Source organism: Sulfitobacter guttiformis (assembly GCF_003610455.1).
In the GTDB taxonomy this organism is placed as follows: Bacteria; Pseudomonadota; Alphaproteobacteria; order Rhodobacterales; family Rhodobacteraceae; genus Sulfitobacter; species Sulfitobacter guttiformis.
On the sequence record NZ_RAQK01000002.1, the window covers coordinates 920,303 to 1,150,988 of the forward strand.

General features: G+C 57.1%; 214 protein-coding genes, 1 tRNA gene, 1 other RNA gene and 1 pseudogene (2 of these 217 cut by a window edge). 90 read left to right on the plus strand and 127 right to left on the minus strand.

Translation table 11 applies throughout. The features are described from left to right. From C8N30_RS17055 to dctP, 3 genes are all read right to left on the minus strand, one after another. Positions 1-145: the 5' end (the start) of a TRAP transporter large permease gene (locus tag C8N30_RS17055; RefSeq protein ID WP_025061584.1), read on the minus strand. It extends 1,256 nt beyond the left edge of the window; only the first 145 of its 1,401 coding nucleotides appear in the window; its start codon is at positions 143-145; its stop codon lies beyond the left edge, outside the window. Beyond that, on the minus strand, positions 145-780 hold the full coding sequence (locus C8N30_RS17060; RefSeq protein ID WP_025061583.1) for a TRAP transporter small permease subunit: 636 nt from the start codon (positions 778-780) through the stop codon (positions 145-147). The genes C8N30_RS17055 and C8N30_RS17060 overlap by 1 nt, the downstream gene beginning before the upstream one ends. Before the next feature lie 98 nt (positions 781-878). Continuing rightward, positions 879-1,883: a TRAP transporter substrate-binding protein DctP gene (dctP, locus tag C8N30_RS17065; protein WP_025061582.1), complete on the minus strand. Its 1,005-nt coding sequence runs from the start codon at positions 1,881-1,883 to the stop codon at positions 879-881. A gap of 497 nt (positions 1,884-2,380) precedes the next feature. Here dctP and acs point away from each other — a divergent pair, with 497 nt between their 5' ends. Then, positions 2,381-4,336 carry an acetate--CoA ligase gene (acs, locus tag C8N30_RS17070; protein ID WP_025061581.1) on the plus strand — a complete coding sequence of 652 codons (1,956 nt, stop codon included), beginning with the start codon at positions 2,381-2,383 and terminating at the stop codon, positions 4,334-4,336. A gap of 386 nt (positions 4,337-4,722) precedes the next feature. Next, positions 4,723-5,226, plus strand: coding sequence for a flavin reductase family protein (locus C8N30_RS17075; RefSeq protein ID WP_051567124.1), 504 nt, complete (start codon positions 4,723-4,725; stop codon positions 5,224-5,226). 34 nt (positions 5,227-5,260) lie between these two features. On the opposite strand, the gene C8N30_RS17080 is transcribed toward C8N30_RS17075, so the two are convergent. Then, positions 5,261-9,421, minus strand: a complete 4,161-nt coding sequence (locus C8N30_RS17080; RefSeq protein WP_120222893.1) for a translocation/assembly module TamB domain-containing protein — start codon at positions 9,419-9,421, stop codon at positions 5,261-5,263. Beyond that, positions 9,421-11,229: an autotransporter assembly complex protein TamA gene (locus tag C8N30_RS17085; RefSeq protein WP_025061578.1), complete on the minus strand. Its 1,809-nt coding sequence runs from the start codon at positions 11,227-11,229 to the stop codon at positions 9,421-9,423. The genes C8N30_RS17080 and C8N30_RS17085 overlap by 1 nt, the downstream gene beginning before the upstream one ends. Positions 11,230-11,593: 364 nt before the next feature. Here C8N30_RS17085 and C8N30_RS17090 point away from each other — a divergent pair, with 364 nt between their 5' ends. After that, positions 11,594-12,898 (plus strand): flavin-dependent oxidoreductase, encoded by a 1,305-nt coding sequence (locus C8N30_RS17090; protein ID WP_322787471.1) that lies wholly within the window; start codon positions 11,594-11,596, stop codon positions 12,896-12,898. A 364-nt stretch (positions 12,899-13,262) separates the two neighbouring features. Here C8N30_RS17090 and queF read toward each other — a convergent pair whose 3' ends face one another. From queF to C8N30_RS17125, 7 genes are all read right to left on the minus strand, one after another. Beyond that, positions 13,263-13,724, minus strand: coding sequence for a preQ(1) synthase (gene queF, locus C8N30_RS17095; protein WP_025061576.1), 462 nt, complete (start codon positions 13,722-13,724; stop codon positions 13,263-13,265). A gap of 19 nt (positions 13,725-13,743) precedes the next feature. Next, on the minus strand, positions 13,744-14,454 hold the full coding sequence (queE, locus tag C8N30_RS17100; protein ID WP_025061575.1) for a 7-carboxy-7-deazaguanine synthase QueE: 711 nt from the start codon (positions 14,452-14,454) through the stop codon (positions 13,744-13,746). Beyond that, positions 14,451-14,804: a 6-carboxytetrahydropterin synthase QueD gene (queD, locus tag C8N30_RS17105; protein ID WP_025061574.1), complete on the minus strand. Its 354-nt coding sequence runs from the start codon at positions 14,802-14,804 to the stop codon at positions 14,451-14,453. The genes queE and queD overlap by 4 nt, the downstream gene beginning before the upstream one ends. Next, positions 14,804-15,505: a 7-cyano-7-deazaguanine synthase QueC gene (gene queC / locus C8N30_RS17110; protein WP_025061573.1), complete on the minus strand. Its 702-nt coding sequence runs from the start codon at positions 15,503-15,505 to the stop codon at positions 14,804-14,806. Before queC ends, queD begins: the two co-directional genes overlap by 1 nt. A 435-nt stretch (positions 15,506-15,940) precedes the next feature. Further along, positions 15,941-16,804 carry an acyl-homoserine-lactone synthase gene (locus C8N30_RS19750; RefSeq protein ID WP_232222794.1) on the minus strand — a complete coding sequence of 288 codons (864 nt, stop codon included), beginning with the start codon at positions 16,802-16,804 and terminating at the stop codon, positions 15,941-15,943. A 485-nt stretch (positions 16,805-17,289) separates the two neighbouring features. After that, complete coding sequence (locus tag C8N30_RS17120) at positions 17,290-17,706, minus strand: response regulator (RefSeq protein ID WP_025061571.1); 417 nt, start codon at positions 17,704-17,706, stop codon at positions 17,290-17,292. Between the two features lie 2,026 nt (positions 17,707-19,732). Further along, positions 19,733-19,818: transfer RNA gene (locus tag C8N30_RS17125), tRNA-Leu, on the minus strand. 544 nt (positions 19,819-20,362) lie between these two features. On the opposite strand from C8N30_RS17125, the gene lipB reads away from it, so the two are divergent. Continuing rightward, positions 20,363-21,028 carry a lipoyl(octanoyl) transferase LipB gene (gene lipB / locus C8N30_RS17130; protein ID WP_025061569.1) on the plus strand — a complete coding sequence of 222 codons (666 nt, stop codon included), beginning with the start codon at positions 20,363-20,365 and terminating at the stop codon, positions 21,026-21,028. Between the two features lie 6 nt (positions 21,029-21,034). Here lipB and C8N30_RS17135 read toward each other — a convergent pair whose 3' ends face one another. Both C8N30_RS17135 and C8N30_RS17140 read right to left on the minus strand, forming a co-directional pair. Then, positions 21,035-21,481 (minus strand): response regulator, encoded by a 447-nt coding sequence (locus tag C8N30_RS17135; RefSeq protein WP_051567122.1) that lies wholly within the window; start codon positions 21,479-21,481, stop codon positions 21,035-21,037. Positions 21,482-21,493: 12 nt separating this feature from the next. Beyond that, complete coding sequence (locus C8N30_RS17140; RefSeq protein WP_025061567.1) at positions 21,494-22,765, minus strand: PAS domain-containing sensor histidine kinase; 1,272 nt, start codon at positions 22,763-22,765, stop codon at positions 21,494-21,496. 293 nt (positions 22,766-23,058) lie between these two features. On the opposite strand from C8N30_RS17140, the gene ctaD reads away from it, so the two are divergent. Then, on the plus strand, positions 23,059-24,729 hold the full coding sequence (gene ctaD / locus C8N30_RS17145) for a cytochrome c oxidase subunit I (protein WP_025061566.1): 1,671 nt from the start codon (positions 23,059-23,061) through the stop codon (positions 24,727-24,729). Positions 24,730-25,054: 325 nt separating this feature from the next. Continuing rightward, complete coding sequence (locus tag C8N30_RS17150) at positions 25,055-25,537, plus strand: DUF2244 domain-containing protein (protein ID WP_025061565.1); 483 nt, start codon at positions 25,055-25,057, stop codon at positions 25,535-25,537. Positions 25,538-25,552: 15 nt separating this feature from the next. Here C8N30_RS17150 and C8N30_RS17155 read toward each other — a convergent pair whose 3' ends face one another. Next, positions 25,553-26,014 (minus strand): GatB/YqeY domain-containing protein, encoded by a 462-nt coding sequence (locus C8N30_RS17155; RefSeq protein WP_025061564.1) that lies wholly within the window; start codon positions 26,012-26,014, stop codon positions 25,553-25,555. Between the two features lie 239 nt (positions 26,015-26,253). Here C8N30_RS17155 and carA point away from each other — a divergent pair, with 239 nt between their 5' ends. Both carA and C8N30_RS17165 read left to right on the plus strand, forming a co-directional pair. After that, positions 26,254-27,426 carry a glutamine-hydrolyzing carbamoyl-phosphate synthase small subunit gene (carA, locus tag C8N30_RS17160; RefSeq protein WP_025061563.1) on the plus strand — a complete coding sequence of 391 codons (1,173 nt, stop codon included), beginning with the start codon at positions 26,254-26,256 and terminating at the stop codon, positions 27,424-27,426. An 88-nt stretch (positions 27,427-27,514) separates the two neighbouring features. Further along, positions 27,515-29,389, plus strand: a complete 1,875-nt coding sequence (locus C8N30_RS17165) for a glycosyltransferase (protein WP_025061562.1) — start codon at positions 27,515-27,517, stop codon at positions 29,387-29,389. On the opposite strand, the gene C8N30_RS17170 is transcribed toward C8N30_RS17165, so the two are convergent. Then, positions 29,390-30,055 (minus strand): GntR family transcriptional regulator, encoded by a 666-nt coding sequence (locus tag C8N30_RS17170; protein WP_025061561.1) that lies wholly within the window; start codon positions 30,053-30,055, stop codon positions 29,390-29,392. 109 nt (positions 30,056-30,164) lie between these two features. On the opposite strand from C8N30_RS17170, the gene C8N30_RS17175 reads away from it, so the two are divergent. Together C8N30_RS17175 and C8N30_RS17180 are read left to right on the plus strand one after the other, a co-directional pair. Continuing rightward, complete coding sequence (locus C8N30_RS17175; RefSeq protein WP_025061560.1) at positions 30,165-30,812, plus strand: pyrimidine 5'-nucleotidase; 648 nt, start codon at positions 30,165-30,167, stop codon at positions 30,810-30,812. An 11-nt stretch (positions 30,813-30,823) separates the two neighbouring features. Further along, positions 30,824-32,020, plus strand: a complete 1,197-nt coding sequence (locus tag C8N30_RS17180) for a UbiH/UbiF family hydroxylase (protein WP_025061559.1) — start codon at positions 30,824-30,826, stop codon at positions 32,018-32,020. Here the strand turns inward: C8N30_RS17180 and ispG are convergent. The 3 genes from ispG to hemA all read right to left on the minus strand — a co-directional run bounded on the left by ispG (position 32,017) and on the right by hemA (position 35,885). Next, positions 32,017-33,141 (minus strand): flavodoxin-dependent (E)-4-hydroxy-3-methylbut-2-enyl-diphosphate synthase, encoded by a 1,125-nt coding sequence (gene ispG, locus C8N30_RS17185; RefSeq protein WP_025061558.1) that lies wholly within the window; start codon positions 33,139-33,141, stop codon positions 32,017-32,019. The genes C8N30_RS17180 and ispG overlap by 4 nt on opposite strands. Before the next feature lie 134 nt (positions 33,142-33,275). After that, the gene (locus C8N30_RS17190) at positions 33,276-34,538 is read right to left on the minus strand and encodes a helix-turn-helix domain-containing protein (RefSeq protein ID WP_025061557.1); all 1,263 of its coding nucleotides are present in this window, start codon (positions 34,536-34,538) and stop codon (positions 33,276-33,278) included. A gap of 123 nt (positions 34,539-34,661) precedes the next feature. Next, positions 34,662-35,885 (minus strand): 5-aminolevulinate synthase, encoded by a 1,224-nt coding sequence (gene hemA / locus C8N30_RS17195; RefSeq protein WP_025061556.1) that lies wholly within the window; start codon positions 35,883-35,885, stop codon positions 34,662-34,664. Between the two features lie 439 nt (positions 35,886-36,324). Here hemA and C8N30_RS17200 point away from each other — a divergent pair, with 439 nt between their 5' ends. Then, on the plus strand, positions 36,325-37,701 hold the full coding sequence (locus tag C8N30_RS17200; protein ID WP_025061555.1) for a M20/M25/M40 family metallo-hydrolase: 1,377 nt from the start codon (positions 36,325-36,327) through the stop codon (positions 37,699-37,701). Positions 37,702-37,786: 85 nt separating this feature from the next. Here C8N30_RS17200 and C8N30_RS17205 read toward each other — a convergent pair whose 3' ends face one another. The 4 genes from C8N30_RS17205 to C8N30_RS17220 form a co-directional block, all read right to left on the minus strand. Then, positions 37,787-38,347, minus strand: a complete 561-nt coding sequence (locus C8N30_RS17205; RefSeq protein ID WP_084273556.1) for a fasciclin domain-containing protein — start codon at positions 38,345-38,347, stop codon at positions 37,787-37,789. Between the two features lie 91 nt (positions 38,348-38,438). After that, positions 38,439-39,563 carry an aminotransferase class V-fold PLP-dependent enzyme gene (locus C8N30_RS17210; protein ID WP_025061553.1) on the minus strand — a complete coding sequence of 375 codons (1,125 nt, stop codon included), beginning with the start codon at positions 39,561-39,563 and terminating at the stop codon, positions 38,439-38,441. 134 nt (positions 39,564-39,697) lie between these two features. Beyond that, complete coding sequence (locus tag C8N30_RS17215) at positions 39,698-40,153, minus strand: Lrp/AsnC family transcriptional regulator (RefSeq protein ID WP_025061552.1); 456 nt, start codon at positions 40,151-40,153, stop codon at positions 39,698-39,700. Further along, a complete protein-coding gene (locus C8N30_RS17220; RefSeq protein WP_025061551.1) occupies positions 40,150-40,605 on the minus strand; it encodes an Lrp/AsnC family transcriptional regulator in 456 nt (151 codons plus the stop codon). Before C8N30_RS17220 ends, C8N30_RS17215 begins: the two co-directional genes overlap by 4 nt. Before the next feature lie 130 nt (positions 40,606-40,735). On the opposite strand from C8N30_RS17220, the gene ilvC reads away from it, so the two are divergent. Then, positions 40,736-41,758 carry a ketol-acid reductoisomerase gene (gene ilvC / locus C8N30_RS17225; RefSeq protein WP_025061550.1) on the plus strand — a complete coding sequence of 341 codons (1,023 nt, stop codon included), beginning with the start codon at positions 40,736-40,738 and terminating at the stop codon, positions 41,756-41,758. A 152-nt stretch (positions 41,759-41,910) separates the two neighbouring features. Here ilvC and C8N30_RS19450 read toward each other — a convergent pair whose 3' ends face one another. After that, complete coding sequence (locus C8N30_RS19450; RefSeq protein WP_170151187.1) at positions 41,911-42,081, minus strand: hypothetical protein; 171 nt, start codon at positions 42,079-42,081, stop codon at positions 41,911-41,913. 123 nt (positions 42,082-42,204) lie between these two features. On the opposite strand from C8N30_RS19450, the gene C8N30_RS17230 reads away from it, so the two are divergent. Then, positions 42,205-43,125 (plus strand): DMT family transporter, encoded by a 921-nt coding sequence (locus tag C8N30_RS17230; protein ID WP_025061549.1) that lies wholly within the window; start codon positions 42,205-42,207, stop codon positions 43,123-43,125. A 93-nt stretch (positions 43,126-43,218) separates the two neighbouring features. Here the strand turns inward: C8N30_RS17230 and glmM are convergent, their stop codons facing one another. The 8 genes from glmM to C8N30_RS17270 form a co-directional block, all read right to left on the minus strand. Beyond that, on the minus strand, positions 43,219-44,568 hold the full coding sequence (gene glmM, locus C8N30_RS17235) for a phosphoglucosamine mutase (RefSeq protein WP_025061548.1): 1,350 nt from the start codon (positions 44,566-44,568) through the stop codon (positions 43,219-43,221). A 1-nt stretch (position 44,569) separates the two neighbouring features. Then, positions 44,570-45,592 (minus strand): dihydropteroate synthase, encoded by a 1,023-nt coding sequence (folP, locus tag C8N30_RS17240; protein WP_232222793.1) that lies wholly within the window; start codon positions 45,590-45,592, stop codon positions 44,570-44,572. Next, positions 45,576-46,499, minus strand: coding sequence for a dihydroneopterin aldolase (locus C8N30_RS17245; protein ID WP_025061546.1), 924 nt, complete (start codon positions 46,497-46,499; stop codon positions 45,576-45,578). The genes folP and C8N30_RS17245 overlap by 17 nt, the downstream gene beginning before the upstream one ends. 91 nt (positions 46,500-46,590) lie before the next feature. After that, positions 46,591-47,256, minus strand: a complete 666-nt coding sequence (locus tag C8N30_RS17250; protein ID WP_025061545.1) for a cell wall hydrolase — start codon at positions 47,254-47,256, stop codon at positions 46,591-46,593. Between the two features lie 120 nt (positions 47,257-47,376). Then, complete coding sequence (locus tag C8N30_RS17255) at positions 47,377-49,914, minus strand: putative PEP-binding protein (protein ID WP_025061544.1); 2,538 nt, start codon at positions 49,912-49,914, stop codon at positions 47,377-47,379. Positions 49,915-50,110: 196 nt separating this feature from the next. Continuing rightward, positions 50,111-52,225: a glycine--tRNA ligase subunit beta gene (gene glyS / locus C8N30_RS17260; protein WP_025061543.1), complete on the minus strand. Its 2,115-nt coding sequence runs from the start codon at positions 52,223-52,225 to the stop codon at positions 50,111-50,113. A gap of 30 nt (positions 52,226-52,255) precedes the next feature. After that, positions 52,256-52,762, minus strand: coding sequence for a DUF6446 family protein (locus C8N30_RS17265; protein WP_232222792.1), 507 nt, complete (start codon positions 52,760-52,762; stop codon positions 52,256-52,258). A 294-nt stretch (positions 52,763-53,056) separates the two neighbouring features. After that, positions 53,057-53,986: a glycine--tRNA ligase subunit alpha gene (locus C8N30_RS17270; RefSeq protein ID WP_025061540.1), complete on the minus strand. Its 930-nt coding sequence runs from the start codon at positions 53,984-53,986 to the stop codon at positions 53,057-53,059. Between the two features lie 188 nt (positions 53,987-54,174). Between C8N30_RS17270 and C8N30_RS17275 the strand changes: the two genes are divergently transcribed. Further along, positions 54,175-56,025: a trypsin-like peptidase domain-containing protein gene (locus C8N30_RS17275; protein WP_025061539.1), complete on the plus strand. Its 1,851-nt coding sequence runs from the start codon at positions 54,175-54,177 to the stop codon at positions 56,023-56,025. 88 nt (positions 56,026-56,113) lie between these two features. On the opposite strand, the pseudogene C8N30_RS17280 reads toward C8N30_RS17275, so the two are convergent. The 5 genes and pseudogenes from C8N30_RS17280 to metZ all read right to left on the minus strand — a co-directional run bounded on the left by C8N30_RS17280 (position 56,114) and on the right by metZ (position 62,208). Continuing rightward, positions 56,114-57,710: pseudogene (locus C8N30_RS17280) on the minus strand (5-guanidino-2-oxopentanoate decarboxylase). After that, a complete protein-coding gene (locus C8N30_RS17285) occupies positions 57,710-59,155 on the minus strand; it encodes a TrkH family potassium uptake protein (protein WP_025061538.1) in 1,446 nt (481 codons plus the stop codon). Before C8N30_RS17285 ends, C8N30_RS17280 begins: the two are co-directional and overlap by 1 nt. A gap of 176 nt (positions 59,156-59,331) precedes the next feature. Beyond that, positions 59,332-59,610 carry a DUF1127 domain-containing protein gene (locus C8N30_RS17290; protein WP_232222791.1) on the minus strand — a complete coding sequence of 93 codons (279 nt, stop codon included), beginning with the start codon at positions 59,608-59,610 and terminating at the stop codon, positions 59,332-59,334. Between the two features lie 220 nt (positions 59,611-59,830). After that, positions 59,831-60,925 (minus strand): GTP cyclohydrolase FolE2, encoded by a 1,095-nt coding sequence (gene folE2, locus C8N30_RS17295; protein ID WP_025061536.1) that lies wholly within the window; start codon positions 60,923-60,925, stop codon positions 59,831-59,833. 104 nt (positions 60,926-61,029) lie between these two features. Next, the gene (metZ, locus tag C8N30_RS17300) at positions 61,030-62,208 is read right to left on the minus strand and encodes an O-succinylhomoserine sulfhydrylase (protein ID WP_025061535.1); all 1,179 of its coding nucleotides are present in this window, start codon (positions 62,206-62,208) and stop codon (positions 61,030-61,032) included. Positions 62,209-62,576: 368 nt separating this feature from the next. Here metZ and C8N30_RS17305 point away from each other — a divergent pair, with 368 nt between their 5' ends. Then, positions 62,577-63,236 (plus strand): glutathione S-transferase N-terminal domain-containing protein, encoded by a 660-nt coding sequence (locus C8N30_RS17305; RefSeq protein ID WP_025061534.1) that lies wholly within the window; start codon positions 62,577-62,579, stop codon positions 63,234-63,236. Here the strand turns inward: C8N30_RS17305 and C8N30_RS17310 are convergent. Genes C8N30_RS17310 through ftsY form a run of 3 tightly spaced genes read right to left on the minus strand, consistent with a single transcriptional unit; the run spans position 63,233 to position 66,010 of the window. Continuing rightward, positions 63,233-63,853: an inner membrane-spanning protein YciB gene (locus C8N30_RS17310; RefSeq protein WP_025061533.1), complete on the minus strand. Its 621-nt coding sequence runs from the start codon at positions 63,851-63,853 to the stop codon at positions 63,233-63,235. The genes C8N30_RS17305 and C8N30_RS17310 overlap by 4 nt on opposite strands. 2 nt (positions 63,854-63,855) lie before the next feature. Continuing rightward, complete coding sequence (locus C8N30_RS17315) at positions 63,856-64,758, minus strand: EamA family transporter (RefSeq protein ID WP_025061532.1); 903 nt, start codon at positions 64,756-64,758, stop codon at positions 63,856-63,858. Between the two features lie 4 nt (positions 64,759-64,762). Further along, positions 64,763-66,010, minus strand: a complete 1,248-nt coding sequence (ftsY, locus tag C8N30_RS17320) for a signal recognition particle-docking protein FtsY (RefSeq protein WP_025061531.1) — start codon at positions 66,008-66,010, stop codon at positions 64,763-64,765. A gap of 106 nt (positions 66,011-66,116) precedes the next feature. Between ftsY and C8N30_RS17325 the strand changes: the two genes are divergently transcribed. Beyond that, complete coding sequence (locus C8N30_RS17325; protein WP_025061530.1) at positions 66,117-67,019, plus strand: transglycosylase SLT domain-containing protein; 903 nt, start codon at positions 66,117-66,119, stop codon at positions 67,017-67,019. Positions 67,020-67,048: 29 nt separating this feature from the next. Here C8N30_RS17325 and C8N30_RS17330 read toward each other — a convergent pair whose 3' ends face one another. Then, positions 67,049-68,764, minus strand: coding sequence for an NAD(P)H-dependent oxidoreductase subunit E (locus tag C8N30_RS17330; RefSeq protein ID WP_025061529.1), 1,716 nt, complete (start codon positions 68,762-68,764; stop codon positions 67,049-67,051). A 170-nt stretch (positions 68,765-68,934) separates the two neighbouring features. Here C8N30_RS17330 and C8N30_RS17335 point away from each other — a divergent pair, with 170 nt between their 5' ends. Beyond that, positions 68,935-69,330, plus strand: coding sequence for a hypothetical protein (locus tag C8N30_RS17335; RefSeq protein WP_025061528.1), 396 nt, complete (start codon positions 68,935-68,937; stop codon positions 69,328-69,330). A 2-nt stretch (positions 69,331-69,332) separates the two neighbouring features. Here the strand turns inward: C8N30_RS17335 and xseA are convergent, their stop codons facing one another. After that, positions 69,333-70,826, minus strand: coding sequence for an exodeoxyribonuclease VII large subunit (xseA, locus tag C8N30_RS17340; RefSeq protein WP_025061527.1), 1,494 nt, complete (start codon positions 70,824-70,826; stop codon positions 69,333-69,335). A gap of 71 nt (positions 70,827-70,897) precedes the next feature. Here xseA and purD point away from each other — a divergent pair, with 71 nt between their 5' ends. Next, positions 70,898-72,163 carry a phosphoribosylamine--glycine ligase gene (purD, locus tag C8N30_RS17345; protein WP_025061526.1) on the plus strand — a complete coding sequence of 422 codons (1,266 nt, stop codon included), beginning with the start codon at positions 70,898-70,900 and terminating at the stop codon, positions 72,161-72,163. Between the two features lie 52 nt (positions 72,164-72,215). On the opposite strand, the gene C8N30_RS17350 is transcribed toward purD, so the two are convergent. The 3 genes from C8N30_RS17350 to C8N30_RS17360 all read right to left on the minus strand — a co-directional run bounded on the left by C8N30_RS17350 (position 72,216) and on the right by C8N30_RS17360 (position 73,701). Beyond that, positions 72,216-72,548: a hypothetical protein gene (locus tag C8N30_RS17350; protein WP_147419723.1), complete on the minus strand. Its 333-nt coding sequence runs from the start codon at positions 72,546-72,548 to the stop codon at positions 72,216-72,218. Between the two features lie 65 nt (positions 72,549-72,613). After that, positions 72,614-73,378 (minus strand): FG-GAP repeat domain-containing protein, encoded by a 765-nt coding sequence (locus tag C8N30_RS17355; protein WP_232222790.1) that lies wholly within the window; start codon positions 73,376-73,378, stop codon positions 72,614-72,616. Then, positions 73,378-73,701, minus strand: a complete 324-nt coding sequence (locus C8N30_RS17360; protein WP_025061523.1) for a 2Fe-2S iron-sulfur cluster-binding protein — start codon at positions 73,699-73,701, stop codon at positions 73,378-73,380. Before C8N30_RS17360 ends, C8N30_RS17355 begins: the two co-directional genes overlap by 1 nt. Positions 73,702-73,865: 164 nt before the next feature. Here C8N30_RS17360 and C8N30_RS17365 point away from each other — a divergent pair, with 164 nt between their 5' ends. Continuing rightward, complete coding sequence (locus tag C8N30_RS17365) at positions 73,866-74,405, plus strand: peptidoglycan-binding domain-containing protein (protein WP_025061522.1); 540 nt, start codon at positions 73,866-73,868, stop codon at positions 74,403-74,405. A 91-nt stretch (positions 74,406-74,496) separates the two neighbouring features. Here the strand turns inward: C8N30_RS17365 and C8N30_RS17370 are convergent, their stop codons facing one another. Then, positions 74,497-75,930, minus strand: coding sequence for a DegQ family serine endoprotease (locus tag C8N30_RS17370; protein ID WP_409373605.1), 1,434 nt, complete (start codon positions 75,928-75,930; stop codon positions 74,497-74,499). A gap of 350 nt (positions 75,931-76,280) precedes the next feature. Between C8N30_RS17370 and C8N30_RS17375 the strand changes: the two genes are divergently transcribed. Continuing rightward, positions 76,281-77,609: an aspartate aminotransferase family protein gene (locus tag C8N30_RS17375; RefSeq protein ID WP_232222789.1), complete on the plus strand. Its 1,329-nt coding sequence runs from the start codon at positions 76,281-76,283 to the stop codon at positions 77,607-77,609. Between the two features lie 145 nt (positions 77,610-77,754). Here the strand turns inward: C8N30_RS17375 and hflC are convergent, their stop codons facing one another. The 4 genes from hflC to rpiA form a co-directional block, all read right to left on the minus strand. After that, the gene (gene hflC, locus C8N30_RS17380) at positions 77,755-78,654 is read right to left on the minus strand and encodes a protease modulator HflC (RefSeq protein WP_025061519.1); all 900 of its coding nucleotides are present in this window, start codon (positions 78,652-78,654) and stop codon (positions 77,755-77,757) included. Beyond that, positions 78,654-79,904, minus strand: coding sequence for an FtsH protease activity modulator HflK (gene hflK / locus C8N30_RS17385; protein WP_025061518.1), 1,251 nt, complete (start codon positions 79,902-79,904; stop codon positions 78,654-78,656). The genes hflC and hflK overlap by 1 nt, the downstream gene beginning before the upstream one ends. A 133-nt stretch (positions 79,905-80,037) precedes the next feature. Next, on the minus strand, positions 80,038-81,399 hold the full coding sequence (gorA, locus tag C8N30_RS17390; RefSeq protein ID WP_025061517.1) for a glutathione-disulfide reductase: 1,362 nt from the start codon (positions 81,397-81,399) through the stop codon (positions 80,038-80,040). Positions 81,400-81,410: 11 nt separating this feature from the next. Further along, complete coding sequence (gene rpiA / locus C8N30_RS17395) at positions 81,411-82,199, minus strand: ribose-5-phosphate isomerase RpiA (RefSeq protein WP_025061516.1); 789 nt, start codon at positions 82,197-82,199, stop codon at positions 81,411-81,413. A gap of 170 nt (positions 82,200-82,369) precedes the next feature. Here rpiA and C8N30_RS17400 point away from each other — a divergent pair, with 170 nt between their 5' ends. From C8N30_RS17400 to C8N30_RS17415, 4 genes are all read left to right on the plus strand, one after another. Beyond that, positions 82,370-83,071 (plus strand): glutathione S-transferase family protein, encoded by a 702-nt coding sequence (locus C8N30_RS17400; RefSeq protein WP_025061515.1) that lies wholly within the window; start codon positions 82,370-82,372, stop codon positions 83,069-83,071. Then, positions 83,071-84,444: an L-serine ammonia-lyase gene (locus C8N30_RS17405; protein ID WP_025061514.1), complete on the plus strand. Its 1,374-nt coding sequence runs from the start codon at positions 83,071-83,073 to the stop codon at positions 84,442-84,444. The genes C8N30_RS17400 and C8N30_RS17405 overlap by 1 nt, the downstream gene beginning before the upstream one ends. Positions 84,445-84,544: 100 nt before the next feature. Beyond that, positions 84,545-85,216, plus strand: coding sequence for a type 1 glutamine amidotransferase domain-containing protein (locus tag C8N30_RS17410; RefSeq protein ID WP_025061513.1), 672 nt, complete (start codon positions 84,545-84,547; stop codon positions 85,214-85,216). A 184-nt stretch (positions 85,217-85,400) separates the two neighbouring features. Then, positions 85,401-86,321: a DMT family transporter gene (locus C8N30_RS17415; protein WP_025061512.1), complete on the plus strand. Its 921-nt coding sequence runs from the start codon at positions 85,401-85,403 to the stop codon at positions 86,319-86,321. On the opposite strand, the gene C8N30_RS17420 is transcribed toward C8N30_RS17415, so the two are convergent. After that, positions 86,230-87,015, minus strand: a complete 786-nt coding sequence (locus tag C8N30_RS17420; protein WP_025061511.1) for a thiamine diphosphokinase — start codon at positions 87,013-87,015, stop codon at positions 86,230-86,232. The two genes, C8N30_RS17415 and C8N30_RS17420, sit on opposite strands and share 92 nt — an antisense overlap. 72 nt (positions 87,016-87,087) lie before the next feature. Here C8N30_RS17420 and C8N30_RS17425 point away from each other — a divergent pair, with 72 nt between their 5' ends. Further along, the gene (locus C8N30_RS17425; protein WP_025061510.1) at positions 87,088-89,403 is read left to right on the plus strand and encodes a hypothetical protein; all 2,316 of its coding nucleotides are present in this window, start codon (positions 87,088-87,090) and stop codon (positions 89,401-89,403) included. A gap of 215 nt (positions 89,404-89,618) precedes the next feature. Here the strand turns inward: C8N30_RS17425 and C8N30_RS17430 are convergent, their stop codons facing one another. Both C8N30_RS17430 and C8N30_RS17435 read right to left on the minus strand, forming a co-directional pair. Continuing rightward, positions 89,619-89,852 (minus strand): DUF2842 domain-containing protein, encoded by a 234-nt coding sequence (locus tag C8N30_RS17430; protein ID WP_025061509.1) that lies wholly within the window; start codon positions 89,850-89,852, stop codon positions 89,619-89,621. 71 nt (positions 89,853-89,923) lie between these two features. After that, entirely contained in the window at positions 89,924-91,216 is a 1,293-nt protein-coding gene (locus C8N30_RS17435; RefSeq protein WP_025061508.1) for an adenylosuccinate synthase, read from the minus strand. Positions 91,217-91,383: 167 nt separating this feature from the next. On the opposite strand from C8N30_RS17435, the gene C8N30_RS17440 reads away from it, so the two are divergent. After that, on the plus strand, positions 91,384-91,779 hold the full coding sequence (locus tag C8N30_RS17440) for a DUF6524 family protein (RefSeq protein ID WP_025061507.1): 396 nt from the start codon (positions 91,384-91,386) through the stop codon (positions 91,777-91,779). A gap of 40 nt (positions 91,780-91,819) precedes the next feature. On the opposite strand, the gene C8N30_RS17445 is transcribed toward C8N30_RS17440, so the two are convergent. Genes C8N30_RS17445 through nthA form a run of 3 tightly spaced genes read right to left on the minus strand, consistent with a single transcriptional unit; the run spans position 91,820 to position 93,458 of the window. After that, positions 91,820-92,170 (minus strand): nitrile hydratase accessory protein, encoded by a 351-nt coding sequence (locus C8N30_RS17445; protein ID WP_025061506.1) that lies wholly within the window; start codon positions 92,168-92,170, stop codon positions 91,820-91,822. Beyond that, positions 92,167-92,841 (minus strand): nitrile hydratase subunit beta, encoded by a 675-nt coding sequence (gene nthB / locus C8N30_RS17450; protein ID WP_025061505.1) that lies wholly within the window; start codon positions 92,839-92,841, stop codon positions 92,167-92,169. The genes C8N30_RS17445 and nthB overlap by 4 nt, the downstream gene beginning before the upstream one ends. Then, the gene (gene nthA, locus C8N30_RS17455; RefSeq protein ID WP_025061504.1) at positions 92,838-93,458 is read right to left on the minus strand and encodes a nitrile hydratase subunit alpha; all 621 of its coding nucleotides are present in this window, start codon (positions 93,456-93,458) and stop codon (positions 92,838-92,840) included. Before nthA ends, nthB begins: the two co-directional genes overlap by 4 nt. A gap of 138 nt (positions 93,459-93,596) precedes the next feature. On the opposite strand from nthA, the gene secG reads away from it, so the two are divergent. The 16 genes from secG to C8N30_RS17535 all read left to right on the plus strand — a co-directional run bounded on the left by secG (position 93,597) and on the right by C8N30_RS17535 (position 108,782). Beyond that, complete coding sequence (gene secG, locus C8N30_RS17460) at positions 93,597-93,956, plus strand: preprotein translocase subunit SecG (RefSeq protein ID WP_025061503.1); 360 nt, start codon at positions 93,597-93,599, stop codon at positions 93,954-93,956. Between the two features lie 192 nt (positions 93,957-94,148). Then, the gene (locus C8N30_RS17465) at positions 94,149-95,798 is read left to right on the plus strand and encodes a CTP synthase (RefSeq protein WP_025061502.1); all 1,650 of its coding nucleotides are present in this window, start codon (positions 94,149-94,151) and stop codon (positions 95,796-95,798) included. Positions 95,799-96,031: 233 nt separating this feature from the next. After that, positions 96,032-96,613: an outer membrane protein gene (locus C8N30_RS17470; protein WP_025061501.1), complete on the plus strand. Its 582-nt coding sequence runs from the start codon at positions 96,032-96,034 to the stop codon at positions 96,611-96,613. A gap of 89 nt (positions 96,614-96,702) precedes the next feature. Next, on the plus strand, positions 96,703-98,322 hold the full coding sequence (locus C8N30_RS17475) for a thiamine pyrophosphate-binding protein (RefSeq protein WP_025061500.1): 1,620 nt from the start codon (positions 96,703-96,705) through the stop codon (positions 98,320-98,322). 120 nt (positions 98,323-98,442) lie between these two features. Further along, entirely contained in the window at positions 98,443-99,222 is a 780-nt protein-coding gene (locus C8N30_RS17480; protein WP_025061499.1) for a 23S rRNA (adenine(2030)-N(6))-methyltransferase RlmJ, read from the plus strand. Between the two features lie 30 nt (positions 99,223-99,252). Next, positions 99,253-99,549: a DUF1330 domain-containing protein gene (locus C8N30_RS17485; RefSeq protein WP_025061498.1), complete on the plus strand. Its 297-nt coding sequence runs from the start codon at positions 99,253-99,255 to the stop codon at positions 99,547-99,549. 63 nt (positions 99,550-99,612) lie between these two features. Then, positions 99,613-100,050, plus strand: coding sequence for a tellurite resistance TerB family protein (locus tag C8N30_RS17490; RefSeq protein WP_025061497.1), 438 nt, complete (start codon positions 99,613-99,615; stop codon positions 100,048-100,050). Positions 100,051-100,079: 29 nt separating this feature from the next. Further along, positions 100,080-100,514: a tellurite resistance TerB family protein gene (locus C8N30_RS17495; protein ID WP_025061496.1), complete on the plus strand. Its 435-nt coding sequence runs from the start codon at positions 100,080-100,082 to the stop codon at positions 100,512-100,514. 106 nt (positions 100,515-100,620) lie between these two features. Further along, positions 100,621-101,397: an ABC transporter ATP-binding protein gene (locus C8N30_RS17500; RefSeq protein WP_025061495.1), complete on the plus strand. Its 777-nt coding sequence runs from the start codon at positions 100,621-100,623 to the stop codon at positions 101,395-101,397. Between the two features lie 31 nt (positions 101,398-101,428). Further along, positions 101,429-102,160: a transporter substrate-binding domain-containing protein gene (locus C8N30_RS17505; protein ID WP_025061494.1), complete on the plus strand. Its 732-nt coding sequence runs from the start codon at positions 101,429-101,431 to the stop codon at positions 102,158-102,160. Positions 102,161-102,266: 106 nt separating this feature from the next. Then, positions 102,267-103,148 carry an ABC transporter permease gene (locus C8N30_RS17510; RefSeq protein WP_025061493.1) on the plus strand — a complete coding sequence of 294 codons (882 nt, stop codon included), beginning with the start codon at positions 102,267-102,269 and terminating at the stop codon, positions 103,146-103,148. Positions 103,149-103,194: 46 nt separating this feature from the next. Further along, positions 103,195-104,001: an ABC transporter permease gene (locus C8N30_RS17515; RefSeq protein ID WP_025061492.1), complete on the plus strand. Its 807-nt coding sequence runs from the start codon at positions 103,195-103,197 to the stop codon at positions 103,999-104,001. Between the two features lie 87 nt (positions 104,002-104,088). After that, on the plus strand, positions 104,089-105,423 hold the full coding sequence (locus C8N30_RS17520) for a glutamine synthetase family protein (RefSeq protein ID WP_025061491.1): 1,335 nt from the start codon (positions 104,089-104,091) through the stop codon (positions 105,421-105,423). A gap of 3 nt (positions 105,424-105,426) precedes the next feature. Then, positions 105,427-106,110: a type 1 glutamine amidotransferase gene (locus C8N30_RS17525; RefSeq protein ID WP_025061490.1), complete on the plus strand. Its 684-nt coding sequence runs from the start codon at positions 105,427-105,429 to the stop codon at positions 106,108-106,110. Beyond that, a complete protein-coding gene (locus C8N30_RS17530; protein ID WP_025061489.1) occupies positions 106,110-107,468 on the plus strand; it encodes a glutamine synthetase family protein in 1,359 nt (452 codons plus the stop codon). The genes C8N30_RS17525 and C8N30_RS17530 overlap by 1 nt, the downstream gene beginning before the upstream one ends. Positions 107,469-107,477: 9 nt before the next feature. Beyond that, complete coding sequence (locus C8N30_RS17535; RefSeq protein WP_025061488.1) at positions 107,478-108,782, plus strand: NAD(P)/FAD-dependent oxidoreductase; 1,305 nt, start codon at positions 107,478-107,480, stop codon at positions 108,780-108,782. A 100-nt stretch (positions 108,783-108,882) separates the two neighbouring features. Here C8N30_RS17535 and phaR read toward each other — a convergent pair whose 3' ends face one another. The 3 genes from phaR to C8N30_RS17550 form a co-directional block, all read right to left on the minus strand. Continuing rightward, positions 108,883-109,437 (minus strand): polyhydroxyalkanoate synthesis repressor PhaR, encoded by a 555-nt coding sequence (gene phaR / locus C8N30_RS17540; protein WP_025061487.1) that lies wholly within the window; start codon positions 109,435-109,437, stop codon positions 108,883-108,885. A gap of 134 nt (positions 109,438-109,571) precedes the next feature. After that, positions 109,572-110,021, minus strand: coding sequence for a phasin family protein (locus tag C8N30_RS17545; protein WP_025061486.1), 450 nt, complete (start codon positions 110,019-110,021; stop codon positions 109,572-109,574). A 195-nt stretch (positions 110,022-110,216) separates the two neighbouring features. Next, positions 110,217-112,022, minus strand: a complete 1,806-nt coding sequence (locus C8N30_RS17550; RefSeq protein ID WP_025061485.1) for a PHA/PHB synthase family protein — start codon at positions 112,020-112,022, stop codon at positions 110,217-110,219. Positions 112,023-112,137: 115 nt separating this feature from the next. On the opposite strand from C8N30_RS17550, the gene phaZ reads away from it, so the two are divergent. Beyond that, the gene (gene phaZ, locus C8N30_RS17555; RefSeq protein ID WP_025061484.1) at positions 112,138-113,448 is read left to right on the plus strand and encodes a polyhydroxyalkanoate depolymerase; all 1,311 of its coding nucleotides are present in this window, start codon (positions 112,138-112,140) and stop codon (positions 113,446-113,448) included. Positions 113,449-113,624: 176 nt separating this feature from the next. On the opposite strand, the gene C8N30_RS17560 is transcribed toward phaZ, so the two are convergent. The 6 genes from C8N30_RS17560 to C8N30_RS17585 form a co-directional block, all read right to left on the minus strand. Beyond that, positions 113,625-114,335 carry an alpha/beta fold hydrolase gene (locus C8N30_RS17560; protein WP_025061483.1) on the minus strand — a complete coding sequence of 237 codons (711 nt, stop codon included), beginning with the start codon at positions 114,333-114,335 and terminating at the stop codon, positions 113,625-113,627. Between the two features lie 76 nt (positions 114,336-114,411). Continuing rightward, complete coding sequence (locus tag C8N30_RS17565) at positions 114,412-115,038, minus strand: hypothetical protein (protein ID WP_232222788.1); 627 nt, start codon at positions 115,036-115,038, stop codon at positions 114,412-114,414. Continuing rightward, the gene (locus tag C8N30_RS17570; RefSeq protein ID WP_025061481.1) at positions 115,038-115,463 is read right to left on the minus strand and encodes a VOC family protein; all 426 of its coding nucleotides are present in this window, start codon (positions 115,461-115,463) and stop codon (positions 115,038-115,040) included. The genes C8N30_RS17565 and C8N30_RS17570 overlap by 1 nt, the downstream gene beginning before the upstream one ends. Before the next feature lie 576 nt (positions 115,464-116,039). After that, positions 116,040-116,786 (minus strand): alpha/beta hydrolase, encoded by a 747-nt coding sequence (locus C8N30_RS17575; RefSeq protein WP_025061479.1) that lies wholly within the window; start codon positions 116,784-116,786, stop codon positions 116,040-116,042. A gap of 106 nt (positions 116,787-116,892) precedes the next feature. After that, a complete protein-coding gene (locus C8N30_RS17580; protein WP_025061478.1) occupies positions 116,893-117,123 on the minus strand; it encodes a hypothetical protein in 231 nt (76 codons plus the stop codon). Positions 117,124-117,173: 50 nt separating this feature from the next. Next, the gene (locus tag C8N30_RS17585; protein WP_025061477.1) at positions 117,174-118,451 is read right to left on the minus strand and encodes an MFS transporter; all 1,278 of its coding nucleotides are present in this window, start codon (positions 118,449-118,451) and stop codon (positions 117,174-117,176) included. A 108-nt stretch (positions 118,452-118,559) separates the two neighbouring features. Between C8N30_RS17585 and C8N30_RS17590 the strand changes: the two genes are divergently transcribed. The 6 genes from C8N30_RS17590 (at position 118,560) to C8N30_RS17615 (ending at position 124,494) form a co-directional block, all read left to right on the plus strand. Further along, complete coding sequence (locus C8N30_RS17590; RefSeq protein ID WP_025061476.1) at positions 118,560-119,735, plus strand: MFS transporter; 1,176 nt, start codon at positions 118,560-118,562, stop codon at positions 119,733-119,735. An 86-nt stretch (positions 119,736-119,821) separates the two neighbouring features. Next, complete coding sequence (thrS, locus tag C8N30_RS17595; RefSeq protein ID WP_025061475.1) at positions 119,822-121,768, plus strand: threonine--tRNA ligase; 1,947 nt, start codon at positions 119,822-119,824, stop codon at positions 121,766-121,768. 192 nt (positions 121,769-121,960) lie between these two features. Beyond that, positions 121,961-122,263, plus strand: a complete 303-nt coding sequence (locus C8N30_RS17600; RefSeq protein WP_025061474.1) for a BufA1 family periplasmic bufferin-type metallophore — start codon at positions 121,961-121,963, stop codon at positions 122,261-122,263. 73 nt (positions 122,264-122,336) lie between these two features. Then, positions 122,337-123,197, plus strand: coding sequence for an MNIO family bufferin maturase (gene bufB, locus C8N30_RS17605; protein WP_025061473.1), 861 nt, complete (start codon positions 122,337-122,339; stop codon positions 123,195-123,197). After that, positions 123,197-123,949, plus strand: a complete 753-nt coding sequence (locus tag C8N30_RS17610) for an HvfC/BufC N-terminal domain-containing protein (RefSeq protein WP_025061472.1) — start codon at positions 123,197-123,199, stop codon at positions 123,947-123,949. The genes bufB and C8N30_RS17610 overlap by 1 nt, the downstream gene beginning before the upstream one ends. Next, positions 123,946-124,494, plus strand: coding sequence for a DoxX family protein (locus tag C8N30_RS17615; protein WP_025061471.1), 549 nt, complete (start codon positions 123,946-123,948; stop codon positions 124,492-124,494). The genes C8N30_RS17610 and C8N30_RS17615 overlap by 4 nt, the downstream gene beginning before the upstream one ends. Here the strand turns inward: C8N30_RS17615 and C8N30_RS17620 are convergent. Next, entirely contained in the window at positions 124,491-124,811 is a 321-nt protein-coding gene (locus tag C8N30_RS17620) for an ArsC/Spx/MgsR family protein (RefSeq protein WP_025061470.1), read from the minus strand. The two genes, C8N30_RS17615 and C8N30_RS17620, sit on opposite strands and share 4 nt — an antisense overlap. 178 nt (positions 124,812-124,989) lie before the next feature. Between C8N30_RS17620 and C8N30_RS17625 the strand changes: the two genes are divergently transcribed. Continuing rightward, entirely contained in the window at positions 124,990-125,196 is a 207-nt protein-coding gene (locus tag C8N30_RS17625; RefSeq protein ID WP_025061469.1) for a cold-shock protein, read from the plus strand. A gap of 53 nt (positions 125,197-125,249) precedes the next feature. On the opposite strand, the gene C8N30_RS17630 is transcribed toward C8N30_RS17625, so the two are convergent. After that, a complete protein-coding gene (locus C8N30_RS17630; protein ID WP_037967812.1) occupies positions 125,250-125,552 on the minus strand; it encodes a hypothetical protein in 303 nt (100 codons plus the stop codon). Positions 125,553-125,710: 158 nt separating this feature from the next. Here C8N30_RS17630 and C8N30_RS17635 point away from each other — a divergent pair, with 158 nt between their 5' ends. Further along, positions 125,711-126,193 (plus strand): REP-associated tyrosine transposase, encoded by a 483-nt coding sequence (locus tag C8N30_RS17635; RefSeq protein WP_025061467.1) that lies wholly within the window; start codon positions 125,711-125,713, stop codon positions 126,191-126,193. A gap of 76 nt (positions 126,194-126,269) precedes the next feature. On the opposite strand, the gene C8N30_RS17640 is transcribed toward C8N30_RS17635, so the two are convergent. Together C8N30_RS17640 and thyX are read right to left on the minus strand one after the other, a co-directional pair. Beyond that, positions 126,270-127,115, minus strand: a complete 846-nt coding sequence (locus C8N30_RS17640) for a DUF4238 domain-containing protein (protein ID WP_025061466.1) — start codon at positions 127,113-127,115, stop codon at positions 126,270-126,272. 11 nt (positions 127,116-127,126) lie between these two features. Continuing rightward, positions 127,127-128,047, minus strand: coding sequence for an FAD-dependent thymidylate synthase (thyX, locus tag C8N30_RS17645; protein WP_025061465.1), 921 nt, complete (start codon positions 128,045-128,047; stop codon positions 127,127-127,129). A 202-nt stretch (positions 128,048-128,249) separates the two neighbouring features. On the opposite strand from thyX, the gene C8N30_RS17650 reads away from it, so the two are divergent. The 5 genes from C8N30_RS17650 (at position 128,250) to C8N30_RS17670 (ending at position 132,552) form a co-directional block, all read left to right on the plus strand. Then, complete coding sequence (locus C8N30_RS17650) at positions 128,250-129,191, plus strand: hypothetical protein (protein ID WP_025061464.1); 942 nt, start codon at positions 128,250-128,252, stop codon at positions 129,189-129,191. A gap of 5 nt (positions 129,192-129,196) precedes the next feature. Then, positions 129,197-130,606, plus strand: coding sequence for a tetratricopeptide repeat protein (locus tag C8N30_RS17655; protein WP_249038045.1), 1,410 nt, complete (start codon positions 129,197-129,199; stop codon positions 130,604-130,606). Between the two features lie 67 nt (positions 130,607-130,673). Next, positions 130,674-131,108, plus strand: coding sequence for a VOC family protein (locus C8N30_RS17660; RefSeq protein ID WP_025061462.1), 435 nt, complete (start codon positions 130,674-130,676; stop codon positions 131,106-131,108). Further along, on the plus strand, positions 131,075-131,839 hold the full coding sequence (locus C8N30_RS17665; RefSeq protein ID WP_120222895.1) for a DUF1194 domain-containing protein: 765 nt from the start codon (positions 131,075-131,077) through the stop codon (positions 131,837-131,839). The genes C8N30_RS17660 and C8N30_RS17665 overlap by 34 nt, the downstream gene beginning before the upstream one ends. Then, the gene (locus C8N30_RS17670) at positions 131,836-132,552 is read left to right on the plus strand and encodes a DUF1194 domain-containing protein (RefSeq protein ID WP_025061460.1); all 717 of its coding nucleotides are present in this window, start codon (positions 131,836-131,838) and stop codon (positions 132,550-132,552) included. The genes C8N30_RS17665 and C8N30_RS17670 overlap by 4 nt, the downstream gene beginning before the upstream one ends. 10 nt (positions 132,553-132,562) lie before the next feature. On the opposite strand, the gene C8N30_RS17675 is transcribed toward C8N30_RS17670, so the two are convergent. Beyond that, positions 132,563-133,384 (minus strand): class II aldolase/adducin family protein, encoded by an 822-nt coding sequence (locus C8N30_RS17675; RefSeq protein WP_025061459.1) that lies wholly within the window; start codon positions 133,382-133,384, stop codon positions 132,563-132,565. A gap of 166 nt (positions 133,385-133,550) precedes the next feature. On the opposite strand from C8N30_RS17675, the gene C8N30_RS17680 reads away from it, so the two are divergent. Then, positions 133,551-134,003 carry a YHS domain-containing (seleno)protein gene (locus C8N30_RS17680; protein WP_025061458.1) on the plus strand — a complete coding sequence of 151 codons (453 nt, stop codon included), beginning with the start codon at positions 133,551-133,553 and terminating at the stop codon, positions 134,001-134,003. 97 nt (positions 134,004-134,100) lie between these two features. Here the strand turns inward: C8N30_RS17680 and C8N30_RS17685 are convergent, their stop codons facing one another. The 3 genes from C8N30_RS17685 to C8N30_RS17695 form a co-directional block, all read right to left on the minus strand. Beyond that, the gene (locus tag C8N30_RS17685; protein WP_025061457.1) at positions 134,101-134,619 is read right to left on the minus strand and encodes a MarR family winged helix-turn-helix transcriptional regulator; all 519 of its coding nucleotides are present in this window, start codon (positions 134,617-134,619) and stop codon (positions 134,101-134,103) included. A gap of 81 nt (positions 134,620-134,700) precedes the next feature. Continuing rightward, positions 134,701-134,991: a succinate dehydrogenase assembly factor 2 gene (locus C8N30_RS17690; RefSeq protein WP_025061456.1), complete on the minus strand. Its 291-nt coding sequence runs from the start codon at positions 134,989-134,991 to the stop codon at positions 134,701-134,703. Beyond that, complete coding sequence (locus C8N30_RS17695; RefSeq protein WP_051567118.1) at positions 134,984-135,409, minus strand: helix-turn-helix domain-containing protein; 426 nt, start codon at positions 135,407-135,409, stop codon at positions 134,984-134,986. Before C8N30_RS17695 ends, C8N30_RS17690 begins: the two co-directional genes overlap by 8 nt. 93 nt (positions 135,410-135,502) lie before the next feature. Between C8N30_RS17695 and C8N30_RS17700 the strand changes: the two genes are divergently transcribed. Both C8N30_RS17700 and C8N30_RS17705 read left to right on the plus strand, forming a co-directional pair. Then, positions 135,503-136,705 carry a pyridoxal phosphate-dependent aminotransferase gene (locus C8N30_RS17700; protein WP_025061454.1) on the plus strand — a complete coding sequence of 401 codons (1,203 nt, stop codon included), beginning with the start codon at positions 135,503-135,505 and terminating at the stop codon, positions 136,703-136,705. A gap of 166 nt (positions 136,706-136,871) precedes the next feature. Continuing rightward, positions 136,872-137,273: a hypothetical protein gene (locus C8N30_RS17705; RefSeq protein WP_025061453.1), complete on the plus strand. Its 402-nt coding sequence runs from the start codon at positions 136,872-136,874 to the stop codon at positions 137,271-137,273. Here the strand turns inward: C8N30_RS17705 and C8N30_RS17710 are convergent. Next, positions 137,270-138,631 (minus strand): MATE family efflux transporter, encoded by a 1,362-nt coding sequence (locus C8N30_RS17710; RefSeq protein WP_232222787.1) that lies wholly within the window; start codon positions 138,629-138,631, stop codon positions 137,270-137,272. The two genes, C8N30_RS17705 and C8N30_RS17710, sit on opposite strands and share 4 nt — an antisense overlap. Before the next feature lie 152 nt (positions 138,632-138,783). Here C8N30_RS17710 and C8N30_RS17715 point away from each other — a divergent pair, with 152 nt between their 5' ends. Together C8N30_RS17715 and C8N30_RS19755 are read left to right on the plus strand one after the other, a co-directional pair. Continuing rightward, on the plus strand, positions 138,784-139,659 hold the full coding sequence (locus C8N30_RS17715) for an alpha/beta fold hydrolase (protein ID WP_025061451.1): 876 nt from the start codon (positions 138,784-138,786) through the stop codon (positions 139,657-139,659). A 125-nt stretch (positions 139,660-139,784) separates the two neighbouring features. Then, positions 139,785-140,345: a thermonuclease family protein gene (locus C8N30_RS19755; protein WP_232222786.1), complete on the plus strand. Its 561-nt coding sequence runs from the start codon at positions 139,785-139,787 to the stop codon at positions 140,343-140,345. 13 nt (positions 140,346-140,358) lie between these two features. Here the strand turns inward: C8N30_RS19755 and C8N30_RS17725 are convergent, their stop codons facing one another. Next, entirely contained in the window at positions 140,359-141,027 is a 669-nt protein-coding gene (locus C8N30_RS17725; RefSeq protein WP_025061449.1) for a dimethylsulfonioproprionate lyase family protein, read from the minus strand. A 183-nt stretch (positions 141,028-141,210) separates the two neighbouring features. Between C8N30_RS17725 and C8N30_RS17730 the strand changes: the two genes are divergently transcribed. The 3 genes from C8N30_RS17730 to C8N30_RS17740 all read left to right on the plus strand — a co-directional run bounded on the left by C8N30_RS17730 (position 141,211) and on the right by C8N30_RS17740 (position 144,715). Continuing rightward, positions 141,211-143,172 (plus strand): DNA gyrase/topoisomerase IV subunit B, encoded by a 1,962-nt coding sequence (locus C8N30_RS17730; protein WP_025061448.1) that lies wholly within the window; start codon positions 141,211-141,213, stop codon positions 143,170-143,172. Further along, entirely contained in the window at positions 143,169-143,885 is a 717-nt protein-coding gene (locus C8N30_RS17735; RefSeq protein ID WP_025061447.1) for a hypothetical protein, read from the plus strand. The genes C8N30_RS17730 and C8N30_RS17735 overlap by 4 nt, the downstream gene beginning before the upstream one ends. 152 nt (positions 143,886-144,037) lie before the next feature. Further along, the gene (locus C8N30_RS17740) at positions 144,038-144,715 is read left to right on the plus strand and encodes a hypothetical protein (RefSeq protein ID WP_025061446.1); all 678 of its coding nucleotides are present in this window, start codon (positions 144,038-144,040) and stop codon (positions 144,713-144,715) included. Between the two features lie 50 nt (positions 144,716-144,765). Here the strand turns inward: C8N30_RS17740 and C8N30_RS17745 are convergent, their stop codons facing one another. From C8N30_RS17745 to C8N30_RS17780, 8 genes are all read right to left on the minus strand, one after another. Further along, positions 144,766-145,746 carry an Ldh family oxidoreductase gene (locus tag C8N30_RS17745; RefSeq protein WP_025061445.1) on the minus strand — a complete coding sequence of 327 codons (981 nt, stop codon included), beginning with the start codon at positions 145,744-145,746 and terminating at the stop codon, positions 144,766-144,768. Between the two features lie 71 nt (positions 145,747-145,817). Beyond that, a complete protein-coding gene (locus tag C8N30_RS17750) occupies positions 145,818-146,501 on the minus strand; it encodes an ABC transporter ATP-binding protein (RefSeq protein ID WP_025061444.1) in 684 nt (227 codons plus the stop codon). Beyond that, positions 146,494-147,780 carry a lipoprotein-releasing ABC transporter permease subunit gene (locus C8N30_RS17755; protein WP_025061443.1) on the minus strand — a complete coding sequence of 429 codons (1,287 nt, stop codon included), beginning with the start codon at positions 147,778-147,780 and terminating at the stop codon, positions 146,494-146,496. Before C8N30_RS17755 ends, C8N30_RS17750 begins: the two co-directional genes overlap by 8 nt. A 72-nt stretch (positions 147,781-147,852) precedes the next feature. After that, complete coding sequence (locus tag C8N30_RS17760) at positions 147,853-148,347, minus strand: DUF2937 family protein (RefSeq protein ID WP_037967810.1); 495 nt, start codon at positions 148,345-148,347, stop codon at positions 147,853-147,855. 80 nt (positions 148,348-148,427) lie between these two features. After that, positions 148,428-149,591 (minus strand): PQQ-dependent sugar dehydrogenase, encoded by a 1,164-nt coding sequence (locus C8N30_RS17765; protein ID WP_025061442.1) that lies wholly within the window; start codon positions 149,589-149,591, stop codon positions 148,428-148,430. 73 nt (positions 149,592-149,664) lie between these two features. After that, positions 149,665-151,017 (minus strand): proline--tRNA ligase, encoded by a 1,353-nt coding sequence (gene proS / locus C8N30_RS17770; protein ID WP_025061441.1) that lies wholly within the window; start codon positions 151,015-151,017, stop codon positions 149,665-149,667. A 128-nt stretch (positions 151,018-151,145) separates the two neighbouring features. Beyond that, positions 151,146-152,399: a peptidase T gene (gene pepT, locus C8N30_RS17775; protein WP_025061440.1), complete on the minus strand. Its 1,254-nt coding sequence runs from the start codon at positions 152,397-152,399 to the stop codon at positions 151,146-151,148. Positions 152,400-152,453: 54 nt separating this feature from the next. Then, a complete protein-coding gene (locus C8N30_RS17780; RefSeq protein ID WP_051567116.1) occupies positions 152,454-153,275 on the minus strand; it encodes a helix-turn-helix transcriptional regulator in 822 nt (273 codons plus the stop codon). Positions 153,276-153,419: 144 nt separating this feature from the next. On the opposite strand from C8N30_RS17780, the gene C8N30_RS17785 reads away from it, so the two are divergent. The 4 genes from C8N30_RS17785 (at position 153,420) to C8N30_RS17800 (ending at position 159,104) form a co-directional block, all read left to right on the plus strand. Further along, complete coding sequence (locus C8N30_RS17785) at positions 153,420-154,505, plus strand: AI-2E family transporter (protein ID WP_025061438.1); 1,086 nt, start codon at positions 153,420-153,422, stop codon at positions 154,503-154,505. Between the two features lies 1 nt (position 154,506). After that, positions 154,507-155,190, plus strand: coding sequence for a P-loop NTPase family protein (locus C8N30_RS17790; protein ID WP_025061437.1), 684 nt, complete (start codon positions 154,507-154,509; stop codon positions 155,188-155,190). Positions 155,191-155,259: 69 nt separating this feature from the next. Then, positions 155,260-157,434: an RNA degradosome polyphosphate kinase gene (locus tag C8N30_RS17795; RefSeq protein WP_025061436.1), complete on the plus strand. Its 2,175-nt coding sequence runs from the start codon at positions 155,260-155,262 to the stop codon at positions 157,432-157,434. 101 nt (positions 157,435-157,535) lie between these two features. Beyond that, the gene (locus C8N30_RS17800; RefSeq protein ID WP_025061435.1) at positions 157,536-159,104 is read left to right on the plus strand and encodes a Ppx/GppA family phosphatase; all 1,569 of its coding nucleotides are present in this window, start codon (positions 157,536-157,538) and stop codon (positions 159,102-159,104) included. On the opposite strand, the gene C8N30_RS17805 is transcribed toward C8N30_RS17800, so the two are convergent. Genes C8N30_RS17805 through C8N30_RS17835 form a run of 7 tightly spaced genes read right to left on the minus strand, consistent with a single transcriptional unit; the run spans position 159,101 to position 165,471 of the window. Beyond that, positions 159,101-159,469, minus strand: coding sequence for a hypothetical protein (locus C8N30_RS17805; protein ID WP_025061434.1), 369 nt, complete (start codon positions 159,467-159,469; stop codon positions 159,101-159,103). The two genes, C8N30_RS17800 and C8N30_RS17805, sit on opposite strands and share 4 nt — an antisense overlap. 36 nt (positions 159,470-159,505) lie before the next feature. Next, positions 159,506-160,531, minus strand: a complete 1,026-nt coding sequence (locus C8N30_RS17810) for an endonuclease/exonuclease/phosphatase family protein (RefSeq protein WP_025061433.1) — start codon at positions 160,529-160,531, stop codon at positions 159,506-159,508. Then, positions 160,531-161,211, minus strand: a complete 681-nt coding sequence (locus C8N30_RS17815; protein WP_025061432.1) for a molecular chaperone DjiA — start codon at positions 161,209-161,211, stop codon at positions 160,531-160,533. The genes C8N30_RS17810 and C8N30_RS17815 overlap by 1 nt, the downstream gene beginning before the upstream one ends. A 31-nt stretch (positions 161,212-161,242) precedes the next feature. Beyond that, a complete protein-coding gene (locus C8N30_RS17820; protein ID WP_232222785.1) occupies positions 161,243-161,665 on the minus strand; it encodes a GNAT family N-acetyltransferase in 423 nt (140 codons plus the stop codon). Positions 161,666-161,718: 53 nt separating this feature from the next. After that, positions 161,719-162,333 carry a VOC family protein gene (locus tag C8N30_RS17825; protein WP_025061430.1) on the minus strand — a complete coding sequence of 205 codons (615 nt, stop codon included), beginning with the start codon at positions 162,331-162,333 and terminating at the stop codon, positions 161,719-161,721. After that, positions 162,330-164,486, minus strand: coding sequence for a methylmalonyl-CoA mutase (gene scpA / locus C8N30_RS17830; protein ID WP_025061429.1), 2,157 nt, complete (start codon positions 164,484-164,486; stop codon positions 162,330-162,332). The genes C8N30_RS17825 and scpA overlap by 4 nt, the downstream gene beginning before the upstream one ends. Next, positions 164,422-165,471 (minus strand): hypothetical protein, encoded by a 1,050-nt coding sequence (locus C8N30_RS17835; RefSeq protein WP_232222784.1) that lies wholly within the window; start codon positions 165,469-165,471, stop codon positions 164,422-164,424. Before C8N30_RS17835 ends, scpA begins: the two co-directional genes overlap by 65 nt. 99 nt (positions 165,472-165,570) lie before the next feature. Between C8N30_RS17835 and C8N30_RS17840 the strand changes: the two genes are divergently transcribed. Next, entirely contained in the window at positions 165,571-166,023 is a 453-nt protein-coding gene (locus C8N30_RS17840) for a DUF4174 domain-containing protein (protein ID WP_025061427.1), read from the plus strand. A gap of 49 nt (positions 166,024-166,072) precedes the next feature. Here C8N30_RS17840 and C8N30_RS17845 read toward each other — a convergent pair whose 3' ends face one another. From C8N30_RS17845 to C8N30_RS17865, 6 genes are all read right to left on the minus strand, one after another. Continuing rightward, complete coding sequence (locus C8N30_RS17845; RefSeq protein ID WP_025061426.1) at positions 166,073-168,118, minus strand: acetyl-CoA carboxylase biotin carboxylase subunit; 2,046 nt, start codon at positions 168,116-168,118, stop codon at positions 166,073-166,075. Between the two features lie 113 nt (positions 168,119-168,231). After that, complete coding sequence (locus C8N30_RS17850) at positions 168,232-168,444, minus strand: hypothetical protein (protein ID WP_025061425.1); 213 nt, start codon at positions 168,442-168,444, stop codon at positions 168,232-168,234. Positions 168,445-168,754: 310 nt separating this feature from the next. After that, the gene (locus tag C8N30_RS17855) at positions 168,755-169,120 is read right to left on the minus strand and encodes a hypothetical protein (RefSeq protein ID WP_037967808.1); all 366 of its coding nucleotides are present in this window, start codon (positions 169,118-169,120) and stop codon (positions 168,755-168,757) included. Positions 169,121-169,207: 87 nt separating this feature from the next. Further along, the gene (locus C8N30_RS19455; protein WP_170151188.1) at positions 169,208-169,348 is read right to left on the minus strand and encodes a hypothetical protein; all 141 of its coding nucleotides are present in this window, start codon (positions 169,346-169,348) and stop codon (positions 169,208-169,210) included. Positions 169,349-169,559: 211 nt separating this feature from the next. Beyond that, positions 169,560-169,937: a DUF6497 family protein gene (locus C8N30_RS17860; protein WP_025061423.1), complete on the minus strand. Its 378-nt coding sequence runs from the start codon at positions 169,935-169,937 to the stop codon at positions 169,560-169,562. 108 nt (positions 169,938-170,045) lie between these two features. Then, on the minus strand, positions 170,046-171,578 hold the full coding sequence (locus C8N30_RS17865) for an acyl-CoA carboxylase subunit beta (RefSeq protein WP_025061422.1): 1,533 nt from the start codon (positions 171,576-171,578) through the stop codon (positions 170,046-170,048). A gap of 182 nt (positions 171,579-171,760) precedes the next feature. Between C8N30_RS17865 and C8N30_RS17870 the strand changes: the two genes are divergently transcribed. After that, a complete protein-coding gene (locus tag C8N30_RS17870) occupies positions 171,761-173,005 on the plus strand; it encodes a multidrug effflux MFS transporter (protein WP_037967806.1) in 1,245 nt (414 codons plus the stop codon). 54 nt (positions 173,006-173,059) lie between these two features. Beyond that, positions 173,060-174,454, plus strand: a complete 1,395-nt coding sequence (locus tag C8N30_RS17875) for a helix-turn-helix domain-containing protein (RefSeq protein ID WP_025061420.1) — start codon at positions 173,060-173,062, stop codon at positions 174,452-174,454. Here C8N30_RS17875 and C8N30_RS17880 read toward each other — a convergent pair whose 3' ends face one another. From C8N30_RS17880 to C8N30_RS17915, 8 genes are all read right to left on the minus strand, one after another. After that, positions 174,455-175,168, minus strand: a complete 714-nt coding sequence (locus C8N30_RS17880) for a thermonuclease family protein (RefSeq protein ID WP_051567115.1) — start codon at positions 175,166-175,168, stop codon at positions 174,455-174,457. It abuts the gene before it with no gap. 105 nt (positions 175,169-175,273) lie between these two features. Further along, positions 175,274-176,932: a choline dehydrogenase gene (gene betA, locus C8N30_RS17885; protein WP_025061418.1), complete on the minus strand. Its 1,659-nt coding sequence runs from the start codon at positions 176,930-176,932 to the stop codon at positions 175,274-175,276. Between the two features lie 81 nt (positions 176,933-177,013). Further along, on the minus strand, positions 177,014-178,465 hold the full coding sequence (betB, locus tag C8N30_RS17890) for a betaine-aldehyde dehydrogenase (RefSeq protein WP_025061417.1): 1,452 nt from the start codon (positions 178,463-178,465) through the stop codon (positions 177,014-177,016). 74 nt (positions 178,466-178,539) lie between these two features. Beyond that, positions 178,540-179,730, minus strand: a complete 1,191-nt coding sequence (locus C8N30_RS17895; RefSeq protein ID WP_025061416.1) for a BCCT family transporter — start codon at positions 179,728-179,730, stop codon at positions 178,540-178,542. A gap of 77 nt (positions 179,731-179,807) precedes the next feature. Continuing rightward, positions 179,808-181,316 carry a choline-sulfatase gene (gene betC / locus C8N30_RS17900; protein ID WP_025061415.1) on the minus strand — a complete coding sequence of 503 codons (1,509 nt, stop codon included), beginning with the start codon at positions 181,314-181,316 and terminating at the stop codon, positions 179,808-179,810. Beyond that, positions 181,313-181,888, minus strand: coding sequence for a choline-binding transcriptional repressor BetI (betI, locus tag C8N30_RS17905; RefSeq protein ID WP_025061414.1), 576 nt, complete (start codon positions 181,886-181,888; stop codon positions 181,313-181,315). The genes betC and betI overlap by 4 nt, the downstream gene beginning before the upstream one ends. A 70-nt stretch (positions 181,889-181,958) precedes the next feature. Continuing rightward, positions 181,959-182,861, minus strand: coding sequence for a DMT family transporter (locus C8N30_RS17910; RefSeq protein ID WP_025061413.1), 903 nt, complete (start codon positions 182,859-182,861; stop codon positions 181,959-181,961). Positions 182,862-182,900: 39 nt separating this feature from the next. After that, on the minus strand, positions 182,901-183,500 hold the full coding sequence (locus C8N30_RS17915) for a LysE/ArgO family amino acid transporter (protein WP_025061412.1): 600 nt from the start codon (positions 183,498-183,500) through the stop codon (positions 182,901-182,903). A gap of 287 nt (positions 183,501-183,787) precedes the next feature. Between C8N30_RS17915 and C8N30_RS17920 the strand changes: the two genes are divergently transcribed. Further along, on the plus strand, positions 183,788-184,036 hold the full coding sequence (locus tag C8N30_RS17920) for a hypothetical protein (protein ID WP_025061411.1): 249 nt from the start codon (positions 183,788-183,790) through the stop codon (positions 184,034-184,036). Positions 184,037-184,168: 132 nt separating this feature from the next. On the opposite strand, the gene C8N30_RS17925 is transcribed toward C8N30_RS17920, so the two are convergent. Then, positions 184,169-184,912: a YebC/PmpR family DNA-binding transcriptional regulator gene (locus C8N30_RS17925; protein WP_025061410.1), complete on the minus strand. Its 744-nt coding sequence runs from the start codon at positions 184,910-184,912 to the stop codon at positions 184,169-184,171. Between the two features lie 176 nt (positions 184,913-185,088). Here C8N30_RS17925 and C8N30_RS17930 point away from each other — a divergent pair, with 176 nt between their 5' ends. After that, positions 185,089-186,861, plus strand: coding sequence for an SLC13 family permease (locus C8N30_RS17930; RefSeq protein WP_025061409.1), 1,773 nt, complete (start codon positions 185,089-185,091; stop codon positions 186,859-186,861). 80 nt (positions 186,862-186,941) lie between these two features. On the opposite strand, the gene C8N30_RS17935 is transcribed toward C8N30_RS17930, so the two are convergent. The 5 genes from C8N30_RS17935 to mgtE all read right to left on the minus strand — a co-directional run bounded on the left by C8N30_RS17935 (position 186,942) and on the right by mgtE (position 192,560). After that, positions 186,942-188,714 (minus strand): SLC13 family permease, encoded by a 1,773-nt coding sequence (locus tag C8N30_RS17935; RefSeq protein WP_025061408.1) that lies wholly within the window; start codon positions 188,712-188,714, stop codon positions 186,942-186,944. Between the two features lie 21 nt (positions 188,715-188,735). Beyond that, positions 188,736-189,674 (minus strand): DMT family transporter, encoded by a 939-nt coding sequence (locus tag C8N30_RS17940; protein WP_025061407.1) that lies wholly within the window; start codon positions 189,672-189,674, stop codon positions 188,736-188,738. Then, the gene (locus C8N30_RS17945) at positions 189,671-190,483 is read right to left on the minus strand and encodes a TIGR00282 family metallophosphoesterase (protein ID WP_025061406.1); all 813 of its coding nucleotides are present in this window, start codon (positions 190,481-190,483) and stop codon (positions 189,671-189,673) included. The genes C8N30_RS17940 and C8N30_RS17945 overlap by 4 nt, the downstream gene beginning before the upstream one ends. A gap of 128 nt (positions 190,484-190,611) precedes the next feature. After that, the gene (locus C8N30_RS17950; RefSeq protein ID WP_084273555.1) at positions 190,612-191,163 is read right to left on the minus strand and encodes a 5-formyltetrahydrofolate cyclo-ligase; all 552 of its coding nucleotides are present in this window, start codon (positions 191,161-191,163) and stop codon (positions 190,612-190,614) included. Positions 191,164-191,165: 2 nt separating this feature from the next. Continuing rightward, a complete protein-coding gene (mgtE, locus tag C8N30_RS17955) occupies positions 191,166-192,560 on the minus strand; it encodes a magnesium transporter (RefSeq protein ID WP_025061404.1) in 1,395 nt (464 codons plus the stop codon). A 134-nt stretch (positions 192,561-192,694) separates the two neighbouring features. On the opposite strand from mgtE, the gene guaD reads away from it, so the two are divergent. After that, complete coding sequence (gene guaD, locus C8N30_RS17960) at positions 192,695-193,990, plus strand: guanine deaminase (protein WP_025061403.1); 1,296 nt, start codon at positions 192,695-192,697, stop codon at positions 193,988-193,990. 18 nt (positions 193,991-194,008) lie between these two features. Here the strand turns inward: guaD and C8N30_RS17965 are convergent, their stop codons facing one another. From C8N30_RS17965 to hisN, 3 genes are read right to left on the minus strand one after another with little or no spacing between them, the layout of a single operon-like run. Next, positions 194,009-194,467, minus strand: coding sequence for a CAP domain-containing protein (locus C8N30_RS17965; protein ID WP_025061402.1), 459 nt, complete (start codon positions 194,465-194,467; stop codon positions 194,009-194,011). Further along, positions 194,467-195,813, minus strand: a complete 1,347-nt coding sequence (locus C8N30_RS17970) for an 8-oxoguanine deaminase (protein ID WP_025061401.1) — start codon at positions 195,811-195,813, stop codon at positions 194,467-194,469. Before C8N30_RS17970 ends, C8N30_RS17965 begins: the two co-directional genes overlap by 1 nt. After that, the gene (gene hisN / locus C8N30_RS17975; RefSeq protein ID WP_037968186.1) at positions 195,810-196,601 is read right to left on the minus strand and encodes a histidinol-phosphatase; all 792 of its coding nucleotides are present in this window, start codon (positions 196,599-196,601) and stop codon (positions 195,810-195,812) included. Before hisN ends, C8N30_RS17970 begins: the two co-directional genes overlap by 4 nt. A gap of 969 nt (positions 196,602-197,570) precedes the next feature. Between hisN and C8N30_RS17980 the strand changes: the two genes are divergently transcribed. Next, entirely contained in the window at positions 197,571-198,347 is a 777-nt protein-coding gene (locus C8N30_RS17980) for a Bax inhibitor-1/YccA family protein (RefSeq protein ID WP_025061399.1), read from the plus strand. Between the two features lie 80 nt (positions 198,348-198,427). Here the strand turns inward: C8N30_RS17980 and C8N30_RS17985 are convergent, their stop codons facing one another. The 7 genes from C8N30_RS17985 to gatC all read right to left on the minus strand — a co-directional run bounded on the left by C8N30_RS17985 (position 198,428) and on the right by gatC (position 203,263). Further along, the gene (locus C8N30_RS17985; protein WP_025061398.1) at positions 198,428-199,117 is read right to left on the minus strand and encodes a VIT1/CCC1 transporter family protein; all 690 of its coding nucleotides are present in this window, start codon (positions 199,115-199,117) and stop codon (positions 198,428-198,430) included. An 83-nt stretch (positions 199,118-199,200) separates the two neighbouring features. Continuing rightward, positions 199,201-199,368: a 50S ribosomal protein L33 gene (gene rpmG, locus C8N30_RS17990; protein WP_025061397.1), complete on the minus strand. Its 168-nt coding sequence runs from the start codon at positions 199,366-199,368 to the stop codon at positions 199,201-199,203. A gap of 183 nt (positions 199,369-199,551) precedes the next feature. After that, an RNA gene (gene rnpB / locus C8N30_RS17995) (RNase P RNA component class A) lies at positions 199,552-199,978 on the minus strand. A 52-nt stretch (positions 199,979-200,030) separates the two neighbouring features. Continuing rightward, complete coding sequence (locus C8N30_RS18000) at positions 200,031-200,666, minus strand: N-acetylmuramoyl-L-alanine amidase (RefSeq protein ID WP_025061396.1); 636 nt, start codon at positions 200,664-200,666, stop codon at positions 200,031-200,033. Between the two features lie 9 nt (positions 200,667-200,675). Beyond that, complete coding sequence (locus tag C8N30_RS18005) at positions 200,676-201,431, minus strand: hypothetical protein (protein ID WP_025061395.1); 756 nt, start codon at positions 201,429-201,431, stop codon at positions 200,676-200,678. 42 nt (positions 201,432-201,473) lie between these two features. Further along, complete coding sequence (gatA, locus tag C8N30_RS18010; RefSeq protein ID WP_025061394.1) at positions 201,474-202,976, minus strand: Asp-tRNA(Asn)/Glu-tRNA(Gln) amidotransferase subunit GatA; 1,503 nt, start codon at positions 202,974-202,976, stop codon at positions 201,474-201,476. Beyond that, positions 202,976-203,263 carry an Asp-tRNA(Asn)/Glu-tRNA(Gln) amidotransferase subunit GatC gene (gene gatC / locus C8N30_RS18015; RefSeq protein ID WP_025061393.1) on the minus strand — a complete coding sequence of 96 codons (288 nt, stop codon included), beginning with the start codon at positions 203,261-203,263 and terminating at the stop codon, positions 202,976-202,978. The genes gatA and gatC overlap by 1 nt, the downstream gene beginning before the upstream one ends. A gap of 162 nt (positions 203,264-203,425) precedes the next feature. On the opposite strand from gatC, the gene C8N30_RS18020 reads away from it, so the two are divergent. Then, positions 203,426-204,124 carry a metal-dependent hydrolase gene (locus C8N30_RS18020; RefSeq protein ID WP_025061392.1) on the plus strand — a complete coding sequence of 233 codons (699 nt, stop codon included), beginning with the start codon at positions 203,426-203,428 and terminating at the stop codon, positions 204,122-204,124. Positions 204,125-204,128: 4 nt separating this feature from the next. Here C8N30_RS18020 and C8N30_RS18025 read toward each other — a convergent pair whose 3' ends face one another. After that, on the minus strand, positions 204,129-204,584 hold the full coding sequence (locus C8N30_RS18025) for a nucleoside deaminase (protein ID WP_025061391.1): 456 nt from the start codon (positions 204,582-204,584) through the stop codon (positions 204,129-204,131). A gap of 63 nt (positions 204,585-204,647) precedes the next feature. Here C8N30_RS18025 and C8N30_RS18030 point away from each other — a divergent pair, with 63 nt between their 5' ends. The 9 genes from C8N30_RS18030 (at position 204,648) to dtd (ending at position 213,572) form a co-directional block, all read left to right on the plus strand. Further along, positions 204,648-205,778, plus strand: coding sequence for a pseudouridine synthase (locus C8N30_RS18030; RefSeq protein ID WP_025061390.1), 1,131 nt, complete (start codon positions 204,648-204,650; stop codon positions 205,776-205,778). A gap of 536 nt (positions 205,779-206,314) precedes the next feature. Next, positions 206,315-207,205 carry a 5-bromo-4-chloroindolyl phosphate hydrolysis family protein gene (locus C8N30_RS18035; RefSeq protein WP_025061389.1) on the plus strand — a complete coding sequence of 297 codons (891 nt, stop codon included), beginning with the start codon at positions 206,315-206,317 and terminating at the stop codon, positions 207,203-207,205. Between the two features lie 47 nt (positions 207,206-207,252). After that, complete coding sequence (locus C8N30_RS18040) at positions 207,253-208,449, plus strand: toxic anion resistance protein (protein ID WP_025061388.1); 1,197 nt, start codon at positions 207,253-207,255, stop codon at positions 208,447-208,449. A gap of 43 nt (positions 208,450-208,492) precedes the next feature. Next, on the plus strand, positions 208,493-209,419 hold the full coding sequence (locus C8N30_RS18045; RefSeq protein ID WP_084273651.1) for a DUF2927 domain-containing protein: 927 nt from the start codon (positions 208,493-208,495) through the stop codon (positions 209,417-209,419). An 87-nt stretch (positions 209,420-209,506) separates the two neighbouring features. Next, positions 209,507-210,610: an SPFH domain-containing protein gene (locus C8N30_RS18050; RefSeq protein WP_025061386.1), complete on the plus strand. Its 1,104-nt coding sequence runs from the start codon at positions 209,507-209,509 to the stop codon at positions 210,608-210,610. A 110-nt stretch (positions 210,611-210,720) separates the two neighbouring features. Further along, positions 210,721-211,272: a cytochrome b561 gene (locus tag C8N30_RS18055; RefSeq protein ID WP_037967804.1), complete on the plus strand. Its 552-nt coding sequence runs from the start codon at positions 210,721-210,723 to the stop codon at positions 211,270-211,272. A 69-nt stretch (positions 211,273-211,341) separates the two neighbouring features. Next, complete coding sequence (locus tag C8N30_RS18060; protein ID WP_037967803.1) at positions 211,342-212,451, plus strand: TFIIB-type zinc ribbon-containing protein; 1,110 nt, start codon at positions 211,342-211,344, stop codon at positions 212,449-212,451. 3 nt (positions 212,452-212,454) lie between these two features. After that, on the plus strand, positions 212,455-213,132 hold the full coding sequence (locus C8N30_RS18065) for a nitroreductase (RefSeq protein ID WP_025061383.1): 678 nt from the start codon (positions 212,455-212,457) through the stop codon (positions 213,130-213,132). Further along, on the plus strand, positions 213,129-213,572 hold the full coding sequence (gene dtd / locus C8N30_RS18070) for a D-aminoacyl-tRNA deacylase (protein ID WP_025061382.1): 444 nt from the start codon (positions 213,129-213,131) through the stop codon (positions 213,570-213,572). Before C8N30_RS18065 ends, dtd begins: the two co-directional genes overlap by 4 nt. A gap of 64 nt (positions 213,573-213,636) precedes the next feature. Here the strand turns inward: dtd and C8N30_RS18075 are convergent, their stop codons facing one another. The 4 genes from C8N30_RS18075 to C8N30_RS18090 all read right to left on the minus strand — a co-directional run bounded on the left by C8N30_RS18075 (position 213,637) and on the right by C8N30_RS18090 (position 221,656). Next, positions 213,637-214,815 (minus strand): HlyD family type I secretion periplasmic adaptor subunit, encoded by a 1,179-nt coding sequence (locus C8N30_RS18075; RefSeq protein WP_025061381.1) that lies wholly within the window; start codon positions 214,813-214,815, stop codon positions 213,637-213,639. Further along, the gene (locus C8N30_RS18080; protein ID WP_025061380.1) at positions 214,812-217,031 is read right to left on the minus strand and encodes an ATP-binding cassette domain-containing protein; all 2,220 of its coding nucleotides are present in this window, start codon (positions 217,029-217,031) and stop codon (positions 214,812-214,814) included. Before C8N30_RS18080 ends, C8N30_RS18075 begins: the two co-directional genes overlap by 4 nt. Beyond that, on the minus strand, positions 217,028-218,242 hold the full coding sequence (locus tag C8N30_RS18085; protein WP_232222783.1) for a TolC family protein: 1,215 nt from the start codon (positions 218,240-218,242) through the stop codon (positions 217,028-217,030). Before C8N30_RS18085 ends, C8N30_RS18080 begins: the two co-directional genes overlap by 4 nt. 219 nt (positions 218,243-218,461) lie before the next feature. Continuing rightward, positions 218,462-221,656, minus strand: coding sequence for an Ig-like domain-containing protein (locus C8N30_RS18090; RefSeq protein ID WP_025061378.1), 3,195 nt, complete (start codon positions 221,654-221,656; stop codon positions 218,462-218,464). Positions 221,657-222,547: 891 nt separating this feature from the next. Between C8N30_RS18090 and C8N30_RS18095 the strand changes: the two genes are divergently transcribed. From C8N30_RS18095 to C8N30_RS18115, 5 genes are all read left to right on the plus strand, one after another. Then, positions 222,548-224,158, plus strand: a complete 1,611-nt coding sequence (locus tag C8N30_RS18095; RefSeq protein ID WP_025061377.1) for an ABC transporter substrate-binding protein — start codon at positions 222,548-222,550, stop codon at positions 224,156-224,158. Positions 224,159-224,162: 4 nt separating this feature from the next. Beyond that, on the plus strand, positions 224,163-225,119 hold the full coding sequence (locus C8N30_RS18100) for an ABC transporter permease (protein ID WP_025061376.1): 957 nt from the start codon (positions 224,163-224,165) through the stop codon (positions 225,117-225,119). Positions 225,120-225,240: 121 nt separating this feature from the next. Then, the gene (locus C8N30_RS18105; RefSeq protein WP_025061375.1) at positions 225,241-226,056 is read left to right on the plus strand and encodes an ABC transporter permease; all 816 of its coding nucleotides are present in this window, start codon (positions 225,241-225,243) and stop codon (positions 226,054-226,056) included. Next, positions 226,053-227,690: an ABC transporter ATP-binding protein gene (locus C8N30_RS18110; RefSeq protein WP_025061374.1), complete on the plus strand. Its 1,638-nt coding sequence runs from the start codon at positions 226,053-226,055 to the stop codon at positions 227,688-227,690. The genes C8N30_RS18105 and C8N30_RS18110 overlap by 4 nt, the downstream gene beginning before the upstream one ends. A 134-nt stretch (positions 227,691-227,824) precedes the next feature. Then, complete coding sequence (locus tag C8N30_RS18115; RefSeq protein ID WP_025061373.1) at positions 227,825-228,661, plus strand: alkaline phosphatase family protein; 837 nt, start codon at positions 227,825-227,827, stop codon at positions 228,659-228,661. A 3-nt stretch (positions 228,662-228,664) separates the two neighbouring features. On the opposite strand, the gene C8N30_RS18120 is transcribed toward C8N30_RS18115, so the two are convergent. Both C8N30_RS18120 and C8N30_RS18125 read right to left on the minus strand, forming a co-directional pair. Then, on the minus strand, positions 228,665-229,591 hold the full coding sequence (locus tag C8N30_RS18120; protein ID WP_025061372.1) for an alpha/beta hydrolase: 927 nt from the start codon (positions 229,589-229,591) through the stop codon (positions 228,665-228,667). Beyond that, positions 229,588-230,686, minus strand: partial view of an acyl-CoA synthetase gene (locus C8N30_RS18125; protein WP_025061371.1) — the 3' portion only. It continues 779 nt past the right edge of the window; only the last 1,099 of its 1,878 coding nucleotides appear in the window; its start codon lies beyond the right edge, outside the window; its stop codon occupies positions 229,588-229,590. The genes C8N30_RS18120 and C8N30_RS18125 overlap by 4 nt, the downstream gene beginning before the upstream one ends.

Below are 230,686 nucleotides of genomic sequence, written 5' to 3' on the forward strand. Positions count from 1 at the left end.
TCGGATCATAGCCCTTTTTGGCCCAGAAAATCCAGATCAGCCCGATAAGCCCTGCCATAGCGGCAGCAAAGGCCACGCGCATTCCCAGCACGACCATAACCAACAGGCCGATGGAGACGGCAATACCGATGTCGATAGGTTCCATTATGCTTGCTCCCGGCCTGTAACGGCTGCCGCTTCACGCGCGGCGATTGTTGCGGCGTCCTCGATCATCGGGACGGCCACGGGTGTGTCAGTGCCGGAAATCACGGCCTTGCCATAAGAAGTTAGCTGTATGCACAGGCGCATGGCCAACACAGTAAATGCCATTGGCACCACCAGTTTGGCAGGCCAGACAGGCAGCTTGATATCAATGGTGCTGTCACGGCTCCACAAAGGGGCGGCAAAATCGAAACTGCGCTGGAAATGCGCCCAAGAGCCCCAAATGAGAAGTAAAATCAGCACCAGCACCAGAAAGGTTGTCACAAATTCGGCCGACCATAACAGGCGGCCCCGCAAGCGCCCCACAAGGATATCCATGCGGATATGTCCGCCATCGCGCTGGGTATAGCTGATGCCCATGATCGCAATGAGCGGCATCGTGATCTCGATCCAGTCAACGTAACCGCGCACGGGACTGTCGAAAATATTGCGCCCCCCTACTGAATAAACGGCGAGGAACATGAGCGCGAAAACTGCCAGTCCGCTGATCAATCCGAAAAATTGCTCCAGCTTGAGAAGCGTCTGATCCATACGGCTCAGCAGGCTGTCATCTGTAAGCACCGAGGCTTTGAGCGCCATGGCGGTAATCCTTTGTTCTGGTCGGGTGTCATCGTGGTAGCTGTGACATGCAAAAAGCGCGCCCGCAAAAGCAGGCGCGCCATGTAAACGCAGGGTAATTATTTACCCAGGGTCTCGATCACCAGATCGTAGAGTTCTTGCGCAGGCAGGCCGCGTGCGTTGTTCTCTTCAATCCATTTTGCTGCGACCGGACCAGCTGCAAGTTCGCGGAATTCGGCCAGACGCTCGGGGTTGTAGTTGATTACCTCAACACCCTTCTCCTCCAGCAACGGCCCCCATTTACCCATGGTCTCGTTGTTATAATAATCGATGTAATAGGCCAGCGACTCGTCCACGGAGCCCAGCAGTGCTTCACGTTCGCTGTCTGACAGCGCATTGAGCGCGTCAGTGTTCACAACGATCGGGCAGTTCACCGTGCCTGGGTTCAAATCAGCAGTCCACCACTTTGCGACTTCCATGATGCCGAACGACATATGGGCGTGCGGAGCAAAGGCGATAGATTTTACAATACCTGAGTCAACCGCCTGACGCGCCTCCTCGGATGTCACCGACGTCGGAACAGCACCGGCAAGTGTCATGGCCTCACCAATACCGCCAGTCGCCCGCACGGTCAGACCTTTGAAATCCGCGATGGTGGAAGGCGCGTCACCCACACCGGCAAGGTTGTATTGCGGCATCGGCGAAGGCATCAACAACGTCGCGTTCCAGCGACCCAGATCCGCGATTGTAGCAGGGTGCGCGTAGATCGCTTTGGACACAGCAACTTCTTCTTCAAGTGTGCTTACCCCGAGGAAGGGCAGTTCAAGCACGGTGATCGAAGGGTTTTTGTCTGCGTGGTAGCCCGCACAAAACTGCGCCATCTCGAACGCACCGATTGAAATACCGTCAAGGTTCTCGGTGTTCTTGGACAGACCGCCGTAGCTGATGTTCATGGTGAACTCGCCGTTGGTCTTCTCCGAAACCAGCTCGGCCATTTTCTCGACATGCTCGGTGAAGGCGCGGCGCTTACCCCAGACCGATACATTCCATTCGGTTGCAGCAGCTTCTGTCACAAAGGCAAAGCTCAGCGCGGCAATTGCAGCGCTCGACATATATTTATTCATTGGTGGTTCTCCCCTAGAGATCATTCAGTTCATATTCTTGTGGATCATCAAGGGGGGGGGCCAAGTGCGGCAAACCCCCTTCCGTCCTATTCACCCAAAAAGCAAAAGCACGCTGCCCTGCCCGTTTGGCCGTACCATACAAAAGCGCACCGCATGGCATGTTGCAACGAAATACTGCCCCAGCTCTACTTTTTACTAGCACACGTTTAAATTCAAATAGTTACTCTAGGTCATACGTACTTCGCAACTGGCAACCGACCTGCTGCTGTGTGGATTTCCGCACATCTGATTTACCGCTGCCGCCTCCGCTGGGATGCCTGTATGTGATATTTACAAAAATAGGGGTGATATTGGTAAATAATTTACAACTCGCTGCACCAACCGCGTCTTGATTGTTTCCTTCCCCTTCCAGACGGTTATGATCCTGTTTGACCACGGAACAAGCGCCCGCACAGACGGACCTGTACCGCAAGGCACGCACTCGGGAGGAACCAATCATGTCCAGCACAACCGCAAAAACCTATTCACCTTCAAAAGCCATGGCAGACGCTGCCCATGTCAACGCCGATCGCTACGACAGGATGTATGCGGATTCGCTCGCAGATCCCGACGGGTTCTGGCGCGAACAAGCAGCGCGTGTAGATTGGATCACGCCTTTTACCGAAGTGTCAGATGTTGATTTCACTCTGGGGAATGTCTCAATCAATTGGTTCGCTGATGGTCAACTCAACGTTGCCGCCAACTGCATTGACCGCCATCTGGCCACCCGCGCCGACCAGACTGCAATCATCTGGGAGCCTGACAGCCCGACAGATGAAGCCCTGCACATCACATACCGCGATCTGCATGCTGGCACTTGCAAAATGGCAAATATCCTCAAGGATCTGGGAGTAGGACGCGGTGACCGGGTCGTTATCTATATGCCGATGATCCCTGAGGCGGCATTTGCCATGCTGGCCTGTGCCCGCATTGGCGCGATCCATTCCATTGTTTTTGCCGGATTTTCTCCGGATGCGCTGGCCGCACGGGTCAACGGCTGCGAGGCAAAGGTCGTGATCACCGCCGACTACGCGCCGCGCGGTGGCAAGGCGACCCCCCTGAAAACCAACGCGGATCAGGCGCTGCTGCATTGCAAGGATACCGTGAAATGTCTGGTCGTCAAACGTACCGGCGGTCAGACCACATGGACCGAAGGTCGCGATTACGACTACAACGCGCTGTCCAAAACTGCTGCGGATACCTGCCACGTTGAACCGATGAACGCCGAAGATCCGCTGTTCATCCTCTACACCTCCGGCTCGACCGGACAGCCAAAGGGCGTTGTACACTCAACAGGCGGCTATCTGGTTTATGCAGCACTGACGCACGAGACGACGTTTGATTATAAGGACGGCGATGTTTTCTGGTGCACCGCTGACGTAGGTTGGGTCACCGGCCACAGCTACATCGTTTATGGACCGCTCGCAAACGGTGCGACAACGGTGATGTTCGAAGGGGTGCCCACTTATCCCGATGCGAGCCGCTTTTGGCAGGTGTGCGAAAAGCACAAGGTAAACCAGTTCTATACCGCACCCACAGCGATCCGCGCGCTCATGGGTCAGGGCGATGATTTCGTAAAGGGTGCGGATCTGAGTAGCCTGCGCATCCTCGGCACCGTTGGGGAACCGATCAACCCCGAAGCGTGGAACTGGTACAACGATGTTATCGGCGGAGGGCGTTGTCCCATCGTAGATACATGGTGGCAAACAGAGACAGGCGGCCATCTGATGACCCCCCTGCCCGGCGCGCATGCGATGAAGCCAGGTTCTGCCATGAAGCCGTTTTTTGGCATCAAACCTGTCGTACTGGAACCGACCACTGCCGAAGTGCTGGAGGGTAATCCTGCCGAAGGCGTGTTGTGTATTGCAAGCAGTTGGCCGGGACAGATGCGCACCGTCTGGGGTGATCACGAGCGTTTCGAAAAGACTTATTTCGCGGATTATCCCGGCTATTACTTTACCGGTGACGGATGCAAGCGAGATGCGGACGGAGATTACTGGATTACGGGACGCGTCGATGATGTGATAAACGTCTCAGGACACAGGATGGGCACAGCCGAGGTGGAATCGGCCCTTGTCGCACACCCTAAAGTCGCGGAAGCAGCCGTTGTTGGATATCCCCACGCGATCAAGGGCCAAGGCATTTACTGCTATGTCACCCTCATGGGCGGCGAAGAGTATACTGACGAATTACGCGCGGAACTGCGTAAATGGGTTCGCACTGAAATCGGCCCCATCGCCTCACCGGACCTGATCCAATGGGCACCGGGCCTGCCCAAGACCCGTTCAGGCAAGATCATGCGCCGTATTCTGCGCAAGATTGCTGAGAACGATCATGCCACGCTGGGCGATACATCAACACTGGCAGACCCGTCAGTCGTGGATGATCTGGTCAAAAACCGGATGAACAGCTGATTGAGCGGCAATTGCGAGATCAAAGGCGTCCCGATCGGGGCGCCTTTCTTGTATGAACACGGGCCTTCGCCGCGGCCCAGAGTTCGATAGAGAAGTGATACCATTTGAGATATACTAGACACCTTACTGAGATCAGAGCCGGGGTGAACCATTCAACAGTCGCTGACAGCTTTCAGCTTGCCCGCGACGTCCTGTGACCCAACCTGACCAAGCGCCCATAGACCCGCTTCACTATTCACCCACACACTCTTAAAACTTTCGCCACCGATGTCTTCCTTCTGACAATTCAGTGCTATGTAATGCTCATGAACGCGGGGCTGTAGGCGGCATCGCGGACTGGACAATTGCGACGCCTCATGACACCGCTGCGTCCTATGGAGAGACAGATGCACAGCTTTACCCCCGATCCAACACGTACAACTGATTTGCGCCGTGCACTGGGGCAGTTCGGCACGGGCGTTGCCCTGATCACCGCACAAACGGATGCAGGACCGCTGGGGATGACTGCCAACTCATTCTCTTCTGTATCGCTTGATCCGCCGCTGGTGCTTTGGTCGGCGGCGCGCACGTCAAAGCGGCATGATCCCTTCGCGCAAGCCGCCGCCTTCTGCATCCATGTTCTGAGCGCCGATCAACAGGATGTAGCAATGCATTTTGCCGCGCAGGGTCATGACTTTAGCCCTTATCCGTATGATGCGGGACCTAACGGCGCGCCCACCCTTCATGGCTGCCTTGCGACGTTCCACTGCGACACATATGCGGTGCACGTTGCGGGGGATCACTCGATCATTCTGGGCCAGATCACTGCGGCTGCAATCCAGCCGGATGAACGCGACGGTTTGTTGTTCAAGCGCGGCGGGTTTGGACTGTTCACCCCCGCCGCTTCTTAGCAGTCACTCACCTCAGAGCGCAGTAAAACCGCGCTCAGTAGTCTTTTTCGTAGAAGAGGCCAATGGCGGAGTTACCGTCAGAGCCAAGCGTTGCCTTGCCCTTGAGACTTTCTGTGAGGTCAATGTTCAAGGATACCTCACCAGTCCCGTCCGAGGCCGCGGTCACATCCGTATAGACATTATCGGTCAGGTATTTGCCGACCCGAAGCGCCGTCTCCCCGCTGTCGGTGGTTGTCACGTCCAGATCATCAAGACCAAAGCGGTCGCGCAAATTACCGACAACGCCGTTCCCACCCCGACCCGCTAGCGTTGCAACCGCATTCGCAAGTTGAAGCGCTTGGAACGCCGAAATCTCTGACAAATTCCGTCCGAACAACAGCTGGGCCAGCACCTCGTCTTGCGGTCCGGCAGGATTGCTCTCGAAACTGACTACAGGTGCATCGGCGGGGCCTTCGACGATAATGCTTGCTGTGCCATTGGCCGTAGAACTGGTCGAGACAAAGCGAATATACGGGATCAAGCTGCCCTGAAACTGGGCCGAACCCTCGGCCAGATCAAAACGTTTCCCCAGAATATCAAGTCGTCCGCGTGCCAGATCAAACCGCCCTGCAGAAACGATATTATTGGTGTCTCCTGTAATTTGTAGCTGCCCGCCCAGTTCCGCGTCGAGACCGCGACCACGGATGAATATCCGCCCCGGCGCATTTACGGCGATGCTCAGACCAATTCCCGGCCCGGAAGGGCCAGTGGGGACAGGATCACTTACCCCGCCTTCCTCTAGCAGGCCGGCACGGCGGCGGGTCTCAAGATTGTCGGCATCCGCGCCAATATGATTGATCGGCGGAATATCCCCGATGCTGGTCAAACCGGTAGAGGGGACCGTCACAAATGTCTCACCGATTGCGATATTGCCCGAGATCGCAGCCCCGCCCGTGAGCGGCCCTGACAGGCGCAACGCACCATTGAGGGAGGTGCGATAAAGGCGCGGATCAATCAGTACAAGACTGTCGAGGTTGATATTGATGTCTGCGGGCAATGCCCCATCCAGCCCGAGGCCACCATTGACCGCAATGCGCCCCCCGCCCGAAGCATTGGCTGTCAGATCGATCGTGGCACGACTGTTTGCAAGCTGGATATTGGCATTGATCTGCTCCAATCCAATCCGAAGATTGGGCGCGGTAAGGGTCGCATCCGCCGTCCGGATTGTCCCACTGAGCGAGCCAAGCGCAGCAGGCCCGTTCAACATCAGATCAAACTGCGCCTGCCCTTGCAAACTGCGCGGGGCAATAAATGGTTCCGCCAGCCCCATCGGGGCATTGCCGTTGATCGCGATATTAAGAGTGCCATCATTGGCCACAAGACCTGCCACCGTGGCCTGCGTACCCGCAGGACCGCGCGCTGAGGTATCCAAACGCCATCCCTGCGCGGTCTTGTTTGCATTTCCGGTGACATTGAGCGGGCCGCTAAGCTTTGGCACAACCGCACCAAGGTTTGGCATCGCAAGGGTGAAATCTACTGCCGCCGCTGGGCCAGTCACAACCCCCTCCACCGAAGCGCGTGCACTGTATGGCCCTGTGGCTGTGGTGTTGACCGCAATACCATCCGGCGTCTGGCGTAGTGTCCCACGTGCAGCGAGCGGGCCGTTTATACCCGGCGCAAGAGGTGCCACGTTGGGCAACGACACATCATAATCAAGCGACATATCAGGCCCTGTCGCGAGGCCCTCGACCTGCGCGCGCAGGCCATATGGACCCTGCGCAACCGTATCTACAACAATTCCCGCATCAGTCTGACGCACAACACCCTGCGCAGCGAAAGGCCCGTTTATACCTGGCGCAAGCGGCGCCACGTTTGGCAATGACACATCAAAATCAAGCGCCATATCCGGCCCGGTTGCCAAACCGGAAACCTCTGCACGCAAGCTGTAAGGGCCACTCGCTGTTGTATCGATAAAAAATCCATTATCTGTCTGGCGCAACCGTCCGGTAGCGTTCAGCGGGCCACTCACTTGTGGTGCCACTGCGGCAACTTCCGGCAATGCAAATTCAAAGCCAAGATCAAGCGCAGGCGTCACCAGACCGTTGAGCCGGGCCGTTGCATCGAACGGACCCGAAGCATCGGTTTGCAAAAGCCAGCCTTGCGGTGTCTGGCGGATTGTCCCGTCAGCGCGCAGTGGCCCACTCGCCGCTTCGGTAAAACGCGCTACCTGCGGTACAAGGGCACTGAATTCCAGCGCGGCTTCATCGCCGGTCGCGATCCCTTCCAGCGCAAGTGCCACGTTGTAGGGGCCGTTAGTGTCCACATCAACGCGCCAGCCCGAAGTGCCGGTCTGGATGGCGTTGCCGGTGATCTTGACAGGTCCTTGGTACTGCGGAACCACTGTCGCGATGTCGCGCAGCAAAATTTCGGCATCGACACGGCTTGAGGCAGAGGAAAGCTCCGCCGCGCCACTGAACAAAAGTGCGGCGTTGTTCAACTCGACACCGCGCACAAAAGTGCCGTTCATGTTACGGATTGCTGTGAGCGATAGATCAGTGCGCCCTACCAACAGGGCATCAGCCTGCACAATGCCGGTTTTGATGTCGTCGGCAGTACCGCCGATTTTAAGGTCGAATTCACCACTCAGCGGCGTAATATCACCCGCAACGGCCAGCGCCGCCGCCCCGTCAAGTTCGCGGCCTGCAAGCGCGGAAAACCGGCTCAGATCATCGGCATTGAGCGTCGCATCAAGTGTCGTTTGAAGGCCTTCGCCTACCCCGCTGAGGGCCACGCTGCCCGCAAGGCTGTAATCACTGCCATGCAAATCGAGGTTGCTGATCCGGAACGGCTGCTCCTCAAGGTAGTTGATGTCTGCAGTGCCGTTCAACTGTGAACCGATTGCCTGTGCCACCGCGGTATCGGCGAGTGCGACGCCCAGCGCATCAAACTGTATCTTGCCCCGCAACTGGCCCACATTACCTAGCGCACCGGTAATTGTTCCGGTGGAGCGAAGGGTTGTCTGCGCGACATTCGCAGCCGAGGTTGCAAGGTTTGTAATATCAAAACGGGCTTCGTAGGCATCGCCCGCATCAACGTCGTACTTGATGTCCAGATCAACGCGTTCGACCGTCGTATCGCCGCCACCGCCCGGCAGCAGAACCGCAGCGCCGTCAGCCCGTGCCACAGTGCCGGTGATATCGATAAACGCTGGCCATTTCTCATCCGACAGTCGAAGTTGCCCCACAAGGTTTACCGCGGCAGCGTCGAGCACAAAACTGTCGAGTGCGACCGCGCCTCCGGCCTCGATCAAAGCGTCCGCTTGCAGGCTCACCCGTGGGCCGAAAAAGTCGCGATATTCGGATAGGATCACCGCAGTAATATCCCCACCGATATCGGCCACGATGCGGCGATCAGGATTTGATGCATCACCTTGGGTGGTCAACGTTACCGTACCTGCGAGGCGTTCCGCGCCGTCGGTATCAATCTTCAGGTTGGTCACGAGATCACTCAGCGGACCTTTTGATGCAATGGTAAGATCAACGGATGGCGTATCCGGAATATTAAGTAATCCAGATGCGACACCACCGGCCTCTTCACTGAGGGCGATAAGCGCATCAAGGACATCCTCGCCCCGCGCAAGGGTCGCGGTCACGTTGAATTCTCCGCGCTTGCCGTCTGTGCGCTGCGCATCGAGAGCAAGGTCGAGACCGTCACCGTTCAAAAGAGCACGGGCAGCCATACTCACTTGCATGTCCTGCCCGACCAGTGGCGCACCGATGCGCGCCTGAGCAATTGTTATTGCCTTGATGTCTACCGAAACCGGCAACTCCGGCAGCTGGGGAAAAGTGAAAGGTTTCGCTTCGGCATCTGGTAATGTGTCAGCCTCGGCCACCGGCAGGCGTGGCACATCAATGCGCGCGGCACTCAATTCCTCGACCTCAAGCCGACCGCGCAACAGCGCAGAGCGGTTCCAGTCCAGCACCACATCCTCCATCGTGAGCCAGATGCCCTCGCTGTCCGCGATAGTCATCCTTTCAAAAGAAGCAGCAGAGCTGAGTGCGCCCTGAAATCCAGTGATGTTGACGACACGGCCACCCCCGCTCAGGAGGTCCTGAATTTTACGCGTCAGGAACCCTTTGTCTTCTTCCTCTTGAGCAAGGACAGGCTGGGTAGTGAGGAGAGCAAGTGCGACGAGCGCAAACCGTAAAATACGCATCAGAACGACTGCCCTATACCAATATACACCTGAACACTGTCTGCGGCATCCGGCCCTGATGTCGGCGCCGCCACGTCAAGGCGGATCGGACCAATGGCGGTTTTATAGCGAAGTCCGAGACCCGCCCCTGAATGCCATGTCCCGCTGCCGTCGAAAAACTCTTCCTCGCCGATATAACCCGCGTCGGCAAATAACACGACGCCGATGCTGTCAGTTACTGTGGCGCGCACCTCTGCAGACACACCGACAAAGCTGCGCCCGCCTGTTGTCTCGGTGCCGACCGGCACGCCCAGCGACTGGTAGTCCTGTCCGCGCACGGTACCACCGCCGCCCGAATAAAACAGATAGTCGGCAGGAGCACGCGACAGATCAGGCCCATAGACAGACCCGAACTGTCCGCGCAGCGCAAGGGTCACGGGCCGCGCTGTGCCGAATGTCTTATAGCCGCGCGCATCAATAAAACTGCGCAGACCATTGTCCGAACCTGTGATCGATACGAAGGGTGTGGCATTTGCTTTCAGGTAATAGCCGTCTTTTGCATCCAGCCTGTCATCGCGGTAATCGAACTCGGCGCTCAGCGGGAGGGTAAGCAGGGTATAATTCCGCTCCCCGAACGCGTCACGCGTCTGGGCCGTGCGCAGACCAAGGCCACGGGTGTAAGTCCGCTCTGCCGAAGCAATCCGTTTGATCCCCGCCTCAAGGTCGAGCTGGCGTGAGAAAAAAGACACTTCGTCAAGTTGTTCAAGCAAGGCGAGCGCATAAAAGTCTGTGTCTTCGTTAAATGTTGCCGGCCGCTCAAAGCGGGCACCCAGACGGTAATCCGTTCCACCAGAGTTTCCGCCAATCCCGGAAATCTCCGCGTCGAACCGCAGCCGCTCTGCCCCGCCCAGAAGGTTGCGGTGCATCCAGAACGCGCTCACGGTCAGCCCTTCAATGGTCGACAGCTCTGCGCCGAAGCCAAGACGCCGCTTGGGTGCATCGGTAATCTGGGCATTTACAGCCAGCGTATCGCCGGGTCCGATGTCGTCAGCCTCGGTGAGGGCAACAGCGTTGAATGCACCCGTGCGGCGCAACCGCTCTGTTGATAGGCGAATTTCTTCTGGCGAGAAAACCTCCCCTTCAGGCAGACCGGCGATGTCGAGGATACGCTGCGCACGCACGTCACTTTGTCCGGTCAGTACCAGCGGACCGAAACGCAGGCGCGGTCCTGGTGTCAACTCCAGCTCTGCGTTGATCAGGCGGGCGGGATGATCCGCGCTCAGTTCCTGCTTACTCAGGACCGCCTTGGCATGGCCCTGTGCGCGCCATCCATTTACTCCGGCCGAGACGGTTTCGGTCAACACCCCCAGACTTGCTGTCTGGCCTGTGCCAAATTCCTCTGGCAGTTCCGTTTCGGGCGCGAGAGGCGCGATGCTGGCACGGCCGAACAGGAATGTGGGGCCCGCGTCCACGCGGATGATAACGCTGGAAATACTCGCTGGTGGTTGAACCGCAGGAATATCTGCGGCCTCGCGTCCGTCAACGCTGATGGTGATTGCGCCGGCAAAGTGCCCGTTATCATATAAAACTGCTAAAAGACGCTTATAATCCGCTTGCGCGGCAGCCAATATTTCAGCTGTCGAAGGAGGGTTCTCTTCCAGTAGCGTTTGCTCGACAAGTAACGAGCCACCGCGCATTTTTGCTTCGAGGTCTTCGTCTGCGATCCCGCTTAACGTTACTTCGGCCGCGTGAGCAGACGCGGCTAGCGTCAAAAGGAGTAAGGTACCAACGGCACGACGCCGCACACAATTCAGAACAGTCGGTTTCACGCCCACACCCTCAAACTCGCGCCCCCTGCGATCCGGTCCGCTTTTCTACGCACTCTTGAACCAAGGACTTTGACACACACTTTTTATAGATACTTAACTTATAATTTAGCTCTTGCGCAAACATCTTCCTGCGCTGGCGGCCCCGATAAGCTTCAAACAAACTCCCTGACGCGTATTAGGCGAAGCTCCGCCGATGCTATCAGGTAGTTTCTGCGCGCTCTTGTAGCACAAGGCGCAATGTCCGGCTCCGACCGTTATCACCTGATGCAGCAGGTTGTGACGATTGACACACCGCCGGATGCAAAACCATAGTGTCGGCACACAGCGAGATCGGCGTTGGTGTCCCCCTGCCGCACAGCAAAGGATGGCAAAAGTGACAGTTTTAATTGCAGGTGGCGGGATAAGCGGCCTTGTGCTGGCACTGAGTTGCCATCAGGTCGGGATCCCGTTTCAGGTATTTGAAAGCGCAAGCCAGATGCGCCCGCTGGGGGTTGGCATCAACCTGCAACCAAGTGCCGTGCGTGAGTTGTTCGATCTTGGCCTCGAGGCCAAGCTGGACGACGTCGGAATTCCGCTCCGCGATTATGGATTGTACACAAAAAGGGGATTGCACGTCTGGACCGAGCCACGGGGGCGCGACGCGGGTTATGATTGGCCTGCCTATTCAGTGCATCGCGGGCGACTGCATATGCTGCTCTATAACGAAGTGATCAGACGTGCAGGACCGGACGTCATCCAAACCGGCCAGCGGGTTACAGCGTTTGACACTGTGGGAGGCAAAGCCCACCTGAGCCTGACCGACCGCGCCGGTGCCCAGCGCAAGGTTGAAGGAGCCGTTGCCATCGGCGCAGATGGGATACATTCTGCAATCCGGCGCCAGATGCAGCCGCTGGAGGACGCGCCGCACTGGGGTGGCGCGATGTTGTGGCGCGGTACGACGCAGGCGAAACCGTTTTTATCTGGTGGCTCTATGGTGCTGATCGGCCATGACGGATTGCGCTTTGTCACCTATCCGATTTCCTCACCAGCCCCCCGTACCGGACTGGCCACAATAAACTGGATTTGTAACCTCCAATTCGATCCGGCCCAAAAGTTCCGTAAAGAAGATTATAGCCGCGCTGCAAATCTGGCCGATTTTCTGCCCGCGTTCGAACAGATAAAATTCGACTGGCTTGATGCCCCTGCCCTGATCCGTGGCGCAGATGAGATTTTCGAGTATCCTATGGTTGACCGTGATCCGCTTGAGCGCTGGGCGGTCGGACGCGTGACGCTAATGGGCGATGCGGCACATGCAGCCTATCCGGTAGGCTCGAACGGTGCGGGTGCTGGCATCACCGATGCACGCAAACTGGTCGCGGCATTTCTGGCCCATGGTCTGACACCTAAAGCACTTGATACCTATGAGGCGGAAATGCTTCCCGTGACCAGCAAGATCATTTTGATGAACCGCACTGCTGGCCCCGATAAAATTCTCGACATCGTCGAAAATCGCTGCGGCGGGCAATTCGAGCGGATCGAGGATGTGATCCCCCATACCGAAATGGCCGATCACGCTGCCACTTACAAACGTATTGCAGGTTACGGTGTGGAGCAGACCAACAACCGCCCTCCTATCATCGCACAAGGTGCACGCTTCGATCCCCGAATAGAGATCGGACAAAACAAGTGAAGCTGTGACCGACCAACACAGGTGCGTTCCCGAAATCGTGGCGGGTAACAGTGGTCGGGTAGTTCAAACATGACCTAGACGCGCTTCAATAGCCCCTACTGCGAACGAACCGGTCAGCCGTCTTACACGAAAAATCCCGACTATCCAAAGAACCTCCTCCAACATCAGGGCCAATGTGATCCGGTGTCGTCACGCGGTCTGCAAACCTCAAGCAGCGAAAAGCATAGCGCAGCCTTCGAACGAAATCTGCATGAGAATGATTGCCTATGGCATATCATATCACAGGTAAGCGTATTGGGCGCGCCATTAAGAGCACTCGAAATTCGATAATCACCTCATAAATCGTTGGTTCCGCCCTGATGGATTACCCCCTGCCGCGGTAGGGTGGCACACCCTGATCTGGTATCCATACCCCTTCGGGCATGGCACCTGTTTGCCAGAAAACGTCAATCGGAATACCGCCGCGGGGGTACCAATAGCCGCCAATCCGTAGCCATTGCGGGTTCAGAAAATCGACCAGTCTGCGTGCGATAGAGATCGTGCAGTCTTCGTGGAAGGCGCCGTGGTTCCGGAAGGACCCGAGGAACAGCTTGAGTGATTTCGACTCTACCAGAAACTCCGCAGGTACATAATCAAGCACCAAGTGGGCAAAGTCGGGCTGGCCGGTCATCGGGCACAATGATGTGAACTCCGGCGCAGTGAAGCGCACGCAATAGGCCACGTCGGCCTGAGGGTTCGATACCCGCTCGAGCACTGCATCCTCGGGCGATTTCGGCAGGTCCGTCTCGGCACCAAGTTGCTTCAAGTCACTATAAATTGTTTCCATTGTTGTCTCCTTAGGCGGGTCAGACCCCGCGCTTGTTTCCCCAAAGCAGGACATGCAATTGTGGCAAGACCCGCGGCGCGAACCAACGATCGTGCATTGTTTTATCGACGAGCCACAGCAGTTTATCTGCCAGAACCTGCGGATCGACGGCGACATCGGGATCCACCTCAACGTTGCCGGGTTGCAGGAACAGCGGCAATTCGGGGTATTTGTCCGCCGCCATCCTAGCCCAAGCGTAATCCGTCTCGTCGAAGATCACTATCTTCATAACCGTGCTACACGCCCCCTTGGCCTTCAGCAGACAGTCATCAAAGGCGTCCCAGTCTACGAGTTCGCCGCTGGAGGGCGGCTTTGGGCTGAGCACCAATGTGTCGAGGTCACCAAACCAAGGCTTTGCAATCGACCCTTGGGTTTCGCAGGCAAATCGGTAGCCTGCGGCATGGCCCAGCGCGATCAGTTGGGTGAAGTCCTGAATAGCAGGATTACCGCCAGAGAGTGATACGGTCAGCGGATTGCGTTTGGACAAGCGTAGCACTTCCGCCCAAACCGCACCGGAATCCATCGCGGCCCAAGTATGGCGGTAGACCGGATCCACCGCATGCATGCTATCACACCATGAACAGCGATAATCGCAACCGCCCGTGCGCACGAAAACGGTGGGTTCGCCGATTAATGCGCCTTCGCCTTGGATCGTCGGGCCGAAGATTTCTGCAATGCGCAACTGCGTCATGGACGGTACTCCGCCCACGTCTTGGGTGTTTCACTGACCTTAACAGCGGTCACTTCAGGCCAAACGGCAGCACACCAATCATAGAAATGCCGCGCCATATTTTCACCGGTCGAAGGCACATCCATCACATCGTTCAGGTGGCGGTGATCAAAGGTGTCATCGATGTAGGCCTTAAGCGGTTTCAGCTCTCCATAATCGCGCACAAATCCGTCGCTGTTAAGCGTTGCAGAGGCCAGCTCCACGATAACGATGTAGTTGTGGCCATGCAGTCTCGCACATTGGTGCCCCTCGGGCAGATGTGACAGCTGATGTGATGCGGAGAAGTGGAATTCTTTGGTGATACGGTACATTAGCCAAGACCCTTTTTTGCAATCGCTGCGACCCAGAAATCGGGATCTGCGTAGATTGTGGGGTCGTTGATATTGGCAAGATCGAATGCCTCGCGCCGCTCTACGCAAGTGCCACAACGCCCGCAATGTGTCTTGCCGCCTTTGTAGCAGGACCAGGTTTCTGCAAATGGCGTGTTGTGACGCGCACCTTCCGTGACGATATCGGCTTTCGTGCGATATACGAATGGCGTGTATAGCGACACATCGGCGTAGCCATCAAGTGCGGCCTTTTGCATGCGCTCAAAGGCTTCGGTAAAGGCCGGCCTGCAATCAGGATAGATAAAGTGATCGCCACCATGCACTGCGGTTGCGACAGCTTGGTCATCATTGGCAGCGGCGACACCAAACGCCACCGCCAGCATAATGGCGTTACGGTTTGGCACAACAGTGACGCGCATGCTTTCTTCTTCGTAGTGCCCGTCAGGGACATCAATATCGTCGGTCAGCGCAGAGCCTGTCAGCGCGGCGCCGATCCCGCGCAAGTCAATAATATCATGGGGGACATCAAGCCGTTTTGCACACATCGCGGCAAAGTCGAGTTCCTTGCGATGACGCTGGCCATAGTCGAAGGACACAAGACGGGTGAGATGCTGCTCTTGCGCAACCATATGCGCAAGTGACACAGAATCGAGCCCGCCGGAGCAGATGACAATCGTTTTCATTTCTTAACCCTTGTTTTGATATCCGGGTAGGCTGCGACCGGAATTGGGGCGTATAGATCGGATTTATTGCAGAGCCAAGTGGCAGGAAGTCGATCAGATGCAGAATTCTTCGTTTCCAGAGAAGTCCGGCGAACGCATTCCCCTGCGTGAACACCCAAATAAGAACGCTGCGAGCGTAGAGCTTCACGGTAATTGCAGCACAAACGGTTACGAAAACGACCGCGTAAGTTGTGCCACCTGAGCAAGTGTTGCCCATAATATCTAGGCGAACGGCAGGCAATCCATGCAGGTCAAGCGCCGCATTGCGCGCTTCTAAGATCAAACTGAACTTGGCAACTGTCCTACACAGGCTGAAGAATAACGCGTGCCGAGCAAATCTGGCGGCCGCTAATACCCTTCCTTGCGAATTTGATTTTCTTGCGAGAGGCCTTAGCCTTAACCGAAGTAGTCAGAGGCATTGATCAAAGCCGCCTGAACTTTATCACCGTCAATGAGCTTGACGGGGCCCATTTCCACGGCTGTCATGCCAATTCGCTTTAGCCATCGCTTGAAGGTAGCAGGAACAATTCCGATTGCGTGCGTTGCCCTAACACTACACGTCGCGGCTGCCAATTCCTGCATCAGGCGCTTTTGCACAGCCAAGCGCTGGTCTGAGGGGACGGCATCGGTCACGAAAAGGCGCGTTGCTTCCCAAATATCCTTTTGCACAGGAGCCGTCTCGTACAACAGGTCCGTTGGCAAACTCGGCAACATCCCCAGTTGCGCATCCCTGAGCATGTAGCTGTGGCTTCCACAAAGGGCGGTTGTTGGTGCAATTCTCGCACCTGCGACAACTTTACCGTCAATCTGCAAAGCAATCCACCTTGCGAGCGGCGTATCGTACTGGTCGAATTCCATTCCATCCGCTTCAGGCAGGTTCCACCCCTTCTGAACGATAAAAACATCGTGTCTTGCACGCATATATCGCAAATAGAGATCACCATGCTCGTGCAAATTTCGCACCGAAAGCACGGCGGATTCTATTGTCTTTGCAACGTCTACGACCTCAACGGTCGCGTCTTTTGGCTCAGGAGTAATTATCCGCTCTTTTCGCGGAATAAACGATGCTGACCAAGGTTTCCACCTCGACACTTTTGGATCGAGATCGGCCTGTGGGGTCAGTTCAGGAAATACAAGTTCCGCTTTTCGGGTGATCAGAGCTCTACTATTTCCCATACTTTTAAACCTCGTACCAACGCTGGTCGGCTTACAAAAACCACCAACTCCTAAATGTATGCGAGCCAAGGAGTTATCAATCAAGATACAACTTCACGTTGGGCATTGTTATGTGTAAATATGCAACCGTCTTCTGCATCTTCACGACGCGCCTGCACGCGCAACCCTTGAAGAGCAAAGCTTTTGAAGCCGCCTGTATTCTGCTTCAAGTTATTGAAATTATTATGATCCCTCAACAAAAAGAAGGGCCTCGCCAAGGGGGCCCGAGATCATATCTATATCGTTAGCTTCCGTTTGATGCGGCGCTTTGCCCTACGAATGATATTTTCAGCTTGATACTGCAATCTCGCGACTGCACCCTGGCGTCCTTTGCGGGGTCGATGGCGACCGCCGGCTGCGACGCATACCTTAGCGACCAGATTGCATTCCGTCCGCTCTAGGGACAGCAACGGAGCTCATGCCACCTTTCTTTTCATTTGCCGCCGGATGTTATTCCCAACAAAAACGCGCCAGCAGCAGGCCGTCATCCACTTGAGCAAGCAGATCCTGAAAAAAAATGAACAGAACCATCACCCAGAGCGAAGGTCAGCAATCCGATCTTGGAATGCAGCGCTCCAGATGGATACAACGTTGGATGCTACTGTCATCGCATCAAATGGCTTATTTATGATTGCCCTCGCTCCAGACTGTAAAAGCGTCTTCTGTTCTTCCTGCATAATCTTTGCTGTTAGGAAAATGACGGGCGTATGCTCGAATTCCGGAATTTCACGCAGCAGCTGAAGGGTTTCGAGCCCGTCAATTTCCGGCATCATTACATCAAGCAAGAACAAATCCGGGGCATGCCGCTTGGCCAACTCCACGGCCTGCCGACCAGAACTACACTGGATAAGTTGAATTCCACCCATCTCCTCAAGAGCGAGCCGGATTAATTCCAACGTGACATGCTCGTCATCGACGTGGAGAATAACAGGAGAATTAAAAGTCATTTCCAATGAAGTCCTATTTCTTGCTTAATAATTCCTTAACGTCATGCAGAAATTTCACGAAATCAGGATCAGGTCAGCGCTTCAGTCTCAGTTGCCACAGCACAAGGTGACAGTTGTTGCCGCGCCCAACTGTTATGGTGGAACAATGACCGGCGATGATGGCACGAGTGGGTTCTCATTGCGGTGAAAAGTAGCCCGCATAAGTAGTAGCCTTTGTTCGCTGGGCTTAAAGTTTCAAATTTACCAAAGGATGCGGCAGCGGAGGCGTGATAAAAAGGGGAAAATCAGCTCAAACTTATCAAACACTACCGACACGATGCAAAAGTGACGACGGATTGAGGTTAAGGCATTAGACAAAGCCTTCTGAAGCTGGTCGATTTCGACTGGGAGGCATGGACCTCCGCACGCAGTGTCGGCGACGGAAATGGCTGTCACCTGCCACGCCATATTAAGATGAAAAAGGCTCATCAAATCCCCTCGTGGCGGACCCTGCCTTTAGGACCAAGGGCGCTCTATACCGAGCTAAAACGGCGCTTTAGCGGATCGAACATCGGGCGCGTTATTCTCAGCCACAAGGATGCGGCAGAAGCCGTCAACGCACACCGCAACACGGTCGGCAGATGGTTTTCAAAACTGGAGGAGCGGGGCTTATCGTGATGGCCCAAGCCCCGCACTCAGGGGCATCTGGTCTCGGGAAATAATCACAGCGGACTATTGCTGAATACCCCACCGATACCCTGAAACTTGCAACCATGGACTTCATACCGTCGCCAGAAAAACAAAAGCCCCGCACCACCATTAAGGCACCCTGTCACAATGATAGTGCCGCAGGGGGCACTTTTGACGCAGCGCGGCACCGTCATCAGTACATACGTACATCTAGCCTTTCGCAGGAAGCATGACGGCAGAGACACAGAACCGACACAACAGACCGGGCTTCACCAATACGGGTAGCGCTGAAACACGGCAGCACATCACGATCAACGAAGCGGACACCCTTTCAAAGATATTCGGCACCACGGATCCTAGGCTGGCCGGTTTGTTTTCGCCACGGCATGAAGGCTCTCAATGCAGATGAAAGCAGCGACGATCTGGAGGGAAACGATGAGCGTGTCTTTATCGTTGAACCCATATCCGAATTTTCCCCACGTGACGCAGTTGAGCAGATGTTGGCGGTGAAGATGGCTGTGACACATGTGGCGATGATACGCGCCGGGCGCTCTATGGCTTATGCTAAGAGCTTGGAAGGACCAAGGCATATAACAAGCTGGCGGGCACCTACGCGGCCCAAATGGAGGCTTTGCGCAAGCACCGCAACGGCGGCGATGAACAGTCACCGTGCAACACGTCACCGTCGAGGGTGGCGATCAGGCTACCTTGGGCAATGTCGAGACAGGGCGAGAGCGTAATTGAAAAGTAACAATAACCCCAAGCAAAGGATGCACCAGTCGCCGCGATGCACTCCCCATTTAAAGCGCTCTGGCATTCTATGCAAAAAATCTGCCGTGCGTAGTTGGGCGGTGTGTCGGATGCATGGTGCAGGCGGCGGCTACAGGTCTGGTCTGCAACATCCCAACTATCGGCACGAGTAACGTAAAAAGACCGTGCTAGAGATTCGCCATTTGGTCCAAGAGCCAAGAGCGATTGCCGCGAAGTTTAAGTGAAGCAGTACAAGGGGCCGTGCTTTTCTTTGCAGTTTCAGCCTCTAGGACCGAAGTGCAAGTCCAGTGCAATCGCTGATACTGCCCCCCGCGCGCAGGAATGAGGGGTCGCTGAAGGTTGAAAGGCCACCACCAAGGGACCGATGCGGGAAGGCAAATGCGCGTGTCCACAACTCAACGGTTTTACAGGGGGAAGCTCAAAGCTTAGAAACAATGGATGCGGACCGCAGGGGATAGCAAGTTCCTAGCGTGGGGAGTTGAAACGCTGGACGATCAAGGACTGCTCGAAAGATGGACCACAGGGTGGGCCAGCGTCATCGGCCTAGAGCTAAGCTTTTAGAAATTATGGCAAAAGTAGAATAAGTTGGTGCGGTCGGAGAGACTCGAACTCTCACGGGTGTTACCCCACAGCGACCTCAACGCTGCGCGTCTACCATTCCGCCACGACCGCACGCCATGGATGGTGGGCCTCCAATAGCGTGGGCCGCAAGATACCTCAAGAGGCAATATTGAACAAAAAAGCATGACCACCCATTCTAATGAAAATATACGATAAATATCCTTCATATCACTGCACCGCATCCGAGATATACGCGCCGCTTTGCTATCGGCGTCATGCCCTTGTGTAACTTTACTAAATCGATAGGCCCCTGCCATTACACGAACTTGAAGTGTTAAGTGCTGCCGCGATTTTCATAGTTAGTTGTAAAAGGCGGCCGCGCAGATCGGATCATATTGCCAGCGACCGGCCATTCAGCAGTAACGCCAGGATCTTTTTGGTGGCTCAATCTGGCTACCCCTGCCGCATTGCGCAGGAACCCCCTCCGCCACAGACGACCACTTAAAGCTGCGAAGTTTCGATATCAAAGATATCAGACGGGTCTCGCGTAGGTGCAGCGCCCCCGTCTGAAGCGATATTGACGCCAACACTCGATGTCATGCGGCGCTTGCGAAAACCCCTTTCCCCTTTCCGTCGGTCACATTAGAACCCGCCTATGATTGAATGGATCATTTCTCCTGGCCTTACCGGCTTTCGTGATGCGGAAGCTTGGATGGAAGCGCGCGTTGCTGCAGTTATTGCAGGACAAGCCAATGAATGTATCTGGCTTGTCGAGCATCCCCCGCTTTATACGGCGGGCACCTCGGCAAAGTCCGCCGATCTCACCGATCCCGACCGCTTTGATGTTTTTGCAACCAAACGTGGTGGGCAGTATACATATCATGGTCCCGGCCAGCGTGTTGCATATATAATACTCGACGTTGGCGCGCGCGGTCGCGATGTCCGCCGGTTCGTTGAACAGCTCGAAGCATGGGTAATCGCCACGCTGTCGCAGTTCAATGTAACCGGTGAAATTCGCGAGGGACGAGTCGGTGTTTGGGTAACGCGGCCCGAGCGTTCCGGCATAATTCCCGGCCAGCCTGCGGAAGATAAAATAGCAGCCATCGGGATCCGTCTGCGCAAATGGATCAGCTTTCACGGCATCTCTATTAATGTCGAGCCCGATCTGGACCATTTCAAGGGCATAGTCCCTTGCGGGATTACGGATCATGGCGTCACCAGCCTTGTTGACCTAGGTCTGCCGATAACGATGGATGATGTCGACATCGCCCTGCGGAGCAGTTTTGCGGATGTTTTCGGAGAGGTGCCCGAAATAGCCTAGCGAACATTAAGAGACCGGCGTTTTCCGCTTCATCCGGTTTTGAAACTCTTCTACCAGCTCCAGCAGCTTTTCGACACGCAGCGGCTTGTCGCAAAAACTGTGCACGTTCGGATCAGCCTCTGCACGGGCATGATCCGCAGCCAGCAACGATGTTGATAGCATTACGATTATCAACTGCGAATCGGGATCAATAGCCAAATTCGCATAATGCTCGAGAAATTCAAAACCGCCCATGCCGGGCATGTTGATGTCGAGGAAAATCAGCTCCGGTAAGGGACGTCTGGCTGCAAGATCACCGCACAAAAGATCCAGCGCCTCCTGACCGTCCGTCGCTACATCAATCACTTTCACGCGCCCAGAGCGCTCGATTACGCGCCTGTGCATCATGTTTGTGACCGCGTCATCGTCCACAAGCAAAATCCTGTTTACCGGCTTCAACATATTGCCCATCATTTGACATACCCCTTAATAGTATTTTGAAAACTCAACGTGGAAAGCGGCACTATGGCCGCGACGTCCAGAAACAGTCATATCGCCACCGCGCCTGAGCAGCATGCGCCGCGCACAATATAGCGAAATGCCGCTACCAGCCGGCACCTTGTGGGCCCGCTGGAACAGGCCGAAAACTTTTTCCCTGTCCCGATCTGCGTCAAGTCCGGTGCCGTTGTCGCGCACCACCAGCGAAACAGCCCCATCGACCTGATCCGCGGTAAATGTGACCCGCAGGGGTCGGTCCGGATCGGCATATTTAACTGAATTATCAATCAGGCTGGACAATATACTGTTTAACTCGAAACGTGCAAAATTGACTATAATACTGGGATCGATGTTGATAGCGACCGCTTCCTGAACCAGCGTCTTCTCGAACCGCGAGACAGCATCGACTACCGCGGCGCGGAGATTGAGTTGCTCTGCGGGCAGCACACTGCTTAGTCTGATTTGTGCCACCAACACGAGCCCTTGGATTTTAGCACTTAGCTGTCCAGCACAATCATTGATCCATCCGACCTGTTCGGCTTGATCGGCCGCAAGCAGATGGGCAGATTCGCCCAGCATCAATCCCAGACGGCACAAATTGTTGACCGGCACCTTGAGATCATGTGTAGCAATGTAGGTCAGCTGCTCCAGTTCATCGACAGCATCCTGCAGTTCGAATGTCCGCTCGGCAATACGGCTCTCCAGAGCGCCATTGAGTGCAGCAAGGTCGCTCGTACGCTCAGCCACTTTCTTTTCGAGTTCCACGTTCAGCTCCGCGAGGCGCAACTCGCTGCGTTTTTCCGCAGTGACATCGGTGGCGCAACCGATATGGCGCAGCACGCTGCCGTCCGGTGCGCGGTCAAACACAGCATCGACAGAACGAAGCCAACGCTCCTCCCCGTGTTTGGTAATCACACGGTATTCCAGAGTTGCAGTATCCTCGCCCGTGAGATTCCCGATTCGTACCATGTGGGTACCGAGTGCCGCATGATCATCCACATGAACAATATGCATCATCATTTCCGCACCGAATGCACGAATTTCCTCGGAGGTGAAGCCAAGGTGGAGCCCAACAGAGCGGTTCGTATAGTCATTCGAATAGGTTTGGTGATTAAACACGTAAACAAAACCCGGCATTAGGCCCATCACGCGGTCGACGGTTGGCATGCTATCGCGAACAGCGGCATCATACGTCGCCACGCTGTCGTTTACCTGCACGTCAGAAGGTGTGTTTTCCGGAATCGGATCGGGACAGCTCACAAGATTGCACCTGTTGTTTAACTCGGTACAACATCGCCACAAAGCTTTACAGTTCTGTTAACCCGCCAACTGTAAAAAGCCCCCGATACCTCAAATCCAAGCCATTCCAATAAAACCGTCACCCTAGCGTTGGGACACGTCAGACTGAAAGGCCAGCATGGAAAAATACTTGGCCCTGCGACCATCGCGCCCATTGCCCTGTGGGCCACTTGGTTTTAGAACCACCCCAAGTCCGCAGTGCGTTTTGCCAACAGGCGTATCTGCATAATAGCATCATTATTAGGAGGCACCGCATGGCAGACGCAGCCATTAACGGGCACGACCATGAAGACGAACGCGGTTTTTTCACGCGCTGGTTCATGTCCACTAACCACAAAGACATCGGGATTCTTTACCTGATCGTTTCCGCATTTGTCGGATTTATCTCTGTCGCATTCACGATTTACATGCGTCTGGAACTGATGAACCCCGGCGTACAATATATGTGTATGGAAGGTGCGCGTTTCATCGCTGATTCCTCCGCCACATGTACGCCCAACGGCCACCTCTGGAATGTTCTGATTACCGGTCATGGTATCCTCATGATGTTCTTTGTAGTTATTCCAGCGCTCTTCGGCGGTTTCGGTAACTACTTTATGCCCCTTCAGATTGGTGCGCCGGATATGGCGTTCCCGCGGATGAACAACCTGTCTTTCTGGCTTTATGTTGCCGGTACTTCATTGGCTGTTTGCTCGGTTCTGCTTCCGGGCGGAAATGGCCAGGCAGGCTCCGGTGTGGGTTGGGTTCTGTATCCACCACTGTCGGTAAAGGAAGGCGGCATGTCGATGGATTTCGCGATTTTCGCGGTTCACGTATCCGGTGCTTCCTCAATTCTTGGTGCAATCAACATGATTACAACCTTCCTGAACATGCGTGCCCCCGGCATGACATTGTTCAAGGTTCCATTGTTTTCATGGTCAATCTTCGTAACATCATGGCTCATCCTGTTGTCCCTGCCCGTTTTGGCCGGTGCTATCACGATGCTTCTGATGGATCGCAACTTCGGCTTTGCCTTCTTTGACCCAGCAGGCGGCGGTGATCCGGTTCTGTACCAGCACATTTTGTGGTTCTTCGGTCACCCTGAGGTCTACATCATCATCCTTCCCGGCTTTGGCATTATCTCCCACGTCATTGCGACCTTCGCGCGCAAGCCCGTGTTCGGTTACCTGCCCATGGTTTGGGCGATCATCGCGATTGGTGCACTGGGCTTTGTCGTGTGGGCACACCACATGTATACGGTCGGTATGAGCCTTAACCAGCAAGCCTACTTTATGCTTGCAACCATGGTCATTGCGGTACCGACAGGCGTCAAAGTCTTTTCGTGGATTGCAACAATGTGGGGTGGCTCTGTCACGTTCGAGACACCCATGCTCTGGGCTTTCGGCTTCCTGTTTCTCTTCACCGTAGGTGGCGTTACAGGGATCGTACTCTCCCAGGCAGCCGTGGACCGCTACTATCATGACACTTACTATGTGGTTGCGCACTTCCACTATGTGATGAGCTTGGGTGCTGTGTTCACCATCTTTGCAGGGATCTACTTTTACCTGCCCAAGATGTCGGGCCGCATGTATCCCGAATGGGCAGGTAAGCTGCACTTCTGGGCGATGTTCATCGGTGCAAACCTGACATTCTTCCCACAGCACTTCTTGGGTCGTCAGGGTATGCCACGTCGCTACATCGACTATCCCGATGCCTTTGCTTACTGGAACTGGTGGTCAAGCTTGGGTGCGTTCCTGTCGTTTGGTTCTTTCATCTTCTTCTTCGGAGTGATGGCTTGGACTTTGACACGCGGTAAGCGTGTGACCGCGAACAACCCATGGAATGAGTATGCTGATACGCTTGAGTGGACACTGTCTTCCCCGCCACCTGAGCATACTTTCGAACAGCTGCCGGTCCAGTCGGATTGGGACAAAGCCCACCACTAATCGGGCAAAAACGAAAATCTGCTGGTACTGAACATTCACGTATCGTTCAGCACAAAGCAGAGAGATCCTAGGGCTCTTCCCTAGAAATAAAACAAAGGGCTCCAACGGCGGTTGGGGCTCTTTTTTTGTATGCTCTTATATAAGCTGCTTGTCTAAAATGATCTCAAACAAGCGTTCATAAGTCTTTCAACGGATGTCGACCTCTCGCTGTCATGATCGTTGAAGCATGATAGCCCGTTATATTAAGCGTGCAGAAAACCACCGGAAATTGACCAATTACATATTGTCGCATTGATTGCCCCGCTATCTCGGCTAACTGTCAGACATGCCTTATGAATGGATATCACCGCCCCAAAGCACCCCCCAAAAGATGCGTCTGTGGCCCCATAATTCGCTTCCCGCACGCGGGATGGCGGCGTTTGTCCTTACAACATTTACGCTGATCTCGATCCCTGTTCTGCCGTTGCTTGGCTCACCAATTTTATGGGGACTCCTGCCCTTCACGTTGGCTGCGGTATGGGGGATGTATTGGGCGCTGCAACGTAACTACAAATCACGCCAGATCAGCGAGGAGCTGGTTCTGGACGAGACACTGGCCCGCCTTACCCGCATCAACCCGAAGGGCGATGTACAAGAATGGGATTGTGATCGCTACTGGACCAAAGTCACAAAATACGAGGACGAAGGACCGGTACCAAACTACGTCACACTGCGCGGCAAAGGCCGCGAAGTGGAGATTGGTGCATTCCTGAGCGAGGAAGAGCGGATAGCGCTCTTTGAGGATCTCGAGCGCGTCCTGCGCCGCTGAGACAGCCGTATTTCGCTAATTAGACAGACGATCCTTGAGGACTGCGCCTACGCTGCCAAAATCCATCTGGCCGGTATATTTGGCTTTTAGTACGCCCATCACCTTGCCCATATCACGAATCGTCGTGGCACCTGTTTCCTTAACCGCAGAATCGACCGCGGCTTTGGTTTCGTCAGCGTCGAGCTGTCTGGGAAGAAACTCCTCGATCACCAAAATTTCTTCGCGCTCGCGCTCTGCCAGATCAAGACGACCGCCCTCTTCATAGGCACGCGCGGATTCAAGCCGCTGCTTGGCCATTTTGCCAAGGATAGCGAGCACTTCACTGTCACCGACACCATCATCATTGCCTTCAGCGCGGGCGTCGATGTCTTTGTCCTTGATTGCGGCATTCACCAGTCGCAGTGTCGATAGACGGTCAACTGCCTTGTCTTTCATTGCCTGCTTGAGGTCGGTGCTGATGCGGGTACGAAGGTCCATGGGGGCGCCTTTTAAAATACTCATTCCAAGAGCGCCGAGAATACTCAATTGTCCGATTACTTGCAACGCGTTTCATAGGCCAGTAAAGCACTGAAAATTATAGATTATTCATTTGGCTGATGATCTTGACCCGCCCCCTGCCCCACTATAGGTATCTACCGTTTGCCGAACCGGGTTAACCCCGCTTTGTCCCCCCCTGCGGGCCGCTTTTGGCCCACGGCTGAATGAAGGATATGACCATGGCCTCTGCTGCTCCGACACATCCCACCGCTTGCCTTGTACTGGCAGACGGGTCCATCTTTTACGGGATCGGCTTTGGAGCTACAGGCCAGACCGTGGCCGAGATGTGCTTCAACACCGCAATGACCGGCTATCAGGAAATCATGACAGACCCTTCCTATGCGGGCCAGATCGTTACATTTACTTTCCCCCATGTCGGAAACACAGGCACCAATCCGGAAGATGACGAGACCGCCGATCCCGTTGCTGCCGGTATGGTGGTGAAGTGGATGCCTACCGACCCCAGCAGCTGGCGTGCAACGCAGCACCTGTCGGATTGGCTGGCCGGACGCGGGCGCATTGCGATTGGCGGGATCGATACGCGCCGACTGACCCGTGCCATCCGTCAGCAGGGCGCGCCCCATGCTGCTCTTGCCCATAACCCTGACGGCAACTTCGATATCGCCGCACTCGTTGCCGCGGCGCGCGAGTTTGCGGGCCTCGAGGGAATGGACCTCGCAAAAGATGTCACCTGCGCACAATCGTACCATTGGAACGAGATGCGTTGGGCATGGCCCGAGGGCTACGCGCCCCAAACCGCTCCTACACACAAGGTCGTCGCAATTGATTATGGCGCAAAGCGTAATATCCTGCGCTGCCTCGCCTCGGCGGGATGTGACGTAACCGTACTCCCTGCAAGTGCAACCTACGATGATATTATGGCGCACAACCCTGACGGGCTGTTTTTGTCCAATGGCCCCGGCGATCCGGCAGCGACAGGTGTTTATGCCGTTCCGATGATCAAGGACGTACTCGAAAAAACCGACATGCCTGTATTTGGCATTTGCCTAGGCCACCAGATGCTTGCCCTCGCCCTTGGCGGCCGCACGATCAAGATGAGCCATGGCCACCATGGCGCCAACCACCCCGTCAAGGACGTGGAGACCGGCAAGGTCGAAATCACGTCCATGAACCACGGTTTCGCTGTCGACAGCCAATCCCTGCCCCAAGGGGTAACAGAGACGCACCGCTCGCTTTTTGATGGCTCGAATTGCGGTATCCGAATGGATGGCCGCCCCGTCTATTCCGTCCAGCACCATCCAGAGGCATCTCCAGGACCGCAAGACAGCTATTACCTCTTTGAGAGGTTTGCAGAGGCAATGGCGGCGCGAACAGCAGCGACAACCGCATAATTCACCTCTCATAACGGAAATTAATCGTTCATTAACGTTTATCTGAAATCGTTTTAACTGATTAGAAACGATTTCAGGTGAGCCTTCGATGAGCGACCTTTTCTTACGGTTGCCCGATCCGGAGGTGGCCGTACCACAACATGAGCAGTTGCCCCTTGGTCGGATAATGGTCAATGCGGGGATCATTTCCCAGTCTGATTTGGTCCACGCCCTAAACTTGCAGCAACACATTGATGCCCCTCTGGGTGAAATCCTTGTGGCGGAAGGACTGGCCAGTTCGGACGACGTGCTGAACATGATATCGCGCCAGCATAATATCCCTTTTGCCGATCTGGTATCCGATCCCCCCGATCAAACGCTAAGTTCGGCACTCCCTTCCGAGTTATGCCTGAAATACCGTTGTGTGCCGTGGTTGCGTATGGGCGACCTGCTTCTTGTAGGCACCCGAAGTCCGGATGATTTCGACAGTTTGCGCATCGCAATGGGGGATCGTGGTCGCCGTATGCTGCCAGTTCTTGTACATGAAGCCCATATCCGGAAGCATATCGGCATGCTCTATGGGGCGGAACTTGCACTCAAAGCGGCAACCCGTCTGCCCGCAGCGCAAAGCTGCCGAAACTGGGCACCCACATCAGGCCTGCGCTTGTATCTTGCGATTGGCCTGTTGGTCAGCCTTGTTGCCGCCCTTTTATTGGCTCCATTATGGACCATCACAATCGGAGTGCTGATCGCCTTCGTGACATTGCTGATGAGTACAGTTTTCAAACTGGCCGCGTTCGGCGCGCAGCTTTCAAACATGTCACAAGTGACAACCTGCTCGAAACATCTCGAACGACCCCCCTTTCCCATGCCAAAGGTCTCGGTTCTGGTGCCGCTGCTGCATGAAAAGGAGATCGCAGGCAAACTGGTGCAACGCCTTACCCGCCTGACATATCCAAAATCCTTGTTGGAAATTGTTCTGGTCCTCGAGCAAAGCGATACGATCACCCGCGAGACACTCGCGCGTACCGACCTGCCCTCCTGGATCAGCGTCATCGAAGTGCCCAGCGCAGGGACCCTGACCACGAAACCGCGCGCGCTTAATTATGCGCTGGATTTTTGCCGTGGTTCGATCGTCGGTGTCTGGGACGCAGAGGACGCGCCCGAACCCGATCAGATCGAAAAAGTTGTTACGCGTTTTCAGGATGCGCCGAAGAATGTAGCATGCCTTCAAGGCGTTCTGGATTATTATAACGCGCGCACGAACTGGATTTCGCGGTGTTTTGCGATCGAGTATGCAACGTGGTGGCGCATGGTGCTGCCCGGCGTCGCACGTCTGGGCCTCGTTATTCCTCTGGGGGGGACAACGCTGTTCTTTCGTCGCACCGTTCTCGAGGAGTTGTGCCGTTGGGACGCCCATAACGTAACCGAAGACGCCGATCTGGGCATCCGTCTGGCACGCCATGGCTATGTCACCGAGCTTATCCCGACAGTGACTTTTGAGGAGGCTAATTGCCGTGCATGGCCATGGGTAAAGCAGCGATCGCGCTGGTTGAAAGGATTTTTGATCACATGGTTGGTCCATATGCAGTCACCGCGCGCCCTGCTGCGCGATCTGGGTTGGCTAAGGTTTTTGGGCGTACAAACACTGCTTTTGGCAACCTTTGCACAATTCGCTTTCGCTCCTCTTTTATGGAGCTTCTGGATCACGTTGGCGGGGTTTGAGCATCCTGTCGCCCACACACTCGGCGCGCCGGTCGCCACTTCCATGGCAGTTTTCTTTATCTTTTCAGAGATCATCAATTTAACCATTTCGATGGTTTCCGTCTCCCGCAAGGAGCACCGCCACTTGATGATATATGTCCTGACCCTACCGTTTTATTTTCCGATGGCGGCCCTATCGGCATATAAAGCCCTCAAAGAGTTCGTCGTAGAACCCTTCTATTGGGACAAGACCGAGCACGGGATTAATGATCCCGATTGATCAGGCCTCTGCCTCGCGCTTGGCCGCTTCTTGCTTGAGCCTTGTGGCGAAGGCAACGGAGATGTGCGCACGCAGGGCTGCATCCGCAGCATCACCGTTGCGCGCCTCAATTGCCGAAACGATGCAATCGTGCTCCTCCTGCGCGATCTTTCCGCGCCCGACCACCGCCAGTGATGTCGTCGCCATCAGCGCCATGGAACGGTGAACGAGATCCAGCTGTTGCACCAAAAACCGGTTATGTGAGGCAAGATGGATCTGCTTATGAAACCGCCTATTGGCGCGGGCCAGTGCTGCTGGATGCTCGAGGAGCATATTATCGGCCTCCACCATTTCGCGCAGAAGCCGCACTTCTTCTTCGGTTGCATTACGCGCCGCGAGGCGGGCAGCAAGCCCCTCCAACTCCCCGCGCACGACGTAGAGTTCGGCCATTTGGTTATGGTCAAGGGAGGCCACGATCAGACTGCGTCCGTCCCGCACCAACAGCGATTGCGTCTCGAGCCGCTGCAACGCTTCGCGGATAGGTGTGCGTGACATGCCCAAACGCTCGGCCAGTTCGCTCTCTACCAAACGGTCACCGGGCCGGTAGATGCCAGTATCGATCGCGTCGAGGATCATCGAATAGGCGTCGGTTTGACCCGAACGGCCATTAGCAAGAGCGGGGGGCATAAGTTGGCCCTTTCATTAGGTTTATTATCAACCATAACCTCTGTTTCGTTTCACGCCTACCCATGATCACCCTCTTGCACAGAAGCTGTCACGGCCCTACGAAAGGATCATGTCCAGCGAAGCATTCTCACATGTAAACACTTGGGTCTTCGACCTTGATAACACCCTCTATCCGCCCGAGGCGCGCCTGTTCGATCTGATCGAAGTGCGTATGACCAACTGGGTGATGGAGAGCGTTGGCGTGACCCGCGCCGAAGCCGACCGCCTGCGCCTGCATTACTGGCAGACCCACGGTACCACGTTGGCTGGTCTGATGCGTGAGCATAACGTCGACCCTGCACCCTATCTGGAGGATGTGCATGATATCTCGATGGATAGCCTGACGCCTGATCCTCAACTGGCCGCACGTATCCGCGCCCTGCCCGGGCGGCGAATTGTATATACCAACGGCTGCGCCCCCTATGCAGAACGCGTATTGGCCGCACGGGGTCTTTCAGGCCTCTTCGATGCCGTCTACGGGGTCGAGCATGCAGGTTTTTTGCCAAAACCCGAGCGCGCCGCCTTTGACCGTGTCTTTGCTCTTGATGCCTTGATCCCGCAGGTTGCCGCCATGTTCGAGGACGAGCCGCGCAATCTGGCCGTTCCCCATGCAATGGGCATGCGCACGGTGCATGTGGCGCCCACACGTGCGGACGCGCCGCATGTGCAATTCCACACGTCCGACCTATCTTCCTTTCTCGACAGTTTGCTAAAATAGAGAGGCTGGGCATGCCCGATACCTGCGATATTCTGATTTCCGGCGGCGGCATTGCGGGGCTTACAGCGGCTGCGGCCTTTGGCACGGCGGGCTTTCACGTTATCTGCGTCGATCCGACCCCCCCTGTCACCGATGGGACCTCCGAAGTTTCCGATCTGCGTTCGACCGCAATGCTGCAACCTGCGCGCACCTTGCTGGAGCAGGCCGGCCTTTGGGATGCACTTGCCCCCCATGCAGCGCCACTGCAAATCATGCGGATCATCGACGCCGGCGGCGCAGAGCCCGCACCCCGCGTCATCCGCGAATTTGATGCCTCAGAGATATCCGAGCTGCCCTTCGGCTGGAATTTTCCCAACTGGTTGCTCCGCCGCGAAATGTTCGCGCGGCTGGAAATGCTGGAGACAGTCGAATTTCGCCCAAGTATCGGGACCAAGAGGCTTTTTACACGTGAAGGCTCCGCAAAAGTTACCTTATCCGACGGCAACACCGTTGAGGCCAAACTCGTGATCGCCGCCGATGGACGCGGGTCACCGATGCGCACAGCGGCAGGCATTTCGGTCCGCACACAGCGGTATGGGCAAAAAGCGATTGTGTTCGCTGTCACGCACCCAATCCCGCACCAGAATGTTTCGACGGAGGTGCACCGCACCGGCGGCCCGTTTACACTCGTCCCACTGCCTGACCGTGATGGCATGCCTTGCTCGGCGGTGGTCTGGATGGACGAAGGGCGCGTGGCCCAAGACCGGATGGAAATGGATATACAGACCTTCGAGGAAGAGGCATCCATTAGGTCGACCCACCATTTCGGCCCGCTTACCCTCGTTACCCGTCGCCAGATCTGGCCTATTATCACCCAGCATGCCGAGCGTTTGAACAGCGAGCGCGTTGCGCTGATTGCAGAGGCCGCCCATGTGATGCCGCCCATCGGCGCGCAGGGCTTAAACATGTCACTGAGCGATATCACTACTCTGCTTGATCTGGCGCAAGCCCGCCCCGATGCCTTGGGAGATACGCAGATGCTGGAGGCCTATCACAAGGCTCGATACGGCGATATAAGACTGCGTGTGCGTGGCATCGACCTGCTAAACCGTGCAAGTCAGGCAAGCAACACGCTTGCCCGCGATGTACGTGCTGCGGGCCTGAGCGCCCTGTATGGCGCAGCGCCAGTACGCAAAATGCTCATGCAGATGGGGTTGGGGATGCGTTAAGCTTCTTCGGCCGCCGCCTGCGCTTCAAGCTTGGCTGCATGGGCCTCGACTTGGTCGACGATATGGTCAACCATGCTGGCATTGTCCTGCTTGTGGCTTTGTTTGCCCGCAAGATAGACCATGCCGGACCCAGCACCACCACCAGTAAACCCGACATCAGTCATCAGCGCCTCACCCGGTCCGTTCACGACACAGCCGATGATACTAAGGCTCATTGGCGTCTTGATATGCTCAAGCCGCTTCTCCAAGGCTTCGACTGTTTTAATCACGTCGAAGCCCTGCCGCGCGCAAGACGGGCAAGAAATGATGTTTACACCACGGTGCCGCAGGCCAAGTGACTTAAGGATCTCGAACCCCATCTTCACTTCTTCCACCGGATCAGCCGAGAGCGACACACGTATCGTGTCGCCAATACCCATCCACAGCAGGTTGCCCATGCCGATGGCGGATTTGACGGTGCCGGAAATCAATCCGCCCGCTTCGGTGATCCCAAGGTGGATTGGCGCATCCGTGGCTTCGGCAAGCTGCTGATAAGCAGCAGCAGCCATAAACACATCCGATGCTTTGCAACTGATTTTAAACTCATGAAAATCATTGTCTTGCAGGATTTTTATGTGATCCAGACCGCTCTCTACCATGGCATCGGGACATGGCTCACCGTATTTTTCCAGCAGATGCTTTTCAAGGCTACCTGCGTTCACGCCGATGCGGATAGAACAGTTGTTATCGCGTGCGGCCCTTATCACTTCCTTGACGCGCTTCTCGTCTCCGATGTTGCCGGGGTTGATCCGCAGACAGGCGGCCCCTGCTTCTGCCGCTTCGATACCGCGCTTGTAATGGAAATGTATGTCAGCCACGATCGGCACAGGGCTTTCGCGAACGATTTCTTTGAGGGCCTTAGAGCTTTCGACATCGGGTACAGAAACCCGCACGATGTCCGCCCCTGCATCTGCTGCGGCCTGAATTTGCGCGATGGTCGCGCGGGCATCAGTGGTCAGAGTGTTGGTCATTGTCTGAACAGTGATCGGGGCGTCACCGCCCACGGGAACGTTTCCCACCATAATCTGGCGCGACTTGCGGCGATAAATATTGCGCCATGGACGGATATGATTGAGCGACATGTCAACCTCACTGGACAGTTAAGACATATCATAAGTAGCTACGCAGCGCAGGCGCTGCAATGGAAAGCTGTTGGAAAAGCGCAGATTAGCCGACGCAGTTTGTCGCGCTCACCCAGACGTTGCGGATGCTTGTCCTATTCGGCTGGTGCGGGCTCTTGGCTTACGGCGCGCATCTCTGCGACCATTGTTTCAAGAGCGCTGTCTTGACCGGGCTGAGCAGGCTCATAAAGCTCCGCCAACGCTGCCTGCTGCAAAGGAACGTTGGAAGTCACGCTGCCGCGGCGGCCTACAGGGCCAAAAAATTCGCCGTTCATCACAAAATAAACTGCGCCGCTCTGGCCTGTGCGCAGGCTTGGCGCCTCTTCAAGGGCGGGAACATCAAATGTATCGCCCTTTTGCATGACGGTTTCGAAGATATTTGATCCATCTGCTGCCGTGATGCGCACCCATGTCTCGCCTGTTGCCACAACCTGTACGGCGGGCGCAGGACCTTCAAGCACTTGTGGCACACTCAAGCCGGCGGTCACAACAACCTCTCCGTCAGGGGCGTCGCCATTGAGTACCTCTGTCACCGCACTGTCTACGGCACCGGCAAAAGAAGGCGCCGTAGCGCTCTCGAACAGCCCGCCCATGCGCGGATCAAGCGACGCAATTGGCGCGTCCCGTGCAACCAGTACAGGTACATCCAATGCCGCAGGACGGTATAGACGGTCCAGTGCCTCAACGCGCGGCGCGTCCGCGAGCACTGACGGTGTCGACACGCCGTCAACCGAAGGCGTTGTAGGTGCATTTTCCTGCAAAGGATCAAGATCGGAAAGAACAACGGGAGTCTGGTCAACCGGAGACACCTGTACGCGCTGAACTTCTTTCAGAACGCTCCAGCCACCAAAACCGATTGCCCCGATGAGGGTTACGAGAACCAGAAGCGATCCGATTGCTGCCGGTTCGATACGAGAAAAAAAGCTATCTCCGCTCGGAGCAAACGGCATCACCGGACGCGAGAAAATATCGTGTTCAACCTGACGGCTCAAACGCTCTTCGCGGGTGGGCTTATTTATAACGGAGGCTTCACGCGACATGCCGTGGGCGACGCTAAAACCGCTTTCGGTACAAAATGCGTCAAACGCCTTGTCTGGATCCATATTAAGGTAACGCGCATAAGAACGCACATAGCCTGCGATAAATCCTGGTGTGTCAAAAGCATCCGGATCTGAGTTTTCTATGGCGGCGATGTAGGATGCTTTGATCCGCAATTCGCGCTGCACATCAAGCAATGATTTTCCGAGGGTCGCGCGCTCACCGCGCATAAGATCACCAAGACGAAGTTCGAAAGCATCAAACCCTGAGGGCTTAACTTTTTCTTCTTCCCTGCTCTTGGAGGCCCACCGTCCAATCATACCCGAATGCCCTAGCCTACTCTGTGTGCCCGTCCTTATGACCATCAACAGCGTTGATTCGTCATAGACCTTTGTTAGGCTAAACCTAGCACAGTACAATCACCTTAGCGAATAATTGACGGATTAGCCAGCTTGTTCGGCACGATTCAGCGCACAATGCGCCCACAGCCCGTCCATCGCACGCACCAATGCATCCATTTCGTCCGGACCGTGAACAGGTGATGGCGTAAAGCGCAGGCGCTCTGTTCCGCGTGGTACAGTGGGAAAATTGATCGGCTGGACGTAAATGCCGTGCTCGTCGAGTAGCATATCCGACAGCATCTTTGTGTGTACCGGATTTCCAACGATCACCGGCACGATATGGCTACCGTGATCGATAATGGGCAGGCCCATCCCCTTTAGACGCAGCTTAAGCGCTTTGGCCTGCTGCTGGTGTTTCTCGCGCAGTTCTGGCGCGCGTTTGAGAAATGCAACCGATGCCGCAGCGCCGGCTGCAATCGCAGGCGGCAGCGAAGTCGTGAAAATAAACCCCGGCGCATAGGAGCGGATCGCATCACACATCTTCGCGGATGCAGCGATATAACCGCCCATCACGCCGTATGCTTTTGCCAAGGTGCCGTTGATAATATCGAGGCGGTGCATAAGCCGATCCCGTTCGGCGACGCCTGCGCCACGCGGGCCGTACATACCCACGGCATGCACTTCATCGATGTAGGTCAATGCGCCGAATTCATCCGCTAGATCGCAAATCGCCTCGATCGGGCCAAAGTCACCATCCATAGAATAGATGCTTTCGAATGCGATCAACTTGGGCGCATCGCTGTCGTCGGCTTCCAGCAGTTCGCGCAAGTGAGCCACATCGTTGTGGCGGAAAATCCGTTTTGCTCCGCCGTTACGGCGCACACCTTCGATCATGGAAGCATGATTGAGCGCATCGGAATAGATGATCAGGCCAGGAAACAATTTAGGCAGCGTGCTCAGCGTGGCGTCATTTGCGATGTACGCAGAGGTAAACAGCAACGATGCCTCTTTGCCGTGAAGATCGGCAAGCTCGGCCTCCAGCCTTTTGTGATACACAGTCGTACCCGAAATGTTACGGGTCCCGCCCGATCCTGCGCCCGTGGCATCCAGCGCTTCGTGCATCGCACTGATCACGACAGGATGCTGACCCATTCCCAGATAATCATTCCCACACCAGACGGTAATGTCTTTTTCAGTCCCGTCAGGACGGGTCCAGACCGCGTGCGGAAAGTTTCCGTTGCGACGCTCGATGTCGATGAACGTGCGATATCGGCCTTCGTCGTGCAGGCGCTCGAGCGCAAGGTCGAGCTGGTCCGAATAGGTCATGCGCATCTCCGATAAAACAGGGCGCCGCGCGCGGGCGATTAAGATTTCTCCCTGCTGGATATAGAATGGTTCCAAACCCTTCAATACGCAAACCGGCGCGTAGTGTCGCAGGAGAGCCTAAAAGACGGCGCAGGCAGTCTATAATTTAGTGGCTGTGATGGATTGCTGATCAAGAAATTGACGTTGCGTAAAGAGCCTCCTACAGAGCTCACAAACCGATAATTCTCGCCGAATTATACGATACTTCCGCGCCGCGCGGGAAAAACAACTCAGATTCTGGTGTAGCAGTGGCAAATTCTCAACCTGACTTCTTTCGATTCCCGCAGGCCCGCGCTCGGCCGTACAGACCGTGAGGGTATCACTGTCCCGTAGCTCTCTGGACAAGGCCGGATGCCCTGCCTAGGGTCGCGTCAAACGCCCATTTCAAGGAGCCTTCCCGATGTCCCTCGACGCCGTTCTCGCCCGTATCGACGATGATCTGCCAGCCGCCACCGAGCGCCTGTTGGAGCTGTTGCGGATAAAGTCGATCTCGACCGATCCCGCATTCAAAACAGACTGCGATGCCGCCGCCGACTGGCTGGTTGCGGATTTGCAAAGCTTCGGAATTGAAGCGCAAAAGCGGGCGACTCCCGGCCATCCGATGGTCGTGGGCCATGTAGGTCCTGAGAACGGCAAACCCCACCTTCTGTTTTATGGACACTACGATGTGCAACCTGTTGACCCGCTCAACCTGTGGGACCGTGACCCGTTTGATCCGGCCATCGAGCAGACGGACGCGGGCCCTGTAATCCGCGGTCGCGGTGCCGCCGACGACAAAGGCCAGTTGATGACCTTTCTGGAAGCATTTCGCGCGTGGAAAGAGGTAGAGGGTGACTGGCCCTGCCGCATCACCTTCTTTTTTGAGGGTGAAGAAGAATCAGGGTCCCCGTCGTTGGTGCCCTTCATGGAAGAGAATGCAGATGAACTGCGCGCTGACTTCGCCATGATTTGTGACACCGGCATGTTCGAGAGCCGCACCCCCTCGATCGTGACCATGCTGCGCGGCCTTCTGGGTGAAGAACTCACGATCACCGCCCCCACAAAAGACCTGCACTCGGGCATGTTCGGCGGGATCGCCATGAACCCCATCCGTGTGCTTTCGCGGATTATTGCGTCCCTGCACGACGATCAGGGCCGCATCACAATACCCGGCTTTTATGACGGCGTGCCCGAGCTGAGCGACGAGCTGGAAGCCCAATGGCAGGGGCTGGCCTTTGACCATTCCAAATTCCTCGGGGATGTCGGCCTCTCGGTACCTGCGGGTGAACAGGACCGCACCCCGCTCGAGATGATCTGGTCGCGGCCGACTTGCGAGGTGAACGGCATCGGCGGCGGCTATCAGGGCGACGGGTTCAAAACCGTCCTGCCCTCGCAGGCCAGCGCCAAAATATCCTTTCGCCTTGTCGGCGACCAGGATCCGTTGGTGATACGCGAGAACTTCCGCAAGATGGTCGAAGAAATGCTACCCGCAGATTGCAGCGTTGAGTGGAAAAGCCATGGTGCAGGCCGCGCTTCCGGCACGCCCACCGAAGATCCGGCCTTCGCCAAATGCCTCAAGGCCCTGGGGGACGAATGGAACGTGCCTGCCGCCTATATCGGTTGTGGCGGCTCGATCCCGATCGCAGGACATTTCCAGACCATTCTTGACACCCCACCCGTGCTGATCGGATTTGGCAAGGACGACGACCAGATTCATTCGCCCAATGAAAAGTACGATATGGAGAGTTTTCATAAGGGTATCCGGTCGTGGGCGCGGATACTGGACGCCATTACATAGCCGCTTCCGAGTTTTAACAAGCACACATACAAACGGCCCGCGCATGGGGAATGCGCGGGCCGTCCTCGTCAAAGTACCGAGGGGATCAGGACTTTGGCAACATCACAGCGTCGATCACGTGGATCACGCCGTTGGACTGCTTCACATCAGCGACTGTGACTGTTGCAACAGTGCCGTTCTCGTCTGTCAGCGTGATCATATCGCCGTCCATCCGCGCCTCGAGCATACAGCCCCCCAGCGTTGGCACGACGTGCATGCCGCCATCGTCAGATATCATGCCACCGATTGCTTCGGACATCGCATCCGCCGCAACAACATGGCATGTCAGTATCTGGGTCAGCAGCTCCTTGTTTTCAGGAAGCAGCACAGTATCGACCGTACCGGCGGGCAGCGCTGCGAACGCATCATCCGTTGGTGCGAATACTGTGAACGGGCCTTCGCCCTGAAGTGTATCGACCAGACCAGCCGCCTGCACTGCAGCAACCAAAGTGGTATGGATAGGCGAGTTGACCGCGTTTTCGATGATGTTTTTCTCGGCCAGCATCTCTGCGCCGCCAACCATAGGGTTCTTTGCATGGCCATCCGCAAACGCGAACGTAGCGGTCAGGGACAAGGCAGTGGCGGCAAGAAGTGTTTTCTTCAACATGGGATATTTCCTCGGTTGGGCCAGACTTTGTGTCTGGCTTCCCCCCAGCCACGAACATCGGAGCCGGGGAGTTTCAGGAAATAATTTTTTATTAAAGGACCTTGTCCACGACCGCCTTCAACCGGCCCAGCGTGCCATCGACATCATAGAGTTTGTCCAGACCGAACAAGCCTAGGCGGAAGGTGCTGAAACCGTCGGGCTCACCTACCTGAAGCGGCACACCGGCAGCGATCTGCATACCGTGCGCCATGAATGCCTTGCCTGATTTGACTTCTGGATCGTCGGTGTAGCAGACCACAACACCCGGCGCACCAAAGCCGTCGGCGGCAACCGACCTCACGCCCTTATCGGTCATCATCGCTCGCACACCCTCGCCCAGCTTCCACTGCGCTTCCTTCAGCCGCTCAAAGCCGTAGTCCTTAGTCTCGAGCATGGTATCACGGAAAACCCGCAGTGCGTCGGTTGGCATAGTCGCGTGATAGGCATGGCCGCCGTCCAGATAGGCCTGCATGATCGCGTGCCACTTCCCCAAATCAAGGGCAAAACTGTCTGATTTTGTCTGCGCCAACTGCGCCACGGCGCGCTCCGACAGCATCACCAGACCGGCGCAGGGTTGGGCGCTCCAGCCTTTTTGCGGCGCCGACACAAGCACATCAACACCCAAAGCAGTCATATCAACCCAGGCACAGCCCGACGCAATACAATCCAGCACCATCAGCGCGCCCACTTCATGGGCCGCCGCAGCCATCGCAGTAATATAGCCATCGGGAAGGATCACGCCCGCTGATGTCTCTACATGGGGCGCAAAAACGACCTGCGGCTTTTGCGCGGCAATCGCTGCAACGACGTCCTCGATGGGTGCAGGCGCATAGGGGGCAGGCAAAGTGTTGCCCTGTGGGCGCGCTTTGATGACGGTAGTATTGGCGGTTAGGCCCCCAGTCTCGATGATCTGGCTCCAGCGGTAGGAAAACCAGCCGTTCCGGACGACCAGCACTTCGCGGTTGCGGGCGAACTGTCTCGCCACGGCTTCCATGCCATAAGACCCGCCACCAGGCACCACAACCGCCGAGGCCGCACCGTAGACCTCGCACAACATCCCATGAATATCACGCATCACATGCTGGAACGCACCACTCATCGAGTTAAGCGAGCGATCCGTAAACACGACCGAAAATTCCTCAAGCCCTTGCGGGTCTACTGTATCAAGTAATGCCATATTCCGCTCTCCATTCATATTTCCCTGAAAATAGGAACTGGTCCGCAAAATGGCAAAGTTTATATCGCCCGGTTTGGTCTCACCCTGCCCGATAACCGTTCCGGCATCGCCCAAAAGTTTCCTTTAGCAGATATTCAGAGCGGTCCCGGAAGACGCTCCTCGCTCAACAGCACGTTGGCCTCCACGTCACCCGCACCAGGCAGGGTCATGATCCGGCGCCGCAACACCCGCTCGAAATCGGCAAGATCCCGCGCCACGACCCGCAGGCGGTAATCATAAAGTCCCAGCACATGCTCGACTGTCTGCACCTCGGGGATCGCACTCACTGCACGCTCGAAATCTTCCAGACTGACCCGCCCGCGCAGCGCCAGCTTGACCCCCAAGAACACTGTCACGCCGAAACCCAGCTTTTCTGCGTCAAGGCGCAACTGCCTGCCCCGAATGACACCGGTCTCCTCCAGCCGCCTGATCCGGCGCCATGTCGCAGGTTGGCTAAGCCCCAGCCTTCGTCCCAGCGCGCCCGCACTCTGGTTCGCATCCCGCGCAAGCGCCCGCAACAACTTTGCGTCGATACCGTCGATTTCTATCACAAGGGTAGCCCCTCGCTGGTCTTGATCCGCGCCACATGCATCAGCGCTTCAATCTCCGAGATATGTGGTAGGCTCAAAATGCTCTGGCGGTAAATCTGTTGGTAATGGGCCATGTCGCGCGCAATGATCGACAGACGCACATCAACGCGCCCCAGAAATGTCTGCACTTCAATCACCTCCGGAACCATTCTGGCCTCCGCCAGAAACGCATCGAATGCGTTGCCTTGGGTTTTATCGAGCGTGATCCTCAGGGATACCTCCACCGCATAACCAAGTGCTGTCCAATCTATCACCGCCCCAACACCCGCGATGACGCCCATTTCCTGCATTCGTGCAATCCGCCGCGTCGCACGGCCCGCTGTCATGCCCGCCCGCTCGGCGAGCTCCGCCTGAGACAGGCTCGGCTCGGCTTGCCAGTACCGCAACAGCCGTCTGTCTCCATCATCAAGCATGATAATTCCATATTTTAATGTTTCTGCGCATTAATTTTGTCATTTATGCGATTAAAATCATGCTTCAGCAATAGTAACAGGCGATAATTTCCCTATGGTGCACAGCAGATCAAATTAAAGGAAAAAACCGATGCGCGTTTATTATGACCAGGACTGTGACGTTAACCTTATCAAGGACGCAAAAGTTGCGATCCTCGGCTATGGCTCTCAGGGCCATGCACATGCGCTGAACCTGCGCGACAGTGGTGCAAAAAACCTCGTCGTCGCCCTGCGCGAAGGCTCGCCCTCCCGCGCCAAAGCCGAAGGTGAAGGCCTGAAAGTCATGGGCATCGCAGAAGCCGCCGCGTGGGCTGACGTCATCATGTTCACCATGCCCGACGAGCTTCAGGCAGAAACCTACAAAAAGTACGTTCACGACAACATCCGTGATGGCGCAGCCATCGCATTCGCCCACGGCCTGAACGTACACTTCGGCCTGATCGAGCCAAAAGCAGGCGTAGACGTAATCATGATGGCGCCAAAAGGCCCCGGTCACACTGTGCGCGGCGAATACACAAAAGGCGGCGGCGTGCCTTGCCTTGTAGCCGTGAACCAGAACGCATCTGGCAAAGCGTTGGAAATTGGTCTGTCATATTGCTCGGCAATCGGGGGCGGCCGCTCAGGTATCATCGAGACGGATTTCCGCGAAGAGTGCGAAACGGACCTGTTCGGTGAGCAGGCAGTTTTATGCGGCGGTATCGTTGAGCTGATCCGCATGGGCTTCGAGACACTGGTCGAGGCCGGATACGAGCCCGAAATGGCTTATTTCGAATGTCTTCACGAGACAAAGCTTATTGTGGACCTGATCTATGAAGGCGGTATCGCGAATATGGATTACTCGATCTCCAACACGGCCGAATACGGCCAGTACGTCTCAGGGCCGCGTATCCTGCCCTACGAAGAGACAAAGGCCCGTATGAAAGCCGTGCTGAGCGATATTCAATCCGGCAAGTTCGTACGTGACTTCATGCTGGAAAACACCGTCGGCCAGCCAACTCTTAAAGCGTCGCGCCGTGCAAACGACGAGCACCAGATCGAAATCGTTGGCGGCAAGCTGCGCGCGATGATGCCATGGATTTCCGCAGGCAAGATGGTCGACAAGGCCAAAAACTAAACTCACGCCTTGAAACCAGATGAGAAGGCTCGAGCTTACGCTCGGGCCTTTTACGTTTACGAATGCTCATGATGCGCCGACTTCATCTGCCACGGTAGAGATCAGAAAGGCATGAGCAGTGATCGAACAATTAGCAGGCTTTTCCGATTACCTCAGACATCGGCGGGCTTGGCGTGCGAGTCTTGATCTTTTGCCAAGGTAGATTTGGGCGCGCGCTTATCATGCAATCTTTCGTCCACCTTGCGCTTCGAAATATAGGCAAAAAATATAGCGGCCAAAAGCGTCGAAAATGCCAGTCCTGCAGTTAAGAAAGTCCAGTCCATCGTTTATCTCCTCACATGGGGTTCGTTGATCAAACCGCTGATGCATTGGAACAGTTCCTGCACATTTTGTCGCATGCGCTGCGAGCACTTGCCCTACCCTCTCCGTTGGCTCTATCTGGCAGGATGAATGCTCCCCCGAAAATCACCCCGCTAAGCTGGCTCATGATCGCAATTCTCGGCCTCACTTGGGGCGGGACATTCATGGTGACCGAAGTTGCCCTGCAAGGCGGTATGCCTCCCTTCTGGCTCGCGGCCTCGCGCACCGGCGTTGCGGCACTTTTAATGAGTATAATTTGGGCAAGCCTGGGGTGTCCGCTTTTCTCCGGTCCGGTTGGTGGCGCTGATCGCGCAAATTTGGTGATCATCGGCGGGATCAGCTCGGCAATCCCGTTTTGCTTGCTCGCATGGGGTCAACAATATGTCACCTCTGGCTTTGCCGGCGTGTCCATGGCATCGGTCGCGCTGATCATCCTGCCGCTGGCCCATTTCACCGTCGCGGGCGAACGGATGACGCCGCGAAAAACAGCCGGATTTCTCGTCGGGTTCGTAGGCGTTGTCATTTTGATCGGTGGTCAGGCGTTCGAAGCAACCGGCGCCGCGTTTGAGACACAGGGCCGGATTGCGTGTGTGATGGCTGCCGGGTGCTACGCAGCAGGCTCTATCATGTTGCGCCGTTTGCCAGATGCACACCCGATCGGATTGGCCACAATGCTATTGATCATCGGCGCCAGTATGACAATTCCCGTCGCCTGGATAGTGGAGGGGCCGCCGCCCCTGCCCTCTCCCCGCATCCTTGCGGTACTGGCCTTCCTCGGCCTTGTCCCTACGGCAGGCGCAAATTTCCTTAGGGTACTGGTTGTCCGCAGTGCTGGTCCGGTCTTTATGTCGTTGGTTAACTATCAGGTTCCGGTCTGGTCTGTGGTGCTGGGCGGCTTGATCCTCGGGGAAGCACTTCCCAAATCGCTTTTGCTGGCCATGACCCTGATCCTGATCGGTGTAGGCCTCAGCCAGTATGGCGCCCTGCAACGGCTCTTCAAACGCTAGGGGCGGCGTCCCGCGCGCCACTGGCCACCAGACACGCCAAAGAAGATCTCTTGCAGGCATCGCCTGCTCCATTGGATCACCGCAACAGCGGCCTTATTGCTTGACTGCATCCTCGACGGCCGCCACGATCGATTGCACGGCCCGCTTCATCAGCTCCGCATCCTCGTGCTCCGCCATTACCCTCACCAGCGGCTCGGTCCCCGATTTACGGATTAGCAGGCGACCGCCTCCGGCCAGATCATCTTCGGCCTGCGCAATAGCAGCCTGTACATGCGCATCCTCCAGCGGCAGCTGACCTGCTGCAAATCGGACATTCTCCAAAAGTTGCGGCACCGGTTCGAACTGGTGCATCAGCGCGGAGGCAGGCTTTTCAGCCCGCAGCATCTCTGCCAGAAACTGCATTCCCGCCATCAAGCCATCGCCCGTGGTCGCATAATCGGTCATCACTATATGGCCTGATTGCTCTCCGCCCAGGTTGAAACCGCCTTGCCGCATCCGCTCGACGACATATCTGTCACCGACGGCGGTCCGTTCAAGGCGCACACCGCGATCGTTCAGGAAATGCTCAAGACCTAGATTGCTCATCACTGTGGCGACCAACGCATTGCCCTTCAGCCGCTCGTCGGCCTTCCAGCGCGCCGCCATGAGAGCCATAAACTGGTCTCCGTCGCCAACACGCCCCTGCTCGTCGAGCAGAATAACACGGTCGGCATCCCCGTCGAGGCAGATGCCCACGTCCGCCCCGTGCGCCACAACAGTTTCAGCAGCGGCCTGCGGGTTGGTCGACCCGCAGCCATCGTTGATGTTGTGCCCGTTTGGCGAAACACCCAGTGGGATCACTGTGGCACCCAACTCCCATAAAGTCATCGGAGCCACGTGGTGCGCGGCACCGTTCGCACAATCAATTACAACTTTCAGCCCATCCAGACGCATCTGGCGCGGAAAGCTGGACTTCACTCGCTCGATATAGCGAAAGCGGCTGTCGTCAATGCGTTTCGCACGGCCAATCTCTGGCGCTGTCGTAGGCTCAACCCCGGCCTCGACCAGCGCCTCGATTTCTGCCTCGACAGCATCTGATAGCTTGAACCCGTCGGGGCCAAAAAACTTGATGCCGTTATCATGGGCGGGGTTGTGACTTGCCGAAATCATCACCCCCAGATCGGCCCGCATTGACCGCGTGAGCAGACCGACCGCAGGTGTGGGCACGGGTCCCAGCAAAAGCACGTTCATTCCCGTCGAAGTGAGGCCAGCCGTAAGTGCGTTCTCGAACATATATCCCGACAAGCGCGTATCTTTGCCAATGACGACACGGTGCGCGGACGATGTGCCCTCCCGCCGGAAATACCGGCCCACTGCAGCGCCTATGCGCAGCGCCATCTCGGCAGTCATCGGGTGGATGTTGGCAGTGCCGCGCACGCCGTCTGTTCCAAAAAGCTTTGTCATCTTAATTCCCTGCAACGCTTGCGCGCATAAGTGCGATGGCCTGCGCTGTCTCGGCTACATCGTGTACACGCACAATCTGCACACCCTGCGCGATCCCTGCAAGGGCTACCGCAATCGAGCCTGCCATGCGGTCGCGTGGCGCTTCGACTTTGCCGATTGTGCCGATGAACCGCTTACGCGAGGCCCCCAGCAATACAGGCACACCCAGACTATGAAACAAGCTTAGTCGTGCAAGCAGTGCCAGATTGTGCTCCAGCGTTTTGCCAAATCCAATACCGGGGTCCACGATGATGCTTTCCCGCGCAATCCCCTGCGCCTCCAGTGCGTCAATCCGCGCCTCTAGGAAGTCATAAACATCCAGCAGAACATCATCATAGCGCGGGTCAATGTGCATCGTCGCTGGATCAACAGGCCCATGCATGACACACACCGGCACCTTGTTTTCCACTGCCACGCTTGCCAGCGCCGGATCAAAAGTAAAACCGGACACATCGTTTATCAGGTTCGCGCCGGCAGCGAGCGCCGCCCGCGCCACATCTGCCTTACGCGTATCAATCGATATAGGTCCATCAAATCCAGCAGCCCGCAGCCCGGCGATGACGGGTACAGTGCGTGCGACCTCCTCGGCGGGATCGACAGTCTGCGCACCGGGTCGGGTGCTCTCTCCTCCGATGTCCAGAATATCGGCACCTGCCTGTGCCATGGCCATCCCCCCCGCAATGGCATCCACAGCAACCGCATGCAGGCCACCGTCTGAAAAGCTATCGGGCGTGGTGTTTACGATCCCCATGATCTGCGGGCGCGGACCCGGCATCAAGGTGCGCGGAGCGATGAGGGCCTCATGCGCCTGCATCGGGATATCCGAGGTGGAGATAACCTCCGGAGCAGCACCACGCCGCAGTGCCTCGACACTTGTGAACCATCCCCAACCGTCCGCCAGCATCAGGGCGTTCGCTGGTCGGGCCACATCCCATTGTACGATTGCGCGGTAATATATCCGGCTCATATCAAAGCGTTTCAACATCCGCAGGTGCTGCGCGCAGTGGGACCGAGGCCTGCGCCGGCAGGCCCGCCCCGATCACCATCATTTCTGCCGCATCGAACGTCGCAGCAAACCACGCGGCAAGTGCTACGGCATCGCGCGGTTGGGCCGAGGGTGTATCGACGCTGTCGAGAACGATTTTTGAAGGCGCCCAGACGCAAGTCTGACCATTTTTCATCGCCCAGTCCAGCTCGGTCCTTGTCTCGACAACCACGCAGCGGTCGTCGCGCGCGGCCAGAACCCATGCGTTCTGCTCGATTGCAAGCATGTCAATCCTGCGCTGCGCCATTTTGTGCGGCACTTGGGGCGCGGCAACGTCCGCGGCTCCGACACACAGGATCAGCGGCCGCCCTTGTGCCTGTAACTGGTCCAACCACCCCGAAAGATACGGCGATGCGATGGCGGCGTTGCTAAGAAAAACCAATTCGGGCTTGGCTATTGTGTCACGGGCAACTTCGGGTGGCGGTGCGCCATCGCGCGCGCGCACAATCTCCACGCCCAACGCACCGGGACCGCGGTCCAGCTTTTCAATTCGCACAAATACCCGCATCGCTTGAGGTTCGTGCAAAATTCGCTCGGCTACGCGGTCAGCCAATGTTTCCAGTAGCGCCAGTCGCTCTAAGGCCAAAGCGCCCTGAATAGCCTCCGTTACACGGTCGTAAGAAAGAATGCGGTCTACGTCATCGTCAACGGGTCCGCTCAACGGCTGGACCTCGACGACTACGTTAAAGCAAATCCGCTGGGTCACGCCACGCTCGGCCTGAAACGCACCGATCTCTACTTCGACGATGTGGTCGCGCACTGAGATCCGGTCAAGCGCGTCCGTAGACGCGGTCGCGGCCGACCGTTCAGAGGGGTGCGCAAAGGCAAGGCGGGTTTCGGACGTCATGGGCAGGCTCCGGCAAACTGGTTGTCGCGCATGTATACTGCGCGCGGGCCTGCGTCGAGGGCAGCAAACGCCCTAAACTGCGCAGATTGCGTCAGTTGCTGGCTGTGCGTGCGCCACGGCTGTAAAACAGGTGCACACCAAAGCGGGCGGTATTGGTAAACTTGCGCGACCAGCTGGGGCGTACGGCAGTGGTATGATAAAACGTGGCGCCATTGGTGATGTCGGGGGATTGCCCGTCAATCGTGGCACGCGCCACCTTGGCAACCCGCGCAAAAGCGGCAGGTTCCGCGACGACCTCGGGCTTGCCGTCACAGGTATAGCTGAACTGGCACTGGTGCTTTTTACCGGTGCCCTGATTGATCACACCGCAATACGAATTAGGAAAGCGGCTTGATTTCACCCGGTTCCGGATCACCTCTGCGACAGCAAACTGGCCTTTCACAGTCTCGCCCCGTGCCTCGAAATAAAGTGCCTCTGCAAGACACTGAAACTCGGAGGAGCCTCTGGCCTGTGGCTGGCTTGCGAGCCATGTGCGGCTGAATATCGCCTCGCCTGATCCGGCTGAGGCCCTGATAAACGTGGAGGGTGCAGCGGACATACCGCTTAGCTTGGTCTGCGATATACCCGAGAGTCCGCGTGCTTCAATTTTGGCGAGGTTTTCAGCGATTTTGTTTGCCGAAGCCCCAGAAGGGAGCGTCACCACACAGGCAGTTGCCACAATAATCGCTACACCACGTACAAAACTCAAAGTCCGCATACCATTGTCTCCGGTATCGTTAATCCGAAGAAGCGCGTAGCCTGAAAGACACAATCCAACAACAGACAGGGCCAATTATGGGCAAGCTATCGCCGATGCTGCTTTTTGCACCGCCGAAAGCTATTGAATCTTATCAGCAATTGCCAACTGTGCCGCCGCGAGGCGCGCAACCGGTACGCGGAAGGGTGAACACGAAACATAGTCGAATCCGGCCGCGCGGCAGAATCCAATCGATTCGGGGTTGCCGCCATGTTCGCCACACACCGACAATGTGATGTTCGGCTGGGCTGCGCGGCCACGTTGCGCACCCAGCGTCAGCAACTCGCCTACGCCTTCATGATCGAGGGTGTGAAAAGGATCTTCATCGAAAACCCCCTGCTGGACATAGTCGGACATAAACCGCCCCGCGTCGTCGCGCGACAGGCCGTAAGTCATCTGCGTGAGATCGTTGGTACCAAAGCTGAGAAAAGCACATTGCGGGGCAATCTCACCTGCGCGCAGCGCCGCACGCGGTGTCTCGACCATCACGCCAAGGCGGTAGCTAAAGTTCACGCCGCGCTCCTGACGCACGGCATGCGCAACCGCATCAATTGCCGCCTTGACGATCTCGACCTCGCGACGCGCTGACACGAGCGGAATCATGATCTCGGCGATCACCTCTTCGCCATCCTCACTCGCGTCCACAATCGCCTCGAAAATCGCGCGGGCCTGCATGTCATAGATTTCTGGCACAGTAATGCCAAGCCGCACACCGCGCAGGCCAAGCATGGGGTTATATTCCCGCATCGCCTCGATCCGCCGTGTCACATCCGAGCGTGGCAGGCCCAGTGCCTCGGCCAGTTCGCGCTGGCCGCTAGCATCCATCGGCAGGAATTCATGCAAGGGTGGATCAAAGAGGCGGATGCACACCGGCTTGCCCTGCATGATGCGAAACAGCTGGGTAAAGTCATCGCGCTGCATCGGCAGCAACCGCTCCAGCACCGCACGGCGGCCATCCGATGTATCGGCGAAAATCATCTCGCGCATCACCGTCAGGCGGCCGCTGTCGAAGAACATGTGCTCCGTGCGGCACAGACCAATGCCTTCGGCGTTAAAATTCCGCGCCGTCAGTGCATCTTGCGGAGTGTCAGCATTTGCACGCACCTTGATGTCGGCGCATTCGGTCGCCCATTCCATCAACGTCTGAAAGTATTCGTCCAGGGCGGCCTCTTGTAATGCCGCAGCTCCGGCGAGTATCTGACCGGTCGAGCCATCGACTGTCATCTCATCGCCTGCGTGAAACACACGGCCGTCCTTGGCAGTAATAGTTCTGTCACGCTGGTTGAAAATCAGGCTCGAGGCGCCAACCACACAAGGCAAGCCAATACCGCGCCCGATCACCGCCGCATGACTGGTGATGCCGCCGCGTTCGGTCAGAACAGCATTGGCCGCATGCATGCCGCGCACATCCTCACTCGACGTTTCGCGGCGCACCAGAATACAGGCCTCACCACGCGCAGCACTCGCCTGCGCTTCGCCACTGTCAAACACCAGTCGCCCCGTCGCGGCACCCGGACTGGCAGCGATGCCTTTTCCTATAACGTCACGCCGGACCGAAGGGTCGATCTGGCGGTGCAGCAATTCCGTCAGGAGGCGCGGCTGCACCCGCATCAATGCTTCCTCACGGCTGATTACACCATCTTGTGCCAGCGTTACGGCAATCCGCACCGCCGCACGCGACGATCGCGAAACCCGCACACCGTCAAGTATGTGAACAACACCATCCTCGATCGCAAATTCGACCTGCATTTCGGCGCGAAGCCGTTGCCGCATCAGACCGGCATAGGTTTTGATCGTCTCGAATGCCTCTGGCAGCTTTTCCTCTAGCGAGGGTCCGCGCGGGTCCCGTGTGAGATAGAGAGATGCTGTATCACCAGCAAGCGCGTCGCGGCCCTGACTCTGGCTCAGATACCGGCCGGTGACCTGCGGCGCGCCTGTATCGCTGTCGACGAGCTGTAAAACACCCGATCCACAATGCCCTGTGCCCAGCCCGAATACCATCTGCTGTACCACAAGACCCAGCCCCGCATTCACTGGCGCGCCCTTGGCCTGCCGCAAAAGCCGCGCCGAAGTGCCGTTCCACGCCCGCGCCATTGACCGCAAAACCGCTGCCAGCTGGATACGCCGTGACTGTGGAAATTTCTCTTCCGCCTCTTCCTCATAGGCGGCGATAGTCTCTTGAAGCGCGGCACGCCCTTCGCCCTCGATATGATCGAACATATCCGGATCAAGACGCTCGACATTGATGGCATAGGTTTGGATGAACCGCGAATAAAGGGCTGATGCCGCCTGCTCGCCCATGCTCATGCGGTAGCTTTCGAACCGTGCATCGTTCATCCCGATATTGAGAACAGCACCCGGCCCGCCCCAATCAGGGTCTTGACTGGAAGGGCGCACACACAGCAGAGCATTCATGGGAAACTGGTCGACGATCTTGCTCACGTCCGGCAGCCCGCCGTTGGCAATATTTGCCACCGTCCCAAAGGACAGACCGACGGTGCGCGGCACCGGAAGATCCATACGCACCAGCCGCTGCAAACACTTGGCCCGTCCGCCATGGGTGGCGGTGGCAACAGGCGCGGACGGTGTGATCAACGTGGTGTCGGGGTTATTCTGCATGAGCGTGCTGCACTGCGGCATCCTATGGTTTCAATTGCAGCATAAACCCTATCGGTCACAGAGCAAACTGTTTCTGACAGCCAGTACCGTCAGATTTATTTGACACTCTCGACGCCCACGCGCCAGAGCGCAGGGGGCAGCCTATCGGGTCTGTACCACGCAGTATTTTGCGTTCGTTTCTACAATGAAACCGGTTTCAGCCGTCGATACGCGTGAGATCGGCAACCGACGAACACAGCGTACGGATACGACTGAGCAGATTGAGACGGTTGCGGCGCACGGTCCCGTTGTCGGTGTTAATCTGCACAGTTTCAAAAAATGCATCGAGTGCGGGGCGCAGACCTGCCATCGCAGACATGGCCGTGGTGAAATTCTGCGCCTTCATTGCGGGCGTGATCACCGACTCTGCGCTATCCAGCGCTGCAAACAACGCGCGCTCGGCGTCCGCATCAGCAAATTTCACATCCGCCCCAAAGGAGTACTCGACCCCGTCAGCCTCTTCGGCCTGCGACAGGATGTTGTTGGCGCGCTTGAACGCCTGCAACAGGTTCTCGCCATCGTCGGTCTTAAGCGTGTCACTGAGAGCCCGGGCGCGTTTGACCAGCAATGTAAGATCATCGTTCCCCTCCATCGCAATGCAGGCGTCGATGATGTCATGGCGAATGCCTTGGTCTTTGAGATAAACCTTCAGGCGGTCGTGGAGGAAGGATAAAAGGCTGGTCGGCATATCCAGATTGGTGAAGTCCGCCTCCTCATCCGGGTTAGATAGTTTTACACCGTGTGCGCCGAACCCTTTCAAGGAAACACTACTGACACCTACGGAAAGGTCATTTTCCACAACTATCCGAATTACACCCAGCGCCGCACGCCGCAGTGCGAACGGGTCCTTGCTGCCCGTAGGCTTCTCATCAATCGCCCAGAAACCAGTAAGTTTGTCTATTTTTTCAGCCAAGGCTACGGCGACAGACACAGGCGCAGTTGGCACATCGTCCGACGGCCCCAGCGGCGCATAATGCTCTTGGGACGCTGCGGCAATCTCATCGCTCAGTCCCGCCGCCTTGGCGTAATAGCTTCCCATCAGGCCTTGGAGTTCGGGAAATTCATAGACCATTTCCGAAGACAGGTCGGCCTTGGCGATCCTTGCGGCCTGCTCGGCAGCGTCCGCGTCTGCGCCAACCATCGGGGCCAGCTCGCGCGCCAGCAGGGCCATTCGCTCAATGAGTTCGGCCTGCGTACCTAGCTTGTTATGGAAGGTGACGTTTTTGAGGTTCTCGACCCACGCCGCCATGCCAACATCAGACTTGGCAATCCGCAAATCATTGTCCCAAAAGAATTTGGCATCGGCCAAACGCGCGCTCAGCACCTTCTCATTGCCCGCAAGGATCGTCGCGCCATCATCGGCGGTGCTGCGGTTCGCGACGGTAATGAAACGCTCGATCCGGCCCGTTTTGGGGTTACGCACGGAAAAGAATTTTTGATGTTCCTTCATGGAGGTCTGCAAAACCTCCGGCGGCAGATCAAGGAAGGCATCGCCAATGCGGCCCATCAAAACCACAGGCCATTCCACCAGACCCGCCACTTCTGCCAACAACCCTGCATCCTCTACAACTTCCATGCTGCTGGCAAAGGCCATGTTCGTCGCATCATGCCAGATGGCATCGCGGCGCTCGGCTGCGTCGAGAACAACAAACGCACGCTTCAGCTTGGCCGCGTAGTCGTCAAAGTTGTTTACCGTAATCGGATCAGGCGCGAGAAACCTGTGCCCGTGGGTGGTGTTGCCCGACACGATTCCGTCCACATCCAGCGAGACAACCTGCGCGCCGTCCTCACGGCTAAGAATGCAGACAATAGAGTGCAGCGGGCGCACCCATTTAAGGGTTCCCCTCCCCCAGCGCATGGATTTTGGCCAAGGAAAATTACGAATCGTCTGTTCCAGCACATCTGAGATGATATCGGCCGCAGGGCGACCTTCCTTCACGATTTTCGCAAACAGGATCGCACCTTTTGGTGTGTCGCGCTCTACCAGATCATCACGGCTCAGACCTGCGCCACGCAAGAAGCCCTCGATGGCCTTTTCGGGTGCATCCGCGCGCGGGCCTTTACGCTCTTCCACGGTGCGCGGACTAGCATCAATAAGCCCCTCGACGGTCAGGCACAGGCGGCGCGGCGTGGCAAAGGCAGCAGCGGAGGCATAGGTCAGCCCCGCCTCCACCATTGCGTCCGTCATCAGCTTTTTCAAATCGTCACAGGCCCGCGCTTGCATGCGTGCCGGAATTTCTTCGGAGAAAAGTTCAATCAGCAAATCAGCCACTGGAATACCTCGTGTTTGCGCCAAACGGCGTTATTCTATTGGCGCAGTGCGCTGTGGCAAGGGGGGGCATTCTTCGCCCACAATCGTACCATCATATGCCTTTGCGCCACAATCATTCAGTTCATGCCAGGCATAGCCGCGCCCGTCACTTGTGATTGCGACGATCCGGTCAACCCCGAAATGTACGTTCTTCTGGCTCATGAATGTCAGTGCGGTTCCGGCCTCAAGCTCGTCCCCGATTTTCTTTGCGTCAAAACATTCAAACCAGCTCGGAGCATTGCGCGGCTGGGCGCCCTCCACCATCTGGAACGTTTCGGTCAGCAGCGCCAAACTGTAGGGCGTGGTAAAACACGCACGGTAGCGGATCGGAGAGCTGTCGGCGTCGATTGCCTCAAACCCCTCCATGGGAATTACCTCGCCTTGGCTGCTGGCCAACGGCAGCAACATCATTCCATCTGCAGGCGCGTCCACTTCCTCATAAAATCCGTAAATTTGCAGATAATATAGTGCGGCGCCCGCCAGCAATGCAGATACCATTATGAAAGCCCCTAAAAATTTACCCATCGTTGCGTACCGCCTGCTTTATATTCATCACTGCCAGTAGAGGTTGATAAAGCGACGTCGCATGGCAAATGCCCCGTCGGAAGGCCGTTAAAACGCGAAACTGCTGTCGCAGCGCCTGCGCGACCGTTCCATATGACACACTACGCACCCCGGTGATTGCCGATCGGTCGGCCATAGTGTGCGCTTGCCGCATAGCCGAACAGGCCGCCTGTGGCGTCGCACAGCGTGGCGCGCGTTGGTGTCGTGCAAAAATCTGCAGGATGAGAGTCATGCGACCTCTTCGGACCAGCCGCCTGCGCGGGTCTGGACGAAGGCATCGGCGCACATCTTGGTGAGTGCGCGCACCCGCCCGATATATGCTTGCCGCTCGGTCACGGAAATCACGCCACGTGCATCCAAAAGGTTGAACATATGGCTCGCCTTGATCGCCTGATCATAGGCAGGATGCGCCATTACGATGCGTTTGCCTGTCTTGGGGTCGATATGCTCTTGATCAATGATGGCGCGGCACTCCGCCTCGGCCTCCTCGAAATGGCGCAGCAGGACATCCGTATTGGCAATATCGAAATTCCAGCGCGCGTACTCTTCTTCGGTCTGCTTGAAGATATCCCCGTAGCTGAGCGGGATCGGCGCATCGGGATCATTGAACGGCATGTCCATCACATGATCAACGCCGAGGATGTACATGGCCAGACGCTCCAGTCCGTAGGTAAGCTCACCCGATACAGGATGGCAATCATGGCCACCGACTTGTTGGAAATAAGTAAATTGGCTCACTTCCATACCGTCACACCAGACTTCCCAACCCAGACCCCAAGCGCCAAGCGTAGGGCTCTCCCAATCGTCTTCGACAAAGCGGATGTCGTGCAACGCCATGTCGACTCCGATTGCCTCAAGCGAACCAAGGTACAGCTCTTGCAGGTTGGGCGGGCTGGGTTTTATCAGGACTTGATACTGGTAATAATGCTGAAGACGGTTGGGGTTTTCGCCATAGCGCCCGTCTGTTGGACGGCGCGATGGCTGCACGTATGCAGCGGCCCAAGGTTGATTGCCAAGACTGCGCAGGGTTGTGGCGGGGTGAAATGTTCCTGCGCCAACTTCCATGTCGTAGGGCTGTAGAATAGCGCAGCCATGGCGGGCCCAATAGGCCTGCAAACGCAGAATGATCTCCTGAAACGAACGGGGCGTATCTGACATAAATTCGTCCTTTGGCATTTTGCGTTCTTACTAGGCTGCGGGGGGCATGGGGTCAATCAGCGGCGGCACACAGGCCCTCAAAGACGCTGAACTGTCAAAAGCCGCCTAAACCGTCCATTCTTATATAGGAATCACACAAAAATGCTGTTTATGTGCCGCAATGTAATTATGTGAGAGCTGATACGCTGATGTTGCGACTTTTTACGATCTGCCTGACCGCCCTGTTTTTGTGTATTTCCGGCGGTGTCAACGCACAGTCCGTCGACCCCGACGAAGTTGTCTGGGTGCAGATCGAAGCACAGCAATCCCTCGCGCGCGCTACTGATCGCGCCCGCGCCTACACCACTTTGCTGGATGATGTGAACGGTTTTGCGGTGGGTGGCGGGTGGTACGCCATTGTCGTCGGCCCCTACCGCCGTGCGGACGCCGATGTCGTGCTGGCGCAATACCGCCGCGAGGGTATTATCCCGAACGACAGCTTCATCCAACGCTCCGTGCGGCTACGCCAGCAATTCTGGCCTGTGGGCGTGAATATTCTTGGCGGCAACGCGCTCGATGCTCCTGACAGCCCCCTTTCCACGCCGGAGCCTGACCTTCCCCCTGCCCCGTTGACGGCGCAAGAGACGCCAGAAGTTGCGCAGGTCGCGCCATTGCCTGATCCCGAACCAGTGCCCGATACCGAAACATTGTCCGAACCACAGCCGCAGCAGGCAGACGAAACCCCGACCGAAGCACAACGTATCGAGCGTGATCTGACCCCCGAAGCAAAAAAACAACTGCAGGTAATGCTACAATGGGCGGGGTTTTACGATGCTGCGATTGACGGATCGTTCGGGCGCGGCACCCGCAATTCGATGGCGGCATGGCAGGAAGCCAACAACTACGAGAAAACCGGTATCCTTACGACGCTCCAGCGCGCAGCGCTCAAAAAGCAGTATAATGCTGTTCTAGAAGGGCTGGGCCTAGAGACCGTGCGGGACGCACAGGCGGGTATCGAGATAACACTGCCGATGGGTGTAGTCGCCTTCGACAGCTACGAACCGCCCTTTGCGCAGTACACACCTACCGGTGACGTGCAGGCGCGGGTGCTTCTGATCAGCCAGCCCGGCACACAAGACACCTTGTTTGGTCTATACGAGATCATGCAAACCCTCGAGATTGTTCCCCTATCTGGCCCCCGCGAGCGCAACGAGACCGATTTCACCCTTGTGGGCGAAAACGGTCTAATGATCAGCTATACTGAGGCGGCGCTTGTGAATGGAGAAATCAAAGGCTTTACCCTGATCTGGCCCGCGGGCGACGAAGAACGACGCCGCCGCCTCTTGGCCGAAATGCGCGCCAGCTTCATCCGGATGCCCGGCGTGCTGAGCGCTTCAGCGGGCGATGCCTCGCAGCAGTCGATCGATCTGATTTCCGGTCTGCAAATCCGCAAACCCAAAATCTCGCGCTCGGGCTTTTTCATCACGGCAGCGGGGGATGTAGCCACCACATCTGCTACTGTGCAAAGCTGCTCGCGGATTACACTGGACGGCGATACCGATGCCGAACTGTTGGTCAATGACACCGCACGCGGTGTTGCCCTCCTCAGACCGAAGGTGGCGCTTGCCCCCCTCGCCGTCGCCACCTTCGCCAGCAAGCCTGCGCGCCTTCAAAGCGATGTCACAGTTGCAGGCTACTCCTTCGAGGGCGTCCTCAGCTCTCCCTCCATCAGCTTTGGCACGTTGGCCGACGTACGCGGCCTGCAGGGTGAGGAGAACATCAGCCGCCTTGCGCTGCGGGCGCGGACGGGAGATGCGGGCGGTCCCGTACTCGACCGCACCGGCGCTGTAATCGGTATGATCACCACACAGCCAACAGGCGACACGGTCCTGCCCGACGACGTGAGTTTTGCCCTCTCCTCTGCGACGGTGGTTGCGGTCAGTACTGGTGCTGGCCTCAGTCTTCCACCCACGGCTCAGGACGGATTGCCCGGCCTGACCGAATTTCAGCTCGCCGAGAAGGCGAGCGGCATGACGGTTCTGGTCAGCTGCTGGGAGTAAACGCCAAGCTGCACGAGACAAAAAAGGGGCGGGCGTTGTTCGACGCTCGCCCCTTTTGACTTATTGGCAGGAGACTTCGGAACTGCTGCTATTGGGTCAGTGCGGGCGTGACATAGATCAGGGTCGGGCCATCTGCATCAAATGCCTCGCGCACCGCCTGCTGCAAAGTGCAAATGCTCTGCGGGGCGATAGCCCTCGCTCCAAACGCCTCCGCAAGTTTACAAAAAATCGGGATTCTGCGCAATTACCGCATTGGGCGCAATCTGCGCACGTACCATGCTGTCCTCGATCTCGCCCAGTTTTCCATTGTCCCACAGTATAATGGGCAGGCTCAGGCCCAACTCCACTGCCACGCCAAGCTCTTGCATGGTATAGTGAAAGCCGTAATCTCCGATGATCGCCATCGTAGGTTTGCCTTGCCGCGCAATCGCCCCGCCAATCGCTGCAGGCAAAGCGTAACCAAGAGTGCCAAAACCATAAGGATGGTGCCAGTGGCCAGGCTCGTCCATGTCCCAGACTTCCTTGGCGGCATAGGCAAACTGGGTCATGTCGGAGTAAATCATTGCTCCTTCGGGAAGTGCCGCACGCACGGCATCGCAGAAAGGCAAAATGCCGGGGCGTTCGGCGTCGATCTCGGCGCGCCAGCGGGCCCGGGCTTGGGATACTTCTGCTTGCGTCCATTCAAACGTGGCAGGTAAGTCCCGGATCTCTTCCAGTGCGCGAAACACAGTTTGCGCTGTTGCCTTGATCCGCAGCGTTGTACCGCTGTTATCCGCCAGACATTCGGGGTCGATATCAATCCGGACCATGGGGCAATTATGACCCGCATGATCGCGCCAAAGATCAACCTCGGCCAGTTCACTGCCGACGGTTATCACCAGATCCGACGAGGCAAGAATATTTGCGCTGTCAGGTCGCGCAAGGTTGCTTCCGAACAGCAGCGGATAGTCAGCCCCGACGATCCCCCGACCGGCATATGTCGTGAACACAGGGATCTGGCAGCGGCCCAGCAAAGAGCGGATTTCGGGGGTTGCATCCACAGCACCACCGCCAAGGATAAAAACAGGCCTGCGCGCCTTGCGCAGCATGTGGGGTAGTATCAAATCCACCTCGCTCAACTGCTCGATGCCGATACTCAATCCACGATCTGACTCACCGGGTTGCGCGGCCAGTGCAACCAAGGCCCCGATGGGGACCTGAATATGCTTGGGCCGCCTGCGCTTTGTGTGAAACTCCTGAAATGCCCGATTGATCAGTGCATAAGCCGCCTCAGCTGTCCGCGCCTCTTCAGACCAGTCGCAAACAGTCTCGGCAGCTGCACGCTGGTCTTTCATCTGGTGCAGTTGCCCGCGCTTCGCGGCCGTCTCATCCAGACAGCTGGAAATCACCAGCATCGGCACGGAATCCGAATACGCCTGCCCCATCGGCGTCATGATGTTGCAAAGGCCCGGCCCTGTGATCACATAAGCCACGCCGACCTTGCCCGAGGCGCGGGCATAACCATCGGCCATAAAGCCTGCCCCCTGCTCGTGACGGGCTAGGACGTGGGTGATGCCCGCCTCCTCGATGCCGCGGTACATTTCCTGATTGTGCACGCCGGGGATGCCGAAGACCACATCGACCCCGCGCGCCTTGAGCAAGTGTGAGATTTGCGCACCCAGCGGTCGGGTTGCGGGATCGGACATCACGCCCTCCAGAATTTGACAGTAAAGAGCACGTAGACAACCATAAGCTCCAGCCGTCCCAGCAGCATCGCGAGCGTCAAAATCCATTTGGCTGGATCGTTGAGAGACGAGAAATTGCCCGCTGGGCCGATGATATCGCCCAGACCGGGTCCGATATTGCCCAGAGCAGTGGCTGCGCCTGAAACAGAAGTTACAAAATCAAGGCCGGTCATCGACAGCGCAACGGAGACCAGCCCCAATGTCAGTACGAAAAACATAAAAAAGGTCATCACGGAGGCAAGTACTTCTTCGGTTACAGGCCTGCCGTCGTAGCGGGGCGTAAAAATACCGTGCGGCGAGCGGATGCGCCGCAGTTGGGTACGGATAGATGCGAACAGCAATTGGTAGCGGAAGATTTTGACAGAACATGCAGTTGATCCCGCGCATCCACCAATCAGCCCGATGAAGAAAAACAAAGCGACCGCAAATCCGCCCCACCGCATATAGTCGACCGAAGAGTATCCGGTGCCGGAAATTATGGAGGTCACGTTGAAAAATGCCTCGCGCACTGCCTGCTCGTTGTCCAGATGAACACCTTCTTCGAGCAAAAGCACCAGCATCACAATCAGCACGCTTATGGTGATGACAAAGCCGCGCACCTGCGGATCTCGGTGCAATGCCATCGGATTACCGTTGATCAACTGGACATAGCGCACAAAAGGTAATGCCGCGAGGATCATGAAAACCCCCGCCACATATTCGAGCGGCCCCTGAAACACCCCGAATGAGGCATCATAATTGGCAAAACCGCCTGTGGAGATGGTGGTCATCGCATGGGCAGTGGCGTCAAACACATCCATCCCCAGCGAAAGATATGTCATCGCACAAACCAGCGTGAAAGCCACGTAAAGCCCGGATATCTGCGTTGCGATCTGGCCTGCACGGGGCAGGATCTTACCCAGCGTATCAAAGCTTTCGGATTTGAAAATCTGCATGCCGCCGACGCGCAGTTCGGGCAGGAATACCATCGCCACAACAATGATACCGATACCACCCAGCCATTGCAGGATGGCCCGCCAGATCAACAGACCTTTGGGAAGATCATCCAAACCCGTAAAAACTGTAGCACCCGTGGTGGTCAGGCCCGACATCGACTCAAATACCGCATCGACGATCCGCGCATCCGTCTCCCCCAGTACAAAGGGGATCGCTCCGAACAGGGGCAGCGCCACCCAGACAGTCGTTGTGAGCAGGAACGTCTGCTGGATCGTCAGCCCCTCGCGCACCCCACTGGCACAGGCAAGGGCAATCGCGGCGCCCCCCATGAGGGTCAGCATGGCACTTTGTAAAAACACGGGCCATTGACCGCGCCCTTGGGCCAAATCAACCAAAAGCGGGACCAACATCGCGACCCCGAGCACAGCCACCAAAAGGCCAATTACATATCCAACTGGGCGCAGATCCATCCGCGAAGGGTTGGCGCGCTGCGCCGCAAGTGTCAAGCGACTGCGCACGTCACATTCACTTGGACCGATGGAAATATCAAGGTTCTGGCACAGATGCCCTAACGCAAAAAGCCTGCCTCTTCACCCCTCTATGGGGTCGGGGGCAGGCTATCGTTGCAATAAGGTTCTCTTGAAGTTCAGGAGTAGTAAAGGTCGTTGAAGACGTGGTTCACGATGTCATCACGCTTGAGGCCCATACGTGCCAGCTCATCATCGGATTTGGCGCGCAACGCCTCAACGCGGTTAACGCGCGCATTGCTGTTTGTGCTACCTACGATGGCGGCACCGATGCTGCGGAAAATCGTCTCAAGCTGACCGAGCGCGTTGCGCGCTGTCAGGAAAGGGGCGGAGGAAATGCTCATGCCGCGCGCTGGAATTTTTGCGGCGAATTGCTCGGATGCGGATTGATAGGTCATCGAATATGCCTTCGTATTTCTTCTTCTGCTGCGGGATCATCCCCGTGCTCATGAGATAGGCCTCGCTGCACCGCAGCACCACCACCATACTTGCATAGCCGCCAACCGCTGCACGCAGGATCACACAGGACGATCAAGCCCCGAATAAACAAAAAAGGGCCACTCCTTTTCCCGGAGTGGCCCGCCTGTCAATATAGCCAGTCCACAAGACGGTGGCGATTTAGCCTACGTGGAACAATGTGTTGAACAGCTTTGGATCAAAGCTTGATTGTGCAAATGTCGGCCCTTCGGTCAACACGCTGACCGCATCGTGGCTGTGCAGGCTTTCCTGATGACTTGCGATAACCCGAAAATCCGAAATCCGCGCATCGGCCAGTAGCTGCTCACAGAACAGACGCGCTGCATCTTCGACAAAGACTGGATTTGCGGCGTTCAGCTCCGCAAACGCCTGCTCATCCTCGCGCTTTACCATCACTTGGGTCTCGGTAGGTACCGCGCGGCGGCAAGCTTCGATCAGATCCTCGAACCACATTACGCCAGCGTCATTATCCAACAGCACAGAAACCCGCGCGACGGAGCGTTGTGAATGCGGGGTCGCAAGCTGGTTGCGGGTGGCGCGTGCATGCTCGGACAGCTCAAGCGAGCAAGGACAAGTGCTGGAATAGACATAATCGAGGTGTATGATCTGCTGGCGCACGCCCGCATGTTCAACCAGCTCAAGCGCCACATCGTAATACTGGTATCCTGTCAAACCGGACCGCAGGCTGCTGATCTTCATCGGAAACGAGAACCGCATCTGTATCCGCGCATCAAAGCTTTCCAGATCAGTAATATAATCCTCTAATGCCGCTTCGATCACCTTAAAGCTGAATGTGCTCTCGGCGTGTTTGTAAAAGCTGCGCATGATACGGGACATGTTGATGCCCTTTTTGTCCGCCTCGAGGCTCACGGTGCCCGTCACCGATGTCTCAAGCGTGAGAGGCCCGTTATCACGGGTTTCAAACTGCACAGGAAGACGAAAGTTCGAGATGCCCACATGCTGGATCTGCTGCTTCGCACCCTTGATCAGGCTCGAAGGGCCGTTTTGCAGGTCCGGCAGGCTCTCTTTATACTCGGGCTCGATCGCGAAATCGGCAGGGTAGTCACGCTTGAGCAGTGGATAGGCCGCGCCCCCCGTGAGCATCTGCGCAACCGCAGGATCAAGGGTTGCAAGCTCAGTCGCGTCCGCGCTTGATGCCCAAGCCCGCAATGTTTCAAGCGCTTTTTCCGCAGCAACGCGGTCTGGTGTCGGAGTAATCGGTGTCGAGATGTTCATGGGTTGCCCCCCTTGGTCGGTCAGGAGCCATAAGTAGGCCGCTGAAATCATATTACCAAAAAAATTTACGCCATAACGGGGAATAACGACACCGACTCCTTAAATTACGCCTCCAGCGCTTGTAAAAAATCCGCTACCAGGTCATCCGCATCCTCAAGTCCGATGCTTACACGGACCAGCCCGGGTGTAATGCCAAGATGGGCTTTTTGGTCCTCTGGCAGGCGCTGGTGGGTGGTGGTTGCCGGGTGCGTAAGGATGGTTTTAGCATCCCCCAGATTGTTGGAGATCAGACCAATTTGCACCGCGTTGAGAAAACGGAATGCCGCCTCCTTCCCCCCTGCAATATCAAGCGCCAGAACTGTGCCACCCGCCCCCATCTGCGCTTGGGTCAGGGCGTGCTGCGGATGCCCTTCCAAACCTGGATAGATCACTGCATTCAATCCTGCATGCCCCTCCAGAGCCTTGGCCACTGTCAGCGCCGATGCTGTTTGTGCCCGCACGCGCAGGCCCATCGTCTCGATCCCTTTAAGCATGACCCAAGCTGTGAACGGTGACATCGATCCGCCCGTGTGCTTCATGTACGGCTCGACCGTTTTGCGAATAAACTCCCGCGAACCGAGTATCACACCTCCAAGGGTCCGGCCCTGTCCGTCGATGTGCTTTGTCGCCGAATAAATCACCACATCAGCGCCCTGCGCAAAAGCTCGCGAGTAGACTGGCGTGGCGAACACATTATCAATCATCACCAATGCGCCGCGGGCATGGGCCAGCTTGGCCACCGCTTCGATATCAATAACCTCCAGCGTCGGGTTCGAAATGGATTCGAAGAACACAGCTTTTGTATCCTCCCGAATAGCCGCTTCCCACTGGGCAAGGTCGGTGCCGTCCACAAATGTGACCTCGACACCAAAGCGCGTCAGGATATCCTCCAGCACATACAGGCATGAGCCAAAGAGCGCGCGCGCAGACACAACATGATCCCCCGCGCGCAACATTGACGTCAGCGCACCGGACACGGCCGCCATACCCGAGGCGGTAGCAAACGCATCCTCAGCCCCCTCAAGAGCAGCAATCCGCTCCTCGAACATCTTGACAGTAGGGTTGCCATAGCGGGCATAGATAAACTCGTCATCGCCCGACTTTACAAACCTTTGCTCGGCATGTTCGGCACTGTCATAGACAAAACCTTGTGTGAGAAAAATCGCCTCTGACACTTCGCCGTACTGGCTGCGCCGTGTTCCTGCGTGCACAGCCTTGGTCGCCGGCTTCCAATCATTGCTCATCTCATACCACCTTCGCACACCTCTGGTGTGACCATCTGTGCGCCCGTTCAAAAGGGTGGGCGCAAAAAAACCCCAAGCGCGGTCAAGCGAAAGGGGGCTTTCATCCTGACCTTTTAGCGGAATGTTGTCGACATTTTGCATCTTTTCCAGCCAACGCCTGATCAAAACCGTGTGTTTGATCCAACGCGGCGGCAGCATCCATAAGAACACCCCGAACACCAAATGTTTTGTGGCCCGCAATCCGGTAACAAATCACCACAAAGCTGTCGTTACGGTATCCGCTTGCGGGGGTCAACCAATCTGAGCCCCCTTGCCCTGCCCGCCAAAACCCGCATCATGGGGGTCCACCCGCACTTCCGGAGCCCCCAATGAGCACACCGATTGATATGTATTACTGGCCCACGCCAAACGGCTGGAAAATCTCTGTCTGTCTGGAAGAGATGGGCCTGCCTTATACAACCCACCTCATCAATATCGGGAAGGGCGACCAGTTCGACCCCGAATTCCTCAAAATCGCGCCAAACAACCGCATGCCCGCCATCACCGATCCCGATGGCCCTGACGGAGCGCCGGTGTCGATTTTCGAGAGCGGGGCGATCCTGCAATACCTCGCCCGCAAAACCGGGACCTTCTGCGGCAGCACCGAGCGAGAGCGGATCGTCGTAGATCAATGGCTGATGTGGCAAATGGGCGGCCTTGGTCCGATGGCGGGGCAAGCGCATCATTTCCTGAAATTTGCGCCCAAGGCGGAGCCGCCGCAGGACATCCCATATGCCAAGGACCGCTACCGCAGCGAGACTGCGCGCCTTTACGGTGTGCTCGACCGGCAATTGGCGCAGAACGAATTTGTCGCAGGCAACTTCCTCTCGATCGCGGATTTCTCGATCTGGGGTTGGGCAAGCCTGTGGGAAGGCCAGCAGCAAACCCTAGAGGACAAGCCAAACATGGCGCGCTGGCTTGATGTGATGGGTGCCCGAAAGGGCGTGCAGGCAGGTCGTGCACTATATGCGGATCTGCGGCCCGGTTAGACGCTTTTGTCCGCGTCGTTACCCTCTTCGATGACAAAGGGCTGAAGCTGTGCAAACTGCCAGAACAAAAACACCATTAACGCCACGGGAAAACCAAAGGTTTCGATCTTGACCCATGCTTCCGTGGTCATTGTGCGCCAGATCACTTCGTTCACTACCGCAAGCGTGACAAATGCCATTACCAATCGCTTTGTCAGGATCATCCAGCCCTCGTGCCGCATTGGCATCATATCGGCCATCACAAATTCCAGCCATGAGCGGCCGCGCAGCAGGCCGACCGTCAGGATCAGCGCCAACAGGCCGTAAACGATGGTTGTTTTCATCTTGAAAAACCGCTCATCGTTAAACCACGCTGTTAGCCCGCCAAAGAAGATCACCATGAATGCCGTGAATACCTGCATCCGGCTCAGCTTTCCGGTGAGCGCCCACAAAATGCCCATTGCCAGCAGCAGGATCGGAACGAACACCACCGCCGAAACGATGAAACCGGTATATTCCGTACCGCCAAACGTGAACAAATCGTCCTTGATCCGGATATAAAGAATAAAAAAGGCCAGAGTTGGCCCAAGCTCCAGAAACTGTTTGAGGATCGGGTTTATCTCGCGTGCGTTTGCCATCGCTAGCCTCCAAATTCCACAATTACGGCACCCGCTGCGATAAGCGCCATAAGGGCGATCCTGCGCGGTCCAACCGTCTCTTTGAGTACGAGCCATCCGATAACGGCGGCGAACACTGTTGATGTCTCTCTCAATATCGCCGCTTCGCCCACGTTATCAAGGCGGGTGGCCATCATAATCGACCCGAAGCTCGCGAATGCGATCACGCCGCCGATCACGCCGCGCTGCATGAGCGGCCCCACAGCGGGCGGGTTCTCCATCCCATGCCAGCGGCGGTAGGCGATAATAGGCATTAAAAAACCGTCAATCATGAAGAACCACGCCAGAAACGTAAATGGATCGGCCGTAGCGCGGATACCGTAGGCGTCATATGTGGTGTACAGCGCCACAAACAATCCAGTCACAAAAGCCAACGCCAAGGCGACATTCAAGGTGTCCCGCTCCGCCTCCAGATACATCATGTTATAAGCCGCCAGCCCGAAAATACCCGCCATCAGCACAGCAACACCCAGCCACTGCACGCCGTTGAACACCTCGCCAAACAGCCAGTAGGCGCCGATCACTGTAAACAGCGGTCCCGTACCGCGCACCACAGGATAGACCACAGTATAGGCGCCCTTCGTGTAGGCCGCTGCCTGCAACAGCTTGTACAAGCAGTGAATAACCCAAGCGCCCGCAAAAATGGGCCACATATGCGGTTCGGGCCACGGGACTACAAACAGGGCAAAGGGTGCTGCCATGAGGCAGTAGCTACCGTCGATGGCCCCACGCGTCAGCCACGGATCATGCCGGCCCTTTTGCAACGCACCAAATACCGCGTGTAAAAATGCTGCCAGCAGCGCGAGGGCAAGTGCAAGACTGTGCCCCGCCTCTGTCCCCTCAATAGAGATGAGCCAATCCGTCATGCGCTCAGCGCTCCAGTCCTGTCAGAGCATCAGCAAACTCCTGCGGGTCGAAGGCCTGCAAATCGTCAATCTGTTCGCCCACGCCGATTGCATGGATCGGCAGCCCGAATTTATCAGCCAGCGCCACCAGAACACCGCCCTTTGCGGTGCCGTCAAGCTTGGTCATAACCAGCCCCGACACATCCGAGATTTCCTGAAAAACCTTGACCTGGCCAATCGCGTTCTGCCCCGTTGTGGCATCCAGCACCAACAATGTGTTGTGCGGCGCATCGGGGTCTTTTTTGCGGATCACCCGCACGATCTTAGCCAGTTCCTCCATCAGGTCACCGCGGTTCTGCAACCGCCCTGCCGTGTCGATCAATAACAAATCAGCCCCGTCCGCTTCGGCCTTGACCATCGCATCATACGCCAGGCTGGCAGGGTCCGACCCTTGAGGCGCGGTTAGAACCGGCACGCCCGCCCGCTCGCCCCAGACCTGCAACTGTTCGACGGCGGCGGCACGGAATGTATCACCGGCCGCGATGACAACGCTCTTGCCCGCTGCGCGAAACTGGCTCGCCAACTTGCCGATGGTCGTCGTCTTGCCAGAGCCGTTGACCCCTACGACCAGGACAACCTGCGGAGTCTTTTTATAAAGCGGCAGCGGCTTTGCCACCGGTTCCATGATCCGCGCAATTTCGTCGCTCATCAGGGTTTTGATCTCGTGCACCGACAGCTTTTTGCCCAGACGCCCTTCGGCCATATTTGCGGTGACGCGCAGGGCCGTATCCACTCCCATGTCAGCGGCGATCAGCAATTCTTCAAGCTGCTCCAGCATTTCATCGTCCAGCACGCGGCGCGCGATTTCCGGCGTCTCATCGCGCCCTAGCAATCGCCCCAATATCCCGCGTGTTGGTGCCGGATCAGGTGCCTGTTCCCGATCTGAGGCGGGAATAACGGGAGGGAGAGCGGTCTGCGGGCTTTCTGCGATCGGTGCTCCGCGTGGCGCGCGCTGCTCTTCTTCGCGGGCGGCAGTCTCGGCGCGCGCGGCAGTTTCGGCTTCGGCCGGATCTGTTTCAATAGTGGGTTGCTCACGCTCTGTCAGCGTTTTGGCGTCAGGCACTGCATCCACAGCCTGCGCAGGGGCTTCCATCACCTTGTCTACGGCAGGCTGCTGCGACGGATCAGCATCACCCACAATTGCCTCCAGCCCCTCATCGATCTTCGAGGAGGAGTTGAACAAACGGTCTTTGAGTTTCTTGAAAAACGCCACGGGTGAAGATCTCCGGCTTGTAGGACCCCCATGATCTATCGCCTTGGGCCACGGGATGGAAGGGTGCGCGATTGACAAGGCCGCGCACAGACCCCACCAACATTCCATGCGATACTTTGCGATCATAGCGGCGGCAGTTTTATCAGCGTTTCTCGCCTCTTCCGCCCATGCCGATCCGCGCGAGGGACAGTGTAGTACCGGCAAATGGGGCCATGTCCAATGCATCAGGCCGGCACATTTCGTTTATGATACCTGTAATGCTATTGAGGTTTTCAGCACCAGATACGGTCTAGACGCGGGTTTTTTTGCCCGCCTGATCTGGCAAGAAAGCCGCTTTGACCCTAACGCTCTGAGCCCCGCAAACGCGCGCGGCATTGCACAATTCATCCCCTCCACCGCCCTGCTGCGCGGCCTCAAGGACCCTTACAACCCCGCAGACGCATTAGACCACTCAGCGCAATATCTGGCCGAAATGGTCGGAAAATATGGCAATGAAGGCATGGCAGCAATCGGCTATAACGGCGGGGAGCGGCGGGCCGAGGGATTTCTTGAGGGTAAAGGCCTAGCCTCCGAGACGGTTAATTACGTACCCATCATCACGGGTCTATCCGCCGAGCAATGGCGCGACACGCCCCCCAAAGACCATGATTTTCGCCTCGACCCTAAGCTGGCATTTCAAGAAGCCTGCACGCAAATGGCGCGCAACCGCCGTCTGACAACGCTCAAACCGGCTGTGCCGCCGCCGCCTGCCCTCAAACCATGGGGCGTGCAGTTGGGTTTCGGCACCTCAGAGGCGACAGCCATTGCTAAAGTAGCCAGCCTTACACGCACCTGCCGTGCCAAGGTCAGCAGTGAAAAGCTTGACCTTGTGTTCGTGAAAAACCGTGTTTCCGGCAAAAAAGGCTATTATTTTGCCCGGGTCGGACGAAACAGCCGCGATAACGCAACTGAGCTGTGCACCAGCCTAAAGCGGGAGGGTTGTAATTGCCTGGTGGTCCAGAACAAATAGCCCACCCTGAAAAGGGGCAGACCGGTTGATCAGATCTCGTCGGCGAAGTGCTTCATCGTGAGGCGAATGGGGTTTGGCGCCGCCTGCCCTAATCCGCAGATCGAGGCATCAACCATCGCCGCCGACAGCTCCTCAAGCAGTCCCTGATCCCAACTGTCCGCTTGCATCAACTGAACCGCCTTGCCACAGCCGACGCGGCAGGGAGTACACTGTCCACAGCTTTCGTCCTCGAAAAACCGCAGCATATTAAGCGCAGCATCCCGGGCACGGTCTTTGTGGGACAGGATCACGACGGCTGCAGAGCCTATAAAGCTGCCATGCGGTTGCAGCGTATCGAAATCGAGCGGGATGTCGTTCATCGAGGCAGGTAACAGCCCGGAAGATGGCCCACCGGGTTGATAGGCCTTGAACTTATGCCCCTGCGCCATGCCGCCCGCCGCCGCGATGATATCCGTAATTGTCGATCCGGCTGGCAGCAGATAAATACCCGCCTTTGCAACACGCCCCGACACCGAATAGCTGCGCATACCCTTACGGCCATTGTGCTCAACCGTGGACAGTACTTCCGGCCCCTCGCGGCAAATCCGCGCGATCCAGTGCAGCGTCTCGATATTATGGACCAGCGTGGGGCGGCCGAAAATGCCGACCTGCGCCACAAATGGAGGACGGTGGCGCGGCATACCGCGTTTGCCCTCGATGCTTTCGATCATTGCCGATTCCTCGCCACAGATATAGGCACCAGCCCCGCGTCGCAGTTCGATATAGCCCGCAGGCACCACGCCCGCATCCTCCAGCGCCGCAATCTCGGATGCCAAAATGTGCAGCACGGCGGGATATTCGTCGCGCATGTAAATATAAGCGCGCTCTGCCTCGACGGCCCAGGCAGCGATCAGCATACCCTCCAGAAACAGGTGTGGCACCCGCTCAAGGTAGTAGCGGTCTTTGAATGTCCCCGGCTCGCCCTCGTCGCCGTTAACAGCCAGATACCGCGGCCCCGCATTATCGCGCACAAATCCCCACTTCTTGCCGGACGGAAACCCCGCGCCGCCAAGACCGCGCAGGCCGGATGCGAGCACTTTTTCCTGAACCGCTTCCCAATCACCGTCCTTTCGCAGGTCCGCGAGCGTGCCGTAGCCACCACCCGCCGCGTACTCCGCATAAGTTTCATAGGCGGGAATATGGGCGTGGGTATTACCTGCAGCAATCGCTGCGTGAACCTTCCGCACCGTCGCATTGTCGATATGCGCATGGCCCAGTTCCAATACCGGCGCGGTATCGCACCGCCCCATGCAGGGCGCGCGCAGCACGCGAACCTGCGAGGCGTCCAAACCGTCCTCGAGCGCAGATTTCAGGGCTGCCGCGCCTGCCATCTCGCAGCTCAGCGAATCGCACACGCGGATGGTAAGCGCAGGCGGCGGTATCTCGCCCTCTTTAACCACATCGAAATGGGCGTAGAATGTTGCTACCTCATAGACTTCTGCCATGCTCAGGCGCATCTCTTCGGCCAATGCGCGAAGATGGGCGGCGGACAGATGGCCGAACGCGTCCTGAATAAGATGCAAATGCTCGATCAATAGGTCACGATCGCGGGGCTCTGCGCCCAGCAGATCGCGCACCTCGCCCCATGCCTTATCCTCCAGTTGACGCCCCTTGGTATGGCGCCGCCCCTTGCCAGCACCTGACTTCCAGACGCCTTTTTCCGGTGATTTCTTGCCGGAACCGTTTTTATCTGAATCGAGTGCCATGCGAAGTTTCCCTTATTATTTTGCATTGTGTATCAACTGCGCCCATCGGGGTTGAGGTGAAAAGCGACAATTTGGCAGCCCTTTGCGCGGTGCGCGGTGCGGCGCTGATGCGGATCGGAAACCCTGAGGATGCTCTGGCACTGCTCCACGACTTCTGGCATCTATAGGTCATGAAATTCCTGACCCTTATACTGTGGGCCCTTTGTGCCCTGCCCGCCGCCGCACAGTCCCAAATGACGGCGAAGGAATTCGACGCTTACACCCGCGGGAAAACCCTTTATTACGGAACCGGATCAGAGCCATACGGCGCGGAAATATATCTGCCGGACCGCCGCGTGCGCTGGTCGTTTCTGGATGGCGAATGCAAAGACGGTGAATGGTACGAGGCCGACGGCCTGATCTGTTTCACCTATGACGACCGTCCCGATCCGCAATGCTGGAGTTTTGAGCGCGGCGCAGGCGGATTGATTGCCCGCTTCGAGAACGACCCCGCTATTACCCCCCTCTACGAGGCAAACGAGAGCACCGAAGAGCTGTTGTGTCTGGGTCCAAAAATCGGGGTATGATCTCAGGGCTTTACGGTAATTCTGCCATCCTTGAACTGGACCTCAAGCAGTGTCTCGGCCGCAGCGATCTGCGCGCTGGTAATAATCTGGTCGCCGCTGCGCACCACGGCAAAACCACGTTCCAGCGTCGCCTCATAGCCTAGTGTTTTGCGCAAGCGCTCGGCTGCTGTGATCTGGTTTCGCCAGTCGCGCAGCTGTCTTTGTGCGGCCTCTTGCATCGCATGCGTGGCGCGATCGAGACGCGCAGCCTGCAAATTCCGCTCGCGCTCCAGCGCGGGAACGAGGCGGCGAGACAGACGTTGCAAGCGTTGGTCGTCATTTGCAAGTTTGCTGCGCAACGCCGCAGGGCGCAGGCCACCCCCCAAATCGGACAACCTGATCTTGCGCCGTTGGACCCCAGCCATCAGCGCAGGATCAAGCCGTGTAGCAGCCCGCTCCAATCTCAGCGCGGGCCCCTCGGTCAGACCGGCCGCACGCAAAAGTCTGTCACCCGCCCGGTCCAGACGCTGGCGCGGAGTATCAAGCAGGGTGTCGGCACGGGGCAAGGCGCGCGACATATCGCGCAGCCGCTGACCGCGCTGGATCAGCCCTTGTGACAAGGCGCGACTCATCCGGGCATGTTGCTGGTCGAGATATGCCATCAATTCGTGGCGCACCGGCACCGCAAGTTCGGCGGCTGCAGTTGGCGTAGGCGCGCGCATGTCGGAGGCATAGTCGATCAGCGTTGTGTCAGTCTCATGGCCCACTGCGGAAATCAGCGGAATGACAGAAGCTGCAGCTGCCCTTACGACCGATTCCTCATTAAACCCCCACAGGTCCTCGACCGATCCGCCGCCACGCGCCACGATGATAAGGTCGGGTCGCGGCAGCGCACCGCCGGGGGTCAGACGGTTGAACCCTTCAATTGCGCGGGTCACTTCGGGCGCGCATTTCGCCCCTTGTACGGCGACAGGCCAGATCAGCACCTTACGCGGAAACCGGTCGCGCAAACGGTGCAAAATATCGCGGATAACGGCGCCCGAAGGCGAGGTCACGACGCCAATAATATCGGGCAGATAGGGTAGTGCCTGTTTGCGCTCTGCGTCAAACAGCCCCTCGGCGGCCAGCGCGGCCTTGCGCTTTTCCAGCACTGCCATGAGGGCGCCCATGCCTGCGGGCTGGATATCCTCGATGATGATCTGGTATTTCGACTGACCGGGGAAGGTGGTGATCCGGCCCGTCGCGATCACCTCCATGCCTTCCTCCGGCATGGTGGCCAGTTTCGCGGCGACCCCTTTCCAGATGATCCCCGCCATCACCGCCTTGTCGTCCTTGAGATCCAGATAAACATGGCCCGAGCGCGGAAGGCTCACGCGCCCCACCTCGGCGCGCACACGGACGTGGCCGAATTCGTTTTCAATAACCCGCTTTATCGCGCCCGAAAGCTCGCCCACCGTATATTCGGGACTGTTGCCCGCAGCGGGAGCATCCTCTGGGCCGTCATCGAACAGATCCATACTTGCGTCCTTGTGCAAATCACTCGCGCATCCTAAAACGCCGGACATCAAGTTCCAAGGGAGTGCACGCCATGAATATTCTGATCCTCGGGAGCGGCGGCCGCGAGCACAGCCTGGCATGGGCTGTGCTGCAAAATCCAAAATGCGACAAACTTATCGTTGCTCCGGGCAATGCAGGCATCGCGCAGATCGCAGATTGCGCCACGATTGACATCGAAGACGGCGGTACGGTCGTCGAATTTGCCGCACGCAATAACGTCGATTTTGTAATCGTCGGCCCCGAGGCACCCTTGGCCGCCGGCGTGGCCGACCGCCTACGCGAGGCAGGTGTTCTGGTGTTTGGCCCCTCTCAAGCGGCCGCAGCACTCGAAGCTTCAAAGGCCTTTACCAAGGAGATTTGCGCCGCATGTAATGCACCCACTGCCGCTTATGGCCATTTCACCAATGCCGCCGCCGCCAAAGATTACGTGACCGCACACGGCGCACCAATCGTGGTCAAGGCCGACGGGCTGGCCGCAGGCAAAGGCGTGATTATTGCGCAGACGGTAGCAGAGGCAGAGGCCGCCATTGACGACATGTTCGGCGGCAGTTTTGGCGCAGCAGGTGCCAAGGTGGTCATCGAAGAATTCATGACCGGAGAAGAGGCGTCTTTCTTTATTCTGTGTGACGGCGAAAACGTCCTTCCAATAGGCACGGCGCAGGATCACAAACGTGTGGGCGATGGCGATACCGGACCCAACACCGGAGGCATGGGCGCCTACTCACCCGCTCCAGTCCTGTCTGACGCAATTGCCGAGCGCGCTATGGCGGAAATCATCCGTCCTTGCATGGCCGAAATGGCGAAGCGCGGCATGCCCTATCAGGGCATCCTTTATGCCGGTCTGATGATCGAAGACGGCGCACCGCGACTGGTGGAATACAATGTCCGCTTCGGCGATCCAGAATGTCAGGTGCTGATGATGCGCCTCGGCGCACAAGCGCTGGATCTGATGCATGCCGCTGCCGAAGGGCGGCTGGCCGATATGCGGGTGAACTGGGCCGATGATCACGCGCTGACAGTAGTGATGGCGGCCCAAGGGTATCCTGCGGCCTATGTGAAAGGGACCCAGATCGGCGGGCTCGACACGCTGTCCGAAGATAGCAGCCATATGGTGTTCCACGCAGGCACAGCAGAGCAGGATGGCAAAATTATTGCCGTTGGTGGCCGCGTCCTCACGGTTACGGCACGCGGCGCAACGCTCGCGCAAGCGCGAAAGCAGGCATATGCAATGGTGGACGCAATAGAGTGGCCGCAAGGATTTTGCCGCAGAGATATTGGATGGCGCGCCCTCGACTGAGGCATCGCCATCCAAGCCATAAGCATCTTAGTACATCGGGGTTGAGCAGTGCTCAGGAGACTGGCGCGCCCTCGCAAATCACCGGCTTGTCGCTGATGTCGCTGATGCGTTGAACTTCTCTGCTGCCCTGTGACATCACCAATAGGGTGCCGTCATCCATAAACGGGATCCAGCAGTTATTTGGGTCTGGCGCGTCCTCGTAGAGAAAGCACAAATGCGGGCCGCGCAGCTCTATCCGTCCGTAGGTGCAACGACCTGTTTCATCCGCCCAGACGGATAAATCATGGCGCAAGAATTGCTCGACCCCCACCAGATTTTCCGACCCGACGCTGGTGAAGCTAAGTGTGCGGTTGACTGCGAGGTCCAAAAAATCTTGCGGTGTCATTTGCTCCTGTGCGCACGCAGGTGTGCCGCATGAAGCAGCAAGGATCAGCGCGATCGCATTTCTCATTAACACGCAAGGGCCGCCGCAAAGCTGGCACGGTCATTATGCGGACCGATGTCATGCGCCACAAGCGTGCCAGCCGTGAGCGAAACCGCCATCAGCCGCTGCCAATCGGCACTGGCCACGATCATCTCGGGGCCTGCACCGCAATCCCGCAAACCACCAGCAATATCGCGCTCCCCGATCCGGTGGTTTGTCACGCCTTCAAGCGCTGCAATTTCGGCAAGCTGTCCGTTTTCATAACGCCAGACGCGCAAAATTTTGGCCAGATGCGGACGATCCACATAGGCAATCTCGACAGCGCCATCCCCGTCCATATCCGCAACCGCAACCGGCGCAAGCCAGCGGTTGCGCGTTCCGATGTAAGGCGTGGCTGCCACTAGACCGGAGGCATTGTAAATCGCCAGCCGCGCTCCTTGATCTTGGTGCGCCTCGACAACGACCACTTCTGCCCGGCCGTCTCCGTCGACATCTACCACACGCGGTTCGGTATCCTCGAACACCCGCGTCATGGGAAGGCGCAGCACGCGGCGCGAAGCAGCTCCCGCCAACTCCAACTCCAGCGCGCCATGCTCGATTGCGTCGCCTAGAATACCGTGGGCATAGCGTGTTGTAGGCTCGGTGTAGCGGGCACTGACGATCGTCCCGTCATCGCCAGCCCCCGATAGGGGCAGCGCAAAAGACGTGAGCACAGCGCATAACGCCATCGTGGAACAGCTGGCACGCGCTGTCCCCTTGCGGAACGCTAGCCGCCGTGCCCCTTGTCGCATCAGATCTGCTTTTCTGGCATTTTCACGCGCAAACCGTCCAGCTCGTCCGTTACTTTGATCTGGCATGTCAGACGCGATTTTGCAGGATCCGGCTCATAGGCAAAATCGAGCATGTCTTCCTCCATGTCGTCTTTTGCTGGTATCTTGCCGATCCATGCCTCGTCGACATAGACATGACAGGTCGAGCAGGCGCAGGCACCGCCGCAATCCGCTTCAATGCCCGGGATATTGTTATCGCGCGCACCCTCCATGACCGTCAGGCCGCTGGCGACCTCGACAATATGTTCTTTGCCGTTGTGTTCTACATATGTAATTTTGGCCATTAAAGTGCCCTTTCATTCAGAATTTTGCCTTTACTACCCATGCGCCTGCCCACGTACCAGCCCCTTTTGTGACGCATGCCATTCTGCATTATCTGAGTTCTAGGCAAGGCAGGTAAAACCCGCTAGAGATGGGCACGATAAAACAGACCCAAAGGCATTGGGCTATGGCACAGGCAAAACTACGTTATTTCGCATCACACCGGACCGCGACCCTTCTGGCGGCTGTTTTGCTGGCCGCTTGCGCCGCGCAGGAAACCGTCACCCAGAGCGGAGTGATCGTTGGCAACGGTCTGGCGCCGGCAGGCGCGGCGCCTGGCACATGCTGGGGCAAAATCCCCACCCCCGCAGTAATCGAGACAGTCACTGAACAAATCCTCGTGACACCTGCTAAAACCAATCCGGATGGCACTCTCAGCGCCCTGCCTGTCTACCGCGAAGAACGCCGCCAGCAGATCGTCACACCGCGCACCGACCGCTGGTTCGAGATCCCCTGCCCGCCTGCCTTTACAATCGAGTTTGTCTCGACGCTCCAGCGCGCTTTGCAGGCACGCGGGCAATACACCGGCGCGGTGAGCGGCGATATGGATGATGCAACGCGGCGCGCTGTACTAGCCGTACAAACGGCGGGGGGGTTGCCCAGCGATGTACTCTCGATCGAGACAGCGCGGGAGCTGGGCATCGTCGCTGTGCCCCGCACCCCCTGATTGCTGTAGGGTCCGACATATTCAAAATATAAAAAGGCGCCCCGCGAGGAACGCCTTTTTGCTTAAACCGCGACCTTGAAATCAGGTAGGCTTACTCTTCTTCGAGCGTAAGCGCCACGAACCTAGGATCACCTGCGCGGCGGACCAGCAGCAGCAGGGACTTGCGTCCAGCCTCACGGGCCGCTGCCACGCGGTCGTTGAGCTCGGAAATGCTGGTGACAGTTTGCTGACCTGCCTCGGTGATGATGTCACCTGCGCGCAATCCTTTTTCAAATGCCTCCGTGTCTTCGTCCACTTCTGTTACCGCCAGTCCTTCCAGATCGGCAGCTGCCCCCAACTCACCACGCATTTCGTCGGTAAGCGGCGTGAGCGTAAGGCCCATAAGTGAAGACATTTCGGGGGCATCAGGTGCTTGTGGCTCTTCGTTCTCGGCTTCCGGTGCTGCGGTCCCGTCAGCATCTTCGCGGCGGCCCAAGACAACCGGAATGGTCTGGGTTTTACCCTCACGCAAAACAGTAACGCGCACTGTTGCACCTACGGGGCTGTTGCCAACCTGCCGCACGAGACCGCGTGTATCTGCGACATCCACGCCGTCAAAGGACATGATCACATCGCCAGTCGCAAGTCCTGCGTCCTTCGCAGGACCGTCCGGCACGTCAGTAATCAGCGCTCCGGTGGACTTGGCGAGGCCCATGGCATCAGCTACGTCCTGCGTAACATCCTGAATGCGGACCCCAAGCCAACCGCGCCGCGTCTCGCCGAATTCCTTGAGTTGGTCCACGACACGGGTCACCACATTCGATGCCATCGAAAAACCGATCCCGATAGATCCGCCATTGGGTGACAGGATGGCCGTATTCACACCAATCACCGCTCCGTCCATGTTGAAAAGCGGCCCGCCGGAGTTGCCGCGGTTGATCGCCGCATCGGTCTGGATGTAGTCGTCATAGGTGCCCGACAGCGCACGGTTGCGCGCACTCACGATGCCTGCAGAAACAGAAAACCCCTGCCCCAGCGGGTTGCCCATCGCAATCACCCAGTCGCCCACACGGGCCGCATCACTATTGCCGAAGTTCACAAACGGCAGTGGCTCATCTGCCTCTACTTTCAAAAGTGCGATGTCCGTGTTGGGGTCAGTCCCGATCACTTTGGCAATCAACTCCTTACCAGAGAAAAACTCGATCGTGATTTCATCTGCGCCCTCGATCACGTGGTTATTGGTCACGACATATCCATCCTCCGAGATAACAAAACCGGAGCCAAGTGCGGATGAGCGTCGGGGCGAAGGCGTTTCTCCGCTTTCATCATCACCACGGTTGCGGTCCTGAAACTCTCGAAAAAAATCCTCGAAGGGGGATCCTTCGGGGACGATACCGCGTGGGCCGGTGCGCCCTTCGACCAATGTTGATGTGGTGATGTTAACCACAGAAGGGCTGATCTTTTCGGCCAGTGGCGCGAGGCTCTCGGGCTTGGCATCCGCCATGACTGCCTGGACCAGCAGAAGCGATAGAGCCATAAGCCCCATCAGGGCCGCACGTAACATCGGCGAAAAGGGGATGGACTGTGGCTTGGCTAATGTCTGGACGTGGGCTGAAGTTTGGGCTTCAAAAGGTGTCCGGGCGACCGCTTTGGACTGCATATATTGTCTCCTGACCGAAATCATGCCCGGCAAACGGGGCGATTTATTGCGTATCAGACTGCATGCTGCGCCGCCTGTCCGCAATATGAAACATGTATCTTACTCCGCTCATTTCAATGCCGTTAACAATGCCGTGAGGCAAACAGGGACTGCTGCACGCAAATAATTAAGGTAGAATGCGCGCAGTCCTGCTACAAAGGGCCCGTCCCCTTCAAAAAAAGCAGGAGCCCTTGCCCGTGAGCCATGTCCTTCGCCGTAGTCTGACCGCCAGCCAACCCAGCATCGTGGGAGGCGAAGGAGCCTATCTGATTGACGAGCATGGCAAACGGTATCTGGATGCTTGCGGCGGGGCGGCGGTTTCATCGCTGGGCCATGACAATGCGGCGGTGCGCAAGGCGATCTGTGACCAGGTCAACACGCTGGCATTTGCGCACACCGGTCTTTTCACGAACAAGTGGGCGGAGGAGTTGTCTGATTACCTCGTCGCCCATGCGCCGGAAGGCACCGGCGAGGGGCGTGTCATGTATCTGGGCAGTGGCTCCGAGGCGATGGAGGCCGCGCTGAAACTGGCGCGCCAGTACCACGTCGAGCGCGGCGAGACGGACCGCGCGCATATCATCGCCCGGGCACCCTCTTACCATGGAAACACGCTCGGCGCCCTCGCGGTGAGTGGTCATGCAGGACGGCGCGCGACCTTTGCGCCCTTGCTGATCGAAACCCACCATATTGATGCAACCTATAATTATCGGCTCCAGCACACTGATGAGAGCGAGGCCGCGTTTGGCCTGCGCATGGCAAACCAGCTTGAGGCCAAAATCCTTGCGCTTGGCGCGGAGAATGTTTGCGCCTTCGTGGCCGAGCCCGTCGTCGGCGCATCACTGGGGACACAGCCCGCGCCAGCGGGGTATTTCAAACGCATCCGCGAGATTTGCGATACGTACGGTGTCCTCTATATCGCGGACGAGGTAATGTGCGGCATGGGGCGCACCGGATCGCTGTTTGCGCTGGAGCAGGAGGGTATCTGCGCCGATATCACGACCATGGCCAAAGGCCTTGGTGCTGGTTACCAGCCCATTGCCGCAGTGATGGCCAACCAGAAAATTTGCGATGCGATTGTTGCGGGCTCTGGCAAGCTGTGGAACGGGCACACTTACATGAGCCATGCCGTGGCCACCGCAGGCGCGATGGCAGTTATGCACGAAATCGACGGGCGCAATTTGCTGGAGGCTGTGCGCGCACGCGGCGCACAGCTTGAGGCCGCGCTGCATGAGCGCCTCGGCCAACATGCGCATGTAGGAGATATTCGCGGACGCGGGTTGTTCTGGACCGCGGAAATTGTCGAGAACCGCGCGACAAAGGCGCCATTTGCCGTCAGCCGTAATATAGCGGGCCGTGTGCAGGCCGCAGCGATGCAGGCGGGCATGATCTGCTATCCGGCACAGGGGTGTGCGGATGGAACAGCGGGTGATCACATTCTATTGGCCCCCTGCTTTACCTCCACCGCCGGAGAGATTGATATTATCGTGGAGACACTGGCTGCAGCAATCGACACTGCAACAACCTGATTGCGCGTCACAACACGCGCAGCGCTTTCGTCTGCGCCGTCCCCTTCGTTCACAGGCGGCGTGTGAGACAGGCAGGCAAACCGAGAACAAAAAAGGGGCCGCAGATTATTGCGGCCCCTTTTCTACTTACTTCAAAAATAGCGTCTTAGTTTTGCTCGCCTTCATCCGACCGTGAGCCCTGGTCGGAGCGTAGGTAGTTGAAGAACTCGCTGTCGGGCGAGAGAACCATGCTGGTATTTTTACCCAGCAAGGACTGCTCATACGCGGCAAGAGAGCGGTAGAACTCGAAGAACTCGGGATCCTTGGAATATGCCTCTGCAAACACACGGTTACGCTCGGCGTCTGCTTCACCCTCAATGATCCGCGCATCACGGCGCGCTTCGGATATGATTTCCTCGAATGTACGATCCGCAAGAGCGGTTACACGCTGGGCCGCTTCACGACCCCGCGCACGCTCGTCCGTCGCCTCGCGCTCGCGCTCAGCGATCATCCGTTGCAGTGTGGCGTCAAAGTTCTGCTCTGGCAGGTTTGTCTGACGTAGGCGCACATCCACAACTTCGAGGCCCAACGCATTTGCGCGCGCATCTGTCCGGGTACGGATCTGATCCATCAGGGCAGAACGTTCTGGCGACAGGATCGTGTTGGAGGTCACACCCTGCGAACCCAACACAGCACGTATCTGGGACTCGAGAATGCCGCTCAGATCATTGGCCGCGCGGACTTCACCGCCGGAACCTACGGCCTGACGGTACTGCACAACATCATCGATCCGGTAGAGGACAAAAGCGTCGATTTCCAAACGACGGTCATCGGCTGGCGTGACCTCGATCAAAGGTGTTTCGAGCGACAGGATACGATCCTCAAAGCGGACAACCTCGTCGACCATCGGCAACTTGAAGCCGAGGCCCGGCTCGGTGCGGACCTGAACGATCTCACCAAAGCGTAACACAAGGGCTTTTTCACGCTCGTCCACCACAAAGATGGAGGACAATACAGCAGCGCCGATGATGGCGACAATCGGGATCAGAAAGCTTGATTTGTTCATCAGTTGTTTCCTCCGTTACGGCGCAACTCGTTCAGCGGCAGATACGGGACAACACCCTGTCCACCTGCTTCGCCACCATTGTTCTCGAGAATAATCTTGTCGACCTGTCCAAACACTTTTTCCATCGTCTCAAGATAGAGGCGTTTGCGGGTCACATCGGGGGCCGCGCTGTATTCGGTAAGAACCGCCTCGAACCTGCTGGCCTCACCGATTGCACCGTTAACTTCACGCGCACGGTACCCTTCGGCAGCTTCCAGCAGCTTGGCGCTTTCACCGCGGGCCTCAGCGGTTTTTTGGTTGGCGTAAGCATCCGCTTGGCGCTCAAGGCGGTCGCGCTCCTGCTCGGCAGCCTGCACATCGCGGAATGCATCCACAACCGAAACTTGCGACGTAGCCCCGTTAGGGTCAGTCACGACAACCGTCCGGCTGGGCGGGTCGACCTTGTTCACGTTTACACGCAGGACATTTATACCGGTTTCGCGGTTGTCCAATGTCGACTGGATCAGTGCCTTCACCTGCTCTTCCACCAGACCACGGTCACGGTTGAGGATCGGGGCCAGCTCAGACTGTGCTATGATTTCGCGCATCGCGGATTCTGAGATCGCGCGGACAGAGGCATCGGGGTCGCGCAGAGAGAATTTGAACTGCTCGGCGTCCTTGATGTTCCACACAACCTGAAAATCAATATCAACGATGTTCTCATCTGTTGTCAGCATCAATCCGTCATTGTCACCCTGCGACCGGCTTACGCCCAATGTCTCGGTACGGTTGGTTGTAACGTCGAACACTTCGGCCGTCACAACAGGCCACGGTGCAAAGTTAAGGCCCTCGGTGCCGATGCCAGAAAACTTGCCCAAAAATAGCTCGATGGATTGCTGCTGGGTGTCTACACGATAGGTCGAGGCAAAAAGCCAGCCTGCAACCAGCACGAGAGCGCCGATTCCGACCATGCCGCGGGTAATTTCTGGCATGCCGCCGTTGCCGCCGCCGTCGCCACCGGTCCCGCCAGAGCGGTTCCCACCGCCCATGAGCACGCGCAGCTTTTCCTGACCTTGGCGTACCAGCTCGTCGATCTCGGGGATCGGGGGTTTTTCTCCGCCACCACGGTTGCCACCGCCATTGTTTCCACCGCCGCCATTGGAGCCGCCGTTATTACCGCCGCCGTTATTACCGCCGCCGTTATTACCGCCGCCATTGTTCCCGCCGCTGTTGCCGCCGCCGCCCCAAGGACCGCCCGTATTACCAGCCATATATATTCATCCCTCTTTAAGTCGCCCCGTACCGGAGCAGGCTTGTCGTATGCTGTGTAAACTGTACGTTCACACGTTTATTTCAAGATGCGAGCACCCAAGTTGTGCTGACATCCATCTTAATTAATTGACGTTATGTTGTGCGCACCGGCGTGCGCATCGTTACCAATTCCTCTGACATCGTAGGATGGACAGCGCAGGTTTGGTCAAATTGCTCTTTTGTGGCGCCCATCTTGATCGCAATGCCTGCCATCTGGATCATCTCGCCGGCCTGCGGTGCGACGATATGACAGCCCAGAACAACACGGGTTTTCTTGGATACGACCAGCTTCATCATCACGCGATCCTCACGGCCCGCAAACGCGGTCTGCATCGATTTGAACGAGGTCGCGTAAATCTCTACCGGCTCCTGCTCGCGCGCGGCTTCCTCCGACAGCCCCACGGTGCCCATCTCTGGCTGGGTGAACACGGCAGAGGGGATCAAATCGTGATCCACCGGCGTAGGCTCTCCCCCGAAAACGGTCTTCACGAATGCCATACCTTCGCGAATCGCCACCGGTGTCAGGTTCACGCGGTCGGTCACATCACCGATGGCGTAGACCGAAGGCACGCCCGTCTGGCTATATTCATTCACCTCGATGGCACCATTTTTGCCCAGCACCACACCGATATCTTCCAGCCCCATATCATTTGAGTTGGGTGTACGACCGGTCGCAAAGAAAACTTTGTCAAAAATCTTTTCCTTGCCGATCGTGGCCTTTACCCACGTGCCGCCCTCGCGCTCTTCCATCTCGAGGATGCTGGCGCCTGAATGCAGATTGATGCCGCGGCTGCTCATTTGCTCTGCTACCAGCCCTCTGGCTTCATCGTCAAATCCGTTAAGAATTTGGCCGCCCCGGAAATACATCGTCACCTCGACGCCCAGACCATGCAGAATGCAGGCAAACTCGCAGGCGATGTAGCCGCCGCCGACAATAAGCATTGATTTGGGCAAGGCCTCCAGATCAAAGATGTCGTCAGACACCAGACCCAGCTCGGCATTTTTCATTGGAGGACGCACAGGGCGCCCGCCTGTCGCGACCAGAATATGCTTTGCCGTCTTCTCTTCACCTGTCGACAGGGTCACGGTATGCGCGTCTTTTAGCGTCGCACGAGCATCGAATTTTTCGACGCCTGCCCCATCCAGAAGATTGCGGTAGATACCTTCCAGCCGATCAAGTTCGCTGCGCATTTTACCTGCAAAATTATGCCAGTCGAAAGGCCCGTTATTGACGTCCCAACCATAATTTTGGGCATCCTCGAACACATCGCGGTAGCTTGAAGCGAAAACCATCAGCTTTTTTGGCACGCAGCCCCGGATGACGCAGGTGCCGCCATAACGACTTTCCTCTGCGAGGCCGACCTTCGCGCCATATTCTCCGGCCGCCACACGTGCTGCGCGCACGCCGCCAGAGCCGCCCCCGATCACAAACAGGTCATAGTCAAAATCGCTCATCTCAGGGCCTCTCAATCACTCAGGTCAGAAAACAAATTATCGCTCTCGACAAAATCAAGGCGCTCTGTCGCAACAGTGCCCTCGTTTATGTCGCGCACTTCTACACGGCCGTCACCATATCCGATCACCACTGTATCACAGATGTCGATAAACAGACCGTTTTCGACCACTCCGGGCATCTGGTTGACCACCAGCGACAGCTGTCGCGGGTTGCCGATGCGGTTGAGGTGAAGATCGAGAATATAGTTACCCTCGTCGGTATGGAACGGGCGGTCGCCGTTCATCCGAAGTGTGCTGGATCGCCCAAGCACATCCATCGAGATCAGCGTCTCCTCAACCAGTGCCTGTGTGGTCTGCCAGCCGAACGGTATGACTTCGATGGGTAACGGGAAAGCCCCCAGATGCTCGACCTCTTTGCCGATATCGGCAATTACGATCATTTGGTCGCTGGCTGTTGCTACGATTTTCTCTTGCAGCAATGCGCCTCCGCCGCCCTTTATCAGGTTCAACTCACCGTCAAATTCATCCGCGCCATCTATGGTAATATCGAGCCATTTTGCCTCGTCCAGACTTATGACTTCGATGCCGACATCGCGGGCCAACTGGGCGGTGCGGCTCGACGTGGGGACACCACGGATTTTGAGCCCGTCATCGCGCACCATCTCGCCCAGACAACGGACCAGCCACGCAGCGGTTGATCCGGTTCCCAGCCCCACACGCATACCGTCCTCCACAAATTGGGCCGCACGTTTGGCCGCGACGAATTTTGCTTTGTCTATGGGTGACAGGTCTGAAGACATGGTGAACTGCTCCGGTTGGGTATGGCCGTCCTTATAGGAAAGATGCGCGCAGGGTGCGAGGGGCAATCGTGCGGCGCGGTGCCACGCCATCCCGCGCGCGCGCCCGAAACACGCGACAGCCTGTCGCTTTCAGGTGTGCAGGTTGTGTCCCGCGCAGGCAAACAGCCCCCATGACCTATGTGCTTCATTATGCTCCCGACAACGCCTCGCTGATTGTCCGCCTTGCCCTTGAGCATCGCGGGCTGCCTTTTGACACACGGCTGGTCGATCGCAGGACCCAAAGCCAGCGCAGTGCGGCCTATCTGGCCCTTAATCCGCACGGTCTTATCCCCGTTCTTGAAACGCCCCAAGGGCCGCTGTTTGAAACGGGTGCGATCGTATTGTGGCTGGGCGATACGCACGGAGGTCTCGGCCCTGGTCCGCAATCTCCTGATCGCGGTGCCTATCTCAAATGGCTGTTCTTCACCGCAAACACCCTGCACCCTGTCCTGCGCATGATGTTCTATCCTGAGAAATATATTGGTCCCGACAGCGCGCACCATACCGCCCTGCGCACAGGTCTGCACAACCAGATCTGCGCCGCGCTTGCAGCACTGGAGCAGATCGCCGCCTCCCGCCCCGACTGGCTCGGGGCGCAGTCGCCCAGCGCGCTCGACTTTTATATCGCGGCCTGCCTTCGTTGGTGTGCGCTCTATCCAACCAATGTTCCGCGCGGCTGGTTTGACCTCGGGGCGACACCGGCACTGGCGGCTTTATGCAAGCGCCTTGAATGCCTTCCTTGCGTGCATGCCGTGCAGACAGCAGAAGGTCTGGGAGCCACACCATTCACTGCGCCACAATACGCCAATCCACCCCATGGGAGTGCAACCTGATGTTTCTATCCGTTTTCGAGATGTTCAAAGTCGGTATTGGCCCCTCGTCCTCGCATACGATGGGGCCGATGGTCGCGGCGGCACGCTTCCTCGACATGATGCGGGCGTCGCCGTTTCGGTTTACCGGCGTGCGCGCCTCGCTGCACGGCAGCCTTGCCTTCACCGGCATTGGCCATGCAACCGACCGCGCCACCATTCTGGGCCTCGCCGGCTTCACACCCGAAAGCTATGAGGCAGGCCGCGCCGATGAGGCCCTGAAAGGGATCGAGGAGGCCCACATGATTTCTGTGGATGGCCTCGCCCCCCTGCGTTTCAACCCAAAAACCGATCTGGTGTTCGATTATGATACCCCGCTTAAAGGTCACGCAAACGGCATGGTCTTGATGGCCACAGACGCACAGGGCGATATCACGCTGCGACAGGTCTATTATTCCATCGGGGGCGGTTTTGTGATGACCGAAGAGGAGCTTGCCGCAGGCAAGGACACCGATGAGGGCGCCCCCGTCCCCTACCCCTTCAAATCCGCCGCTGAGATGCTGGCCATGGCAAAAGCTTCAGGCAAAAGCATCGCGGGCATGAAACGCGCAAACGAGGAATCACGCGGCGGAGCGGAAAACCTGCGCAGCGGCACAAAGCGCTTGTGGCAGGTGATGAACGACTGCATCAACCGCGGGCTAGAAACGGATGGCATCCTTCCCGGTGGCCTGAACGTCAAACGCCGGGCCAAGGGCATCCATCAGGCCCTACTGGCCGAACGTGGCACAAACCAGCAGGCACCACACACTATCAACGACTGGATGAGCACCTATGCAATGGCCGTCAATGAAGAGAACGCGGCAGGCGGTCAGGTGGTTACAGCGCCCACCAACGGTGCCGCTGGTGTGATGCCGGCAACCCTGCGCTACTATCTGGATCACGTACCCGGCGCCTCCGAGAACCACATCGAGGACTTCTTGCTGACCGCAGCCGCCATCGGCGGTCTGGTAAAATTCAATGCGTCCATTTCCGGTGCCGAAGCAGGGTGTCAAGCCGAAGTAGGCTCTGCCGCCGCAATGGCCGCAGGAGCCCTTTGTGCCGTCATGGGTGGCACACCAGAGCAGGTCGAGAACGCAGCAGAGATCGCGCTCGAGCACCACTTGGGTATGACCTGCGACCCTGTGCGCGGTCTGGTACAGGTCCCATGTATCGAGCGGAACGGACTTGGCGCGATCAAGGCTGTCTCGGCAGCGTCGCTGGCGCTGCGCGGCGACGGCACGCATCTTGTCCCGCTGGATGCATGTATTGAGACCATGCGCCAAACCGGCGCGGACATGAGCGAGAAGTACAAAGAGACCTCGCTCGGCGGACTGGCTGTTAATGTGCCCAACTGCTGACGCTCGGTCAACTGCTTGGTTCGGAACAACCTGCTCTTCTATGCGTAGTCTTTACAACGCATGCCTTTTTGGGCGCGCACAGAAAAAATAAGGACACCCCATGAATATCTTGATGATCCTCACCTCACACGACAAACTCGGCAACACTGGCGAGAAGACTGGCTTCTGGCTGGAAGAATTTGCTGCTCCTTATTACGCGCTCATTGATGCGGGAGCGAAAGTAACGATCGCCTCGCCCAAAGGCGGCCAACCCCCTCTTGATCCAAAAAGCGACACAGATGACGCTCAGACCGATGCGACAAAGCGCTTTAAATCAGACGACGATGCGCAGGCTGCCCTTGCGTCCACCAAAGTGCTGTCCGGCATAAAAGCCGAAGGTTTCGATGCCGTATTCTATCCTGGTGGCCATGGGCCGCTGTGGGATCTTGCCGAGGACGCTGACAGCATCCGCCTTATCGAGGCTTTCGCGGAACAGGATCTGCCTATCGGTGCGGTCTGCCACGCGCCCGCAATTTTCAAACACACAAAGCTTGGCGACAAGCCTTTGGTTGCAGGCAAGAAGGTCACTGGCTTCACAAACTCCGAGGAAGAAGGTGTTGGCCTCACCGACGTGGTGCCCTTTCTGGTTGAGGACATGCTCAAGGAAAATGGTGGTGTCTACGTGCGCGGCGATGACTGGGCCAGCTTTGTAACCACGGACGGAAAACTGGTGACAGGCCAGAACCCCGCCTCTTCCGAGGAAGCTGCTAAAGCTTTGCTCGCCCTACTCTGAGACCAGTTGGAGGTCTGGAAAGAGGGGGATGATATGCATGCATATCGTCCCCCTCTTTTTATGCGTAAGCCGGCTTGAACTATTCGAGCCTTTCCAGTCCGCTTTATCTCGCGCAAAGTGAAAAACATTCCGCTGCCATTATGCGGCCTTGCCAGAGGCCATGCACCATCTTACCCATCTAAAGATGACACCCGACAAACCGGTTCTCGGTATCCTTCTTATGCTGGGCTTTTGCGTCCTCGCTCCTTTGGGGGATGCGTTGGCTAAGCTGCTGGGGACGACAATTCCTTTGGGCCAACTGGTCCTTATCCGCTTTGCTGTACAAGCGGTTCTTCTTATTCCGCTAGTGGCATTTGCAGGCATTCCTTGGCGCCTGTCTCCGCGCGCCTGGCGTCTGGCGGTGATCCGCACTGTACTGCACATCCTCGGCATCGGATCAATGTTCACATCACTGATGTTCCTGCCCTTAGCCGATGCCATCGCCATCGCCTTTGTCATGCCGTTTTTCATGCTGCTGCTGGGTCATTTCGTGCTGAACGAAGAGGTCGGCCCCCACCGTATGGCCGCATGCGGTATCGGCTTTGTCGGAACCTTGCTCGTGATCCAGCCAAATTTCCTTTCGGTAGGTTGGGTCGCGCTACTGCCGGTAAGCGTTGCAATCATCTTTGCTCTCTTCATGCTCACCACCCGCCAGATCGCCCGCGAGGCGGATCCTATCGCCCTGCAGGCAGTCAGCGGCGTGATTGCCCTCGTGATCCTTGCCCCTGCTCTGGTGCTGGGCCACATGCTGGCACTCAAACCTCTCACCCTGATCCAGCCAACCGTATGGGAATGGCAAATGCTTGCAGGTATTGGGATCCTTGGAACGGCTGCGCATTTGCTTATGACATGGTCCCTGCGTTTTGCCCCCAGCGCCACACTGGCACCGATGCAATACCTCGAAATTCCGGTAGCAACCGCCGTGGGCTTCTGGCTGTTCTCCGATCTGCCCGACAACCTTGCGGCAGTTGGCATTACTTTGACGGTGACGGCCGGGATATATGTGGTGCTGCGCGAGCAGGCCAGCGCGCGCCGCCTTGCACAAAATGCGCCACCAGCGCAGTGAGGTAGCCTCGCGGCACGATAAGCAGCATCCCCGCCCTCTCTATCTCTATATGTATAGGGCCGTTCGCGCGGTTGGAGGTGCCCACCAAACGCGCCGGATCAAATGACAGACCGTCAATGGGCCATTCCAACCCCCTACTACACCCCTGTACAGCAAGCAGCGGAAAGAGCGACACAACATCTCCTGCGACTGTGTTCAGTGATAACACCGGTGGCGCGATCAGGATCACTTCTTTCTCAGCAAGGAGAATGCAGGGCCGGTCCGCCCGCACCAAAAGCGTGTGAAACGCAGCCAGCTGATGATCCACGCGCCCCCCGCAGAAGCCTGCCCCAATCACCACCGGCGCGTCGACGCTGCGAAGTGCCTTGTCGAAATCAGTAGATTGTTGTTCACTCACGCGGTGCTGGCGGTCGGGCGGCACGCGGGCAAGGGCCTCGGGGGGAGCACTATCCATATCGCCCACCACAGCGTCGGGGATGATCCCTGCGCCCAGCGCGGTCACAAGGCCACCATCCACCGCGACAAGCGTGCCCGCGATGGTTAACGCATCTGTAAGGTCTTGCGCGCTAGCGTGTCCCCCACCGAGAAGTGTGACTGGACCGGAACTGCTGAGAATGGTTTTTGACATGATACCTACATGCCCAAGTTGGCGACCGACCACAATATCGCCACACAATGATACCGTGTCTGGCACAGTTTCGGACCGCTTTGGCCTTGGATATCATGGTAAACATGTCCCAACTAATACGCAGAGGACGAGCATCCGATGATTAACAACAATAAAATTCTTACGGTTTCTTATGGGACTTTCTCGTGCACTCTTGAGGGGTTCGATGATTCTTTTGGAACGATGAAGGCCATTGCAGAATATTTTAGAGATCTTTCCGCTGACGACCGCTATTTTGGCGCAGAGCCGATACAGCCGGACGCCCAGATGCTGGCACGCATCGCCCAGCGCGAGATTTCACGCCACGTCGAGGCCCGCGAGGATCATGGGCGAATCGTCCTCTCCGCCCAAAACGCACCCGAAAAGGCAGCCGCCCGCGTTGCCTCCGACGCCGTCGATGACGTTGCAGATGCAATCGCAGAGGCAACAGTAACTAAAAACGCGACTCCTTCTAATCCTGCCGCACCGGATACAGCTCCTGCACCGACACCCGCCGGTTCTGCGCCAGCAGCCGAAACAGCGCTGAAACGTGACGTGGTTCGCAGCATCCCCCAGCCGGTCATAAATGTCGCTCCGGCTTTGACGCCTCGTGACATTGTGCCCAGCTTGCCCGACGAAGAGGTCGAAGCTTTCTTTGCCGACAGCAAATCAACCGAACAGACGAACCCGGAAGCAACCAGCAACGAAGCAATCGAGGAAGATATCGCGCAGAGTCGTGCCAAAGCCGACAGTATAGCCGACAAACTCAAGCGTATCCGCGCCGTTGTCTCCCAACAGGGCGAGGCAGCAAAAGCACCAGCGACTGCCGACTACTCCGAGGATGAGCACGCAGAGGCGCCAGCAGCGCTTGCGCACTCGCAGAAGTTTGTCGCAACGGAGCAAGAGGCCGCCACCGAGACTGCAGAAAACACAACTGATACCGTTCTTGCCAGCACGCGGCGTGATCTGGAGGATGCGCTTGATGCGGATGACGCAACCGAAACCGAAGCGCAGATTGACGATGGCAGCTATGATGACGCGGCTGACGAGAGTGAAGAAGACAATATTGCCGCGATCCTGAGCCGTCTTGAAAGCGAGGCAGAAACATCCAGCGCAGCTTTTGACCGCTTGGAGCAAGCGGAGCCCGCAGGCGACCCGGATACCGCTTCGTTCGATAATGACGAAGACGCAGATGATCTCGATGGCAACATTCTTGCCGCTATGGACAGAATCTCGGCTGGCACAGCAGTGGAGGATGCCGCCGATGAAAACCTGTTTGAGGATGAAAAACACGAAACGCCCGCCGCGCCCGTGACGCCGTCGCTGGCAACGGCGCCGGTAGCTCCGCGCACTCGCGTGCTCAAAGTAAAGCGCGCTACGCTTGAGGCTGCGATAAAATCAGGCCAGCTTGAGGAATATGACGACACGCCAGAAGCAGCGCAAGCGGACCCCGCCCCGTTGCGCAAAGCGCCTCTCGCAGAGCGATCCTCGCTCAGCGACGAGGCCGAAGAAGCACTGGCGCGCGAACTTGCAGAGCTCGAGGCGGACATGGATGCAGGCGACACGCCAGCACCCAGCCGTACTGACGCAACTTTCGAAGCACTTGATGAAACATTCGCTGATGATGATTTCGAGGACGAAGACGACTTTGAAGACGACGATGTCGAAGACGACGATGTCGAAGACGACGAGACCGCAGATTATGACGATGAGGAAGATGAAACTACTGTAGCCGCGCCCGTTGCCCGTTCCCGCATGTCTCCTCCAGCCGACGAGGATTTCTCCCGCCTGATGGAAGAGAGCAAGCATCAGATGGAGGAGCCCGAGGCCGCAACACGCCGCGACGCATTTGCCCACCTGCGTGCTGCTGTTGCTGCGAAGAAAGCAGACGAAGCTGTCGGTGTCTCGGATACAGAAGAAGACACCGGTGAGGCCTACCGCGACGATCTCGCCAATGTTGTGCGCCCCCGCCGCCCTGTCTCTACCGAAGGGTCCCGGACCGGTCGTCCCGTCGAAGCACGCCCCGCCCCCCTCAAACTGGTCGCAGAGCAACGGATTGATGCCGGCGAAGTGCGCAGTGCAGTGCCGGTTCGACCCCGTCGCGTGGCCGCGATTGTCCCGCAACCTGATCAACATACCGCGTCAAATGCCGAAGGTTTTGCCGATTTCGCAGACGAGATGGGCGCTACAAAGCTGCCGGACCTGCTCGAAGCGGCCGCCGCTTATTTGTCATTTGTCGAGGGCCGCGAGAATTTTTCCCGTCCCCAGTTGATTACAAAGGTGCGTCAAGTGGAGAAAGAGAATTTCACCCGTGAAGACAGCCTTCGATCCTTCGGGAAACTGCTGCGTGAAGGCAAGATCGAAAAAATGAAGGGTGGCCGCTATCAGGCTTCCGAGCAAATCGGCTTCAAACCGGCCAAACGCGCCGCGGGCTGATATCACCAAGACTTCAAACAAAAAGGCGGGCCTCGCAGGTCCGCCTTTTTGTTTTTCCGGTTGGACGTGACATCCTTATTGTACGATGCCGTTTAGATTTCTACACGCAGATGAAAAACGCCCGCGATCTACATGGGAGATTAAGACCTGCTGGAGCGTCGTAAGAAACTTTTGCCGAAATCCTAGCCTCACGACGCAACAGACTGCGTTTGCCTTTAGGCCAGAGGATCTTGCGGTCCGTCAGGATCGGCCTGACCAACACCTTTAAACACCGCCTTGAGGGGGAAGGCCCAAATTACGCCGGAGCCCACATAAATCAACAGCTCAACCCAGAATGGTGGGCGGTCAAAAAGAGAGATCACAAAAACCATCAGCACAATATAAACCGGCAAAGCGACCAGCAGCATAAAGAGCGACCAGCGGCGCCGTGCTTTGTAACTCAGAGCCATGTTAATTCCTTTTTTTTACAGCGGGATAACCCGTTAAATGGCCCGTCCCGCTGTATTTTCAATCGCGACACTTAGTCCGCGAAAGGGTCCGTCACCAGAATCGTGTCCTCACGCTCCGGCGAGGTCGACAGCAACGCGACAGGACATTCGATCAACTCCTCCACGCGGCGCACATACTTGATGGCCTCTGCCGGCAGGTCGGCCCAGCTGCGTGCGCCTTCGGTCGATTCAGACCAGCCGGGCATTTCTTCGTAAACGGGGGTACAGCGTGCTTGCTGGTCCGCAGCGGTTGGCAAATAATCCAACCGCTTGCCGTCCAGCTCGTAGCCTACGCAAATCTTGAGCGTCTCGAAACCGTCCAACACATCAAGCTTTGTCAACGCGATCCCGTTAACACCCGATGTCATGCAAGTCTGGCGCACCAATACGGCATCAAACCAACCGCAGCGCCGCTTGCGCCCTGTGACAGTGCCAAATTCATGGCCCCGTTCGCCCAGCCGTTGACCGTCCGCATCGTGCAATTCAGCCGGAAACGGCCCCTCGCCCACGCGGGTTGTGTAAGCCTTCACAATCCCCAACACAAAATCGATAGAACCGGGGCCGATACCCGTCCCTGTTGCTGCCTGACCTGCGATTACGTTGCTCGAGGTCACGAAAGGATAGGTGCCAAAATCAATGTCCAGCAGCGCACCCTGCGCTCCTTCAAACAAGATCCGCTTACCTGCCTTGCGCTTCTCGTTGAGAATCTTCCACACAGGTGCGGCATATTCAAGAACGCTCGGCGCAATAGCGCGCAGATCCGCCAGAAGCCTTGCACGGTCTACAGGCTCCAGCCCCAAACCGCGCCGCAGCGCGTCATGATGGACCAAGGCACGGTCCACCCGCAGCTCGAGCGTCGCATCATCGGCCAGATCGGCCACCCTCACAGAGCGCCGCCCGACCTTGTCTTCGTAGGCCGGCCCGATGCCACGTCCGGTCGTGCCGATCTTGGCTACTGTTGTCTGTTCCTCACGGGCGCGATCCAATTCGCCGTGAATCGGCAGAATCAGCGGTGTATTTTCCGCAATCATCAGCGTCTCCGGTGTAATCGTCACACCCTGCCCACGCAAACCGGCGATCTCGCGCTCAAGGTGCCAGGGGTCCAGCACCACGCCGTTGCCGATCACTGACAATTTGCCGCCACGTACAATGCCGGAGGGCAACAAGCTCAGCTTGAACACCTCGCCATCAATGACCAGCGTGTGGCCAGCGTTATGCCCGCCTTGAAACCGCGCAATTACGTCCGCCCGCTCGGAGAGCCAGTCGACGATCTTGCCCTTACCCTCGTCACCCCATTGGGCGCCTACGACAACAACATTGGCCATGATATTCCTCTCAACTCATCTGGGGGGCGCACGGCATGCGCATTCCGAACCCGTGCCCCTGATAGCGGTCCATGCAGGTGCGCGAAACAGGAAACTGAACGCAAGCCATAGACTTTTGCATACCACCGCTGGATATTGCGGCAAAACAGTTCAAAGGACACTCGAACATGGGCTTTTTAATCCGCTGGATTTGCGCCTTTGCGCTGCTGGCCGCGACATTCAATCCCACCGAATACAACTATGTGCAGTGGGTGCGGAGTTACGGCGGGATGAATATGTCAATTGCGGTGCTGACGGGGCTGTTCCTGCTGATCGGCTACATCATCTATTTGCGCGCGACCCTGCGCAGCATCGGCGGACTGGGTATGGTGCTGGTGCTGGCCGTCGTCGGTGCAGGTCTCTGGGTCCTTTATGATCTCGGCGTTCTGCGCCTCAAAGACCCAAGCATGAATGTCTGGCTCGGTCTTGGCGCTCTCAGTTTTGTGCTGGCGATCGGCCTCAGCTGGAGCATCGTGCGCAGGGCGATGTCAGGGCAGGCAGATGTGGATGATGTCGACGTCTGAGGGGCGCATGAATATGCTCCAGGGACCCGGGGCAAGGGTTCTAAGCCGTGTCAGGGCTCATCACGTCGTCCAGCAACACCGGTTTGCCATGCTCTGTCGAAAGATAGGCGCGCTCCCATGCGGCACGCAATGCCTCAACCTTGACAGGATCAGACAGCGCAATTTCCGCTAGAAACTCCTCAAATGTCTCTAGCCATGCGATGAAATAATCCTCACCGCCGTTCAAATCCTTCGAGGTGCCGTGCTTTTTTAGGGTGGCCGAAAAACGCATCGCCCAAACGCTCCAGTCGAAATGCCCCGCCTCGTTGAGGTGAACCGTCAACGCAAATACCTGCGCGTGCCATGGGGCATCGAACACAGGTGTCAGACTCCCCATATCCGGTTCGTTCATGCCGGCACCAGATAGCTTTGCCACAGATCCAGAACCACTTCGTCGCCTGCGTGCTCGGGATGCTGCCACAGTTGATCCGCAGCAAACACCACAGCATAGAGAGGCTCAGGTGCTTCACCCAACCCATGGGCATTGCTGTCGGGCAACACATGCGTTCCGTGATACCGCAGGATAGTGCCTTTTGCTCCCGCCGCGTAAGACGGCAGGCGCGTGTGGCCTCCTTTGACCATTGTGTTCTCGGCGATGGCCCGCGTGACGACGGCATCTCCCACCGCAAACACAGGCGTCACAGCGCTCGGACGGTCAGCAGGTCCGCCACGGGCAAGAACACCGGCCACCTGATCGGCAGACAGCTTTTTCACGGCAAGTTCACTGATCTCGCCTTGTGATTTTCCCGCCAGCTCGTCGCGGCTCACTACGCCCGTATCAACCAGCAGCGTGGCCAGCCCGCCCATCCACTTTTCGTAATAACTAAATGCGGTGTAATCTTTTGGGGCGAGGCATTCGCGGGCATGGCGCGATACGTCGATGTTCCATTTCCCCAAACTTCCCGAAGCCAGCACCAACGCCAACGCACGCGGATGCCAATCGGCATGGAATTTCACACTCTCGTCTTCGGGCACCACAGGTCCGTCACCAAAACGGCCCCCCATGTCGTGGATGCGGCTCACGCTGGCACCTTTGCCAGTCCGGTCCCGATCATGCTGTCACGCGTGACCAGATCCATCAGCGCGTCTTCGGATAATCCTTCGGTTCCGTCGGGTCGCATCGGCAGCACCAGATATCGAACCTCTGCCGTCGAATCCCAAACCCGCACCGCCGTGCCCGCAGGCAATGTCACGCCAAAGTCGGCCAGCACCGCGCGCGGCTCACGCACAGCACGGGCACGGTAAGCATCCGACTTGTACCAGCCTGGCGGTATCCCCAAAAGAGGCCAAGGATAACAGCTGCACAACGTGCAGACGACCATATTATGGGTTTGGGGTGTATTCTCAACGATCACCATATGCTCGCCCTGACGGCCGAAATATCCCATCTCGTCCAGAACGGCGGTCGCATCCTCGCGCAGCGCTTTAGCGAAGGATGGATCACTCCAGGCGCGGGCGACGACACGAGCCCCGTTCCGCGGGCCGATCCAGTTTTCATAGGTGTCGATGATCACATCTAGGGCGGCAGGATCAACCAGCCCTTTTTGCGTCAATAACGTCTCGAGCGCCTTGACTCGCAGCGCGGGCGCTGGCGGCAAAAGGCTGTGCGGGTGATCATGGTCAGGGCTATCATGGGGCATAGCCTGCAGATTGCACCGCAATATTCTGCTTGTCTATGGCCCGCATGCACCGATTGCATATGCATCCTCCCTTGCCCCCACATCCAAACTTGCCTAGATACCCCCCGAACCGACCCAGAAAAGAGCATCCAGCACCCCATGGAAAATGTCGTCCTGATCGTCCACCTTATTCTTGCGCTTGGCCTTATTGCGGTCGTTTTGTTGCAACGCTCCGAAGGCGGCGGTCTGGGAATGGGCGGCGGCGGCGGTGCAAATTCCGGTCGTCCCCCTGCCACCCCGATGAGCAAGGTGACATGGATTTTGGGTGCCGCATTTGTCGTTACCTCGATCACACTTACCATCGTGACGGCGCAAAAATCTGCGGGATCATCGGTACTTGACCGTTTGACCGCTACCCCCCCCGCCCTCAACCAAGGCAGCGTACCGGCACCGGACCTCAACAACCTGTTGCCCCCCGCCGATGGCGACAACACGCCGCTGGTTCCAACACTCGACTAACGAAACACTCAACAATTTGAGGCAGGCCGGACTTTCGTAACATCATGTTGCGCCCGTTGCCTTGCCTTGACTGTCCGAATCCTGTTAGACTGAACTCCCGTGGGGTGTGCAAATTGCACCCGGCTGGGCATGTCTCGGACAGGCTCAATTGACGCAGACAAGACGCTTAGACGCGCACGGGAGAGACTCTACATGGCACGCTATATTTTCATCACCGGCGGTGTTGTATCCTCGCTTGGCAAAGGTCTGGCATCAGCTGCTCTTGGCGCGCTTTTGCAGGCCCGCGGATTCTCGGTGCGCCTGCGCAAGCTTGACCCCTACCTCAACGTCGATCCCGGCACGATGAGCCCGTTCGAGCATGGCGAGGTATTCGTCACTGACGATGGCGCCGAGACCGACCTTGATCTGGGCCATTACGAGCGTTTCACTGGCGTTTCTGCCCGCAAAACCGATTCCATCTCATCGGGGCGCGTTTACTCCACCGTCCTCGAAAAGGAGCGCCGCGGCGACTATCTGGGCAAGACCATTCAGGTAATCCCCCATGTAACAAACGAGATCAAAGAGTTCCTGAGCATCGGCGACGACGAAGTTGATTTCATGCTTTGTGAAATTGGCGGCACCGTGGGCGACATCGAAGGCCTGCCGTTCTTCGAGGCAATCCGCCAGTTCTCCCACGACAAGCCGCGTGGCCAGTGTATTTTCATGCACCTGACCCTGCTTCCCTATCTTGCTGCCAGCGGTGAGCTGAAGACGAAACCGACCCAACACTCGGTAAAAGAACTACAGTCCATCGGCATTGCGCCTGATATCCTTGTGTGCCGGTCCGAGCATCCGATCCCCGATAAAGAGCGCGAAAAGATCGCGTTGTTCTGCAACGTGCGCAAGGATTCGGTTGTAGCCGCCTATGACCTGAAATCCATCTACGAGGCCCCGCTGGCCTATCATGCCCAAGGCCTCGATCAGGCCGTGCTGGACGCCTTCGACATCTCCCCCGCGCCAAAGCCCGACCTGACGGTCTGGCACGATGTGTATGACCGCATCCACAACCCAGAAGGCGAGGTAAAGGTCGCCATCGTCGGCAAATACACCCAGCTCGAGGATGCTTATAAATCAATTGCCGAGGCTCTGACACACGGCGGCATGGCCAACCGTGTGCGCGTCAAGATTGAGTGGGTCGATGCAGAACTGTTCGAGGGTACAGATGATGTCGCCCCCCATCTAGAAGGGTTTCATGCGATTCTCGTACCTGGCGGATTTGGCGAGCGCGGCACCGAGGGCAAAATCAAAGCTGCCCAATATGCGCGGGAGCATAAAGTCCCCTATCTGGGCATTTGCCTCGGCATGCAAATGGCGGTTATCGAGGCGGCGCGAAATGTGGCGGGCCTGTCCACCGCCGGCTCCGAAGAATTCGACCACGAATCTTCGGGCAAAAAGCGGTTCGAGCCTGTGGTCTACCACCTCAAGGAATGGGTGCAGGGCAACCACAAGGTCGAGCGCAAAGTCGGAGACGACAAAGGGGGCACGATGCGTCTGGGTGCCTACGATGCCACGCTCAAGGAAGGTTCGAAAGTCGCCGAAGTCTATGGCACCACCGCCATCGACGAACGCCACCGCCACCGCTATGAGGTCGACATCGCCTACCGCGAAAAACTCGAAGAGGCCGGCATGTCATTCTCCGGAATGTCCCCCGATGGCAAGTTGCCCGAGATCGTGGAATGGTCCGATCATCCGTGGTTTATCGGCGTGCAATTCCACCCCGAACTCAAGTCGAAACCCTTCAAACCGCACCCCCTTTTCAAGGGCTTTGTCAAAGCAGCGAAGGATATGTCGCGGCTTGTCTAGGGGGCCTTACTTTCAAGGGGGTAAGGTTTGTTTTATGGTGATTTTCGGCATTTTATGCCCCATAATCCGCATAGCACCGATAACTGCTAGACTACCGAAATTCGCCCGTGCCCAATTTGCCACAACTTCGATTATTGCCGACAAAGAAACAGTCGCTGAATTGCTGGTCGCATGATTCTCCTTTAGGTGGAATTTATTAATAAAGTATTAACCCTACAGAGCAGGAAACAGAAATGAAACTTATCATCGCATCCGTTGTTGCAGCATTTGCCGCAACCTCCGCATTCGCAGGCAGCCTCGAGTACACACCCGTCGAGACAGCGCCAACACCGATCGCACCACAGGCCTACAATGACCTGAGCTGGACCGGTGGCTACGCTGGTCTTCAGTACAACGACGGCGACTTCGAACTCTCCGACGGTGTTGACTCCGCAAGTGTTGACGTAGACGGCTTCGGTATCCACGGCGGCTACCTCTATGACCTCGGCCAGTACGTTGTTGGTGGTGAATTGTCCTATGACCGTTTGTCCGCAGACGGTTCCGACGAAGATGTTGACCTGACACGCCTGCGCGGCCGTGTTGGTTATGACTTCGGTAAGTTCATGCCGTACGCAACTCTTGGTATCGCCAACATCTCCGCAGATGACCTGAGCGAAACAGGCCTGACTTTCGGTATCGGTGCAGAAATGCTGGTTACAGAAAAGTTCAGTGTTGGTCTTGAGTACTCGCGCTCGCAGTTCAACGACATTGACGACGTTGACGGCCTTGATGGCGACCTGGACCTGATCCAGCTGCGCGGTTCGTTCCGCTTCTAAGCAATCGATCGCTTTATAAAATTACCATAGGTAGCCTTTATAGCTACCTATGGTATTCTGCTATCGAACAGCCAACAAAGAGGCCTCCGATGAGCAGCAACCACGTCTACCAATCCATTGCCCGCGCCACGTTTGAACACGGGGCCGATACGATTTCCGGGCTGATGGGTGACGCAAACCTCTTCATGGTCGATAGTTACGTGCGTGAATGCGGTGGCCGTTTTGTGCCCGCAGCCCACGAAGGCAGTTGCGTGCTGATGGCGCTGGCCTATGCACATGTCTCGGGGCGCGTTGGCGTTGCAACCGTCACTCACGGCCCTGCCCTCAGCAATTGTATTACAGCACTGACCGAAGCTGTGCGCGGTCATGTCCCGCTTGTCCTGCTGGCCGGTGACACCCCCACCGACAATCCCCGCCATTTACAAAGCATCGACCAGCGCGAATTGGTCAAGGCGACCGGCGCAGGGTTCGAGCAGATTCGAACGCCTCAGACCACCTGCAAGGATGTAGCCCGCGCCTTTTACCGTGCGCGGGTCGAGCGTCGCCCCATCGTGCTCAACATGCCTGCTGATTTCATGTGGCAAGAGGCCCCTTACGAGGGGCAGGTTCTTGATGTGTTTACCGCGCCCGGTGGCGTGGCCGAAGGCGACATTCTAGATAATGCTATCGGAATGATTGCCTCTGCGCGCCGCCCGCTCATCCTTGCCGGTGGCGGTGCGATTGCCGCCCGTGACCAGCTTATCCGCCTCGCAGACAGGCTTGAAGCGCCGCTGGCGACCACCCTCAAGGCCAAAGGGTTGTTCAACGATCACCCCTATAACGTGGATATTTTCGGCACCCTCTCGACCCCTGCCGCCTATGATCTGATGGGGAAGGCCGATTGTATCATCTGTTTCGGCACCGCCTTGCACGATTTCACCACCGACCGCGGCAAGCTTATGAAGAATAAGCGGATTATTCAGGTCGATGTCGAGCCTACAGCGATTGGCGGAGGCCTGCATCCCGATGCAGCCCTTGTTGCCGATGCGGGTCTGACAGCGGATACTATCGTGCATTGGCTTGACGCGGCCGAGATCGCGCCAAGCGGTTTTACATCAGAGCTGGATGTTGAAACCCTGACCCACCACCCTGTGACCGCACCGAAAAACGCGGCAGGCACGATCAATTACGTTGCAGCCCTTGAGCAGCTTGAGCGCGCCCTGCCCCGCGACCGCGTACTGGTCACAGACGGGGGCCGCTTCATGACCGAAGTCTGGTGCCGCATCTCGGTGCCAAATCCACAGAGCTTTGTCAGTACTGTCAATTTCGGCTCAATCGGTCTGGGCCTGCAAGAGGCGATCGGCGCAGGCATTGCGGCACCGGACCGTCCGGTTGTATTTTTCACCGGCGACGGCGGGTTTATGATGGGCGGCATCAACGAATTCAACACCGCGGTTCGCCTCGGTCTCGACCTCATTGTGATCATCGCCAACGATTCTGCTTATGGTGCCGAGCATATCCAGTTTATTGACCGGCAAATGGATCCAGGCCTGACATTGTTCCACTGGCCTTCTTTCGCGGAAATTGCAAAAGCGCTGGGCGGCGAAGGAGTTCAGGTTCGCTCCGAAGAGGATCTGAAATCTGCCCTGACCGCCCTTGAGAACCGCACGGGGCCTTTCCTGATCGAACTTGGGCTTGATCCGCACGATGTTCCCCGTATGCGCGCCTGAGCGGACAAGTCGCTATCGCTGACGGCACCAACGCTAACGCGTTCATCGTGATCAGCACCTGACATGGCTGCAGCGCGGATTAGCCGTTGCGCGCAGCCGCCTATCCGCTACACCGAACCCATGCTCAGCTACCAACATATCTACCATGCGGGGAACCTCGCGGATGTTCACAAACATGCTTTGTTGGCGTGGATGCTCGACTATCTGACGGCCAAGGACAAACCCCTGACATACATCGAGACGCATGCAGGTCGTGCCCTCTATGACCTCTCCGCTGACGAGGCGCTCAAGACCGGCGAGGCGAAGGCAGGGATCGCGCAGGCGCGCAAATGGTTCAAACCCGAACACCCTTATGCCCGCGTTCTCGACCGTGTCACCGCCGAGGATGGTCTTAACGCCTATCCGGGCTCACCGTTGATCGCCGCCCACCTGCTGCGCCCAACCGACACAATCCATCTGGCCGAATTACACCCGCGCGAACACGCAGCACTTGAGTTGGCGATGTCGCCCACAGGTGCCAAGATCCACCTGCGCGACGGGTTCGAGACGGCCTTTGCACTTTGCCCACCGATGCCGCGCCGCGGTTTGCTGCTGATCGATCCCAGCTATGAGATCAAGGAAGATTACAACACCATCTTCCGCCACATCGCCAAGCTGCACCGCGCATGGAACGTCGGCATCATAGCGCTTTGGTATCCCATTCTGACCAGCCGTATGCACGAACCGATGCTCGAAGCGCTTAGCGCCCAACACCCTGACGCCCTGCGCCACGAGGTCCGCTTTGCGCCTGCGCGTCCGGGTCACGGGATGGTCGGATCGGGGATGTTTGTGCTTAACCCGCCCTACGGCCTGTCACAGGAGGCAAAGCGGCTCGCAGCGGATTACAACAGGTTGCGCTGACGCACCAAACTATTCGAAAAGGAGAGTGTTATGCCAAAAAAGGGATATTGGATCGGGAACATGGATGTTCGTGATGCCGCGATTTACGAAAAATATCGGGCTGCAAACGCCAAACCCTTTGCCGCCTACGACGCGAAATTTCTGGTCCGCGGCGGCACCCAGCAGATCCGTGAAGGATCCGCACACAGCCGCACTGTCGTCATCGAATTTCCCAGCTATGCCGACGCCGTCGCTTGTTACGAAAGCCCGGGCTATCAGGGCGCAAAAGACATCCGCATGAGCGTTGCAGACGGCAGTCTTATCATCATCGAAGGATACGAATCCTGATCCTTCTGACGCGGCCCATTATTGGAATTGGCAATGCTTTCGAACTGGGTTAACAAAAAAACCATGTTAGAACGCCTTTTTCCGCGCCGTGCGCCTTCGCCCAAACCCTTGCCTCAGCCCAATCCCCAGCTTGCTCTGGGGGCACTTTTGGTGCGTGTGGCGCTGGCCAACCGCCAGTATCTGGCCACAGAAGTCGCCCAGATCGACCGGATATTGAGCGCGACCTTTAATCTTAAACCGCTTGACGCGGCCAAGTTGCGGGCGGTCTGTGAAGCACTCGAACGTCACGCACCCGGCACAACCGAATTTGCACAAATCCTGCGCGACGAGGTTGATTATGCTGACCGCAAGGCGCTTGGAGATGCAATGTGGGCTGTTGCAATGGCAGATGGCCGACGCGACGACCGCGAAGAGACACAGCTTCTTGCAATAGAGACGGCCCTTGGCCTTACGGACGCCGATATCGCACAGGCACGCGAAAAAGCGCTCGGGAATTTGTAAATTGCCCTAAACCCACTAGGTAAATATCCATGTTTGCAGATTTCCTAAAACGGCTGACTGATCCAGCCCCCGCCCAACTGCCTGATAGCGATGCCCGTCTCGCGCTGACTGCATTACTTGTACGTGTTGCACGCTCTGACAATCACTACAGTGAAGCCGAACGTGCGCGCATCCAGAATATCATCAGCAAGCGATACGACCTTGATACAGGTGCGCGCGACGCTCTACTTGCCGATGCAGAAGCTCTTGAGGCCGAAGCGCCAGATACTGTGCGCTTTACCCGCGCGATCAAAGACGCGGTGCCCTATGACGACCGCCTTGCGGTGGTCGAAGCACTCTGGAATGTCGTTCTTGCGGATGGCAGTCGCGCCAAGGAAGAAGATGCACTGCTGCGCCTTGTCGCTAATTTGTTGGGGATTACCGATATGGACAGTGCCCAAGCCCGCCAACGGGCTGAGCAATAAATCAGCAACTTACCTTAGGTGAATTTGAGCACCGGACCATTGCACATTGCAAACAAGGCGATTCTCGCGTCTTATCCCGTCTGCACTTGTAACAGATGGCTTTGACGTGACAGAAGACACACCCGTTATCGAAATTCGCGACCTCCACAAAGCCTATGGTGCTTTGGAGGTGCTTAAAGGCGTCAGTATCGCGGCGCCTAAGGGTCATGTGGTGTCTCTCATCGGCTCGTCCGGTTCCGGCAAATCGACACTGCTGCGGTGCTGTAATCTGCTGGAGGACAGCCAGCAGGGTGAAGTCCTTTTCAAAGGAGAGCCGGTGAGTTGGCGCGGCAAAACCCAGAACCGCCGTCCCGCCGACCCAAAGCAGGTGCTTCGGATCCGCACAAATCTCAGCATGGTGTTCCAGCAGTTCAACCTCTGGGCACATATGACGATCTTGCAAAACGTGATGGAGGCACCTCTGACCGTGCTCGGCCGCGAGCGCGCGGAGGTCGAGGCAGCGGCCCGCGCCTACCTCGAGAAAGTCGGCATAGGCGACAAATGCGATGTATACCCCGCCCAGCTTTCTGGTGGCCAGCAACAGCGCGCTGCCATTGCGCGCGCTTTGTGCATGGAGCCGGAGGCCCTTCTGTTTGACGAGCCTACCAGCGCGCTCGACCCCGAGCTTGAGCAGGAAGTCATCAAGGTGATCAAGGATCTGGCCGCCGAGGGCCGCACCATGATGATCGTCACACACGACATGAAACTGGCCGCCGATGTATCGGACACAGTTGTGTTTTTGCACAACGGCCTGATTGAGGAACAAGGGCCGCCTGAAACGTTGTTCAGTGCGCCCAAATCAGAGCGACTGCGCGGGTTCATCTCTGCAACCCACGCCGCATAAACCGTAAACGGTAACACCAGGGAGATACCTAATGAAAAAACTTATCCTCGCGACATCAGCACTGGCACTGACAGCTGGCATGGCAATGGCCGACGGCCACGCGAAAACCATCCGTCTGGGTACCGAAGGCGCATTCCCTCCCTACAACTTTCTCGACGATAAAGGTGAAGTCGCCGGCTTTGAGCGCGAAGTGGGCGATGAACTGTGCGTGCGCGCAGAACTGACGTGTGAGTGGGTCACAAACGAGTGGGACAGCATTATTCCGAACCTCGTTTCCGGCAACTACGATGTAATCATCGCGGGCATGTCCATCACCGAAGAGCGCGACGAAGTCATCGACTTTTCCGATCCCTACACCCAGCCGGATCCATCTTCCTTTGTCTCAACCTCTGCTGATGTTGATCTGAGCACCGCCATCATCGCCGCACAGACAGGCACAATTCAAGCGTCTCATGTTGCCTCCATGGCAGGTGCTACACTGGTTGAATTCGCCACGCCCGAGGAGACAGTGGCTGCTGTGAAAAATGGCGAGGCTGACGCAGTTCTGGCAGACAAAGCATTCCTGCTCCCCGTCTCCGAAGCAGATGCCGACCTCAGCCTCGTCGGAGACGACATCCTGCTCGGCGGTGGTATTGGCCTTGGCATCCGCGAAAGCGATGGCGATCTGCGCGAGAAGTTCAACGCTGCCATCCAGTCGATGAAAGACGACGGCACATTGAATGCGCTGATCGAAAAGCACCTTCCCGGCGCCGCCGCATTCTAAACCAACAAACAAGGAGGGGCGCATCACCGTGCGCCCCTCCTTCATTTTTTGATAAACTCAATTGCGCTCATAAAGTGAGCGCACCTGTTGTGAAACGAGCAAACCCATCTTTAGTTACTGCACCGATCCAGATCAAATCGCCGGCCTGACATGGCTCAGCTGCTACCTGACCACAGGCAAGCACATGAACCTCTATTGGTCCGTTGTTACAGTAATGATCCTGCTGGTGATCACCGCGCCGCTGTCGCTACTGTTCGGTTTCGGCGGTGCCTCCGCTGCGCGCTCGCGCATCGCCCCCCTGCGCTGGATCGGTAAGTCCTACATTGCCATCGTTCGAGGCATCCCCGACATCGCCTTCTTTTTGTTCTTTGTGATCGCGCTGGATCAAGGCATTGAGTATCTGCGGCACAAGGTTATGTGCCCCGACTGGGACCAGCCGATCCGTCAGGGAAATGATTTTATCGTCTGTCAGGCTGCCAAAATGCCGTTGGGAAGTTCCCCCCAGTGGGTCCATGAGACATATGGATTCTCCATTGCGGTGCTCACATTTGCAATTGTTTTCGGTGCCTTTGCCGCCAATGTCCTGTTTGGCGCGATGCGCGCTGTACCCCGCGCGCAACTTGAAACTGCCGAGGCTTACGGCATGTCACCAAGACAGATTTTCCGCCGGGTGTTGGTGCCGCAAATGTGGGTTTATGCCCTGCCGGGGCTCGGTAATTTGTGGATGGTTCTCGTGAAGGCCACACCACTTCTGTTTTTGTTGGGTGTCGAGGATATCGTGTACTGGGCACGCGAGCTTGGCGGCACCAAGACGCCCCGTTTTACCGACTACCCTCATGGCGACTGGCGGATTTGGTACTTTTTGGCGCTTTTGCTATTTTATCTGGCGCTCACCGCAATTTCCGAGCGCCTGCTTGCGCGCGCAATGCAGCGCCTGACAAAGGGTCAGGCCACGACGGGCGGCGAAGCGCAACGGAGGCTCGCATGATCTTTCGATCCAGCAGTTCCCCCATGCCCGCACCGGAGCAGCAGGCATGAGCTGTATCCAGACAATTCAGGATTACGGTCTGCGCGCCATCGGCATCGGAGAGCGTCTGTTACCGCGTCAGGATTTTACCCTGTGCGAGCAATTTACACTGATCGGCTCTGGCATGATCTGGAATGTCTATTTCGGCCTGACCGCGCTGATTCTTGGGTTCTTCTTTGCCACCGCACTCGCTCTCGGAAAGGCGAGCCCATGTGCGTGGCTGCGCAGACCGTCAAACTGGTTCGTCTTCATCTTCCGCGGCTCACCGCTGTTTATCCAGTTCTTCTTTGCCTATTTTTTGTTTCTCAGCCTTAAATCTGAATATGCGATGTTCGACGCGTTTACCTCTGCATGGCTTGGCGCTGTGATCGTGCTGTTTTGTAATACCTCCGCCTATTCCGCCGAAATTTTCTACGGCGCTCTCCAATCCATCCCAAAGGGGGATGTCGAGGCGGCAGATGCCTACGGCCTGTCCGGCTGGAGCCGTTTTCGCAGGGTGATCTGGCCAACCATGATGCGGCTTGCCTGGCCCGCCTACACAAACGAGGCGATCTTTCTGTTTCACGCAACAACGCTCGTTTATATCTCAAGCTTTCCGGCATGGCAGCAGCGTGGTGACGCACTCTATTATGCCAGTTACTTTGCCGACAAAACCTTCAATCCGTTCATTCCCTACCCGATCCTTGCAGGCTATTTCGTATTGCTGACGCTGGTGATCATTTCTATCTACGGACTGATAAACCGCCGTCTTAACCGGCACCTGCCCGCCGAGCGGCGGCAAAAAATACGCTTGCGCCCTAATCTCATACGGTAGTACGTCTGATTTGATCAAATTAATCTGTGGCGCTGGCCACGGCGGCCGGACGCACCGGTATTTGCCAGCGCACCAAACTGGTGACCTATGCATAACTGGCTTCGAAAAAACCCATCCGTCCGCACAATCCGTGTGGCAGCTGCCGATCTTAACGGCGTGCCACGCGGTAAACGTATACCCACACGCTTTGCCGACAAGGTTGCGGTAGAGGGCACGCGTTTTCCGTTTTCCGTGCTTAATCTGGACATCTGGGGCGAAGACATTGATGACAGCCCGCTGGTATTTGACAGCGGTGACCGTGACGGCGTTCTCAAACCTACCGAACGGGGCTTTATGCCGATGCCGTGGCTTGAAACGCCTTCCGCCCTCTTGCCCATCTGGATGTTTCACGAGGATGGCCGCCCCTATGAGGGCGATCCCCGCCATGCACTACGCGCTGTGCTGGACCGTTTCAAAGCACGAGGCCTGACCCCTGTCTGCGCTGTAGAGCTGGAGTTTTTCCTGATCGATGACAGTGGCCGCAAATTGCAGGTTCCTATCTCTGAACGGTCAGGTAAACGCCGCAAGGGCGCAGAGACGCTGAGCATTCGCGCCCTTGACCAGTTCGACCAATTTTTTACCGATCTGTATGACGCCTGCGAAGAAATGGATATTCCTGCCGACACGGCGATATCAGAAGCCGGCCTGGGCCAGTTCGAGATCAATATGATGCATTGCGATGATGCACTGCGCGCCGCCGATGATGCCTGGCTGTTCAAGATGCTGGTACGTGGCCTAGCACGGCGGCACGGATTTGCTGCCAGTTTTATGGCCAAGCCCTATGAGGATTACGCGGGCTCCGGTCTGCACACCCATTTTTCGGTGATTGATTCCGAGGGCAACAACGTCTTTGACAACGGTGGGCCGGAAGGTACCGACATGATGCGCCACGCGGTTGCGGGCTGCCTTGAGGCGATGGCTGGATCGGCTCTCATTTTCGCGCCACACGCGAACAGTTTTGACCGGATGGTGCCGGGAAGCCATGCACCAACCGGCGTCAGTTGGGCCTATGAGAACCGCACATCTTCAATCCGTATACCCTCCGGTTCGCACAAGGCGCGGCGGATCGAGCATCGAGTATCGGGCGGAGACGTAAACCCTTATCTGATGCTGGCCGCGGTACTTGGCTCTGCGATCAACGGGATCGAAGACGGCAAGGAGCCGGCTGCTCCGATCACTGGAAACGCCTATGCCGCCGACCTGCCGCAAATTCCGCACACTTGGGAAACTGCCATCGACGCCTTCGAGATAGATGCCGCCGTTGCCCGTATTTTCACCCCCGAGCTGATCCAGAACCTTGTTCTGACAAAGCGCCAAGAGCTGCATTATATGAAAGAGCTGAGCCGCGCGGAACAGGTCGAAATCTATCTGGACACGGTGTAACACATGAAAATCGGTATCCTGCGCACAGGTCACTCGCCCGAAGAGATGATTGAAACCCTTGGTAATTATGACCAGATGTTCGAGCGTCTGCTCGACGGGAATGATTTTGAATTTGAGACATTCTCGGTCGTTGACGGTATTTTTCCGGATAGCGCCGAAGCTGCGGACGGTTGGCTTATTACGGGGTCCAAACACGGTGCCTATGAGAATCACGCGTGGATCCCCCCGCTGGAGGATCTGATCCGCGATATCCATGCCACCGGCAAACCGATGATAGGGGTCTGCTTTGGCCATCAGATCATCGCGCAAGCCATGGGTGGAAAGGTCGAGAAATTTAATGGCGGCTGGTCCGTGGGGCGCACCGAGTACGTTCTGGAGGGCAAGCCCGTCGCGCTGAACGCTTGGCATCAGGATCAGGTTGTTACCCTGCCCGAAACAGCGCGCGTTGTAGGCAGTTCTGATTTCTGCGCCAATGCAATGCTGGCTTACGGCGATACGATCTGGACCGTGCAGCCCCACCCCGAGTTTTCCGCTGAATTTATCGACGGGTTGATTAAGACACGCGGTGAGGGAGTTGTACCTGACAAGCAGCTCGTGGCAGCGACGACCACCCTGCCCCTGCCGACCGACAATGCAGATGTCGCCAACTACATGGCGCAATTTTTCAAGAAAAAAGCGAGATCATGATGCAAGATTGGGAAGAGAAACTGCCCCCCGCAGCTGCCGCCTACCTCAAGGACCGGCGGCTGGACGAGGTAGAATGTATTATTCCTGACTTGCCCGGTATTGCGCGTGGCAAGGCGGTTCCTGCCTCCAAATTCGCACGTCAGGATAGCTTTCATTTGCCTGACAGCATTTTTTACCAAACCATTACCGGTGAGTGGGGCGAGGCCGCAGGCGCGGATGGATTTATCGAGCGCGACATGATCCTGCGGCCCGATATGTCCACTGCGACTGCGGCACCGTGGACTGCCGACTGGACCTTGCAAGTCATCCATGATGCCTATGACCGCGATGGTAACGAGGTACCGTTCAGCCCGCGCAATGTGCTGCGACGCGTTGTCGAATTGTACCGTGCCGAAGGGTGGGAACCTGTTGTCGCCCCGGAAATGGAGTTTTTCCTGACCGCGCGCAATCTGGACCCAGCACAGGAAATCAAACCGATGATGGGCCGCTCAGGGCGCCCTGCTGCTGCGCGGCAGGCCTATTCCATGACAGCCGTTGACGAATTTGGGCCCGTGATCGACGACATCTATGATTTCGCCGAAGCGCAAGGCTTCGAGATTGACGGGATCACGCAGGAAGGCGGCGCTGGCCAACTCGAAATCAATTTGTTGCACGGCGATCCGGTCAAGCTGGCCGATGAGGTGTTCTACTTCAAGCGTCTGATCCGCGAGGCTGCGATGCGTCATGACTGTTATGCTACCTTTATGGCCAAACCAATCGCGGACGAACCGGGATCAGCGATGCACATCCATCATTCGGTGTTGGATACAAAAACAGGCAAAAACATCTTTTCCGATGCGGACGGCGGCGAGACAGAGCCGTTCATGCACTTCATCGCAGGGTTGCAGAACCATATGCCGGCAGCCCTTGCTGTGATTGCACCTTACGTGAACAGCTATCGTCGCTATGTCAAAGATCACGCCGCGCCCATCAACCTTGAGTGGGGTCGTGACAACCGGACAACTGGCATCCGCGTACCGCTCTCCAGCCCTGCCGCGCGGCGGGTCGAGAACCGTCTGGCGGGGATGGATTGTAACCCTTACTTGGGCATCGCGGCCTCGTTGGCATGTGGATATCTAGGCCTCAAGGAAGGCAAGATGCCCATGCCCGAATTCAAGGGCGACGCCTATGATGGCGATGGCGACATTCCCCGCACAATGGGCGAGGCACTTCACCTGTTCCGCGAGTCAACGGCATTGCACGAAGTGCTGGGTCCAGAATTTGTTCGCGTATACGCCATTGTTAAAGAGGCAGAATACGATGAGTTCTTGCAGGTTATCTCGCCTTGGGAGCGCGAGCACCTTCTACTCAACGTTTGAGGCGATGTGATGAACCTGCTTTACGCCAACGACAATCGCGGCAAATACCCACCGAGTTGGTACGCGGCAACGGCCACACCTCAACCGGCTTATGACACCCTGAAGGGCGCGCATAGGGCTGATGTGTGTGTGATTGGCGCTGGATATACCGGCCTGTCGGCAGCTCTTCATCTGGCTCAGGCGGGGCGCGATGTGATCCTGCTCGATGCGCAGCGCGTCGGGTTCGGTGCGTCGGGTCGTAACGGCGGACAACTCGGATCAGGCCAGCGGATGGAGCAGGACGACCTTGAGAAGCTCGTGGGCGAGCCGGAGGCAGCCAAACTTTGGGAGCTTGCGGAGGATGCCAAAAATCTGGTGAAATCACTCATTGTCGATCACCGCATAGATTGTCATTTAAAGCCTGGCGTAGCGTGGACCGCCTCCACTGCGGGCGATGTACGCCACCTGCACAAATACGCCGACCATCTAGCGCAGAAATACGGCTATGACCAGATCGAGACGCTGGATCATGTAACGCTTCAATCGGTTTGCCCTTCCCCGGATTACCGCGGCGGAATTCTGGATATGGGGGCGGCCCATCTGCATCCGTTGAATTTCGCGCTTGGGCTTGCGCGGGCTGCCGCTGCCGCTGGTGTGCGTATTTATGAACGCTCTGCCGTGCATCATATTGAAGAAGGGACGACATCCACGATACGTACTGATGCGGGTAATGTCGTGGCTGACCACGTCATTCTCGCATGCAACGGCTATCTCGGAGGGTTAAACCATCGCGTGGCCGCCCGTGTGATGCCGATCAATAATTTCATCGCAGCGACCGAGCCGCTGGGTGACAGGATCAACGACGTTCTGCCCCGCGATGTTGCCGTTGCCGACAGCCGCTTTGTCGTGAATTATTTCCGCCTAAGCAATGATGGCCGCCTGCTGTTCGGTGGCGGTGAAAGCTATGGCTACCGCTTTCCGGCGGATATTGGCGCAAAAGTTCGCAAGCCTATGTCGGTTATTTTTCCACATCTTAAAGATGTGAAGATTGACTATGCTTGGGGCGGCACACTGGGGATAACGATGAAGCGCCTCCCCTACCTCACGCGGCCTGCCAAAAACATGTTATCTGCATCCGGTTATTCCGGTCATGGCGTTGGCACCGCCACCCACGCAGGCCAGCTTATGGCGCGGGCCATCGTTGGCGACGCGGACGGCTTTGATACTTTAGCGGCCCTTCCCAGCACACCGTTTCCGGGCGGGCCCGCCATGCGATCGCCCCTGCTCGTCCTCGCAATGAGCTGGTACGGCCTGCGCGACAAATTGGGCCTTTAGCAGGGCAGGCTTTATCCCTCCGTAGCGCTTACACTAAAGACATAGAAAAAGGCGGGCCATAGACCCGCCTTATCTATATTTCAGCTTCCCACCTTAGCGCTCATTTCAATTTCGACAGCTTCTCTTGCAACTCCGCCAACTGGCGCTTGATGGCATCAAGATCATCGCTGTTTTCCGCGGAAGGTTTTCCATCCGGCGATTGTGTCCCCGCAGGGCCTGTCCATCCACCAGTCATGGCCTTCATAAACGCTTCTTGCTGTGCTTGCATCGCGTCAAAACCCGGCATTTTTGCCAACGGGTTCATCGAGGTCATATTCTCGACCACCTTGGCCTGACCGTCGCGCAGCATGGTGAAGGATTGTTGCAAAAATTCCGGCACAACACTGACCTTCCCGGTCATGTAGCTGCGCACCAGATCATTGAGAACATCCACCGGCAGAACGCTCTCACCGCGGCTTTCGTGTTCTGCAATAATCTGGAGAAGATATTGCCGCGTCAGATCGTCACCGGATTTCAGATCGATAATCTGTACTTCGCGACCGTCACGTATAAAGCCCGCGATGTCTTCGAGCGTCACATAGTCACTTGTTTCTGTATTGTAGAGGCGCCTGCTGGCGTATCTTTTAATCAGAAGGGGTTTGCTTGTTTCTGCCACGTAAGTTCCTCCCCTAGGTGTGCTGCACTGCAGCCTAGACGCTGCATACGCAAAAAGAAAGGGCGCGCTGCATGCAGCACACCCTTCCCTAAAAAGCACTCACCCGAGGGCAGATGCCGGTCTGGAAACCAGACTTACTTTGTTGTGGCTTTTTTTGCCGCAGCTTTTACGTCGTCCGCTGCTTTGGTCATGGAGGCTGTTGCCTCGTCGGACATGTCCTTACCCGCGGCCATCATCAACTCAACTGTTTCCATCTGAACTTTTTTCGCAACTTCAGCGAAAGCTGCCATATGCTCGGCTGCTGCTTCGGAATAAACGGTTGCGAAGTCGGTCATGGCTTTTGCATAGTCTGCAGGCTCGGTTTTGGCTTTTGCCATTTCGGCCAGTTTCGCAACTGTGTCTTTGGTCCAAGCCGAAGAAATCTCGGTGGATTTCTCTACTGCGGACAGCGCGACGCTGGACAGTTTTTCGTTCAAAGCTGCAGAAGTTTTGAAGGATGCTTCCATCGATGTGGTGTCCACGGGAAATGCGCCCATCATATCTTTAAGCATTGCGGTCATGTCTGGTGTTTTTGTAGCGGCCATTGTCGTAATCCTTTGATTGTATCAGCGTGGCACGATGCCCAGCGTGAATTTCAATTCGCGTCCCGCCAGATCGTACAGCGTGCTGCCATTCCAGTGTTCCGCGTCTACCAACAATATAGATGCTGCACCGCAGCATTGCAAGTTTTTTCTGCACCGCAGCATCCCGTAAGAGAGGCCCTGAAACTGGCTGAAAAATCAGCCTCTTGCCTTTACGGCAACATAGGTGCCCGGCGCATCGCACAAGATTTTTCGCCCGCCCTCGCCGGGAATCCGGGCGGGAATCATGTCTCCGGAGCGGTTGTTTAACCATGTCTCCCAGCGCGGCCACCACGAACCTTCGGTGAATTCCGCACCCGCCAGCCAGTTCTCATGATCCAGCGACAGATCCACGTTGGTGTAATGGCCGTACTTGCCTTTGCTGGGCGGATTGACGATGCCTGCGATATGGCCCGACTGGGTCATGATAAAGGTCTTGTCGGTACTGCCCATTTTCTTGATCCCGCGAAAGCTGTCTTTCCATGGCGCGATATGATCCGTTTCGCAGGCAATGGCGCAGATCGGCACATCAACCTCTTCGAGCACCAGATGCGCGTCGCACAGGTCATAGCCGCCCTCGGCCAGTTCGTTGTTCTGGCACAACCCGCGCAGGTATTGCATCGCCATTTTGGCAGGCAGGTTCGCACCGTCACCGTTCCAGTAGAGCAGATCAAACGCCGGTGGCGTCTCTCCCATCATATAACTTTTGACTGCAGGCCCGTAGACCAGATCGTTTGAGCGCAGGAACGAGAAAGTTCGCGCCATCACGATGGATGGCAGAATGCCCTTGTCCTGCGTTTCGGCCTCGATCCCGTCAATAAAGTCATCCGTGAGGAAGGGCCGGAACTCGCCTTGATCGGAGAAATCCGTAAGCGCGGTAAAGAAAGTGGCCGATTTTACAGTCGTATCACCACGCTGTTTAAGCAAGCTGAGGGTCAAGCTTAGCGTTGTACCGGCGATGCAATATCCAACCGCGTTCAACTCTTTCTCGCCAGTGATCGCTTTCACCTCGTCGAATGCCGCAAGGTAGCCCTCCAGCACATAGTCATCCATCCCCGTATCGCGGTACGTCGCATCGGGATTGATCCACGAGACCATAAACAAGGTATAGCCCTGATCCAGCACCCATTTCACAAACGAGTTTTGCGCCTTGAGATCGAGTATGTAGTACTTGTTGATCCAGGGAGGAAACACGACCAGCGGCGTGGCGTGCACCTGCTCTGTTGTCGGCGTGTACTGGATCAGCTCGAACATGCGATTGCGAAAAACAACTTTGCCCGGCGTGGTCGCAATATTCTCGCCCAGCTGGAATGCGCTTTCATCGGCCAGCCGCACAATCATCTCGCCCTTGTTGGCCTCCAGATCGCTGATCAGGTTCTCGAGTCCCTTAATCAGGCTCTCCCCGTCGGTATCGACTGCGCGTTGCAGGGCATCAGGATTGGTTGCCAGAAAATTCGTCGGGCTCATCATGTCGATTATCTGGCGGGAGAAATAAGCGAGGCGCTGCTTCTCACGCGGTTCCATATCTTCAACGTCTTCGACGGCCTGCGCGAGGGCCTCGGCGTTCATCATGTATTGCTGTTTGACAAAATTGAAATACGGATGCTTTTCCCACAACGGATTGGCAAAGCGACGATCGGTCGGCGTGCGATCTTCGGGCGCGGTCAGTGTCCCCTTTGCGAGGGCCTGTTGCGCCTCAACGAAATGGGTCACTGATTTGGTCCAGAACCCCAACTGATGCTCGATCAGTTTGGCAGGGTTTGTCATCGCTTCTTGCATGTAGGCTTTGGCGGCTTTGTGGAACAGTTCCTGATTCGGGGCATCCAACGCGGCCTGATGGGTGTTGCGCGTGGCCAGCACATTGGTCAGCCGTGCGCGCAGTGCCTCTACTTTGTTCAGGTTTTCCTTCATCCGCTCCATGGACGCTGCGGAGGGTTCACCACCTTGCGAGGTATCAGTTGCCATATTATTTGTTCCGTCCTATGTTTGCAGTTGCAGCATTTTCGTCAGATCGGCCCGATAGGTGGTCGTTTTGGCGGCAGTAGCGCCCGGTTTTGGGCTTAGGTACAGGAGTTCCGCAATGCGCTTTATGGCATCTTACGACATGATGGAGACAATCCGAAACACTAATCAGTGGCTCGGCGCGTCGGCGCAGGCGATGGCCTCCTATCCTGCCTTTTCAATGTTTCCCAACCCAGCGCTTGAGTGGATCGGCGCATGGGGCGCTGTTACCGAGCGTACATTCAGCCGCATGGTTGTCAAACCCGACTGGAATATTCCGAACTTTGTAGGCCTAGATGGTACAGACCGTGTGGTGACCGAAGAAGTCGTGATGGAAGGTGATTTCGGCGATCTGCTGCATTTCGAGGTTGCAGGCCGGACCGAGCGGCGGCGCAAGGTTCTGCTCGTGGCACCGATGTCTGGTCACTATGCCACGCTGCTGCGCTCCACCGTCATCAGCCTTTTGCCCGATTGTGATTTGTACATCACCGATTGGCATAACGCGCGCGACATCCCAGTGAGCAAAGGTAAGTTCGACATTGAGGATTACACACTTCGGTTGGTGGATTACATGCGCTTTATGGGGCCCGAGACCCACGTAATCGCCGTGTGCCAGCCCGCCCCCCTCACCCTCGCTGCCACAGCATATCTCGCGGAAGAAGATCCCAAGGCGCAGCCAAGTTCGCTAACGCTGATCGGTGGTCCGATCGATCCTGATGCGACACCGACAGAGGTGACCGATTTTGGCCATTCCGTTACAATGGGCCAACTCGAGCAGTTCATGATCCAGCAGGTCGGGTTCAAACATGCAGGCGTTGGGCGCAAGGTCTATCCCGGTCTGTTGCAGCTCAGCTCGTTCATCTCGATGAATCCCGATACGCATAAAGATGCGTTCGTGAGCCAGATTCAGCGTGTCGCAAAAGGCGAAGCGCATGAGCACGACAAGCACAACAAATTTTACGATGAATACCTTTGCGTGATGGATATGCCGGCAGAATTTTATCTCTCGACCGTCGATCGCATTTTCAAAAGCGGTGAGATTGCAAAAAATGATTTTACCGTCGCGGGCAAAAAAGTCGACATTGGCAAGATCACAACTGTCGCCGTTATGACAGTTGAAGGTACAAAAGACGATATTTCCGCTCCGGGACAGTGCATTGCGGCACTGGCTTTGTGTACCGGTCTGCCCGATGACAAAAAGGCCAGCCACCTTGAAGACGGTGCCGGACACTACGGTATTTTCGCGGGCAAAAGCTGGCGCCAGAACATCCGCCCCCTTGTTCTCGATTTCATCGACGACAACGAGACTCGCACTCCTCCGGGGTACCGCCGCAAGGAAGCGGCCGGAAAAGCTGCCGAAAAGCCGGCGAATAAAAATGCGGCGGCCTAATTTTTAGAAGCTATGTCAAAACTGTCAAAAACCCCTTTTCATGCCTGATCGGCGCGAAAAGGGGTTTTTGCGTACGGGGCCAGATCTTTTAGTTTTCTGGCCTGCTTTCTTGGCGGAGGCGCAGTTTCAAAGCAATCAACACGTCTGATTAAAGCTTTGGTGAAGGGCACTTTTCGTCAGCGCAGAACCAATGGAAGTGCCATCCACTCGCGCAAGGCTGCCGTTGTCTCGTCGGGTTGTTCAAGTGTGGGCAAATGCCCTGAACCTTCAAGGATGCGCAGCTGGGCGTAGGGAATCAGCTCTGCCATAAACTCGTGCCGCTTGACCGGACACAACGTGTCATGCGCCCCACACAGCACAAGTGCCGGCACTTTGCATCGGCGCAGGGTTGCCTGCTGATCCTTGCGGCGCTGCATGGCGCGGGCTTGCCGGATGTAGATTTCAGGGCCCAGCGTTTGCGCCATCTCCATGACCAGCGCCAGCACCTCTTTGCGGTAGGGACCGGGCGCCAGTGTACTGGGGCTGATCTCGTCTCGTACCACGTCACTAAAGCGTCCCGAGCGGACCTTAACGATCTGCGGCTCGCGGTTGGCGGCAATCACCGGTGTTTCGGCCAGCGGGTGCGTGTCAAGCAATGCAATGCGGGTCACACGGTCAGGAGCGCGGCGCAAAATCTCCATCGCGACGACACCGCCCATCGATAAACCGGCCAACGCAAACCGCTTGGGCAGGATATCAAGCAGCATCGATGCAATCTCCTCGATCCGCTCTCCGATTGTGACGGGTGCCACCATCACGGCCAAATCACTCGACAACTCTGCGATTTGCGGGCCGAACAGGCGCGCATCACACATCATCCCCGGCAATAGAACCAGCGGCTCTTTCATTGTTTGCTTTTAACTCCGGTTATACTGCCTCGTGTGAATGGCTTGCTAAGGGCGGGGGCGCAAGAGGCGCAGAGGATCAAAGGGGCGTTATGCCCTGCAAATGGGGGAAATCCGCGTAGCGCGCAGCGCGGGCGTCTACATCTTCGGCGGGTTCTGCTCCTGATCGCAGCAACATGCCCCTCGGTGCTACATAACTGCTGATCGTGCGGCGCGGAACAGGCCGCCACACCAGATTAAACGCAGCGAGCTTGGGAAAAAACCACATCTCGGAATAAGGCAGGTGGTCATGGACCCACCAGGCAAGATCGCGCCAGTCACGACCTTGGCTATATTGGTCTGCAAACCACGGGATGACAATCGACGCGCCTGCGACCACATGCTCGGGCATATCCCAGATATGGCATTCGATAGGATTGTCGCTGCGCGCACAATTCAGGTTATTCTCGTTCCCAAACGTATTGAGCGCGGCCGAACGGTAACCTGAACGGACTGTGACCTGACCAAAGGTGGCATGCAACGGCTCCAGAAGCGTTTCACAAAATGCACGTCCGCGCTCGATTGCCAGATCGGGGTTGTCTGGAATATTCGGGATCCCGTGGAACGCGCTAATCTCGCTAATCATAAAGTCACGCACGAAGAAGTTGGGCGACAGTCGGGTCCTGCCGAAATTCTCGAGGCCGCGCATGCTGGAGGGACGGCGCATTAATAACCGTTCCAGCGAAATGCGCCGTCATCAGACAGAGGTGAGTGGGGACTATACGCAATCTCCAAGATGTTCCCCTCGGGATCAGCGAAATAGCCGATATTGCCACCCAAGAACACATCGAATGCAAGGCGAAAAATCCGTCCTCCTGTGGCCTCGGCGCGGGCCAACAGGGGAGTGACTTCCGCCTTTTTCCTTGTGTTATAGGAGAATGTTAGGGCCCCGCGCCCCATCTGCGCAACGCTCACGCCAATGTCTTCGGCCAGCTTTTCAATCGAATAGAGGCTCAGTGTCTGCCCGATCAGATCGAATGCGATGATACCCTTCTCGCTGCTGGCGCGACTCCAGCCGAGGGCCTCGTAGAAAGCCGTCAAACGCTCCATATCCGTTACACCCAGTGTGTTCAGGCTTATGCGTTGTTCCATCTTGGCAGCGCTCCGATCCCGTCGAGAATTTCTGCAGCAACTACGTCTGACTGCGCAGGAAGCATTATATCGATTGTGATGACATCGGCAAACTTCCATCAGCATTCCTCAAAACCGGCTGCCAAATGTCCACGGGCGCACGCCATGCCACCCCCCTCGCTCCGCGTGGCCTTCTCGATTGTCGTCCGAGCACATGCGCAGGGCGGGTCTGTCGGCATTTAAAAAGTCCTGATTGTCCACTTTTCGACGAGCGCTGCCTTCGCCATCACAGGCACCGAAGGGAATTGAGCGGTCAAAAAGGCCGACATCTGTCGGGTAATCGGCTGAAAGCTGTGCTCGAGTCCGGTGACCAACGGCATCCGGCAGCGCGCCGCTGGCCATGGCAGATATTTTGCAATCGGATTATTTATGCCGGAGTGGAAGAGATGCGCGGGTGAGTTCTAACGCCCTTAATCAGCTCGGATTGGTCAAAGCGCGCTGAATTGCTGACAGACTCGTCGTCGCCCAGAAGCACCTCAAGGAACGGCACGACCAGCACGATTACAATCGCAAAGCAGGACCGCGTCCAAAGACGCTTTACAATGCGCAAACCTCCTCGACCGCCCGCTCGATCAGGCCAAGACAGCGGCCATCTGAAAAGCGGTGATCGGCATCTTTCACGAGCAAAAGCTGCATGTCGGGACTTGCGGCGTGGGCCACTAACTGTGTGGCGATAGCAACGCTGACGGCGGTATCTGCGGTGCCCTGCAGCATCCGGACCGTACAGGCCAGTTCGAGCGGATCACGCATCACCAGATGATTCCTGCCGTCCTCAATCATCCGCTTCGTCACTATGTAAGGCTCCATGTAATCGGACGGTAATTCAACGCGGCCTTCTGCCTCGAGTAGTGCCCTTTGCGCAGCATCGAAGCCTGCCCACCAGCCATCTTCGGTAAAATCAGGGGCAGCAGCGATTGTGACCAATCCCGCCAGCCGATCCGGGCGCGCACGGGCCAACAACAGCGCTTGCCATCCGCCCATGCTGGATCCAACAGGCACAATCGGACCTTTAGTCAACGCTTCGATCGCTGCGAGTGTGTCGGCATGCCAGTCCCCGATGCAGCCCTCCTCGAATGTACCACTGGATTGTCCATGCCCTGAATAATCAAACCTTAAGAACGCGCGGCCCGTTTCCTGCGCCCAATCCTCCAGATGCACCGCTTTGGTGCCCTGCATGTCGGACTTCAAGCCGCCCAAAAACACCACACAAGGGCCTTCGCCCTCAGTCAGGTGATAAGCGATCTCGCGCCCTTGAGGGGTCTTGAGGTAAAGGGGATCAGCCATCGGGGTATCTCCGCATTTTATGAGTGCGCAACCACCGCGCAGAGCGCAAGGCCGCAGCGAATACTATTTATCCGTTAGCGCAAGCAGTCGCCCTGTAGGCTATCGGTCAGCCGCTGACGTATGGCGTGTTGCTGGGCCGATAGAAAATCTTTTGATTGTGCAGGCGGCCGAGCAAATCATTGATCGCATGGCTGTGATTTCCGTCCTCCACGATCGGAAGTAACGCACGCGCGCCCTCGCGCCCCAGTGACAAGTCGCGTGTCACAACGTTCAGCGCAGCTTCGATCAGATCGATATCCGCGAGGGTAAGCTCGAATTTACGGTTATACTTGGGCATGAGTTCACCTTTGATTTGATAGGTCTTTGTGGCCTAAGCCAAAGTTTTATTCAAGCATCCTGCGCCTCTGGCAACCCGATTGCGACCACCGCGGCAGCTACCGCCATCACAGCGAAAAGGACGAGAACCACCTGAGGACCGAAAAGGGCAGCCCCCCCGCCCGCAACGCCTGCCACCAGCAACAGCACACCGATTACAGTATTGGAGACGGCCGAATATGCGGCGCGTTGATCGTCGGGAGCCATATCAACAAGATAAGTAGAGCGCCCTTGCCGCACACCGTGATAGGCGATCATGAGCACAAAAAGCGCCGATGGCATTGCCCAGACAGTTTGAGCCAACCCAAGTTGCGCCAGCGCAACTGCGAGCACCATCGCGACAGCACCCGCCACACCAGTAAGCATCAGAACAAGGCGGCTGGAATGATCGGAAAGTCGCCCCCAGACATAAGAGCTGAGCAACGAGGCAAGCGCAGAGGCAAGCAAGAGCGCGCCAAGCCCGCCAAGTGTCCCGCCGTCCTCGCCGCCGCCGATGATCACAAAATAGGGGGGCGCAAGGGCAGTGGCCGTCAGCAATCCGCGTACGATGATAAAGCGCCACAGATCTGGATTATCCTTCAAAACACTAAAGGTTGCCGCAACACCCGAAGCCCCCTCACTCGGTTGCTCTTTGATGCTGGAAAAAACCAATGCTGCCACGCCCCACAGACAGGCCGCAAGCGCGATGGCGGCAATCACTGCACCTCGCTCTTCCAACACGCCTGCGATCAACAGACCGGCAAAGACCAGCACTCCAACAGAGGACAAGGAACCAGCAAGGCCCGTGACCGAGCCGCGCCGTGACTGGCCGATCGTCTTGCCCAAAATATCCTTATACGAAACCGAGCAGATTGCTCGAAAGAGTGCCAGCACGGCCAGCGCAGCACATATAGCCAACCCCGCTGCCGCCCCCTCAAGGGTGAGGGCTGCAAGAACAATAAGACCTGCACAGATGCCCTGCCCCGCGGATCCCGCGACCCAAGCCCATTTTCGACGCGCCATCCCCTGCACCCAACCGGCCAGCAAGATTTGCGGCAACAATGCACCCGCCTCCCTTATGGGGACCAGCGCACCAGCGTAGACCGCTGGAGCGCCCAGCGATGTCAGCAACCAACTCAACACCAGTTTCGGATCAATCAGCCCGTCTGCAACTTTTGTCATTCCCAAGGAGACAGCGTGGCGCAGTCCGTTCGCGGCTTCGGCCTTTTGTGCAGGCTCGTTCAGCGTTTCCGCCGGACCATCGGCGCCGGAAATGACCTCAAAGGCCCGCGTTTCGATATTCTGGCTCATGTTGTAGTCCCTCTTTTATTCGCCACCTTGCGCTAAACGTACCTTGTGCCGCAGCGGCACACTGGGGGCTGTCTTGTCGGCAATTACTTTAATGCTAAAACAATTTCTATGCATACAACTCCCCCAGACCGCTTTTTGATCCCGACGCTTTCACTGTGTAATTTTGTGATCGGGGTTGGTGCATTCGGTATCATCGGGCTGGTAGAGCCGCTGGGAGACGATTTGCAGTTGAGTGCGGCACAAACCGGCCAGCTCCTTACCGCCTATGCGGTGGCCTACGCGCTGTTATCACCCCTGTTGGTCGCCTCTACTGGGCGTGTCGGGCGCAGGCGGATCATGGCGGCGGGTTTTGCACTGTTTGCACTTGCCGCAATTATGTCGGCGCTCTCCACAGGCCTGACTGGTCTTAATATCGCGCGTGTTCTGGCCGCGGCGGGCGCAGGCATTTTCACCCCGCTTGCAGCCGCGGTCGCCGCATCGCTGAGCCCTGAGCACCAACGTGCAAAAGTGCTGGCGGCAGTGTTTTTCGGTCTGACGATGTCTCAGGTCGTGGGCGTACCTGCCAGCAGTTGGATCGCCTATACCTTCGGGTGGCGCTGGACCTTCTGGCTTATCTTTGCGATGGCCCTGCCATGCGTCTGGCTGATCTGGACACGTGTCCCCGCAGGTCTGAAATTCCAGCCTGTAACCATGGGCGATCTGCGCGATGTTGTGGCTGAAGGTCGGCTCATGCTGGCAATCATGTTCACTGCGACCTTCATAGGATCCCAATATATTCTGTTTACCTACATTGCGCCGCTGCTCAGTGCAACGATGGGTTTTGGCCGCGACGGCATAGCGATGGTTCTGATGGTTTCGGGCTTCGGCGCAGTCGCAGGCAACGTGCTGGGGGGATTTCTGTCGGACCGGTACGGCTGGCGCATTACGCTAACGTGGCTGTGCATCGCACAGATGTGCGTGCTGCCGGTGTTCTCGCTTCTGCCGATGTCAGTGCCACTTCTGATCGTTTTCGCGTTCTTATGGGCAATGGGCAGCTGGTCGTTCATGGCGGCGCAACAGGTGCGCCTTATTACAATTGCAGGCCACCGCGCTCCTGTGGTGCTTTCGTTGAACGCCGCTGCGATCTATGTCGGCGCAGCAATCGGTTCGGCCGTAGGCGGCCTGATGATCACCGGCTTCGGGCTCTTGTCGCTGGGGATAACTGCGGGTGTAGGCGCGGCCTGTGCCTTGGTACATTTGACACTGTCGGCCCGCCTTAACCCGCTTAGCGAAGCCCGCCCTTGACGCACACCGCGCAGAACGGCAAAAGCGCTTCACCATAGACCCGCAACCGGGCGTCTCGTAGGCGCCAAACCGACGAGGAGACCAAGATGGTCCAGATCGCACTCACCCTACCCGACGGCAATGCACGCCACTATACCGCAGGTATTACTGCGCATGAGGTCGCAACCGACATTTCCACCTCGCTGGGCAAGAAAGCTATTAGTGCCACCGTCAACGGCCAGCATTATGACCTCGCCTGGCCCATTGAGGCGGATGCAAGCATTGCCATCCACACCATGGCAGACGAAGTGCAGGCCAACGAGCTGGTGCGCCACGACCTTGCGCACATCATGGCGCGTGCCGTTCAAGAAATCTGGCCCGATACAAAGGTCACCATCGGTCCGGTAATCAAGGACGGCTGGTACTATGACTTTGACCGCAAAGAGAGCTTCACACCAGAAGACCTCGGCCTGATCGAAAAGAAGATGAAAGAGATCATCAACGCCCGCGAGGCGGTGCGCACCGAGGTTTGGGACCGCCCACGTGCGATCGCCCATTACGAGGCATTGGGCGAGCCCTATAAAGTCGAGCTGATCGAGAGCATCCCCGGCGACGAGCCGCTTCGCATGTATTGGCATGGCGACTGGCAGGACCTCTGCCGTGGTCCACATTTGCAACACACCGGACAGGTACCCGGCGACAGCTTTAAGCTGATGTCCATCGCTGGGGCCTACTGGCGCGGAGACAGCAGCCGTCCGATGCTACAGCGTATTTACGGCGTGGCCTTCACCGGTAAGGAAAAGCTCAAGGCGCATCTTAACATGCTGGAGGAAGCAGCCAAGCGCGATCACCGCAAACTTGGCCGCGAGATGGACCTGTACCACATGCAGGAAGAGGCCCCCGGCCAGATCTTCTGGCACCCGAACGGCTGGCTGATCTATACGCAACTTCAGGATTACATGCGCCGCAAACAGCGCGCCGATGGCTATGTCGAGGTAAACACGCCTCAGGTCGTCAACCGCAAGCTTTGGGAAGATTCGGGACATTGGGAGAACTATCAGGACCACATGTTCATCGTCGAAGTAGACGAAGATCACGCGCGCGAGAAAACTGTTAACGCGCTCAAGCCGATGAACTGTCCCTGCCACGTCCAGATTTTCAACACTGGTATGAAGTCGTATCGCGATCTGCCCCTGCGCATGGCCGAGTTCGGATCGTGCAACCGCTATGAGCCGTCGGGCGCGCTGCATGGGATCATGCGTGTGCGCGGTTTTACGCAAGATGACGGACATATCTTTTGCACCGAAGACCAGATTGTGGATGAGACAGCAAAATTCATTACTTTCCTCGCGTCTGTTTATGCGGACCTCGGGTTCAACGACTGGACCATCAAACTGTCCACGCGCCCCGAAAAGCGGATCGGCAGTGACGAAAGCTGGGACCGTGTCGAGAAGGCGCTGGGCGATGCGTGTAATGCTGCCGGTCACGAGTTTGAGCTACTGCCCGGCGAAGGCGCATTTTATGGCCCGAAACTCGAATTCACACTGACGGATGCTATTGGTCGCGAATGGCAGTGCGGTACATTGCAAGTTGATCCAAACCTGCCCGAGCGGTTGGAGGCCTCTTATGTCGGTACAGACGGGGCAAAGCACCGTCCTGTCATGTTGCACCGTGCCACCCTCGGCAGTTTTGAACGTTTCATCGGTATCCTGATCGAGGAACATGCAGGCAAACTACCGTTCTGGCTGGCGCCGCGTCAGGTCGTTGTTGCGTCTATTACCTCGGATGCCGATGCTTATGTGGCCGATGTAGTGGCCGAATTGCGTGCGGCTGGTGTGCGGGCAGAGGCCGACACCCGCAACGAAAAGATCAACTATAAGGTGCGCGAGCATTCCGTTGGCAAGGTTCCTGTCATCCTCGCCGTGGGCAACCGGGAGGTAGAGGAGCGGACCGTTTCCGTCCGCCGCTTGGGCGAAAAGCAGACTTCCGTGCAAGCGCTGGTCGATGTTACAGCAGCCTTGAAACTCGAAGCAACCGCACCCGATCTGTTGTAACAATTCTCTTCAAGCCTCCCCGCGGGGGTGTGCTGATTGTTACAAAAACACCAAAACCGCCGGTTTCGCACAAGAAATCCGGCGGTTTTTCTGACAGGCCTGTGACACACTGTCTCGTGAGTAGATTTTAGTGGATGGTCCTGATTTATTAATCTCACAGAGTTAAGCACAACTTCAAAAGGGAGAAACCGAATGTCCACAACACTCAAAACCCTCGCTATCGCTGGCGTTATCGCTGCATCAGTGTCCGGCGTTGCCACCACAGCCGAAGCCGCGTCGAAAGAGAAATGCTATGGCGTGTCCCTCGCAGGCGCAAATGACTGCAAAGCGGGCCCCGGCACCACATGCGCAGGTTCTTCGGTGACTGATTATCAGGGCAATGCCTGGACGCTGGTCGATGCAGGCACTTGCACCACCATCGAGCTGCCCGCGATGGCTGACGGTTCCGCGCGCGCAGGCTCACTTGAGCCACAAGACCGCGATTTACCAGCATAGTAATTTTCCGCAGGGCCCTTCCCTATTATTACCGGGCCCTGCGGAAGTCCAAAATATACCGGTGAGCATTGTTATGTATGACCAATCCTCCCCTTCCGAGGGCCTGCCCAACGGTGTTGGCGTCGGATACAAACCCCAACATTTTAGTGATTTGTTGTCTGATCCAGGTCCTGTGGAATGGATCGAAGTTCACGCCGAAAACTATATGGGCGATGGTGGACGACCTCACGCCCAGCTGAGTGCCCTGTCCGAGCGGTTTGCCCTGTCTGTCCATGGCGTGGGACTGTCAATCGGGGGGGATCAACCGCTTGACCTTGAACATCTGGCCCGTCTGCGCAAGCTGATCGACCGCACTTCCCCCGCGCGCTTTTCCGAGCACCTTGCTTGGTCAACCCACGGGGCAGAGTACCTCAACGATTTGCTGCCCCTGCCCTACACACCGGCGACGTTGGCACGCGTTGCGAGTCATATTACACAGGTCCAGGAAACACTTGGCCGTCAGATGCTGCTGGAAAATCCTTCCAGTTACCTCTCGTTTGCCGAAAGCACACTGCCCGAGGCAGAGTTTCTCGGCGCGCTGGTGCACAAGACCGGCTGTGGCCTCTTGCTGGATGTGAACAACGTCTTTATCTCGGCGACTAACCTCGGTCTCAGCCCACATGCCTATATCGACGCCTACCCGCTTGATGCTGTGGGCGAGATCCACGTGGGTGGACATGAGCAGGACTATGATGGCCACGGCGCACCATTGCTGATCGACAGCCATGGTGCGCCGGTTGTGGACGCGGTGTGGTCTTTGCTCGATTACACCCTCGAGCGATCCGGCCCCAGACCAGTTCTGGTAGAATGGGACAGCGATGTGCCCGAGTGGCCAGTCCTGCGTGACGAGGCCGCGCGTGCGGCTACACTCCTATCCTCCTTGCAGACAGACTGATGCCGGTCACCCAAGAACAGTTCCGCGCGGCATTGCTTGATGTTGCCGCCCCTGTACCCAAGGGTTTGCTTGACGCGTGCGGCGCGCCAGCCGGTAGCCGTTATGGCGTTTACCGCAACAATGTTACCCATTCGCTGGTCGAAGCAATGAAGGTTGCATTTCCGCTAGCACGTAGTCTGCTCGGTGCACAAAATTTTGATAGCCTGATGCCAGTATTTGTACGTGCGAACCCGCCGAAATCACCCATGCTGATGCATTACGGCGTTGATTTCCCTGCTTTCCTTGAAGGCTTTCCACCTTTGAAAAAGTTGGGCTATCTCGGGGATGTGGCCCGCCTTGATCTGGCATTCCGCGCATCTTACCATGCCGCGGATGCAATGCCCTTTGATGCGACTGTCCTGCAACAAGCGCCGGAGGTCCTCACCAACCTGCGCCTGCATTTGGCACCCTCAACGATACTGATCCGTTCCCGATGGCCGCTTTTCGATTTGTGGCGGCGTGCCACGGATGCGGATGCGCCACAGCCTCGAAATGAGGGTCAGGCTGTTTTGGTGACCCGGCCTGAATATGATCCAGCTCTTAATATTTTGTCGCCAGGCGCGGCAACATGGCTCATCGCTCTGGGCAGCCTTCCTGTGGGCGAAGCTGTGGAGGCAGCAGTTGCGGCTGCACCTGAATTTGATTTTGCCGCAGCACTCACCCTCGCACTCCAATCACATGCATTCCACACACCCGAGAAGGACCATTCATGAATAAACCCCTTATCCTCTATCGCTCCCTGACCAGCTGGCTTGAGCAAGCGGACTGGCTTCTGCCGAGCGTTGCGAGGTTTTTGTTTGCAGCAATCTTGTTGATGTACTTCTGGGTGTCGGGACTGACAAAGCTGGGTGAAGGGTTTTTAGGGCTGTTTTCACCCTCAACCGGCGCATATGCACAAATTTTTCCACGTGTGATCGAAGCGGTCGGATATGACACGGATCAAATGGCGCTGTGGCAAAAATTCGTTGTACTTGCAGGCACGTGGGCCGAATTTATTCTGCCTGCGCTGATCGTTATCGGCCTTCTGACCCGTTTGGCGGCACTCGGCATGATCGGTTTTCTGGCGCTTCAAACACTTACCGACCTTTACGGCCATGGCGGGTGGGGTGACCCGCAGGTAGTGGGCGCCTGGTTTGACCGCTTTGCCGATGGCATCATCCTAGATCAGCGCGCGCTTTGGATTTTTCTACTGCTTGTCATTATTGTTAAAGGGGCCGGACCCCTTTCATTCGACCGCGCACTGGGTCCGCGCGGCTAGCCTGCTGCTTTTAACGCGGCTTCGGTTTCGGTAGACCACCCCAAAAACAGCGTCTCGTCCGCCTTTATCAGCGGGCGTTTCATCACCGAAGGATACGCTGCAATCAGATCAAGAGGGGCCGATTTGCGCGCAGCCTCGTCCAGTCCACGCCATGTTGTCGAGCGCGTATTCAACAGGCGATCGCCAAACGCCGCATAGGCCTGCGCCATCACCGCATCTGGCACCCCGTCATCGCGCACGTCGCGCAATTGCGCACCCGGCAGCGCTTTGAGCGCCTTACGGCAGGTATCGCAGTTTTTGAGACCAAATATTTCAATCATCGCCTAATTCCTCCTCAGCTCAATCACAAGATCGCCGAATTCCGCAGATTTTCCGCTCTTGTCCTTGAAATTTATCAAAAGTGAACAATTCTCTTATGCACGGGAGCGGCGAATACGCCAAGAGACCCCGTCCGCATGTGCGCGGTTCCATACTGAATAAGGAGGCTCGTAAGAGATGCCAACAGGTACAGTAAAGTGGTTTAACACAACAAAAGGTTTCGGATTTATTGCACCCGAAGGCGGCGGATCGGATGTGTTTGTGCATATCTCCGCTGTCGAGCGATCAGGTCTGACCGGACTTGCCGACGACCAAAAAGTGAGCTTCGAGATGGCAGAGGGGCGTGACGGACGCCAGATGGCATCGGACATCACTCTCCTGTGATGCCGATCCGCCGGATGTAGACGACCGTCGAAAAGCTGTGCGACCTCAAGGCGTTAATCGAATGTGCAGCCTTTTGTCCCGACAGGACAAGAGCTGCGCACGGGACGGTGTTTGCGCACGACCCTGTGTGTTTTCGCTTTCGCGACCGGATGGGCCATTGCAGACTGATACGTGATGCGCTGGTTCGGCTGGCCGCAACAGATGACACCATTGATGGTCACGGGCTGCAGTCCCGCAGGGCAATAGTTTTCGGAAGAAGCATAGGGGTAGATCTTTGTCTCTGCCGCTGCGGTATGCGGCATGGCGGTGACAAGCCCCAAAGCGGCCACAAGCACAAGTCCATTCAATTTAAACATAATCATCCCTATCTTTGATTATTCGAGGTCAGTTTTGCCAATGTCGGCGTTCAAGTCCAGCTTTTTCAGGGGCTTCGGCCTATTGCATGGCGGATGAGGGCCGCTGATGGCACAGCCACTTCGAATTTTATTAACCTAACTGCGGTTATTTTGTCGGTATGCCGAACTATATCCGACCCCGTCGCCCCGGCGCGTGTATTTTTCTTACCATCACTCTGGCGCAACGTGGGTCATCGACCCTTGTGGAGCGGATAGCGATTTTGCGCCAAGCGGTGCGCGCGACGATGGAAACAAGGCCCTTCAGAGTTGATGCTTGGGTTGTGTTGCCTGATCACATGCATTGCGTTTGGACGCTGCCGGAAGGAGACGCGGAATACAGTCAGCGGGTGCAATCGATCAAAGCGCGCTTTTCGCGTCAATTACCGATGGGACAGCGGAGGGCCAGCCATATTGCGCGGCGCGAGAAGGGAATTTGGCAGCGCAGATTTTGGGAGCACCATATACGCGATGCCGCCGATTTCGAGAACCACATCGCGTATTGTTGGCACAATCCGGTGAAACACGGGTACGTCGATGATGTCAGTGATTGGCCATATTCGTCATGGCACCGCGATCATGGGCGCAAACAGAGTGAAGCGTAGGGTGTGCATTCATGCGCACCGATGCGCGGAGTGAAAGGGCGGACGGTGCGCAATGAATGCGCACCCTACAGCTCACTCAAGATCTCCGCTTCATTAAGGAAGCGAGTAAATCAAAGTTTGCGCTAGCCAGCTCCGTACTATTACGAAAGATGTATTCGCTTATTTCCCGAACTTTCGCAGGGGAAAGCAATATCGGCCTTTTTGATTGAGCTTTGTCAGGATGTACCAATCCCAGCATCCTATGCGGTGACATAGGAATCCATAGCTCAACCTCTAGGCTACCGAGCCTATTTTTTACGCCATCATCGAGCCGGATAATTGGATAACTGCCAAGAATAAACTGCTTGTTGACAGGTGCCGTTGCCCATGCTGCCTTATGCCCATCTAAGCCAGCAAGAACTTTTTTAGATTCAGGTGCTTGTGCCCTAATACGAGCATTTTTCACCATTTGCTCTTTTTCTTCATCGCTTTTCTGCGACAAAAACAGTCGAAGCGCTGTCGACGCTTCCTCATCAAGATCGTCGGTAAGGCGCACAAGCTGATTGCCTTCTAGGTTGCCAATGAAGTCTTTGGTCCGCTTCGCAAAAATACTAAAAATATGGTAAAGTGAATTGAGGCTATCGCCTGAAAAATGAGGTATTGAGCCACTATCAAAGATATTCTTTGCTTCTTGATCTATCCTAGCAAAAAGGTCGTCCACTTTTTGATAAAAGCCTGTTTCGACGTGCGCGGACTTCTTTCCATCCTCTTCGATTGTATAATAGTGATAATCAGAGAATATTCCCTCAACATTTCTTCGTATTGGCGCAGTCTTTTTTCCGTTTTTATAGTGATACCAAACGGCCTCACCTTCAAAACAGAAATTTCTAAGGAGCGCTTGTGGCACGTAGTGATGGTTTTTGGGTATCTTTGGTTTCTTCACCGATCAGAATCTCACTTAATAGCCCCCTCAAACTCCCGCCACTCTCCTTTACTCATGCCCGAAGTTTCCTGAGTGACCTCCTCGCCCTTCAACATCCGGCGCACACAATCCAGCGCCTTGCCTGACATCGTGGCTCCACCTAGGCGGTAGTCCTCAAACGCTCCATAAGCCGCTGGCACCCAGTCGGCGACGACTTTGCAGATTGCGTCGGCGTAGACGCGGATTTCGTATTGGGCGTGGCTGTCGGCGCGCAGGCGGAGGAAGTGGAAGAGGTTGTGCAGGTCCACTTTCCAATACCATTGGGTGTAGATGTTGGCGGGGAGGTTCATGCGGGCCAATTCTCGTGCGAGGCCGTCTTGAGGCTCTCCGTCGGGGCCGGTCTCTGCGATCATGGCCTCGTAGTTATCGTAGGCGCGGTTGGAGTCGGATTTCAGGATCTCCAAGACGCGTGCCGCTTCTGCCCCCTCAAGGACGCCGCCCCTGCCCTGATTGTTGATCACGGATTGGGCGTTGATGTGGCTTGGCTCGGGGATATAGAACTCGCGGTCCAGAATGGAGTAGCGGGCGGAGTATTCATTGACGTTCGCGGTGCGGTGGCGGATCCACTGGCGCGCAACAAAGACGGGCAGTTTAACGTGGAGTTTGATCTCGCACATCTCGAAAGGGGTCGAGTGCCAGTGGCGCATGAGGTAGCGGATCAGCCCCTCGTCGTTCTGGACGGATTTGGTGCCTTTTCCGTAAGACACACGTGCGGCCTGACAGATCGCCTCGTCGTTGCCCATGTAATCAATGACGCGGATAAAGCCGTGATCGAGAACGGGGTACGCGGTATAGAGATGGCTCTCCATCCCTTCGCTGACGGCGCGCAGGGTGGGCTGTGGGCTGGACCGCTGCTCGTCGATTTCGGCTTGTTGCTCTGGGCTGATCGGCATGATGGGGTCCTCTGGGCGCGTTTGAATGGATTCGTTGCCTACTATATCTGGCACAGGGCGTCACGGGACGCGATATGTGGTATTGTTTTTTCGCCATACCGGACCTCCTAAACGCGCGATCAGGGGGCAGTATTGTTGACAAGCGCGCGCACCACGCGTGATGGTCGGGACAACAATAAAAAATATATTCGAGGGCAGAGCATTGAGAAACCAAATTATCAGCCTCGCATTGATTGCGGGTTTGGCAGCCTGTAGCGGCGGCAACCCTTTTGACGACACGGCAGAGACCGATGGTGGCGGCACCGCTGAGGAAACGGGCGGTATCCCCGCAGTACTGGCCCAAAACCTCCAGAGTTTTTCATACAATCCGGCAGCCGGCACCCTGACTGTGACAGGGGTGCCCACGGATGACGGCGTGCTGGACGGTGTTTATCGGCGCAGGCCCGCGTTGGACCGCGCCGGATACGAGGCATATACCGCGCAGGATGGCTCGCTTGATCGCCATATCACCGCCTATGTCCGCGACATCCGTGGCACGCGGGCAATCACGATTGTGTCCGGCTCACAGTTTGAAGAGGTGGTTGCCGGCAACGCCTACAGCAACACAACCTACAGCGCACCAGCGGCGACGCAGGATGGCGGGCTCGTTACCTACGCGGGCACTTATGTCGGTCTGTTGAATGGCGGCGGATCAAACGAGGATCTTCTGGACGTTACTCCGGGCACATCTCCCTCGGTTCTGTCTGCTCAGGCCGCCGAGGTGAGAGGGCGCGCCTTGATCAATGGCGATTTTGCGGACTCGACGGTAACGGGCGCTATATTTGAGCGTGTGATCGTGGATGTAGACAGCAATTCCAATCAGGATGTGAACTCGGCCGATCCGTTTCCGTTAAACGACGTTGCCCTTGATCTGACCGATATTGCGGAAGACGGGACATTTCAGGGCGTAGCCACCTTTAACGATAGTGCCATCGGCGCATATGGCGGTATTTTTGGTGGCACAGGTGCGACTGAAGTGGCCGGTGTCGTTGTTTTGAACAACCACATAACCGGCCTGCAGGGGGTGATCGAAAATGGTGCCTTCGTGCTGAGCCAGTGCGGACAGGCCGATCAAGATCCGATTTGCACCCAACCCTTCGAGTAATGCAAGTGCAGCGCCCTTTACGCGCGCAACTGACCATGGCGATCCTGACAGGGGTCGCCATTTTTGCAGTCGCGGGCCAACCGTCGGCACAGCAAAGCGCGGAAGGCGATGTTACGATCACACTCGACGAGGCGCGGATCGTGGCGGCCAAGGCACTGCGCGATGGCGCGCCACAACTGGCAGAGCAACTCGCGCGGGGTTTGTTGCTGGCCGATGCAAAATCATCCTATGCCCATCTGGTGCTTGCCACGGCACAGACAAACATGGGCCAGACTGCGCAGGCCCGCAAATCGGCGGCAAAATCCTACCGCTATGCAAACACCAAGCCGGAGAAGTTTCAGGCGGCCGAACTTGCCGCCAAGCTGGCCTATGCTGAAAGTCGCCCCACGCAGGCACAATTGTGGCTGCGGCGTGCGGCACACAACGCGGATAATGAACAGATCGAGGAACAATTGGGCCGCGACTTCCAGCGGGTCCGCGCCGAGAACCCGTTGTCTTTTTCGATCCGCGGCGCCCTGCGCCCGTCGAGCAATGTTAACAACGGCGCTGATACCGCCCTCCAGATCATCGAAGGTGTGCCGCTCACAGGCAGTCTGAGCGGCTCTGCTCAGGCGTTAAGCGGGACAGTCGCGAGTGCTGATGCCGTCCTCGGCTACCGGTTGCGTGGCACAAAAGCCAGCCGGACCGATATTTCGGCGCGCCTTTTTGTGGGCCGTGTCGCGTTGAGTAGCGATGCAAAAGCGCTGTCCCCCACCTCCTCCAACAGTGACTTCGCCTCGACCTATGGCGCGCTGACCCTCAGCCACAGCTTTGCAGTGGGGGCGCAGGGCGGCAGTGCAAAGCTGTCGGCCAGCGCCGGACAGTTCTGGAGCGGCGGCGACCGCTATTACGATTTTACACGGCTGGATGCCGCGCGGGTTTGGCGGCTGGATGCAGCAAACAGGTTGCAAATTTCAGCCTCGGTCGAGAACCGCGACATCGTGAACTCCGCTACGAATGACGCTGTGGCAATCGGCCTCAACGCCGAGCTGACGCACACAAGGCCCGGGGGCGACACACTTGGATTCGCGTTCAACGTACTCGAGACCAGCAGCGACTCGGTGAATTCGGATTCGACCGCTCTGTCGCTCAGCGCACGCTACACATTTGCCGACCGGATCGGACCGGCACAGGTGTCCACAGGTATCGTAGTGGGAACAACCGATTATGACCGGTACTTTGCCGCACCCATATTCCTGGCCAACGGTAGACAGGACCATTCCGCGTTTGCAGATCTGAACCTGTTCTTCCCCGATATCGACTATGCCGGATTTGCGCCCACTCTCGCGCTCAAGGCGGGGCGCAAGACCTCCAACATAAGCCGCTTCGAGACACGTGAATTTTCCTTGAGTGTCGGGATCGCATCAAAATTCTGAGAACCGCTGGAAACCCCCGTGCGACATGTTAGCTTACGATCAATATGCATGCTCAGGAGGACCCAACATGCCGATCAAATACCTGCACACAATGGTGCGCGTCAAAGACCTCGATGCGTCAATCGCATTCTATAAACTGCTCGGCCTCGTCGAGCGTCGCCGCATGGAAAACGAGGGCGGGCGATTTACGCTGGTGTTCTTGTGCCCCCCCAGCATGGATGACGGCCACGCCGATGTCGAGCTGACCTATAATTGGGACGGCGATGACGGCCTGCCCTCCGACAGCCGCCATTTCGGGCATCTGGCCTACACGGTCGAGAATATCTACGAGACCTGTCAGCATCTTATGGACAACGGCGTGACCATAAACCGCCCTCCTCACGACGGGCGAATGGCGTTCGTACGCTCTCCCGACAACATTTCCGTCGAATTGTTGCAGGAAGGTGATGCGCTGGAACCGGCAGAACCATGGACCTCAAAGGGCAATACCGGCAGTTGGTAGCCCGGCGGCATCTGATCTGCGCAGTTTTCGGGGTCTGGGCGGGGCTGGCACTGGCCACCCTGCCCGCCCATGCGGCACAGTGCCGTCTGGCCCTTGCGTTGGCGATTGATGTATCCAGCTCTGTCGATGCAGTCGAAGACACACTACAGCGCAACGGCGTGGTTGCCGCGCTGACTGCACCCGAGGTCGAGCAGGCATTTTTTGCCTCCGACCTCCCCGTCGCGCTGGCAGTTTACGAATGGTCGGGGCGCTATAATCAGGAGATGATACTGGACTGGGTCATCATCGATGACCGTAGCGCATTGATCCGCGCCGCAGAAACTGTCGCTAAATCCAGACGGAGCCACAACGACTTTCCGACAGCAATGGGATACGCTTTGGGTTTTGGTGCCAATTTGTTGGCGCGCAGCCCCGACTGCCTGCGCAAAACGCTTGATATGGCAGGGGACGGACAAAGCAACGAGGGGTTTCCGCCAGCGAGTGCCTATCGGGAATTTCCTTTTCAGGACGTCACTGTGAACGGTTTGGTGGTAAACGCTGCCGATTTCGAAGGCGAGGTAGGGCTGATTGCCTTCTATCGCGGCGAAGTTTTGCATGGGCCGGGCGCATTTCTTATCATCGCGGACGGATTTGAGGACTATGAGCGTGCGATGCGGCGCAAGCTGGAGCGCGAACTGGCTCCGCCCGCAATTGGATTGCTGGAAAATTTACAGAAAGAGGATGCGGGGTGAAGGCCGCCGCTCTCGCAGCCGTGCTCGCCCTGTGTGCGGCTCCGGCGCTGGCGCAGGAGGCTTGCCGTCAGGCATTGGTATTGGCGCTGGATGTTTCAGGGTCAGTCGATGCGCGCGAATACCGGCTTCAAATTGGCGGATTGGCGCAGGCCCTTGGCAGCCCGGCAGTGCGCGCCGCCCTGATGGAGCAGCCGGAAACACCCGTTGAACTGCTGGTATTTGAATGGAGTGGCCCGCAGGACCAGATGACCCTGTTGCCATGGACGCGGATAGACAGTGCTGAAGCCCTTGATACCGTGATTGCACAACTCGCCCTGACAGAGCGCAGGGCAGAGGCAACTCCCGGTACTGCCCTTGGCGTGGCAATGGCGCATGGCGCATATCTGTTGGCCCAGCGCAGTGGATGCTGGCGTAAGACCCTTGATATTTCCGGCGACGGCAAAAGCAACCTCGGCCCCCGCCCGCGCACCACCAAACCACGGCTGGAAGGGGCCGGAATTACGATCAACGGCCTTGTCATTGGGGCGGACAATCCGGCATCAGGGGATGCACACCAACGCGAAATTGGCGAGTTATCGGCTTATTTCGCCGCCGAAGTCATCCTTGGCGCGGATGCTTTTGTAGAGGTTGCTCTGGGCTTCGAAGGCTACGCGGAAGCGATGGAGCGGAAGTTGTTGCGCGAACTGGACACACTCACACTCTCCATGCGTTAGTCCCCTTTGCCTAGCGGTCATGCCCGGGATTTTGGCGTGCAAGTTTGCGCATCAGACCGGGCCAGACAAGATTATCACCCATTCCCTGCGTGAATGCTCCTGCCGCCTGCCCCGCGACCGTATCTGCCATTTCTTGCGACTCTTCATGCAACGCCTCTGTTCCGGCCGCTTGTGCAAGGATCTGCGTTTTGCATGCATTCTCCAAAAAATACATTCGTAGAAAAGCAATTGCACAATTGGGGCCCACGGTAAGAGTACCGTGATTGCGCAACATCAGCAGGCTTTTATCACCGATGTCGGCGACAATGCGCGACCGCTCGTCCAAATTAAGGGCGATGCCTTCGTAGTCATGATAGGCGAGGTCATTGGTGACTGTCATCGCAAACTGGGTGTAGCGGCGCAGACCACCGGTCTGGACAGACACAGCAACGCCATAGGGCGTGTGAACGTGGATCACGCAGCCCGCATCGTGACGCGCAGTATGGATGGCGCTGTGGATGGTAAAGCCCGCTGGATTTATAAAATACGGCGTATCCGAACAAATATTGCCCTCAAGGTCGATCTTGACCAGCGCAGAAGCGGTCATTTCGTCGAACATCAAGCCATAAGGATTGATCAAGAAACGCTCTTCGCCGTTCTCGTCTGGCAGACGGGCGGAGATGTGAGTGAAGACCAGATCGGTCCAACCATGGAGCGCACACAACCGGTATGTCGCTGCGAGCTCGCAGCGCAGATCCCACTCGACCTCGCTTACCATGTCTTTGACGCTGGGCAACCCAGCAGGATCAGGAATGGAAAAGCCACCTGTGCGCAGGGCTGATTGGGTATTCATTACAATCTCCGGTCTTGTGTGGAACTGGGACAACTGTGGGTCCGCATGTCGTGGTCTGTCAACGATGCTGTTGCAGCATGACGCGGCGTCGATCACGCAAATGTTTCTGCATAGCGGCACGAATTGGCGTAGGTGTGAGGTGTTGTTTTTATTTCGGAGCAAACCAATGCCGGTTCCTTCGCGCCGCCGCGTGCTAATGCTGTGTGCTGCATTTATGATCCCTCTGAGCCGCCTGCATGCAGCTACGGCGCGGGTGGCCGTCAACGATCAGGGTGTGGCGATTGATGGCTATGATACCACCGCTTACTGGCAGTCGGGCGCTGCCCAGCCTGGCATTTCGGCGCATGTGGCCGAATGGCGCGGCGCGCTTTGGCATTTCGCAACGGCGGCAGAGGCGGCGATGTTTGCCGCTGCCCCCGAACGCTTCGCGCCGCAGTTTGGCGGATTTTGCACAAGGGCAATGTCGTTCAGGAAGGTTGTGAACGCAGATCCACAAATCTGGAGGATTTATAACAATAAACTCTATCTTTTTGCGCAGCCGGTCGGCGGGGAAAAGTTTGACGGCGCCGAGGATGCAATGATCGAAAAGGCACAGGCTTACTGGGACACGCTGACCTGATTACCAATAGTTGTTTGCACGGATCCAGCGACCATCATCACAATAGTGAAAGGTCGGCACGAACGTGCAGCGGACTGCCCCACTGCACAATGGCTTCTCAGTAGATATAGCGGATTTGATCGGTCCAGTACCGCTCGACCCGCTTGAGCGATGCGGTAATCGTGATGACGCCCTCGGGCCCCAGTACCCCGCGATCTTCCAGCCCGCCTGCATGGCGCAAAAACAGATCAGCCACTACATCGCGGATTGATCGGCCGCTTTCCGTTAGGCGAACACGAACAGATCGGCGGTCGATTTCGCAACGCTGGTGGTGCATGTAACCCATATCGACCAGTTTTTTCAGATTATAGCTGACGTTACTGCCCTGATAATAACCCCTGCTTTTCAGCTCTCCCGCGGTGACCTCATTATCGCCGATGTTAAACAGAAGAAGCGCCTGCACGGCGTTGATCTCCAGCACGCCGACGCGCTCGAACTCGTCCTTGATTACGTCCAGCAACAACCGGTGCAGCCGCTCTACGAGAGAAAGCGCCTCTAGATATCCGGTCATAAATCCCTTTTCGGGCGGGGCTGCTTTTTCGACGGCCGGCAGGCCGATGGTATCCTGAATGCTCATACTACTCTCCGACTTGTAATAACTCCAAGGCAGAGATTGCATAAAAAAACAGAATATTTCGTTAAAAGCGAAAGTCCAAAATTATCCTTTGGATAGATGGACTTGAATATCCTTAATCAAATCAGAATAAGGGGCTTTTGGCGCAAATTGTCCACTAACCCACTGGTAAAGATCGTGATCGTTCTCGTCGAGCAGATCGTCATAGAGCGTCAGACCTTCATCATCCATCGCATCAAGGCTATCGGTGGCATAGGCGGAAAGGATCAGGTCCATCTCCTTGATCCCGCGCCGCATGGAGCGCATTGCGAGACGTTTGATGCGAACTTCGCGCGGCTCGCCTTCGGGGCGGTGGGGGCGTGGCATTTCAAACATCTGGTGTCTCCATGAGCATTGCGCGAAGTCGTTTTTCAAGTGCGGCAACATGTTTTGCGCTTTGGGTTAGCTCAACCCGCAGGCTGCGCATTTCACCAAGCAGATCGGCCGCATCAGCGGGCAATACACCCGCCGCAGCCTCCCCGTCCAGCCCCTCGCCTTCGCCGTTGATCAGCCACATCATAGAAACGTTGAGCAATCCCGCCAGAATGGCCAGACGGTTTGCCCGCGGCTCGGACATGTCGTCCTCCCAGCTGCGCAGGGTCGCCAGACGCACACCCAACCGCCGTGCAAGGACGGCCTGTGTCATTCCCGCCGCCGCACGTGCGGCGGCAACACGATCCCCGAAGGTCGCGGCATCAGGGCTGTACCAGTCGGTGTGGGCCGTGTTCTCGATTGTCTCGCTTGGATCGGTCATGTTCGTCTGCTCCTACGCGCCAAAGACGCTTGCAACTGCGGGGGGGCACCCCCTATGAGTGGATTTATTTATATATAGCGCAATGAGGCTGAAATGGAACTGCTCTCCCGTACACTGGCACGCGTCAAACCCTCCCCCACCATCGCGGTCACCACCAAGGCGCAAGAACTTAAGGCCGCCGGCCGTGATGTGATCGGTCTGGGCGCGGGTGAGCCGGATTTCGACACCCCCCAGAACATCAAAGACGCAGCAGTAGCTGCAATTGCATCAGGCAAAACAAAATATACTGCTGTAGACGGTATTCCCGAGCTGAAGCAGGCGATTTGCGCCAAGTTCAAGCGCGACAATGATCTGGACTACAAGCCCGCGCAAGTGAGTGTGTCGTCGGGCGGAAAACAGGTTTTGTACAACGCGCTGATTGCCACGATGAACCCCGGCGAAGAAGTGATCATTCCGGCACCCTATTGGGTGAGCTATCCCGATATGGTGCTGCTGGCCGGCGGCACGCCCGTGATTGTGGAGTGTCAGCTTGAGCAGAGCTTCAAGATGACACCGGAGCAGTTGGAGGCAGCAATCACGCCCAACACCAAGTGGCTCATTTTTAACTCTCCCTCCAACCCGACGGGTGCAGGATATACATGGGACGAGCTGAGGGCGCTTACGGATGTATTGATGCGTCATCCCCATGTCTGGGTAATGACTGATGATATGTACGAGCATCTGGCCTATGACGATTTCAAGTTCTGTACGCCCGCGCAGGTAGAGCCACAGCTTTATGACCGGACGCTGACAGTGAACGGCGTGTCCAAAGCCTATGCCATGACCGGCTGGCGCATCGGCTATGCGGCGGGCCCGGAAAAGCTGATCGGAGCAATGCGCAAGGTTCAGTCACAATCAACATCAAACCCCTGCTCCATCAGCCAATATGCAGCCGTAGAAGCGCTGAACGGCACACAGGATTACATCGCTCCGCATAACGAGCTGTTTGTGCGCCGCCGCAATCTGGTGGTCAAAGCGCTCAATGCAATTGACGGGGTTATTTGTCCTGTGCCCGAAGGGGCATTCTATGTGTATCCGTCAATTGCGGGTCTGATCGGCAAAACGAGTGCGGCAGGCACTTTGATTGAGAATGACGAAGTCTTTGCAACGGCGTTGTTGGAGGAGACAGGAGTCGCAGTGGTGTTCGGCTCGGCCTTCGGGCTCAGCCCCAACTTCCGCATCAGCTATGCCACCTCGGACGAGAACCTGACCGAGGCCTGCAAGCGGATTACGGATTTCTGCGCGCAGCTTCGCTAAGTTTGGCACTTTTACATACGTGAAATCAGTGGCCCGGGGTTAAGGAACACCGCGGGCCATTGCTCAGTCTCCGGCACCGATAAGGGAGGGGCTGTAGACTTTCCCACTGTGCGCCCCGCGCTTTTTGCGGTATCTGGCGTCCAAATCAAATTTTGGGATGAACCTTATGGCCGATAAGCTGCCCGACTATTACTTTCGTGTGCGCGAGAATGGTGCCTTTGTGTTCCGCCTTGATACCGAAAACCGGCAGCGCCGCATCGAGATGGACCAGATTGCAGTGGTCAACATGCGTAACGGCGAGATCAAGGTACACGGCGAACGGAGCCTGTCGGAAGACGACATCGAGGCCATCAAGACTTGGATGGAAGGGCGTGCAAAAACGCTGGCCCACCGCGAGATCGACGATATTTTCCGCGCCATTGATTATCTTAACAACACCGCCCACTGGGCCCAGTCAAAGGCAACAGATGCCCAGCTTGAGGCGGTAACCGACGAGCTACTGCTGGCAATGCACGATCTGCGCAGCACGCTTGTGCGAAAAAAGGCGGACCGTCTGACCAGAGGCTAAGCGGGACGCGGTTTCCCCGCGCTGAGCCGCGGCAGGACAGTGCGCCAGAACCGTAAACTGAGCAGGATCGCAGCAACACCCAGCCCAATGCCGAGTCCGCCCCAGACGCCGATCCCCTCCAGTCCGAAGGTAAAGCCAAGGACATAGGACATCGGAACGCCGATCATCCAATAACTGATGCCTGCATAGATCATCGGCACCCGCGTATCATGAACCCCGCGCAGCACGCCGAGGGCAATCACCTGCGTGCCGTCAACCAGCTGGAACAGCCCTGCCATAAACAAAACACCGACGCCGATGCGCAGTATTTCCACCTTCGCGGGCTCGTCCTCGAGAATGAAAATTCCAATCAGGAAGTCGGGGAAAAGAAAGAAGCACGCTACGGTCACAAACGAGAACAACAGCGACATGGCAGTAAGTACTTTTGCCCCGCGTGCCAGATGCGGTGCGTCCCTACGCCCGTAGGCGTTGCCGGCGCGCACGGTGCCTGCATTGCTCAGCCCCAAATGCACCATGAAAGTGAGTGATGCCAACTGTACAGCCACTCCGTGCGCGGCCAGTGCGACGGTGCCCAGCCAGCCCATCATGACGGCCGAAGCGGCAAAAAGGCCAACCTCGCTCAGCAAAGTGACAGAGATCGGCCAGCCAAGGCGAAATACACGTCGCAACATATCCCAATCCGCCCCCCAGAGACGGCGGAACAGGTCGTGCTGCGGCAAAACAGCTCGCACATAAAATACCACCCCGACCAGCGATATAGCCTGTGTCGTCACCGAGGCGATCGCAGCTCCTTTTACGCCCAGCTCAGGAGCGCCCCAGTTGCCGAAAATCAACGCGTAATTCACCAGTGCATTACAAATCGCCGCCAGCACAGTGATCCAAAGCACCACCTGTGTACGCTCAAGCGCGGCAAGATAGCTTTTTAGGACCATCACGAACAATGCTGGCAAAATACCCCAGCCTGCAACCGCCAGATATTCTGCGCCCAGTGTCACAACCGCTTCTTCCTGCCCCATAAGACGCAGGATCGGGGCAGCATTGAGCATCAGCGGCAGGGCGAGCATGCCAAATCCAAAACTCAACCAAAGACCCATGCGCGTGGCACGCCGGATCGACGTCTCGTCCTTGGCAGCGTGAAACGACGCAACCATCGGCATAACGGCCGAGGCAAAGCCGGATCCGCAAATAAACAACACAAAAAAGAACGTCGAGGCCAGCGTAACAGCAGCAAGTGCCTCGACGCCGTACCAACCCAGCATGACCGTATCGGTGACGCCAATAGCCATTTGCGCCAGATGGCCGCCAATAAGGGGCAGCCCGAGTACGGCGATAGCACGGATGTGGGCGGGAGTGGTCATATTTTTCAGCATGAGGCCTGTCTAGGACTAAAGCAGGGACAGCGAAAGCCGCGAAATTGTACCAATGATGTTGCGTCATTATTGCATGGATAGAGTGTGCAAAAGCGATTGCCTGTCCTAGGCTGGGCCAAACACATGGGGGAGTGACGACAATGCCTGAAGATTGGACCGAGACGGTCGAGCTCAACGGGGAGGCTTTTTTTGTGCGCCATTGGGGCGACAAAAATGCACCGAAAATCCTGATGCTGCATGGTTTCCCGGAGTATTCCGGAGGTTGGAATGATCTTGCTCCGCTGCTGGCAGAGCAATTTCACTGCATCGCCCCGGACCAGCGCGGATACGGAAAAAGCTGGCGGCCAGCAGCGCCCGAGCTTTATAAAACTGCGCTATTGGTGTCGGATCTGGTGGCGCTGATCGGCGCGGAGCCGCTGATTGTACTGGGGCACGACTGGGGCGCGTCGGTGGCCTATGCTTTGACCATCGGACGGCCTGATCTTGTGTCCAAACTAATTATTCTAAACGGCGTACATCCCGCCCCCTTCCAGCGCGAACTGGCCAAGGGCGGGCCGCAGACAGATGCCTCCCAATACATACATTTTCTGCGGCGCGAGGGATCGGAGAATATTCTGGCAGCAAATGATTTTGAAAAGCTGACAGGATTTTTCTCGGCTGATATGGATATGGACTGGCTGCGGGGAGATACGCTGGCGGGGTATAAAGAGGCGTGGCGCGATGCTTCCGGCCTGCGGGGAATGATAAATTGGTATCGCGCCTCACCCCTCAAAATCGGTCAGGCAGGCGAGGCCATTGACGGACTAACCTTCGATCCTGCCCGCCTCGCGGTTCCGTGCCCCCATCTGTTGGTCTGGGGGACGCAAGATACAGCGCTGATCCCTGAATCGACGGCAGGACTGGAAGAATACGCCCCCGATCTGACACGGGTGGAGATTGAACAGGCCGATCACTGGCTGCACCACCAAAAGCCACGCGAAGTTGCGGACGCAATCCTGAGCTGGATAGAGGGATAGAGGGATAGAGGGATAGAATGACTTGGGGGCTTGCCACTCCAAAGTGCAATGCCCCCAAATCATGTTTGCCACGCTCCTGAAGCCAGTTGCCGAAATCATGAAACTTCAAAGAACCTATCGGCTTAGTGATTTCTTTGATTATAGTTGCCTATCACAGCGGCAGTGAGAAGACGGATTACAGTCCAAAGAGAAACTATAAGCTTGACACCGAAGCCAGATACCGACGCCCCTACACCGCAAAAGACAACACCATCATACAAAAGCCGCGCACCATCGAGGGTGCCCCTTATGTGATCGACGGCGATACAATCGTAATCAAGAAAACACAAATTCGTCTGTTCGGCATCGATGCTCCGGAAATTAACCATCCACATGGCAAAAATGCGAAGTGGGCGATGGTTGCCCTGTGCAAAGGCCAGACAATCCGGGCGCAGGTTTCCGATCAGGACGCGCATGGTCGAACAGTTGCACGCTGCTATCTGCCAGACGGGCGAGACCTTTCGGCCGAAATGGTAAAGCAGGGGATGGCCATAGACTGGCCCAAGTTTTCAGGCGGAATATATAGAGAGATGGAACTTCCGGATGTGCGGAAAAAGCTCTGGCTTGCAGATGCGCGGCAAAAAGGAAAAATGCATGTCTGGGAGAAATTCGACGCAAGGCAGAAAGCCGGTTCCGCACGCCGCTAAGCGATCATGCCTGTCATTTCCGCGGACGTGTAAACACCATCTTTTGCTCGTGTAGGTCGGCCTTTTCTCCGATCCACGCATAGGCGAGCAACGCAGGCTCTCGGTCGCCCACGGTGATGCGGTGCAGGTGATCGGGTGGATTGAAGATCATGGAGCCGGGCACATAAACGCCTTGATGATTCTCGGACACGGCACCCGAGAGGCAGACATAGCTTTCGGTGATGCCTTTGTGGGCATGCGCGGGATACGTACAACCGGGCGCAAAAAGCACAACACCGAGAATAATCTCGTCACTCACCACAGGGCCGTTCATGCCCGCAAGCTCGGCATAAGCATAACTATTGGTTAACCCTTTTGGCACTTTCTCATAACCGTATTGCCAGCTGAGATGGCTGTCGAGCGCATCAAGGGCGCGCACCACAGGGGCAAGAGTGCCACTGCGGCCTTCATCAAGGGCGCGGCGCAAATGGGCGGTCACGGGTTTGACCGCACGCGGCTGAAGGCTGACGGTCGCGTTTTTCTTGAGCAAGCGACTGATCGCCTCGCGCACTTTGCGCTGGTGACTGCGGATCCGGTCACTGCCGCCTGCGGGCAGATAGCGGTAAAGCTCGTCGTATTCCTGCAACAGATAGCGCCAGTCAGGCAGATCTTGCAAAGTCGGGTCGCTGGTCGGGGTATTCATCGCACCACTCCGTATTATCAAGGCCGCAGTAGCGCGAGAAGTGGGGCCGGAAAAGGGAAAATACATACTGATCGGTGCCTGTATTGCCAATTGCCTGTTGATTAAGCGCCGAGGGAGATTGCCCCGCACCGCGCAGCCTGTCAAAATGGCCCCAATCAAAACCAACAGCAGCAGGCTTATCCCATGTCCGATCTTCTCTCCGGCAACACGCCAAAGCCGTCAGAATACGATGCGTCATCGATTCAGGTGCTGGAGGATATGGAACACGTACGCCTGCGGCCGGGCATGTATATCGGCGGCAAGGACGATCGCGCTCTTCACCACATGGTGGCCGAGATCATCGATAACTCAATGGACGAAGCCGTGGCGGGCCATGCTACGTGGATCGAGCTCGAGCTGCTTGCCAACGGGCATGTGACCGTGCGCGATAACGGGCGCGGTATCCCGATTGATCCGCACCCCAAAGACCCCAGTAAATCCGCGCTGGAGATTATTTTTTGCACGCTGAACGCGGGCGGAAAATTCTCGGGCGACAACTACGAGACATCGGGCGGCCTGAACGGCGTTGGCTCATCGGTAGTCAACGCGCTGAGCGATCATTTGCGGGTCGAAGTCGCGCGCAACCGAGAGCTGTTTGCGATGGAATTCTCACGCGGTGTGCCGCAGGGAAAGCTCGAGAAGATCGGCGCGGCGCCAAACCGCCGGGGCACCGCAGTGACATTCCATCCCGACCCCGAGATTTTCGGCAATCTGCAACTGCGCCCCTCGCGGCTTTTCTCCATGGCGCGTTCAAAAGCGTTCTTGTTCTCGGGCGTTGAGATCCGCTGGAAATCGGCGCTGCCAGACGGCGACACACCGATGGAGGCGACGTTCCATTTCCCAGGCGGTTTATCGGATTATCTCAACGAAGTTTTGAAGTCCTCCTCGACATATGCCCAAGTTCCTTTTGGCGGCACCGTGGATTTCAAGGAAAAGTTCGGCCAGCCCGGCAAAGTGAACTGGGCGATCAACTGGACCCCCTCCCGCGACGGCTTCATCCAGTCCTATTGCAACACCGTTCCCACGCCCGAGGGCGGCACCCATGAGGCGGGATTCTGGGCGGCGATCCTCAAGGGGATCAAAGCCTACGGTGAGTTGATATCAAACAAGAAGGCCCAGACTATTACCCGCGAGGATCTGATCACCGGCGGCTGCGCGCTGGTATCGTGCTTTATCCGCGAGCCGGAATTTGTAGGCCAGACCAAAGACCGTCTGGCAACAGTAGACGCCCAGAGGATGGTGGAAAACGCCGTGCGTGACCACTTTGACAACTGGCTGGCGGCGGATACAAAATCGGCGGGAGCGATCCTTGATTTTCTGGTTCTGCGTGCAGAAGAGCGGCTTAAACGCCGGCAGGAAAAAGAGACAGCCCGTAAATCTGCTACCAAAAAATTGCGGCTGCCCGGCAAGCTGACCGATTGTACCTCCAAAACGCGCGAGGGCACCGAGTTGTTTATCGTCGAGGGGGATTCGGCGGGCGGCTCCGGAAAGGGAGCGCGCAACCGCGTCAATCAGGCGCTTTTGCCTTTGAAGGGAAAGATCCTCAACGTGCTCGGCGCGGCCTCCAGCAAGCTGCACACCAACTCCGAGATTAACGACCTGTGTGAGGCCTTAGGCGTCGGCATGGGCAGCAAATTCAACCTCGACGATCTGCGCTATGACAAGATCATCATTATGACGGATGCGGATGTGGACGGCGCGCATATCGCGGCGCTGCTGATGACATTCTTCTATACGCAAATGCGCCCCATGATTGACGCAGGCCACCTGTATCTGGCCTGCCCGCCCCTCTACCGCCTGACCCAAGGCGCGCGGCGCGTCTATGTGGCCGATGATGCGGAGAAAGACGCGCTGATGGAAAAGGGCCTCGGCGGTAAGGGCAAGATCGACGTGCAGCGGTTCAAGGGTCTGGGCGAAATGGATGCGAAGGATTTGAAGGAGACGACCATGGACCCCGCCACCCGCAAGCTCATCAAGGTGAACGTGCAGGAGGATGTCGCGGGCGAGACCGCCGATCTGGTGGAGCGTTTGATGGGAAAAAAGCCGGAGCTGCGGTTCCAGTATATTCAGGAGAACGCGCGGTTTGTGGAGGAGCTGGATGTTTGATTAGGTATAGGCTTATTGATGAAACCAAGAACGACAGGCTGGGTAAATGTGCTAGGAAGCTGTCATCTGCTCATCGTGCCACTGACGCTTTTCTCAAGGCATTAAATACCCTAGAAGCCATTGAAGCCCTTGCTGTACATAATGAGCTAGTACGTCCTGCTTTAGACTTTGTGCTTATAACTTACGTATCGGCCTTTAATTCCAGTGACCAAAGTCAGGATGGTGTGACCTATTTTGACGCAAGAAAAGTATTTTCAACTCAATCAAGATTAGCTTTCCATAAGATGTTAGTTTCCTATCGAAACAAGGAGATAGCCCATCTCACTAATTATTCTGTCAAGCAATCATTAATACTGGATACAAAGCGTCTTGAAGTGGTTGTTACTGGTACTTTAGAGCGTCCTATTTTTGCAAATGCGTTTCAACCAAATTCGGACGCTTGGAAAGAACTCTACCAACATATTTTAATCGCAAGAACATTTTCATTAGCGGAAATAGATAACTTGCAGGCAAGCATAAAAAAGATATTTATGGCACTTCCCCCTCAGGCAGTTTATGACTTAGCTATTGATCGGAATTGCGCAAATTTATCCACGATAGCTGAAAAGCGCGGCATTAAGATCAATGAGATTGATCACAGCAATAAGTGTGAAATGAAGCAATATGCAGACTTTATGGGGTGGCTCTCGAAAGAGCACCCGTATTTATTCTAGCTAGTTATCAAATTTTTTTGACTTTCTTAGAGCCTCATTTAGTGCGGCGTGAGCCAAGCTATTAGTTAGTAGGCCGCGAAAGGCGAGTGGGCGCTGAAAAGACCTACCTCTTTTCTCTTGCCCTCCCCCGCCCCAATCCCCCTAATACCCCCATGCGCCTCCTCCTCATCGCCCTCCTCTTCCTCACCGCCTGTGGCCGTCCGCTCACCGACGCAGAACGGGCGTTTGCGTATGACATCCACGGCCCCACACTTAACTACAGCAGTGTGCGCTTGCATGACGGGGCGCCCACCCGCGCCGTTACGTTCCGCCGCAAGCCGCGCCCGCGCACGACCTGCCGCGAGCTGATCTTTCCTGCGCATACGGAGGAGAAGGTCATCACCTCCAAGCCCGCCGCCGTGGCGCTGTTCAATACTGTTCTCTTCGATAAGGACTGGTATCTCGACGATTACCTACCCGATTACCCTGACCGGATCGGGCTGATTGCCGCCATGTTGCTCAGCCATGAATTGACGCACGTCTGGCAGTGGCAGAACCGGAAACTGACCGGATATTCCCCGCTCAAGGCAGCGTTTGAGCACGGGGCCAGTGACGACCCCTATCTGTTTGAATTGGAAGACCGCCGGTTTCTGGATTTTGCCTATGAGCAGCAAGGTTCAATTGTGGAGGAATTTGTGTGTTGTCGTGCATTGCAGCCACAGGGCGCACGCACAAAGCGCCTGCACGGCCTTATTTCACAGGTTATGCCGGTATCGGCCCTACCGCAAAGCCCGGCCTATGATGTGACCCTGCCGTGGGATGGTGTGGATCTGGACCTGATTTGCAAGTGATCGCCATGTCTACAGCCCATTAAAGCGCGGGAATAGTGTGATTGCGGCCCTCACCCTTGCGCAAGAGTTTCGATCAGCGCCCAAGTATCTGCGCCGACGTCGACGGGATCCATCACCTGCTTGTTTCGGCCCGGCATGCGCGCAGCTTCGTCCTGCCCGATGTGGGCCGCCAGTTCTTGTACCTTTTCACCGAAATCATGGCTGACCGACGGGTCTATGATGAGGTAATATTGTCCCAGATCATGGGGCGTGCCAGTGGCCGCTTTGAGCGGTTTAACATCCCGCGACAGGACCGAGCCGGTCATGGCGGCGGCCAGCACTTCCGCCATCAGGCCAAAGCCCCAGCCCTTGGGGCCGCCCACCGAGACGAGCGAGCCCGCGATCGCAGCCTCCGGGTCTGTGGTGGGGTTGCCTTGCGCGTCGAGCGCCCAGCCTTCGGGGATCTGCTCCCCCGCGGCCTTGGCCATTGTGATCTTCCCCAGTGCTACAGTGGTAGTGGATTGATCGAACTGCATTGCGATGCCGCCTGCCCCGTCGGGTACGGAAAACGCGATGGGATTGGTGCCGATGGCGCGGGTTTTACCGCCCGGTGCGGCAACAATGGGCGAAGCGTTCGTAAAACCGATGCCAATCATGCCCGCGAGCGCAATCTGTTCTGTGAAATAGCCAAGCGAGGTACAGGTATGGGCGTGGGCAACCGACAGCGATGCCACACCCGAGCGCCGCGCGGCATCCAGCGCCACGGGCAACGCATGCGCAAAAGCAGGCTGGGAAAAGCCGAAGCCAGCATCGACCTGCACCGCACCACTACGCGGTGTACTGACCTGCGGCGTCACGGTACCAGACACGCGCCCCGAGCGTAGCTGCTGGCAGTAGCTCTCGACATAGTAAAGACCGCAGATTTTATTACCGATGCTTTCAGCTTTGCGCACAGCACGGGCGACCTCGGCGGCGGCAAAGGGGGCTGCACCGTGCAAGTGCAACGCACGACGAACCGTTTGCTCGATCTCATCGAGAGGAATTTGCGGCATGGGTCAGACTCCGGTTTCGGGACATGCCTTCGACAGACCAGCCTTGTGCAGGCAGGTCAAGACACAAGGCCCTAGACGGGGACAAGCACGCCTTTGTCGAGCCGGATCTGCCGGTCCATACGGGCGGCCAGTTCAAGGTTGTGTGTGGCAATCAGCGCGGACAGGCCAGTGCTGCGGACCAATGCCATCAGAGCTGCAAAAACCGTCTCCGAGGTAGCAGGATCAAGGTTGCCCGTCGGCTCGTCCGCGAGCAGAAGTTTGGGTCCATTTGCAAGGGCACGGCAAAAGGCTACGCGCTGCTGTTCGCCGCCCGACAACTCCGCAGGGCGGTGTGCGGCGCGCGCAGCTACGCCGACCTGTGTGAGCAGCGCCATCGCACGCTCCTGAGCCGCGCCGCGGGCAACGCCATTGGCAAGCTGTGGCAGTATGATGTTCTCCGCGGCAGAAAATTCGGGGAGCAGATGATGGAACTGGTAGATGAACCCCACATCATTGCGGCGCACCGAAGTGCGGATAGCATCACGTTGTCCGGTCAGGTCTGTGCCGTCTATTTCAACCGTACCAGCATCGGGCGTATCAAGTAGACCTGCGATGTGGAGCAGCGTGGACTTACCCGCACCCGAAGGCGCGACAAGGGCCACGACCTCGCCCCGCCCGATTGTGAGATCAATACCCCCCAATACCTTTACCTCGTTGGGCTTTCCTGTGTTGTAACCTTTGGTGATGCCCGACAGGCGCAAAACAGGATTACTCATAACGCAGCGCCTCTACAGGGTTCATGCGGGCGGCACGGCGCGCAGGGAAAATAGTAACGACAAACGACAGGCCAAGCGACAGAGCCACAGCGGACAAGACATCACCCAGTTCCAGTTTCGCTGGTAAAAAGTAAATCCCCCTGATCGACGGATCCCACGCATTACCGCCAGAAAGCCAGTTCACGAGCCCGAAAATCTGGTCCACATAAACCGCAAAAAGGCAGCCGAAGATCACGCCCATGGCTGTCCCGATCAGTCCTGTGAACGATCCACAGATAAAGAATATCCGCAGGATCGACCCTTCTGAAAGACCCATGGTGCGCAGGATACCGATATCGCGACCCTTGTTTTTGACCAGCATAATCAGGCCGGAGACTATGTTCATCGCTGCGATCAGTACCAGAATGGACAGAATTACGAACATTACATTGTCCTCGATGTCCAATGCGTTGAGAAATCCGGATGATGCCTCACGCCAGGTCCAGATCAGCGCGGTCTCGCCAGCGGCCGCAAGGATGCTTGCGCTGATATTATCCACGTTGTCGGGGTCCTGCACCATCACTTCCAACTCGCTCACGGCGTCTTCGGAGTTGAAGTAACTCTGTGCCTCCGCCAAAGGCAGATAAGCGCGCGTACGATCAATATCATAGCGGCCCGCAGTGAAGATGTATGTGACCTCATACCCGTTTATGCGCGGACTGGTGCCAAAGGCGGTCTTCACGCCGTCGGGTGAAATCAGGCGGATAGTGTCGCCCACCTCCGCCCCCAGCGTGCGCGCAATGCCAGAACCAATGGCGATGCCTTCACCGAAGCGGGCAATATCACCATCGAACGCTTGAGGATCTGCGATACGCGGGATTGTGGCGAGGTTCTCCTTGGAGATGCCATAGACCTCCATACCCGCGTTGTTGCCCTGAAATGTCGCCATCACCTGACCGCGCACAATAGGCGCTACGCGGGTAACACCCTCGACGGCAGCGACCAAATCTGCCCGTGCGTCATAGTCTCGGATGCTGCGATCCACCCGGCCGTTAGGCTGGACCACACCCATTTCGTAGACGGTGACATGAGCGTTTGCACCAAGGATAGTATCGACAAACTCCGCGCGAAATCCGGAGCGTACCGCCAGCGTGGCAACCAGTGCAAAAACCGCCAATGTGATACCGATAAGGCTGATCCAAGTCATCGTACTTACCCCGCCTTCGGAGCGGCGCGCCCGCAGGTAGCGCCATGCGATCATCCATTCAAACGGAGCAAAGGGGGGGGTATTAGAGGCCATGTTCGTCCTGACTGCACGATTTTTTCGCACCGTGGGGGTTTACGGGTTGGCGGTCAAGCCGGCGATGCGTGCTCAGGCGCGCACGCGCCGCCGGAACGGCATCCGAAGCAGGCCAAACAGCAGGCTAATCGCCAGACTCCCCAACATAAAACCGACCCCCGCAAAGGTGAGGCCGGCAAAGTTTACGGGAACAGCCGGTCGATAGGCCTGCCATGCGGCACGCGCAATTTCGCGATCTGTAAAGCGGGCGCCGTTATAGGCGCGCATAAATGGCCCCTGCCCCTGCAACACAACCAGATCGCGGCTCAACGTCTCGTAACGGATGATCGAGCGGGTCATATCCGCCCGACGGCGCTCCAGAAAGGGAGTGCCCTGCATCTGCGTCAGCGCCTCGCTCCGCGTCAGATCGGAGGCTGTCGCAGACCCATCGAAATCCGCGACCACCTCGCCGAGCGCATCAACAGCCCCGCCCAGACGCTGCATATATTGTTGCGAGAACTCCGGGAACTGGGAGGTCGCCGCCGCACCGGCAAGGCCGCCTGCAAAAACGATACTGCGCAAAATCATCTGTTCACCGCTCTGGCCGAAATCCCTGTGATCACAATGCCTAGTCTGACAACATTCCAAGATCAAGGCAGGCCCTGACCCTACTTGGGCATAAGACGAAGAAGCCTGCCATCGGAATTGTCGAGCACGAGGATTGCTCCGTCACGGTCGATCTCTACATCGCGCAGGCGAATCTCACCGTCCAAGAAGCGCTCCTCGCCGACAACGCGGTCACCCTCCATCACCAGCCGCACCAGCCCCCCGGGATTGAGCGAGGCGGCCAACACATCGCCCTGCCACCCTTCGAACATCGTGCCTTCATAGAAGGCAAAACCGCCGGGCGCGATGACCGGATCCCAGTAATATTGCGGCTCAGTGAAACCTTCGTGTCGCGCGGCCCCCGACCCGATGGCAGAGCCGTTGTAATTGACCCCGTAGCTGACCACCGGCCAGCCATAATTTTCACCTGCCGCGATCTTGTTGAGTTCGTCGCCACCCGCAGCACCATGCTCCAGCGTCCAGAGTGTGCCGTCGTCGGGCCGGATGTCAGCCCCTTGCACATTGCGGTGCCCAAGGCTCCAAACCTCGGTCCCGAAAGGGTTATTCGCTGCCGCGCCGCCCTCAAGCGTGACACGCACGACCTTTCCATAAGTCTTGTCAGTATCTTGGGCAAATTCGCGCTCGCGGGTCGAGAAGTGCTCACCCGTGGTAATAAAAAGGTAGTCCCCTTGCGGCACAACCCGCGCGCCATAGTGCATTGCGTTCGGCGATGGCGGCGATTGCACAAAGACATCGCGCACATCGTTCAGCGCAGTGCCGTCCACGCTCAGAACAGCCCGCGCGGCCGCTGTAGCCGACATGCCATTCTCGAGCGGCTTGGCGTAAGTGAGAAAAATTACGCGGCTGGTAGCGAAATCCTCAGAAAGCGCGACATCAAGAAGCCCGCCCTGCCGCTCCGCGAGGACTTGGGGCACACCTGTGATCGGCGCGCCGACCTGACCGTCCATGACCAGACGCAGCGCGCCCGACCGCTCGGTCACCAGATACCCGCCCCCCGGCAAAACCTCGACGCCCCAAGGCGTTTCCAGCCCGTCGGCAACCACCTCGATTTCGAGTTCAATACCGCTGGCCAAGGTAGGGGCGCGGGTCTGGGTGGGCCATGCAGGGGTAAATTGGGGGGCATTCTTATCGCCCTGCTCCACGCCTTGGCCGCTGGCTGCAGTGCCAATGACCGTCGCCGCAACGAATGTGGTCAGATATTTCATCACCAATCCTCCTGATCTCACAGGTAAAATGGCACAAAAGGAGCGCAGGTCCAGCCCGCGCTCCTTTCATCGGTCAAATTCCGCGAACGGTCAGACCTTTATAGATTTGGGCAATGCGTTCCACGGCCTGCTCAGGGGCCATCTCCTCGCTCTCGCCCGTACGGCGCGAGGTCAATTCAACCACACCATTCTTGAGGCCACGTGGGCCCACCGTGATACGCCATGGTAGCCCGATCAGATCCATGGTGGCGAATTTGCCGCCTGCGCGCTCGTTGCGGTCGTCATAAAGCGGCTCGAGGCCCAGCGCGGTAAGGCTGTTATACAGTGCCTCACAAGCGCCATCCGCCTCGTCGTCCCCCTGCTTGAGATTGACAATACCGCAATGGAAAGGCGTGACGCCTTCGGGCCAGATGATGCCTTTGTCGTCATGGCTTGCCTCGATGATCGCGCCGAGCAAACGGGAGACACCAATGCCGTGACTGCCCATATGCACAGGCACAACCTTGCCGTCCGGCCCCTGCACCGTGGCACCCATAGCTTCGGAGTATTTGGTGCCAAAGTAGAAGATCTGACCAACTTCAATGCCACGTGCGGTACGGCGGCGTTCTTCGGGGACGTCGTTGAACAAGGCCTCGTCGTGCGTTTCGTCGGTGCGCGCGTATTTGGTGGTAAACTCCTCCATGACAGCGGCGCATTCGGCGTGATTGTCGTAGTCAATCGTGCGGTCGCCAAACTTCAAATCGGTGACAGCACTGTCATAGAACACCTCCGACTCGCCCGTTTCCGCCAGAACCAGAAACTCGTGCGTATCCTCGCCCCCGATCGGACCGGAATCCGCACGCATGGGGATCGCCTGAAGCCCCATCCGCTCATAGGTACGCAAATAGCTAACCAGATGGCGGTTATACGCATGAAGCGCATCCTCTTTGGTCAGATCAAAGTTGTAGCCGTCTTTCATAAAGAATTCGCGGCCCCGCATGACACCAAAGCGCGGCCGCATCTCGTCGCGGAACTTCCACTGGATGTGATAGAGCGTCAGCGGCAGATCTTTGTAGCTTCCTACATGGCTGCGGAATATGTCCGTGATCATTTCCTCGTTGGTGGGACCATACAACATATCACGGCCCTGACGGTCGGTGATGCGCAGCATCTCCTCGCCATAGTCATCATACCGTCCGCTTTCGCGCCACAGGTCCGCAGGTTGTAGCGTCGGCATCAGCATGGGAACATGGCCCGCGCGCATCTGCTCCTCGTGCACGATATTCTCAAGCTTGCGCAGAACCTTGAAACCCAGCGGTAGCCACGAATAAATCCCCGCAGCGTTCTGCTTGATCATCCCTGCACGCAGCATGTAGCGGTGGCTGACAATCTGCGCCTCGGACGGAGTTTCTTTCAACACAGGCAGGAAATAACGGCTTAAACGCATGACGGCGCTCCTCTTGAATTTCCCCGCTTGCCTATGTCAAAGCCCCGCCCGACACAATCACCAAGATATGCACAGCTAGATTTCCGTCCTGATCCTTTCGGTCGTAAAAATCTGCAGAGCCCGAGGGCCTAGCTACTCGCCCCGTCCTGCACCACAGCGCGCTGCACCAGATTGAGGGCGACCTGCGTTGCCTTGCCCATGTCCTGAACGGATATCCATTCAAGCGGCCCGTGAATTTCCTGCATACCGGTAAAAATGTTGGGGCATGGCAGCCCCATTTCCGTGAGGCGCAAGCCGTCGGTGCCGCCGCGGATCGGGACCGAGACAGGTTCGATACCGGCCTCGCGCACGGCGGCATGGGCCAGATGCACGGGCGTCATGTCATTCTCGAGCCAATAGCGCATGTTGCGGTATTGCGGTGTGATCTCGCAGGTGATCTGCGCGCGCGTTTCGGTCAGCCCGACCGCTTCGCAGACCTTGCGCAGTATTTCACCTTTTTGTGCCAGACCCTCTCGCTCGAAATCGCGGATGATAAACCCGATACGCGTCTGTGCCGCGCCGCCGGTGATGTCGGTGGCATGGATAAAACCTTCGACGCCGCTCGTGGTCTCGGGGGTCATGGTGGTCTGGGGCAAAGTCTCGATAATTCGCGCGGCAAGGTGCATAGCATTCACCAGCTTGTCTTTGGCCCAGCCTGGGTGGATCGACACCCCCGTAACCGTAACAATGCCCCGATCAGCCGAGAAAGTCTCGTGCTCGACCTCGCCCGGTTTGGAGCCATCGAAAGTATAGGCAAAATCACAGGCCATATCTGCGGGCAGCTGTGGATCAACACCACGTCCGATTTCCTCGTCCGGCGTAAACGCAAGGCGCAGCTTGGCGTGGGGAATAGAAGGATTATCCAGCAGATGGCGCGCAGTGGTCATAATGATCGCCACCCCTGCCTTATCGTCGCCTCCGAGCAAGGTTGTACCTGATGCGGTAATCAGATCATGGCCCACACACGCCGCCAGATGCGGTGAAATATCGGGGCCAAGGCGGCGCTCGGGTGCATCTGGAAAAGAAATATCGCCCCCGTTATATCCCGTGATCAGGCGCGGTTTGACACCGGTTGCGTTGAACTGGGGCGCGGTGTCCACATGTGCGCAGAGCCCCATCACCGGTCCCTCTGCTGTGGCAGGGATTGTAGCCAGCACAACGCCATAGTCCGTCAGTTGCACCTCTGCGGCTCCCATCTCCTCCAGCTCTGCCAGCAGCATCCGGCTCAGGTCGAGCTGACATTCGGTCGAGGGTTGTATCGGGCTGTTCTCGTCGGACTGGGTATCAACAGCGGCATAGCGCATCAGGCGGGTTTGCAACTCGGTATCGAAGGGGGTGCGCATCTGGTCAGGCTCCTGTGTGGCGTTGCCCCATTCGCAACCCCCTCCGCAGAAGTGTCAAGGCGCTGTGCCCTCCTCGACCACGAAGAGCTGTCCCAAAAGAGACGCCCGCGCAATTGCTTGCGCCGTCGTCTCTACATCCAGTGCATCGCGCGCGCCGCGCAAGTGTTTCTCAACCGTCGCCACAGACAGACCCGTAAGCACGGCCACATCCTGCATCGACTTACCGTCCGCGATCCATTCAAGCATTTCGCGCTGGCGCGGACGCAAGGGGTTGCGTTTGCTGGGCAGCGGCATGCGGGTGATATTGAGGTGGGCAGCAATGCACATGGCCTCGATCGCCTCGCCGTGCACTACCCACAGCGCATCCATCTGCCCTTGGGACCAATCGCGCCGCCCCATCATCCCAAGCCCCCCTTTGAGGCGCGTGGTGTCGGACGGAAAGCTGAGCAAATATCCTGCCGGTTGCCCTACAGCTTCCATCTCTTGAAGAAATTTGATTTCCTCGTCAGGCAGCCGCCCCGCCGCAGCCTCAGTCACAAACCATCCCCACGACACAACGCCGTCATTTTGCGCCATCCACCTGTAATGCGGTGATCGCCGGTAAAGACCCGTTTCAATGTAGTCGGTGAAATCCTGCGTGCCGAGCGTCGACAGAAACAGGATATCCTGTAGATCCCCCAGCGACATGCCATAGCGTGAGCGGGTCAGCCCGTAGCGCACACCTGTGATCCCGAAAAAGCCCAACCCCTCCAACAAAAGCGCCCAGACTTCGCCATATGAAGTGCCTTTCAGGATGCGCGCGGTCTGGTGCATCAACATCTGCACGTCAGGCGTGGCCAGCGTCTCACGCGTTTTTGCGCCGATTGTCCTGCCCATAGGTGATCCTGCTGCCTGTCAATACGCCAGCCTAGAACCCCCCGCAGCCAACTGTCCATCCCTGTCTACGGCAAAACCGATGCCACCCCTTGAAAACACTGGTCCCATGGGCGATGTGTGAAGCAACACGCAGGAGTGAAACCTATGGCATTGCCGATCCGCGAGCAGATAAAATACTGGGGCGTTGCCACAGCCATCTTTTTGGTTGTTTTGTGGTTCATGGGGGACGTGCTTTTGCCGTTCATCCTCGGGAGTGCGGTTGCCTATTTCCTGGATCCCGTCGCCGATAAACTTGAGCGAATGGGATTGACCCGCGCGATGTCTACCGCAGTCATTACAGTTATCGCCCTTCTGGTGTTTGTCATTATGGCGCTTCTGGTCGTGCCCACACTGGTGTCGCAGGCGGTCAACCTGTTCGAGATCGCACCCGATCTGACCAAACGCCTGAGCGCATCATTTACCGAGCGGTTCCCCTCCCTGCTCGAGGATGGCTCGACGCTGCAAAGCTCGATCAATTCACTGGGAACGATGGTCAAGGAACGCGGCGGCGAATTGCTCAATACGGCCCTCAGCTCTGCTGCGGGGATCATCAACATTATCATGCTTTTTGTGATCGTCCCCGTGGTGGCTGTTTATATGTTGCTCGACTGGGACCGGATGATCGCACATATCGATGCTCTGCTGCCGCGCGATCATGCGCCTGTGGTGCGTGGCCTTGCCCGGGACATCGACAAAACGCTGGCCTCTTTTATTCGCGGCATGGGCACGGTGTGCCTGATCCTCGGGACATATTACGCGATTGCGCTGATGCTGGTGGGATTGCAGTTCGGGCTGGTGGTTGGGTTCATCGCCGGTCTGGTGACATTCATTCCCTACCTTGGCGCATTGATCGGCGGGGCGCTGGCAATGGGTCTGGCATTGTTCCAGTTCTGGGGGGACTGGGTGTCAATCGGGCTGGTTGCGGGAATATTCGTGATCGGTCAGGTGATCGAGGGCAATGTCCTAACGCCCAAACTGGTCGGTAATTCCGTTGGGTTACACCCTGTATGGCTGATCCTGTCGCTGTCTGTCTTCGGATCGTTGTTCGGGTTCGTCGGTATGCTGGTCGCTGTACCGGTCGCAGCGGCCTTGGGGGTTATTGCGCGTTTCGCGGTCGGGCAATACCGCGACAGTCTGCTGTATCGCGGCACAGAGCAACCTGTTCAGGTGCTCGATAAAAAGTCACAGTAGCATGGCAGTACAGCTTGGATTTGATTTGCCCGTGCGCACTGCACGGGGGCGGGACGATTTTCTCGTCGCCCCCTCGAACGCAATGGCAGTCGCAATGATCGAAAACTGGCGCAACTGGAGCGGCGCCAAAATGGTGCTGACCGGTCCAGCAGGAGCGGGCAAGACACATCTTACCTATGTCTGGGCAGAATCGGCGGGCGCGCAGATTATCGCGGCATGCGATTTGAACAGCAACGATGTTCCGGCCCTCGCCCGTGGCCCGGTGGCAGTCGAGGACGTGCCTGCGATCGCACATAACGCCGATGCCCAAACCGCCCTTTTTCACCTGCACAACATGGTACTCGCCGAAGGACATCCGCTTTTGCTCACAGGCACCGGCGCGGTTGCGCAATGGGGCCTTGCACTGCCTGATCTGATCAGCCGCCTTCAGGGTGCGTTGGAGGCGTCGATTGACGCACCTGATGATGCGCTTTTGTCGGCCGTACTGGTTAAGCTTTTTGCCGACCGGCAACTGATGCCGCCACCCGATCTGGTCCCCTATTTACTGAACAGGATGGACAGATCTTTTGCCGCTGCAAATGCAGTTGTCGCGGCACTCGACCGGACCAGTCTGGCCCTCAAGCGTCCCATAACTCGGGCACTGGCGGGGCAAGTGCTGGACAAGGGGATCGCGCGCACGCAATAGTTGGGGCGAACCCGCTCTTTTTGCCGCATGTTCTTAAAACCGTTACATTCAGTCTGGATAAGCACGCTCATGTCTGATGCCGATTTTCTCACCGCGCCCTATGATTCCCCTGTGGATTTGCCCGATCTGGACCTTGCAGGACCTGGCCGTTTCCAAAACCGCGAACTCAGCTGGCTGGGGTTTAACTGGCGGGTGGTCGAAGAGGCCGAGAACCCGCGTGTGCCCCTTCTGGAGCGCCTCAGATTCCTGTCCATCTCAGCCGATAATCTGGATGAGTTCTACACCGTGCGCGTGGCAGGCCTGCGCGAGCTGGCGCATGCGGGCAATACAACCCCTGCCGCAGACGGCCTGACACCCGCAGAACAACTGGTGCTGATCAATCAAGAAGCACGTGCGCTGATGCTGCGCCAGCAATCGGTACTGGTTGACCTTCTGCGCGAGCTGGACGAGCAGAACATCATGCTTGAAGGGCCTGCCGATCTAAGCGCAGAGGACATAGAGGCGCTTGAGGACATCTTCCTCAATCAGGTGTTTGCTGTGTTGTCACCGCTGGCGATTGATCCTGCTCATCCCTTCCCGTTTTTGCCAAATACCGGCTTTGCCCTTGCGCTACAGCTTGAGCGTGTGCGCGATAAAAAACCGCTGCAGGCGTTGTTGCCCATCCCTGCCCAGATCGACCGGTTTGTCTCACTGCCCGCGCAGGACGGCTGCAAACGGTTTTTACCGCTTGAAGATTTGCTGGTCCTCAAGATTCCAGACCTCTTTCCAGGGTACAAGCTTAAGGCCCATTTCGATTTCCGTATCCTGCGCGACAGCGATCTGGAGGTTGAGGAAGAAGCCGAAGACCTGGTGCGCGAGTTCGAGGTCGCACTCAAGCGCCGCCGCCGCGGTGGCGTCGTGCGTATGACCCATTCAGCCGGCGCACCTGCAAAATTGTTGGCCACAATCATGGATGAGCTGGGAACAAAGCCCGAGGATGTGATCGAAATCGACGGGATGATCGGCATTGATGATTTGTCCCAGTTGGTGGGCGATGACCGCCTTGATCTATTGTGGCCTATCTTCACCCCGCGCATTCCAGAGCGGGTGACCGACCATGACGGTGATATGTTCAAAGCAATCCGTTCGAAAGATATGTTGCTGCATCACCCCTACGAGACCTTCGATATGGTGGTGCGGTTCTTGCAACAGGCCGCCCGCGATCCGCAGGTGGTGGCAATAAAGCAAACTCTTTACCGCACGTCCCGCGACAGCCCCATCGTCGAGGCATTGTGCGAGGCGGCGGAGGACGGCAAATCCGTAACCGCCTTGGTCGAGCTCAAAGCGCGGTTCGACGAGGCGGCAAATATCCGTCAATCGCGCCGTCTGGAACGTGCGGGTGCGCATGTGGTCTACGGTTTTATTGACCTCAAAACCCACGCGAAGATCAGCTCAGTTGTGCGCCGCGAAGGCAACGAACTGGTCACCTACACCCATTATGGCACAGGCAATTACCACCCCATCACTGCGCGGATTTATACCGATCTAAGCCTGTTTACCTGCGATAAAAAGCTGGGGCGCGATGCAACAAAAGTGTTCAATTACCTGTCCGGCTATGCCCAGCCTGAACATCTGGATAACCTTGCAATATCGCCTACGACATTGAAACCGCGCCTGCTGGCGATGATCGCAGCCGAGGCGGATCACGCGCGCGCGGGTAAACCTGCCGTGATCTGGGCCAAGATGAACAGCATTGTTGATGATGAAGTAATTGACGCGCTTTATGCCGCCTCGAACGCCGGGGTACAGATCAGCCTTGTGATCAGAGGGATTTGTGCACTACGTCCCGGCATTAAGGGATTGTCAGAAAATATTCGCGTAAAATCAATAATCGGGCGCTTTCTAGAGCATAGCCGCATCGTGTGTTTTGGAAATGGCTACGGCCTGCCGCATAAAAAGGCGCGGGTTTTTATGTCGTCCGCCGACTGGATGGGCCGTAACCTCAACCGCCGTGTCGAGACATTGGTCGAAATCGAAAACGCCACCGTACAAGCGCAAATCACCAGCCAGATCATGGCGGCCAACCTTGCCGATGTCGCACAAAGCTGGGTCATGGCGCCTGATGGCACATTCACCCGCCCGCCCCTGCCGGATGGGCAGTTTGCGTTCAGTTGTCACCGGTTTTTTATGGAAAACCCGTCGCTTTCGGGCCGTGGGACGGCCGGGGCATCGGATGTGCCAAAGCTCACACATACCGAAGACTAAGCCTGCGCACCTGTTGCATTGCATCAGGTGTTAACGATTGACCTGCGGGGGGGGATGGGCCAGTTTGCCCCGAAATACCCGCCGCATCTGCCGGAGTGCGAATGTCTGATACCACCCCTCAAGTCCCGAATGTTCCCGAAACCGGAGTGGCCGATCTGGGATTATTCGGGAAACCTCTTTTTCAGGACCCCGGTGCGCGGGCTTTGCGGCGGGTCGGTGTAGTTGATGTGGGATCGAACTCGGTCCGCATGGTGGTTTTCGACGGGGCGGCGCGAAGCCCTGCCTATTTCTACAATGAAAAAATCATGTGTGCCTTGGGGGCTGGCATGGCTGATACCGGTCATCTGTCGCCCGAAGGCCGCGTTCGCGCACTGTCTGCGATGCGCCGTTTCTCGAAGCTGGCTGAGGGAATGGGCCTCACGGAATTGACGGCAGTCGCGACCGCAGCCGTCCGCGATGCCACAGACGGACGCGCATTTTGCGAAGAAGTCCGCGCGCAGACCGGCATTAAAATCTGGGTGATCGACGGCGAAGAAGAAGCGCGCCTGTCTGCCCAAGGGGTGCTACTGGGCTGGCCCGGTGCATACGGACTGGTCTGTGATATCGGTGGCTCGTCCCTTGAGATGGCAGAGATATCGGGGGGCAGGGTCGGCAAGCGCGTGACTTCGAACCTCGGACCGCTCAAACTGCGCGATATAAAAGGCGGCGCAAAAGCGCGTGAGGCGCATATCAAGGAGGTCATGACCGGTCTGGCCGATAAAATGGGCAGCCAGCGTGACCGCCTTTTTCTTGTGGGCGGGTCGTGGCGAGCGATTGCACGGATTGATATGATCCGCCGAAATTATCCGCTGCATGTGCTTCATGAGTACCGCATGACGCGCAAATCCGTGCGCGATACAATCGACTTTATCCGCGCCTCCGATATGGAGGCGTTGCGCGTTGAGGCGGGTGTGTCGTCTGCGCGGGCATCGTTGGTCCCTTATGCCTGCGAGGTGCTTGCGCGGCTGGTCAAGACGTTCAGCCCAAAGGATATTGCAATCTCGAGCTACGGCATCCGCGAGGGGATGCTCTATGAGCAGATGCCCCAGCGCCTCCGTGACCGTGATCCCCTGATCGAAGCATGCAGGTTTGCCGAAGACAAGGATGCGCGCTCTCCGGGTTTCGGGCGGATGCTGTATAACTTCATTCTGCCTCTTTATAAATCGGCCCCTGCACCGCGCAAACGTCTGATCAAGGCGGCCTGCCTTTTGCACGACGTGAGCTGGCGCGCGCATCCTGACTACCGCGCCGAGGTCTGTTTTGACAATGCAACGCGGGCGAACCTCGGTGGGCTAAAACACTCTGAGCGGATTTTCATGGGTTTGGCCCTGATGAACCGCTATTCCAACAAACGTGAGAATGTGCGCTTCGCGGATCTGTTCGCGATGGTCGACGACCAGACACGCATTGAGGCCGAAATTCTGGGAAAGGCGATGCGGTTTGGCGCCATGCTATGGATGGACAAGGTGGCCGAACTGGGCGAGTTGCGCTGGTATCCCAAGAAAAAAGAGCTGCATCTTCGACTTAGCCCCGAGATGATGCCGCTGTTTGGCGAAGTAGCAGAACAGCGTTTCAGCTCGCTTGCCGCATCACTCGAAGCGCAGGCCGTTGTCACCACTACCAAGCGCTAAAGGTCAATTTGTGGTGTCTGTTCATGTTGCGAGGGGGCGTCTGGTATCTCCGGCACATCGGGCTTGCGACGGATGATGACATCACCGTTTGGCAGAACCTCAGGCGCTTCATAGACACTCCAGTCCTCGACCTCCTCCAGAACGCCGCGCAATTTCGGACCTATCTGCGTCATGAAATCTTGTAAGGCGGGTCCGGCCTCCTCCATTAACTTTGCCATATCCTTTAATGCAGGTGACATTTCCTCCATCAGGCCCTCGAAGAAAAGTTGCGCCCCGCGCTCCATAAGCGACGGGGGATCGTCCTGAGCCTGAAGTGGCGTGGCGAGTGCGAGAGAGACAAGCGAGACGGCTGCTATATGTTTCATCCCTTCAATATAGGAAGGGATTTACCTTTAACCAAGCTAGAGGTCGATATCTATCGTAACAGGGAAATGATCGGATGCGGTGACAAGTGCATCGCGCAACACCGGATCGCGCCAACAATCGGGATCATCCAGCGGGTGCCAAATCCGCCAGCGCGGATTTTTAGCGCGCAACTGGGGGCAGACCATGACGTAATCGAGCAAAGCTTGCAGAAAGCGGCCCTCCTCGCGGATCCAGAAACGCGAGGTGGTGGGCATCGCCCCCAACCGCTGTCCCAACGCACGAGCCGCATGCGGATCGTAGAGCGGGTGCGGCCCGTCAGTCCCGAGGATCACCTCCACCGAGGAGCGCCCGAACAAATTCTCGAAAGCATCAAGTCCCGGACCATCGTTAAGATCGCCCAGAACCATCAACGGGACGTCCTGCGCCACAGTTGCATCGATGCGCCCGCGCAGCCAAACCGCTTGCGCCAGCTGTTTACGTCGGTTTGCGATAGCGATTTGCATGGCGTGGGCTTCGTTGCGCGCACCGTAAGGCGCTTTGGATTTGAGATGTGCACCGATCATGCGGAACAAAAAGCCTGACGCAGTTTCAAGCGTAAGCTCAAGAGGCGGCTTGGAGAACACGACAAGGTCCTCCGTCGCATCGATATCCAGATCTATGCGCAAGATGCCGTCAAAGCGCGGCGCGCCAGTGGCTCCGTCCCGCCCTGTCTCCTGCCCCTGCGGATCATGATGGACGGTCAGAATATCGGGATCATACAGCAGCGCAATTTCCTGCTGTGTGTCGTTTGCAAATCCCATTACAGCCGCGTGCGTGCGCAGACCGAAGCGTGCGGCAAAGCTCTCGAGTGCAGTCACGGTGCTGTGTTTGCGCCCAGTATCAGGCGCTTCGATCACCATAATCGCATCCGCATCAAGGGCGGTGAATACGGTCCCCAATGCAGCAAGTTGGCTGGCGCGGGTTACGTCACGCCGGCCAGACCATCCCGCATCGCTAAGCGGTTGATCATCTGCATCGAACAAATTGGCAAACCATTCCACATTATAAGTGGCGATGCGCACTACGCCGCCTTGCCCGAGAGGGTTTCCCACGCACGATTAATATCGATCATCCGCTTCTCCGCCATTTTTACTGCCTCTTCAGGCAGGCCGCGAGCGATGAGGGCATCGGGATGATTGGCGCGCACAAGGGTGCGCCATGCCGCACGCGCCTCCTCACGGCTGGCGCCTGGTGCGATTCCCAGAACGGTATGCGGCAGAGGGGATGAGTTGGGAACAAATCTCGCACGCAATGTCTCGAACGCGCCTTCGGGCAAGGCAAAAATATCGGCAACCTCTTGCAAAAACGCGTTTTCGTTGGGATGATAGATTCCGTCGGCCATAGCAATATGGAACAACCCCTCCATTAGATCACACAGGATATGATCGTCGTCACCGAACATATTCTTGATCCGGCGGGCATAATCATCGAAGCCGGCCACATCGGTACGGGCCAGATCGAAAACTTTGGCAGCACCAGCCGCGTCAGCATCGGCGATCTGGAACACCTCGCGAAAAGCGGTAACCTCGTCTCGGGTCACCTGCCCGTCCGCCTTTGCCATCTTGGCACCTAATGCCACCACTGCGATGGTGAACGCCACAGAGCGTTCGGGCGCCGTGCGCAATCGGTCGAATACCGCCGAGAGCCCTTCGCCAGAGGCGAGAGCAGAAAGGGCTTCGGAAATTCGGGTCCAAATTGACATGTAGGTACTCTAACGCGACTGAGGGAGCTTGTCAGGGGTCTGCAATGATCCTGCTCATCACAATCAGATCATGCCATCGCTCCGATTTTCGCCCTACCTGTGGCAATTGACCCGCCAATGCAAACCCCATCCGCCGGTGAAACGCAATCGCGCCGGGATTTTCACTCCCGATGCAAGCGATCATCACATGAATTCCCTGCGCTCTGGCCTCGTCAATAGCTGCAGCCATCAGAGCACTGCCGACGCCGGTTCCGGGATGGGCAGTGATAATGCTATGCTCGGCGGTATGCGCATATCCCGGACCTGCCCGAAACGGGCCCCATGTGATGAAGCCCGCGCAGCCATTCGCAACCTCCGCGATCAGAAACGCGCGCTCGCGTTGCACAAGCAGTGCGGCGAGATCTTCGTCGGTTTTCAAGATGGTTGTGAATGTCGCTGTGGTATCGCGGATCATCGCGTTCCACAGCGACCTGACCTGCGGCAGGTCAGTAGATGCTGCAGGACGGATCAGCAAAGTGTTGCTGGACCATTTGGCGTCCTAAAGGTCGCAGTCAGTTGCGGCGTGCCAGTGGTGAACATAATCCTCGCATCAGCCATAAGCGGCGCAAGCAGCGCACCCAATGCAGGCGCTTCTGGATGGCGCACCTCAAGCGTGGTGATCGTGCATCCCTGTTGTGCCAGACGCGTTGCGGGGTGCGCATCGCCAATCCACTGTATCAGCGCGGGCGCGCAATTATCAAAGGGCAGCATACCGTTTTGCGGAACTGCCATCCGCCAGCGCAGATCACCGCGTTCTAAATCAACCGGTGCACCAAAGCTATCCGGCAGCTGCGCAAGGGTTGCATCCAGATCATCGCAGCGGCAGATCCAGTTGGTCAAACGCGGCTTGCCCGCGAACCGGTCAAGGTCAAACCAGCGGGCACGGTCAGGCAGGGGCGCTGCTGGATTGATCGCAATTGCCTCCAGATACATATGTTCCTCCAACCCCAACAACGTGTTGTGCGTATGGAAAATCGCATGTTCACCGCCGGTTTGTAGCGGTACACCCATCGCCGCCTCGACATGCGTCGTAGCAGCGGCGAGCGTTTCACCCGCCACCGCGATATGGTCAAATACGATCATGCGCGTGCGGCGCGGATCAGTTTCAAGATGTCCTGTGCCGCGTTGGGGATATTCGTTCCAGGCCCAAAGATCGCCTTGACCCCTGCGTCATAGAGGAACTGGTAGTCCTGCTGCGGGATCACACCACCACAGATCACCAGAATATCCTCTGCTCCTGCATCCTTGAGCGCTTTGACCAGCTGCGGGGCGAGTGTCTTGTGTCCGGCGGCTTGCGAACTGATGCCGATGACGTGCACATCATTATCTACCGCGTCCTGCGCTGCCTCAGCCGGGGTCTGAAAGAGCGGGCCGACGTCGACGTCAAAACCGATGTCGGCAAAGGCGGTTGCGATCACTTTTGCGCCGCGATCATGTCCGTCCTGACCCATTTTCACCACAAGCATACGTGGGCGGCGGCCTTCATCTTCCGCGAACGCCTCAACCGACCTCTGAATCGCGGCAAAGCCTTCATCACCCTCATAGGCGGCGCCATAAACACCAGCAAGGGTTCTGACCTCGGCGCGGTGGCGGCCGAATTCTTCTTCCATCGCCATGCTGATTTCTCCTACGGTCGCGCGAGCGCGGGCGGCTTCTATTGCCGCTTCGAGCAGGTTGCCCCCCTCGCGGGCGCGGCGCGACAGCTCTGCCAGAGTATTGGTGCAAGCGGCCTCATCCCGGCTCGCGCGGATTTTCTCAAGTCGCTTGATTTGGCTTTCGCGCACAGCGACGTTATCGACATCCATGATCTCGATGGCATCTTCTTTTTCGCGGCGGTATTTATTAACCCCCACGATCACATCGGTGCCACGGTCCTGACCTGCCTGACGCTGGGCAGCGGCCTCCTCGATCCGCAGCTTGGGCATGCCGGAGGCCACTGCCTTTGTCATACCACCCATTTCCTCGACTTCCTCAATGAGTTTCCACGCGGCCTCTGCCATGTCATGCGTCAGTTTTTCGACGTAGTAGGAGCCGGCCAGTGGATCAACCACATTGGTCACGCCGGTTTCCTCCTGCAAGATCAGCTGGGTGTTGCGCGCGATGCGGCTGGAGTTTTCGGTGGGTAAGGCGATCGCCTCGTCCAATGCGTTAGTATGCAACGACTGCGTGCCGCCCAGCACCGCCGACATCGCCTCGTAGGCTGTGCGAATGACGTTGTTATAAGGGTCTTGCTCCTGAAGGCTGACGCCGGATGTCTGGCAGTGCGTGCGAAGCATGCTTGATTTTGCATCTTTGGGATCAAACTCCGCCATGATGCGCGACCACAGCAGGCGCGCGGCCCGCAATTTTGCAACTTCCATGAAGAAGTTCATACCAATGCAAAAGAAGAAGCTGAGGCGCGGCGCGAATTTATCCACGTCCATGCCCGCCGCAATCGCCGTGCGGACGTATTCGCGGCCATCCGCAAGCGTGAAGGCAAGCTCCTGCACAAGGTTCGCGCCCGCCTCTTGCATATGGTAGCCAGAGATCGAAATCGAGTTGAATTTCGGCATCTCGTTGGCGGTATATTCAATGATATCCGCGATAATCTTCATCGACGGTTCCGGCGGGTAAATATAGGTATTGCGGACCATGAACTCCTTGAGGATGTCGTTTTGGATGGTGCCGGAAAGAACGGCACGCGAGTGCCCCTGCTCTTCACCCGCAACGATAAAACTGGCCAAAATAGGGATGACTGCACCGTTCATCGTCATGGAAACACTAACTTTATCGAGCGGGATGCCGTCAAAGAGAATCTTCATATCCTCGACGCTGTCAATTGCCACGCCGGCCTTGCCAACATCACCCTCGACCCTCGGGTGATCACTGTCATACCCGCGGTGCGTCGCCAGATCGAAGGCAACTGAGACACCCTGCTGGCCTGCCGCAAGCGCGCGGCGATAAAATGCGTTTGATTCTTCCGCTGTAGAGAAGCCCGCATATTGGCGGATCGTCCATGGGCGCCCTGCATACATCGTCGCCTTTACACCACGGGTATAGGGCGCTTCGCCAGGGATACCGCCCAGATGACCGACGCCGTCCAGATCCTCAGCCGTATAAAGCGGGGATACATCAATGCCTTCCAGCGTCTTCCACGTAAGATCGTCCAGCGAGCGGCCACGCAGCTCACCCTCAGCCAGTTTGCGCCAATCGGCCTTGTTCGCGTTCTTGAAAGCGGTGTTCGGTTTGTTGGTCATGGAACTGTCCTTTTGTCAGTGCGCCCGCAGGCAGGCTTTGGCCTGCTCTTGTGCGGGAGCGATCCTCTGTCAGTGTCGCAAGCCCATCCGCACCGGCGGTGAGCCACATCATATCATCTGCGTAAGCTTCGCGCAGCGCGGCAGATTGCGCAGTGCTAAACGGGTTCCAGCGCCCCTCGGCCTCGGCCAGATGGGCGGGCAAATCTGCCTCAACCATCCCGTTTGCAAACAATTTCGCCCGCAACATAGGCACATCGGGCGAGCGGTTGAGCCAGCTTTTTGCATCGCCTTGCGGTGCGGCGTGGCCAGTGGCCTCACTCAGCACCTTGTCGGACTGCCCGGCGAATTGTTCAAACGGCATCACCTTGATTTCGGCCTGTGGCAGCGCGCAGGCCATATCGGTGATGACATCGCGCCATGTGCGCGCCGCAGCGGCGAGCGCGGCAAGCCGGATGTCATCAGGCATCGGATGGCCCCGCCCCATGCCATAGGCCGCAACGGACGACCACCAAAGATCCTGTGCGCGAACAGACATAACGACGCGGGTAATCCGCCCTTCAAAAGCAGCATCTAGCCGTGCCAGCCGCTCCCCGATTGCGGGGAAAAGTGATGCCGCCCGCAGGCAGGCACGTGGCGCCCCGATCATGTTTTCTTCGGTCACCAATATCCGTTGTGCCCCTGCCCGCATCGCTTGTGCGGTATGAAGACGCACGCGACCCATCGCACGGCGTTGCAAATTGCGGCCGTTGAGCATGCGCGGCGGCGAAAACAGACCGTCAAACAGGCCCTTACGCAGCATATACGGCTCCCATAGGGCAGTCCCTTGGGCCATCAAATGCGCACGATTGCCCCGCACATAGTGTTGAAAACTGGTCGATCCGGTGCGATGTGCCCCGACATGAAGGATAATATCCATAAGCTGTGCAATGCCTTTGCGCCATGAGGCCGCAATTGGCAGCCAGGGGAGGGAAACTACCGCAGTCATGCGGTAAAATCCCTTGCAGCGGGCTTAACAGTAAAAATGGGCGCATCTGCCTTCGCAATCGCGCAAATACCCCCTATATGTAGTTCAGAGGGAGAGCTTATGAAATCGTTGTTAGGTGCTGTTATTATTGCTGTTTTCGCGGGTGGGGTACAGGCGCAAACCTTGTTTTCCCCAGACCTTCCGCTCATGATCAGGGATGCTGCTGTGACAGATTTGACTGAATTTAGGTGGAAAAACCGACCTGTCATTGTTTTTGCTGACAGCGAGGATGATCCAGCCTTCATCGAACAAATGGAGCTTCTCAATTTGAGGGCCGAAGAGCTGACCGAGCGGGACGTGGTTGTGATCGTTGACACGGATCCCGCCGCGCGCAGTGCCATCAGACTAAAAATGAGGCCGCGTGGCTTCATGCTGACCTTGGTGGGCAAGGACGGCAATGTAGCGATACGCAAACCTTTCCCATGGAGCGTCCGCGAGATCTCTCGCAGCATCGACAAAATGCCCATGCGCCAGCGTGAAATTCGCGAAGCAAAAGAGCCCACCAACGGGTAGAGTCCGGGGGCATACCTGCCCCCGACCGGATTTATGACAGCCTGACCGCTCACTCGAATTCCATGATGATGTCATCAACAGCAAGGCTGTCACCCGCGCTTGCGTTGATTTTGGTCACGACACCTTTTTTCTCGGCTCGCAGAATGTTTTCCATCTTCATCGCCTCAATGGTGCACAAGGCCTGACCGTCCTGCACTTCGTCGCCAACGGCCACGTCTAGCTTAACGATCAGCCCGGGCATCGGGCATAGCAACAGTTTGGAAGTATCCGGCGGTACCTTTACCGGCATCTTTCGGGCCATTTCAGCCTGAAGCGGCGTGCGAACGTGCACTTTTACATCCGCGCCTCGGGTGCGGATGCGGAACCCGCCCGAGATTTTTCCAACCTTGAGGATCAGTGGCTTGTCCCCCACTGTCATCGTGGCCAGATGATCACCGGGTGTCCAATCGCCAGCCACGCGCAGGGTCTCTCCGTCATCGAACGTCACCGTTGCGCCCTCTTTATCCGCGATGATGTGCACGTCAAAACTGTGGTCCTGCACGGCGACATTCCAAGCGGTTCCGACCTTACGCTCGTGATTGTCCATGCGGCCCGATACCCGCGCACGGCGAATTTCTGCAACCCGGTGCATCGCGGCTGTTGCAGCAGCGATGCGCTTCAGCTCCCCTTCGGCCAGCGTCACACCCTCGAAACCATCGGGGTATTGATCCTCGATGAAGGCGGTGGTCATTTCGCCTGCGACAAAAATCGGATGATCCATGACCGCACTCAGGAACGGCAGGTTATGCCCGATGCCTTCGACTTCGAAACTGTCGAGCGCCACGCGCATCCGCTCAATCGCAGCCTCACGGGTGGGACCCCATGTGCACAGCTTGGCAATCATCGGGTCGTAATACATCGAGATTTCGCCGCCCTCGTAGACGCCTGTATCATTGCGCACCGCCGTCTCGCCGCTGGGGGCATCACCATGCCATTTACCGTTCGTGAGCAGTGGCCCTGCTGCAATCTCTGCTGGTGGGCGGTAACGGGTCAGTCGACCGATAGAAGGCAGAAAACCGCGATACGGATCTTCGGCATAAAGGCGGTTTTCGATGGCCCAGCCGTTGATTTGCACGTCTTCTTGCTTGATCGTTAGCGCTTCGCCGTTGGCGACGCGGATCATCTGCTCGACCAGATCGATACCGGTGATCATCTCCGTTATCGGATGCTCCACCTGAAGGCGGGTGTTCATTTCGAGAAAGTAAAAATTCTTGTCACCGTCGACGATAAATTCGACAGTTCCCGCACTGGTGTAGCCGACGGCCTGTGCCAGAGCGACCGATTGCTCGCCCATGGCCTTACGCGTCTCGGCATCAAGGAAGGGCGAAGGCGCTTCTTCCACAACTTTCTGATTCCGGCGCTGGATCGAGCATTCACGCTCGTTCAGGTAAATACCGTTGCCGTGCCCATCGCAAAGGACCTGAATTTCGATGTGGCGCGGATTGGTCACAAATTTCTCGATGAAAATTCGGTCATCGCCGAAAGAGTTCGCAGCTTCATTCTTGGAACTCTGGAAGCCCTCGCGCGCCTCTACATCGTTCCATGCAATCCGCATGCCCTTGCCCCCACCACCGGCAGTGGCCTTGAGCATAACAGGATACCCGATTTCGTTCGAGATCTTCACCGCCTCGTCAGCATCCGCGATGATGCCCATATAACCGGGAACCGTGCTGACGCCTGCTTCCTTGGCGATCTTTTTGGAGGTGATCTTATCACCCATCTTTTCAATGGCACCAACGGGGGGTCCGACGAAGGCTACACCGGCCGCACTCAGCGCCTCGGCGAACTTGGAATTCTCGGACAAAAAGCCATAACCGGGATGCACAGCTTGTGCGCCACTGGCCTTGACCGCCTCCATCACCTTATCGATTACGATATAGGACTGGTTTGCAGGGGGCGGGCCAATATGGATGGCCTCATCTGCCATTTGCACGTGAAGGGCCTGCCTGTCGGCATCCGAATAAATCGCCACCGTTTGGATGCCCATCTTGCGTGCTGTCTTTATGACACGGCAGGCAATCTCTCCGCGGTTGGCGATCAGGATCTTATTGAACATATGTTAGGCCCTTTTGATGGATGTCGAGATGTGGAAAACGCAAAAAACCACGCATGCCCGTGGGCCGCGTGGTTTTTGCCGTGTCTTTTGCGGACGCAGGACGCCCGAAAGAATTAGTTTCTTTTGCAGTTCGTGATGTTTGTGTTGCAGGCAAGGACGTTTGCGCCAGCGCCAAGTGCAGCACCCTGTGCCAAGCTACCACCAGTTGCTGCGGCAAGACCTGCACCAACCACACCGCCACCAAGGGCTTGCTCGCCAATGTTGTTACCGCATGCTGCAAGACCTGCCGAGAGGCCAAGCGCGATGACAATTTTCGAAATACCCATGCCGTTAATCCTTTTTTACTGATGTCTGCTACGCTAACGCGGTGCTGCCCGATAAGTTCCGGCCCCCCCGTTTGCATCCCATCAAAAAGAGCGGGCGGAAAAAGGACGGGCAGCGTGGCGGAGGGACTTACCTGCTGCCCGTCAAAGGAAGGGGTTTGGTCTTTGGTCGAGAAACACTCAGGGCGGATGCCATGGCGCGTCTTCTTGGCGACTCTGCGGCCAAATTTCCCATCTGCATAGGCAGAAGTGTCGCACACGGCGATATCGGCCAGTTTTCGCCCAGATATGAAGGGGTTGCGCAAGATCATGCTTACTCTTCGTCCACAATCTTGGGGAAGGTTTGGCGGGCCACACGCAGGTCGATTTTCAGCATCGCTTCGTAATCGGCGGGATCAAACGGATCGGTCGCGGGAATAACCTCACGCCCGAACAGCCACGACAGGCGCCCCGCATCCAGATTGCCACGCTCGAACGGCTCATCGCCAAAAGCTTCCCACAGCGCTTTGAAAAAGCCCTCGTCAGCGCGGCGATCAGGCGCACGCCGGTCTGACCTGCGCTCACGCACGGTAAGCTCGGTAGCGCCCTTTGGATTTGCGCGGCGGACTGTGAATTGAAAGTCTGTGCCCGGCAAACGGCCAGGGAAACCGCGGTGTTTGAGCATATAGGCTAGTGCCATGCTGCGCCCTCCGCGGTGAGGGACAGGGAAGCTGTCAGGACGGGGAAAACTTTCCGTCCTGACAGATTTTTAGAAAGATTTTGGGAATTATTTGTACTTGCCTGTGTAGACGGGCTCTTGGCTGATTGGCTCAACCACGACAAATTCTTCGACCTGCTGCTTTTTTGCACAAGCAGCGGCGACAACCAAAAGGCCGAGCATTGCGAAAAGTTTGATGTTCTTCGACATCTGTATCTCCTGACACGTGTTGTACGGGACAGACCATAACCTGCTATGGCCCCCGCATTGCTGCGAGATCGCATATTGATGCGCCTCGAGTCAAGCATACCTGCAAGTGTTAGATATGGATATGTGGATAAATCTGTGGACAACTTATGTGACTCCAAAGTCGCAACTACGGGACCACCCGAGAGGCGATCCGCAAGATGTTGTGTATGCATCAAAACTCATCCCACATACAGATCCCATTTTCGGTCTTAAATGCTTCGAAATACTGTACGGCATCACGGTCCGGCACGCCAAATTCGGTGATCCTGTCCATGAAAGTAATCACGACTTTATCAGCTGAAAGCTCGTATTCGACCATATATGGCAGCACGAACGTCTCGCACAGGTGCAGCATATCATCGCCTGAGGTGTCAAAACCTACCTGCCCTGCCCCCGCCGCGATCTGCGGTGCAATATAGCGAAACCGCAAATAATGGACCTGATCCTGCTGATCGACCAGCACCTCATGCAACGTGAGCTGCTGGCCGGAAGGCACATCCTGCGCGGCCAGAGGACCGGCAGAAAGCAGCAAGGCGACAAGCGCTTTCATAGAGCACCATTCCACGTAGATATGCTGCGGACCGATGTCGTGCCGCGCAAATCGCAGGCACAGTTCGCTCCGGCAGATCCGGTTTTTGCGGCAATCACTCCCGACACCCTAAAGTGGAATGTTGTCGTGCTTTTTCCACGGCAACGACGATTTCTTATTGCGCAGTGAGGCGAAGGCACGCGCGATCCGCTTGCGGGTCATACGCGGCTGGATGACCTCGTCGATGAAACCGCGCTCGGCTGCAACAAACGGGTTGGCAAAACGATCCTCGTAATCGGCCACATGCAGGGCGGTCTTATCTGCATCCTTGAGGTCGGCGCGATGAATGATCTCGGTAGCGCCCTTGGCACCCATCACCGCAATTTCGGAGGTGGGCCATGCATAATTGAAGTCCGCCTTCAGATGCTTGGATGCCATCACCACATAAGCTCCACCGTAGGCTTTGCGCGTGATAACTGTGACCATCGGCACTGTTGCCTCACCATAGGCGTAAAGCAATTTGGCTCCGTGTTTGATCACGCCACCGTACTCCTGACTAACACCCGGCAAAAAGCCCGGAACGTCGACCAATGTGAGAATCGGAATTTCGAACGCGTCACAAAACCGGACAAAACGTGCAGCCTTGCGGGCGGATTCGATATCCAGAACACCGGCAAGGACCATCGGCTGGTTTGCCACCACGCCAACGGACCGACCCTCGATGCGGATAAAGCCGGTGATTATGTTGCGGGCAAACTCTTCCTGAATTTCGTAGAAGTCACCCTCATCCGCAAGCTTGATAATCAGCTCTTTCATGTCATAGGGCGTGTTCGCGTTTGCAGGCACCAGCGTGTCGAGCGAAGGCTCGATCCTGTCTGGCGTATCGAAAAACGGACGAACAGGCGCTTTCTCGCGGTTATTGGACGGCAGAAAATCGACCAGACGGCGGACTTCGGCCAAGGCCTCAACGTCGTTCTCGAAGGCTGCGTCGGCCACGGATGATTTTTTGGTATGAGTTGATGCGCCCCCCAACTCTTCTGCCGTGACCTGCTCGTTGGTGACCGTCTTGACCACGTCAGGACCAGTCACAAACATGTAAGAGCTGTCTTTGACCATAAAGATAAAGTCGGTCATGGCAGGCGAATAAACCGCCCCGCCGGCACAGGGCCCCATAATCACACTGATCTGCGGAACCACGCCCGAGGCTTCGATGTTGCGTTGGAAAATATCGCCATATCCCGCAAGGCTATCGACACCTTCCTGGATCCGCGCGCCACCCGAATCGTTGATGCCGATAATCGGCGCTCCATTCTGGATCGCCATATCCATGATCTTACAAATCTTCTTGGCGTGGGTGGCAGAAACGGAACCACCCAGAACCGTGAAATCCTGCGCAAAGACGTAGACGAGGCGGCCGTTGATCGTGCCCCACCCTGTGACCACACCATCACCGGCAGGCTTTTGCTGCTCCATCCCGAAATCGGTACAGCGATGGGTGACAAACATGTCAAACTCCTCAAAGGAGCCCTCATCGAGCAAAAGATGCACCCGCTCGCGGGCAGTCAGCTTGCCGCGTGCGTGCTGTGCGTCGATGCGGTTCTGACCACCGCCCAATTGCGCATCCGCGCGGCGATCGTCGAGCTGTTGCAAAATATCTTTCATGGACGGGTCTCCCTACCGGATTATGTTCCGCAATGTATCGAAGGGATTGCCAGAGACAAAGGTCAATTTAGCAAATTTGCAAAATCTATTCACTGATATCGCTGCAAATTGCAAATAAGCTAATATCCCGATATCCGTCAGACCCACTCGACAACGCGCAAACAGCGATCTAGATATTTTACATGCAAAACATTCGACAAGATCTCAAGCCGGTCCAACTCGGCCAACGGACGTCCCCGCCCCACATTCTTACGCTCATTTTGCTTGCCGGCATGTCGGCCTGCGTCATGAACATGTTCCTGCCAAGTTTGCCTGCGATGGCCGCTCATTTCGAAACCGATTATGCGGTAATGCAACTCTCGGTCGCAATTTATCTGGGCTTTTCAGCGGTGCTGCAGATTTTCGTCGGTCCAATTTCGGATAAATTCGGGCGCAGGCCTGTTATCTTGTGGGGCCTTGGTATCTTTCTATTGGCCACACTGGGCTGTATCTTCGCCACCAGCATCGAGATGTTTTTGACCTTCAGAATGGCGCAGGCCGCCATCGCGACCTCGATGGTGCTTAGTCGTGCGGCAGTTCGTGATATGTATTCACAAGATCAGGCAGCCTCCATGATCGGCTATGTCACCATGGGCATGGCCGTTGTGCCGATGATCAGCCCCGCAATTGGGGGTGTGCTGGACGAATGGTTCGGCTGGCAAGCGGTTTTCTGGGCGCTTTTTGCTCTGGGGGCCGCCACGATGCTGCTGGCATGGGCGGACATGGGAGAGACGGCACAGGCTTCGACCAAATCACTCACGGCGCAGTTTCGTGAATACCCCGAGTTGCTGCGTAGTCCCCGGTTTTGGGGCTATGCCATGGCCGCGGGTTTTAGTTCCGGTGCGTTCTTTGCCTATCTGGGAGGCGCGCCCTTTGTCGGTCAAGAAGTGTTTGGAATGTCGCCCGCCACACTCGGATTTTTCTTTGGGGCGCCTGCGGTGGGTTATTTTGTCGGCAACTTCATCACTGGTCGTTATGCCACGCGCTTTGGTGTCAATCAGATGGTTCTTTGGGGCTGCGGAGCGAATGCGTTTGGCGGAACAGTCTCGTTGCTGATCTTTGAAGCGGGCTACGGCAGTCCGGTCAGCTTTTTTGGGATGATGACGCTGGTCGGTCTGGGTAACGGTTTGACCTTGCCGAATGCCACGGCAGGTATGCTGTCTGTGCGACCCCATTTGGCGGGGACGGCATCGGGTTTGGGCGGTGCGATCATGATCGGTGGCGGCGCATTTCTGAGCGCATGGGTCGGTGTCCTGCTTACCCCCGAAAGCGGTGCCTTCCCTTTGCTGTGGATGATGCTGGTCACTGCCGTGCTCGGCCTTGCGTCTATTGCCCTGGTCGTCCACCGCGAGCGACAGATGGCGCGAAAGCTCCACAAGCCCTTGTGAGGACCGATTTGCAAAGTTAGGGAATAGCTGACCAAGCTTTGCAAAGGGGGTTTCATGGCCACTCAAAAACTTTATGCCGGTGCAAAGCTGCGCGAGCAGCGCCTCAAGATCGGGCTCACCCAAAAAGATTTTGCAGCACGCCTTGGCGTCTCGCTGCCGTATCTCAACCAGATGGAGAATAATAACAGGCCTGTGTCCACCACGGTGGTGTTGGCGCTTGCCTCCGAATTCGGGATGGATGTAACGGAACTTGGGTCAGGCGATACAGAACGCCTCACGAGTGACATGCAAGAAGTGCTGGCAGATCCGCTTTTCGCTAGTGATATTCCGGCTTTGGCCGATGTTCGCCTTGCTGCATCAAATGCGCCGGGTCTGGCACGGGCGTTTATTGCATTGCATCAAAGTTACCGCCAGGCGCACGAGCGGCTCGCATCGCTTGATGAGGCGCTGGGGCGCGAAGACGCCCGCCCTACCCCAAGCCCATGGGAGGAAGTGCGCGACTTCTTCCATTACTGCGACAATTACATTGATGCTGTAGATCACGCGGCAGAACGTTTTGCCTCCCGCGCGGGGCTAGATATCAGGGGTGCAGCCGTGGCGGCATTGCACACTGCGGGCCTGACTGTTGTGCTCACCGACATGGATGCCCTGCGTCTGCTCGACCGCGGGCGTGGCGAGGTGCACATTTCCGCGCGCGCCCAGCCCGAAACACAGACCTTCCAGTTGTTGTTGCAAGTGGCCCTTGTTCAACACAACACCCTGCTGGAGGCCACTCTTGATCTGGCGCGCTTTCATTCTCCCGCCGCGCGTGACATCGCCAAAATCGGTCTGGCAAATTATTTCGCGGGTGCGGCCCTGTTGCCCTATGGCGCGTTTCAAGCCCGTGCACAGGCGTGTCGCCATGATCTCGAAGTGCTGGCCCAGCATTTCGGCGCGTCAATCGAGCAGATTGCGCACAGGCTTTCCACCATGCAGCGGCCCGGCGCAAAGGGCGTGCCGTTCTTTTTTGTACGCGTCGATCAGGCAGGGACAATCACAAAACGCCACTCCGCCACGCGGCTTCAATTTGCGCGCTTTGGCGGAGCCTGCCCACTGTGGAACGTTCACCGCGCTTTCGAAACCCCCGGTCAGTTCTTGCGCCAGTTGGCGGAAACACCCGACGGCGTACGCTATATCTCAATTGCGCGCGACATCTCGAAATCTGCGGGGCGCTTTGGCGCGCCGACACGGCGCTTTGCGCTGGCACTGGGATGCGAGGTACGGCACGCCTCGCAACTGGTTTATGCAGATGGCCTCGATCTTACCCGCGACAGCGCATTCGAGCCTATCGGGATTTCATGCAGGATCTGCGACCGCAAAAACTGCCACCAACGCTCTGTTCCACCACTCGAGCGTAACCTCGTGGTCGACCCCGACCGCCGCGATGTATTGCCTTACCGCGTGGATTGATCAGCGTCTGGCCTTGCGCCAGCCCGCTGCGCGCGCCGCAGCCTCGGAGCAAAACCAACGCTCGCCCTTGGCCACGTTTATGCGGGTACGTCCGTAAAATTCCTGACCCGGCATGTGATAAATCCGGTCACCTTTGGCGCTGATATTGCCCTTTATGACACATTCGCCGCTAGCCTGCTGCGGCTGTGACCGCTGCTTGCCGTTTTTGCGGTGTTGCGCAGGCGATAGCATCCGCACCGCATGAAGGCCGCGATCCACTGCTGCCGCTTCTCGCTCGATGCCGACGTAATCCGCGCTGTATCTAACATAGGCAAAGGCCATCCCCTCGCTTACCAGCCACGCGCCCACATCAGTTCCCTGTACCTCGCAGCGCGCAACAGTGCGCCCGTAGCGATCCATCTCAATGCGCAAACAGCGGGCAGTCTGGCCGCTGAAACGGTCGGTTACCACTTTGGTAATCCAGCCACCGCAGGCCCATTCTGTGCCCTGCTGCATCTCGCACATTTGATCGTTTTCGGGTGCGTCAATGCCATGGAGGCGAATTTTGACGCCTGAGACCTCGAAGGTATCGCCGTCGATCACACGGATGCTGCCAGTGATCACGCCATCACTCTCGTTCGCCAGTAAAATGCTACCAGCAAGACCAAGCAGGCATACGCCCACACCAAACAAAATGCGCAATCTGCGCGAAAAGGATTTTAAGAGAACAACCATCAAGGCTGCGTATGAAAAATGTTCATGCCCCTTTGATAGAGAGACATGAGGAAAAGGTTAACAAAAAGTTAACGTACAAGCAAAAATATGGTTAAGCGTTAACCTTCACCGCTGCTTGGTCTCCCAATCGGGATGTACCCATGGTTCGTCGTTGGAAGCCGCCAATGGGTCCTTACCCAGAACATGATCCGCCATTTTTTCACCCACCATGATCGAGGGCGCATTCAAGTTCCCATTGGTGATGCGCGGGAAGATCGAACTGTCGGCAACCCGCAGTCCCTCTACGCCGATCACACGGCCCTGCGCATCCACAACTGCATCCACATCGTCTTTACTGCCCATCTTGCACGTGCCGCAGGGATGATAGGCGCTCTCGGCATGTTCGCGAACGAAGGCGTCGATCTCGTCATCCGTCTGGACATCCGCACCGGGCTGGATTTCGTGTTTTACAAAGGGTTTGAAAGCATCCTGCGCAAAAATTTCGCGAGTAAGGCGGATACACCGGCGCCACTCCTCCCAATCCTCGGGATGGGACATATAGTTAAACAAAATCTTAGGATTGTCGGCAGGATCATCAGAGCGCAGTGAGACACGGCCCCGCGATTTGGATCGCATCGGCCCCACATGCGCCTGAAACCCATGCCCCTCGGCAGCGGCCTTTCCGTCATAGCGCACTGCGATGGGCAGGAAATGGTACTGAATGTCGGGATAAGCCACACCTGCACGCGAGCGGATGAAGGCCGCGCTCTCAAACTGGTTCGATGCTCCCATGCCACGTTTGGAAAACAGCCATTGCGCGCCGATGATCCCTTTCCACACAAGGTTCCAGTAGCGGTACAGCGTGACGGGCTGGCTCGCCGCCATTTGCATATAGACCTCAAGGTGGTCCTGAAGGTTGCCACCGACACCGGGCCGGTCCGCAATCACCTCAATACCGTGTTCGTTGAGGTGCGCGGCAGGGCCGATGCCAGACAGCATCAACAGCTTGGGAGAATTGATCGAGGAGGCCGCCAGAATAACCTCGCAGCGGGCATGGATCACTTCCGTCTTGTTGCCGCGCTTGACCGCCACGCCCACGGCGCGCCCGTTCTCGATAACAACACGCTGGGCAAAGGCGCGGGTGATCTCGACATTTTCGCGTTTGAGTGCGGGACGCAGATATGCGTTGGCCGCTGACCAGCGCCTGCCATTGTGCACGGTCTGCTCCATCGGGCCAAAACCCTCTTGCTGGCGCCCGTTATAATCGTCGGTAGCCTCGTAACCCGCCTGCTTGCCCGCCTCGACAAAAGCCTGAAACAGCGGGTTTGCCCGCGGCCCACGGCTCACATGCAGCGGTCCATCCTTGCCGCGCCAATAAGTATCCCCGCCATGGCCGCCATCATGCCATGTCTCCATCCGCCGGAAATAGGGAAGCACATCGGCATAGCTCCAGCCCTCTGCGCCACTATCGCGCCAATGGTCAAAATCCATCGCATGGCCGCGCACATACACCATCCCGTTGATCGAGGACGACCCGCCGATCACCTTGCCGCGCGGGCAGACCAGTTTGCGGTCCTCCAGATGCGGCTCCGGCTCGGACATATAGCCCCAGTCGTAGCGGGCCATGTTCATAGGATAGCTGAGGGCCGCAGGCATCTGGATGAATGGCCCTGCATCTGTACCACCGTGCTCAATCACCAGCACCGATTTGCCAGCCTCGCCCAATCGGTAGGCCATAGCACATCCAGCGCTGCCTGCGCCTACGATTACATAATCAGCTTCCATGTTACTCTTTCAAACCTTGTTATTCTTGCAATCATGCCCAACCCGCGTGCGTTATGCGGGCCAGGCAAGGGGACTGCGGTATTAGAACGGTGCTTCCATATCGCCCATGCGGACGAAGACCGATTTGACCTGACTGTAATGCTCGATCGCGGCCTTCGAATTCTCGCGCCCCACGCCAGAGGCTTTGACCCCGCCGAAGGGTGCCTCGACAGGTGCATCATTGTAGCTGTTGATGAAGCAGGTACCTGCCTCAAGTGCTGCCACAACGCGGTGCGCGCGGGATAGATCGCGGGTAAACACACCGGCTGCCAGACCAAATTCGGTGTCATTTGCGCGGGCCAGAACGTCCGCCTCGTCCTCGAAATCGAGCACCGCCATTACGGGGCCGAAAATCTCCTCGCGGGCGATGACCATGTCATCCGTCACATCGGCAAAAACACACGGCTGCATATAGAAACCGTCCCCCTCGATTGCCTCACCGCCATACACCAATCGCGCACCCTCGGCGCGTCCCTTGGCAATGTAATCCAGCGCAATATCAAGCTGGCGTTTTGAAACCATCGGGCCAAAGCTGGTGGCGGGGTCCATAGGATCACCGATTACGGCATTGTCCAACCGCTCCGCCAGACGCTTCAGGAATGCTTCTTTTATGTCTTTGTGCACGAATACCCGCGTACCGTTTGAGCATACTTGGCCCGAGCTGTAGAAGTTCGCCATAATTGCACCCGAGACAGCGTTCTCGATGTCCGCATCCTCGAATACGATCATGGGGGATTTGCCACCCAGTTCCATGGTGACGTGCTTCATGCCTGCCGCCGCAGCAGCGTAAACCTTACGCCCAGTCGGCACCGACCCTGTGAGCGAAACTTTGTCGACACGCGGATCGGTGACCAACGCAGCGCCCACTTCGCCCAGCCCTTGCACCACATTGTACAGGCCTGCAGGCAGTCCCGCCTCGTGCAAAATCTCGGCTACCTTGAGCGCGCAAAGCGGCGTCGTCTCGGAGGGTTTGAAAATCACCGAATTCCCACAAGCCAGCGCCGGTGCGCCTTTCCAGCAGGCGATTTGAGTGGGGTAGTTCCACGCGCCGATACCAACACAAACGCCCAGCGCCTCGCGGCGGGTATAGACCCAGTTTTCGCCTAACTGGATATGCTCGCCTGTCAGGGTCGCGGCCATGCCGCCAAAGTACTCCAGCGCGTCCGCGCCCGAGGTGGCATCGGCCACAGATGTCTCCTGATAAGGTTTGCCGGTGTCATATGTTTCCAGCACGCTCAGGTCGTGGTTGCGCTCACGCATGATGTCGGCGGCACGGCGCAGGATGCGTCCTCTCTCGGTCCCGCTCATCGCGGCCCAGGCGCCCTGTGCTGCTTTTGCGGCGGCGATTGCCTGATCGATGATCGAAGGTGTCGCCGCATAGACAGTTGCAATCACTGCGCCCGTCGCAGGGTAGATTACGTCGATCTTTGTACCGGAGGTATCCTCGACATATTTGCCGTTGATGAAATGGCTGGCGGTGGGTTGGGTCTGCATAAATCTCTCTCTTGCTCGGATGTAGCCCCGCGCGAATTTGCTGCGGGGCCACTATTGGTTTTAGGGGGATGGTTTTACAGGGAAGTGTTCAGCGGTGCCGCCTGCCCGTCGAGTTGCTTCATATTCCCGCGTTTGACAAAGAACATATAGGCAAGTGCCGCCAGATAGATGCCGATCACCACCGTGCCGACCCACTGGATCTGCAACCACTGACTTTTAAACAGCAGCGTAAGCGCGAACAGGCCGATGGCGTTTGCAAACACATAAGACACCGTGCCGAACCGCTCGGTCGTGAGGTTCAGGTTGTCGGTGTAAAGGCGGATCAAACTGTCAAAGCTGTTGATCACAAACACGATGCCCACGATTGTCATGGCCCAGTTCGGGATGCCCTCTGTGCCAATGCCGTTTAGGTGGTAATAATAGAGAACCGTAAACCACAGTGCCAAGGGGATTGACGGGAAGACCAGCAAGGCCGCCAGAAGTTGATAGGTCTTGAGCCCGCCTACGAAGCGGCTGACAAATTGACCGATCATGATGGACCATGCAAACCACCAGAACAGATAGAACTCATGGTATTCCGTCAGGGGCACGACAAATTTGTGAATGTTTGCAAAGTAGCCGCCGATATTGCTGCCCGTGCTGGCCAGATCACCCGCGCTCATGCCTGCATTCACAAACATATAGGCGATCAGGCAGAAGAATAGCACCGTTGAGCTTACCGACAGAACTTTGACAAATTTGATATCTGTGGAGCTGAACGCAGCGACGAGGATGACCAGAAAACAGATCAGATAAAAAACCGGGAGGATTGTCTCGCCGTCGCCTACTTCTGCTATGTAATAAGGCATGTAAATCAGGAACAACGCGCCAGTGAAGGCACAGGTGGTGATGATCACGATGTTGTTGAGGATCTTAACAGCAGGGATTTCAAAGAACTTCACCCGCGGCTCGATCGCGCAGAAATAGAAGGTTGTAAGGAAGTAAAAAGCCCAGATAAGGAATCCCCAAAAACCGAATTCAAGAGCCAGCGGATTGGTAAAGCCATAGGCAGGCTCGGTCGCGACATCAGCATAAAGCGGATAGTCAAAGGCCAGCGGAAACATGATCAGTCCGACATCAAGGCCCGAAGTAAACAAAATGGCGATAAAAACGTAAAGCGGCGCAGGCTGGGTGCCGGTCAGCGTCAGATTCCACCATTTGACGGTGCAGAAGATCACCAGCACGAAGGCCATGATCACTCCGAATGAAATGATTGAGGTTAGCATTGATTTCGTCCCTATCGGTTGTTTCGGGTGCTTTATTTGACCTGCGGACCTGCACCCACCGGGGCCGCTGGTATGTCTCACTCCCCGCGCGGGAAGCGTTTGTTATCTTCGAGCACATTGAGGTCCATATGGTTGCGCATATAGGCCTCTGAGGCCAAGCGTAGGGGTTGGTAATCCCACGGATAATACCCGCCCGAGCGCAGCGCCTCATAGACGACCCATCGCCGTGCCTGTGATTTGCGCACATCAGCGTCAAATGCGGCAAGATCCCATCTGGCCTCGGACTTCGCGCGCAATTGCGCGAGCGTTCCGGCATGCGCAGGTACTTCGGCCAGATTGGTCAGCTCGTGCGGATCAGCATCCAAATCGAACAGCTGGTCAGGGTCAAGCGCGCAACGGTTGTATTTCCATTTGCCGTACCGCAAGGAGACAAGCGGGGCATAGGACGCCTCCGCTGCATACTCCATCGCGACAGGCTCGGTCCGCTCCACCCCCTGCCCCATCGGCACAAGGCTGACACCGGTTGTCCATTCAGCAACTTCTTCCATGCTAACTCCTGCGAGGTCACATAAAGTCGGGCACACGTCGATGTTGCTAACTGGTGTTGTCTGCAGGCCTGCCTCCATCTGCGGCGCGCTTATCATCATCGGCACGCGGGAGGAGCCTTCGAAGAAGCTCATCTTGAACCACAACCCGCGCTCGCCCAGCATGTCGCCATGATCCGAGACAAAGACAATGATTGCCTCCTGTCGCGTATCTTCAAGCGTTTGCAAAATCTCGCCGACCTTGTCGTCGAGATAGCTAATATTGGCAAAATAGGCGCGGCGGGAGCGTTTTATATCTTCTTCGGTGATGTTGAATTCGCGCCAGTTATTGGCGTCGAATATCCGCTTGGAGTGGGTGTCATGCGCATCATAATCCATTGCCGCAATTTCCGGCAGCAGGTGTTCGCAATCCTCGTAAAGGTCCCAGTATTTGCGGCGCGCTACATAGGGATCATGCGGATGGGTGAAACTGGCTGTCAGGCACCAAGGACGAGGATCAAGCCCGCGCGAAAGCTCGTAAAGCTTGCGCGTAGTCTCGTACGCAACGGCATCGTCGTATTCCATCTGGTTCGACGTTTCGGCCACCCCTGCACCTGTTACGCTGCCCATGTTGTGATACCACCAGTCGATCCGCTCGCCCGGTTTGCGGTAATCGGGGGTCCAACCAAAATCGGCGGGGTAGATGTCGGTCGTCAACCGCTCTTCGAAGCCGTGAAGCTGGTCGGGGCCGACAAAATGCATCTTGCCCGCAAGGCACGTCTGGTATCCTGCGCGGCGCAGATGGTGCGCATAGGTCGGGATCGAGGAGGCGAACTCGGCCGCGTTGTCGTAAACACCCGTAGCCGATGGAAGCTGTCCGGACATGAAGGCCGCCCGCCCCGGTGCGCACAAGGGAGAGGCGGTATACGCGCTTTTAAAGCGCGTGGACCGAGCCGCCAGCTTTTTAAGGTTTGGTGCATGGAGCCAATCGGCAGGTCCATCGGGAAACAACGTACCGTTGAGCTGGTCAACCATGATAATCAAGATATTCGGCTGGGTCATTTTTCAGGTCTCACGATCATTTCCAGAGTGCGAAGTGCAGTACGTCTTGCTTGTCCCCTGGAGCCAGCATCGGACAACGCAGCACGCAAATATAACCCGTCGATCAAGGCAGCCAGCGTATCCGCATCCGCTTCCGGTTTAGCGGTCAGAGGGCGCAGAGCATGGGTGAGATTAGAACGCAGCCGCGATTGATAGAGTGCCAGAAGCCGTGTCATTTCCGGCTGTGTCGATGCCACAGCATAAAGGGTCATCCACGTGCTCACGGTGTCCGGCGCAAAACAGGTCTCGTCAAAACTGGCTGTGATGATCGCCTCTGCACGTTCAAACGGGCTCGCAGCCCCTGCAAGACTTGCGCGCACGACATCGCCATATTCCTTGAGAATATGACGCATCGCCGCGAGGAAAATCTGCTTCTTGCCGCCAAAGTAATGATGCGCCAGCGCTGTGGACATGCCTGCGGTCTTCGCAATCTGACCTACAGTCACATCGAGAGAACCTGCACGACCAATCTCGGCGATGGTCGCCCGTACCAGCGAGGCACGGCGCAATGGCTCCATTCCCAGCTTGGGCATCAGAATCGGGGTATTCTAAACATGCTGCGGAACGTGACCGTTTTAGATTGATCAGTCAATCAATATAAAGTCAGACCTTCGTGGCGGGGGCGTCCGGCGTCACCTGCCGCTTGAGCATCGCCTCACGCCAAGTGATGAATGTAACCGAGCCAAGTATCACAATACCGCCCAAAACCACCCAGATATCAACAGCTTCGCCAAACCACAAAAGCCCCAGAAGCGTGGCCCAGATGAGTTGAAGAAAGGTAACAGGCTGGGTCACGGTCATCGGTGCTGCCGCGAAGGCGAGGGTCATTGTGTAGTGCCCTGCCGTTGCAAACATTGCTACACTGGCCAAAAATGCCAGCTCTCGCGCGTTTGGCGTTATCCAGTCGGCAGCAGCAAAGGGGGCCAGACCGATCGTCACGAAAACCGACAGCATGGCAACGACAACGCTTGGCTTGACCTCATCGGCGAGCACCTTCGCCACAAGATAACTGCCGGCAAAAACAAAGGCTGCGATCAGCATTGCAATGTGGCCATCACTCACCTCCCTGAAACCGGGTCGGAGGATTATCGCGGCACCTGCCAGCCCCAGTAAAACAGCAACGATGCGTGGAGTGGCCAACCGCTCCCCCAGAAATAGTGCCGCACCTACAGTTACATAAATCGGCGCGAGATAGCCCATTGCAGTTACCTCGGCGATGGGAATGCGCACCATCGCGTAAAACCACAGAATTACGCCCCCCGCATGGCACAGCCCGCGCAATGAAAACAGCGTCCACTGACGCTTTGTCAGGTGGGCGTTACGGATCGTGCCGAGCGAGGGCAACAAAAACACCAGACCCATGGCATAGCGCAAGAATGCCGCCTCCCCGGGAGGCAGTCGCGGCCCCATGGTTTTCACCAGTGCCGTTACCATAATAAAACAAACGCCGGTCATCAGCATCCAGAAGATACCGGCGAGCGGCCGTTGGGGATTTCGGGTTACCATCTGGCAACCTGAACGCAATTACGGATGCGGCGCAAGCGCTTAACCGAGTAGCAGCGCCGCCGATATTGCCCACATCGTTACTGCGATCAGCCCATCGAGGATACGCCAGCTTACGGGCCTTGCAAAAACCGGCTGCAACAGCCGCGCACCGTAGCCGAGGATGAAGAAGAAGATAGCACTGGCCGAGATTGCACCAGCGGCAAAGGCAACCCTATCCGGGTATTGCGCCGAAATTGATCCAACAAGGACAAGAGTATCAAGATAGACGTGGGGATTGAGAAAGGTGATGGCAAGCAACGTCAGGATCGTCCGTTTGAGCGATTGGCCATTTTCGCCCGCTGGTTCAAGCACTGCCCCCCCTTGCAATGCACTTATTGCTGCACGCGTACCGTAGACAAACAGGAACGCAGCACCGCCAAAGCGCATTGCCGTCTCGAACCAAGGCACCGCTACTGCCAATGCGCCAAACCCTGCGACGCCCGCGCTAATCAGCAGCGCATCAGTGATCGCACACGTCAGGCACACCCAGAACACATGCTCGCGCCGCACGCCCTGTCGAAGCACAAATGCGTTCTGTGCCCCGATCGCGAGAATTAGCGATAGGCTCAGGAGAAAGCCGGGGACGAACGATGACATCATGCTTAGCTTCCTTCTATCGCTCGGGCATCGTGGCTGGGGGTAGAGCTGCGCCAGTAGCTTGTCCAGCCTGTCACAAACCGCTCACGTCATTGCGTTTTGCGTGTAACGCGGTCTCGTTGTAATTTACTTTTGTAAACACCAAAAAATCTTCTGTTCGGTATCAACACTTTACCTAAGGGCACCGAAAATTTTGTATTATTTCGGTGCCTCACGTGAAACTGAACGGTCTGCACTGGCGTATATTGATACGAGTGCTTATCTACACGACAGATTTGAAGGAAAAGCAGATGAACGAGACAACCAAGAAGCTGGAAATCAGCACGAGTGAACTGGATCTTATTGCGAATGCGCTTGAGACACAGTCAAAAATCCTACGCATGCAGGCAAGTGCCGGCGGACACGGCGCTTTGTCACGCCTCAATGACGTAAAGCGTTTGCTTGCCACAGTGTCGAGCCAGCGCGAGAACACAGGCAACCGCCGCCCAGAGCCAAGCGGCCTTTGGGGGATTTTGCGTTCCATGCGTCAAGCGACCTGAAGCACCACCGACTAACCCGCGCAGCAACAGCCGCCTTTCGGGGCGGTTTTTTGTTGTCGAAACCGCAATAATGCAAAAAGCCGCCGCATGTAGATGCGGCGGCTTTTGCTACTTTAGGCAAGTGTGATTGAGTTATTCAAGCGCTTCCATCACCTCGTCCGAAGCCTCGAAATTCGCTGTAACACGCTGTACATCATCATCATCTTCCAGCGCATCAATCAGCTTCATCAGCTTTTGCATGCCCTCAAGGTCCAGCTCGGTCGTAACGGTGGGCTGCCATATCAATTTGGTGCTGTCACTCTCGCCCAGCACCGCCTCGAGCGCGGTTGAAACCTCGTTCAGATCGGTGTCTGCGCAATAAATCACATGCCCGTCCTCGGAGCTCTCTACATCTTCGGCACCAGCCTCGATCGCGGCCATCATCACTGTGTCGGCATCGCCTACAGAAGCGGGGTACATAACCTCGCCCTTGCGATCGAACATAAAGCCCACGCTTCCGGTCTCACCGAGATTGCCGCCATATTTGGTGAAGGTCGAGCGGACAACAGATGCGGTGCGGTTACGATTGTCGGTCATCGTCTCGACGATCACCGCAACACCGTTTGTCCCATAACCCTCATAGCGGATTTCTTCGTAGTCCTCCGCATCGCCCCCTGTCGCCTTCTTGATTGCGCGGTCGATATTGTCCTTGGGCATCGAGGCCTGCTTGGCCTCCTTCACCGCCAGACGCAGGCGGGGGTTCTTATCGGGATCGGGGTCTCCCATCTTGGCCGCAACCGTAATTTCCTTGGAAAATTTCGAGAACATCTTAGAGCGCAGTTTATCCTGACGCCCCTTGCGGTGCTGGATGTTTGCCCATTTCGAATGGCCTGCCATGTCTATCTCCGACGTAAAATGATTTGCGTCTCTATATGTCAGAGCGGCCCCTGCCTTCAAGTGTTCCCATATTTATCGTCGCTTTCACCTTCTCAGGCGGGCTGGCGCGCAATGACAACTGGCGATCCCGCGCGGCGCTGTCTATCAAGTGCAAAACCCGCAGCAGGAATGCACACATGACCCAAGACCAGATCATCCTCTTTTGCCTGTTCGGTGCCGTGTTCGGCATGCTGCTCTGGGGGCGCTTCCGGTATGATATTGTTGCGTTCTCCGCGCTGCTGGCCGGTGTTGTTCTGGGCGTTGTCGACAGCAAGGATGCGTTCGACGGGTTTGGTCACCCCGCTACGCTGGTAGTGGCGCTCGTGCTCGTTGTCTCGGCGGGGCTGGTGCGCTCGGGCGCCGTGCTGCTTATCACCCGCACACTTATTGATTCCTCGCGCAGCCTTGGGGCGCACATCACTCTTATGGGGGCTGTGGGTGGCATTCTTTCGGCATTTATGAATAACGTGGCAGCCCTTGCGCTGTTGATGCCCGTCGATATCCAGACGGCGCGCAAAGCTGGGCGGGCACCCGGCCTGTCGCTAATGCCACTCTCGTTTGCGACCATTCTGGGCGGCATGGTAACCCTGATCGGTACACCGCCCAACATCATCATCGCCGCGATCCGTGAGGAAAGTCTGGGCGCGCCGTTCAAAATGTTCGATTTTGCCCCTGTGGGAGGGATCGCCGCAATCGCAGGACTGACCTTTGTAGCACTTGTCGGGTGGCGATTTATTCCAGCGCGAGAAGACGCCAGCATCAGCGCCGAGGATCTGGACGCCTATATCGCCGAACTGGTTGTGCCCGAGGGCAGCAAGCACATTGGCAAGCGCCTGTCAGAACTGGAAGAAGAAGCCGACAAATCCGACGTTACAATCATCGGGCTCATGCGGGACGGCAAACGCCGCTATGGTCGTGCACAAAACTCTGAACTGCGCGCAGGCGATGCTATCGTCCTTGAGGCAACGCCGGACGCACTCGACGAATTCCGGTCAACCCTTGATCTGGCAGTTGCGGACCAGGAGCGCGAAGAAAGCCTGCGCGCAGACGGCGAAGGCGTCGAAATTATCGAAGTTGTCGTCACCGGCGAAAGTCGCCTTGCAGGGCGCACAGCACAAAAAGTGGGGCTGGCGTGGCGCCAACGCACCGTCTTGCTGGGAATATCGCGGCGCGGCCGCAAAATCACCTCGCAGTTGCGCAAGACCGAGTTGAAGCCCGGCGACATCCTGTTGTTGTTGGTTCCCCGCGACACAGGCGATGATGTCTCCGAATGGCTAGGAGTGCTGCCTCTTGCGAACCGCGGCCTCGCGGTTACCGAAAACAGCAAGGTCTGGCTTGCCATCGGTTTGTTTGCGGGTGCCGTTACAGCCGCGTCTCTGGGTCTGGTCTATCTACCCGTCGCCCTCGGGATCGTCGTTGTCGCATATGTTCTTGCCAAAATTGTCCCCCTGTCAGAGCTCTACACACACATCGAATGGCCGGTGATCGTACTCTTGGGCTCAATGATTCCCTTGGGGGCCGCGCTGGAGAAATCAGGCGGGACCGAGCTTATCGCGGGCTCGCTGGTGACCCTCACGCAGGGTATGCCTGCATGGGCCGTGCTGACAGTGCTGATGATTGTAACGATGACCTTGTCGGATGTACTTAATAATACCGCCACGACCATTGTTGCAGCCCCTGTCGGCATCCAGATGGCACAGACCCTCGACGTGAACCCCGACCCTTTCCTTATGGCCGTGGCCATCGCTGCGTCCTCTGCCTTCCTGACCCCGATCGGGCACAAGAATAACACTCTGATCCTCGGGCCGGGCGGTTACGGATTTGGGGATTATTGGCGCATCGGTCTGCCACTCGAAATAATCGTGGTTGCAGTCTCTATCCCTGCGATTCTAGTGTTCTGGCCCCTTTGAATTGGCAACAGCTCTGGGCGCGGTTTCCCATTGTTCCTTTCCGATAGGTTTAGGAGGGCAGTCAGGCCCTTACCTGCCTGTCACCAGATGAGCGGAATGATCGCGCTGACAATCAGGGACATCGACAGATTCAGCGGAATACCCACGCGCATGAAGTCAGTGAACTTATAGCCGCCGGGCCCGTAAACCAGCGTGTTTGTCTGATAGCCAATCGGCGTGGCGAAGGCGCAGGACGCTGCGATCATTACCGCCACCACCAGTCCGCGGGCATCCATACCCAGCGCATCCGCCAGCGAAATGGCAATCGGGGTCATAATAACAGCCACTGCATTGTTCGAGACAATCTCGGTTAGAATAGTGGTCAGCAGAAAAACACAGAAAATAACCATCCCGGGTGGCAGCGTCCCCAGCGCGGGAGATATGGCGTCGACGATCATCTGCACCGCCCCTGTATGCTGAAGTGCTGCCCCGACACACAGCATCGAAAAAATCAGCGCCAGCAGGCGGCCGTCGATGAACGAGAATGCCTCGTCCGCATCGATACAGCCCGAAACGAGCACAACAGCCACGGCAATCACCGCCAGCATCAGGATCGGTGCCACGTTGAGCGCCGCAAGGATCACAATCGCTGCGAGGGCAGCGATAGCAATGGGCGCATGACCGCGACGATAGGCACGCTGTGACGGCGTGCTCACGTCAACCATGTCCATATCTACAGCAAGGCGGTTAATGTCCTCTGCGGCACCTTCTAGCAGCAGCGTGTCGCCCACGCGCACCACCATGTCATCCAGTTGCCGCCCGATGTTTTGGTTCCGGCGGTGCACCGCCAACGGATACACCCCGTAGCGCCGCCGCAACCGCAGCGCACCAAGGCTGCGACCGATCATCTTGCACCCCGGTGTGATCAATACCTCTACGGTAGTTGTCTCGACCGCCGATACCTGATCGACGCGCTTAAGCTCGGGCGTGGCTTGCAGGCTCAATAGCTCTGCCATTTGGGTTCGCAACACCACGCGGTCGCCAGTTTGCAGAACAACATCCTTGAGAATGCGCCGCAGTGAGGCATCTCCACGCACGACGTCGATAAGACGCACGCCGTCACGTTTGAACAACTGCACGTCAAGAACTTCGCGGCCGATCAGGTTGCTGTCCTGCGGAATCACCGCCTCGGAGAAAAACTTCATCTTCGACCGGTCACTCAGCATTCCAGCCATGCTGTCACGCTCGGGCAGCAGCCGTCGTCCGATAGTAGCCATATAGATGAGGCCCCACGTACAAACGACCAGACCGATAGGCAATATCTCGAAAATGCCAAACGGCTCGAGGCCTTGGGCGCGCGCGACCCCGTCCACCAACAGGTTTGTCGAGGTCCCGATGAGCGTGAGAGAGCCGCCCATGATCGCAGCATAACTCAGCGGAATCAGCAGCTTTGATGCCTTTGTTCCAAGTGTCTTCGACAATTGCACCACGACCGGGATCATCACGACTACAACGGGTGTATTATTCATGATAGCGGAGGCACCCATCACCGACAGGATCACACCGACCACCGCCAGCTTCGGGTTGGTGCGGGCGTATTTTTCCGCCATACTCGTGAGCACTTCGAGCGCGCCGGTGCGCACCAACGCACCCATAACGATAAACATCGCAGCAATTGTCCAAGGTGCCGAATTCGACAGCACCATGCGCGCATCATCATAGGGCAACAATCCAAATGCCAGAAGCGATGCCGCCCCCGCAAGCGCGACCACTTCCGTAGGCAGCGTTTCGCGCAAGAACATGATAAACATGATCGCAACGATAGTTAGCGCCAGAATTGCCTGCGAGAATTGAGAAAGTTCAAAGAGTTGCATTGGACCGCCTTTGATAAGTGATCAAGTGTCGCTGATTGTCGTTACTGCTTCAAGGGCTGCTTTGGGGCGCGGCTGGACCAGATACATACCAGCAAACATCGCCGCGAGCGCCAGCCAGATCGCACTTGAGAAGGCCTCACCCAAGACAAGCCACGCCCAGAACAGGCCAAAACCTGTCACCATATAGCTGACCTGAACCGCGAAAACGGCCCCTGCACGCCCCACCAGCCAAACATAACTGGCATATACCAATACATGGATCAGCGAGGCTGCGGCCAGTGCAAGCTGCGGCTTTGGCACAGGCCATTGCGGCACGACAGTCTGGTCGGTCATAAGCATAACCGGCGCTACAATTACCAATCCTGCAAGCGATGCTCCCAGCATCAGCTGGAAAGGATCGAGGCCTGCAACACCCCATTTTGCAACGTAATTACCCTCAAAGGCATAGAACATTGCCACAACCAGATAGACGGCAGCCCAGCCCACAGGCACCGCTTCGCCCAGATCGACGGAGGGCACGATGACGATCATAACCCCAACCAAGCCAAAGCACAGACCGGCCAGCCGACGCCACGCAAAGCTGTCGTTACGCAGCAGCAGCGCGATACAAAAGGCAAACATCGGAATGATGCTGAGCAACAGCGACATGATACCCGCAGGCAGATGCACCGCCGCGCTGTATGAGATTGAATTCGGCAGCACCGCGCCGATCAACGCGATCGCCAGATAGGCGCGAAGAGCACCAGTATGACGCGGCAGCCCGACACCGCGCACGGCACAAACCACCAGCATGAGTATCGCACCCAAGGCCTGCTGCCAGACCAGAAGGCCGAACGGGCCGTAGCCGGTGCTTACCGCAATCTTGGTCAGGGGCTGGGTCGCGCCCCAACCTGCGCCCATAAGCACCAGAAAGCCGCTAAAAAGCAAGATATCACGGCGACTGAGATCGTGTTGGCTCAAGGCGCGCTCTGTTGCAGGGCACCACCCTGACGGACGGGAACAATGCGTGTGGCGTGGCCGGTCTTGTCATCGGTTTCAATATAAACACCTGACAGGGTCGCCTCCCCGTTTGCGGGCGTGAAGCGTTCTTTTGGCATGCCGGTGATGAACCGGCGCAGCGGCTCTGTTTTTTCCATACCGATGACGGAATTGTAATCACCGCACATCCCTGCATCCGTAAGATAGCCGGTCCCGCCCTTGAGGATCATTGCATCGGACGTTGGCACGTGGGTATGGGTCCCCACGACCAGCGAAGCGCGCCCGTCACACCAGTGGCCCATCGCCATTTTCTCCGAGGTCGCCTCACAGTGCATGTCGACGATGATCGCATTGGCCAAACCGCCAAGAGGATGGGTTTTAAGCACTGTATCCAGCGCCGAGAACGGATCATCAAAGGGCCGCTTCATAAACACCTGGCCCAGCGCCTGCGTCACAAGAACCTGCTTACCTGTGCGGGTTTTAAACAGCTTTGCGCCCTTACCGGGTGCATTTTTCGAGAAGTTGAGCGGGCGGATGATGCGCGGTTCCTGCTCGATGAATGCCAGCATATCCTTTTGATCAAAGGAATGGTCGCCCAGCGTGAGACAATCGGCCCCCGCCTCCAGCAGATCCTTCGCATGTTGCCCGGACAGGCCCATGCCAGAGGTCGCATTCTCACCGTTGACTACGATGAAATCAAGTTTCCATTCGGTCCGCAGGCGGGCCAGATTTTCGGTAATGGCGCGGCGTCCGGCGCGGCCCATTACATCACCAAGAAAGAGTATTTTCATGACCCCAGCGTTAAGGGCCAGAGCCCGCCTGTGCAAGGGTGAAGGCACTGTATTGTGGAAGTCACCGCAGCCTTGGCCTGTGTGCGAAGAGACTAATTCAGGACCGATCTATCGAAAAATTCAGGTTTTCAGGAAATCTCGATAATGCCGGTCTCAGTCACCACCAGATCGAGCGGCTGGTCAGTTAATTCAAGGGGGGCCGCGTCCACTTCCTGACCCGCGAATGCAAACCCGATAGCGAGGGTCGCACGTTTGGCGCGCAGCACCTCAAGGGTCCGGTCATAATACCCGCCGCCATACCCCAGCCGCCCGCCAGAGCGGTCAAACGCGAGCAAAGGCACAATCAGGATTTCAGGCTCGAATAACTCCAGTTGTGCTGGCACAGCAGCACCAAAAGCCCCCGCAACCATCACAGTGTCCGGTATCCAGCGGGCGAATTTAAGCGGTTTTGCCGCAGCCTCGATCACAGGGACACCGACCGGCCCGTAAGCTGCGGCTTCGGCCATGGCCGGACGTGGGTCAATCTCTGTCCGGATCGGCATAAATCCTGAAACCGGTACACCACGATAGCCCGCCAGAACCTCGCTGAGATATCCGGCTTGCGCCGCCGTAGCACCTGCGAAAAGGGGCTTGCGGCGGGCAAATGCCGCTGTGCGTGCGGCCGCCTTGATCTCGGCCAAACTCACAGCAGAACGGCAGCGGCCAGCCCGAGAAAGGCAAAAAATCCGACCACGTCCGTTACAGTTGTCACAAAGGCACCAGAGGCAAGCGCGGGATCCACGCCCACACGCTCCAGCACGATGGGGATGCCAGTGCCGGCCAATCCCGCCACAACCATGTTGATTACCATAGCCACTGCGATCACCCCGCCCAGCGCGGGAGAGCCGAACCAGATGATGCCAACAATTCCCATCACAATGGCAAATATTGTGCCATTTATAAGTCCAACCAGACATTCGCGCCGGATCACCCGCCAAACGTTCGAACCGGTGAGGTCCTTTGTCGCCAATGCACGCACTGCCACCGTGAGGCTTTGGGTGCCCGCATTCCCGCCCATGGACGCCACAATCGGCATCAGCACCGCAAGGGCCACGATCTGCGCCAATGCGACTTCGAACTGGGATATAACCATGGAGGCGGCGATTGCGGTTGCAAGGTTCACCGCAAGCCATGGCAGGCGTTGCTTCGTCGTCTCGATCACGCGGTCCGAAAGCGAGCTTTCGCCAACACCTGCAAGGCGCAGGATGTCTTCCTCGTGCTCCTCATCAAGGACAGCCATGGCATCATCAATGGTGATAACCCCGATCAGGCGGCCATCCTCGTCGACCACAGGTGCAGAGATGAGGTGGTACTGGTTAAAGGCGTAAGCTACGTCACCCTCGACTTGTGTGGCGGAAAATACCTTGAATGTTTCTTCGAACAGCGCCGTTAGCTTTGTCTCGCGTTTGGAGCGCATCAGCTTGCCCAATGTGACATTCCCAACGGGATGCAAGCGCGGATCAACGATGATGATGTGATAGAACTGGTCAGGCAGTTCCGCTTCGGGTGTCTTGCGCAGATGGTCAATTGCGGCGCCCACGGTCCAGTGTTCGGGTGCCATGACCACTTCGCGCTGCATCAGACGGCCGGCAGAATATTCGGGATACGACATCGCCTGCTGCACAGCGGCACGGTCGCCCTCGTCAAGCGCCCCCATAATAGTGGCCTGCTGCGCATCCTCGAGGTCTTCAAGAATGTCGACCACATCGTCGCTGTCCAGCTCGCGCATCGCTTCTTGCAATACTTCCGGGGTCAGCAGGGCGATAACCTCGTCCCGGATCGCCTCATCAAGTTCCGAGAGGATCTCGCCATCGAATTCGAGGTCATAGAGACGGATCAGGCGGGCACGCTCGAATGCGCTGATCTGCTCGAGAAGGTCGGCGATGTCAGCCGCGTGCAGCGGTTCCATGAGCTCGACCAGTTTTTCGCGGTCGTCGATCTCAACAGCATAAAGTATCGCGGCAACATCGCGCTTGCCCAGCGTGTACGCCTCTGGCTCTTCTTGTTCGGGGCCCGTCTCTTCAACTTGATCCAACATACGCGCACCCTTTTTCTATTTTGCCATAACATAGCAGGCGGGGGCCGGACCACAATGCCGGCAGCCTCCGATTTTGCCGCACTGACCGGCATCTGACCATTGCCTGCACAGCGCAAAAAGGTACAGATATGTATATGGAAAAAAGCACCCTTCTTACCGGTCAGACACTCACCTTTTGCGGCAATCCTTTGCATGAGCCGTGGGAGGAATGTGTGCGCATCGACAGCGCCGGCGCGGTTTTAATGCAGGGCGCGCGCATTGCGGCGGTAGGCGATGCTGCCGCGCTCAAATCGGCACATCCACAAGCGCATGTGATCTCATATGGTGATGATCTGATTTGTCCGGGGTTTGTCGATGCCCATGTGCATTTTCCGCAAACGGCGATGATTGCAAGCTGGGGTAAGCGCCTGATCGACTGGCTCAATACATATACATTTCCCGAAGAGGCGCGGTTTGCCGATCCGGCCTATGCTGCGAGGATCGCGGCGCGCTATCTTGACCTGACAGCGGCCAATGGCACCACAACCGTCGCATCGTTTGCGACGATCCATCCCGCCAGCGTAGATGCCCTTTTCGAAGCCGCGGCGCTGCGCGGGCAATGCGTGGTGACCGGCAAGACCTGCATGAACCGCAATGCCCCCGATGATTTGCGCGACACGGCGCAATCGGCATATGATGACAGCAAGGAACTGATTGCGCGATGGCACGGTAAGGGACGTGCGCAATATGCAATTACACCGCGTTTTTCGCCGACGTCGACCTCCGAGCAACTAAGCGCTTTGGGCACATTATGGGCCGAACATCCCGACTGCCTGATGCAAACTCACCTGAGCGAGCAGACCGACGAGGTCGAATGGGTGCATAGCCTGTTCCCCGATGCACGCGACTACCTAGATACTTATGAGGTCCACGGGCTGCTTGGCGCACGGGGTCTTTACGGTCATGCGATCCACCTGACCCCGCGCGAGGTTGACCGCCTCGCAGAGGTCCAAGGCCGCGTGATCCATTGCCCCACTTCGAATATGTTCATAGGCTCCGGCGCGCTGAATTTGCCTGCACTGGCAGCACGTGGCATTCCTCTGGGGCTGGCTACGGATACCGGCGGCGGATCGTCCTTTTCAATGTTGCGGACGATGGCAGCGGCCTATGAGGCAGCACAGCATCACGGTCACGCCCTGCATGCGGCGCAACTTTTGTGGTTGGCCACGGCCGGATCAGCCGATGCCCTACATTTAAGCGGGCAAATCGGCACGCTCGAACAGGGGCATTTTGCGGATATTGCGGTTCTCGATCTACGCTCCACGGCGGCAATTGCGCAACGTGCCAACCGCTCCTACTCCGTATGGGAGGATGTTTTCGCCACTATCATGATGGGGGATGATCGCGCGCTGCGCGCTACATGGATTGCCGGTACCTGCGTCACGGCCTGAGCGCAGAAAGACGTCCGATTAGCAGCGTTTCGCCGCAAGAACCATTACCCACACATCGCCTACATTCGCGAGGCCAAAATGCCGGACTTTCGGGTTTGTCATATTACGGAAGTGACTGGGCGACGTGCGCCATGCCTCAATCGCTGCTGATCGTCCAGAATATCCTTTATTGATATTCTCGGCAACAGTACACCATCGGTAGCCAGCGGCTTTGACGCGTTTACCCACAGTTGAACCATTGCTTCCGGTATGGCTAAAGAAATTTGCGGATACCATATCATCGGCATGCCTCAACGCCGCAGCGTCCAGAATCGGATTGCGACTCACTGCCCCCAGCCCTGCGCGTGCACGGATATTATTCAGCCGGTCTGCGGCAGGCCCGCCGATTACCGATGTTGCGCTCTGCACTGGGGCAGAGCCCGTCGGTCCGCAAGCACCAAGCACTATTGCAAAAATCAAACCAAATACTAGGCGCATTACATTGCCTCCCTGAGAGTGACCGCCATTCGCCTTTGGCGCGCAAGGAGTGCTGCCATATCGACTGTGGTGATCTGACCGTTACGAACTATACCAGATCCGTTAACAAAAAGATCACGCACGGTGGTCGGCCCCGCCAACAACAGCGCCGCCATGTCCCATGATCCGGCCGCCTCAACGCCCGTCATGTCCCACACCGCTATATCGGCGCGTTTGCCCACCTCGATTCGCCCACAATCAGGCCGCCCCAAAACATCTGCCCCTCCGCGCGTCGCGATCTCGAGCGCCTCTCGCGCGCTCATGGCATTAGCGCCCAAACTTACCCGCTGTAGCAGCATCGCCTGTCGCGCCTCCGACACTAGATTGCCGGCATCGTTGCTGGCCGATCCGTCCACCCCGAGGCCGACCGGAACACCACCATCGCGCATTGCGCGTAGCGGTGCGATCCCGCTGCCCAGACGGCAGTTGGAACACGGACAATGTGCCACCCCAGTTCCCGTTGCTGCAAAGAGCGCGATTTCAGCGGCGTCAAGCTTGACACAATGGGCGTGCCACACATCTCTGCCAACCCAGCCAAGCATCTCGGCGTATTCACCGGGACGGCAGCCGAATTTCTCAAGGGAATAGGCGATATCCTCATCGTTTTCGGCCAGATGGGTGTGCAACATCACGCCCTTGTCCCGCGCCAGGATCGCCGCGTCGCGCATCAGGTCCGTACTCACCGAGAAGGGCGAGCATGGGGCGATGCCGACACGGCACATCGACCCTTCGGCGGGATCATGAAATGCGTCTATCACACGGATGCAATCCTCAAGAATTGCCGCCTCTTCTTCAACCAATGCGTCTGGCGGCAGGCCGCCCGCACTTTCTCCGATGCTCATCGCGCCACGGGTGGGGTGAAACCGCAGACCGATATCGGACGCAGCGTGGATCGTATCCTCGAGCCGCGAACCGTTGGGATAGAGATAAAGATGGTCCGAACTTAGCGTACAGCCCGACAGAGCAAGCTCCGCCAGTCCGACCTGCGCCGAGACAAACATATGATCCGGCGTGAAACGCTGCCACACCGGATAAAGCGTGCGCAACCAACCAAACAGCAGCGCATCCTGCCCGCCGGGCACAGCACGGGTCAGGCTTTGAAACAGGTGGTGGTGTGTGTTAACCAGACCCGGTGTTACCAAACACCCTGAGGCATCGACTACTTCGGCCCCCGCTGGTGCCACCAGTCCGTCTCCTATGCCGCTGATCGCGCCATCGCGCATCATGATATCGGCGTTCACAAGCTCGCGGCGCGTATCATCCATGGTCAGAACCATATCGGCGTTGCGGAGCAGGGTTACACTCATCCCGAAAGCACCTCTTGCAAGATGACCAACGCTTCGGCGTGTATCGCGGTGTTGGCGGCGGCAATCACGCGGCCCCCGTTGTGGGCGGGCCCACCATCCCAGCCGGTTACAACACCGCCTGCTGCCTCGATTAGCGCCTGCGGTCCCTGAATATCATAGGCGTTTAAACCGGCCTCGATCACCAGATCGACCTGACCGCACGCAACAAGGGCGTATGCGTAGCAATCCATGCCATAGCGCGTAAGCTGGGCCTGTGCGGCAACGGCCCTGAACGCGGCCCCCTCCTGTGCGCTGCCCACCTCGGGGAAGGTGGTGAAAACAACCGCCTCGCTGAGTGGTCGCGGTCCACGTGTCCTAATGGGGCGGCCTGCCCCGCCGCGGATCAGGGTGGCTCCCTGTGGCGTGCCAATAAACCGCTCTCCGATGTAGGGCTGATCCACAATGCCGATGACGGGACCAGACTGGCCGCCGACCGCGATCAGCACCCCCCATGTGGGTGTGCCCGAAACAAACCCGCGTGTGCCGTCAATCGGATCAAGAACCCAAATCAGACCGCTTGTACCGGATTTTTCGCCCATTTCCTCACCCAGAATGGCATCATCGGGCCGCTCACGTCCGAGGATATCGCGCATCGCCGCCTCGGCTGCACGATCGGCCTCGGTTACAGGATCATAGCCGCCGACCAGCTTATTATCCTGCCCCAGATCCTCACTGCGGAAATAGGGCGCGATCACCTCACCTGCCGCATCCGCCAGCAGATGGGCCACGCGGGTGAGCTCTTTTGTCATTTTACTATCAATGTTCATAGTGAAACCGTCTCACTCCCGCGCCTGCCATGCAAGCCTGCACATCTGATTTGAAGCTAAATTAGGGCAGACCATTGGCGCGAAAACGGGCAACGCCTGTTATTCCGCCCGCTTGTCGGTGATGCGTGTGTGCAGCCGCTCCCTCCTGATTAGGCGGGTGTGCAACAACCCAACCAATTGCAGGTTGTGTCAGGTTTGCTCCCCCGCTTGGAGAAGAGAATGATGCGCTGTCGGACATTTCAGACAAGGAAATCCAATGATCGATTCGCATCAATTGCCGGTACTCTGATTCCTCTATTTCCGTCGGCAGGGCCAGAGGGATGCTGACACCGGGCTAGTCAGCGGGGCAGTTGTCGGTCCATAGCAGCCTATGCGATGACACGCTCGTGTGATCAGGCGCAACGCAATAAAGGCGGGCGAAAGTGCGCTAGAACCTGCACGACATGCCGACCCGCCGCCATGAACTGCGCACCTCACGCCACCCGCACCCCTGCGACCAAAGCGCGCAATTTTTATAGTTAAAGATCCCTTCAACATTGCCGACCGGCGTCGGAGGGGGCAATAATGCTCACTCTGTCTATGCGCCTTTTTAAAACAAATATTAGTCATCGGTGTATGAGGCGGCGCGTTCATCAGATCGCTGGTGGACCGCCCTGACTTTTTCCTCCGGAAACTCAACACTCATTGGATATTCCTGCGCACGCCCCCCTCTTTTTGGCGAAAGCGCCGCGCCTTTGCTGGCTATGATCCTAACCCACACCGCGATATTAATCCGCGCTAGTCAGATAATGAAAGAAGGCATGATCGACGCTTTGGACGAACTTTAATGAAGGAAGTGCAGCCAACTCTAAAAACCCGACCGAAAAACCTTGAAATACCTGCGCCCTGTGCCGATATTAGCCCTGTACCCGTCGGAAAACCGTTTCGCGGGCCAGCTTTAGGGAGTTTTACATGGCAGACGTGAATACAATCCGGACCAGTGCCGGAAGCCGCACCGCCGCGATTGATCAGGGCCTGCGTGCACACATGAACAAAGTCTACGGGACAATGTCCGTAGGCATGTTGATTACATTCGCCGCCGCTTGGGCGATTTCGGGCCTCGCGGTTACATCCGATCCGGCAAACGCCACGATGGCGCTTCGTGAGGGTCAGTATCTTACAGGTTTGGGCCAAGCGCTCTACGCCTCCCCGCTGAAGTGGGTTGTTATGTTCGCCCCACTGGCGATGGTGTTCGCGTTTAGCGCCATGATCAACAAGATGTCGGCTGCTACAGCGCAGATCATGTTCTACGCCTTTGCTTTCGTGATGGGCCTGTCCATCAGCTCGATCTTTCTTGTCTTTACAGGCGCGTCGATCATTCAGGTATTCCTGATCACGTCTATCGCTTTTGCGGGTTTGTCGATTTATGGCTACACCACAAAGAAAGATATCTCCGGCTGGGGTAGCTTCCTGATCATGGGTGTGATCGGCCTGATCGCAGCGTCGATCATCAACATCTTTCTCGCAAGCTCTGCACTGACATTTGCGATTTCCGCAATTGGTGTGCTGATCTTCGCCGGTCTGACAGCTTATGATACCCAGCGCATCAAGACGGACTATGTAGCCCACGCACAGCATGGCGACACAGAGTGGTTGGGTAAATCTGCGATCATGGGCGCGCTGAGCCTCTATCTGAACTTCATCAACATGTTTATGATGTTGCTGCAACTGTTCGGCAACCGCGAGTAACATCCGCCAAGTTTTGAAATTACGAAAAGCCGCTCCTTCGGGGGCGGCTTTTTTTACGTCGTGGACAAGCGCTTCTTTGGTTAGTGGGATATGTTAAAGCTACTCCCTATGCCCCACGTCAACAGCATTGCCGCCCCCCCCATAAGCGCCACACGGCGCACCGCAGACATCACCGGCGTGCCGCCCAGACGCGCACCCAAAGCCCCCGACAGACAGAGAGTAAGGATGGCAATTGCTGCAATAACCGGGCCGGCTATGCCCACAGGCGTAACGACAGCAGCAATCAACGGCAGCCCCGCCCCCAGCGCAAAGGCAGCTCCGGAATACACTGCCGCTTGATGGGGATCAGCCTGCCCTGCAAGCCCGAACATCCCCAACTCTTCACGCGCATGCGCACCAAGGGCATCGTGGTCGGTCATCTGCTTTGCTACTTCGCGCGCAAGATCGCTCTCTACGCCGCGCGCCTCGAGACCTTCGGTCAGCTCGTCAAGCTCGTACTCGGGATCTTCAATCAGCGCGACTCGCTCACGCTCCAGATCAGCCTCCTCGACATCTGCCTGCGTCGAGACTGAGATATACTCTCCCGCGGCCATTGAGAGCCCGCCAGCCACCAGTCCGGCCAATCCGGTCAATAATATATCGCCACGCACCATGCCTGCGGCTGTCACACCGATCATCAAACTCGAGATCGATACAACACCATCATTTGCACCCAACATGGCCGCGCGAAGCCTGTTTGAGCGGTTAATGAAGTGGCCTTCGCGTGGCATGGCAATTTCCTGCAGCAACAAATGCAAAGGGAGCCACGATCTATCATGGCTCCCCTGCTTTGGGTCGTAAAGAAAAGGAGATCTTACTTGATCTTGCCTTCTTTATATTCAACGTGCTTGCGCGCTACGGGGTCGTATTTCTTCATAACCATTTTCTCGGTCATGGTGCGCGCGTTCTTTTTGGTGACGTAGAAATGGCCTGTGCCCGCGGACGAGTTCAGACGGATCTTGATCGTGGTTGGCTTAGCCATTTTGTATTCTCCTGTGCGGCGCTGCATATCCCTTGATAGCCGCGCATAATCTCTGAGTTTCGGGTTCTACCCCTGCCAGCACCCGAGTCAACCCCGTATCGCCAAACGCCACCCTCGGAGAGGCGGAATTTTGTAAAATTCCTGTGCAGCGTTTCCAAAATTGCGGCGAGGACCCCCCTATGTTTGCGCGGAAGGCCTGTAAGCCGGATTTTGTCCCGACATACCGCAAGCGATACGTCATAGATGACCATTCCTCTGACCATGCCGTTGCCGACACAGCTACAGCCGCCAACCCGGACCTGCTGGAGCATAAGAGGCTCCGCCGATCTGCCCCGAAAGGCCGATACGGCACGCGGTCCCTATTTGGCGTTGCTCCAAGTGGGGCTTGCCATGCCGCCGCTGTTACCAGCCGCGCGGTGGGCTCTTACCCCACCGTTTCACCCTTACCTGACAGGGACCCGGAGCAAGCTCTGGACTGACAGGCGGTCTATTTTCTGTGGCGCTTTCCGTCGGGTTGCCCCGCCCGGGCGTTACCCGGCACCGTTTCTTATTGGAGTCCGGACTTTCCTCCCTACCCCGCGAAGGGTACAGCAGTCATCCAGCCTTCCGCGCAAGCAACGCACTACCTGCTTGGCGGTCGGTCGGTCAATGGGCATGTTTCGTTAAAACCTGAAGTCCGCCGCCTGCAAGGGCCCCGTACGCCACGGTGCATGCCGCAGGCGGGTGGTGCGCAGCAACATATCACCATCGGCTTTCGCGGTGTAGCCTGCGCTGCGAGCAGCTTCCCTGAACGCGGAGGCATCCAACGCCCCTGTTGGCCGCAGCGTGCCCCCCTGTGCGAGCCCCACACGCTCCAGCCGAGCCCAGTCAAAATGCGGACCGGGATCGGATTTGCGCCCCGGTGCCATGTCCGAATGGCCAATCACACCCGCAGCAGGGATCTTCCAACGCTGCATGATACCCCCCAGCAATACTTCAAGGGCATCCATCTGCGGCGCAGAAAAAGGGTGTGTGCCGCGGTTGTCCAACTCGATACCTATGGAGCGCGAGTTTATATCGTTCATGCCGGACCACTCGCCGGCACCGGCGTGCCAAGCGCGCTGGTCTTCCTCGACCATGCGTGTCACGGCCCCCTGCGCATCAATAAGATAATGCGCAGACACTTCCGCCCGAGGATCACACAAACGCTCAACGGCGGCCTGCGCGCTCTCCATTGCGGTGTAATGTATAACGATGAGGGTGGGCGTCAGCCCGTCACGGCGCGGTCCGCAGTTCGGCGAGCTTTGGACGCGCAACATCCGGCAGCCTTAGCCGCTGACGTTGCGGAACACTGCCGGATCCCATCGGCAGGCATAGCCGTCGCCGTCGGGGTCCATACCATTACGGTCCTTCTCGGGGCCGCCCGCCTCGAGGAAGGCGATTTGTGCCTGATCCTGATGGCGGAACTCGACACAGCTGCGGTAGAATTTCCGCTCCGCATTAAAACGGTTGCGCCGATAAACCTTGGTTCCAACGGGATGGGTCGTGGACAATGCATATGCTACGATATTCGGGCCGGTCGTCGTCCGCTCGGGCAAGGCAGTCGGCTGGATTACCTGATACTGTGCGCGGTTGGCGGCAATCCGCGCCGCATCGCTTTCGATACTGCGCTGGCCGGACACGGCATCGAAATTGTTTTCCTCACTGATGCCCGTGGCAGAGTTCACAACAGCAGGTGCCGCGTTAGCCGGACTGGCATTCAACGGTGCGATACCAGAGTTATAGGCAGCAGCGGAAAGGCCCTCAGTATCAGATTGCTGTCCGGTTTGAGCCAGAATCGCCGCAGTCTGGGCGGCAGTATCCTCGGCAGAGCCAGCGACCGGGGCGGATGGCAATGGCTGTGCGCTGATCGGCGGCGCGGATGGAAAAGCGTTTGTGCCCGCTAGTGCGGCGTCACGATTGGCGCGTTGTGCATCAAAAGTCTGGTCGAAGCCAACACCAAAGCGGCTATCCTCCGGCGCTGCCGGCTGACAGGCTGCAACGGCGAGCATTGCGCAGATACCAAAACCAAATCGTACACTCATCATCTCAATCGCCTGCATTATGTTCCGCGTTAGAGGGGCCGTTTACCACCATTTATGCGGCTTGGCTACAAAACCCGCCGCCTGTTCAAGCGCATAGGCGGAAGACAGCAGATCGGCCTCTTCCCAAGGCCGGCCGATCAGCTGCAAGCCCAAAGGAAGGCCTTGTGCATCCGTGCCTGTGGGCACTGCAATACCTGGCAAACCAGCAAGATTGACGGTGACTGTGAAAATATCATTCAGATACATTTTGATCGGGTCAGCATCGGTCATTTCGCCCAAACCGAACGCGGCAGAGGGGGTTGCAGGCGTAAGGATACAGTCCACACCGGCGGCAAACACATCGTCAAAGTCTTTTTTGATCAAAGTGCGCACGCGACGGGCACGGTTGTAATAGGCGTCGTAGAAACCGGCGGACAGAACATAAGTCCCGACCATCACGCGGCGCTGGACCTCTGGTCCGAATCCTTCGGCACGGGTTTTCTCGTACATTTCAGTGATACCATCACCAGCATCAATCTTTGCACGATGGCCATAGCGCACCCCGTCATACCGCGCCAGATTCGATGACGCCTCGGCAGGTGCGATCACGTAATAGGCAGGCAACGCATATTTGGTATGCGGCAAGGATATATCGACAATCTCGGCGCCTGCGTCCTTGAGCATGGCAGCGCCATCAGCCCAGAGCTTTTCAATCTCTGCGGGCATGCCGTCCATTTGGTACTCCTTGGGAATACCGATTTTCTTGCCCCGTATGTCACCTGTCAGTGCGGCCTCGAAGTTCGGTACCGGAATATCCGCGCTTGTACTGTCTTTGGCGTCATAGCTGCACATCGCCTCAAGCATGATCGCCGCATCGCGCACGTTCTTTGTCATTGGTCCCGCCTGATCCAGCGATGAGGCGAAAGCAACAATGCCCCAGCGCGAACAACGGCCATAGGTCGGTTTAATCCCAACGGTGCCGGTGAACGCAGCAGGCTGGCGGATCGAGCCGCCTGTATCGGTGCCTGTTGCCGCAAGGCACAGATCAGCGGCCACAGCAGCAGCAGAGCCACCCGAAGATCCACCGGGTGTGAGCGGCGTATCCGCGCCCTCGCGACGCCACGGGTTTATTGCGTTACCATAGGCCGAAGTCTCGTTCGAGGAGCCCATGGCGAATTCGTCCATGTTGAGCTTGCCCAGCATGACCGCACCTGCGTCAGCCAGATTCTGGCTCACGGTCGATTCGTATTCGGGCTTGAATCCCTCGAGAATCCGGCTCGCGGCCTGCGATGGCACCCCTTTGGTGCAGAACAGATCCTTGATACCGATGGGCAGACCGCACATCGCAGGCGCGTCACCGGCCTTTAGCCGAAGGTCCGCAGCGGCCGCACGTTCCAGCGCGATCTCCGGCGTATGATGCACAAACGCGTTAAGCGCGCCTGCACCCTCGATCGCCTTCAGACAGGCCTCGGTGAGTTCTTTCGAAGTTGTCTCGCCTTTGCGCAAAAGATCACGCGCCTCGGCAAGACCCATTTTATTCAGTTCGGTTTTATCACGATTTGGCATTATTCAACTACCTTCGGCACGGCAAAAAAGCCTTCGCGCGCGTCCGGCGCATTTTTCAGGATCGCATCCTGCATGTCACCGTCAGCGACGACATCGACACGGCGCTTGATGCTTTGCGGCGTGACCGAAGTCATCGGCTCTACGCCCTCGATATCTACTTCGGCCAGTTGCTCGATGAATCCCAGAATAGTGTTGAATTCCTGCGCCAAGGCAGGAAGTGCCCCGGGCTCAACCTTGATCCGGGCCAGTTTCGCCACGCGCGCGGCAGTGCTTTCATCAATCGACATAACGGTTCCTCATCTGCTTATCTGTCCTCTACCGCCCCCGTGCGCCGCAAGCAAGCCATGCGCGCAGCCCCCTCCGCCTGCCCCCGCGATTGTGCACAACCCCTCTCGCCATTGCAGTGCGATCCGGTAAACTGTGCACAAATTACCAGCAGGAGAGTTTTCATGAATATCATTTGGCTAGGCCACGGATCATTCCGCATCGAGATCGAAGATCAAGTCATTCTGGTAGACCCCTGGCTGACGGGAAATCCCATGCTGCCTGCCGACCAGCACAGTGCAGCGGTGGCCGGTGCCACGCATATTCTGGTCACCCACGGACATTTCGACCATATCGCGGATGTTGTCCAAATCTCTAAGGACACGGGCGCGCCGGTATCGGGTATGTATGAACTTGCCGCGCATCTTCACGCCCAGGGTGCTGTCGAGGGGTCCACATTCAACATGGGCGGGACGATCCCGCTGGGGGATGCGGTCCGGGCCAGCATGGTGCCAGCCTCGCACTCCTCTGCCGCGGAGGTCGACGGTGTGCGCCTCTATATGGGCAACGAATCCGGTTTTATCCTGCGCGGTGAAGGCCGCTGCATCTACATCTCCGGTGATACAGGGCTGATGGCGGACATGTCGTGGATCGGCGATTACTACAAACCCGATATTGGCATTCTGTCGGCAGGCGGGCACTTCACGATGGATATGGAAATGGCAGCCTATGCGGCACGGACCTATTTCAACTTCAACGTGGTGATTCCTTGCCATTACAAGACGATGCCAATGCTCGAGCAAACTGCCGATGCGCTTATCAACGGCGTATTGCCCGGAACCTCGGTGTTGGAACCGCAGGTCATGCACCCGATCAAGCTCTAGCAACCTAAAGGCCGCGCCGCCCTGCAAAGAAGTCGCGCAAAAGGGTGGCGGCGGCACGTTCGGATATTCCGTCAAACACTTCGGGCGTGTGGTGGCATTGCGGATGGGTAAATACCCTTGCCCCGCTGGCCACCCCGCCCGATTTCGGGTCGGACGCGCCATAATAAAGCTTTGCAATACGTGCCGCAGCAATAGCACCTGCGCACATCGGACATGGCTCAAGCGTCACATACAGGGCGCACCCTGTCAGCCGCTCTGATCCGAGGTGCGCACAGGCCTGCCGGATCGCGAGGATCTCGGCGTGCGCGGTGGGATCATTATCAGCGCGCGTGCGGTTGCCTGCGCTTCCGACTATCTCGCCGGCTTGCGTGACGACCACCGCACCTACCGGCACCTCGCCACGGCTTTGCGCTGCGCGGGCTTCTTCAAGGGCGGCTTCCATGTGAGACGTAAAATCCATCCCCCTTGATGGATGCAAAACACCTCCTTTCGCAAGAGGGGCGGTTGCGCTATGGGATTTGGTATGAATGACAGCACATCCCCTGCGCCAGACGGCGACCGCATTGCAAAGATCCTCAGCCGCGCAGGCATCGCCAGCAGGCGCGAGGCAGAGCGGATGATCGAAGCCGGCCGCGTGAGCGTGAACGGCAAGGTGATCTCGTCGCCTGCCCTCAACGTGACGGCGACAGACCGCATCGTTGTAGACGGAAAGCCTGTGGGCGCGGCCGAACCTGCGCGCTTGTGGCTCTATCACAAACCCCGCGGCCTTGTGACAACTGACAATGACGAAAAGGGGCGCGAGACGATTTACGAAGGACTGCCCGCCGATATGCCCCGCGTGATGAGCATTGGGCGCCTCGACCTTAATTCCGAGGGGCTTTTGCTCCTGACCAACGATGGCGGTGTTAAGCGCCTGTTGGAATTGCCATCGACGGGCTGGTTGCGCCGCTACCGCGTTCGCGTAAACGGGCGCCCCACCGACGAAGAATTAGAGCCTTTGCGCAAAGGCATAATCGCAGAGGGTGAGCCCTTCCAGCCGATGGAAGTTGTGCTGGACCGTCAAAAAGGCGCCAACGCATGGCTGACGGTCGGTCTACGCGAGGGCAAGAACCGCGAAATCCGGCGCGCTATGGAAGTGGTCGGGCTGAGCGTGAACCGTTTGATCCGCGTCAGCTATGGTCCGTTTCAACTGGGCGAGATCAAACAGGGCGCTGTCGAGGAAATCCGCCGCAAAGTGCTGCGCGACCAATTGGGACCGGAGGCAGAATCACTGTTGGGCGAGCCGCCAGCCGCGCCGACCCAAGTCAAACGCGGCTTCAAACGCAAACCTGTTCACAAGGGCGAATTTGGCGGACCGGGCCAACCGGGACTGCCGCGTGCGCGTGACGTGGACGAAGACGGGCGCGTACCACGGGGCAAGGTCGCAAAATCATACCGTCCCGATAAAGCCGCACGTGAAGCAGCCAAGCGCAGCGATGCCCCTGCACGCGGCGCGAAACCTGCTGGCAGAGTATTCGGTAAGGTATTTGGAAAAGGCGCCGCAAAACCCGCGGAGGCCCCATCCGGTAGCACAGCCGGAAAGCCGTCGGGGAAACCATCCGGCAAACCCTCAAGTGGCGGGAAATGGCGGCCAAAAGGGCAAGGCAGCCGTTAGGCGGAACTTCGGCTTCCGACAGGGTGGTCTTGTCAGATTGTTTAACCCTAATCGGGTGTTGCGGTTCCCGAGCAAAGCAGCAATTTTCCGGCAGGACGCGGGGTGGTTGCTCCTTTAACGGCACCCTGATTCGGCGCTGTCAGCGCTTGAGACGGCGCTTAGCGGGCACCCTCCACGATCCCACAGACCCGAGGCAGCAGCAGGTGCAAAGTCATAGCCGAATACCAGTACCGAAAACTAATATCGTTTTCAGCATCTTGCCATCTTTGGCTTGCGCGAGAACCCGATAGGGCCCCCCCCGAATTTACTGTTCATCAAGGCGGGTAGACGGCACCGATAATACCACAGCGGTGCAGAACAACACCGAGCAACACTAGAATCCCCGCTACAGCGGGATTATAATATGGTAACTGCGGCGCGTAATGGGCTGCAACTGGGGGACCGATGGGACCGAAACCGTTTCGTAAAACTGCATATGTTGCGTTGATCGTGCTCTTATTCGGCGTAAGCTCAGGCTGGCTCGGAGGGATGTAGGCGTGGCAAAACGGTTTGGCGGTAAATTCAGCCCTGATGGCAGGGGCGCGGAAGCCCCTACGGACGGCAAGGTCGCGCGCCGGATCGAAGTGGATCCCGCAGGCGGGCGTGCAAATGTGCTGTTTGTCCCTGCTGTCGTGTTGGTCGCGACCAGTTTTGGCGGCGGTCCGTTTGCCTTGCTTTTTGGTCTTTTGGGGGCGCTCTCGCTTACGCTATCGGCATGGCTTGTGCGGGGCGGACTGCGTGCCGAAGCTGCGTTTGAGGCGCGTAAGGTGGCACGGCGCCCCGCCCTGCCTCGCAAAATCCTGAGTGCCGTATTCGGCGGTAGTGGTACAGCCCTTGCCGTGGCCGCGCATCTCGATGGTTTCAATATCGTGTCACCGCTGATCTATGGCGTGATTGCCACAGGATTGTTTATTGCGGCCTTCGGAATAGATCCGCTCCAGTCCAAGGGGATGGACGGCATTGATACCTACCAACAGGACCGTGTTGCCCGCGTAGTCGACGAGGCTGAAAAACATCTGGCCACCATGCGCGAGACAATCAACCGCGCCGGTGACAGGCAGGCAACTGCCCGTCTGGAAGATTTCAGCGATACAGCCCGCGCCCTTATCCGCACAGTCGAGGAAGACCCCCGCGATCTGACGGCAGCGCGAAAATATCTGGGCGTCTATCTTGAAGGTGCACGTGACGCGACCGCAAAATTCGCTGACATCTATGCCCGCACCCGCGATGCGCAGGCCCGCACCGATTATATGGCGCTCCTCGATGACCTCGAAGAGAATTTTGCCGCCCGCAACCATAAATCACTGCTAGCGGATAGAAGTGATCTTACCATCGAAATTGATGTGCTGCGCGAGCGGCTGTCGCGTGAGGGTGTCCGACTGAAGTGACCGATAGGCGCAACAGAACCTGCACCCTGTAACCCAAGGAATATAATATGTCTGAAGCCACCCGCGAAAAAGCCACCCAATCCCTTGCCATGGTGGAGGAGGTTACTGCCGTGGTTCTCCCAGAACCAAAAGATGCAAATGCCGTGATTACCCTTGAGCAGGCCGATGCGCCACAAAGTGCCGAAATTCGTGCTCGTATGGATGAATTGGATATGGGTGATACCCAGTCGATCATCAGCTTCGGCTCCGCAGCGCAGGCTGAATTGCAGGAAATCTCGCAGGCGATGTTGCAGGATGTGCGCAACAAGGATGTCGGGCCTGCGGGCGACAGCCTACGCGGGATTGTGACCACCATCCGCGGCTTTTCCGTCTCCGAGCTGGACGTGCGCCGCGACCGAAGCTGGTGGGAGAAACTGATCGGCCGTGCCGCCCCTTTTGCCAAGTTCACCGCCAAGTTCGAAAAAGTCCAAAGCCAGATCGACAAGATCACAGACAATCTGCTGAGCCATGAGCATACGCTTTTGAAGGATATCAAATCCCTCGACATGCTCTATGAAAAAACGCTGCAGTTCTACGACGAGCTGGCGCTTTATATTGCTGCCGGTGAAGCAAAGCTGTCCGAGCTTGATGCAACCGTGATCCCTGCAAAAGCAGCCGAAGTAGAGGCAGCTGCAGAGAATGACCAGGTGATGGTCGCACAAGAATTGCGCGATATCCGTGCTGCCCGCGATGATCTGGAGCGCCGCGTGCATGATCTCAAGCTGACACGTCAGGTGACCATGCAATCGCTGCCCTCCATCCGTCTGGTGCAGGAGAACGACAAATCACTCGTCACCAAGATCAATTCGACCCTCGTGAACACAGTGCCGTTATGGGAAACCCAATTGGCACAAGCGGTGACAATCCAGCGCTCTTTCGAGGCGGCCAAAGCTGTGCGCGAGGCCAATGATCTGACCAACGAGCTGTTGACCTCGAATGCAAAAAACCTGCGTTCAAGCAACAAGATCATCCGCGAAGAGATGGAGCGTGGTGTGTTCGATATCGAAGCAGTCAAAGCCGCAAACGCGGATCTGATCGGGACGATCGAAGAGAGTCTGCAAATTGCGGATGCGGGCAAAGCAAAGCGCGCCGCCGCCGAGGTCGACCTCAAAGAAATGGAAGCGAAATTGCGCGATACACTTGCCTCGGCTAAGGCCAAGAAGACCGGTCTGGGCGATACCGCCGGCGGCGCAGTTCCACGCTGATATGACGACGGGGCGCGTTTTGAAATGGCTTGGTCCGGGGCTGATGGCTCTGGCCTTAACTGCTTGCACGCAAGTAGCTGCACCGGTCCAGCCGGTGTTAAAACCGCTTGCGCGCCCTGATGTCCCCATTCCGGCCAAGGCGGCCCCTCCCGTAGTGGCAAAACCGACCTCGGAGGCCAGTGCGCAATTGCGCAGCTATCTCAATCAGGTGCAGGGGGCGCAGCTGAGCCAAGGGTTGTTGCGGCGCGACGGCGGGGGCACAGATACGCCCTTTACCAACACGATGCTGGCGCGCAACTTTGAGCAGGTGGCGTTTTACAACGAATATAACAGCAGCTTTTCGGGACGTGGCGGCCCCAGCCCGCTGCGGCGCTGGGCCGCTCCTGTGCGGATGGACGTGATATTCGGCGCCGGCGTTCCCCCTTCGCAGCGCAGCAGTGACGGCACGGAGGTTCGCAATTATGCGACGCGTCTTGGCCAGATCACAGGCCATCCCGTCACCATGAGCAGTAACGCCAATTTCATCGTGATCATCGCTGGGGAAGACGACCGCAGTGAGGCGCTTGCGGCGGCTGCCGCCCGCATGCCGGGCATCAGCGCGTCCAGCCTTGCAGTCCTCAATAACCTGCGCGACGATACCTATTGTGTGGTTGCGGCCTATGCCTCGGGTTCGGGTCCTGACACATACACCGCCGCGCTCGCCGTGATCCGCGCCGAAAACCCCAGCCTGCTGCGACTGTCGTGCATTCATGAGGAGCTGGCCCAAGGCATGGGACTGGCCAATGACAGCCCTGGCGCACGGCCGTCAATCTTCAACGATGACGACGAATTTGCGCTTCTGACCCGCCATGACGAACTCCTGCTCAAGATGCTTTATGATCCACGCCTGCGCACCGGCATGACAGCAGATCAGGCACGCCCGACAGTGCAAAAAATCGCCATAGAGCTGACAGGCGGCGGACCCGTCTGACGCTCTGTGCGCGACATCCGCCACTGTTCCTTGATTAGCGGCCTGCGGGCGACTAGGTTCATTTCAGAAAACACTTAAGGACATTCCATGGGCATTTTTGATTTCCTCTCCGGCCAGTTCATCGACGTCATTCACTGGACCGATGACACCCGTGACACTATGGTCTGGCGGTTTGAGCGTGAGGGCCACGAGATCAAATACGGCGCCAAACTTACCGTGCGCGAAGGACAGGCGGCGGTGTTTATTCACGAGGGACAGCTGGCCGATGTGTTCACGCCCGGGCTTTACATGCTCGAGACGAACAACATGCCGATCATGACATCGCTCCAACATTGGGATCACGGATTCAAATCGCCGTTCAAGTCGGAGGTGTATTTCGTTAATACCACGCGGTTCAACGATCTGAAGTGGGGAACAAAGAACCCCGTGATCGTTCGCGATCCTGAATTCGGGCCTGTGCGCCTGCGGGCCTTCGGCACCTATAGCGTCCGCGTAACCGATCCCGCAGTTTTCCTGCGCGAAATTGTCGGTACCGATGGCGAGTTCACGATGGATGAAATCAGCTACCAGATTCGCAACATCATTGTGCAGGAGTTTTCCCGCACGATTGCACGCTCTAAAATTCCAGTCCTCGATATGGCCGCCAACAGTCGGGAGCTGGGCAAGCTTATTGGCGGCGAGATTGCTGCGCAGCTCGCTGAATACGGCCTCACCCTGCCCGAACTCTATGTCGAAAATGTATCGTTGCCGCCCGCGGTGGAGGAAGTTCTGGACAAGCGCTCTTCTATGGGAGTGATCGGCAACCTCAATGAATACATGCAGTTTCAGGCCGCAACAGGTCTGGGCAATGAGGGTGCCGGCGCAGCGGCTATACAGGCAGGTCTGGGTGCGGGCCTTGGCATGCAAATCGGTGCACAGGCAGCAGCAGCCGGGCCTTGGGGTGCTGGGCCCGCAACGCGCGTGGCGCCGCCACCGCCCCCACCTGTCGAGCATGTCTGGCACATAGCGGAAGCTGGCGAGACTTCCGGCCCCTTCTCGAAAGCTGCAATGGGACGCAAGGTCACTGATGGCACGCTGACCCGGACCACACTTGTCTGGACTGCGGGACAGGACGGCTGGAAGCCGGCTGACGAGGTGATGGAACTGGCGCAGCTATTTACAGTAATGCCGCCCCCGCCGCCCGCTCTTTAGAAACATCCAGCGGGGATGCGCCTCAAAATCATGGCAATCCCCGCCGGTCACGTCACAGCGCCAGAGATAGCGCTTGAAACACTACTGTGCTGCGCCACGTGTCACATAGAATGAAATATCTGACCCGTTATAAGCCGCACCGCCGCAAGGTGCTCAAATGGATGCACGGTCTGATGATTCCGCTGTTCGTCTGGTTTCTTTTGGTGACGCCCGATGTTGTGGTTCCTATGGGCAAGGGATGGTTCGCGCTCCATTCAAATCTGGCGCTTGTTTTCGTGTCGATCTGCCTGTGGTGGACCGCAGATGTAATGCGGCGCGGGCTGGCCTCTCGGCCGGGGCCGAAATTGCCGCAATGGGCGCGACTTGTGCACCGGCCTTTGCATTTGGTCATCATATGGGGGTTATTTCTTGTCGCGCTTGGCGGCTTTCTGCTCGGCCTTACTTCCATCGTGCAGCTCAAGGCGGGTCTGTGGCTGCCGATTGCCCCGCCGATGGGATGGCGCCGTGCGAACGAAGTGATCGGCACCTTGCATATTTACCAGTTCTATCTGCTGGGCATCGTGATCGCAGCCCATGCCGCCTTCCACATCTGGCGGCATTTTAAACTGCGTGACAACGCGTTGCGCATCATGGCGCCCAAGGTCTTGCAACGCTTTTTGTAACCGCCCCTTGACGCCCCGCGCTCAAGGGTGATTGTGGGGCCAAACCCATCCCGCACCAAAGGCCAACCCTTGCCCGACCTTGATCCACAGACAGTTCTGCAAGAGCACAGGTTTCCCTGCGATACATGCGGTAGTGACCTACGATTTGATCCTGCCAGCAAGGATCTGAAATGTGATCACTGTGGCTACAGCGAGCCGATCGGCACAGTCTGGACAAAAGCGCGTGCCATTGCCGAACTTGATCTCAGACGCGGCCTTTCAGAGACCCTCGGCACAGCCGAGATGGAAGTGACACGTGTCAGCCGGTGCCCCAACTGCGCTGCACAAGTCGAGTTTGACAGCGATACGCAAGCTGCCGAATGTCCGTTTTGCGCAACCCCTGTGGTGGTCGACACCGGTACGCACCGCCATATCAAGCCGCGTGCCGTCCTGCCCTTTGCACTGGCCGAAGGGGTTGCACGCGATGCAATGAAGGACTGGTTGGGCAGTTTGTGGTTTGCCCCAAATGGTCTGCAAGCCTATGCCCGCAAGGGGCGCCAGATGGACGGAATTTACGTGCCCTACTGGACCTATGATGCGCAAAGCGACACCCGCTACACCGGTGAGCGCGGCACAGTTTATTACGAGACCCACACAGTGATGCGCGACGGCAAACGCGAGCAAGTGCGCGTGGCAAAGGTACGCTGGAACCATGCTTCGGGGCGCGTTGCGCGCTTCTTTGACGATGTGCTGGTGCTGGGATCGCGGTCCTTGCCCAAATCTTTCACCGATGCGCTGGAACCCTGGGATCTGGCCGCGCTAGAGCCCTATGCGCCGGAGTATCTCGCCGGATTTCGTGCTGAAGGCTATACCGTAGCACTGGACGAAGGCTTCGACGAGGCGCGCGCAAAAATGGATGCGATGATCCAGCGCGATATCAAATTCGACATCGGTGGCGACCGCCAGCGGATCCATACAGTCGACACCGACCTGAGCGAGATGACGTTCAAGCATATCCTGCTGCCTGTATGGCTTGCGGCGTATAAATATCGCGGCAAGACCTACCGCTTTGTCGTGAATGGCCGCACAGGGCGGGTACAGGGCGAGAGGCCATATTCAGCCATTAAAATCACGGTGGCTGTAATTGCGGGGCTGATTGCGGCCGGCATCATCGGCTACATTTATGCACGGAACGGATAAAATATGAGCGCGATCGAGACACTGGTTGAAATTATGAGTGACCGCTATTCGTGCCGCGCATTTTTACCCGATCCGGTGCCAGATACCGATCTGGTGCGGATCGTCGAAACGGCCCGGCATGTGCCCTCTTGGTGCAATGCGCAGCCCTGGCAGGTAGAAATCACCCGCGGTGCCGCAACGGACCGTCTGCGCGATAGCCTGCAAAAGACGGTACTTGCAGGCACTCCGCCCGCGCCCGATCTGGACTGGCCCGCAAAATATACCGGCGATTATGCCGAGCGGCGGCGCACCTGCGGTTTCCAGCTTTACGATGCTGTGGGTATCGAAAAATCGGACCGTGCAGGGCGTGCAGCCCAGATGATGCGCAACTATGCATTTTTTGATGCGCCGCATGTGGCAATTATCCATTCCCCGTCCGAGCTTGGGCCTTACGGCGCGATGGACACGGGCGGCTTTGTCGCAGCATTTACGTTGGCTGCAACCGCCCTTGGTGTTGCTACGATCCCGCAGGCAGCGATTGCCGCCTATGCGCCGCAGTTGAAGGCCCATCTTGGCATCGGGGATGACCGCTTGATCCTCTGCGCAATCTCGCTTGGCTATGCCGACAAGGACGCCCCCGCGAACAGCTTTCGCACCGAGCGCGCCGAGGCTGCTGATATCTTGCGCTGGCATGACACATGAAGGCGCTGATCCAGCGCGTAACGCAGGCCAGCGTCACGGTTGATGGCAAGATTATTGGCGAAATCAAAGCAGGTTTGCTGATACTTGTTTGCGCAATGCCCGGTGATGACACGCGAACCGCTGACGCTCTTGCGCTCAAAATCTCAAAGTTGCGCTTGTTCAAGGATGATGCAGGCAAGATGAACCTTAGCCTCATACAGACAGGAGGAAGCGCGTTGGTGGTGAGTCAGTTCACCCTTGCGGCAAACACCTCGCGTGGCAACAGACCGGGTTTCTCAGGGGCGGCGAAGCCGGAAGACGCCCGCGCACTTTACAACCAGTTTACAGACGCCATGGGTGCGCTGGATATCCCGGTGCAGACAGGAGAGTTCGGCGCGGACATGTCTGTGGCGCTCGTTAATGATGGACCTGTGACACTCTGGCTCGATACCCAAGACTAGTCTGTAGATTGCACAGGATTAGAACGCGGGTAAATTAGGCAGATGTCCAAGGCAACCCACCACACTATGGTTCGCGGAAGGCCTCTTTCGATTTGTAGAGCGGTTTCAGCAGGTATTGCAGGACCGTCTTGGAGCCTGTGTGAAGCTCCACGCTGGCCTGCATGCCGGGGCGAATTTCCAGTGCTGCCTGACGCTCTGTGAGATGCTCCGTGTCCACTGCAAGTGTGACCTTATAATGCGGATCGCCGTCCGGATCGCGTGCACGCTCGTCTTTGAACGTATCCGCCGAGATGAGTTTCACTTCACCCTTCAGCGTCCCGTAAATTGTATAATCATAAGCCGAGAGCTTGACCGTTGCCGCCTGACCGCGCCGCACACCGGCGATGTCTTCGGGCTTGACCCGCGCTTCGACAAACAGCTCTTCGTCTAACGGGATGATCTGCAAGATCTCCTCGCCGGGGCGCACTACGCCGCCGATAGTCGTGACAGAAAGGTTATTTACAATGCCGCGCATCGGGGCGCGCAGAAGGGTCCGGTCAAGCTGGTCTGTGCTGGCCTTTAGGTTCTGGCGCAAGGTCGAAAGCTCCTTGAGGACATCGGAGTATTCCTGTGCCCGCTCAAGCTGGGTGCCGGTGACGACATCATCGTATTTGATCTTTGCGTCCGCATAGGCCTTGCGCGCACGGGTAGCCTCTATCAGCGAAACAATTTTGTTTTTCAAAAGTGCGTCCATCAGGTCGCGCTCGCGTTGTGCCTCTGCAAGTACCTGTTGGGCACCATCTACCGAGGTCACGTAATCGGACTGCCGTGCCTGCAGCAGGGCCGCTTCGGAGGCGACGATGTCGGGTGTCCGGACACTCCATTGATCAGGCACATAAAACGCATATCCACCGTCGATCTCCGCCTCCAGTCGCAGGCGTCGGATCTCGAAGCCGCTGATCTGGTCCTGAAAATCATCGACTGCGGATTGGAATTTTGTGTTGTGCAAGCGGGCCAGAATGTCACCTGCCTCGACGATATCGCCTTCACCCACATTCAGGTCTGCCAGAATACCCCCTTCGAGGTTCTGGATGATCTGGGGCCGCGAGCTTGAAATCATCGAGCCTTCGGCCCGCACAATCTCGTCTACCCATGCAAAAAAAGCCCAGACCAGAAACACGATGACCGTGCCAGCGCTGAGCCAGACGACCATTGAAGGGCCGCGCATTTGCTTATCGATATGGCTGTCCATGTCAGGGCTCATGCAGCGCCTCCTTTGATGGCGGTAAGATGCGCCATGACTTCTTCCTTGGGTCCGTCAATCGTCATCCGGCCATCATGCAAAATCATCGTGCGCGTTGTGAGTGCAAGGATGGGCGCACGGTGTGTTGCGATGATCGCCGTGCGTCCAGCCATCCAAAGCTTGAGGCGCTCGACCAATGCCTGCTCCAGCTTCTGATCAAGGGCGGCTGTCGGCTCGTCGAGCAAACAGATTTTCGGATCCTGCAACCAAAGCCTAGCCCAACCAATCGACTGGCGCTGGCCGATTGACAGGCCTGCGCCTGCGTCCATGATCTCCAGATCGAGGCCCTTGGGGTGATTGCGCACAAAATCTCCGAGCCCGGCAAAATCGAGCGAGGACATCAGGCGCGCATCGTCACGCTCCAGCATTGTCAGGTTCAGGTTATCACGCAAGGTGCCAGAAAACAGCCGGACGTCCTGTCCCAGATAACCGATAAGGCGGCGCAGATCGCGCGGCTCGATCTGGGTCATTTCGGTGCCGTCAATCAACACGCGGCCCGTGGTCGGCGCATAAAGCCCGCTCAGCACCTTGAGCAACGATGATTTACCCGAGCCGTTGGCGCCAAGGATCGCGATGCGCTGGCCCTGTAAGATGCTGATACCGGGCAGGTCCAGCGTTGGCGCGCCCTCTTCCATATAGCGAAAGGTCACGCCCTTCATCTCGAAGTTACCTGCAAGCTGGTCGCGGCGCATATAGGTCCGGCCAGTTGCGGCATCCTGATCGGAGCCTGCGATTAACTCCAACCCGTCGAGAGCGGATTTCACATTCCCCCAACGCGCCATTGTTCCCGCCAACTGTGTCAGCGGCGCGAGTGTGCGCGAGGTAAGAATACCAACCGCGATAATAGACCCAACAGTAAACTGTCCTGCAAAGACCAGATAGGTGCCCATGATCACTGCGGCAACATATGTGGCCTGCTGCACGCCTTGGCTCCAGAATGTCAGCACCGAGGCCAGCTTGCGCTGCTCGGAGGATTTTACGGCTGAGAGCGTCGTAAGTTCGGTCCACAGTCGCTGGACCCGCTCCTCGCCGCGCTGCGTTTTCACGGTGTCCAGTTCGAAGATAGCCTCGTGCAGTAAACGCGATGATTTAGCAGTGGCCCCTTGGGTCTCTTGTGTCAGTCGGATCATACGCTTTTGCATGAAGAACCCCGGTATCACCATCAGGATGCCACCCAGCACCAGAACCCAAACCACGTTGCCCGCAATGGATGCCACAAGAAACAGAAATACAAAAATAAACGGGATGTCCGCGATTGTACCGATCGTCGACGCGGTAAAAAACTCCCGAACCGATCCGAATTCACGCATCGAAGAGAAAAGATCAGATGGTGCCTGCGGACGTTTGTCACTGCGCATGCCAAGGATGCGCTGCATCAGGATGCTCTGCACCGAAAGCTCGATCTGGCGGCCAGCACCGTCCATCAGCTGGGCGCGGGCGATCTTGATAAACGCCTCCATCAAAAGGGCCAGCACAGCACCGGCGGCCAGAACCCACAGCGTCGCCTCGGACTGGTGCGGGATCACGCGGTCATAAACCTGCAACGAAAACAGCGCCACGGCCACGGCCAGCAGATTGGCCACAAACGACCCCAGCGCAACCTCACCGAGTTGGCGGCGGAATCTGTCGAACTGTCCCCAGAACCAATGCTTTGGTTTTTCGGCGGTCTTATGGACTTCCTCGACCTTCTCGATCGGCATTTTCGCGCGCAGAGTGAGACCTGAAAAGAAAGGCACAAAATCCGCAGAGGGCACAGATGCGCGATTATCGGGGCAGGTCTTGTCATAGACAACCAGATCACTGTTTTCGCGGCTCATTACCAGCAACAGCTGGCCCGAGGTCATATAGACAAGCGCAGGGAATAATTGGTTATCGAGGTTTTTGCTGCGCAACAGCTCTGCTGTGAGGCCGTTGCGACGCAGCAGCGTTGTGATTACCTGTGCCTCGTCCTGCTCGGTTGCCTCCGAGCTTAGCCTCCGGCACAGGGCATCAGCGAGATCGCCTTGTGAAATTTCCGTGCCCAATACCCCTGCGTAGGTCGATATCAAAGCCGCACGCGCGCGCATCCGGTCCTCGAAGGTCGAGGTATTGCTAGGCTTGGGGCTCTCGGCTGCGGGCGCCGGTTTGAGACGGCCGGAATTTCCATTCACGATTGTCAGGGTAAAGGGTTTGCTCATATTGCGGATCCATCGGCCAGAACGCCCAAAAGCTCGGCCATGGCCACCCGCAAGCGGATAGCATCATATTTCAATTCAACTTCTGCTTCTTGCTGGCGCGCAAACGTCTCGTAGACGCCGACCACATCCATCACCTGACGTTGTCCGGCGTCATATTGCGCCTGAAACACATCAAGGTTTTGCTTGGCTTGCGCGGTAAGCCCCGCGGCCTCTGCGGCCTGACGCTCTTTTGCAGCGATCTGGCCTTCGAATTTCCGCAACTTGCGGTTTGCATCTTCAGTCGCTTGCGCGACGCGGCGGCCTGCGGCTTCCGAGGTCGCTTCGATCGCGCGCAAACGGTCGCCTGTGCCAAGTCCCAACAAATTCTCTGATTGCAGGGCAATGCCAAGGGAGCTGCCCTCTCCGACCGTGCCGCCTGCGACCAGACCCGGAAGCTGTCCGGCGCGGTCAATCTTGGCAGCAGCGATGGCGCGGATTTTTTCAGCTTCCGACTGCGTCACACTCAGCGGCTGCGCAAGCCCTGCGCGCACCGGCAGATCCGGTGTGCCACGGACATCGCCCAGATCACCAATGGCCATCGCGTTCAGCTCGGCAATCGCAGTCGCTGCGGTTTCGGCAGCGGCAGCTTGACTGGCGCGGATCTCAAGAAGTTTCTGGCGCAGTATGTGCAAATCGGAACTGTCTGAAATCCCGCCTTCAACACGCTGCTGCATTACCCATTCAAAATGCCCGATGTCTTTGGCGCTTTTGGTGGCCAATACAAGTGTCTCGCGTGCTTCAACAGCGGTTATATACAGATCAAGCCCCGTGCGAACGCGGCTGTTCGTGTCGGAGGCCAGCGCCACGGCTGCCACTTCAACATCCGCGACAGCGAACTCACGCTCGCCTTTCTTGCGGCCATTGTCATAGATCACCTGCTCGACCACGAGATTGGCAACGACAGCACCCAGAGAGGTCAGGCTAACGTTGGGCCCAATCGAAGGGAGCCAGTTTTTCGAAGCTGCACGGGCTCGCAGTTGGGCCGCGCGCAAATCGCTTTCAGCGCTGCGCGCATTGGCGGCCAGAACGGCGGTGGCAACGCGGCTGTAGGCGCTGCCCGCTGGCAGCACCGAACGACGGGCAATGAGCCCCTGAATGATTACACTTTCTGCGTTAATCTTGTCGGAGTGGGTCGGATTGGATGTAGCGGTGTTGCCGCTCGTGCTCTGCATGGCCACAACATCAGTTGCGTCCGCATTGCCCCCTATATCCGACAAACATCCTGTGAGCATTAACGCGCTTGCGCACATCGCTGCTGCTTTTAGCCTACACTGCCCCATATCCTGCCCTTAACGTGCCGATATTTATATTTATTATTTTTATTATTTTTAATGGATGCCGGGTGCGGCGGTGATTTGTCCCCGCCGCATCCCGTGATTTAAGTCGCAGATCTAGATAATAACCTGAACGTCCTGATCGACCAGCAACATACCTTCCGCCCCCACGCTATAGGCGTTGAAGACCTCGTCACCTACAGCTTGGGTGCCTCTGGCTACACCACCTTCGATGGTCACCTGATCGTCGGACGAGCCGCGAATGGTCAACGTGTTGGAGTTGGAGGACAGCGCCAGCAGGCTCGCCTCGTCGATCACAACGTTGGCGGCCTCGGCGAAATCGAGGTTCAGGTTTTCGATTTGGTAGTCACCCAGCCCGCCATTGCTCAGATTGATCGAGCTGTTGAGCGATTCATCGTCGAGAACCAGATAGGTGCCTGAGGTGTTACCGGCAGCATCTGTCGAATTTACGATCAGATGTGAGCCGTTCGGTACGTTTACGTCAAATTCGAACTCGGTCTCGCCGCGACGGTTTGTGCTTTCGTCACCGCCTACCTCAACGATGGAGCCGTCAGCACGGACCTGAACAACACTTGCAACATCACCGGATGTATCACCGTTGCCCATGGGCGCTTCGATCGTGATGCCGCGGAAATCGCCGACACCTTGATCAACAGAAGCGATGATCGGACCGTCAGGGGCAGATGTATCAATGGTCAGTATGTCATTGATGATCGCCACGTTGCCCACATGGTCCATAGCGACAACGCGGATGGCTGCATCATATTCCCCACCGCGGATGCTGCCCGCCGGTACAGTCAAGGACCAGTTGCCCGCCGCATCGACAGTTGCATCATATCCCGTTCCGTCGAACGTAACCCGCACAGTTGAGCCTGCCTCGACGGTGCCGCCCAGATCAATGCCTGCAGCGGCTTCGGCAGCATTGACCACCTGATCAGCGCCGGCAGAGTTGCTGGTCATGTCAAAGGGCACAACCTCGGTATCGACATCGACTGTGGCGCCGATAGAGCGGATGTTGCCTGCAATATCCGTTGCCGTCACACCGACGTCGGCAGTGTACGTGCCGCGCGTCAGGGCGCTGCCGTCAAATACGGCAGTCCAGTTACCTGCGGCGTCGATGACTGCTGTCGCGGTCTGACCGCCAAGCGTCACGATAACAGAAAGAGATCCGACTTCGGTCGTACCGGAGACTGATACGTCACCGTTTGCTTCGGCAGCGCTGATGATATTGTCCACTGCGATATCGCCTGCAGCAACTGTCAGGTTATCAACGCGGGTATCGACCTGTACGCTGTCGGTTGCCGTACGGCTGTTGCCTGCGGCATCGGTTGTAATCGCCGTAATCTCGGCGGTATAAACCCCAGCTGCTACTGCACTTGCAGCATAATAGGCTTCCCAATTCCCACTGCTGTCCGTCACAACAGTGCGGCTCACGCCGGCCAGTGTCACGGTGACTACTGCACCTGCATCTGCAGTACCGGTGAGATAGACGCCATCGCTTGCTTCGTCTTCGTTTACGATGTCGTCGTCCTCGACTGGTGTGCTGTCGATGGTGAGCAAGCCCGCTTCGGTATCGACAACCACAGAGGTGGTTGCGGTATCTACGTTACCCGCAGCGTCTGTTGCCGTAGCGGTCATTGTTGCGGTGTATGTACCAGCTGTGACACTGCCCGCGGCAAAGGTCGCGGTCCAGCTGCCGTTTGACGAAACGACGGCTGTGGCGGTTGCACCACCCAGCTGAACGCTTACGGTCGAGCCTGGCTCGGTCATGCCGGAAACTGTGAGCGGCTGTGCCGCTTCTTCTGCGTTGATCACGCCGTCAACACCACCAGTAGTGGATGTGATAGAGAAATCGCGCACAAATGTGTCCACGACAAAGGTGCCGGACGCTGTGGCCGTGTTGCCAAAGCTGTCTGTCGCAACGGCAGTAACAGTTCCGGTGTATTCACCTGCTGCCAGCTGTGCAGAAGTGAAGCTTGTGCTCCATGTGCCTGCGCTTGATGCAGTGACGGTCTGTGTCACAGTACCAACAGTCACAACAACTGAGGCACCTGCCTGCGCTGTGCCGGTGAAATCGACGCCGCCTGCGTGCTCGACGCCATTGATTGTACCGTCGCCACCGATTGTGGCGGTGTTGATCCCCACAGTGGTGATAGTGTCGACAACCAGTGTCTCGCTATATGTGCTGGAATTACCAAAGCTGTCTGTTGTTACAGCAGTGATGGGTGACGTATATTCACCCGGCTGGAAGGTTCCCGCGTCATACGTGATTGTCCAGGTACCATCGCCGCTGACAACTGTGGTCTCAGAGTGACCTGCAATGGTGATCACCAGCGTGGCACCAGCCTCGCCTGTACCGGTTAGAACGACATCTTCGTCATAGCTTGCCTCGTTGACGAAATCACCAGTGCTTTCGGTGCCGGAGGTAAAGGTAATTTCCGGTGGTGTCGTGTCGATCTCGTAGGATGGACCGTCAAGGTCAACGGCATTGCCGTCGCCGTTGGTCACTGTCACGCCGGAATCATAGACACCATCATCGGGGAAGTTCTCACCCTCGAAAACCGCCTCGAACTCACCATTCACGTCGATCTCGGTAGTTACGGTCTCATCGCCGATTGTCACGACAACTGTATCGCCCGGTTCACCGCCGCCCGTGATTACGATAACTTCGGTCGCGCCGTCGCCACCCACAACCACGTTTGTCTCTGCGTCATCCACATAGGGTACGCGCGGACCGGCAGGTTCGCCGCCACTGCCACCGCCGCCGCCGATACCGCCAATAACCGCAAGTCCGCCGACACCCGCAGCTGTCGCCGCACCAATACCAAGAAGGCTGCTGCCCCCCAGAAGTGCCGCACCCAGCATGGAGACATCACCATCACCCTCATCAAGGGGAACACCGGCAACTTCGGAATTGCCGAGGAAGATCAACTCGTCTGATGGGCTCCACTTACCCCACTCTGCGGTCGGACCGTACTGGGCATAAAGGTTGCCCTGCCCGCCATCGATAAAGCTGACCTCGTTAAGGTATCCGTCTGCAGATACGAACAACCGGTTTGCGGGGCCGGTTTCATTGAAGAAGTTGTCAATTGTAATTGTGCGGCCATCGCTCAGCGTGATGATCAGCTGATCGCCCGAGCGCACTTGGCTGGCAAAATCGGACTGGCGCGCGTTAAGAGAAATTTCCTGACCGGAACCGGCCACGATTGTCTGGTTTGATGCATCCGCAGATACCTTGCCACGTTGCAAACCGCCCGCGCTACCCAGAACGACGAAATCAATCGTCTTCATTGTATTACTCACTCTACCTCAGAAACGCCTGCTTTGTTGCAGGTCGCTTGATTTATTTTATGTATTCGCTGCCACCCGGGCGTTTAGTCGCGCCGTGATTTCACCATTATTACGCCACATTGCACAGAATTGTGCGGGGAAATCTAGAACTTTGTCATCATCATCTTCCCGCACACGGCATATGTGCGGCTCTGTTGCTATACGGATACGATATCTGGACACTCACCCGCGTATTTTTTCAAAACTCACGTTCACGTTGCATTCCAATGCCTTAGTTTTGCCACAAAGGTCATATTTTCGCGATGCACGACTCTTCCTCAGGTTTACCCGACAGCGGATTGGCCCAGAATCAGTCGAGCGCCACGACATCCAGCTCACACCGCCTCTCATGATCCGAGGAATGTGACCAACATTGTAAGGCGCAACACGGATATACACGTATGCATTTGTCAAAACATGGTTTGGTGGCTCAGGCGGCACCCTCCGCCACCCCATTCGCTGCCACCCACCAGCCGCCACTCCACAACAGCGTCGCAGGGCCCGCCACACCAACATGTCTGGAAAACACCTCTGCCTGCACAACTTGCGCAATGTCGGCAAAGTAAACTTCAATAGGGTTTCGCCTTGGAGCAAGGTCATCAGCCGCCTACCCGCTCTATGCAATAACCATAAAACATTGGATCCGGTCGCGAAATTAGGGGCGGAGACTTGTGCGCAGCAGAAATACACGCAGGAAGAGAATGACACTATTCTCGACAAACATTTGTAACGGAACTGACATACAGAGCGTCTATTAACTGCTTGCGACATTAGTCCAAATGCGTAACCCTAGCTCATCAATCAAAAGAGAACGCATATGTAATGTGCGATTCCAACGGGGAGAATAATACTATGAACACCGATCTGAAAACGCTGAGCGCAGCCGTCACAGAGGGTCTGATGACCCGCCGTGACTTTGTTGCTCGCGCCGCAGCCCTCGGCGTGACAGCCGCTGCTGCAAACTCGATGCTCGCACGTTCCGCCGCTGCTGACGGCCATGGAACACCTGTTGCAGGTGGCACCTTCCGCATGGGTCTGTCGGGTGGCGAAAGCACAAACACACAAGATCCGGCACTTTGGGCCTCTCAGGTCCCGCTCGCGATCGGCCGTCTCTGGGGTGAAACGCTGGTGCGTGAAACCTCCGATGGGGGGATTGAAGGTCTGGTCGCAGAAAGCTGGGAAGGCTCCGACGGCGGTAAAACATGGCGCTTTAAAATTCGCGATGGCATCACTTTCTCGAACGGGCAGCCGGTTACAGCACAAGATGTTTTGCGCACAATGGAGCGCCACTCGAACGAGGATTCCAAGTCAGGTGCACTGGGCATTGTAAAGAGCATCTCGGGCATGCGCACGGATGGCGATGATATCTTCGAAGTAACATTGGAACTCGGCAATGCCGACCTTCCGGTGCTGATGGCCGATTACCATTTGATGATCCAGCCAGACGGTGGTTTCGGTGACGAAAATGCGGCAATCGGTACCGGCGCTTATGTCATGGACGAATACGAGCCGGGTGTGCGCGCAACTGCAACACGGCGCGAAGGTTACTGGGGCGGCGATCAGACCGTCACTGCCCACTATGACAAAATCGAAGTAATTGTTCTGAACGATGCAACAGCGCGAACAGCCGCGCTGCAATCGGGTCAGGTCGACAGCATCAATGCGGTTGATCCCAAGATTGCCAAATTGCTGGACCGTGCGCCAACCCTGACTGTGCGCAATGTATCGGGCCGTGGCCATTACGTGTTCATCGCGCATGTAGATACTGCACCCTTCGACAATCTGGATCTACGTCTCGCGCTTAAATACGCGATCAACCGTCAGGAGCTGGTCGACAAGATCCTGCAAGGGTACGGCAGCATCGGGAACGACATGCCAATCAATGCAGCCTACCCGCTGTTTGACGACACAATCCCGCAGCGCGAGTTCAGCATCGAAAAAGCCGCCGAGCACTATAAAAAGTCCGGACACGATGGCAGCCCGATCATCTTGCGCGTCGCTGACGGTGCCTTCTCGGGCGCTGTGGATGCCGCATCGCTGTTCCAGCAGACTGCACAGGCCGCCGGCATACCGCTCGAGATCAAGCGTGAGCCGAATGATGGCTACTGGTCCGAAGTGTGGAACGTGCAGCCCTTCTGTGCCTCCTATTGGGGTGGACGTCCCGTGCAGGACCAGATGTATTCCACAGCATATTTCTCGGAAGCCGACTGGAACGATACCCGCTGGAAGCGTGAAGAATTCGACGCGATGCTACTCGAAGCCCGCTCGGAGTTGGACGATGCCAAGCGCAAGGAAATCTACTCCCAGATGGGCCGGATGCTGAACGAAGAGGGTGGAGTGATCCTGCCGATGTTCAATGACTTCATTGATGCTGCTTCCAACGACATCGCAAACTACAGCGTTGATCCGAACAGCCCGCTGATGAACTACTACGCGTTCAAGCACACGTGGAAGTCGGCATAACACCGTGCATCCTATTGTAAAATTGGTGGCCCAGCGCTTAGCGCTGGGCTTTCTTCTCCTTCTTGCCGCGTCAGTCCTAATCTTTGCGGGCACTACCATGCTGCCCGGTGATGTAGCGCAACAAATTCTCGGACAGGGTGCGACCCCGACGGCGCTTGCGAACTTGCGCGCCGAGCTTGGGCTGAATGATCCCCCTGTTACCCGCTATCTGGCCTGGTTGGGCGGCGTCCTGCAGGGCGACCTTGGCACGGCATTAACCAATGGTCGCGACATTGCCGACAGCATTGGCGGGCGTCTCAAGAATACCATGTTCCTTGCTTTCTGGGCGGCCGCAATCTCGGTCCCGCTGGCAATTTTTCTCGGTCTGCTGGCTGTCCGCTACAAAGACAAATGGCCGGATAAACTGATTTCAAGTGTGACGCTCACGACCATTTCGATCCCTGAATTCATGATCGGTTACATCCTCGTTTACTGGCTCGCTATCAAACTACGCTGGTTCCCTTCTGTGGCGATTATCAACGACTCGATGAACCTTCTGGAAAAGCTCAACGCGATTGCCTTGCCTGTCATGGTGCTGACGCTGGTGGTACTGGCCCATATGATGCGAATGACCCGTGCCGCGATCCTCAACGTGATGCAATCGGCCTATATCGAGACGGCCGAACTCAAGGGCTTGCGAATGCTCAAGATCATTCGCAAGCATGCCTTTCCCAATGCGGTAGCACCGATTGTCAATGTTGTGATGATCAACATGGCCTATCTCGTCGTTGGTGTCGTCGTCGTGGAGGTGGTGTTCGCCTACCCCGGTATGGGCCAGTATTTGGTCGATCACGTGGCGAAGCGCGATGTGCCAGTGGTACAGGCCTGTGGCCTCATATTTGCCGCCGTCTATATCGGGTTAAACCTGATCGCCGATATTGTCTCGATCGTTACAAACCCCAGACTGAGGCATCCAAAGTGAGTTCTTCACCTAAGATAGCAGCGCACCGCGATCATGCGTTTTCAAGGTGCGAAAGTGCCGCGCGGTGCCCACTCCTGAATGACGCCATTCCCACTCCGCCCTCAAACCGGAGCACTCCATTATGATCCGCATCCCCCCTGCTGCCCTTATCGGTCTGTTCTTTACGTCGGTGTTTTTCTTTTGCGCCATCTTTGCGCCCTTCATCGCCCCCTACGGCATGGCCGAAATTGTAGGCGATGTGTGGGAACCTTCCTCTTCCGAGTTTCTATTGGGCACAGATAGTATCGGGCGCGATCTTCTGAGCCGGATGATCTGGGGCGGACGCACAACTATCTTCATCGCCACCGCAGCCACTGTCCTAAGCTTCGCAACAGGCGCCACACTGGGCTTTTTTGCAGCAGTCTCGGGCGGCTGGGTGGATCAGGCATTGAGCCGGTTCATTGATCTCATCATGTCTATTCCTTCGCTCATTTTCGCGCTGGTGGTCCTGTCGGTTATGCCGACCACAATCCTTACGCTGATCGTCCTGATGGGGCTGCTCGACAGCACGCGGGTGTTTCGCCTTGCCCGTGCTGTAGCAGTCGACATCACAGTCATGGATTATGTCGAAGCCGCCCGCCTGCGCGGCGAGAAAACCGCATGGATTATCTTCCGTGAGACACTGCCAAACGCGCTTTCGCCTCTCGTTGCCGAGATGGGACTGCGCTTTATCTTTATGGTACTGTTCGTCTCGACGCTTTCGTTTTTGGGATTGGGCGTACAGCCCCCCAATGCGGATTGGGGCGGTATCGTAAAAGACAACAAAGAGGGCATTAACTACGGCATTCAGGCAGCGCTCTACCCTGCCTACGCAATTGCTGCGCTGTGCATCTCGATCAACCTGGTGGCCGACTGGATCCTGAGCCGGACCACCTCCTTGAAAGGCGGTCGCGGATGAGTGAACCCCTCCTCAAAGTACGCGGCCTGAAGATTGGCGCGACAGTCTATCCTCCCGGCGAAAAATCGCGCCATATCGATATTGTTCATGGCATCGACTTTGAGCTGGAGGCGGGCAAAGTGCTCGGCCTAATCGGGGAGTCCGGCGCCGGCAAATCAACCATTGGCCTGGCCGCTATGGCGTACGGTCGCGGCGGTGTCGAGCTGACGGGTGGCGAAGTCTGGGTTAATGGCCGTGATGTACTTCAGGCAAGAATGCCCGACAAGCGGCGCCTGCGAGGCGCCGAAGTCACCTATGTGTCCCAATCTGCTGCTGCATCCTTCAATCCGGCCAAACGTATCATGGAGCAGGTGATCGAGGCCGCGGTTGGGCAGGGAAAGTTCACAAAGCGCGAGGCCGAAGATCGCGCCGTAGCGCTGTTCGAAAAGCTGGGATTGCCCGATCCTGAAAATATCGGTTCACGCTATCCCCATCAGGTGTCCGGCGGTCAGCTACAGCGCTGCATGACGGCCCTTGCCCTGTGCCCACAGCCTGATCTTGTTGTCTTTGACGAACCGACGACCGCACTTGATGTAACCACGCAAATCGATGTGCTGGCGGCAATCAAAGACGCGATCCGCGACACCGGCGTGGCTGCCCTCTATATCACTCACGACCTCGCGGTTGTAGCGCAGGTCAGTGATCACATCATGGTGCTGCAACAGGGCTCTATGGTCGAATACGGCACCACGGACCAGATCATCAACAATCCGCAAGAAGAATATACCAAAGCGCTGGTCTCCGTTCGATCGATCAAGCACATCGAAAAAGAACCGACAGACACGCCAATCCTCAGGGTCGAAGGCATTACCGCACGCTACAAAGGCACGAATTTCGATGTTTTGAAGAACATCAACGTCGAGATACACCCCGGTCAGACACTCGCCGTGGTGGGTGAAAGCGGCTCTGGAAAATCAACACTTGCGCGGGTGATTACGGGGCTTTTGCCCCCCTCGAATGGCAAGATCGTCTTTGATGACCGCGTCCTGACGCCCGATCTTGCGACCCGTCCGGTGGAAGACCTGCGCGAGCTACAGATGATCTACCAGATGGCTGACACAGCCATGAACCCGCGCCAGACGGTCGGCACCATCATTGGCCGCCCGCTCGAATTCTACTTTGGCTTGAAAGGCAAAGCGAAACAGCAGCGTATTCAAGAACTTCTTGACGAAATCGAACTCGGTGAAGGTTTTCAGGATCGTTATCCCGCTGAGTTGTCGGGTGGACAAAAACAACGTGTTTGCATTGCCCGCGCATTGGCAGCCAAGCCAAAGCTGATCATCTGTGACGAAGTCACGAGCGCGCTTGACCCACTTGTAGCCGATGGCATTCTCAAACTGCTTTTGAAGCTGCAGAAGGTCGAGGATGTCTCCTATCTGTTTATCACCCACGATCTGGCCACGGTGAAAGCGATCGCAGACAGCATCGCTGTTATGTATCAGGGCCAAGTCGTCCGCTATGGCCCCAAATCAGAGGTCCTGTCGCCTCCATTTGACGACTATACCGATCTGCTGCTCAGCTCGGTGCCCGAGATGAAAATCGGTTGGCTGGAAGAGACAATCGCAAACCGTAAAATGGAGAGCGCGGGCAACTAACCGTTGAGAAGCTGGTGGTGCGTTGAACCTTTGGAAGTTAACCTTTCGTTATGCCCCGATTGGAGCAGAACATGAATTGTGTGCAAAACGCTGCGCGGGTACAATTGTGCGGCCGCTATAACAGGTATGGATAGATGAAAAGCAAACTCCTTCTGATCATTCTTGACGGCGTCCCCTACCGCAACTGGCGCCGCCTGTTCGGTAATTTGGAGGGGTGGGTCGACAGTGGCGATGCGCGCGTCTGGAAGATCCGCTCGGTGCTGCCCTCCATCTCTGCTTCGTGCTATGCGTCAATACACACGGGCGTGGCGCCGGCGGTGCATGGCTGTACCGGCAACGGCAATGTGTTCAGGCTCAGCCAGCCTGACGTTTTCTCGCAGGTGCGCGCAGGCGGCGGTGTTACAGGCGCCGTTGCACACAGTTTCTGGTCCGAGTTCTTTAACCGCCATCCTTTCGATTATGTCCGCGATATCGAATATGACGAACGTGACAGCCATACGATCAATCATGGCCGATTTCATACAATGACGGGCTATGGACTGAAGAACCAGATGACGCCCTCAGACGTGGATCTGTTCGCCACACTGAGCAATCTTTGTATGCGCTTTGATCTTAATTATGGCATGCTGCACACCTGCACCCTCGACAGTATGGGCCACCGGTTTTTTCATGATTGTCAGGAAATGGACCATGCCTGCTTTGTGATGGATGAAATGCTTGCGCCGTTTATTCCGAAATGGCGCGCCGCAGGATATGAAGTAATTGTCACTGCGGATCATGGGCAGGACGCCCGCGGCCATCATGGCGGGCGCGATCCCTTACAGCAGGAAGCAGCGCTTTATTACTTTGGTGATGCCGAAGGGCCGGATGAGGACTACGTCATTGACCAGCTTCAGTTGGCTCCGACTATTTTAAGCCGTTTGGGCGCCCCCGTGCCTGATACAATGAAGGCGGGAAGTTTTCTGCGCTAGGCCTCAGTAAGGCCAAGCCCCACCGACAATCGCGGCTGTAGCATCCGCCACACGGTCAAAGAATGCAGCGCCCCGCTTGCTCATGGTGCGTGCGCGCAGGCAGCCATGTACCAGCCCCGCCTCGTTGAACCACACGGCCTTTCCACCCGCCGCGATAATGGCATCACGGTAGCTTTCGCCATCACTCGCCAATGGATCGCATTGCGCCGTGACGATAACTGTCGGCGGAAGTCCTGTGAAATCACTGTCATGCAGCGGCGCATAGCGGGGATCGCCCTTGGGCGGTGGCGTACCTCCGGTTCGGATAGTCTGGTAAAAAAGCATGTCACGCGTTGTAAGCTCGGGCGCATTCGCATGCTCGACATAACTTCCTTTGGTAGGATCACCGCCCAAACCAGGATAGATAAGCATCTGACCTGCGACCTGCCTTCTTGAGTGATGTGTGACCGCCGCAGCGAGGTTACCCCCCGCACTGTCTCCTGCCACGAAAACAAGACCATCAAACGCATTCACAATCGCATCAAACGCCGCTTTTGCATCATTGTAGCACTGCGGAAAAACCGCTTCGGGCGCTAGCCGGTAATCAACAGAGATCACGCGCACCCCTGCCCGCGCGCACAACTCGGCGCAGACATCGTCATGGCTGTGCAATCCCCCAACGACAAAGCCACCACCGTGATAGTAGATCAGCGTCGCCGTGTGGGGGCCAATCTCATATCTGCGGCAGTTTACGCCGCCGTGCGCCTCGTCCCATGTCTGTACACCCGCAGGGCGACCAGTATGAAAAGCCGCACACATCCGGTCATAGACAGCGCGCTGTTCGGCAATGCTCAGATCAACCGCATTCGGGGGATAAAATGTGGCACCCTTAGCAATATAAGCCCGCACCTCGTCATCGAGGAGCAGGCCATAGTCAGGTGAATGGCTCAAGCAGCATCCCACTGGTTGATAAAGCCACCCAGAACCTCGCCCACGGCGGAAGCATCAGCGCCGTTCATAGCGATAATCGCGACGAGCCCACGCTTTTTATCGTCGATCACATGATCAACCCGTGCAGCAACGCCTGCCTTACCCAGCGCTTCGTCATAAACGCGGGTAATCGCGAGGCGGCGCAGATCGGGCTTGAAGATCTTGCCAACCGCGGTCTTGGGCAGCTCATCCATGATGGTGATATTTTTGGGCTGCGCGGCACGTTCCTTAACCTTCGAATTGCTGAAAGCCATCAGCTCCTCAGTCGTGACAGAGGCACCGGCGACCAACTCTACATAGGCGCAAGGCACTTCACCCGCATGGGCATCAGGCTGGCCAATCGCACCTGCGAATGCTACCGCCTCATGTCCCAACAGCGCCTCTTCGATTTCGGCAGGATCAATGTTATGGCCACCGCGAATGATCAGATCCTTCGCACGGCCCGTGATCCAGATATAGCCATCACTATCCTTGCGCCCCAGATCGCCTGTGCGCAGGAACTCCCCGTGATGGAACAAGTCCTTGTTCTTGTCCGCCTCGGTGTAGGTGTGGCCCGCAAAAACACCCGGACTGGAAATGCAAATCTCTCCCACTTCGTCGGTTGCAGCATCAACAGGGCCGTTTGGTGTATTGTTAATGATGCGCACGCGGGTATAGGGAAATTCGACCCCGACAGAGCCTACCTTCTTGATCCCGTCCGCAGGATTGCCTGAAACGATGCAGGTCGCTTCGGTCAGGCCGTAGCCTTCCAGAATTTCAACACCGGTGGCCTTCTCGAAACGGCGGAACAGCTCCATCGGGAGCGGGGCAGAGCCGCTGAAAGTGCTTTTTACCGTGCTGATATCAGCGTCCACAGGCCGCTGCATCATTGCGGAAATTGCCGTTGGCACCCCGATTATAAAGCTGATTTTCCAGCGCTCTACCAGCTTCCAGATGTTGTCGAATACACCCTCGCCACGGTAGCCCTGAGGCGTGGGGAAGACAGTATGCGCGCCGGCAGTCAAAGCCCCCATCAGGATAACGTGACAGGCAAAAACGTGGAACAGTGGCAGCGGA

Coding starts and splice junctions, on each gene's coding strand:
- C8N30_RS17060 (WP_025061583.1), bottom strand. CDS start 780: ATGGCGCTCAAAGCCTCGGTGCTTACAGATGACAGCCTGCTGAGCCGT.
- dctP (WP_025061582.1), bottom strand. CDS start 1,883: ATGAATAAATATATGTCGAGCGCTGCAATTGCCGCGCTGAGCTTTGCC.
- acs (WP_025061581.1), top strand. CDS start 2,381: ATGTCCAGCACAACCGCAAAAACCTATTCACCTTCAAAAGCCATGGCA.
- C8N30_RS17075 (WP_051567124.1), top strand. CDS start 4,723: ATGCACAGCTTTACCCCCGATCCAACACGTACAACTGATTTGCGCCGT.
- C8N30_RS17080 (WP_120222893.1), bottom strand. CDS start 9,421: ATGCGTATTTTACGGTTTGCGCTCGTCGCACTTGCTCTCCTCACTACC.
- C8N30_RS17090 (WP_322787471.1), top strand. CDS start 11,594: ATGGCAAAAGTGACAGTTTTAATTGCAGGTGGCGGGATAAGCGGCCTT.
- queF (WP_025061576.1), bottom strand. CDS start 13,724: ATGGAAACAATTTATAGTGACTTGAAGCAACTTGGTGCCGAGACGGAC.
- queE (WP_025061575.1), bottom strand. CDS start 14,454: ATGACGCAGTTGCGCATTGCAGAAATCTTCGGCCCGACGATCCAAGGC.
- queD (WP_025061574.1), bottom strand. CDS start 14,804: ATGTACCGTATCACCAAAGAATTCCACTTCTCCGCATCACATCAGCTG.
- queC (WP_025061573.1), bottom strand. CDS start 15,505: ATGAAAACGATTGTCATCTGCTCCGGCGGGCTCGATTCTGTGTCACTT.
- C8N30_RS17120 (WP_025061571.1), bottom strand. CDS start 17,706: ATGACTTTTAATTCTCCTGTTATTCTCCACGTCGATGACGAGCATGTC.
- lipB (WP_025061569.1), top strand. CDS start 20,363: ATGATTGAATGGATCATTTCTCCTGGCCTTACCGGCTTTCGTGATGCG.
- C8N30_RS17135 (WP_051567122.1), bottom strand. CDS start 21,481: ATGATGGGCAATATGTTGAAGCCGGTAAACAGGATTTTGCTTGTGGAC.
- ctaD (WP_025061566.1), top strand. CDS start 23,059: ATGGCAGACGCAGCCATTAACGGGCACGACCATGAAGACGAACGCGGT.
- C8N30_RS17150 (WP_025061565.1), top strand. CDS start 25,055: ATGCCTTATGAATGGATATCACCGCCCCAAAGCACCCCCCAAAAGATG.
- C8N30_RS17155 (WP_025061564.1), bottom strand. CDS start 26,014: ATGGACCTTCGTACCCGCATCAGCACCGACCTCAAGCAGGCAATGAAA.
- carA (WP_025061563.1), top strand. CDS start 26,254: ATGGCCTCTGCTGCTCCGACACATCCCACCGCTTGCCTTGTACTGGCA.
- C8N30_RS17165 (WP_025061562.1), top strand. CDS start 27,515: ATGAGCGACCTTTTCTTACGGTTGCCCGATCCGGAGGTGGCCGTACCA.
- C8N30_RS17170 (WP_025061561.1), bottom strand. CDS start 30,055: ATGCCCCCCGCTCTTGCTAATGGCCGTTCGGGTCAAACCGACGCCTAT.
- C8N30_RS17175 (WP_025061560.1), top strand. CDS start 30,165: ATGTCCAGCGAAGCATTCTCACATGTAAACACTTGGGTCTTCGACCTT.
- C8N30_RS17180 (WP_025061559.1), top strand. CDS start 30,824: ATGCCCGATACCTGCGATATTCTGATTTCCGGCGGCGGCATTGCGGGG.
- ispG (WP_025061558.1), bottom strand. CDS start 33,141: ATGTCGCTCAATCATATCCGTCCATGGCGCAATATTTATCGCCGCAAG.
- C8N30_RS17190 (WP_025061557.1), bottom strand. CDS start 34,538: ATGATTGGACGGTGGGCCTCCAAGAGCAGGGAAGAAGAAAAAGTTAAG.
- hemA (WP_025061556.1), bottom strand. CDS start 35,885: ATGACCTATTCGGACCAGCTCGACCTTGCGCTCGAGCGCCTGCACGAC.
- C8N30_RS17200 (WP_025061555.1), top strand. CDS start 36,325: ATGTCCCTCGACGCCGTTCTCGCCCGTATCGACGATGATCTGCCAGCC.
- C8N30_RS17205 (WP_084273556.1), bottom strand. CDS start 38,347: ATGTTGAAGAAAACACTTCTTGCCGCCACTGCCTTGTCCCTGACCGCT.
- C8N30_RS17210 (WP_025061553.1), bottom strand. CDS start 39,563: ATGGCATTACTTGATACAGTAGACCCGCAAGGGCTTGAGGAATTTTCG.
- C8N30_RS17220 (WP_025061551.1), bottom strand. CDS start 40,605: ATGCTTGATGATGGAGACAGACGGCTGTTGCGGTACTGGCAAGCCGAG.
- ilvC (WP_025061550.1), top strand. CDS start 40,736: ATGCGCGTTTATTATGACCAGGACTGTGACGTTAACCTTATCAAGGAC.
- C8N30_RS19450 (WP_170151187.1), bottom strand. CDS start 42,081: ATGGACTGGACTTTCTTAACTGCAGGACTGGCATTTTCGACGCTTTTG.
- C8N30_RS17230 (WP_025061549.1), top strand. CDS start 42,205: ATGAATGCTCCCCCGAAAATCACCCCGCTAAGCTGGCTCATGATCGCA.
- glmM (WP_025061548.1), bottom strand. CDS start 44,568: ATGACAAAGCTTTTTGGAACAGACGGCGTGCGCGGCACTGCCAACATC.
- folP (WP_232222793.1), bottom strand. CDS start 45,592: ATGTTGAAACGCTTTGATATGAGCCGGATATATTACCGCGCAATCGTA.
- C8N30_RS17245 (WP_025061546.1), bottom strand. CDS start 46,499: ATGACGTCCGAAACCCGCCTTGCCTTTGCGCACCCCTCTGAACGGTCG.
- C8N30_RS17250 (WP_025061545.1), bottom strand. CDS start 47,256: ATGCGGACTTTGAGTTTTGTACGTGGTGTAGCGATTATTGTGGCAACT.
- C8N30_RS17255 (WP_025061544.1), bottom strand. CDS start 49,914: ATGCAGAATAACCCCGACACCACGTTGATCACACCGTCCGCGCCTGTT.
- C8N30_RS17265 (WP_232222792.1), bottom strand. CDS start 52,762: ATGGTATCTGCATTGCTGGCGGGCGCCGCACTATATTATCTGCAAATT.
- C8N30_RS17270 (WP_025061540.1), bottom strand. CDS start 53,986: ATGTCAGATACGCCCCGTTCGTTTCAGGAGATCATTCTGCGTTTGCAG.
- C8N30_RS17275 (WP_025061539.1), top strand. CDS start 54,175: ATGTTGCGACTTTTTACGATCTGCCTGACCGCCCTGTTTTTGTGTATT.
- C8N30_RS17285 (WP_025061538.1), bottom strand. CDS start 59,155: ATGGATCTGCGCCCAGTTGGATATGTAATTGGCCTTTTGGTGGCTGTG.
- C8N30_RS17290 (WP_232222791.1), bottom strand. CDS start 59,610: ATGACCTATCAATCCGCATCCGAGCAATTCGCCGCAAAAATTCCAGCG.
- folE2 (WP_025061536.1), bottom strand. CDS start 60,925: ATGAACATCTCGACACCGATTACTCCGACACCAGACCGCGTTGCTGCG.
- metZ (WP_025061535.1), bottom strand. CDS start 62,208: ATGAGCAATGATTGGAAGCCGGCGACCAAGGCTGTGCACGCAGGAACA.
- C8N30_RS17305 (WP_025061534.1), top strand. CDS start 62,577: ATGAGCACACCGATTGATATGTATTACTGGCCCACGCCAAACGGCTGG.
- C8N30_RS17310 (WP_025061533.1), bottom strand. CDS start 63,853: ATGGCAAACGCACGCGAGATAAACCCGATCCTCAAACAGTTTCTGGAG.
- C8N30_RS17315 (WP_025061532.1), bottom strand. CDS start 64,758: ATGACGGATTGGCTCATCTCTATTGAGGGGACAGAGGCGGGGCACAGT.
- C8N30_RS17325 (WP_025061530.1), top strand. CDS start 66,117: ATGCGATACTTTGCGATCATAGCGGCGGCAGTTTTATCAGCGTTTCTC.
- C8N30_RS17330 (WP_025061529.1), bottom strand. CDS start 68,764: ATGGCACTCGATTCAGATAAAAACGGTTCCGGCAAGAAATCACCGGAA.
- C8N30_RS17335 (WP_025061528.1), top strand. CDS start 68,935: ATGAAATTCCTGACCCTTATACTGTGGGCCCTTTGTGCCCTGCCCGCC.
- xseA (WP_025061527.1), bottom strand. CDS start 70,826: ATGGATCTGTTCGATGACGGCCCAGAGGATGCTCCCGCTGCGGGCAAC.
- purD (WP_025061526.1), top strand. CDS start 70,898: ATGAATATTCTGATCCTCGGGAGCGGCGGCCGCGAGCACAGCCTGGCA.
- C8N30_RS17350 (WP_147419723.1), bottom strand. CDS start 72,548: ATGACACCGCAAGATTTTTTGGACCTCGCAGTCAACCGCACACTTAGC.
- C8N30_RS17355 (WP_232222790.1), bottom strand. CDS start 73,378: ATGCGACAAGGGGCACGGCGGCTAGCGTTCCGCAAGGGGACAGCGCGT.
- C8N30_RS17360 (WP_025061523.1), bottom strand. CDS start 73,701: ATGGCCAAAATTACATATGTAGAACACAACGGCAAAGAACATATTGTC.
- C8N30_RS17365 (WP_025061522.1), top strand. CDS start 73,866: ATGGCACAGGCAAAACTACGTTATTTCGCATCACACCGGACCGCGACC.
- C8N30_RS17370 (WP_409373605.1), bottom strand. CDS start 75,930: ATGGGGCTTATGGCTCTATCGCTTCTGCTGGTCCAGGCAGTCATGGCG.
- hflC (WP_025061519.1), bottom strand. CDS start 78,654: ATGAACAAATCAAGCTTTCTGATCCCGATTGTCGCCATCATCGGCGCT.
- hflK (WP_025061518.1), bottom strand. CDS start 79,904: ATGGCTGGTAATACGGGCGGTCCTTGGGGCGGCGGCGGCAACAGCGGC.
- gorA (WP_025061517.1), bottom strand. CDS start 81,399: ATGAGCGATTTTGACTATGACCTGTTTGTGATCGGGGGCGGCTCTGGC.
- rpiA (WP_025061516.1), bottom strand. CDS start 82,199: ATGTCTTCAGACCTGTCACCCATAGACAAAGCAAAATTCGTCGCGGCC.
- C8N30_RS17400 (WP_025061515.1), top strand. CDS start 82,370: ATGACCTATGTGCTTCATTATGCTCCCGACAACGCCTCGCTGATTGTC.
- C8N30_RS17405 (WP_025061514.1), top strand. CDS start 83,071: ATGTTTCTATCCGTTTTCGAGATGTTCAAAGTCGGTATTGGCCCCTCG.
- C8N30_RS17410 (WP_025061513.1), top strand. CDS start 84,545: ATGAATATCTTGATGATCCTCACCTCACACGACAAACTCGGCAACACT.
- C8N30_RS17415 (WP_025061512.1), top strand. CDS start 85,401: ATGACACCCGACAAACCGGTTCTCGGTATCCTTCTTATGCTGGGCTTT.
- C8N30_RS17425 (WP_025061510.1), top strand. CDS start 87,088: ATGATTAACAACAATAAAATTCTTACGGTTTCTTATGGGACTTTCTCG.
- C8N30_RS17430 (WP_025061509.1), bottom strand. CDS start 89,852: ATGGCTCTGAGTTACAAAGCACGGCGCCGCTGGTCGCTCTTTATGCTG.
- C8N30_RS17435 (WP_025061508.1), bottom strand. CDS start 91,216: ATGGCCAATGTTGTTGTCGTAGGCGCCCAATGGGGTGACGAGGGTAAG.
- C8N30_RS17440 (WP_025061507.1), top strand. CDS start 91,384: ATGGGCTTTTTAATCCGCTGGATTTGCGCCTTTGCGCTGCTGGCCGCG.
- C8N30_RS17445 (WP_025061506.1), bottom strand. CDS start 92,170: ATGAACGAACCGGATATGGGGAGTCTGACACCTGTGTTCGATGCCCCA.
- nthA (WP_025061504.1), bottom strand. CDS start 93,458: ATGCCCCATGATAGCCCTGACCATGATCACCCGCACAGCCTTTTGCCG.
- secG (WP_025061503.1), top strand. CDS start 93,597: ATGGAAAATGTCGTCCTGATCGTCCACCTTATTCTTGCGCTTGGCCTT.
- C8N30_RS17465 (WP_025061502.1), top strand. CDS start 94,149: ATGGCACGCTATATTTTCATCACCGGCGGTGTTGTATCCTCGCTTGGC.
- C8N30_RS17470 (WP_025061501.1), top strand. CDS start 96,032: ATGAAACTTATCATCGCATCCGTTGTTGCAGCATTTGCCGCAACCTCC.
- C8N30_RS17475 (WP_025061500.1), top strand. CDS start 96,703: ATGAGCAGCAACCACGTCTACCAATCCATTGCCCGCGCCACGTTTGAA.
- C8N30_RS17480 (WP_025061499.1), top strand. CDS start 98,443: ATGCTCAGCTACCAACATATCTACCATGCGGGGAACCTCGCGGATGTT.
- C8N30_RS17485 (WP_025061498.1), top strand. CDS start 99,253: ATGCCAAAAAAGGGATATTGGATCGGGAACATGGATGTTCGTGATGCC.
- C8N30_RS17490 (WP_025061497.1), top strand. CDS start 99,613: ATGTTAGAACGCCTTTTTCCGCGCCGTGCGCCTTCGCCCAAACCCTTG.
- C8N30_RS17495 (WP_025061496.1), top strand. CDS start 100,080: ATGTTTGCAGATTTCCTAAAACGGCTGACTGATCCAGCCCCCGCCCAA.
- C8N30_RS17505 (WP_025061494.1), top strand. CDS start 101,429: ATGAAAAAACTTATCCTCGCGACATCAGCACTGGCACTGACAGCTGGC.
- C8N30_RS17515 (WP_025061492.1), top strand. CDS start 103,195: ATGAGCTGTATCCAGACAATTCAGGATTACGGTCTGCGCGCCATCGGC.
- C8N30_RS17520 (WP_025061491.1), top strand. CDS start 104,089: ATGCATAACTGGCTTCGAAAAAACCCATCCGTCCGCACAATCCGTGTG.
- C8N30_RS17525 (WP_025061490.1), top strand. CDS start 105,427: ATGAAAATCGGTATCCTGCGCACAGGTCACTCGCCCGAAGAGATGATT.
- C8N30_RS17530 (WP_025061489.1), top strand. CDS start 106,110: ATGCAAGATTGGGAAGAGAAACTGCCCCCCGCAGCTGCCGCCTACCTC.
- C8N30_RS17535 (WP_025061488.1), top strand. CDS start 107,478: ATGAACCTGCTTTACGCCAACGACAATCGCGGCAAATACCCACCGAGT.
- C8N30_RS17545 (WP_025061486.1), bottom strand. CDS start 110,021: ATGGCCGCTACAAAAACACCAGACATGACCGCAATGCTTAAAGATATG.
- C8N30_RS17550 (WP_025061485.1), bottom strand. CDS start 112,022: ATGGCAACTGATACCTCGCAAGGTGGTGAACCCTCCGCAGCGTCCATG.
- phaZ (WP_025061484.1), top strand. CDS start 112,138: ATGCGCTTTATGGCATCTTACGACATGATGGAGACAATCCGAAACACT.
- C8N30_RS17560 (WP_025061483.1), bottom strand. CDS start 114,335: ATGAAAGAGCCGCTGGTTCTATTGCCGGGGATGATGTGTGATGCGCGC.
- C8N30_RS17565 (WP_232222788.1), bottom strand. CDS start 115,038: ATGCGCCGTCCCTCCAGCATGCGCGGCCTCGAGAATTTCGGCAGGACC.
- C8N30_RS17570 (WP_025061481.1), bottom strand. CDS start 115,463: ATGGAACAACGCATAAGCCTGAACACACTGGGTGTAACGGATATGGAG.
- C8N30_RS17575 (WP_025061479.1), bottom strand. CDS start 116,786: ATGGCTGATCCCCTTTACCTCAAGACCCCTCAAGGGCGCGAGATCGCT.
- C8N30_RS17580 (WP_025061478.1), bottom strand. CDS start 117,123: ATGCCCAAGTATAACCGTAAATTCGAGCTTACCCTCGCGGATATCGAT.
- C8N30_RS17585 (WP_025061477.1), bottom strand. CDS start 118,451: ATGAGCCAGAATATCGAAACGCGGGCCTTTGAGGTCATTTCCGGCGCC.
- C8N30_RS17590 (WP_025061476.1), top strand. CDS start 118,560: ATGCATACAACTCCCCCAGACCGCTTTTTGATCCCGACGCTTTCACTG.
- thrS (WP_025061475.1), top strand. CDS start 119,822: ATGGTCCAGATCGCACTCACCCTACCCGACGGCAATGCACGCCACTAT.
- C8N30_RS17600 (WP_025061474.1), top strand. CDS start 121,961: ATGTCCACAACACTCAAAACCCTCGCTATCGCTGGCGTTATCGCTGCA.
- bufB (WP_025061473.1), top strand. CDS start 122,337: ATGTATGACCAATCCTCCCCTTCCGAGGGCCTGCCCAACGGTGTTGGC.
- C8N30_RS17610 (WP_025061472.1), top strand. CDS start 123,197: ATGCCGGTCACCCAAGAACAGTTCCGCGCGGCATTGCTTGATGTTGCC.
- C8N30_RS17615 (WP_025061471.1), top strand. CDS start 123,946: ATGAATAAACCCCTTATCCTCTATCGCTCCCTGACCAGCTGGCTTGAG.
- C8N30_RS17625 (WP_025061469.1), top strand. CDS start 124,990: ATGCCAACAGGTACAGTAAAGTGGTTTAACACAACAAAAGGTTTCGGA.
- C8N30_RS17630 (WP_037967812.1), bottom strand. CDS start 125,552: ATGTTTAAATTGAATGGACTTGTGCTTGTGGCCGCTTTGGGGCTTGTC.
- C8N30_RS17635 (WP_025061467.1), top strand. CDS start 125,711: ATGCCGAACTATATCCGACCCCGTCGCCCCGGCGCGTGTATTTTTCTT.
- thyX (WP_025061465.1), bottom strand. CDS start 128,047: ATGCCGATCAGCCCAGAGCAACAAGCCGAAATCGACGAGCAGCGGTCC.
- C8N30_RS17660 (WP_025061462.1), top strand. CDS start 130,674: ATGCCGATCAAATACCTGCACACAATGGTGCGCGTCAAAGACCTCGAT.
- C8N30_RS17665 (WP_120222895.1), top strand. CDS start 131,075: ATGGACCTCAAAGGGCAATACCGGCAGTTGGTAGCCCGGCGGCATCTG.
- C8N30_RS17675 (WP_025061459.1), bottom strand. CDS start 133,384: ATGAATACCCAATCAGCCCTGCGCACAGGTGGCTTTTCCATTCCTGAT.
- C8N30_RS17680 (WP_025061458.1), top strand. CDS start 133,551: ATGCCGGTTCCTTCGCGCCGCCGCGTGCTAATGCTGTGTGCTGCATTT.
- C8N30_RS17685 (WP_025061457.1), bottom strand. CDS start 134,619: ATGAGCATTCAGGATACCATCGGCCTGCCGGCCGTCGAAAAAGCAGCC.
- C8N30_RS17690 (WP_025061456.1), bottom strand. CDS start 134,991: ATGTTTGAAATGCCACGCCCCCACCGCCCCGAAGGCGAGCCGCGCGAA.
- C8N30_RS17695 (WP_051567118.1), bottom strand. CDS start 135,409: ATGACCGATCCAAGCGAGACAATCGAGAACACGGCCCACACCGACTGG.
- C8N30_RS17700 (WP_025061454.1), top strand. CDS start 135,503: ATGGAACTGCTCTCCCGTACACTGGCACGCGTCAAACCCTCCCCCACC.
- C8N30_RS17705 (WP_025061453.1), top strand. CDS start 136,872: ATGGCCGATAAGCTGCCCGACTATTACTTTCGTGTGCGCGAGAATGGT.
- C8N30_RS17710 (WP_232222787.1), bottom strand. CDS start 138,631: ATGACCACTCCCGCCCACATCCGTGCTATCGCCGTACTCGGGCTGCCC.
- C8N30_RS17715 (WP_025061451.1), top strand. CDS start 138,784: ATGCCTGAAGATTGGACCGAGACGGTCGAGCTCAACGGGGAGGCTTTT.
- C8N30_RS17725 (WP_025061449.1), bottom strand. CDS start 141,027: ATGAATACCCCGACCAGCGACCCGACTTTGCAAGATCTGCCTGACTGG.
- C8N30_RS17730 (WP_025061448.1), top strand. CDS start 141,211: ATGTCCGATCTTCTCTCCGGCAACACGCCAAAGCCGTCAGAATACGAT.
- C8N30_RS17740 (WP_025061446.1), top strand. CDS start 144,038: ATGCGCCTCCTCCTCATCGCCCTCCTCTTCCTCACCGCCTGTGGCCGT.
- C8N30_RS17745 (WP_025061445.1), bottom strand. CDS start 145,746: ATGCCGCAAATTCCTCTCGATGAGATCGAGCAAACGGTTCGTCGTGCG.
- C8N30_RS17750 (WP_025061444.1), bottom strand. CDS start 146,501: ATGAGTAATCCTGTTTTGCGCCTGTCGGGCATCACCAAAGGTTACAAC.
- C8N30_RS17755 (WP_025061443.1), bottom strand. CDS start 147,780: ATGGCCTCTAATACCCCCCCCTTTGCTCCGTTTGAATGGATGATCGCA.
- C8N30_RS17760 (WP_037967810.1), bottom strand. CDS start 148,347: ATGATTTTGCGCAGTATCGTTTTTGCAGGCGGCCTTGCCGGTGCGGCG.
- C8N30_RS17765 (WP_025061442.1), bottom strand. CDS start 149,591: ATGAAATATCTGACCACATTCGTTGCGGCGACGGTCATTGGCACTGCA.
- proS (WP_025061441.1), bottom strand. CDS start 151,017: ATGCGTTTAAGCCGTTATTTCCTGCCTGTGTTGAAAGAAACTCCGTCC.
- pepT (WP_025061440.1), bottom strand. CDS start 152,399: ATGCGCACCCCCTTCGATACCGAGTTGCAAACCCGCCTGATGCGCTAT.
- C8N30_RS17780 (WP_051567116.1), bottom strand. CDS start 153,275: ATGGGCAGGACAATCGGCGCAAAAACGCGTGAGACGCTGGCCACGCCT.
- C8N30_RS17785 (WP_025061438.1), top strand. CDS start 153,420: ATGGCATTGCCGATCCGCGAGCAGATAAAATACTGGGGCGTTGCCACA.
- C8N30_RS17790 (WP_025061437.1), top strand. CDS start 154,507: ATGGCAGTACAGCTTGGATTTGATTTGCCCGTGCGCACTGCACGGGGG.
- C8N30_RS17795 (WP_025061436.1), top strand. CDS start 155,260: ATGTCTGATGCCGATTTTCTCACCGCGCCCTATGATTCCCCTGTGGAT.
- C8N30_RS17800 (WP_025061435.1), top strand. CDS start 157,536: ATGTCTGATACCACCCCTCAAGTCCCGAATGTTCCCGAAACCGGAGTG.
- C8N30_RS17805 (WP_025061434.1), bottom strand. CDS start 159,469: ATGAAACATATAGCAGCCGTCTCGCTTGTCTCTCTCGCACTCGCCACG.
- C8N30_RS17815 (WP_025061432.1), bottom strand. CDS start 161,211: ATGTCAATTTGGACCCGAATTTCCGAAGCCCTTTCTGCTCTCGCCTCT.
- C8N30_RS17820 (WP_232222785.1), bottom strand. CDS start 161,665: ATGATCCGCGATACCACAGCGACATTCACAACCATCTTGAAAACCGAC.
- C8N30_RS17825 (WP_025061430.1), bottom strand. CDS start 162,333: ATGATCGTATTTGACCATATCGCGGTGGCGGGTGAAACGCTCGCCGCT.
- scpA (WP_025061429.1), bottom strand. CDS start 164,486: ATGACCAACAAACCGAACACCGCTTTCAAGAACGCGAACAAGGCCGAT.
- C8N30_RS17835 (WP_232222784.1), bottom strand. CDS start 165,471: ATGACTGCGGTAGTTTCCCTCCCCTGGCTGCCAATTGCGGCCTCATGG.
- C8N30_RS17840 (WP_025061427.1), top strand. CDS start 165,571: ATGAAATCGTTGTTAGGTGCTGTTATTATTGCTGTTTTCGCGGGTGGG.
- C8N30_RS17845 (WP_025061426.1), bottom strand. CDS start 168,118: ATGTTCAATAAGATCCTGATCGCCAACCGCGGAGAGATTGCCTGCCGT.
- C8N30_RS17850 (WP_025061425.1), bottom strand. CDS start 168,444: ATGGGTATTTCGAAAATTGTCATCGCGCTTGGCCTCTCGGCAGGTCTT.
- C8N30_RS17855 (WP_037967808.1), bottom strand. CDS start 169,120: ATGGCACTAGCCTATATGCTCAAACACCGCGGTTTCCCTGGCCGTTTG.
- C8N30_RS19455 (WP_170151188.1), bottom strand. CDS start 169,348: ATGTCGAAGAACATCAAACTTTTCGCAATGCTCGGCCTTTTGGTTGTC.
- C8N30_RS17860 (WP_025061423.1), bottom strand. CDS start 169,937: ATGAAAGCGCTTGTCGCCTTGCTGCTTTCTGCCGGTCCTCTGGCCGCG.
- C8N30_RS17865 (WP_025061422.1), bottom strand. CDS start 171,578: ATGAAAGATATTTTGCAACAGCTCGACGATCGCCGCGCGGATGCGCAA.
- C8N30_RS17870 (WP_037967806.1), top strand. CDS start 171,761: ATGCAAAACATTCGACAAGATCTCAAGCCGGTCCAACTCGGCCAACGG.
- C8N30_RS17875 (WP_025061420.1), top strand. CDS start 173,060: ATGGCCACTCAAAAACTTTATGCCGGTGCAAAGCTGCGCGAGCAGCGC.
- C8N30_RS17880 (WP_051567115.1), bottom strand. CDS start 175,168: ATGGTTGTTCTCTTAAAATCCTTTTCGCGCAGATTGCGCATTTTGTTT.
- betA (WP_025061418.1), bottom strand. CDS start 176,932: ATGGAAGCTGATTATGTAATCGTAGGCGCAGGCAGCGCTGGATGTGCT.
- betB (WP_025061417.1), bottom strand. CDS start 178,465: ATGCAGACCCAACCCACCGCCAGCCATTTCATCAACGGCAAATATGTC.
- C8N30_RS17895 (WP_025061416.1), bottom strand. CDS start 179,730: ATGCTAACCTCAATCATTTCATTCGGAGTGATCATGGCCTTCGTGCTG.
- betC (WP_025061415.1), bottom strand. CDS start 181,316: ATGACCCAGCCGAATATCTTGATTATCATGGTTGACCAGCTCAACGGT.
- betI (WP_025061414.1), bottom strand. CDS start 181,888: ATGCCCAAGCTGGGAATGGAGCCATTGCGCCGTGCCTCGCTGGTACGG.
- C8N30_RS17910 (WP_025061413.1), bottom strand. CDS start 182,861: ATGGTAACCCGAAATCCCCAACGGCCGCTCGCCGGTATCTTCTGGATG.
- C8N30_RS17915 (WP_025061412.1), bottom strand. CDS start 183,500: ATGATGTCATCGTTCGTCCCCGGCTTTCTCCTGAGCCTATCGCTAATT.
- C8N30_RS17920 (WP_025061411.1), top strand. CDS start 183,788: ATGAACGAGACAACCAAGAAGCTGGAAATCAGCACGAGTGAACTGGAT.
- C8N30_RS17925 (WP_025061410.1), bottom strand. CDS start 184,912: ATGGCAGGCCATTCGAAATGGGCAAACATCCAGCACCGCAAGGGGCGT.
- C8N30_RS17930 (WP_025061409.1), top strand. CDS start 185,089: ATGACCCAAGACCAGATCATCCTCTTTTGCCTGTTCGGTGCCGTGTTC.
- C8N30_RS17935 (WP_025061408.1), bottom strand. CDS start 188,714: ATGCAACTCTTTGAACTTTCTCAATTCTCGCAGGCAATTCTGGCGCTA.
- C8N30_RS17945 (WP_025061406.1), bottom strand. CDS start 190,483: ATGAAAATACTCTTTCTTGGTGATGTAATGGGCCGCGCCGGACGCCGC.
- mgtE (WP_025061404.1), bottom strand. CDS start 192,560: ATGTTGGATCAAGTTGAAGAGACGGGCCCCGAACAAGAAGAGCCAGAG.
- guaD (WP_025061403.1), top strand. CDS start 192,695: ATGGAAAAAAGCACCCTTCTTACCGGTCAGACACTCACCTTTTGCGGC.
- C8N30_RS17965 (WP_025061402.1), bottom strand. CDS start 194,467: ATGCGCCTAGTATTTGGTTTGATTTTTGCAATAGTGCTTGGTGCTTGC.
- C8N30_RS17970 (WP_025061401.1), bottom strand. CDS start 195,813: ATGAGTGTAACCCTGCTCCGCAACGCCGATATGGTTCTGACCATGGAT.
- hisN (WP_037968186.1), bottom strand. CDS start 196,601: ATGACAAAAGAGCTCACCCGCGTGGCCCATCTGCTGGCGGATGCGGCA.
- C8N30_RS17980 (WP_025061399.1), top strand. CDS start 197,571: ATGGCAGACGTGAATACAATCCGGACCAGTGCCGGAAGCCGCACCGCC.
- C8N30_RS17985 (WP_025061398.1), bottom strand. CDS start 199,117: ATGCCACGCGAAGGCCACTTCATTAACCGCTCAAACAGGCTTCGCGCG.
- rpmG (WP_025061397.1), bottom strand. CDS start 199,368: ATGGCTAAGCCAACCACGATCAAGATCCGTCTGAACTCGTCCGCGGGC.
- C8N30_RS18000 (WP_025061396.1), bottom strand. CDS start 200,666: ATGTTGCGCGTCCAAAGCTCGCCGAACTGCGGACCGCGCCGTGACGGG.
- C8N30_RS18005 (WP_025061395.1), bottom strand. CDS start 201,431: ATGAGTGTACGATTTGGTTTTGGTATCTGCGCAATGCTCGCCGTTGCA.
- gatA (WP_025061394.1), bottom strand. CDS start 202,976: ATGCCAAATCGTGATAAAACCGAACTGAATAAAATGGGTCTTGCCGAG.
- gatC (WP_025061393.1), bottom strand. CDS start 203,263: ATGTCGATTGATGAAAGCACTGCCGCGCGCGTGGCGAAACTGGCCCGG.
- C8N30_RS18020 (WP_025061392.1), top strand. CDS start 203,426: ATGAATATCATTTGGCTAGGCCACGGATCATTCCGCATCGAGATCGAA.
- C8N30_RS18025 (WP_025061391.1), bottom strand. CDS start 204,584: ATGGATTTTACGTCTCACATGGAAGCCGCCCTTGAAGAAGCCCGCGCA.
- C8N30_RS18030 (WP_025061390.1), top strand. CDS start 204,648: ATGAATGACAGCACATCCCCTGCGCCAGACGGCGACCGCATTGCAAAG.
- C8N30_RS18040 (WP_025061388.1), top strand. CDS start 207,253: ATGTCTGAAGCCACCCGCGAAAAAGCCACCCAATCCCTTGCCATGGTG.
- C8N30_RS18045 (WP_084273651.1), top strand. CDS start 208,493: ATGGCTCTGGCCTTAACTGCTTGCACGCAAGTAGCTGCACCGGTCCAG.
- C8N30_RS18050 (WP_025061386.1), top strand. CDS start 209,507: ATGGGCATTTTTGATTTCCTCTCCGGCCAGTTCATCGACGTCATTCAC.
- C8N30_RS18055 (WP_037967804.1), top strand. CDS start 210,721: ATGAAATATCTGACCCGTTATAAGCCGCACCGCCGCAAGGTGCTCAAA.
- C8N30_RS18065 (WP_025061383.1), top strand. CDS start 212,455: ATGAGCGCGATCGAGACACTGGTTGAAATTATGAGTGACCGCTATTCG.
- dtd (WP_025061382.1), top strand. CDS start 213,129: ATGAAGGCGCTGATCCAGCGCGTAACGCAGGCCAGCGTCACGGTTGAT.
- C8N30_RS18075 (WP_025061381.1), bottom strand. CDS start 214,815: ATGAGCCCTGACATGGACAGCCATATCGATAAGCAAATGCGCGGCCCT.
- C8N30_RS18080 (WP_025061380.1), bottom strand. CDS start 217,031: ATGAGCAAACCCTTTACCCTGACAATCGTGAATGGAAATTCCGGCCGT.
- C8N30_RS18085 (WP_232222783.1), bottom strand. CDS start 218,242: ATGCAGAGCACGAGCGGCAACACCGCTACATCCAATCCGACCCACTCC.
- C8N30_RS18090 (WP_025061378.1), bottom strand. CDS start 221,656: ATGAAGACGATTGATTTCGTCGTTCTGGGTAGCGCGGGCGGTTTGCAA.
- C8N30_RS18095 (WP_025061377.1), top strand. CDS start 222,548: ATGAACACCGATCTGAAAACGCTGAGCGCAGCCGTCACAGAGGGTCTG.
- C8N30_RS18105 (WP_025061375.1), top strand. CDS start 225,241: ATGATCCGCATCCCCCCTGCTGCCCTTATCGGTCTGTTCTTTACGTCG.
- C8N30_RS18110 (WP_025061374.1), top strand. CDS start 226,053: ATGAGTGAACCCCTCCTCAAAGTACGCGGCCTGAAGATTGGCGCGACA.
- C8N30_RS18115 (WP_025061373.1), top strand. CDS start 227,825: ATGAAAAGCAAACTCCTTCTGATCATTCTTGACGGCGTCCCCTACCGC.